Source organism: Thermosporothrix sp. COM3, assembly GCF_059696735.1.
Genome location: NZ_AP019376.1, coordinates 5074728 through 5305413, shown reverse-complemented (window position 1 = coordinate 5305413; position 230686 = coordinate 5074728). Strand labels below are relative to the sequence as shown.

206 protein-coding genes, 4 tRNA genes, 3 rRNA genes and 5 pseudogenes (2 of these 218 only partly in view) are annotated in these 230686 nt (G+C 53.1%); 141 read left to right on the top strand and 77 right to left on the bottom strand.

The features are described 5' to 3' along the window. The 12 genes from KTH_RS22550 to KTH_RS22495 all read left to right on the top strand — a co-directional run. Positions 1-5: the 3' end of an NADH-quinone oxidoreductase subunit C gene (locus tag KTH_RS22550; RefSeq protein WP_111325330.1), read on the top strand. Its footprint begins 640 nt before the window's first position; the window shows 5 of its 645 coding nt (coding positions 641-645); the start codon falls outside the window, past its left edge; its stop codon occupies positions 3-5. 24 nt (positions 6-29) lie between these two features. Next, a complete protein-coding gene (nuoD, locus tag KTH_RS22545) occupies positions 30-1283 on the top strand; it encodes an NADH dehydrogenase (quinone) subunit D (RefSeq protein WP_111325329.1) in 1254 nt (417 codons plus the stop codon). Beyond that, positions 1280-1792, top strand: a complete 513-nt coding sequence (nuoE, locus tag KTH_RS22540) for an NADH-quinone oxidoreductase subunit NuoE (protein ID WP_111325328.1) — start codon at positions 1280-1282, stop codon at positions 1790-1792. Before nuoD ends, nuoE begins: the two co-directional genes overlap by 4 nt. A 17-nt stretch (positions 1793-1809) precedes the next feature. After that, on the top strand, positions 1810-3102 hold the full coding sequence (gene nuoF, locus KTH_RS22535; RefSeq protein ID WP_497621174.1) for an NADH-quinone oxidoreductase subunit NuoF: 1293 nt from the start codon (positions 1810-1812) through the stop codon (positions 3100-3102). A 67-nt stretch (positions 3103-3169) separates the two neighbouring features. Then, positions 3170-5344: an NADH-quinone oxidoreductase subunit NuoG gene (gene nuoG, locus KTH_RS22530; protein ID WP_497621172.1), complete on the top strand. Its 2175-nt coding sequence runs from the start codon at positions 3170-3172 to the stop codon at positions 5342-5344. After that, positions 5337-6575: an NADH-quinone oxidoreductase subunit NuoH gene (gene nuoH, locus KTH_RS22525; protein ID WP_497621170.1), complete on the top strand. Its 1239-nt coding sequence runs from the start codon at positions 5337-5339 to the stop codon at positions 6573-6575. The genes nuoG and nuoH overlap by 8 nt, the downstream gene beginning before the upstream one ends. Before the next feature lie 147 nt (positions 6576-6722). Then, positions 6723-7340 (top strand): NADH-quinone oxidoreductase subunit NuoI, encoded by a 618-nt coding sequence (gene nuoI, locus KTH_RS22520; protein ID WP_497621168.1) that lies wholly within the window; start codon positions 6723-6725, stop codon positions 7338-7340. Between the two features lie 76 nt (positions 7341-7416). After that, complete coding sequence (locus tag KTH_RS22515; protein ID WP_111325323.1) at positions 7417-7953, top strand: NADH-quinone oxidoreductase subunit J family protein; 537 nt, start codon at positions 7417-7419, stop codon at positions 7951-7953. Positions 7954-7965: 12 nt separating this feature from the next. Continuing rightward, on the top strand, positions 7966-8286 hold the full coding sequence (nuoK, locus tag KTH_RS22510; protein ID WP_497621166.1) for an NADH-quinone oxidoreductase subunit NuoK: 321 nt from the start codon (positions 7966-7968) through the stop codon (positions 8284-8286). 11 nt (positions 8287-8297) lie between these two features. After that, positions 8298-10277: an NADH-quinone oxidoreductase subunit L gene (gene nuoL, locus KTH_RS22505; protein WP_111325321.1), complete on the top strand. Its 1980-nt coding sequence runs from the start codon at positions 8298-8300 to the stop codon at positions 10275-10277. A 7-nt stretch (positions 10278-10284) separates the two neighbouring features. Then, entirely contained in the window at positions 10285-11850 is a 1566-nt protein-coding gene (locus KTH_RS22500) for a complex I subunit 4 family protein (RefSeq protein ID WP_111325320.1), read from the top strand. 60 nt (positions 11851-11910) lie between these two features. Further along, positions 11911-13584: an NADH-quinone oxidoreductase subunit N gene (locus KTH_RS22495; protein WP_111325319.1), complete on the top strand. Its 1674-nt coding sequence runs from the start codon at positions 11911-11913 to the stop codon at positions 13582-13584. Between the two features lie 73 nt (positions 13585-13657). Here KTH_RS22495 and KTH_RS22490 read toward each other — a convergent pair whose 3' ends face one another. Then, a complete protein-coding gene (locus tag KTH_RS22490) occupies positions 13658-14164 on the bottom strand; it encodes an NUDIX hydrolase (protein ID WP_111325318.1) in 507 nt (168 codons plus the stop codon). A 450-nt stretch (positions 14165-14614) separates the two neighbouring features. Between KTH_RS22490 and KTH_RS22485 the strand changes: the two genes are divergently transcribed. Both KTH_RS22485 and KTH_RS22480 read left to right on the top strand, forming a co-directional pair. Beyond that, positions 14615-16552 (top strand): S9 family peptidase, encoded by a 1938-nt coding sequence (locus tag KTH_RS22485; RefSeq protein ID WP_111325317.1) that lies wholly within the window; start codon positions 14615-14617, stop codon positions 16550-16552. A 174-nt stretch (positions 16553-16726) separates the two neighbouring features. Continuing rightward, complete coding sequence (locus tag KTH_RS22480) at positions 16727-18265, top strand: carboxypeptidase M32 (RefSeq protein ID WP_111325316.1); 1539 nt, start codon at positions 16727-16729, stop codon at positions 18263-18265. 107 nt (positions 18266-18372) lie between these two features. On the opposite strand, the gene KTH_RS22475 is transcribed toward KTH_RS22480, so the two are convergent. Beyond that, positions 18373-19158, bottom strand: coding sequence for a class I SAM-dependent methyltransferase (locus KTH_RS22475; RefSeq protein WP_111325315.1), 786 nt, complete (start codon positions 19156-19158; stop codon positions 18373-18375). Between the two features lie 308 nt (positions 19159-19466). On the opposite strand from KTH_RS22475, the gene KTH_RS22470 reads away from it, so the two are divergent. Further along, a complete protein-coding gene (locus tag KTH_RS22470; protein ID WP_497621162.1) occupies positions 19467-20330 on the top strand; it encodes a heme NO-binding domain-containing protein in 864 nt (287 codons plus the stop codon). A gap of 93 nt (positions 20331-20423) precedes the next feature. Here the strand turns inward: KTH_RS22470 and KTH_RS22465 are convergent, their stop codons facing one another. From KTH_RS22465 to groES, 3 genes are all read right to left on the bottom strand, one after another. Next, entirely contained in the window at positions 20424-21503 is a 1080-nt protein-coding gene (locus KTH_RS22465; protein WP_170142890.1) for an FUSC family protein, read from the bottom strand. A 308-nt stretch (positions 21504-21811) separates the two neighbouring features. Next, positions 21812-23443: a chaperonin GroEL gene (gene groL / locus KTH_RS22460; protein ID WP_111325312.1), complete on the bottom strand. Its 1632-nt coding sequence runs from the start codon at positions 23441-23443 to the stop codon at positions 21812-21814. A gap of 70 nt (positions 23444-23513) precedes the next feature. Next, positions 23514-23807, bottom strand: coding sequence for a co-chaperone GroES (gene groES, locus KTH_RS22455; protein ID WP_111325311.1), 294 nt, complete (start codon positions 23805-23807; stop codon positions 23514-23516). A gap of 303 nt (positions 23808-24110) precedes the next feature. Between groES and KTH_RS22450 the strand changes: the two genes are divergently transcribed. Then, positions 24111-26159: a serine/threonine protein kinase gene (locus KTH_RS22450; protein WP_497621159.1), complete on the top strand. Its 2049-nt coding sequence runs from the start codon at positions 24111-24113 to the stop codon at positions 26157-26159. Positions 26160-26207: 48 nt separating this feature from the next. Here KTH_RS22450 and KTH_RS22445 read toward each other — a convergent pair whose 3' ends face one another. From KTH_RS22445 to KTH_RS22430, 4 genes are all read right to left on the bottom strand, one after another. Beyond that, the gene (locus KTH_RS22445) at positions 26208-26864 is read right to left on the bottom strand and encodes a RecX family transcriptional regulator (protein ID WP_497621157.1); all 657 of its coding nucleotides are present in this window, start codon (positions 26862-26864) and stop codon (positions 26208-26210) included. Positions 26865-27019: 155 nt separating this feature from the next. Beyond that, entirely contained in the window at positions 27020-27433 is a 414-nt protein-coding gene (gene panD / locus KTH_RS22440) for an aspartate 1-decarboxylase (RefSeq protein WP_111325308.1), read from the bottom strand. A gap of 241 nt (positions 27434-27674) precedes the next feature. Then, the gene (locus KTH_RS22435) at positions 27675-27932 is read right to left on the bottom strand and encodes a hypothetical protein (protein ID WP_111325307.1); all 258 of its coding nucleotides are present in this window, start codon (positions 27930-27932) and stop codon (positions 27675-27677) included. A 16-nt stretch (positions 27933-27948) separates the two neighbouring features. After that, a complete protein-coding gene (locus KTH_RS22430) occupies positions 27949-28530 on the bottom strand; it encodes a ribonuclease FAU-1 family protein (RefSeq protein ID WP_170142888.1) in 582 nt (193 codons plus the stop codon). Between the two features lie 92 nt (positions 28531-28622). On the opposite strand from KTH_RS22430, the gene KTH_RS22425 reads away from it, so the two are divergent. After that, a complete protein-coding gene (locus tag KTH_RS22425; protein ID WP_281278945.1) occupies positions 28623-28757 on the top strand; it encodes a hypothetical protein in 135 nt (44 codons plus the stop codon). 42 nt (positions 28758-28799) lie between these two features. Beyond that, the gene (locus KTH_RS22420) at positions 28800-30218 is read left to right on the top strand and encodes a class II fumarate hydratase (protein ID WP_497621154.1); all 1419 of its coding nucleotides are present in this window, start codon (positions 28800-28802) and stop codon (positions 30216-30218) included. A gap of 167 nt (positions 30219-30385) precedes the next feature. On the opposite strand, the gene KTH_RS22415 is transcribed toward KTH_RS22420, so the two are convergent. Beyond that, a complete protein-coding gene (locus KTH_RS22415) occupies positions 30386-30688 on the bottom strand; it encodes a hypothetical protein (RefSeq protein WP_111325304.1) in 303 nt (100 codons plus the stop codon). Further along, positions 30685-31122, bottom strand: coding sequence for a hypothetical protein (locus tag KTH_RS22410; protein ID WP_111325303.1), 438 nt, complete (start codon positions 31120-31122; stop codon positions 30685-30687). Before KTH_RS22410 ends, KTH_RS22415 begins: the two co-directional genes overlap by 4 nt. A gap of 307 nt (positions 31123-31429) precedes the next feature. Here KTH_RS22410 and KTH_RS22405 point away from each other — a divergent pair, with 307 nt between their 5' ends. Beyond that, positions 31430-31609, top strand: a complete 180-nt coding sequence (locus KTH_RS22405; RefSeq protein ID WP_371860000.1) for a helix-turn-helix domain-containing protein — start codon at positions 31430-31432, stop codon at positions 31607-31609. Positions 31610-31768: 159 nt separating this feature from the next. Here KTH_RS22405 and KTH_RS22400 read toward each other — a convergent pair whose 3' ends face one another. From KTH_RS22400 to KTH_RS22380, 5 genes are read right to left on the bottom strand one after another with little or no spacing between them, the layout of a single operon-like run. Further along, positions 31769-32218, bottom strand: coding sequence for a hypothetical protein (locus KTH_RS22400; RefSeq protein WP_111325301.1), 450 nt, complete (start codon positions 32216-32218; stop codon positions 31769-31771). Beyond that, positions 32208-32756, bottom strand: coding sequence for a hypothetical protein (locus KTH_RS22395; RefSeq protein WP_111325300.1), 549 nt, complete (start codon positions 32754-32756; stop codon positions 32208-32210). Before KTH_RS22395 ends, KTH_RS22400 begins: the two co-directional genes overlap by 11 nt. After that, the gene (locus KTH_RS22390; protein ID WP_111325299.1) at positions 32753-33007 is read right to left on the bottom strand and encodes a hypothetical protein; all 255 of its coding nucleotides are present in this window, start codon (positions 33005-33007) and stop codon (positions 32753-32755) included. Before KTH_RS22390 ends, KTH_RS22395 begins: the two co-directional genes overlap by 4 nt. Continuing rightward, complete coding sequence (locus KTH_RS22385; protein WP_111325298.1) at positions 33004-33234, bottom strand: hypothetical protein; 231 nt, start codon at positions 33232-33234, stop codon at positions 33004-33006. Before KTH_RS22385 ends, KTH_RS22390 begins: the two co-directional genes overlap by 4 nt. After that, complete coding sequence (locus tag KTH_RS22380) at positions 33227-33565, bottom strand: hypothetical protein (protein WP_111325297.1); 339 nt, start codon at positions 33563-33565, stop codon at positions 33227-33229. The genes KTH_RS22385 and KTH_RS22380 overlap by 8 nt, the downstream gene beginning before the upstream one ends. A gap of 206 nt (positions 33566-33771) precedes the next feature. On the opposite strand from KTH_RS22380, the gene KTH_RS22375 reads away from it, so the two are divergent. Beyond that, the gene (locus tag KTH_RS22375; protein ID WP_137686142.1) at positions 33772-35010 is read left to right on the top strand and encodes a helix-turn-helix domain-containing protein; all 1239 of its coding nucleotides are present in this window, start codon (positions 33772-33774) and stop codon (positions 35008-35010) included. Positions 35011-35092: 82 nt separating this feature from the next. Here the strand turns inward: KTH_RS22375 and KTH_RS22370 are convergent, their stop codons facing one another. Then, a complete protein-coding gene (locus KTH_RS22370; protein ID WP_111325295.1) occupies positions 35093-35431 on the bottom strand; it encodes a hypothetical protein in 339 nt (112 codons plus the stop codon). A 206-nt stretch (positions 35432-35637) separates the two neighbouring features. On the opposite strand from KTH_RS22370, the gene KTH_RS22365 reads away from it, so the two are divergent. Both KTH_RS22365 and KTH_RS22360 read left to right on the top strand, forming a co-directional pair. Then, on the top strand, positions 35638-36870 hold the full coding sequence (locus tag KTH_RS22365; RefSeq protein ID WP_111325294.1) for a helix-turn-helix domain-containing protein: 1233 nt from the start codon (positions 35638-35640) through the stop codon (positions 36868-36870). Positions 36871-36901: 31 nt separating this feature from the next. Beyond that, the gene (locus KTH_RS22360; RefSeq protein ID WP_111325293.1) at positions 36902-38038 is read left to right on the top strand and encodes a hypothetical protein; all 1137 of its coding nucleotides are present in this window, start codon (positions 36902-36904) and stop codon (positions 38036-38038) included. A 136-nt stretch (positions 38039-38174) separates the two neighbouring features. Here KTH_RS22360 and KTH_RS22355 read toward each other — a convergent pair whose 3' ends face one another. Further along, positions 38175-38726, bottom strand: a complete 552-nt coding sequence (locus KTH_RS22355) for a GNAT family N-acetyltransferase (protein ID WP_111325292.1) — start codon at positions 38724-38726, stop codon at positions 38175-38177. A gap of 266 nt (positions 38727-38992) precedes the next feature. On the opposite strand from KTH_RS22355, the gene KTH_RS22350 reads away from it, so the two are divergent. Beyond that, on the top strand, positions 38993-39658 hold the full coding sequence (locus KTH_RS22350) for a DUF6915 family protein (RefSeq protein ID WP_111325291.1): 666 nt from the start codon (positions 38993-38995) through the stop codon (positions 39656-39658). Positions 39659-39703: 45 nt separating this feature from the next. Here the strand turns inward: KTH_RS22350 and aspS are convergent, their stop codons facing one another. Further along, a complete protein-coding gene (gene aspS, locus KTH_RS22345; protein ID WP_111325290.1) occupies positions 39704-41011 on the bottom strand; it encodes an aspartate--tRNA(Asn) ligase in 1308 nt (435 codons plus the stop codon). A gap of 455 nt (positions 41012-41466) precedes the next feature. Beyond that, positions 41467-42768, bottom strand: a complete 1302-nt coding sequence (locus KTH_RS22340; protein WP_111325289.1) for an MFS transporter — start codon at positions 42766-42768, stop codon at positions 41467-41469. 466 nt (positions 42769-43234) lie between these two features. Here KTH_RS22340 and KTH_RS22335 point away from each other — a divergent pair, with 466 nt between their 5' ends. After that, complete coding sequence (locus tag KTH_RS22335; protein WP_281278999.1) at positions 43235-43741, top strand: NUDIX domain-containing protein; 507 nt, start codon at positions 43235-43237, stop codon at positions 43739-43741. 29 nt (positions 43742-43770) lie between these two features. Here KTH_RS22335 and KTH_RS22330 read toward each other — a convergent pair whose 3' ends face one another. From KTH_RS22330 to KTH_RS22320, 3 genes are all read right to left on the bottom strand, one after another. Beyond that, a complete protein-coding gene (locus tag KTH_RS22330) occupies positions 43771-45393 on the bottom strand; it encodes a PrsW family intramembrane metalloprotease (protein WP_497621148.1) in 1623 nt (540 codons plus the stop codon). 464 nt (positions 45394-45857) lie between these two features. Further along, a complete protein-coding gene (locus KTH_RS22325) occupies positions 45858-49370 on the bottom strand; it encodes a DNA polymerase III subunit alpha (protein ID WP_497621146.1) in 3513 nt (1170 codons plus the stop codon). A 169-nt stretch (positions 49371-49539) separates the two neighbouring features. Then, entirely contained in the window at positions 49540-50679 is a 1140-nt protein-coding gene (locus tag KTH_RS22320; RefSeq protein WP_497621144.1) for a lysylphosphatidylglycerol synthase transmembrane domain-containing protein, read from the bottom strand. A 241-nt stretch (positions 50680-50920) separates the two neighbouring features. Between KTH_RS22320 and KTH_RS22315 the strand changes: the two genes are divergently transcribed. Beyond that, the gene (locus tag KTH_RS22315) at positions 50921-51565 is read left to right on the top strand and encodes a TetR/AcrR family transcriptional regulator (protein ID WP_497621142.1); all 645 of its coding nucleotides are present in this window, start codon (positions 50921-50923) and stop codon (positions 51563-51565) included. 29 nt (positions 51566-51594) lie between these two features. Here KTH_RS22315 and KTH_RS22310 read toward each other — a convergent pair whose 3' ends face one another. After that, positions 51595-53658: a prolyl oligopeptidase family serine peptidase gene (locus tag KTH_RS22310; protein WP_497621140.1), complete on the bottom strand. Its 2064-nt coding sequence runs from the start codon at positions 53656-53658 to the stop codon at positions 51595-51597. A gap of 193 nt (positions 53659-53851) precedes the next feature. Then, positions 53852-54517 (bottom strand): alpha/beta hydrolase, encoded by a 666-nt coding sequence (locus KTH_RS22305; RefSeq protein WP_111326511.1) that lies wholly within the window; start codon positions 54515-54517, stop codon positions 53852-53854. 1025 nt (positions 54518-55542) lie between these two features. Here KTH_RS22305 and mgtE point away from each other — a divergent pair. After that, positions 55543-57501, top strand: coding sequence for a magnesium transporter (mgtE, locus tag KTH_RS22300; protein WP_111326513.1), 1959 nt, complete (start codon positions 55543-55545; stop codon positions 57499-57501). Between the two features lie 121 nt (positions 57502-57622). Here mgtE and KTH_RS22295 read toward each other — a convergent pair whose 3' ends face one another. Beyond that, the gene (locus KTH_RS22295; protein ID WP_111326515.1) at positions 57623-58339 is read right to left on the bottom strand and encodes a histidine phosphatase family protein; all 717 of its coding nucleotides are present in this window, start codon (positions 58337-58339) and stop codon (positions 57623-57625) included. Positions 58340-58596: 257 nt separating this feature from the next. On the opposite strand from KTH_RS22295, the gene KTH_RS22290 reads away from it, so the two are divergent. From KTH_RS22290 to KTH_RS22255, 8 genes are all read left to right on the top strand, one after another. After that, the gene (locus KTH_RS22290; RefSeq protein ID WP_111326517.1) at positions 58597-59112 is read left to right on the top strand and encodes a hypothetical protein; all 516 of its coding nucleotides are present in this window, start codon (positions 58597-58599) and stop codon (positions 59110-59112) included. A gap of 147 nt (positions 59113-59259) precedes the next feature. Beyond that, complete coding sequence (locus KTH_RS22285; RefSeq protein WP_111326519.1) at positions 59260-59559, top strand: hypothetical protein; 300 nt, start codon at positions 59260-59262, stop codon at positions 59557-59559. 379 nt (positions 59560-59938) lie between these two features. After that, positions 59939-60850 carry a phosphate ABC transporter substrate-binding protein gene (locus KTH_RS22280; RefSeq protein WP_111326521.1) on the top strand — a complete coding sequence of 304 codons (912 nt, stop codon included), beginning with the start codon at positions 59939-59941 and terminating at the stop codon, positions 60848-60850. Between the two features lie 137 nt (positions 60851-60987). After that, positions 60988-61929 (top strand): phosphate ABC transporter permease subunit PstC, encoded by a 942-nt coding sequence (pstC, locus tag KTH_RS22275; protein WP_137686141.1) that lies wholly within the window; start codon positions 60988-60990, stop codon positions 61927-61929. Then, complete coding sequence (gene pstA, locus KTH_RS22270; RefSeq protein WP_111326525.1) at positions 61926-62864, top strand: phosphate ABC transporter permease PstA; 939 nt, start codon at positions 61926-61928, stop codon at positions 62862-62864. Before pstC ends, pstA begins: the two co-directional genes overlap by 4 nt. 95 nt (positions 62865-62959) lie before the next feature. After that, entirely contained in the window at positions 62960-63196 is a 237-nt protein-coding gene (locus KTH_RS22265; protein WP_111326539.1) for a hypothetical protein, read from the top strand. Positions 63197-63516: 320 nt separating this feature from the next. After that, positions 63517-64263 (top strand): phosphate ABC transporter ATP-binding protein PstB, encoded by a 747-nt coding sequence (gene pstB, locus KTH_RS22260; RefSeq protein WP_281278998.1) that lies wholly within the window; start codon positions 63517-63519, stop codon positions 64261-64263. A gap of 23 nt (positions 64264-64286) precedes the next feature. Further along, a complete protein-coding gene (locus KTH_RS22255) occupies positions 64287-65033 on the top strand; it encodes a response regulator (protein ID WP_111326527.1) in 747 nt (248 codons plus the stop codon). A gap of 53 nt (positions 65034-65086) precedes the next feature. Here the strand turns inward: KTH_RS22255 and ppk1 are convergent, their stop codons facing one another. After that, a complete protein-coding gene (ppk1, locus tag KTH_RS22250) occupies positions 65087-67228 on the bottom strand; it encodes a polyphosphate kinase 1 (protein WP_111326529.1) in 2142 nt (713 codons plus the stop codon). A 400-nt stretch (positions 67229-67628) separates the two neighbouring features. Between ppk1 and KTH_RS22245 the strand changes: the two genes are divergently transcribed. The 7 genes from KTH_RS22245 (at position 67629) to KTH_RS22215 (ending at position 75191) form a co-directional block, all read left to right on the top strand. After that, positions 67629-67710: transfer RNA gene (locus KTH_RS22245), tRNA-Leu, on the top strand. Positions 67711-67714: 4 nt separating this feature from the next. Then, positions 67715-67789, top strand: a tRNA-Gly gene (locus KTH_RS22240). A 210-nt stretch (positions 67790-67999) separates the two neighbouring features. Beyond that, entirely contained in the window at positions 68000-68239 is a 240-nt protein-coding gene (locus KTH_RS22235) for a hypothetical protein (protein ID WP_111326531.1), read from the top strand. A 22-nt stretch (positions 68240-68261) separates the two neighbouring features. Beyond that, positions 68262-69698, top strand: a complete 1437-nt coding sequence (gene tig, locus KTH_RS22230; protein WP_497621134.1) for a trigger factor — start codon at positions 68262-68264, stop codon at positions 69696-69698. A gap of 486 nt (positions 69699-70184) precedes the next feature. Then, positions 70185-71459: an ATP-dependent Clp protease ATP-binding subunit ClpX gene (gene clpX / locus KTH_RS22225; RefSeq protein ID WP_137686271.1), complete on the top strand. Its 1275-nt coding sequence runs from the start codon at positions 70185-70187 to the stop codon at positions 71457-71459. A 63-nt stretch (positions 71460-71522) separates the two neighbouring features. After that, positions 71523-74102: an endopeptidase La gene (gene lon / locus KTH_RS22220; protein ID WP_497621132.1), complete on the top strand. Its 2580-nt coding sequence runs from the start codon at positions 71523-71525 to the stop codon at positions 74100-74102. A gap of 426 nt (positions 74103-74528) precedes the next feature. Then, on the top strand, positions 74529-75191 hold the full coding sequence (locus KTH_RS22215) for a DUF4870 domain-containing protein (protein ID WP_111326537.1): 663 nt from the start codon (positions 74529-74531) through the stop codon (positions 75189-75191). 237 nt (positions 75192-75428) lie between these two features. Here KTH_RS22215 and rrf (KTH_RS22210) read toward each other — a convergent pair. The 3 genes from rrf (KTH_RS22210) to rrf (KTH_RS22200) all read right to left on the bottom strand — a co-directional run bounded on the left by rrf (KTH_RS22210) (position 75429) and on the right by rrf (KTH_RS22200) (position 76496). Then, positions 75429-75545 (bottom strand): 5S ribosomal RNA (rrf, locus tag KTH_RS22210). Between the two features lie 279 nt (positions 75546-75824). After that, positions 75825-75941: ribosomal RNA gene (gene rrf, locus KTH_RS22205) — 5S ribosomal RNA — on the bottom strand. Positions 75942-76379: 438 nt separating this feature from the next. Continuing rightward, positions 76380-76496, bottom strand: a 5S ribosomal RNA gene (rrf, locus tag KTH_RS22200). A 277-nt stretch (positions 76497-76773) separates the two neighbouring features. Here rrf (KTH_RS22200) and KTH_RS22195 point away from each other — a divergent pair. Together KTH_RS22195 and KTH_RS22190 are read left to right on the top strand one after the other, a co-directional pair. Continuing rightward, positions 76774-77112 (top strand): hypothetical protein, encoded by a 339-nt coding sequence (locus KTH_RS22195; RefSeq protein WP_497621130.1) that lies wholly within the window; start codon positions 76774-76776, stop codon positions 77110-77112. A gap of 109 nt (positions 77113-77221) precedes the next feature. After that, positions 77222-77431 carry an ATP-grasp domain-containing protein gene (locus KTH_RS22190; RefSeq protein WP_497621128.1) on the top strand — a complete coding sequence of 70 codons (210 nt, stop codon included), beginning with the start codon at positions 77222-77224 and terminating at the stop codon, positions 77429-77431. 75 nt (positions 77432-77506) lie between these two features. Here the strand turns inward: KTH_RS22190 and KTH_RS22185 are convergent, their stop codons facing one another. After that, positions 77507-78010, bottom strand: a complete 504-nt coding sequence (locus KTH_RS22185) for a nucleotide triphosphate diphosphatase NUDT15 (RefSeq protein ID WP_497621126.1) — start codon at positions 78008-78010, stop codon at positions 77507-77509. 185 nt (positions 78011-78195) lie between these two features. Here KTH_RS22185 and KTH_RS22180 point away from each other — a divergent pair. The 3 genes from KTH_RS22180 to KTH_RS22170 all read left to right on the top strand — a co-directional run bounded on the left by KTH_RS22180 (position 78196) and on the right by KTH_RS22170 (position 79808). Next, positions 78196-78267: transfer RNA gene (locus tag KTH_RS22180), tRNA-Lys, on the top strand. 412 nt (positions 78268-78679) lie between these two features. Beyond that, complete coding sequence (locus KTH_RS22175) at positions 78680-79063, top strand: response regulator (protein ID WP_137686140.1); 384 nt, start codon at positions 78680-78682, stop codon at positions 79061-79063. 493 nt (positions 79064-79556) lie between these two features. After that, complete coding sequence (locus KTH_RS22170) at positions 79557-79808, top strand: YtxH domain-containing protein (RefSeq protein WP_111325005.1); 252 nt, start codon at positions 79557-79559, stop codon at positions 79806-79808. Between the two features lie 61 nt (positions 79809-79869). On the opposite strand, the gene KTH_RS22165 is transcribed toward KTH_RS22170, so the two are convergent. From KTH_RS22165 to KTH_RS22155, 3 genes are read right to left on the bottom strand one after another with little or no spacing between them, the layout of a single operon-like run. Continuing rightward, positions 79870-80118, bottom strand: a complete 249-nt coding sequence (locus KTH_RS22165; RefSeq protein WP_111325004.1) for a hypothetical protein — start codon at positions 80116-80118, stop codon at positions 79870-79872. A gap of 12 nt (positions 80119-80130) precedes the next feature. Continuing rightward, positions 80131-80421: a carboxymuconolactone decarboxylase family protein gene (locus KTH_RS22160; RefSeq protein WP_137686139.1), complete on the bottom strand. Its 291-nt coding sequence runs from the start codon at positions 80419-80421 to the stop codon at positions 80131-80133. A gap of 18 nt (positions 80422-80439) precedes the next feature. Then, a complete protein-coding gene (locus tag KTH_RS22155) occupies positions 80440-80661 on the bottom strand; it encodes a carboxymuconolactone decarboxylase family protein (protein WP_111325002.1) in 222 nt (73 codons plus the stop codon). A 168-nt stretch (positions 80662-80829) separates the two neighbouring features. On the opposite strand from KTH_RS22155, the gene KTH_RS22150 reads away from it, so the two are divergent. Both KTH_RS22150 and KTH_RS22145 read left to right on the top strand, forming a co-directional pair. Beyond that, complete coding sequence (locus KTH_RS22150) at positions 80830-81993, top strand: 5-(carboxyamino)imidazole ribonucleotide synthase (protein ID WP_497621122.1); 1164 nt, start codon at positions 80830-80832, stop codon at positions 81991-81993. Positions 81994-82000: 7 nt separating this feature from the next. Continuing rightward, on the top strand, positions 82001-82603 hold the full coding sequence (locus KTH_RS22145) for a 5-(carboxyamino)imidazole ribonucleotide mutase (RefSeq protein ID WP_111325001.1): 603 nt from the start codon (positions 82001-82003) through the stop codon (positions 82601-82603). A 68-nt stretch (positions 82604-82671) separates the two neighbouring features. On the opposite strand, the gene KTH_RS22140 is transcribed toward KTH_RS22145, so the two are convergent. Continuing rightward, positions 82672-85872, bottom strand: a complete 3201-nt coding sequence (locus KTH_RS22140) for an efflux RND transporter permease subunit (RefSeq protein WP_497621120.1) — start codon at positions 85870-85872, stop codon at positions 82672-82674. Positions 85873-86403: 531 nt separating this feature from the next. Between KTH_RS22140 and ruvB the strand changes: the two genes are divergently transcribed. Together ruvB and queA are read left to right on the top strand one after the other, a co-directional pair. After that, on the top strand, positions 86404-87435 hold the full coding sequence (gene ruvB, locus KTH_RS22135) for a Holliday junction branch migration DNA helicase RuvB (protein WP_111324999.1): 1032 nt from the start codon (positions 86404-86406) through the stop codon (positions 87433-87435). Between the two features lie 2 nt (positions 87436-87437). Beyond that, on the top strand, positions 87438-88526 hold the full coding sequence (gene queA / locus KTH_RS22130) for a tRNA preQ1(34) S-adenosylmethionine ribosyltransferase-isomerase QueA (protein WP_111325014.1): 1089 nt from the start codon (positions 87438-87440) through the stop codon (positions 88524-88526). A gap of 26 nt (positions 88527-88552) precedes the next feature. On the opposite strand, the gene KTH_RS22125 is transcribed toward queA, so the two are convergent. From KTH_RS22125 to KTH_RS22095, 7 genes are all read right to left on the bottom strand, one after another. Then, positions 88553-89392: a PP2C family serine/threonine-protein phosphatase gene (locus tag KTH_RS22125; protein ID WP_111324998.1), complete on the bottom strand. Its 840-nt coding sequence runs from the start codon at positions 89390-89392 to the stop codon at positions 88553-88555. Between the two features lie 228 nt (positions 89393-89620). Continuing rightward, the gene (locus KTH_RS22120; protein ID WP_497621117.1) at positions 89621-91114 is read right to left on the bottom strand and encodes an MFS transporter; all 1494 of its coding nucleotides are present in this window, start codon (positions 91112-91114) and stop codon (positions 89621-89623) included. Between the two features lie 112 nt (positions 91115-91226). Further along, positions 91227-92018, bottom strand: a complete 792-nt coding sequence (locus KTH_RS22115; protein WP_497621115.1) for a sulfite exporter TauE/SafE family protein — start codon at positions 92016-92018, stop codon at positions 91227-91229. A 128-nt stretch (positions 92019-92146) separates the two neighbouring features. Beyond that, on the bottom strand, positions 92147-92563 hold the full coding sequence (locus tag KTH_RS22110; RefSeq protein ID WP_497621113.1) for a hypothetical protein: 417 nt from the start codon (positions 92561-92563) through the stop codon (positions 92147-92149). Between the two features lie 15 nt (positions 92564-92578). Continuing rightward, positions 92579-93343 carry a Nif3-like dinuclear metal center hexameric protein gene (locus KTH_RS22105; protein ID WP_111324994.1) on the bottom strand — a complete coding sequence of 255 codons (765 nt, stop codon included), beginning with the start codon at positions 93341-93343 and terminating at the stop codon, positions 92579-92581. Positions 93344-93436: 93 nt separating this feature from the next. Continuing rightward, entirely contained in the window at positions 93437-94840 is a 1404-nt protein-coding gene (locus KTH_RS22100) for a CCA tRNA nucleotidyltransferase (RefSeq protein ID WP_497621112.1), read from the bottom strand. 256 nt (positions 94841-95096) lie between these two features. Continuing rightward, positions 95097-97922, bottom strand: coding sequence for a tetratricopeptide repeat protein (locus KTH_RS22095; protein WP_111324992.1), 2826 nt, complete (start codon positions 97920-97922; stop codon positions 95097-95099). Positions 97923-98240: 318 nt separating this feature from the next. Here KTH_RS22095 and KTH_RS22090 point away from each other — a divergent pair, with 318 nt between their 5' ends. From KTH_RS22090 to KTH_RS22080, 3 genes are all read left to right on the top strand, one after another. Further along, positions 98241-98636 (top strand): response regulator, encoded by a 396-nt coding sequence (locus tag KTH_RS22090; RefSeq protein WP_111324991.1) that lies wholly within the window; start codon positions 98241-98243, stop codon positions 98634-98636. A gap of 224 nt (positions 98637-98860) precedes the next feature. Next, positions 98861-99559, top strand: coding sequence for a hypothetical protein (locus tag KTH_RS22085; RefSeq protein ID WP_111324990.1), 699 nt, complete (start codon positions 98861-98863; stop codon positions 99557-99559). A gap of 156 nt (positions 99560-99715) precedes the next feature. Further along, entirely contained in the window at positions 99716-100645 is a 930-nt protein-coding gene (locus tag KTH_RS22080) for a metallophosphoesterase family protein (protein ID WP_111324989.1), read from the top strand. 7 nt (positions 100646-100652) lie between these two features. Here KTH_RS22080 and KTH_RS22075 read toward each other — a convergent pair whose 3' ends face one another. The 3 genes from KTH_RS22075 to KTH_RS22065 form a co-directional block, all read right to left on the bottom strand. Continuing rightward, complete coding sequence (locus KTH_RS22075) at positions 100653-101372, bottom strand: response regulator transcription factor (protein WP_111324988.1); 720 nt, start codon at positions 101370-101372, stop codon at positions 100653-100655. Positions 101373-101491: 119 nt separating this feature from the next. Next, the gene (locus KTH_RS22070) at positions 101492-102934 is read right to left on the bottom strand and encodes a sensor histidine kinase (protein WP_170142842.1); all 1443 of its coding nucleotides are present in this window, start codon (positions 102932-102934) and stop codon (positions 101492-101494) included. A gap of 291 nt (positions 102935-103225) precedes the next feature. Further along, positions 103226-103405: a hypothetical protein gene (locus tag KTH_RS22065; protein ID WP_497621109.1), complete on the bottom strand. Its 180-nt coding sequence runs from the start codon at positions 103403-103405 to the stop codon at positions 103226-103228. Between the two features lie 857 nt (positions 103406-104262). Between KTH_RS22065 and KTH_RS22060 the strand changes: the two genes are divergently transcribed. Continuing rightward, positions 104263-105285 (top strand): class I SAM-dependent methyltransferase, encoded by a 1023-nt coding sequence (locus KTH_RS22060; RefSeq protein WP_497621107.1) that lies wholly within the window; start codon positions 104263-104265, stop codon positions 105283-105285. A 159-nt stretch (positions 105286-105444) separates the two neighbouring features. Here KTH_RS22060 and KTH_RS22055 read toward each other — a convergent pair whose 3' ends face one another. Further along, a complete protein-coding gene (locus KTH_RS22055; RefSeq protein WP_282957334.1) occupies positions 105445-105579 on the bottom strand; it encodes a hypothetical protein in 135 nt (44 codons plus the stop codon). A 64-nt stretch (positions 105580-105643) separates the two neighbouring features. Between KTH_RS22055 and KTH_RS22050 the strand changes: the two genes are divergently transcribed. The 6 genes from KTH_RS22050 (at position 105644) to KTH_RS22025 (ending at position 114245) form a co-directional block, all read left to right on the top strand. Further along, entirely contained in the window at positions 105644-106582 is a 939-nt protein-coding gene (locus KTH_RS22050; protein WP_497621105.1) for an alpha/beta fold hydrolase, read from the top strand. A gap of 23 nt (positions 106583-106605) precedes the next feature. After that, positions 106606-108219, top strand: a complete 1614-nt coding sequence (locus KTH_RS22045) for an amidohydrolase (RefSeq protein ID WP_111324984.1) — start codon at positions 106606-106608, stop codon at positions 108217-108219. 183 nt (positions 108220-108402) lie between these two features. Next, entirely contained in the window at positions 108403-109155 is a 753-nt protein-coding gene (locus KTH_RS22040; protein ID WP_246046333.1) for a LysM peptidoglycan-binding domain-containing protein, read from the top strand. Between the two features lie 268 nt (positions 109156-109423). Beyond that, the gene (locus KTH_RS22035; RefSeq protein ID WP_497621102.1) at positions 109424-112108 is read left to right on the top strand and encodes a GAF domain-containing sensor histidine kinase; all 2685 of its coding nucleotides are present in this window, start codon (positions 109424-109426) and stop codon (positions 112106-112108) included. A 1-nt stretch (position 112109) separates the two neighbouring features. Further along, complete coding sequence (locus tag KTH_RS22030; RefSeq protein ID WP_170142840.1) at positions 112110-112490, top strand: response regulator; 381 nt, start codon at positions 112110-112112, stop codon at positions 112488-112490. Positions 112491-112544: 54 nt separating this feature from the next. After that, positions 112545-114245, top strand: coding sequence for an ArnT family glycosyltransferase (locus tag KTH_RS22025; protein ID WP_497621100.1), 1701 nt, complete (start codon positions 112545-112547; stop codon positions 114243-114245). An 8-nt stretch (positions 114246-114253) separates the two neighbouring features. On the opposite strand, the gene KTH_RS22020 is transcribed toward KTH_RS22025, so the two are convergent. The 4 genes from KTH_RS22020 to uvrA form a co-directional block, all read right to left on the bottom strand. Beyond that, entirely contained in the window at positions 114254-115648 is a 1395-nt protein-coding gene (locus KTH_RS22020; protein ID WP_497621098.1) for an acyltransferase family protein, read from the bottom strand. 209 nt (positions 115649-115857) lie between these two features. After that, entirely contained in the window at positions 115858-117723 is a 1866-nt protein-coding gene (locus tag KTH_RS22015; protein ID WP_497621096.1) for a MutS-related protein, read from the bottom strand. Positions 117724-117880: 157 nt separating this feature from the next. Further along, positions 117881-117953: transfer RNA gene (locus KTH_RS22010), tRNA-Phe, on the bottom strand. Positions 117954-118109: 156 nt separating this feature from the next. After that, positions 118110-120857 (bottom strand): excinuclease ABC subunit UvrA, encoded by a 2748-nt coding sequence (gene uvrA / locus KTH_RS22005; RefSeq protein ID WP_497623272.1) that lies wholly within the window; start codon positions 120855-120857, stop codon positions 118110-118112. 824 nt (positions 120858-121681) lie between these two features. On the opposite strand from uvrA, the gene KTH_RS22000 reads away from it, so the two are divergent. The 9 genes from KTH_RS22000 (at position 121682) to KTH_RS21960 (ending at position 132902) form a co-directional block, all read left to right on the top strand. Continuing rightward, complete coding sequence (locus KTH_RS22000; protein ID WP_111324977.1) at positions 121682-123343, top strand: ribonuclease J; 1662 nt, start codon at positions 121682-121684, stop codon at positions 123341-123343. Positions 123344-123527: 184 nt separating this feature from the next. Next, a complete protein-coding gene (locus tag KTH_RS21995) occupies positions 123528-124931 on the top strand; it encodes a hypothetical protein (RefSeq protein WP_497621094.1) in 1404 nt (467 codons plus the stop codon). A gap of 308 nt (positions 124932-125239) precedes the next feature. After that, the gene (locus KTH_RS21990) at positions 125240-126040 is read left to right on the top strand and encodes a thiazole synthase (protein ID WP_111325012.1); all 801 of its coding nucleotides are present in this window, start codon (positions 125240-125242) and stop codon (positions 126038-126040) included. Between the two features lie 10 nt (positions 126041-126050). Next, positions 126051-126707, top strand: a complete 657-nt coding sequence (thiE, locus tag KTH_RS21985) for a thiamine phosphate synthase (RefSeq protein WP_170142838.1) — start codon at positions 126051-126053, stop codon at positions 126705-126707. Further along, the gene (gene thiS, locus KTH_RS21980; protein ID WP_111324974.1) at positions 126704-126937 is read left to right on the top strand and encodes a sulfur carrier protein ThiS; all 234 of its coding nucleotides are present in this window, start codon (positions 126704-126706) and stop codon (positions 126935-126937) included. The genes thiE and thiS overlap by 4 nt, the downstream gene beginning before the upstream one ends. A 451-nt stretch (positions 126938-127388) precedes the next feature. After that, positions 127389-130418, top strand: coding sequence for a DNA translocase FtsK (locus tag KTH_RS21975; protein ID WP_497621091.1), 3030 nt, complete (start codon positions 127389-127391; stop codon positions 130416-130418). Positions 130419-130477: 59 nt separating this feature from the next. Then, entirely contained in the window at positions 130478-131086 is a 609-nt protein-coding gene (locus tag KTH_RS21970; RefSeq protein ID WP_497621089.1) for a TetR family transcriptional regulator, read from the top strand. Positions 131087-131158: 72 nt separating this feature from the next. After that, positions 131159-132160: an ATP-binding cassette domain-containing protein gene (locus KTH_RS21965; RefSeq protein ID WP_111324971.1), complete on the top strand. Its 1002-nt coding sequence runs from the start codon at positions 131159-131161 to the stop codon at positions 132158-132160. Further along, positions 132144-132902 carry an ABC transporter permease gene (locus KTH_RS21960; RefSeq protein ID WP_170142836.1) on the top strand — a complete coding sequence of 253 codons (759 nt, stop codon included), beginning with the start codon at positions 132144-132146 and terminating at the stop codon, positions 132900-132902. Before KTH_RS21965 ends, KTH_RS21960 begins: the two co-directional genes overlap by 17 nt. 30 nt (positions 132903-132932) lie before the next feature. On the opposite strand, the gene KTH_RS21955 is transcribed toward KTH_RS21960, so the two are convergent. Both KTH_RS21955 and KTH_RS21950 read right to left on the bottom strand, forming a co-directional pair. Continuing rightward, a complete protein-coding gene (locus KTH_RS21955; RefSeq protein WP_111324969.1) occupies positions 132933-133466 on the bottom strand; it encodes a DUF2087 domain-containing protein in 534 nt (177 codons plus the stop codon). A gap of 148 nt (positions 133467-133614) precedes the next feature. After that, positions 133615-134967: a hemolysin family protein gene (locus tag KTH_RS21950; protein ID WP_111324968.1), complete on the bottom strand. Its 1353-nt coding sequence runs from the start codon at positions 134965-134967 to the stop codon at positions 133615-133617. Positions 134968-135423: 456 nt separating this feature from the next. Between KTH_RS21950 and KTH_RS21945 the strand changes: the two genes are divergently transcribed. The 5 genes from KTH_RS21945 to KTH_RS21925 all read left to right on the top strand — a co-directional run bounded on the left by KTH_RS21945 (position 135424) and on the right by KTH_RS21925 (position 141998). Beyond that, positions 135424-136671, top strand: a complete 1248-nt coding sequence (locus KTH_RS21945; RefSeq protein WP_111324967.1) for a DUF4097 family beta strand repeat-containing protein — start codon at positions 135424-135426, stop codon at positions 136669-136671. A gap of 143 nt (positions 136672-136814) precedes the next feature. Further along, the gene (locus KTH_RS21940) at positions 136815-139787 is read left to right on the top strand and encodes an FHA domain-containing protein (RefSeq protein WP_111325011.1); all 2973 of its coding nucleotides are present in this window, start codon (positions 136815-136817) and stop codon (positions 139785-139787) included. A gap of 260 nt (positions 139788-140047) precedes the next feature. Beyond that, the gene (gene coaBC, locus KTH_RS21935; protein WP_111324966.1) at positions 140048-141304 is read left to right on the top strand and encodes a bifunctional phosphopantothenoylcysteine decarboxylase/phosphopantothenate--cysteine ligase CoaBC; all 1257 of its coding nucleotides are present in this window, start codon (positions 140048-140050) and stop codon (positions 141302-141304) included. Positions 141305-141387: 83 nt separating this feature from the next. Then, on the top strand, positions 141388-141777 hold the full coding sequence (locus KTH_RS21930) for a hypothetical protein (RefSeq protein WP_111324965.1): 390 nt from the start codon (positions 141388-141390) through the stop codon (positions 141775-141777). 89 nt (positions 141778-141866) lie between these two features. Then, positions 141867-141998 (top strand): hypothetical protein, encoded by a 132-nt coding sequence (locus KTH_RS21925; RefSeq protein WP_281278943.1) that lies wholly within the window; start codon positions 141867-141869, stop codon positions 141996-141998. Positions 141999-142153: 155 nt separating this feature from the next. On the opposite strand, the gene KTH_RS21920 is transcribed toward KTH_RS21925, so the two are convergent. The 6 genes from KTH_RS21920 to KTH_RS21895 form a co-directional block, all read right to left on the bottom strand. After that, the gene (locus KTH_RS21920) at positions 142154-142807 is read right to left on the bottom strand and encodes an MEDS domain-containing protein (protein WP_111324964.1); all 654 of its coding nucleotides are present in this window, start codon (positions 142805-142807) and stop codon (positions 142154-142156) included. Positions 142808-142810: 3 nt separating this feature from the next. Beyond that, positions 142811-143182, bottom strand: a complete 372-nt coding sequence (locus tag KTH_RS21915; RefSeq protein WP_137686138.1) for a hypothetical protein — start codon at positions 143180-143182, stop codon at positions 142811-142813. Then, positions 143146-143736 carry an NUDIX hydrolase gene (locus KTH_RS21910; RefSeq protein ID WP_497621085.1) on the bottom strand — a complete coding sequence of 197 codons (591 nt, stop codon included), beginning with the start codon at positions 143734-143736 and terminating at the stop codon, positions 143146-143148. Before KTH_RS21910 ends, KTH_RS21915 begins: the two co-directional genes overlap by 37 nt. Before the next feature lie 357 nt (positions 143737-144093). Next, on the bottom strand, positions 144094-145080 hold the full coding sequence (locus tag KTH_RS21905) for a uroporphyrinogen decarboxylase family protein (RefSeq protein ID WP_497621083.1): 987 nt from the start codon (positions 145078-145080) through the stop codon (positions 144094-144096). A 141-nt stretch (positions 145081-145221) separates the two neighbouring features. Beyond that, a complete protein-coding gene (locus KTH_RS21900) occupies positions 145222-145941 on the bottom strand; it encodes a response regulator transcription factor (RefSeq protein WP_111324960.1) in 720 nt (239 codons plus the stop codon). After that, entirely contained in the window at positions 145942-147534 is a 1593-nt protein-coding gene (locus tag KTH_RS21895; protein WP_111324959.1) for a sensor histidine kinase, read from the bottom strand. Between the two features lie 319 nt (positions 147535-147853). Between KTH_RS21895 and trmD the strand changes: the two genes are divergently transcribed. Continuing rightward, the gene (gene trmD / locus KTH_RS21890) at positions 147854-148582 is read left to right on the top strand and encodes a tRNA (guanosine(37)-N1)-methyltransferase TrmD (protein WP_111324958.1); all 729 of its coding nucleotides are present in this window, start codon (positions 147854-147856) and stop codon (positions 148580-148582) included. Between the two features lie 35 nt (positions 148583-148617). On the opposite strand, the gene KTH_RS21885 is transcribed toward trmD, so the two are convergent. Beyond that, positions 148618-149094, bottom strand: a complete 477-nt coding sequence (locus KTH_RS21885) for a DinB family protein (RefSeq protein WP_497621080.1) — start codon at positions 149092-149094, stop codon at positions 148618-148620. Between the two features lie 129 nt (positions 149095-149223). Here KTH_RS21885 and KTH_RS21880 point away from each other — a divergent pair, with 129 nt between their 5' ends. Then, positions 149224-149775: an RNA polymerase sigma factor gene (locus KTH_RS21880; protein ID WP_497621078.1), complete on the top strand. Its 552-nt coding sequence runs from the start codon at positions 149224-149226 to the stop codon at positions 149773-149775. Further along, a complete protein-coding gene (locus KTH_RS21875; protein WP_497621076.1) occupies positions 149762-150304 on the top strand; it encodes a hypothetical protein in 543 nt (180 codons plus the stop codon). The genes KTH_RS21880 and KTH_RS21875 overlap by 14 nt, the downstream gene beginning before the upstream one ends. A 50-nt stretch (positions 150305-150354) precedes the next feature. Here the strand turns inward: KTH_RS21875 and KTH_RS21870 are convergent, their stop codons facing one another. Beyond that, positions 150355-151470: an AZOBR_p60025 family cell surface glycopolymer formation protein gene (locus KTH_RS21870; RefSeq protein ID WP_497621074.1), complete on the bottom strand. Its 1116-nt coding sequence runs from the start codon at positions 151468-151470 to the stop codon at positions 150355-150357. Positions 151471-151837: 367 nt separating this feature from the next. On the opposite strand from KTH_RS21870, the gene KTH_RS21865 reads away from it, so the two are divergent. The 7 genes from KTH_RS21865 (at position 151838) to KTH_RS21835 (ending at position 157445) form a co-directional block, all read left to right on the top strand. Beyond that, positions 151838-152761, top strand: coding sequence for an MBL fold metallo-hydrolase (locus KTH_RS21865; protein ID WP_497621073.1), 924 nt, complete (start codon positions 151838-151840; stop codon positions 152759-152761). 18 nt (positions 152762-152779) lie between these two features. Further along, positions 152780-153562, top strand: coding sequence for a site-2 protease family protein (locus KTH_RS21860; RefSeq protein WP_111324952.1), 783 nt, complete (start codon positions 152780-152782; stop codon positions 153560-153562). A 16-nt stretch (positions 153563-153578) separates the two neighbouring features. Further along, positions 153579-154106: a hypothetical protein gene (locus tag KTH_RS21855; RefSeq protein WP_497621071.1), complete on the top strand. Its 528-nt coding sequence runs from the start codon at positions 153579-153581 to the stop codon at positions 154104-154106. 2 nt (positions 154107-154108) lie between these two features. Further along, a complete protein-coding gene (locus tag KTH_RS21850; protein WP_111324950.1) occupies positions 154109-154954 on the top strand; it encodes a segregation and condensation protein A in 846 nt (281 codons plus the stop codon). Between the two features lie 388 nt (positions 154955-155342). Continuing rightward, positions 155343-155939 carry a nucleotide exchange factor GrpE gene (locus tag KTH_RS21845; protein ID WP_497621069.1) on the top strand — a complete coding sequence of 199 codons (597 nt, stop codon included), beginning with the start codon at positions 155343-155345 and terminating at the stop codon, positions 155937-155939. Between the two features lie 36 nt (positions 155940-155975). After that, positions 155976-156968, top strand: a complete 993-nt coding sequence (locus KTH_RS21840) for a DnaJ C-terminal domain-containing protein (protein ID WP_111324948.1) — start codon at positions 155976-155978, stop codon at positions 156966-156968. 63 nt (positions 156969-157031) lie between these two features. Further along, positions 157032-157445: a MerR family transcriptional regulator gene (locus KTH_RS21835; protein ID WP_111324947.1), complete on the top strand. Its 414-nt coding sequence runs from the start codon at positions 157032-157034 to the stop codon at positions 157443-157445. Between the two features lie 121 nt (positions 157446-157566). On the opposite strand, the gene KTH_RS21830 is transcribed toward KTH_RS21835, so the two are convergent. Continuing rightward, positions 157567-158790 carry a sensor histidine kinase gene (locus KTH_RS21830; protein ID WP_497621067.1) on the bottom strand — a complete coding sequence of 408 codons (1224 nt, stop codon included), beginning with the start codon at positions 158788-158790 and terminating at the stop codon, positions 157567-157569. A gap of 47 nt (positions 158791-158837) precedes the next feature. Next, positions 158838-159593 carry a response regulator transcription factor gene (locus tag KTH_RS21825; protein WP_111324945.1) on the bottom strand — a complete coding sequence of 252 codons (756 nt, stop codon included), beginning with the start codon at positions 159591-159593 and terminating at the stop codon, positions 158838-158840. Positions 159594-159895: 302 nt separating this feature from the next. Here KTH_RS21825 and KTH_RS21820 point away from each other — a divergent pair, with 302 nt between their 5' ends. From KTH_RS21820 to KTH_RS21595, 46 genes and pseudogenes are all read left to right on the top strand, one after another. Then, entirely contained in the window at positions 159896-160333 is a 438-nt protein-coding gene (locus tag KTH_RS21820) for an RrF2 family transcriptional regulator (RefSeq protein ID WP_111324944.1), read from the top strand. A 100-nt stretch (positions 160334-160433) separates the two neighbouring features. Further along, positions 160434-160838, top strand: a complete 405-nt coding sequence (locus KTH_RS21815) for a response regulator transcription factor (protein WP_111324943.1) — start codon at positions 160434-160436, stop codon at positions 160836-160838. Between the two features lie 7 nt (positions 160839-160845). Continuing rightward, complete coding sequence (cysK, locus tag KTH_RS21810; protein ID WP_111324942.1) at positions 160846-161820, top strand: cysteine synthase A; 975 nt, start codon at positions 160846-160848, stop codon at positions 161818-161820. A 201-nt stretch (positions 161821-162021) separates the two neighbouring features. Further along, positions 162022-162852, top strand: coding sequence for a hypothetical protein (locus KTH_RS21805; RefSeq protein ID WP_111324941.1), 831 nt, complete (start codon positions 162022-162024; stop codon positions 162850-162852). Positions 162853-163532: 680 nt separating this feature from the next. Further along, entirely contained in the window at positions 163533-167030 is a 3498-nt protein-coding gene (rpoB, locus tag KTH_RS21800) for a DNA-directed RNA polymerase subunit beta (protein ID WP_111324939.1), read from the top strand. 95 nt (positions 167031-167125) lie between these two features. Further along, the gene (rpoC, locus tag KTH_RS21795) at positions 167126-171484 is read left to right on the top strand and encodes a DNA-directed RNA polymerase subunit beta' (RefSeq protein WP_111324938.1); all 4359 of its coding nucleotides are present in this window, start codon (positions 167126-167128) and stop codon (positions 171482-171484) included. A gap of 88 nt (positions 171485-171572) precedes the next feature. Beyond that, complete coding sequence (gene rpsL, locus KTH_RS21790) at positions 171573-172022, top strand: 30S ribosomal protein S12 (RefSeq protein ID WP_111324937.1); 450 nt, start codon at positions 171573-171575, stop codon at positions 172020-172022. Between the two features lie 783 nt (positions 172023-172805). Further along, entirely contained in the window at positions 172806-173276 is a 471-nt protein-coding gene (gene rpsG, locus KTH_RS21785; protein ID WP_111324936.1) for a 30S ribosomal protein S7, read from the top strand. Positions 173277-173284: 8 nt separating this feature from the next. Then, entirely contained in the window at positions 173285-175360 is a 2076-nt protein-coding gene (fusA, locus tag KTH_RS21780) for an elongation factor G (protein WP_497621062.1), read from the top strand. 412 nt (positions 175361-175772) lie between these two features. Then, positions 175773-176978, top strand: a complete 1206-nt coding sequence (tuf, locus tag KTH_RS21775; protein WP_137686148.1) for an elongation factor Tu — start codon at positions 175773-175775, stop codon at positions 176976-176978. Between the two features lie 78 nt (positions 176979-177056). After that, positions 177057-177374 carry a 30S ribosomal protein S10 gene (gene rpsJ / locus KTH_RS21770; RefSeq protein ID WP_111325352.1) on the top strand — a complete coding sequence of 106 codons (318 nt, stop codon included), beginning with the start codon at positions 177057-177059 and terminating at the stop codon, positions 177372-177374. 234 nt (positions 177375-177608) lie between these two features. Beyond that, positions 177609-178406, top strand: a complete 798-nt coding sequence (rplC, locus tag KTH_RS21765) for a 50S ribosomal protein L3 (protein ID WP_346268201.1) — start codon at positions 177609-177611, stop codon at positions 178404-178406. 5 nt (positions 178407-178411) lie between these two features. Further along, positions 178412-179113 carry a 50S ribosomal protein L4 gene (gene rplD / locus KTH_RS21760; RefSeq protein ID WP_111325353.1) on the top strand — a complete coding sequence of 234 codons (702 nt, stop codon included), beginning with the start codon at positions 178412-178414 and terminating at the stop codon, positions 179111-179113. 14 nt (positions 179114-179127) lie between these two features. Then, the gene (gene rplW / locus KTH_RS21755; RefSeq protein WP_111325354.1) at positions 179128-179424 is read left to right on the top strand and encodes a 50S ribosomal protein L23; all 297 of its coding nucleotides are present in this window, start codon (positions 179128-179130) and stop codon (positions 179422-179424) included. Between the two features lie 12 nt (positions 179425-179436). Beyond that, positions 179437-180273 (top strand): 50S ribosomal protein L2, encoded by an 837-nt coding sequence (rplB, locus tag KTH_RS21750; protein ID WP_111325355.1) that lies wholly within the window; start codon positions 179437-179439, stop codon positions 180271-180273. 4 nt (positions 180274-180277) lie between these two features. Continuing rightward, positions 180278-180565, top strand: a complete 288-nt coding sequence (gene rpsS, locus KTH_RS21745; RefSeq protein WP_111325356.1) for a 30S ribosomal protein S19 — start codon at positions 180278-180280, stop codon at positions 180563-180565. A 2-nt stretch (positions 180566-180567) separates the two neighbouring features. Then, positions 180568-180918 carry a 50S ribosomal protein L22 gene (rplV, locus tag KTH_RS21740; protein ID WP_111325357.1) on the top strand — a complete coding sequence of 117 codons (351 nt, stop codon included), beginning with the start codon at positions 180568-180570 and terminating at the stop codon, positions 180916-180918. A 17-nt stretch (positions 180919-180935) separates the two neighbouring features. Then, a pseudogene (gene rpsC, locus KTH_RS21735) lies at positions 180936-181595 on the top strand (30S ribosomal protein S3); the annotation flags it as partial. Positions 181596-181954: 359 nt separating this feature from the next. Then, complete coding sequence (gene rplP, locus KTH_RS21730) at positions 181955-182386, top strand: 50S ribosomal protein L16 (protein WP_111325359.1); 432 nt, start codon at positions 181955-181957, stop codon at positions 182384-182386. Continuing rightward, on the top strand, positions 182373-182579 hold the full coding sequence (rpmC, locus tag KTH_RS21725; protein WP_111325360.1) for a 50S ribosomal protein L29: 207 nt from the start codon (positions 182373-182375) through the stop codon (positions 182577-182579). Before rplP ends, rpmC begins: the two co-directional genes overlap by 14 nt. Further along, on the top strand, positions 182579-182926 hold the full coding sequence (rpsQ, locus tag KTH_RS21720; RefSeq protein ID WP_111325361.1) for a 30S ribosomal protein S17: 348 nt from the start codon (positions 182579-182581) through the stop codon (positions 182924-182926). Before rpmC ends, rpsQ begins: the two co-directional genes overlap by 1 nt. Further along, positions 182927-183295, top strand: coding sequence for a 50S ribosomal protein L14 (rplN, locus tag KTH_RS21715; protein ID WP_111325362.1), 369 nt, complete (start codon positions 182927-182929; stop codon positions 183293-183295). A gap of 11 nt (positions 183296-183306) precedes the next feature. After that, positions 183307-183696 (top strand): 50S ribosomal protein L24, encoded by a 390-nt coding sequence (gene rplX, locus KTH_RS21710; RefSeq protein ID WP_246046331.1) that lies wholly within the window; start codon positions 183307-183309, stop codon positions 183694-183696. A 5-nt stretch (positions 183697-183701) separates the two neighbouring features. Further along, positions 183702-184247, top strand: coding sequence for a 50S ribosomal protein L5 (gene rplE, locus KTH_RS21705; RefSeq protein ID WP_111325363.1), 546 nt, complete (start codon positions 183702-183704; stop codon positions 184245-184247). A gap of 14 nt (positions 184248-184261) precedes the next feature. Further along, on the top strand, positions 184262-184447 hold the full coding sequence (locus tag KTH_RS21700) for a type Z 30S ribosomal protein S14 (RefSeq protein ID WP_111325364.1): 186 nt from the start codon (positions 184262-184264) through the stop codon (positions 184445-184447). A gap of 24 nt (positions 184448-184471) precedes the next feature. Then, the gene (gene rpsH, locus KTH_RS21695; protein ID WP_111325365.1) at positions 184472-184867 is read left to right on the top strand and encodes a 30S ribosomal protein S8; all 396 of its coding nucleotides are present in this window, start codon (positions 184472-184474) and stop codon (positions 184865-184867) included. Between the two features lie 13 nt (positions 184868-184880). Then, complete coding sequence (rplF, locus tag KTH_RS21690; RefSeq protein ID WP_111325366.1) at positions 184881-185456, top strand: 50S ribosomal protein L6; 576 nt, start codon at positions 184881-184883, stop codon at positions 185454-185456. Between the two features lie 229 nt (positions 185457-185685). Then, a pseudogene (locus tag KTH_RS21685) lies at positions 185686-185895 on the top strand (50S ribosomal protein L18); the annotation flags it as partial. Positions 185896-186126: 231 nt separating this feature from the next. Then, positions 186127-186261, top strand: a pseudogene (locus KTH_RS21680) (50S ribosomal protein L18); the annotation flags it as partial. Positions 186262-186315: 54 nt separating this feature from the next. Next, positions 186316-186810, top strand: a pseudogene (gene rpsE, locus KTH_RS21675) (30S ribosomal protein S5); the annotation flags it as partial. 174 nt (positions 186811-186984) lie between these two features. Then, entirely contained in the window at positions 186985-187167 is a 183-nt protein-coding gene (gene rpmD / locus KTH_RS21670; RefSeq protein ID WP_111325368.1) for a 50S ribosomal protein L30, read from the top strand. Positions 187168-187176: 9 nt separating this feature from the next. Next, the gene (rplO, locus tag KTH_RS21665) at positions 187177-187713 is read left to right on the top strand and encodes a 50S ribosomal protein L15 (RefSeq protein ID WP_111325425.1); all 537 of its coding nucleotides are present in this window, start codon (positions 187177-187179) and stop codon (positions 187711-187713) included. Positions 187714-187916: 203 nt separating this feature from the next. Beyond that, positions 187917-189254: a preprotein translocase subunit SecY gene (gene secY / locus KTH_RS21660; protein ID WP_111325369.1), complete on the top strand. Its 1338-nt coding sequence runs from the start codon at positions 187917-187919 to the stop codon at positions 189252-189254. Between the two features lie 18 nt (positions 189255-189272). Continuing rightward, positions 189273-190034 (top strand): adenylate kinase, encoded by a 762-nt coding sequence (locus KTH_RS21655; protein ID WP_246046330.1) that lies wholly within the window; start codon positions 189273-189275, stop codon positions 190032-190034. 222 nt (positions 190035-190256) lie between these two features. Further along, complete coding sequence (gene map / locus KTH_RS21650) at positions 190257-191012, top strand: type I methionyl aminopeptidase (protein ID WP_111325371.1); 756 nt, start codon at positions 190257-190259, stop codon at positions 191010-191012. A gap of 456 nt (positions 191013-191468) precedes the next feature. After that, positions 191469-191690, top strand: a complete 222-nt coding sequence (gene infA, locus KTH_RS21645) for a translation initiation factor IF-1 (RefSeq protein WP_111325372.1) — start codon at positions 191469-191471, stop codon at positions 191688-191690. A 232-nt stretch (positions 191691-191922) separates the two neighbouring features. Next, positions 191923-192039, top strand: a complete 117-nt coding sequence (gene rpmJ, locus KTH_RS21640) for a 50S ribosomal protein L36 (protein WP_111325373.1) — start codon at positions 191923-191925, stop codon at positions 192037-192039. Between the two features lie 69 nt (positions 192040-192108). Beyond that, positions 192109-192489, top strand: coding sequence for a 30S ribosomal protein S13 (rpsM, locus tag KTH_RS21635; protein ID WP_111325426.1), 381 nt, complete (start codon positions 192109-192111; stop codon positions 192487-192489). A gap of 21 nt (positions 192490-192510) precedes the next feature. After that, a complete protein-coding gene (rpsK, locus tag KTH_RS21630; protein WP_111325374.1) occupies positions 192511-192909 on the top strand; it encodes a 30S ribosomal protein S11 in 399 nt (132 codons plus the stop codon). A 43-nt stretch (positions 192910-192952) separates the two neighbouring features. After that, positions 192953-193579: a 30S ribosomal protein S4 gene (gene rpsD / locus KTH_RS21625; protein WP_111325375.1), complete on the top strand. Its 627-nt coding sequence runs from the start codon at positions 192953-192955 to the stop codon at positions 193577-193579. A 190-nt stretch (positions 193580-193769) separates the two neighbouring features. Then, positions 193770-194753 carry a DNA-directed RNA polymerase subunit alpha gene (locus KTH_RS21620; RefSeq protein ID WP_497621051.1) on the top strand — a complete coding sequence of 328 codons (984 nt, stop codon included), beginning with the start codon at positions 193770-193772 and terminating at the stop codon, positions 194751-194753. Between the two features lies 1 nt (position 194754). Beyond that, positions 194755-195381 (top strand): bL17 family ribosomal protein, encoded by a 627-nt coding sequence (locus KTH_RS21615; protein ID WP_174843902.1) that lies wholly within the window; start codon positions 194755-194757, stop codon positions 195379-195381. Positions 195382-195426: 45 nt separating this feature from the next. Beyond that, positions 195427-196218, top strand: coding sequence for a tRNA pseudouridine(38-40) synthase TruA (truA, locus tag KTH_RS21610; protein WP_497621049.1), 792 nt, complete (start codon positions 195427-195429; stop codon positions 196216-196218). Beyond that, positions 196218-196688: a 50S ribosomal protein L13 gene (gene rplM, locus KTH_RS21605; protein WP_111325378.1), complete on the top strand. Its 471-nt coding sequence runs from the start codon at positions 196218-196220 to the stop codon at positions 196686-196688. The genes truA and rplM overlap by 1 nt, the downstream gene beginning before the upstream one ends. 54 nt (positions 196689-196742) lie before the next feature. Continuing rightward, the gene (rpsI, locus tag KTH_RS21600) at positions 196743-197114 is read left to right on the top strand and encodes a 30S ribosomal protein S9 (RefSeq protein ID WP_111325428.1); all 372 of its coding nucleotides are present in this window, start codon (positions 196743-196745) and stop codon (positions 197112-197114) included. A gap of 107 nt (positions 197115-197221) precedes the next feature. Next, the gene (locus tag KTH_RS21595) at positions 197222-198088 is read left to right on the top strand and encodes a DUF2785 domain-containing protein (RefSeq protein WP_497621048.1); all 867 of its coding nucleotides are present in this window, start codon (positions 197222-197224) and stop codon (positions 198086-198088) included. Positions 198089-198152: 64 nt separating this feature from the next. On the opposite strand, the gene KTH_RS21590 is transcribed toward KTH_RS21595, so the two are convergent. Both KTH_RS21590 and rocF read right to left on the bottom strand, forming a co-directional pair. Beyond that, the gene (locus tag KTH_RS21590) at positions 198153-199094 is read right to left on the bottom strand and encodes a branched-chain amino acid transaminase (RefSeq protein WP_111325380.1); all 942 of its coding nucleotides are present in this window, start codon (positions 199092-199094) and stop codon (positions 198153-198155) included. A 102-nt stretch (positions 199095-199196) separates the two neighbouring features. Then, complete coding sequence (gene rocF, locus KTH_RS21585; protein ID WP_497621046.1) at positions 199197-200090, bottom strand: arginase; 894 nt, start codon at positions 200088-200090, stop codon at positions 199197-199199. 395 nt (positions 200091-200485) lie between these two features. Between rocF and KTH_RS21580 the strand changes: the two genes are divergently transcribed. Further along, positions 200486-202132 carry a peptide ABC transporter substrate-binding protein gene (locus KTH_RS21580; protein ID WP_497621044.1) on the top strand — a complete coding sequence of 549 codons (1647 nt, stop codon included), beginning with the start codon at positions 200486-200488 and terminating at the stop codon, positions 202130-202132. Positions 202133-202391: 259 nt separating this feature from the next. Further along, positions 202392-203645: a Glu/Leu/Phe/Val family dehydrogenase gene (locus KTH_RS21575; RefSeq protein WP_497621043.1), complete on the top strand. Its 1254-nt coding sequence runs from the start codon at positions 202392-202394 to the stop codon at positions 203643-203645. A 51-nt stretch (positions 203646-203696) separates the two neighbouring features. Here KTH_RS21575 and recJ read toward each other — a convergent pair whose 3' ends face one another. The 6 genes and pseudogenes from recJ to rpsF all read right to left on the bottom strand — a co-directional run bounded on the left by recJ (position 203697) and on the right by rpsF (position 209743). Next, positions 203697-205532: a single-stranded-DNA-specific exonuclease RecJ gene (gene recJ, locus KTH_RS21570; protein ID WP_497621042.1), complete on the bottom strand. Its 1836-nt coding sequence runs from the start codon at positions 205530-205532 to the stop codon at positions 203697-203699. Positions 205533-205549: 17 nt separating this feature from the next. After that, positions 205550-206758 (bottom strand): radical SAM family heme chaperone HemW, encoded by a 1209-nt coding sequence (gene hemW / locus KTH_RS21565; RefSeq protein WP_497621041.1) that lies wholly within the window; start codon positions 206756-206758, stop codon positions 205550-205552. 133 nt (positions 206759-206891) lie between these two features. Continuing rightward, positions 206892-208301 carry a peptidylprolyl isomerase gene (locus KTH_RS21560; protein WP_497621039.1) on the bottom strand — a complete coding sequence of 470 codons (1410 nt, stop codon included), beginning with the start codon at positions 208299-208301 and terminating at the stop codon, positions 206892-206894. 115 nt (positions 208302-208416) lie between these two features. Next, positions 208417-208662: pseudogene (gene rpsR / locus KTH_RS21555) on the bottom strand (30S ribosomal protein S18); the annotation flags it as partial. An 81-nt stretch (positions 208663-208743) separates the two neighbouring features. Next, positions 208744-209145, bottom strand: coding sequence for a single-stranded DNA-binding protein (locus KTH_RS21550; protein ID WP_497621037.1), 402 nt, complete (start codon positions 209143-209145; stop codon positions 208744-208746). 85 nt (positions 209146-209230) lie between these two features. Then, a complete protein-coding gene (gene rpsF / locus KTH_RS21545) occupies positions 209231-209743 on the bottom strand; it encodes a 30S ribosomal protein S6 (protein ID WP_170142896.1) in 513 nt (170 codons plus the stop codon). 697 nt (positions 209744-210440) lie between these two features. Here rpsF and rpmI point away from each other — a divergent pair. The 3 genes from rpmI (at position 210441) to KTH_RS21530 (ending at position 211967) form a co-directional block, all read left to right on the top strand. Then, entirely contained in the window at positions 210441-210644 is a 204-nt protein-coding gene (gene rpmI / locus KTH_RS21540; RefSeq protein ID WP_111325390.1) for a 50S ribosomal protein L35, read from the top strand. A gap of 36 nt (positions 210645-210680) precedes the next feature. Continuing rightward, positions 210681-211037 (top strand): 50S ribosomal protein L20, encoded by a 357-nt coding sequence (gene rplT / locus KTH_RS21535; protein WP_497621035.1) that lies wholly within the window; start codon positions 210681-210683, stop codon positions 211035-211037. Between the two features lie 87 nt (positions 211038-211124). Continuing rightward, entirely contained in the window at positions 211125-211967 is an 843-nt protein-coding gene (locus KTH_RS21530) for a TrmH family RNA methyltransferase (protein ID WP_497621033.1), read from the top strand. A 61-nt stretch (positions 211968-212028) separates the two neighbouring features. Here KTH_RS21530 and KTH_RS21525 read toward each other — a convergent pair whose 3' ends face one another. Continuing rightward, positions 212029-214272 (bottom strand): methyl-accepting chemotaxis protein, encoded by a 2244-nt coding sequence (locus tag KTH_RS21525; protein ID WP_111325393.1) that lies wholly within the window; start codon positions 214270-214272, stop codon positions 212029-212031. Positions 214273-214516: 244 nt separating this feature from the next. Between KTH_RS21525 and accC the strand changes: the two genes are divergently transcribed. Next, positions 214517-216064 carry an acetyl-CoA carboxylase biotin carboxylase subunit gene (gene accC / locus KTH_RS21520; RefSeq protein WP_497621031.1) on the top strand — a complete coding sequence of 516 codons (1548 nt, stop codon included), beginning with the start codon at positions 214517-214519 and terminating at the stop codon, positions 216062-216064. Between the two features lie 56 nt (positions 216065-216120). Here the strand turns inward: accC and KTH_RS21515 are convergent, their stop codons facing one another. The 3 genes from KTH_RS21515 to KTH_RS21505 form a co-directional block, all read right to left on the bottom strand. After that, positions 216121-217002 carry a PHP domain-containing protein gene (locus KTH_RS21515; protein ID WP_497621029.1) on the bottom strand — a complete coding sequence of 294 codons (882 nt, stop codon included), beginning with the start codon at positions 217000-217002 and terminating at the stop codon, positions 216121-216123. A gap of 113 nt (positions 217003-217115) precedes the next feature. Further along, the gene (gene rny / locus KTH_RS21510; protein ID WP_111325396.1) at positions 217116-218669 is read right to left on the bottom strand and encodes a ribonuclease Y; all 1554 of its coding nucleotides are present in this window, start codon (positions 218667-218669) and stop codon (positions 217116-217118) included. Positions 218670-218958: 289 nt separating this feature from the next. Beyond that, a complete protein-coding gene (locus KTH_RS21505) occupies positions 218959-220242 on the bottom strand; it encodes a mannosyltransferase family protein (protein WP_497621027.1) in 1284 nt (427 codons plus the stop codon). Positions 220243-220577: 335 nt separating this feature from the next. On the opposite strand from KTH_RS21505, the gene KTH_RS21500 reads away from it, so the two are divergent. Beyond that, on the top strand, positions 220578-221009 hold the full coding sequence (locus KTH_RS21500; protein WP_497623270.1) for an NUDIX domain-containing protein: 432 nt from the start codon (positions 220578-220580) through the stop codon (positions 221007-221009). Positions 221010-221080: 71 nt separating this feature from the next. On the opposite strand, the gene pcaF is transcribed toward KTH_RS21500, so the two are convergent. The 3 genes from pcaF to KTH_RS21485 all read right to left on the bottom strand — a co-directional run bounded on the left by pcaF (position 221081) and on the right by KTH_RS21485 (position 224610). Beyond that, positions 221081-222277 (bottom strand): 3-oxoadipyl-CoA thiolase, encoded by a 1197-nt coding sequence (gene pcaF, locus KTH_RS21495; protein ID WP_111325398.1) that lies wholly within the window; start codon positions 222275-222277, stop codon positions 221081-221083. A 26-nt stretch (positions 222278-222303) separates the two neighbouring features. Continuing rightward, positions 222304-223080, bottom strand: a complete 777-nt coding sequence (locus tag KTH_RS21490) for an enoyl-CoA hydratase-related protein (RefSeq protein ID WP_111325399.1) — start codon at positions 223078-223080, stop codon at positions 222304-222306. A 93-nt stretch (positions 223081-223173) separates the two neighbouring features. After that, positions 223174-224610 carry an MFS transporter gene (locus KTH_RS21485; RefSeq protein ID WP_170211507.1) on the bottom strand — a complete coding sequence of 479 codons (1437 nt, stop codon included), beginning with the start codon at positions 224608-224610 and terminating at the stop codon, positions 223174-223176. 747 nt (positions 224611-225357) lie between these two features. On the opposite strand from KTH_RS21485, the gene KTH_RS21480 reads away from it, so the two are divergent. The 4 genes from KTH_RS21480 to KTH_RS21465 form a co-directional block, all read left to right on the top strand. After that, a complete protein-coding gene (locus KTH_RS21480) occupies positions 225358-227877 on the top strand; it encodes a ribonucleoside-diphosphate reductase subunit alpha (protein ID WP_111325401.1) in 2520 nt (839 codons plus the stop codon). Between the two features lie 89 nt (positions 227878-227966). Next, positions 227967-229025, top strand: a complete 1059-nt coding sequence (locus KTH_RS21475; RefSeq protein ID WP_111325402.1) for a ribonucleotide-diphosphate reductase subunit beta — start codon at positions 227967-227969, stop codon at positions 229023-229025. 192 nt (positions 229026-229217) lie between these two features. After that, positions 229218-230132 carry a CoA transferase subunit A gene (locus KTH_RS21470; RefSeq protein ID WP_111325430.1) on the top strand — a complete coding sequence of 305 codons (915 nt, stop codon included), beginning with the start codon at positions 229218-229220 and terminating at the stop codon, positions 230130-230132. Between the two features lie 13 nt (positions 230133-230145). Beyond that, positions 230146-230686, top strand: the 5' portion of a protein-coding gene (locus tag KTH_RS21465) for a CoA-transferase subunit beta (protein ID WP_170142898.1). The gene runs 251 nt beyond the window's last position; the window shows 541 of its 792 coding nt (coding positions 1-541); its start codon is at positions 230146-230148; its stop codon lies off the right edge, out of view.

Here is a 230686-nt window from a genome sequence, read left to right as displayed (position 1 = left end):
TTTAAACGGTTATCTGCAAGAGGATGTCTATGCAGCAGAAAGAAAAGTTGAGTATCCCGGCAGGAACGTCCTATTCCCTTGAAGAGGGATCGCCTCTGGTCGATGGGCGCCATGACGATACTATGACGATCAATATGGGACCGCAGCACCCGAGCACTCACGGTGTGTTGCGCCTGATCCTGACCATCGATGGCGAGACCATTGTGAAGGCTGTTCCTGATATTGGTTTTCTGCATACCGGGATTGAGAAAACCGCCGAGTCCAAGTCGTATCATCAGGCGCTGGTGCTGACAGACCGTATGGAGTATCTGTCTCCACTCTGCAATAACCTGGCTTACAGTCTTTCGGTTGAACGGCTGCTCGGCATTGAAGATCAAATCAATGAGAAGATCAAGCATGCTCGTGTGGTGTTGGCCGAATTGCAACGTATCGCCAGCCACTTGATCTGGCTTGGCACCTCGGCTCTCGACCTGGGCGCACAGAGTATGTTCCTGTACTGCTTCCGCGAGCGTGAAGTCATCCTGGACATCTTTGAGATGGTCTCAGGCGTTCGCATGATGACCAGCTACATTTGTCCCGGAGGCTTGCAGGCCGAGCTCCCTCCTGGCTTCGATCAGAAGGTGCGCGATTTTCTGGACTACTTCCCGGAGCGCTTGCATGAGTATCATGACCTGCTGTCCAACAACCAGCTCTTCCTTGATCGCACCAAAGATGTCTGTAAGATTACCAGAGAACAGGCGATTGCCTATGGTGCGACCGGCCCGGTGTTGCGCGGCAGTGGCGTGGTCTGGGATATTCGCAAGGTCTTCCCCTATTCAGGGTATGAGAAGTTTGAGTTTGATATCCCGGTTGGCTCAAATGGCGATGTCTATGATCGCTATCTGGTGCGTATGCTTGAGATGGAAGAGAGCATGAAAATCATACGCCAGGCGCTCGATGGCATGCCAACTGGCCCTTATCGCGTGCTTGACCGCAAGGTCGCGCCGCCGCCGAAATGGCAGATTACCGGCAATATGGAGGCGCTGATCCATCATTTCAAGCTGTTTACGGAAGGATATCGTCCACCGAAGGGAGAAGCCTTTGTTCGTACCGAGGCTCCGAAGGGCGAGCTTGCAATCTATATGGTAAGCGACGGCAGCCCCAAACCGTACCGTATGCATGTACGCGCTCCTTCCTTTGGCAATTTGCAGGTGCTTCCAGTGATGATTGAGGGAAGCCTGCTCTCAGATGTCATTGCTGCTATTGGTAGCGTTGATCTTATGCTCGGGGAGGTTGACCGATGATTTCAGAACAGGCCAAACAGCGCATGCGTGAGCTGGCGAAGCGCTATCCGGCTGCCCGTTCGGCGGTGTTGCCCGCGCTCTATATCGCACAGGAAGAAGAAGGCTATATTACCCGTGAGGGCATCGATGCGGTCGCCGATGTGATCGGTATTACGCCCGATGATGTGGAGAGCGTTGCGACATTCTACACCATGTATCATAAGCAGCCTCCCGGCAAGAAGGTGATCAAGGTCTGTACCAGCATCTCCTGCTATCTGCGCGGCTGCGATAAGCTCATGCAGCATCTGGAACAGCGACTCGGGATCAAGGCGGGCGAGACGACTCCTGATGGGAACTATACCTTGCAGGGGGTGGAATGTCTGGCGTCCTGTGGTACCGCTCCTGTGTTGCAGGTCAATGGCGAGTTCGTGGAAAATGTCTCGCTCCATGATGCTGATGCATTGCTGGATGAACTGGACAAAGAGTTAAAGGCAAAAAAATATGAGCCCAGAACCGAAGCCCGGTTGTAGGGGAGGAACCCGATAGCATGCCAGAGATGGAAAAATTTCTAACGAAACATATTGATGTTCCCGGCATTGATACGCTGGACGTCTATCGCCAGCATGGCGGATATGAGGCGCTGGCGAAGGCACTACGTGAGTATCAGCCCGACCAACTGATCGAAGAGGTGAAGAAGTCGGGGCTGCGGGGACGTGGTGGTGCGGGGTTCCCTACCGGCATGAAGTGGAGCTTTCTGGCCAAGAACGATAAACCGCGCTACCTCTGCTGTAATTGCGATGAGAGTGAGCCGGGCACGTTCAAAGACCGGATGCTGATGGAGAAGATCCCGCATTTGCTCGTGGAAGGCGTGCTGATTACCAGCTATGCCTGTCGCATTTCGACTGCATTTATCTACATTCGCGGTGAACTGGCCCTGGCCGCCCGCCAGGTCGAGAGAGCCGTCAAAGAAGCCTATGAGGCCGGCCTGATCGGTAAGAATATTCTGGGTTCTGACTTCAGCGTGGATATCATTGTGCATCGGGGGGCCGGTGCCTATATCTGCGGTGAGGAGAGCGCTTTGATGGAGTCACTGGAAGGGAAGCGCGGATATCCTCGCCTCAAGCCACCTTTCCCGGCTGCGGTTGGCCTCTATGGTGGCCCGACCGTGATCAATAACTGCGAAACTCTCTGTACGGTTCCTGCCATTATCCGTCATGGAGCAGACTACTATGCATCCTTTGGCACGGAGAAGAGTAAAGGAACGCGTATCTTCTGTCTCAGTGGTCATGTGAAGAAGCCCGGTAACTATGAGCTGCCGCTTGGTATTCCTATGCGCACCCTGATCTATGATGAGCAGTACGGGGGCGGTGTCCTGGGAGACAAGGCGGTGAAGGCCATTATCCCCGGTGGCTCGTCGACCTTCTTCCTGGGACCTGATAAGCTGGACACTCCGCTCGATTACGAGTCGATTGCCGCGGCTGGCTCAATGCTTGGCTCGGGCGGCGTAATCGTGCTGAACGAAGATACCTGTATTGTCGGGGCTATTTTGCGTGCGGTTGAGTTCTATCGCGATGAGTCCTGTGGCAAGTGTACGCCCTGTCGCGAGGGAACATTCTGGCTCACGCAGATTCTGGAACGCCTGGAACATGGCGAGGGCAAGATGAAGGATATCGATTTGCTGACAGATATCTGTAGCAACATCAGTGGCAAGTCCTTCTGTCCGCTCGGTGACGCGGCGACCAGTTTGATTACCAGTGGTGTGCGTCTCTTCCGCGAAGAGTTTGAATATCATGTCAAACACGGACACTGTATGGTAAGCAGTCAGCCCGCGCTGGTATAAAACCTGAAACGTATGCTCGTTTGACATCTTACGGCGAAGAAGCCGCCTGAACAGGTAGAAATACATTATGTCAGAAGAGAAGAAAGACGAACTCGTACACCTTACCATTGATGGCATTCCCGTTGAGGTGCCTCCTGGTACGCTGGTGTGGGCTGCGGCTCAGAAGGCTGGCATCGAGATCCCGATTTATTGCTATCATCCCAAGATGCCGCCGCTGGGTGCATGCCGTATGTGCTTTGTCGAAGTTGAGGGAATGCCCAAACCTCCACAGACCGCCTGTACAACACCGGTCAGTGAGGGTATGGTTGTTCATACAAAGACAGAGAAAGTGCAGAAGGCGCGCCGTGGCACGTTGGAATTCCTGTTGATTAACCACCCGCTGGACTGCCCGATCTGTGATAAGGCAGGCGAGTGCGATTTGCAGGATTTCACTTTGCGTCATGGCCCGGGGAGCACGCGCTTTGATCTGCATAAGCGCCATTATCCCAAGCCGATTCCTGTCAGCAAGGACATCAATCTTGACCGTGAGCGCTGCGTGCTCTGTCAACGCTGTACGCGCTTCAGTTCAGAGATCTCGATGGACAATGGCCTCGTAATGGTCAAACGAGGCTACCGTACAGAGGTCGGTACGGCCCCTGGACATGCCTTCGATTCGATCTTCTCGGGCAACACAGTTGAGATGTGCCCGGTTGGGGCGCTGACCGCGACCAGCTATCGCTTTAAGGCGCGGCCCTGGGAATTGAAGCGTATTCCAAGTGTCTGTAACAATTGCAGCGTAGGGTGTAATGCCCGCGTTGATGTGCGTGTTGACCGCGTGACCCGCCTGTATTCGCGCAACAACGACGCGATTGATGATGGCTGGCTGTGTAACCGTGGTCGTTGGGGGTTTGAGTTTATCAATAACCCGCAGCGCCTGCGCACGCCGCTGATCCGACGCAACGGCCAACTGACCCCGACCTCCTGGGAAGATGCGCTGCTCTATATCGCACAACGCTTTAAAGAGATCGGCGATGCGCATGGCGCGAAGGCAATCGGTGGCATTGGCTCAACGCGAACCACAAACGAAGAAAACTATCTTTTCCAGAAGCTGCTGCGTGAGGTTGTGGGTACCCCGAACGTCGATCACCATCACGGCTATTTCCTGGGTCCCCGTGATCGTTTGACCGGGCGTCCCTGGATGATGACCAATAGTATCGCTGATATGGAAAAGGCGTCGCACATTATCCTGGTAGCCTCCGATCCATACCAGCGTCAGCCGATTCTCAATCTGCGCCTCAAGAAGGCGATGCGGAACGGCACGCGCATTATCATTATCAACGATCAGCCGACCGAGATGGATCGCTTCGAGAAGAACGAGCTCTATGCGGTCACGAAGATTACAATCCCTGAGAAGAGTGCTGGCCTGGCCGCCAAGCTGCTACTGAAATATGCCGTGCAGCACGGAGCCGTGAAGGTTGAGGGCTATGAAGATGTCCCGAGCCAGCTTCTACGCGAGTCCTCGCAGTTGGAAGAGGCGGAACGCTCTTTCGGCGAGGAAGCTGTCAAGCGCTTACAGGCGACTGCGAGCGAGCTGGTTGATGCCCGAGCTGCGATCGTGCTGTACGACGAGATGGCAACGCTGGAGGAGGGCGCGGAGAATCTGGCAACCGACTTACAGGCGCTGGCTTTCCTGACCGGCAATATCGATAAGCCCGGTGCTGGGGTGGGCCCGCTCTTTGAGGATGCGAACTCGCTTGGCGCCCGCGATATGGGCGTATTGCCTGATGCGCTGCCCGGCTATCAGCTCGCCCCTGAAATCGGTATGACCTACTCCGAGATGCTGAATGGCACTGGCCTGAAAGCGCTCTATGTAATGGGTGCGAACCCACTGCGCCATGTGGATGCGCTGCCACAGAGCCTGGAATTTCTGGTTGTGCAGGATATCGAGCTGACCGAGACGGCAAAGCAGGCTGATGTGGTGCTGCCTGCGGTCACGTTTGCCGAGAAGGATGGCACTATGACCAATGTCGATCACCACGTGCAGGTGATTCGCAAGGCGCTGCGTCCGCTGCCAGGGGCAAAGGCTGACTGGGAGATCTTACAGGCGGTCGCGCACAAACTGGGGGCGCAGTGGAACTACACCGGCCCGCGTGAGATCTTCCGGGAGATCGCCGATAGCAACCCGTTCTATCTCGGCCTGACCTATGAAGAGCTGGGCATGCAGGGACTGCGCACGCAGGAAAAGGAGGCTGCTCATGCTTGATTTCCTGAACAATGAAATCGTGGCCTCGATCATTAAAAGCATCATCCTGATCTTTATCCTGCTGACCATCTTTGCCTACATGACGCTGATCGAGCGTGTGGTGCTGGCACGCATGCAGGGGCGCCTGGGGCCGAACCGCGCTGGCCCCTTCGGCATGTTCCAACCGCTGGCAGACGCGATCAAGATGGCGTTTAAGGAACAGTTGGTGCCAGCTCAGGCGAAGAAGTTCATCTATATGCTGGCTCCGGTGATCTCGATTGTGGTGGCGCTGTCGGCTTTTGCCGTGATCCCTATCGGCATGCCCTGGAGTGGTGATGTCAGCAAGCGGGGGCCCTGGGACCCCTTTATCGGCGATGTCAATATTGGCCTGCTCTGGCTGCTTGCCATGTCGTCGTTAGCTGTCTATGGCATTGTGCTCGGCGGTTGGTCATCGGGAAACCGCTACTCGCTGCTTGGCGCATTGCGCAGTGCAGCACAGATGGTCTCCTATGAGACCAGCATGGGGCTTGCTCTGGGTGGCATTCTGATGTTCTCTGGAACGCTGAGCATGGTCGGTATTGTGCAGATGCAGCGTGATATGGGCATCTGGTTTGTGGTAGCGCAGCCGCTTGGCTTTGTGATCTATGCCATTGCGGGTGTTGCCGAGGTGAACCGCGCCCCGTTTGACCTGCCAGAGGCGGAGCAAGAGCTGACCGCTGGATATCTGACCGAGTATGCGGGGCTGCGTTGGAGCCTCTATCAGATGTCCGAATACATCAACATGATCACAGTCAGCGCTGTGGCATCAACGCTGTTCTTTGGTGGTTGGAGCTTCTTCGGATTGGAAAACATTGCGCCCATTCTTTCGGTGGTGTTTTTCGTTATCAAAGTCGCTTTCTTCCTGTTCATTTTCATGTGGCTGCGTGCAACTCTGCCGCGTATTCGCTATGACCGCCTGATGATGTTTGGCTGGCAGTTTCTGTTACCGCTGGCCGCGTTAAATGCGGTGATTACGGCGACAACGGTTGCACTTCATCTGCCCTGGTTTGTCAGTGGTATTGCCGGATTGCTGGTGATTGTTGTTGTGCTGTTCCTGGTGCGCCGATATGAGGTTATCAAAGGGCTGCGCTTTGAGGAGGATAGCAAGAAAGGCAAGTTGGTATTGCCTGCGACCGTGCGCCTGGTGAAGTTTGAGGCCTCTGCACCCTCGAATGGCTCCACTGAGAAAGACACAACACCTGTGCAGGTATAGCGTCACGTCGCTCCTTGTTCCGTGTGAAGTGGACCGCGTGATATGAAAGCATGAAAGACACCGTCCGAGCCATCACCCTGCCTGTTTCCGGGGGCATCAAAGGTTGCAAGCAGGGGCGGCTCGGACCGCGTGATAGGAGCATCTACAATGTCAATGGAAATTCTCAAGGGGATGGCAACAACCCTCAAAAATATGGTGCGTAAGCCTACCACCGTTTCGTATCCAGAGGTAGAGCGTGAACTGCCGGCGCGTTTCCGTGGTCGTCATGTGCTCCATCGCTATGAGAATGGGCTTGAGCGCTGTGTTGGCTGTTATCTGTGTGCTGGTGCCTGCCCGGCAGATGCCATCTATATTGAGGCGGCGGAGAATACCGAGGAACAACGCGTCTCTCCGGGTGAGCGCTATGCCCGGGTGTTCGATGTGAATATGCTGCGCTGTATCTTCTGCGGGTACTGTCAGGCGGCCTGCCCGACCGGCGCCATTACCCTGGAAAAAGAATATAAGCTGGCTTCGTATTACCCGGAAGATATGGTCTATCATAAGGAACAGTTGCTTGAGCCAGTCGGACAGTCAACGATCGGCTCCGCTGCCGTGTGGGCTGATCCCGCACCGCCAGAGGCAGAAGAGCAGCCTGTTCCTCAGGCAAATCTGGTCTTTGATGGTGCACAGGCCAGTGCGGCAGCGGTCGGTATGGGAAACCTGAAAGCCGAGCGCCCTGTCCTGCTAGAAGACGAGGAGCAAGACGCCGACAGACGGACGCTGTAAGTGAGGGCTGGCACGGTATCGGGCTGCGGTAGCGTGTCAGCGTTTGGTTCGGCTTCGATTCGATGAGGAATTCGTTATGACACCTGATATAGCAAATATGTTGGCGTTCGGCGTGCTGGCGCTTGCCAGCATTGCTTCTGCCATAGGAGTTATCGCTTTTAAGAACGCGGTACACAGCGCGCTCAGCCTGATTCTCACGCTGTTCTTTGTGGCGATGTTCTATCTCCAGCTTGGGGCGATGTTTATTGCCGTGGTGCAGATTCTCATTTATGCCGGTGCGATCATGGTTCTCTTCCTCTTTGTAGTGACAATGCTCTCACCGGACACACAGGAGATGGAGAAGAATCGTCTTTCCTGGCAGCGGTATGCAGGTATTCTGCTTGGCATCGTTCTGGTGGGCGCCTTGAGTTACCTGATCTACTCACAGGTCTCATCGGGGAGCATCATGCAAACTCAGCATGAGAGTCTGCAACAGGTTGTGCAGAAGCAGGGAGATATTCAGGCTTTTGGTCTGGCGCTCTTTCATGGCTTTGCCTTCCCCTTTGAAGTGACCAGTTTGTTGATTGTTGTCGCGATCATTGGCGCTCTGGTCTTCGGGCGCAGGTCGTCGTAGGGAGGAATGCTGATGCCAGCAGTTGTCAATTTGCCGCCATTGTCGGCGTATCTGGTGGTAAGCGCCATCCTGTTCACCATTGGGGTGCTCGGTGTGATTATTCGGCGCAACCCGCTGATTGTCTTTATGTCGATTGAGTTGATGCTGAATGCCGTCAATCTCTCTTTTCTCGCTTTCTCACGTTTTCTTGACTCGGCAGATGGACAGATGTTTGTGTTTGTTGTGCTCACCGTCGCGGCAGCCGAGGTCGTGGTGGGACTGGCAATTATCGTCACCATCTTCCGCACGCGCCGCAACATCGATGTAGATGAGATGAATATGTTGCGCGGCTAAGAGAGGGAAGTATGCAGAATTTTGGTTTATGGATGTTGCTCCCTCCCCTGCTCGGTTTTATCATTCTGGGGTTGCTGGGCAAGGTATTCTCGCGGGCCGTGATCCAGACGGTGGCTTGGGCTGCCTGTGGCATCTCCTTTCTGGCTGCCGGGTTGAACTTTCTGGTGATGCTCGGCACCGCGCCAGATCAACGGGTGAGCGACGTCGTTCACTATACGTGGATGGCCTCTGGCCTCGCGTCCGAATTCAAGGTCGACTTCGGCATTCTCTATGATCCCCTGACGGCAGTAATGATGCTGGTGATCACCGGGGTTGGCCTGCTGATTCACATCTATTCCGCCGGGTACATGAAAGATGATCCCGGTTTCTGGCGTTTCTTCGCCTACCTGAACTTCTTTATTTTCTCGATGGCGCTGCTGGTCCTGGCGAACAACTTCCTGTTCCTGCTTGTCGGGTGGGGGTTGGTCGGTCTGGCATCGTTCTTGCTGATCGGCTTCTGGTATCAGCGTCCTGCGCCTGTCGCGGCGGCTCGCAAGGCATTCGTCATCAATATTATTGGTGACTTCGGCCTGATGATTGCGCTGTTCCTGATCTTCAGCAATTTCGGGTCGCTGCAATATCAGGAGGTCTTCAGCCATACCGCGAAACTGGCAGCGGGTAGCACTACCGCTATCGTGATCTGTCTGCTGCTCTTCGTGGCCTGTGCGGCCAAGTCGGCGCAGTTGCCGCTCTACATGTGGTTGCCGGATGCAATGGAGGGCCCGACTCCGGTCAGTGCCCTGATCCATGCTGCGACGATGGTTACTGCCGGTGTCTATCTGGTGGCTCGCACGCATGTGCTGTTTGAACTGGCTCCCACTGCGCTACTGGTGGTTGGCATTATTGGTGGCCTGACCGCGCTGTTTGCCGCGACGATTGCCCTGGTCCAGCTGGATATCAAGCGGGTGCTGGCGTACTCCACAATCAGTCAGCTCGGCTACATGTTTATGGCCGAGAGTGTACATAACTATGGCGCGGGCATCTTCCACCTGATGACGCATGCCTTCTTTAAAGCGCTGCTCTTCCTGGGCGCGGGCGCGGTGATTATCGCGCTTGCTCATGAGCAGGATATGCGCAAGATGGGCGGCCTCTGGAAGCGGATGCCTATCACGGCCTGGACCTTCCTGATTGCGACATTGGCGATCAGTGGTGTGCCTCCGTTCGCTGGCTTCTGGAGTAAGGATGAGATTCTCAGCACGCTGTTCGCGCAGGCTATGTCGACCGGGAACGCGGTCTATTATGTGCTCTGGGGTCTTGCCCTGCTGACGGCTGCGCTGACGGCTTTCTATATGTTCCGCCTGTTCTTCATTGTCTTCACTGGAACGTATCGCGGCGAGCAGGCTGTGGTGCGTCGCCATGAAGAAGAAGAGGAGGAAGAGGAGGAGCCGGGGCACCACGCCACTCCTGTTCCGTACTATGAGATCAGAGAAGTGCCGGGTGTGATGTCGACGCCTTTGGTCCTGCTCGGTATTCTCTCGGTAGTTGGCGGCTTGATCGGTATGCCCTTCTGGTCTCCGTTCGGACAGTTCCTTGAGCCAATCTTCCACGGCGTTGAAGCTCCGCACCTCTCTGGAGGGATGGAATGGGTCTCTGTGATCCTGAGCCTGGTCGCGGCTGCCATTGGTTTTGGCGCGGCATGGTCCATCTATCGCAAGGGCTATGCGTACAGAGAGAAGCGGAACCCGTTCTATCAGTTGCTCTTCAACAAGTATTATGTTGATGAGCTTCTGGATGCAATCCTTGTGAAGCCGATTCTGGCTCTGGGTCGCGGTCTGACTACCGCGCTGGAAAACTTCACGCTGGAAGGCGTCAGCCGTGGTATTGCCGGGGTCTTCCGGGGAACCAGTTCAGGGCTGCGCACACTACAAACCGGCTACATGCGGAACTATGCGTTTATTATCCTGGTAGGTGTTGTGTTGATCATCCTGTACTACGTGGTGATGAGGGGGTAGAAGTCATATGTTTCAGATTGTACTTCCTTTGGTCGTCCTCCTCCCCATTGTAGGAGGGATTCTTACACTCTTCTTGCCGCAGGCCCGACATGGCCTGATCCGAGGCTTTGCGCTGGCTGTCTCTGGGCTGACCCTGCTTGGCAGCCTGGTCCTGGCGCTGGTATATGCACAGAAGACGGTGAGCCTGTTCAGTGAAGCAACCTATGGTATCAGTCTTCCCTGGATTCCGGCAATTGGTATTAACCTGACGCTGAATGTTGATGGTATCAGCGTTGTGTTGATTGTATTAACCGCATTGCTGGCTCTGGTCTGTATCGGTGCGTCCTATCGGCTGGAGACAAAGGTCAAGCATTACATGGCCTTTATGCTCCTGCTTGCGGGCGGCATTATTGGAGTCTTTGCCGCGTCGAATCTCTTCCTCTTCTACATCTTCTGGGAGTTGATGCTGATTCCGGCTTATTTCCTGGTGGGAAGTTGGGGAAGTGGACGCCGCGTGTATGCTGCGCTCAAGTTTGTGATCTTTACCTCAGTCGGTAGCTTGCTCATGCTGGCAGGAATCATCGCGCTTGGTGTGTTCTACCAGCGTTCGACTGGTTGTGCCTATACGCTCGATCTGGGAACGTTACTCAATGGTATCGTTGATCCGGCGACCGGTCAGGTATCCTGTAAGCTCTCGCTGGATCACACCGCACAAATCTGGCTTCTGCTTGCGTTTGCTGCTGCCTTTGCGGTAAAGATCCCGTTTGTGCCGTTCCATAACTGGCAGCCCGACACCTATAGCGCGGCTCCTGCTCCCGTGACCGCCCTGATCGCCGGTGCGATGTCGAAAGCTGGCGCGTACGGCTTCCTGCGCTTCTGCATTCCGTTGTTCCCGCTGGCTATCCAGGATCTGGCTCCGCTTTTCCGCACGCTGGCGGTAATCGGTATTCTCTACTGTGCGGTCCTGGCGCTGGTACAGGTTGATGTCAAGCGCCTGCTGGCCTATTCCAGTATCAGTCACCTGGGCGTGGTTATGCTTGGTATGTTTGCCTTTAATGCTCAGGGGGCCGAGGGCTCGGTGCTACAGATGGTAAACCACGGTATCACTACCGCTGCCCTCTTCCTGATCGCAGGCTTTATTGAGGAGCGCACCGGAACACGCAAACTGACCGATTTTGGTGGCATCGCAACAAAGGTTCCGGTACTGGCAACAGTCATGCTGATTGCGGCGCTCTCTTCTCTTGGCTTGCCCGGGCTCAACAGCTTTACCGGTGAGTTCCTGTCTCTGCTCGGGGCATTCCGTAACAATGTCTGGTTTGGTACTATTGCGACCATTGTGGTAGTCCCGGCAGCGTGGTATATGCTCCGCTTCTTCCAGGGTATGATGGTTGGACGCCTGCCCAAAGCGGGCCCGGTTGTCGCCCAGTTGCGGAAAGGGGCATTGCCTGATATTCGTCTGGGCGAGTTTGTGGTGATCTTACCATTACTGGCGTTGATCGTGTACATCGGCTTGCAGCCGAACTTTATTACAGCGTTGCTGCATTCGTCGGTGGCGAATACGATTCAGAATCTTGGCGTATTATTCGTGAAATAGGCCGCCGGGGTGCCTGTTCAATGTGGGCGGGCACCTCCTACTACGAGGTAGAGTTTGTTTATGACGTTCACATATACCGTCTCCGCTGCGGATTGGGGGCGAATAGCGCCAGTACTGGTCCTGGTAGGCATGGCACTCGTGGTTATGCTGGTGGATGTGGTGCTCCCGCATGCGGGAGGAAAGCGCACGAAGGATACCGGGCCGGAAAACTTTGTTGTTCTGCCTCTCCTGGCGTTCCTGGGAGTGCTTGGCGCTATTGCCGCTACCATTGTGCTTTTTGTCATGGGCGACCATCAACCCGCGTTTAACAACATGGTGGGTTCGGATTATGGGGCGCTCTATGCAAATCTGATTCTCTTGACTGCAAGTGGCCTGGGTATCTTACTTTCGCCCCAGTTCCTGAAGCGCTTGCAACTGGTTCATCAGGGTGAATACTATGCCCTGTTCCTGTTTGCGACTGTTGGCATGATGTTGCTGGCTTCGGCAACGAACTTTGTGACGGTCTTTCTGGGCATTGAGCTTCTTTCGCTGGCTCTGTATATTCTATGCGCCTTTGTGGCTCGCCGCAGGGCCTCGCAGGAGTCAGGCATGAAGTATTTCTTGCTCAGCTCGTTTGCCTCGGCCTTCCTGCTCTATGGGATCGCGTTGACCTATGGCTCGACGAATAGCACGTCGTTTCGGGGGGCCGCGGATGCGGTCTCGCTTGTAATGAAGGGTGGGAATGCTGCACCGGCTATGTTGCTGGTTGCGATGGCGCTGATGTCGGTCGGCTTTGCCTTTAAAGTGTCGGCTGTGCCGTTCCAGGCCTGGACGCCTGACGTATATCAGGGCGCTCCGGCTCCCGTGACCGCCTTTATGTCGGTGGGCACAAAAGCGGCCGCGTTGATTGCATTTGCCCGCGTCTTTGATGTGGTGCTGTTGCCGGCGCATGCGACGTGGATGCCCGTTATCTGGGCGATCGCGGTGCTAACGATGGTCGGCGGCAACATTATGGCGGTTGCGCAGAAGAACGTGAAGCGAATGCTTGCCTATTCAAGCGTTGCGCATGCTGGTTACCTGATGATCGGGATCGTTGTTGGCGGCGTCGACGGAATAGCCTCCATTCTCTTCTATCTGTTCTGCTATGCCTTTATCAACGTTGGCGCTTTTGGGGTCGTCTCGTTCCTTGAGAGATTGGACAACTCCGGCAGCGATGCAAGCGCTCTGCGTGGTCTCTGGCATAGACGCCCGGTGCTGGCTGGTCTGCTGGCCTTCTTCCTGCTATCGCTGGCCGGTTTTCCGCCGATGGCTGGCTTTGCTGGAAAATACTATCTGTTCTATACCGCTCTGGTCGGTGGGCATCCCGAACTGCTGATTATCGGCGTGCTGGCGAGCGTTTTTGGTATGTACTACTACCTGCGCTTTATCGCGACCATGTTTATGGAGGCACCAGAAAAAGAGGTTCAGCCCGCGGTGGCGCCTGCGGCCACGCCGGTGCGCCGTGCTTCCGGAAAACTGAGCACACCTTCACGGGGTGGCACTGCTGTTGCGGTGAAGCCCGCTGCTGAGAAAGAGGTGAAGGTTGAGTCCGGGGTGGTCGCTGAGGTCGTGGATGATGAGCCGAGGCACAATCTGAACTGGATGGCCTGGCTGTCTCTGGGACTGTCCGTTATTGGAGCGCTGGCGATGGGGACTGTGCTGCCTTTCTGGCTGGTTGATCTAGCCCGGCAAGCGGCAGAAGCAATGTTGAAGTGACAAAACTGGTTGCGGTTTTTGAGGGTCGGGAACGAGTACGTCCCGGCCCTCTTCCTTTGCCGCAGAGAGCGCTTCAGGAGACCCGGGTTACGGTTGGATGAGAGGTTTGCTGGTTCTGCTGGGAACGCTTACGATAGGCGAGATAATCATCAAGAATGCGCAGTGAATGCTTGCTCATCACCAGGCGCAATTCTTGCTCCGACATCCAGCAGGCGGATCCTTCAACGGTTGGATGTAGCCGCCCGCCAACTACCTCACCCGAGAAGACAAAACTATTGGTGCTCATGTTGGTCCAATGGTCGCTGACCAGCGAGTAGACATTGATACAATCCTCTGCCTGGATCTTCATGCCGGTCTCTTCTTCTCCCTCACGCTCTGCTGACTGCTGCGGTGTTTCGCGCCAGTTCATAAAGCCACCTGGGAAGACCACGCGATTCCCCGGGAGGCGAACGACCAGATAGCGATTGTTCTGTTCAACGACGACTGCTGCGCTCCCAAAGGGTGGAATTCGGTTGCCGGTGATGAGATTGATCAGATGAAAGAAAAGGCTGACACATTTTTTTAAGAGATCATAGAACATAGGTCTTTCTACTCGCTTTCCAATAGCTGTAACTGATTCAGAGCCGAAGAGTGCCCTGACACTTTCCCCTTGCTACTGCCTATTATCGTCGATGATTGTCATAACAGTATCATAGAGTTGTCGCAGAGCTGTCATAGATGAAAGTAAGCTGTATATACTTTTACTGATAGGGAAGCAAGAGGGACTCACTTTTGAGGATGGATGCATTATATTCCTCTAAGGAAAAAGGGGAGTGTCGATGACGAAGGTTCTCTCTTTGTCGACAATAAGAATGAGAGCATCCTATAGGAATGGGCTGTAACAGGCAATGAAAACTCAGCAATACAATTGCGTTTTTACTTCGGTTGAGGCGCACCTGGGCTATTGCAAGCGCCAGGTTAGATAGTGACTGGAAAATTGTGTTAAGATAGCTATGTGAATGAAGAAAAAGCATGGAGAATTGAATCTGGTATGAGGAAGCCACATATTACCCCTTACGGCTCGTGGAAGTCTCCCATCACAACTGATATGCTTGTATCGGAGACCATTAGAGTAAACGAGATCGCACTTGATGGACAGAATGTATACTGGATTGAGGGGAGACCGTCTGAAGGGGGCCGCAACGCTATTGTAAAGCGAAACGTTGACGGGTCACAGGTCGATGTCTTGCCTCTGCCGTTGAATGCTCGTACAATGGTTCACGAGTACGGTGGGGGAGATTACGCCGTCAGTCAGGATACGGTCTTTTTTGCGAACTTCAGTGATCAGCGGCTTTACCGCTTGCAACCGGGCGCGGAACCGGAGCCGATTACCCCTCCCGAACGGAAACGCTATGCAGATATGGTGGTCGATCAGCAGCGGCAACGCCTGATCTGTGTCTGTGAGGACCACACGCATTCTGATCATGATCCAGCAAACACGCTTGTCAGTGTGCCGCTTGATGGTAGTGGCAAGCTCTGCACGCTCGTGGCGGGGAATGATTTCTACTCCACGCCGCGTCTGAGCCCTGATGGCTCAAAACTCTGCTGGCTGACCTGGAATCATCCCAATATGCCCTGGGATGGCTGTGAACTCTGGGTTGGCTCTATTGATGCAAATGGCTATGTCAGCTATGCCGAGCATGTTGCAGGTGGCGAAAGCGAATCTATTTTCCAGCCGCAGTGGTCTCCTGATGGGGTTCTGTATTTTGTCTCTGATCGTTCGGGCTGGTGGAATATTTATCGCTTAAACGCTGACGGCACGATAGAGCCGATGCATGAGATGCAGGCTGAGTTTGGCTCTCCACAGTGGGTTTTTGGCATGTCTACCTATGGCTTCGCGTCTGCTCAGACCATTATCTGTCGCTATACAGAGGGCCAGGATAAGCTTGCCAGCCTGGATACCCGCACCAAAAAGTTTACCCCGATCCCTGTTCCTTATACCGTCATCTCAGACGTGCAGGTGACCCCAGAACACGTGTTTTTTATCGGGGCGTCTCCAAGCGAGTTCCGCTCGGTCGTAGCGCTGGATTTGCAAAGTAGGCAGACGACTGTGCTGAAGCGTTCCAGCACGCTCGCCCTTGATCCGGGCATCATCACCGAGCCGCAACTGATCGAGTTTCCGACCGAAAACGGCCAGACGGCCTATGGCTATTATTATCCGCCTCGCAATGCTGCATATGAGGCTCCAGAGGGCGAGCTTCCCCCGTTGCAGATCTGGAGTCATGGCGGACCGACCAGCCAATCGGTCGCGGTGCTGGATTTAAGTAAGCTCTACTGGACGAGTCGTGGTTTTGCCATTCTCGATGTCAACTATGGAGGCAGTACCGGCTATGGGCGGGCGTATCGTGAGCGGCTCAAGGGGCAGTGGGGCATTGTGGATATCGACGATTGTGTGAATGGAGCGCTCTATCTGGCGAATCAGGGCCTGGTTGATAAAGAGCGCCTGACGATTCGTGGGGGAAGTGCGGGCGGCTATACCACCCTGGGGGCGTTGACGTTCCGCGATGTCTTTAAGGCCGGTGCCAGCTTCTTCGGTGTCAGCGATATTATCGGGCTGGCCGAACACACCCATAAGTTTGAGTCACGCTATACTTTCGGTCTGGTTGGCCCGTATCCCGAGTGTGCTGATCTCTATCGTGAGCGCTCTCCGCTGAACCACGTTGAGCAGCTCTCCTGTCCAATGATTCTCTTCCAGGGCCTTGATGATAAGATCGTGACGCCCGATCAGTCACAAAAGATGGTTGAGGCACTGCGGGCCAGAAAGATTCCGGTTGCCTATATTGAGTTTGAAGGCGAAGGTCATGGCTTCCGGCGGGCCGACTCGATCAAGCGGGCGCAAGAGGCAGAACTGTACTTCTACGCAAAGGTGTTCGGCTTTGAGCTGGCCGAGCAGGTTGAGCCGGTAGAAATCGAAAATTTGCATAGTTGAGGACTCTGCTGCTGCGATATAATTGAGGTGAGGTCGAGAAGCGCTCTCTTGCGTCTGTGCAGGAGAGACGACATGTTCATTCTATCCCTCGGGCGTGAGGATCATCAGCCTCACGCTTGCTTTGTTCAACTTCATTGATGTGTTTGCATAAACAGGAAAGAGAGACAATAGCACGTGGCAGAACAGAAGATTGACTTTACACGTAGTGATGACCGTATTAACACGTTGCTTGAATATGTACAGGAGATCGTCGATCTGAGTTCTCTCGCCGCTCTGGCCGACTGGGACCAGCAGACCGCGATGCCCGATGGTGCCAACGAGGTCCGCGGTCATCAGATGGCAACTATGAGCGGCTTGGTGCATGATCGGCAGACCTCTCCGCAGCTTGGCGAGCTGCTCAAGAGCCTGGAGGATGTGGTTCATCAGCCTCAATACTCTGATGCTGATCGCGCTCTGGTCCGCGACACCCGCCGCGCGTATGATTTCGCTGTCAAACTGCCCCGCGAACTGGTGAAGGAGATGGAGATTGCGCGCGTTGATGCGTTCAATACCTGGGTGAAAGCGCGCGCGAATAATGATTTTGGTCTCTTTGCTCCCAAGCTGAAAAAGATTATCGAGTTCCAGCGTGAGGTGGCTGATCGCTGGGGCTACAAAGAGACGCGCTACGATGCCCTGCTTGATGCCTACGAGCCCGGGTTTACTGCGGCGAAGGTGTCGGCTCTCTTTGAGCCGGTACGCGATGTCAGCAAGACCATGCTCAAGCGCATTCAGCAGAGCGGCAACAAGGTCGATATGAGCTCCGTGAGTGGTCAGCGTTTCGATGTTGAGAAGCAGAAGGAGCTGTGCATCAAGGCCCTGAAGGCAATGGGCTATGATTTCAACCGGGGCGAACTGCGTGTCTCCGCACACCCATTTACCACCAGCTTTGGTTCTCCTTTTGATGTGCGTGTCACCACGCGCTATCAGGAAGATTATTTGCCGATGGGCCTGATGGGTGCGCTTCACGAGGGCGGCCATGCGGTCTATGAGCAAGGAGTGGCCCCGACCCTGGTACGTACGCCGCTGGCAAGTGGCGCGACGATGGGCGTTCATGAGTCGCAGTCCCGCCTGTGGGAGAACATTATTGGTCGCTCTACAGCGTTCTGGAAGGGACAGTTCGGCCTTGTACGCGAGTGCTTCCCCGAGCAGTTCCAGCAAGTGTCTGCGGAAACGTTTGCCCGCGCTTTGAACAACGTTGAGGCCAGCCTGATTCGTGTCGAGGCGGATGAGGTAACCTATAATCTGCATATTATCATCCGCTTTGAGATGGAGCGTGCAATGATGAATGAGGATGTCTCGGTAGAGTCGCTGCCCTCAATGTGGAATGCTAAATATCAGGATTATCTGGGTATTACTCCCGATAGCGATGCCAATGGTATTCTTCAGGATGTCCACTGGACCTCTGGCTTTGGCTACTTCCCGAGCTATACCTTTGGCAATCTCTATAGCGCCCAGATCTATAACACGCTGCGCAAGGCATATCCTGATTTTGATGAGCGCCTGGCTGGCGGTGATGTCTCCTTCGTGCTGAACTGGCTGCGCGAGAACCTCTATGCCTACGGCACGATCTATCAGCCAGAAGAGCTGATTCAGCGCGTTACCGGAGAAGCGCCCAACCCACAGTATCTTGTTGATTACCTGACCAACAAGTTTTCACAGATCTATAACCTCTAGCATGAGAAGGGGCAGGAACTCTTTCCCTGCCCCGTTTTTTTGATTGAGCACGTTTCTCCTGGCCCTTTCAACTGACCTGTGAAGGCTCTCCGCTGTTCAGAGAGGTATCAGGCCTTCCATGCGCACCAGACAGTCCAGCGACATTGCTCCACAATTTCGCCCTGCTGATCGCTGTAACGCTCTCGTATATACTCGGCTAGTTCCTGTAGTTCTGTGTCGGTCAACTCGTGAAGAATTGAACGTCCCTTACGGGTTAGAATATGCTCGGTCAGTTTCTCAATGTTCGGGTACACCTCTTTAATTTCCCAGAGGTGGCGTTCTTCAATACGGGTAAAGCCTGCCTGCTGTAGCGCTGCCATTGTTGTGACGCTGTTTGGGCGCCTGCTGGTCTCAATAGTCAGCAAGCGAGGGAACTTCTCAAAGAAATAGCCACGTGGGTTTGTGTCGCTTCCAGGAAGCTGACAATCTTCCGGGGTGCGGTTCTGTACAAAGAGCACGCCACCCGGGCGGAGCAGGCGATATGCCTCGGCAAAGCAGGCCGGAAGCTGTTCCTGTTTCAGATGATGTGTCAGTCCCCGTTCCAGGATCACATCAAAATGGGCGTCCGCCAGACCGGTGTGCAGCGCGTCCCCCTGCTGGAAGGAGACGGTATCATAGCCGGAGCATTGTTCGCGGGCGTCTTGAAGCATCGTTTCGGAGAAGTCAACGCCGGTAACATGGGCGGCTCCCATATCGGCGAAGGCAGCAGTATAAATGCCTCCTCCACAGCCGATATCCGCGATATCTTTTCCCTCGATTGTGATAAGTGCGCGCATAAAGTCGCGCCATGTGCTGTCTGCCTGGCGATCAGCGTATGAACGATGATTCCGCGTGGCATGAAAATCAATAGGCATGAGCAACCCTTTCTTTGAGAGACATCGATGTACTCTCTATTCTTACGTATCTTTCTGCCATGCAGAGAATACCACACCGAGGGATGAGAACACAAATGGGAAGGCTTCGGCTGTTTCATTCTAGTAATAATGGACCATTACCCCGGTAGGAGGCAGTATCAGCTTTTTGTGATGCTATTGTGATCTGGCCAGCAGAGATTTATGAGCCTTGTCCTCTTGCGTTACGGTTACACAACGCGGTATGATACTTTTGAATTATATAATGAGTGAAACCATGAGAAAAAAACGAGATAGAGAGGGATGAAGGCATGTTAGGACTGGTTTTCTCGACCTGGGAAAAATATCTTGCGGGTCACTTCGATGCGGCCGTTTTACAGGCGTATCGCGAGGCGCTCGCTGGGCAGGTAGAAGCGCGTCCTCTGGCGGGTCGGGTTTTTGCAGATGATGCATTTATGTGCGGTCTACAGGTCGTCAGTCGGAGAACCGGTATCCATCAGCAGCGATTGCTGCGCCAGTTCGGACACTATTTCATTACCAATGGGCTGACGCGTCACCATTGTGCTTTTCTGCTTTCGCAAACAAGCTGTGCGCGGGACCTTGTATTATTGATGCGTGATGCACATATCCAGATGGCAAAGGGCCCCGATGGCCTGACTCCTCCGGTATTCAACTATACCCATCTCTCGGAGGATCATTCCCGTTCTAAAATTCTGTTCCGGTACGACAGTCCCAGAGCCCTCTGTGGCTGGTTCTGGGGTGCGGTAGAGGGAGCTGCGGAGCGGTTCAAGGAAAAAGTATATGTGAAGGAGCTTTCCTGTGTTACTCGTGGTGCTCCACACTGCTATTTTGAGGTACAATTTCAGGCTCGTACGGCAGAAAGACCCCGGAAGACGCCAGAACAGCGGGCCCGCTGGGAAGCGCAACAACGGCTCGCGATGCTGGTAAAGACGGTCCTGCCAGAGCATGAAGGGGAGGGGATGACATTGTTTGAGCTTCAGGGGAAATTGAGTACTTTGAATGCTTCCTCTCAGCCGGTCCGTCTTGGTCAGCTGCTGGAAGTCTTGCAGATGCTGCAACACGCTGGCTTGCTGGCTTCAAATGCCAATCAGCCGGGTGATAGTCTGGAGACGCGCCGGTACTGGCAGGTTCCAGCTGCGATGGGTCAGCGATAGCGCGAGGGTAAGGACCTGTTTCACGTGAAACGCCGATGCAACATGGTCCCTCTCCTCGGGAAAAGAAAGCAAGGACTGTTTCACGTGAAACACTCAGCGGAGGTGCTGGATCTCAGAAAGCATTGCATCCAGCTCGTAGAGAATCGCCGCATGCAGCATAACGCGTTTCTCCTCCTCGATAATCCCTGTATCGGGGTGGAGAAGGTGACGCAGACAGCGCTGCGTCTCTGCCAGGGCGATGCGGGTAAGTTCCTCGAAATCTTCCGGCTGCTTCTGCGCATCGAGCAGTGCCAGGCGAAGCAGCTTTCCATTGAGTTCAAGGAGGCGGCTATACCGCATCAACCAGCGTTGTTCTTCGGGAGCAGCAAAGCAAGCGGCACCGGTCAGGAGCGAGAAAAGGCGCTGCATACGGAGACGGAGCTGTTCCAGCGTTTTGAGTATATGGGTGTGGTTGGCAATGAGTGAGCGGGCTGGTTTGGCCCAGAGATCAAGGCGGGCACTCTCAAGGGCAAACGAGACCATCTGACGGCTTGCGCTGATCTGTCGCTCAAGCGTCTGTAACTGCTGTTCTAGCTGTGTCTGGAGTTGCTCGTTGAACTGCCCGGAGAACGCGGCGGAGAGCGTGGAGACAGTTTGAGGGAAGGCTGTCAGCACCTTCTGGCTGGCAGCGTGAGCGCGAAAAATATGGAACGGGTGCGAGAAGAGGAGTGTGATGAACAGGCCAATCCCGCCCCCGAGACAGGCCCCGAGCAGGCGCATCAGTGGATACGAGGTAGCGTGTGGATCGGTCGTCAGGGTAATCAGCGTGAAGAGTGCAGTGATCGGGATCTGAACGGCAACATAGGCGGCGCGCCTCTGGAAGAGCAGGCCGAGCACATGAGCGCAGAAGACAACCAGAAAGAGTGTCCAGACCGTTAGCGGGAGAAACGAGAGAAAGAAAAGGACCAGAATGCTCCCGATCAGGACAGCTATCACGCGCTCGATGCCCTTGCGGAGTGTCTGTATTGAACTTGCCTGCGTGACAACAAGCCCGGCGGTTGCCGCGAGAGAGGCATTGCTTTGCCCGACAAGGAGGCGTGCGAGTTCCCAGGAGAGGGTAACGGCCAGCGTGATTCTCAGAATATGCAGAATTTGCGGGAGGTACTCATGTCCGCGGTCAAAGAGTTTTTGCATGAAGGCGGATGGCTCTTCAGAGATGAGGAACGGCTTTTTCGCTACAGGTATCATATAGACTCCACTGACTCTTAATGCTTTTGAGTTGCAGCATTGAATTGGTTTTTTTGAAGAAAGAAGCGGGGGAATGCGAGAAGAAAGGGCTTCCCTGCTTGCCTGTTTCAGTATAGTGCAGCGGGATTATAAAGTCCAATATATATATTCTTCTTATTTTGATAGGGAAAATCCTATGTAGATGAGGAGAAAAGAAAGGAGCCTCTCATACGAGAGACCCCTTTCGCTTTCTTGCTGTCTGATCAGGAGGCAGATTACATCATGCCGCCCATTCCGCCCATACCGGCGGCGGGATTGGCTGCGGGCTGCTCCTCAGGAATATCGGTGACCAGCGTGTCGGTGGAGAGCACCATTCCGGCAATGCTGACCGCGTTCTGTAGAGCGGAGCGCGTCACCTTGACCGGGTCGATGATACCGGCCTCGAACATGTTCACATACTCGCCCTTCAGCGCGTCGAAGCCATAGCCCTCTTTGCCGTTGCTGCGGACACCAGCCACGATCACGGAGCCGTCAAGTCCGGCGTTGGTTGCGATCTGGCGCAGAGGCTCTTCGAGAGCGCGGCGCAGAATGGTGACACCGGTTGCCTCTTCACCCTCGGCCTGAACCTTATCAAGGGCGCGAGATGCGATCACCAGTGCGGAACCGCCACCCTGAACGATACCCTCTTCGATTGCGGCGCGGGTTGCGGACAGAGCGTCCTCAACGCGGTGCTTCTTCTCTTTCATCTCGACCTCGGTCGCTGCGCCAACTTTGATGACGCCAACGCCACCGGCCAGTTTCGCCAGGCGCTCCTGGAGCTTCTCGCGATCGTAGTCGCTGGTAGTCTCCTGGATCTGGGCACGGATCTGAGCAATGCGAGCCTGAACGGCCTGATTGGAGCCTGCGCCCTCAACAATGGTGGTGGTCTCTTTGGTCGAGGTCACGGTGCGGGCGCTGCCCAGATCATCGAGGGTTGCGCTCTCAAGCTTGAGACCCTTCTTCTCGGTGATCACAGATGCACCGGTCAGAGTAGCGATATCCTCAAGCATTGCATCGCGGCGCTCGCCGAAGCCCGGAGCCTTGACACCAAGCACATTGAAGGCACCGCGCATCTTGTTCAGAACCAGCGTGGCAAGGGCTTCACCGTCGATATCTTCGGCAATGATAACAAGGTCCTTGCGGCCGCTCTGCAACACCTTTTCGAGCAGGGGCAGAATGTCCTGAATGGCGCTGATCTTCTTGTCAGTGACCAGGATATAGGGATCATTCAGTTCGGCAACAGTGTGATCCTGATTGGTGGCCATATATGGGGAGATGAAACCGCGATCGAACTGCATACCCTCGGTATACTCTTTCTCGGTCACGATACCGCGTCCCTCTTCAACGGTGATCACGCCATCCTTACCGACTTTCTCCATGACCTCAGCGATCAGAGCGCCGATTTCAGGATCAGCGGCGGAAATAGCTGCGACCTGTGCGATCTGCTCGCGGGTCTCAACGGGCTTGCTCATTGCCTTGATTTCGGCGACGACGGCATCTGCCGCGCGCTCCAGACCACGGCGCAGGATCATCGGGTTTGCGCCTGCGGCGAGGTTCTTCAGGCCCTCGGTGACAATCGCATGTGCCAGCACGGTTGCGGTGGTGGTGCCATCACCTGCAACGTCATTGGTCTTGGTTGCCGCTTCTTTGAGTAGCTGGGCGCCCATGTTCTCAAATGAGTCGGGCAGCTCGATCTCGCGGGCAATAGAAACGCCATCATTGGTGATGGTCGGTGCGCCGAACTTCTTATCAAGGACGACATTGCGGCCCTTTGGACCGATGGTTACACGAACCGCGTTTGCTACAACGTCCATACCCTTTTTCAGGGAGTAACGTGCCTTCTCATCAAACTGTAATCGCTTTGCCACTGTATCTCAACTCCTACGTTTCGGATGAACTATTCAACGCTCAGATTGACTATGGATCGTCGGGCTCGCTTTATTCAACGATGCCCAGGATGTCGCTTTCGCGCATAATCAGGTAGGTCTCGCCTTCCAGCTTGACTTCTGTGCCGGAATATTTGGCGAAGAAAACGGTCTGACCAACGCTGACTTCAGGGGCAACATGTTTCCCGTTGTCCAGCACTTTTCCCGAACCAACGGCCAGAATCTCGCCCTCCTGGGGCTTCTCTTTGGCTGTATCGGGCAGAACAATGCCGCTCTTTGTGACGGCCTCTCGATTCAGGGGTTTGACAACAACGCGATCACCAAGTGGTTGAAGCTTGACACTCACTTTTGGCTACTCCTTTTTCGTTTTCCCTGTCTGTCTGCTTGTCTCCGCAATTGCTGTTGTATTGCTAAAACTTTTTTGCTGAGATCTGGAATTAGCACTCTATAGGTGAGAGTGCGAACCGTCATTATCATACACCATCATTTGCCATTACGCAAGGGGATAACCGCTGATGAATGACATACACTTCCCTTCTTTCTTTTTAGATGCTATACTGCACATAGGCGAAAGTTTGTCACATGTACCGTTTGAGTGCTCAGAAGTGTGTTTTGAAAAGCGCTGAATGGTATTCTGAAAAACAGGCCGATGAAAGAACAGCAAAAACCTCTAAAAGAGCCATTCGGTCTCGCTGGCGAGGTGCGCGGATTCGGCAACTATGATCTGGTTCGACGCATCGACGTGGGTGGCATGGGAGAAGTGTATCTGGCGCGTCAACGTACGGCCTTCGGGCGTGAAGTGGCGGTGAAGATCATTCGCTCCGATCTGGCTTACGATACGGTTGCGCGGAAACGTTTCTTGCGAGAGGCTGAGGTAAGTGCTCATCTAAAACATGAACATATTCTCCCTCTGTTTGAGTTTGGCGAAGAGCAGGGACGCCTTTTCCTGGTGACTCCATATATTCAGGGGGGCACCCTGGCACAGCGCCTGCAACGTGGACCGCTTTCTTATGGTGAGATCCATCAGCTTTTTACCGCGCTGGTACAGGCCGTTGCCTATATTCATAAGCGGGGCGTCATTCATCGCGATCTCAAGCCGAGCAACATTCTGCTCGATACGGCAGATGACAGCGATCAGGTCTATGTGCGCCTGATCGATTTTGGTATTGCCTCTATGCTTGGCTCGCTTGCCAGCCCGCCTTTAACTGAGAATGGCCGGGAAATAGGCACAATCGAGTATATGGCTCCCGAACGAGCAAACGGTATCTCAGCCCCAAGCAATGATATCTACTCGCTTGGTGTCATTCTTTTTCAGATGCTGACCGGCAAACTCCCATCCGAGGCTCGTGGCGCCAGAATTGCCGAGCCGATGATTGAGGTGCTGAAGCGCAGTATGGCTCCTGATCCGGGCGATCGCTTTGCCAGCGCCGATGAGCTGCTTCAGGAGTTCGAGCGAGCTTATCTGGCCTTGAACGTCTCTCCCGAGGAACTGCCTGCCTCTCTTTCGCGACAGGAAACGGCCCCCCGGCCGGTCCCCAGAGCGCAACAATCTGAGCCTGATACAAAGGTGAGTGAGCCCCCAAAGCAGGCCCGCGTGAAGGCTGTCCCGACAATGCCTCCTTTGCCGAAGAAGAGAAACGTGCAGGAGCAGATTGTCTTACCGCGTGAGGAGATTATTCTTCCTCCTCCACGAGGTGGCCTCTTTGACGATCATGATGCACCGACCTCCTCGGTTGCTCCAGACGACTTGAAGGCGATGTTGAGTAACCGCAGAGGGATGAACAGTCAGCCTCCGAAGCGACGTAAGCGCTCGTTATTGCCGTTGCTCTCTATTCTGACAGTGATCCTGGTGCTGGTCGTTGTGGCCCTGAGTTTCTTTACGTTTCAGGCCGCGCAATCGGCCACAGTGACTATCACGCCGCAGGTGCGACCCCTCAATAAGGTCGTCACCGTGACGGCACGAACGGGAATTCAGAATCCTGATCTTGCTTCCGCCTCGATTCCTCTAAGCACATTGACAAAGACGAAAACAACGACAAAGACCGGGCCGGCCACTGGCCGCCCGTTTCTGTGCTTTATCAAATGCCCGAAGGTGGTATCAAGCGAGGACGTGGATAATCTGGTTCTACAGGCCAAGCAGGAGCTCGAAGAGCAGCTCAAACAGGAGATGACGACTGACCTGCAAAACAGGGGAGCGGTGATGGTTGGTGAGCCGTCTTTTATCAGTAAGGATGGCTCGTATGAGCCTGAGTTAGGCAAGAAAAGCGAGACGGTTTCGGTCACACTGACTCTTCAGGGAACTGCGAACTATTATAGCAATCGCGAGGCGCAAAATCTGGCTCAGAAGATGCTGGAAAAGGAGGCCGGGGACGGTTTTCAGCTCATGCCGACCTATACAAAAGTGGGCCAACCAGTGGTCAAGAACAGCACTGATAGCACGATTACGCTGGCTGTTCCTGTCGCAGGAGTGGCGAAATACCGGTTAACACCGGAAAAACTGAAAAATATTCAGGAACATATCAAAGGCATGAAGGTACAGGAAGCCCGCACCTATATTACAAAACAGGCGGGCGTTGATCCCACGAATGTTGTGGTCAAGGTTTCATTTGGTGAGATGGTTCCAGCGGAGATTGAACAGATCAAAATAGGGACGGCTGAACCAACGAATATCCCGCAGGTACAACTGCCGAAAGCATGACTGACTGGCTCCTCTGAGTAATCGTTCTCGGAGGAGTCTTTTTCTCTCTCACTCGAAAGGTTCGTCGATGCTTTCCTGCTTTTCCGCTTCCCAGAAGTGTTTGACGGTTCGCATTGTGATCTCATAGTTGAAGCCGCGTCTCTGCAAAAAGGAGCCAAGCCGCCGCTGGAAGGTAGGATAATCGATTCCCGGTTGTCGCAGTAGAGAGAGCGCTTTTTTCTCGGCGGCCCGCAGCGCTCGCTCCTCATCCTGTTCCCCGTCGACCAGTGTGTCAATGATCTCGCGCTGTACCCCTTTCTGCTGAAGTTCATTCTTCAAGGCATAGGAGCCCCGCGGGCTGAAGTGTTCTCTGTTCTCGACCCAGAAAGAGGCAAACTGCTGATCGTTAAGCAGGTTGAAGTCATGCAGACGCTGCACAATTCCCTCGATCATCTCGGGAGGGGCGTTCTTGCGCCGCAGATAGTTCTTCACTTCCCGGGTGCTTCGTGGTCGCAGCGACAGATAGTTCATGGCGCGGTCCAGCATTTGCTGAAGGGCTTCTTCCTGCCGCAGCCGTTCTATTTGTGCCTCTGTTAGCTCCTGTCCGACCTTCAGGCCCATTTGCAGGACGAGCAGGGCATGGACACCGAGGAGGAAGGTATGATCAACAAAAATGTTGACCCGTTCTGGATTGTGTACCTGTGCTTGTAAGGCTGTAATGCGCATATATCTATTATACCTTCTTTTCGCGGGGCTTGAAGTCGGGGGAAAGGGAGTGGGGGAAAGGGAAAGGAAATACCTTACAAACGTTTGATAGGCTGCGGGCAAGTAGTAATTCATTCAACCACCGGGGTCGAATGAACCTACTCGAAGCGGGACTCTTAGAAGAGTGCCATCGCTTCATCTGCCTCTGCTGGCAGCATTTCGTGAAGGGGAACGATCTTTCTTTCTGTCATTCGATTGTTTTCGTCAACAAAAACGATCCGCGGACGCAGGCTGCGAATTTCTTCCTCGTTAAAGTCACCATAACTAATAATAATAACAAGATCACCTTCCGCAGTCAGACGGGCCGCAGCACCATTCAGGCAGATGACACCAGAACCACGCTCACCGGCAATTGTATAGGTTTCGAGGCGAGCGCCATTGTTGATATTGACTATCTGCACCTTTTCATAGGGGAAGATTCCAGCGGCGTCGAGCAGGTCCTGGTCAATCGTGATGCTGCCAACATAGTTGAGATTGGCCTGGGTGACGGTAGCACGATGAATTTTCCCTTTGCACATGGTACGCAGCATAGTAACGGTATTTCCTTTCCCTTTTCAGCTTCTTTCTCAGTTTGTCTGGTTCGTTTCTAAAACAGATTTACAAAAACGACTCTATGGAGATATTTGCCTATCCCCATGTCTATTATAAATAACGTTTGACAAGCCTATTATAACCACAGATATATTCAGATTTCAAAATGTATGGCCGAGAACCATTACTATTTGGTTGCTCCGACAGGATACGCCCGAAAACTCTCTTCCTTGCAAAACGCTATGATGAAGCCTGCTGGGCCCGGTCAATCAATGCCAGAATTCCGCGAGCGTAGGCTTCTGGCACGCTTTGGGCATCATACATGTTTTCGGATAGTAGAAGACGATAACGGCACTTCCAGCGCCGAGCAGGCCAGTCAGCCAGCCGAATCAATGTGTAGGTCGGAGTGTACCGTTCGAGCGCCTGACGAAGCGCGACTTCGTCCAGATCGGTGATGCCGTGCTGGCGGAGCCGCTGCTGTATTTCTTCTGGAATCATTGTTTTCACCACAAGACTACATTGAATTCTGAGGCCCTTGCAATGCCGCGTGAAAGGCTTTGCGTATTTGCTCTACAGGCAGAGTCATCACATCTTTTGTTGGCAGGCGGCGCGGCAGGACGCTAAAGGGCCCACTCCAGGTTTTCGCCTGCTGTTCCAGTTGTTCCAGCGCCTGATAGGCCTGTTTCTGTACCTGTCTGACGATCGGGTACTGTTGTGCGGCCCGTTCAAAGACCTCGTGATCTTTGGTAAAGACGCTGAAATTATCGCGCACAACAACGTCAATATACAGATCCGTATAGATCAACTCGCGTGCACTACTGGTATAATCGTGGTTGGGCAGGACAATATCGCAATAGGCCTCGCGGAAGCGGCCATCAGGATAATAACTGAGGTGTATAGTATACCATTGATCGGGCCAAAAATAAGAGATACCGTACGCTTTGCTGATCCAGGTTCCCGGTTTCCATTGCATGGCGGTTCCTATCGGGGTCCAGATCGTGACATAGTCAGAACTCAGGGGAAGTTGATAACCTTTCCAGCCACCCCACTGCTCACCGCTTACAAGCATTTTTCGGACATTCGCTTCTAAAAGCATACAATAGCCTTTCTGCTGTACCTTGTTCGGTTCTGTCTGATCGTATAGCTGTTCGTTCCGTTGAGATTCCAGGAGCCCTGTATAGTGAAAATGTGAAGGACTGTGGCTCTCTGAACCGGGACGAATGGGTCGTGAAAGAGGCCCTCTATTATCAGGTACGTGTGAGCGCATGGTTTGTGTTGCAACTGGTCATTCTCTTTATCTGTCGGTCGTTCTCCATGATATAATGCAGAAAGCATAAAAAAATACTCAATGAGGAGTAGTCAATTATGGTACAGACTCAACAGACCCGCATCGAGCGCGACTCTATGGGCGAGATGCAGGTACCTGTCAATGCATATTATGGGGCAAGCACGCAGCGTGCTGTGCTGAATTTCCCGATCAGTGATCTGCGCTTCCCCCGGGAATTTATTCGCGCTATCGGGCAAATCAAACTTGCGGCAGCACAGACAAATGCGGAACTGGGAACCGTTGATCACCAGATCGCGGAGGCTATTGTCAAGGCCGCGCAAGAAGTGATTGACGGCAAGTTTGACGAACATTTTGTCGTTGATATTTTCCAGACCGGTTCCGGTACTTCGACCAATATGAATGCAAATGAGGTGATCGCGAATCGGGCCAGCGAGCTTCTCGGCGGCTCTCGTGGGTCACGCAAAGTACACCCAAACGATCATGTGAACTTCGGCCAGTCCTCAAATGATGTTATCCCCTCTTCTATTCATGTCTCTGCTCTGGTGAGCATTGAGCAACAGCTTATTCCTGCCCTGGAGGAATTGAATGCGGCAATGCAGGAAAAAGCTGATGCGTTTATGGATGTGGTCAAGACCGGGCGCACCCATTTGCAGGACGCTACCCCGATTCGTCTGGGCCAGGAGTTTCTGGGCTATGCGGGACAGGCAGAGCGTGGTATTGCCCGCTTGCGCCATGCACAGCAAGAACTCTCTGAGATTGCGCTTGGCGGGACGGCAGTTGGCACCGGAGTCAACACCCATCCAGAGTTCTCGGCTCGCGTATGCAGGCGCTTGAGCGAGATGAATGGTGTCGAGATTCGCGAGACCAGCAACCATTTTCAGGCGCAGAGCACGATCGATGGTGTGGTAGAGGCCAGCGGCGCGCTGAACACACTGGCAGCCAGCCTGATGAAGATTGCCAATGATATTCGCTGGCTTGGTTCCGGGCCCCGTGCAGGCTTCGGTGAGCTGGAAATTCCTGCTGTGCAGCCTGGAAGCTCGATTATGCCCGGGAAAGTCAATCCGGTCATTGCCGAGTCGCTCTGTATGGTCTGCGCTCAGGTGATTGGTAACCATACAACTATTACTGTTGCCGGGCAATCGGGAAATTTCGAGTTGAATGTGATGCTCCCGGTTGCAGCCTACAACCTGCTGCAATCGATCAGCCTGCTTGCTGCTGCTGTGCGGAACTTCACCGAGCAGTGCGTCAAGGGACTGAAGGCAACCAGCAAGGGACCAGAAATGGTCGAGAAAGGTCTGGCGATCTGTACATCTCTGGCTCCTGTCATTGGCTATGATGCGGCGGCAGCAATCTCGAAAGAGGCTTTCCGTACTGGCAAGACGATCCGTGAGGTTGCACGCGAGAAGACCGATCTCTCAGAGGAAGAACTGAACCGCATTCTTGATCCTGCCAGTATGACAAAGCCCGGGCTTGAGGGGGGACCCGCTGCCGGTTAAGCAGAAAAAGGGAGGGTCGGCGCAGCCCGGCCTTTCCCGGCTCGGCATTTTCAGCACGGCTGTATAGAGTCCTTTGTTCAATTTGGTTATATTCATGTTCGCTCTTTGAAATCCGAACGTACCCGGCCACTTCTACGGTAGGGCCGGCAATCCCGGCCCTGATACGTCTATTCTTGCGCAGGTGTGGTCGCCTGTGGTGGCTCGGTGTAGAATTGTCTGGCAATCGCTAGCCGGGAAACGATTTCTTTTGCCCGCCCCTCCAGGTGTGGGGTGAGCTTTCCGGCCTGCACGAGGCTCTCGATAAGAGCTGCTGCTTCCCGGAAAAGGGGGGCCAACACCACTACCTCCGCTAAAGAGGGCTCAAACAAGATTGCTACCACTTGATCATGCTCATCCCGAATGAGAGCAGCGATAGCCATGTCTCCGTTTGGTTTCTGCACCAAAGTGAACCCGCCATGTCGTAACTTCATTTCTCCCCTCTCGCTTCCTTCTTTCCACATGACCGGCATATCTGACAATCATGAAGTTGAGCCCAAACGTGCCGATAGTGAAGCAGGCAAGCTTTCAGGTTATATTCCTGAGGGTCAAAGTAAATTGATACCTCAAGCAGCCGCTTCGTCGCATCCTCACTCGCTACAATCGCGTGTGAAAATCCCAGAAGAAAGCCGAAATTCCATTCCTGGAATCGATTATCACGTGTTTCTATCTGTGAAATCATGCGTTCCAACAGAAACGCGTGTGTTTCCTCTGCGTCCATTGGCTTACCGCGAAAATGACGGTTGTAGTAAGCCGCACCGACGCGGTAACCACCCTGGAATGCGTCACTGCCGGATACAATCGTTGAATACCCGATAACCGTTTTAAATGGCTCCATCGCTACCAACCTTGCGTGTTTCAGCATCATTGCTCCTCCTTGCCAACTGCCCCCGCCACGTGCTACGATAGCACTGGAAGAGGCTTTAGTACGTTTTTTTACCACTCTTCTGTCAACCGCCTGTGACAGCAGGCGGTTTTTTGTTGCTCTTGTCTTGCTCTTACCTCCTCTTTCTGCAAGTTCTACAGACAGTATAAGATCTTTCTGGTTATTTTTCAACCCTTTAAGTTATCTTAAGTTATTTTGGGGTTCGTTTTGTTGATCTTTAAAAGGAGAAGACTTACAATAGTAAAAAAGGAAGGGGGTACCAAAGGTGGAACCGGAAAAGCCAGAGCCAATGTTAACCGTTGAGGATTTATGTGACATTCTACGACTCAACAAGAAAGCTGTACAAAAAATGCTCAGACAAGGTACAATAACAGCTCACAAAATAAACAATAAAGAGTGGCGGGTAAGTCGTGCCGCCCTTCAGGACTATCTAGACCGAACAAGCAACAAACCGGGTAGCAAGCAGTAACTTATTTTGAAAAGCAAGCCCGCAGGGGGTTGATAGGGTCGCTCATACGGGCTTGCCAGCAAAAGGCAGTGTAAAGGATATCCGAGTTGGTCTGAAAAGAAGCCCCGGGAAGAGGCAGAGGGAGGAGTCTCCCGGGGCTTCCACCGGATAGCCCGACAGTTAAAAAGAGGGAGTTTTCTTCTCGGGTTTTCGCTCCTTCCCCCACTTTCTTCGCTCCTCGGCGTCCAGTCGTTGTATATCTGGATGTCTGTTCAGGAAGTCCTCCAACTTCTCCTCATCCATATAGAGGTAGACCAACCCACATCTCTGATATGCCTCTGTCAACACATCGCCGTTGGGCAATGTGATCTTGTATTCAGGCGATGTCATGGGGACGCCCTGATACTGGCTGATGGTTCCCTCTGGATAGACCAGCGTCATTTGCTCCCTGTCGGCACTGGGTGTCACCTCACAGCCGGCATGACGGAGATATTCGATCACCCCGATAAACATACCGGGCACGGTGCGGGTTCTCGCTTTCCTATCCACTAGCTTTTCTGGTGGATAGAGAGCCGTGTCACGGGCATCAGATCGGAGTGGAACCGGGTTCATGGGGGATTCATGCCTCATTTTGCACCTCCTCTTTTTCCCAAACCAGATGGAAGACAACAAAGCGCGATGGCCGGACAATTGTCCCTATCTTCTTTTCCCCTTCCCATAATTGACAGTACATATCGTCGTCCTTCTCTTCCGTGTGCTGTTCGAGCCGGACCGTCTGTGGAAGGAACAGGGAAAAATAGCCATAGGTGGGTGTGCCCTCCGGGGTGAGCCCTTTTTCCCTATAGGGTTTCACCTTTATGTGGTGCTTTCGCAAAACGGGCCTTTCTTTGGTCAGGTCAAAACTGAAGACACGATGAATAACGTGTTGCTCCGGGATGTAAAACGGCCTGAAGTTCTGCGGCATCAGATAGCCCTCCTGTCCCTGTACCGGGATGGTGTGATAACGAAGGTAGGATAATGCATCTTTTGCCTCCTGTGCCCACATAGCTCTCTCGTCACGCGAAATGGCATTCGCGTAACGTGTACAAGACAGCAGATAGTGTCGTTGCATTGCCCGATGAGCGCGGGCCGTTGCCTGTTCACGCTCTTCCTGGGTGAGTATCCTCATTTCCACAAATCTTTCTCCTGATCTGTCAATCCAGACAACTGCAAAAGTAGCCCAATCCGATTTCGAACACTTTCAAGCAGATAGGCAAGGTACCGATGTTCCTCTGTCGGGTTCGGATACTGCTGTTGAAGCAGGGAGAGCCGCCAGAACAGCGCGTCCTGTATGGCGACAAGCTCCCAATCGGAGAGTGTCAGGTGCCAACGCCCTCGCTCATCAAAGCCGGGTGGTTTCTGTGACTTGATTCCGTTCAAACTTCACCCCTTCCTTCAATCACCCGATCAGCTATCGTCACCACAGCGACGCGGGCCGGTTCTTCCCCTACCAGCTTTTCCAGCTTCGCCATATACTGGTAGATGTTCTCATAGCGCTGGTAGATGATTTGATGTCGGGCGACACTGGAAAGCCCCGTGAGCCCTTCCTTCATTGCTTGATATTCTTGTTCAATCTGCTGTTTTAACCTGGTTACTTCGCTATCCATAGTGCCCCCTTTTAGGGAGGTCTTTATCCCAGTTTGCAACTAACAGCGTGTACGCGATAATATCCACTGATGAAATAATAAGCTTGCTTAATCTACTATAGTATTCATGTGATTCACGTATAATCACATGATGGTCAGGGAATATAATCTCCCTTAGTTCTTTCAATGGGGTGCGTTCTTTCGGCACTCTTTCGGCATCGATTGGTAGGATAACGATACTTTTCCCCTCGCCAGGACAACCATCTAAGCGGCATCCCAGAAAGAGCAGGAATTGCTCTTCTAGCGGCTTTAGATCTTCCCTCAAGAATATCGTTCTTAACATGTTTGCCATGAGCCCCCCCCTTGAAATCAGCGTTGCAATGTTTCATAATGTATATCAAGCAAGCATTTATATGTCGGTCTACTGCAAATAGTATTGTAAAACAGACCCTATTTTAAAAACCGAGTTAATAGGGATGTAAATATGATATCTCCTCGGATTTACAAGATAAACGTGCAACGCTATAATTGAGATAAAAATAGTCAACAAGGTGGTTGATGATGGCATTGCATTCTCCAGAAAATCCTATTTCAAACCGTGAGGAGATAGGTGAAATTATCAAGAAGGCACGTAAAGGCAAGAAATGGAGTGCGGAATTTTTAGGGAAACTTTACGGAACGGCGATCAAAGGAAAGCCCGTTTCTTCTGATGCAATTTACCAGATAGAAAAGGGGGAAATACCACAAGATATGAAAAGACGTGCAGTTTTAGCAAGGCTTCTTGACATCCCACCCGCAGCGCTCGGGCTTTCTGGTTTGCAAGATGAGATGCTGATAAGCCCCACAAAGAAGGTTAACCTCAATGGAATTGAAAAATTGTTAATGGTTTACTGGGAACAAGGGGCAAAAGACCCTCACAAAGCGCTAAAAGATCTGTCTGGAAAGATAGAGTTGCTCCATCGCAATGTCTTGTACATGACCAGTCCACAAAAAGAGTATGCCAAAAAATTGTTATGTTCATGCCATATGAGAGTAGCTTATATCTGTGGTGAACTGGGGTATCACAATAAGGCGCTTGACCACCTCTCAAAAGTTGTTCGTCTGGCAAAAGATGAGGAGCTTGACGATCTGGAAACAATCGCATTGTATAGAAAGGGAGAATATCTTTTCGATAGACGTGACCTCAAACCTGCTTGCCAATACCTGGGAGCAGCATATAATAAGGCTCTTTCCACTCCTCTTCCTCCACACGTGATAGGCCGTATAATGGCTTTGTATGGGCTTGCCCAGGTCCGCATTGCTCGAACTCAGGAAGGCTACAAGCAGGGGAGAAAGTTTATTGATAAGAGTGAAATGCTTGTTCGAGAGGATCAAGGGCCACTGGAAACGGCGGCGCTTTACACTCTTGCTAATACCCGTAGCTTTTATCTACAAATGCAAGGGAAAGGAGCTATTGAAGCCCCGGTCAAAAATCTTCAGAATGCCCATCAGACGCTTGAAATAGCAGATGAGTTAGAGGAAGAAAAACATCCAGACAAGAAGCGATTTAATCAGTATGTCGTACTGAACTGTAATCTGTTAAGATCACAAGCCTTTTTCTCACAGGGCTATTATGAAGTAGCCACAGAGACAGCTAAAGAGGCTGTAAATAATATGTTTAATATGCGAACCTTCGTTCATCTCCCCACTATGAAGGTGTTGTATGAAAAGCTTAAAGAATCTTCTTATGGGAACAGCGAGGCCGTAGCTGAGTTAGGAGTTTTGATCCTCTTTAATGAACTTGTAGACATATTCTAGGAGACAAGGGAGTAGCAGAAAAACTACTCCCTCTATACTGGGCCTGATCGCGGAGAATGGGTGTCTCAGGTTGGCTCCTTCGCTATCTATACGTGTCCTCCATCGGGCTTTCTTTCTGCCATTCATCTATCAATATTCTGTAAGCGGTAAGATCACGAGGAGAGATCATGATCTTGCTGAGCTGGCAATAAACATTGTATATCTCTTTTATGGTGACGTTGCTGAGGGGAAAGTACACAAGCCGCAAGTCTTTCATCGGGGTTCTGCTTTCGGAAAGCCGGGTAGCTTCTTGCGGCAAATGAACAACGGATTTTCCTTCACCGGGGCATCCATCTAAGCGGCATCCCAGAAAGAGCAGGAATCGCTCTTCTAGCGGCTTTAGATCTTCCCTCAAGAATATCGTTCTTAACATGTTTGCCATGAGCCCCCCTTGAAATCAGCGTTGCAATGTTTCATGATGTATAGCAAGCAAGTGTTTATATGTCGGTCTACTGCAAATAGTATTGTAAATCAAGGACATGAGGATAATTCCAAAAACGGAATGTAATCAACCGGTTTTTTGGAATTTACAAAAAAAGAAAGCAACGCTATACTTATTACCGAATAAGACAACAAGGGGGTTGAAAAGTGTTGCTTTCTCAAGAAAGTTCCCTCTCTAATAAAGAGATAGGGAAAATAATAAGAGCTGCACGAATAGAAAAAGGTTGGAGTGTAGAAATAGTAGCTAAATTATATGGTGAAGCGTTACGTGGTAAGTCAGTTGACGTTAACACCATTTATTGCATCGAAGAAGGGATAGTACCAAAGGACATGAGAAGACGAGCGGTACTTGCGGAGATTCTTAATATACCTCCAATGTTGTTGGGTCTTGACCTCTCTGTGGGTGCATTGGATGAAACACCTCCTACCAATTCTAAAAAGATAAGCGCTAAGATCGTTGAAAAAGCTCTGCTATCATATTGGGAACAGGGACCGAAAGAGCCGCATCGGGCAATGAAGGATCTGGCGAACAAAATTCAAAGTCTTCACAATAATGTTTTGTACACATCATCACCAGAAAAAGAGAAAATGAAAAAGCTGCTGTGCGCTTGTCACATTCGACGGGCATATTTAGCTAACGAATTAGGGCTATCATCTGTTGCCTTAGACCATCTAGATAAAGCTATCCTTCTCGCTCGTGAAGAAGGTCTTAAAGACCTAGAAATCATCTCTTTGTACCGTAAGGGAGAGTTCTACTTTGATAAATGGGATTTAAAAAAGGGGACACCTCTTTTGCAAGCGGCTCTCGACGGAGCCAAAGCAGCAGCACTACCAACTTCTATTAAAGGACGTATACTAGTCATTTATGGTCTTGCTTGTGCAAGACAAGCAACTGGCCAGAAAGATGTACAGCACTCCATAAAAATGATAGAACAATCGGAACATTTTATAGATGGCGGGCGGCTTGAAAATGGCATTTATACATTAGAACACGATCGCTTCTTTCTGTTCCAAAATCTCGGAAAAGGTTTCGTTGAAACACCTAAACTGAAATCACCTCGTAACGCTATAGAGATTGCAGATGAGATGGAAAAGCTTTCTCATCCAAATCGGAAAAGATTTTATGCTTACGAAAGTCTCAACATGACGCTCATTAGGCTACAAGCCTATCAAGCGATGGGCTACCAAGAGATTGCTATAGAAATGGCACTTCAAGCTTTACAAGATATGAAAAAAATGCACTCGTTTGTGCATCTACCTGTACTTACCCGTACCTATGAGAACGCAAAAGAGACTCCCTACGGTCGTCATAGCGAAGAGGTGGCCGAATTAGGAGTGCAGCTTTTATTCTGCCAATATTCAGGATTGTTCAAAAAGTAGGAGAGAGCTTTTCCGGTAGGTGAAGTCCTGTATGCATATTGGCGTCGTTCAAAGCTTTCCAAAGCAGAACTTGCACGCCTGTATGGGGCCATCCGAAAGGTTTATCAGAGTGCTATTGAGTCCAGAGAATAAGGATAAGCCGAAAGATACAGAAAGACGGAAACTGCTTGCAGACATTTTAAGGATCTCTCCTGTGCTACTTGGTTTGCAGGTGGCAATGGTGGCGGATGCTGCATCGCCGCTCATCACGTATATCGACAGTCAAAGGCTGATGGCATATGAAGATGTTCTCTCTATGTCATGGTCACTGTATCGATTTGGCGATTTCCAGATTGCCACTCAAAAATCAGCGTTATGGGTCTGGCAACTGGAAAATATGGTGCGTGAGGCCTCTTCAAGCGTTGAGAAAGATCAAATAGCTACATTATTGTGCCAGTTCTATCAGGTGGCCGCTGCAAGCGCACGTGATAGGGGGTCATACCGCGACGCTGTAGCAGCAGCAAATCAAGCTGTAAAGCTCGCTGAACAACTGAACAATCCATCTCTACTAGCCTCATCGCTATACCACAGATTCCGCGTTTTCATCCAGTGGGATAAATATCCAAAGGCCACCAATGACGTTGAGCATGCCCACTCGTTTATACAGAGACTCCCTGATACGCTAAAGTGCTCACTCTATTCAGCAGCAGGTGAAGCATATACATATAGAGCTTTATATGAAAAAGACAAACAGGCCCAGGTAAAAAGCCTGCATATGTTTGATAAGGCTGCTGAATGGGGCCGTAAGCACAACAATGTCGAGGTTGGCAACGGTTTGTTTAGCGGGCTCTATAAGCCGCTAGTGGAGCGAGCCTACAGTCTGGCTGACTACGGGGAGATAAATGATGCCACTGAGTGCCTTGTCCTTGCCGAATCAAACATCAAACCGAACAACCTGTGTGGCTTGAAGGACTATTATCTCTCTCTTGCGAAGATCAGCATAGAGCAAGGGGACGTAGAGGCTGCAAGTGAAGCAGCTTTGAAATGTTTGGAACTGCACCATGACACGACCTCTAAAAGCAATGTGGGGTGGCTCCATCAAATATACAAGCAATGCCAGAAAATGGAGCCGAATAACAGAAAAGTGTTGAAGTTTGGCAATACTCTTTCTGCATATGTGGATCTCTAGGGGGCTTTTTAAGCCCCCGAACCCTGATCGCGGAGAATGGGTGTCTCAGGTTGGCTCTTTCGCTATCTATACGTGTCCTCCATTGGGCTTTCTTTCTGCCGCTTTTTGGTAAGATCACGAGAAGCGTTAGTCCGTTTCAAAGTGCCCGTCCCAGAATGACATAGGGCAGCGGATTGCCGGAAAAATAGAAATCGTGTAAGATGATTTGCCAGCCTCTCTTCTGATAGAAGCGCCGGGCAGGTAGGTTCTCGTGTTGCGTGGAGAGAATCGCGGTACGATGAGGGAGACCATAGAGAATCGTATCATGAAGCATTCCTCCTATTCCCTGCCTCTGAGCTGCGGGATCAACGCCGAATGTCACGATCTCATACCCGTTGCTAAACCATTGCTGATATTGTGCCTCGCTCAGGTATGGTGCTACCTGATCGTGCCACCAGAGCCCCTTCTTTGTGGTGTGGCCGTAGATAAAGCCGAGGAGTGTTCCCGTCTCCAGTGAACGTGCGATACAGAAGCGAAAATGCTCGTTCTTGCTATGGTGCACGATCTGGCGCGAGACGAAATGCTGTGCATCTGCCAGGCTCTCATTATGAGGCGGCAGCGAAAAGGCACGGTAATAGACCTGACGCAATTGCTCCTGAAAAGGGATGAGTTCAGCTTCTGTCGTCAATGTCACAATCTCGATAGACATAAGAATCCTTTCCTTTGTCTTCTAAGTTGTTCCATCTTTCCTCTTTCTATTGTAGATCATCTTTTGCGTTCGGTGGGCTTTCTCCTCGCGATGGTTACCGCTTTTCGATGGAAGGGGAAGAAAGGACAAATAACGATAGTTGTATAGGAGAAAGGATGCTGCATGAAGAGAGAGCAAACGTGTTATCAAGAGAGGCCTGCGGAGCGAAAAAAGCGCTCTGGCGTGACAGGAGAGGGCGTAGTGACACCATATGATGAGGTGCACTGATGGTTCATGCTCTATATCATGCTCGTTCTTCTGCCCGGCAGTTTGGCGGAAGTGAAAGCGATTATCTCCCGCTCCATCAATTTCTAGACCAGACAAAAGCATATGTCCCCGGGAGCCTGCATCGCCTGGTGTTGCATAACACATTTGGCATCCAGTTGTGCGAGGAGGTGTACGGTGTCGAATGGCAGCGCCCCTCCGATGGAAAATTAATCGCGACCCGCTTGCTTGTTCAGCAGCATATTAACGAGGATTTTGGCTTTGTGCCAACGCTCTCCGAGTGCTTTCAGGATCATCCGTTTTATCATGAGCAGCAGGTGCATCCCTATACGCCTGCTGAAGTTCAGGTGGCGCTGGCGCATACACTGAAAGGTGTGCCTGAAGATTATCGTGAGCTGGTGAACTGGTTCTATAAGCCTGTGGAGCTGTTGGAGAACCCACAATTCTTCTGTCTGCTCGGGAACAGTTTTGGCACCTTCCTGGCGGAGGCGCGCTTTGGTATCGCGCTGCAGCGGGCCTCTGATGGGAAAGAGTTGCCAACGCAAACGGTTGCTGAGTGGCTGGTGCGTCTCTCTCTGGGTTTTTTGCCAACCCTGACGTACTTCTTTCGGGGGATGCCGCTGCTCTCCTGGATGAGCCGCTGCATTTCCCTTGATATCGAGGAATAGGGAGCGTGCAACCAGAACATGTATCGCTGGTTGCACGCAACGTACTCAGGGGACAAGGCGTGTCAGGTCGCGTGGGAATGTGGCTGCCAGTTTCACATTTTGCAGGCCGAGTAACTGCATCAGCAGGCGCTCTGAGCCGATTGCGAAGCCTCCATGTGGAGGCATTCCATAGCGGAAAGCCTCAAGGTAATGCTCGAACGGTTCCAGCGGGAGCCCGGCCTTCTGTAGGGCCGTCAGATAATCCTCATAGCGGTGCAAACGCTGTCCGCCTGTGACCAGTTCTGTGCCGCGGAAGAGCAGGTCAAAGGAGTTAGAGAACTCCGGGTGCTGTGGATCGGCATGCGTGTAAAATGGCCGCTTGCGCATTGGATAGCCTGTCACTGCCAGGAAGTCGCTGCCGAACTCCTCTTTGGCCCAGGCTCCTAGCCACTGCTCATCCTGTGGGGAAAGATCTGGCTCACCGCGAACGTCCACTTTGTGCAGTTTGTAAATGAGTTCCTGCGCGTCACTGAAGTGAATATGGGGGAACTGTTCCGGGATGGCCGGAACCTCAGCCCGAAGGAGTTCCAGTTCTGCGGCGCACTGTTCTTTCAGCGTGGTCAGGATGCCTGCAAGTACAACACGCAACATTTCCAGCACCGTAAAGTGGTCCTCGATAAAGCCGAACTCGACATCCAGACTCACATATTCATTGAGGTGACGGGTTGAGTCATGTGGTTCCGCACGAAAGACCGGGCCAACCTCAAAGACACGCTCAAAGACGCCTACCATGATCTGCTTGTAGAACTGAGGGCTTTGCGCCAGGTAGGCAGGCCTGCCGAAGTAGTCAAGCTTGAAGACGTTTGCACCGCTCTCCGTTGCCGAGGCGGTAATTTTCGGCGTCTGGATCTCGGTAAAGCCCTGTTGCAGGAGCGTCTGCCGAAAACCATACAGCATGGCCGAGCTGAGCTTAAAGATCGCTCGGCGCTGTGGATGGCGATTGGTCAGAACGGCATGGTCGAGGAGAGTCGGAATGCTGGCCTTGAGATTGCGCTTGCTCAAGGTGACGGGGAGAACCTCTTGAATCGGGCTGAGCACCTCTATATGCAGGTCGTGTAATTCCGCGCCTCCGGGGGCCTGAGGCATCGCTTCGATGCGGCCTTCGACCGTAATGATACTCTCTACTCCGGCGTTTGCCTGTTCCAATGGGGCGATCTCCTGCGGCGTCTCTGCTACCGCTTGCGCGGTCCCCCAGCCATCGCGAATAACCAGAAAGTTAATCCCGCCAAGTTGACGAAGCGAGTGCAGCCAGCCCTGAACTCGGACTCGCTCCCCAATATGTTCCTTCATTGCGGTTGTACGTGTGCGTTTCATGGAAAACCACCTTTCAGTCTTTGTCGGAGGAGAAACGAGGGGAATACACCTGTCCTCCGCACGTTGTGACGTCAGGTGTATTCCTGTCAATCGTGAGCGTTATCGTCGTCATCTGAATCCATACGCGCTCCCTTGCAAACAAAAAGCCCTCGATCCTCTCAGGAGGACGAGGGCTGAAATTGCAATGCCTTCTCGTGGTGCCACCACCAATTTGCCATAATAACTTATGGCCTCAGTCGGTTCTCTCTGTACAAAGGGAACCGTTGCGCGCTAACGGGCGCGACCCGAAGACAGCTAGTATGGTTTCTGGCCGGTTCACTGCCTGGCTCCAGGGTGTCATTGAGTGGGCCCACAGCCGCGCTTTCACCAATGTGCGCCTGCTCTCTGCGTGTTGGGCGGACTACTCAATCTGTCCCTTTCACAGCTTTTTCTGCTCTTTGCAATGATTATCATGACTATAGCATATCTTTTTGGGAGTCGTCAAGCGATATGTGCTGCTCGCTCTGAAGGGTTGCCTCGATCGGCTCCATTGTGGCGGGTACCTTTTCTTTCCGCAATGCCGCGATGAAGAATGGAATAATCGGGCTTAACAGCGCCCCTGTTGTCAAGAGAGCCGCACGAATGCCAAAGCGTTCACCGATATAGCCGACGCCAGGGCCTCCAGCAATCTGCCCGATCGCGTCAACCTGGCCGGCAGTCGAGAAAACGGTTGCCCGGACTCTGGATTCGCTATTTTGCGCGATCCAGGTCATATAGAGCGGGCGGCTTGTTCCGCGCAGCAGCTCAACACTCCAGAACGCAAGCAAGGCCAGATAGAAGTGGCTGGCCAGGCTAAAACAGAAGATGCCCCCGATAACGCCCAGGTTCAGCACAAACAAGGTGCGCCCGACCAGATGCGACTGTGTGATATCGATGCGCCTCCTGATAATCTCCGTTATGATGATAGAGAGGATCAGGCTTCCCGCGTTGATAATACCCATCCAGATTACCGAGGAAAAGTAGGGGAACTGGAAGTTGTTGACAAAATGGGCAGTCTGCAAGCGATCGAAGCCCTCACTACTCAACCCCAGGAAGAAGGTAACGCCAAGAATGCCAAGCAGTACCGGACTGCGACGAACAGCCTTGCTCCCTTCGCTCAACTGGCGACCCATTGAGTGCCAGGTGTTTCGCTCCGCTTTTGGCGTTGGCTGAAAGTGCTTTTCTGGCATCACCCAGAGCAGTGTAAGGCTGAGAAGAAGCCAGATAAGCCCGCCCACCACTACCGGCAGATTCAGACGAATTGAGCCAAGCCAGACGCTGAACGGAATGCCAATGAGTGAGGCAAGCTGGCCGAGCTGTGCGCCTCGAGTGAAGATGCGGCCGGCCTGGGCCTCGCCGATTTCGTCGGTAATCCAGGCTTCCTGGGCTCCATCAATACAGGTGGCTCCAATTCCCCAGAGCACCTGTGCAAACAGGATTGTTTCAAAGCGTGGTATCAGTCCCTCGAGCAGAAACGCACAGGCGGTCAGGAGATAACCAAGAATTACCGAGAGGCGGCGGCTATACAGGTCGGCAATGATGCCGGTTGGAACCTGACTGAGAAAGCACACGGTTTCAAGGGAGGTGCCGACAAGCACCAGTTGGAGGGGATTCAATTTGACCATCTCGACCTGATAGAGCATGTTCATGGTAAAGACGGTGGTCTGTGCAAATGCTCCGATTGAGACAATAAGTAAGTATACAGGTAATGCGGGCAAATTGAAGCGCTGTAAGGACATAAAGCGAGTATCCTTTTTCTTGATAACATGTCAGAACACAGAATAAAATGCGTGTGGACAGCGCAGCATATAAAAGGTGTGAGGTATAATGAGGTGAAAAAAGTGCGGGGATTCGGTGAAGAAGAGGCCTTCAGAAAAGGTTCATGAAGTTAATGCAGAAGAGAAAATAGAGAGCTTTTCTCACTCTGATGGCTGGAATAGAACGCGCCTCTTCTTCAGCGAATCCCCCCCTCTGCCACGCTATGAATAGAGGTGTATTGAGGCATGTCTGTTGATGCTCCTTTTCCATGAGGTATGTGGGCGAAGCGTTCACACGCCCAATAGAACCAGTATATAGAACTATGGAGAGAAAATCAAGCCCGAAGGAAGAGCCGTGACCGACCTTCGCTCGCGTTCGTCGGGAAGTGTAGAGAGATGTTCATTTATGAAAAAGAGGGCAGGTCTATGGCGATGTTGAGTGTGAGCGCTGTTATTTCTAGAAGAGGGGCGTGTGCTACTGATGCAGCGCGAAGATCTCCGGTGTTGGAGTTTGCCAGGAGGCATGGTTGAACCGGGAGAGGTGGCATCCGAGGCGGCCAGAAGAGAAGTTTTTGAGGAAACGGGAATCAACGTTCACCTGACACAGTTGGTCGGGGTGTATGCAACGCCTCATTTTGATAGGGGGCATAAAATGCTCTTCGCGGGCTATCCGTCAGGAGGGACCTTGCAGCCCTGCCCAATAGAGGCGCTGGACGCAGGCTATTTCTTGCCGCAACGGCTTCCAGAAACGTTATTGTGGTGGCATCGGTATATGATCGAGGATATGCTAAAGGGAGTGACCGGAACGTTCCAGATACTCAATGTGCGCTGGCCACCTGAGTACCCATCTCGTGCTGAGGCATTCGCTGCTCTTCGGGAGGATGCAGGGCTCTATGTGACCTTCCAGAAACACTTCTGTACGGGGAATGAGGACGATAGAGAGATCATGTGGTGAGGGAGAGCCGGAAGGCTGTAGCGGTGATGCTACAGGCCTGCCGGACGATTGTATGACATTCCCGGAACCTGCTGCGGATAGAAGGCGGCAGGTTGCTGTATATGCACTGACTGCTGGTTTGGTGAGGCGTTGTCCGTCGGGACCTTTCCGCGCAGTTTGAAAGAGACAAACACGAAGAATGCCAGCATCAGAAGGGCCAGAGTGGCATAGACAAAGATCATAACGGGAAGCTCGGCTGTTCCAATCGTGAGTGTGTTTGCGAAGAACGGAATGGTCTCAAGCAGTGTTGAACCGTTCCATAGGCCGTGCTGGAAGATCGCATATGCGATGCAGAGGATACCAAGTAGGATATGGTTGTACTTCCCCGTTTCCTTCGGATGGAAGAGATAATACACGCCTAGCGACACCATTGCTGCGCCGAAGCCATGTAATAGCCCGGCGGCACTGCGGAGCAGCGCAATTTGTAGCCAGTCATTATAGCCCTGGCTGATATACATGGTTGTCTCTACCAGATTGAAGCCGATGCCACCGGCCAGACCTATGATAAACGCTTCCCCGGCACTGCGTATCCGCCCGAGCATGACAAAGGTTCCGATTGGTTTGACCAGCTCCTCAACTACCGGGGCAACCACTGCCAGAGAGATGAACAGGTAGAAGAGCTTTCCCGGATCTGTTGGGAGTTTATCCTGTGAGAGAATATCTGAACCGATGCCAATTTGCAGCATGAAGATATAGCCCACCACCATTTCTAAAATCATCGCAAGAAGGATGGAGAGCGTTGCGCCGCTGGTCAGGGACAGGGTAAAGCGTCGCCATGTCGTGGGCCAGAGTGCTCGCCTCGGATAGTGAATAATGCGCGTGCCCAGGGCCAGAAAACCCAGGGCCGGCAGGAGCGCTGCCAGGATAATGAGAGTCATCGCGACTGGAAGGCCAGGAAACTCAGTCTGTGTGGAGGCAATCGCGAAGGCAATCCCGATGACAATCCCGTATAGCACGAAAAAGATCCAGAACCAGGGGAGTTGAAAGTTTGCCGACCGCTTCTTGAAGAGCGCCCGTAGGCTGTGATATGAGCTGAAGAGTCCACCACCCAGACCGGCAATACTCAACGTGATGAGCAGGGCTGTGCTGGCAAACTCCTGGTCTGGTGTTAATTCCCGACTGTATTGTGCAGCGCGGATAATCAGGGGCAAGAGTAACAGACAGATAAGGCCGCCAAGAAAACTCAAAAGCGAACAAACCAGCGCAAGAATGCCTACAATAAGCTGATAGAGCCGTTGCCCATCGCGTCTGGGTTGCAGCATGTATGGCGCATAGGGATAGCTCGGTACCGCATAGGAATAGTTCGGGTACGGTGGCTGATAGGGAATATGCTGAAAAGGCGGAGGTGAGCCAAAATGTTCGCTCGCTCCCGGCGTGGTTGGTGGTTCTTGCCCATCGGCTGCCGTAGGTTTGTCATTATTCAAGTAGCCGGTGATATGCTCTTTAAAGATAGGCTCTTCGATATATCCTACATCTGCTGTACGAGGAAACGAAAAAGGCTGTATACGTTCCCTATCCTGAACATGTTCCTGATGAGAGGGCGTAGAGGCAGATGCGTCGGAATGATTTGGCGTGTTGGGGTCTGTGATGGGACCCTGGCGTTCAGAATCCACGGTTTTTTCTCAACCTTCTCCTAAGTACTCAGCGGATATCGTATCCTGTTATCATCTGGTTTTCAACCCGCAGCGGTCTCTCACCCTGCTGTAAAACGCAACCTCGCGGTAGCGGTCAGAAGATGTGCCGGTGATTGTCAACAACCCGGGATTGTGTGTTCCATGAGTGTGAGCGAAGCTACCTTTGAAAGGTTCCATTCCCAAAACAGGTTTATTATCCTGCACTAGAAATACTACGTTGCAGTTTGTAGAAAGGTTTCTATCTACTATAACGCCTGGAAGGCAAATTCGTAGTCCGCAGAGGTGGTTTCGGGTAGAACCTGGGGACTTCTTCGCTATGCGTGCGTTGTCGTAGAAAATTGTGCCACAGAAATTGAAGGATGTCGCACACCCTCTTGAGTGCGTGTGGCAGGGGTCCAATATGCGAGCTATTGGACCCCTGTGCTTTGCCCGGTATGCCAGCCCTAGTTCAGGACCTTGACCTCGATCGAGCCGGCGCCGAGCGTCTCTTCCAGCTTGTGATGAAGTTCTTCTGAGTACTGCATGGTGTTATTGGTGGGCGTCAGGCGTGCCTGCCATTCCCCATTGCAGACCAGAATCTCGTACTGATCGCGTCCAGGACGCTCCGTAATGTAGCGGTGCGCATCCTGCACTTTCAGAATATCGTTTGAAACCGAAAGGGTATCGGAGCCGCTGACATGAATCGTGAGCCAGACCTGATAGAGCTTGCGGTTCATGGCCTCTTCCGCTGTTTTGAGCGGTTCAACACTATCACAGAGAATGCCCGGTTCATCGCGGCGCACCTGCACAGTGCCTTTCACCAGCACAACGGTATCTTCAACCCACATCTCTTTGGTTTCTTCATAGGTGCGCGGGAACACGGTAACGCCGATTGTACCAAACATATCTTCAATCTGGACCACGCACATATCATCGCCTTTTTTCGTAGTGATCCGCCGCGCTTCTTTAATCAGGCCACCGATGGTAACCTTACGCCCGTCAAGCTCCTCCGCGATCTGTCCGATGGAGTGGGTCGTGCGTTCGGAGAGAATATCGCTGAGGTATGCCAGCGGGTGACGCGAGATATAGAGGCCGAGCAGTTCTTTTTCCCATTCAAGCAGTTGCTTGCGCGGGATCTCCTCCGCATCGGTTGTCAGCGTGAACTCAAGCGAGGTGCCGACCTCTTCCAGATCACCGAACAGGCTCATCAGGCCGCGCTCTTTGGCGGCTCGCTCGCTCTTGCCGAATTGCATCGCGCGCTCAACCGAGGCAAGGAGCACATGGCGCTGATTGGGAGCCAGCGAGTCCAGCGCACCAACTTTGATGAGTGCCTCAATCACGCTTTTGCCCACGAATTTGGGATCGGTGCGGGTACACAAATCGGCCAGCGAGGAGAACGGGCCTCCTTCCTGCCGGGCGCGGAGAATCTCGCCAATCGGGCCTTCACCGATGCCCTTGATTGCCAGCAGGCCAAAGCGTACCCCTTTGCCCTCAACGGTAAAGCCGCGCTCGCTCTTGTTGATGTCGGGGCCGAAGACCTCAACGCCCATGCGCTTACACTCGGCGATGGCGTTCGCGATCTTCTTGGCGTCTGCTGCCTCGGTCGTCATGGTGGCGGCCATAAACTCGGCGGTGTAGTTCGCCTTCAGGTAAGCTGTGTAGAAGGCGACGACGGCATAACTGGCGGCGTGCGCCTTGTTAAACCCGTAGCCACCGAACGGCAGAATCAGTTCAAAGAGCTTCTCCGCGATATCCGGCTTCACCCCGTTCTGGACACACCCTTGCAGGAAGTCGCTCTTGTAGCCTTCGACCTCATCCATCTTCTTCTTACTGAGGGCTTTACGGAACTTGTTCACCTTGCCCCAGGAGAATCCGGCCAGGTTCACGGCGATCAGCAGCACCTGGTCCTGATAGACGATGATGCCGTAGGATTCTTCGAGCCATTCTTTCAGGCGGGGGTCCAGATACTCAACCTTTTTGCGACCGTGTTTAGCAGCAATAAAGTCGGGGATACTATCCATCGGGCCCGGGCGGTAGAGCGCGACCATCGCAGTGATATCCTCGATGCAGGTCGGTTTCAACTGTTTGATGTACTCGCGCATCTTCGCGCCTTCAAGCTGGAAGATACCGGTTGTCTCGCCTTCAGCGAGCAGATCAAATGCTTTCTTGCGCTTCTCATCAAGGACTGGATCGCCTGTCGGGTCCAGCGGGATCTTTTCCAGCACGAGGGTCTCGCCACGCGATTCCTTGATGTAGCGAAGCGTGTTATCCAGAATGGTCAGGTTAGAGAGGCCCAGGAAGTCAAACTTGATCAGGCCGAGTTCCTCAAGGTGCATCTGCTCGTACTGGGTAATCAGGCCCTTGCTCGGATCCTTGTAGTCACGGAGCTGGAGTGGGACGAACTTATCCAGCGCCTCATTGCCGATCACGACACCTGCCGCGTGGATACCGGTATTGCGGACCGAGCCTTCCAGCTCAAGCGCCTGATCGATCATCTCACGGGCCTCAGGACTGCGTTCATAGAGGTCGCTCAGATCTTTGACGCTTTCCAGCGAGCCCTTAAGCGTCACCTTCGGGCCGGTCGGGATCAGACGGGTGATACGGTCTCCCAGGTCCTGGCGGCCAAGCGCGCGCGCCACATCTTTGACCGACTGCTTGGCAGCCATCGTGTTGAAGGTGACCATCTGTGCCACACATTCAGGGCCATACTTATTCGAGACATAGGCAATCACCTGATCGCGGCGGTCGTCCGGGAAGTCCATATCGATATCAGGCATGTCGTCGCGTTCCGGATTCAGGAAGCGCTCGAAGAGCAATTGATAGCGCAGGGGATCAACGTTGGTGATGCCAAGCACATAGGCAAGCAGGCTTCCCGCTGCCGAACCGCGAGCGGAACAGCGAATGCCGTGCGAGCGAGCATAGTTGACATAGTCCCACACCACGAGGAAGTAGGGGACAAAGCCCTTTTGCACGATCAGCTCAAACTCATAGTCAAGTTGCCGTTTGATCGGCTCGGTCAGCTCACCGAAGCGCTCCTTAACGCCTTCAAGACAAAGCGCGTAGAGGAATTCACGGTCGGAGCTGTACTGAGGCGGGACCTCTACCTTTGGCAGTTGGGCTTTGTAGGCGAGCGGGTTGACCTCGCATTGCTCTGCCAGCCGGACGGTATTGATCAGCGCGTCGGGAAGCTCCGGGAAGAGGCGTAGCATCTCTTCGGGGCTCTTTAAATAATATTCTTTACTGTCAAACTTAAAACGTTTGGGGGAGTCAAGCTGCTTGCCAGTTTGAATGCAGAGCAAGACATCATGCGTATGTGCGTCATTGGCGTTGATATAATGCAGGTCATTGGTGGCGATCATCGGGATCTGGAGATCTTTGTGCATCTCATAGAGCAGATGGTTGACCTCGGTCTGTGGAGAGGCCTTTCCATCCCAGACCCCATGATGTTCCTGAATCTCCAGATAGAAGTTCTCTTTCCCAAAAACATCCTGATACCAGCGAGCCGTTTTATAGGCTTGCTCTTTCTGGCCTGCAAGCAGCATCTTGGGGATTTCGCCCGAGAGACAGGAGGACGTGACAATCAAGCCCTCGGCATATTTCTCAATCGTTTTCTTGTCGATACGAGGGCGGTGGTGATAGCCTTCGGTATTGGCAATAGTGGTCAATTTCAGCAGGTTGCGATAGCCGGTATTGTTTTTGGCAACCACAAGCAGATGGTGATAGTCATCACTGAAGCGCTTGGAGTGATCATACATATCTTCTGTGAGATAGGCTTCACATCCAAGAACGGGGTTGATTCCTCCCGCTTTACATGCCTTGTAGAACTCGATCGCTCCGTACATGGCGCCGTGATCGGTGATCGCCAGATGCTTCATGCCCAGATCTTTCGTCTGCTGAACCAGCTTCTTGATCCGGCTGAAGCCATCAAGGAGCGAGTATTCTGTATGGACATGTAAATGCGCGAAATCTATCCCCATACCTTGCCTCCTTTACAACGGACAAATAGAAATACATTTAGAACATATATTCAGGGTAGAAAACAAAGAGAATGCATCACTAATGCTTTTTTGACTGGCTGTCAGTATCATATCATATGCTCTGGTGTGCCGCGACGGGCTTTGGACTTTCGGATGAAAGAGAGCCGGGCTATACCCGGCTCTGCTTTTTCTGCTGTAGCTTCTGAAGAATGAGCCTTCCCAGGAACGCCGCCCCGAGAAGTTGCCCATCAAGGATCAGGGTCAGTAGGAGCGCCTGGCCGCTGGAAATGCCGGCTGCCATGAAGGCGCTAATCAAGGCCAGCTCACGCACTCCCCAACCATTATAGGAGAGTGGAAGATGGTTCAGGAGTTCAGCCAGGGCAAGCGCCAGGCAACAGACTGCAAGTGGTAATTGGAGACCCAGGGCCAGTGCATAGGCCTGACAGTTCATTAAGACGATGAGCCATGAGAGCGTGCTATAGAGAAGGGCTTTGCCCAGGCGGTGGGGCTTCCGCAATGTCGCGTTAAGGATGCTGCCTGTATTCATCAGGGTTACCATAAGCGGGTATTGCGACCAGGGACCGTATGCCAGTTCCGGGAATAGTTGCGCCAACAGCAGGGCAACGCTGATCGCGGCTATCGTGCAGAGTGTCAGGACAATAAACCAGAGAATCAGAGGGGGGCTGAGGTACTGAGCACCGAAAAACAGCGAAGGAATGGTCAGAAGCAGCATGCTCAAAAAGCCGACCAGTTTATTACGTATGGCTGCATTCTGCGTGCCATGTAGATTTCGGGCAATTCTCCCGATATAGCGGGCCTTCAGTTCCTCACCCCTGAGGGCTCCACCCGGGTGAAGATAGAGAAAAAAGGTGCCAAGCAGGTAGAGCTTGATCAGATCTGCCATTTCAAAGTGAATACGCTCCATCAGCAATAAGCTGCGCCAGCGATAGGCCTGAATCAGTATTCCTGCAAGTGCGATAAGGCCACCCATCAGGAGCAGACTGCCCTGTATATGAGCCAATGCCTGAGGAAATGATGACCAGATGACACGAGTTATCAGGAAGAAACAGCCTGTAATGGTGAGACTCAGACGGACAAAGAGAAAGAGAACGGTTCGATGACGAAGAAGAGCGGCTTTGAGTGAATGACACTCTGTCTGGTGTTGTACCAGAAGCGTCGTCTCAGGCTGAAGTGGGTCTGGTTCTTTGCCTGACAGGGGCTGTTGAAGCGGGGCGGAATGGTTCTGAGCAGGCAGGGAGAACTCAAATGCGCCAAAGTCTCGTAGCCGTTTATGTTGCGGTGATTGCATCTTAACATCTCCTATCCTTTCCACATCCACACATAGAAAAATGCAACATGTTTGCACATCGAAAAGATATGCACATCTCTTTGTTTGTATACCGCTATCTATCTCAACGCATTGTTGGACCTGCCGTAACATGCATGAATTTATTGACAGAGAAGTGCTTCCTTGACAAATGAAAAACATACAATGTAAACTTTTCTCATGCTATCAGTACTCGCTCAAACGACAAAGGGAGAGAATGGATATGGCCCGCCCAAAAGCCGGTGAAAAGACGCCTTTGAGCCGCCAGAGAATTCTGGATGCTGCCCTCCGCATCGTCGATCGTGATGGGCTGGAAGCGCTGTCCATGCGTAAAATAGGGGCTGAATTGCAGGTTGAAGCAATGTCGCTCTATCGATATGTGGCGAAGAAGGAAGCCGTGCTTGATGGGATCGTTGAACTGCTGCTACAGGAGCTTGAACTGCCTGCCTTGCCTCCCGATCAATGGGAAGAGTATTTATACCAGGTGGCGTACGAGTTTCGACAGATGTTACAACGCCATCCCGCGGTTTTGCCGATTGTCGCGACGCGACCTGTGAACACTGCTGGCAGTCTGGCCCCGATGGAGCATCTGCTATCGACTCTACGCAAAGCGGGCTTTGCGCCCCTTGAGGCAGTCTATACCGTGAACAGCCTCGTTGGCTTTGTGATCGGTCATGCCTTTCTCGATTTTGGCACGCTTCAGGGTGTGGAACCGGGAACGTCAGATCTGAAGAATCTTGCGCTGGAAGACTTTCCAGCCGTCAGGGAAATGGCAACTGCACTGGAGGCCCGGCGCTCCGAAGATGAGTTTGAATATGGTTTACGGCGGCTGCTTGCTGGGACCAGACTGATGCAGAAGACAAAATAGGGAGCATCTGAGAATGCTCCCCGGGAAGTTCAGTCTGTTTTCTGTGGTTCCGGATCGATCTCGAACGTTTTGTACAGGAAGATCAACAGGTCACTGAGCTCCTCGATCTGTTTAGAAAGTGGCTTGCCGTGCCCATGTCCCGCTTTGGGCTCAATGCGCAACAGGATCGGCGCCTCGCCTGCATTGGCTGTCTGTAGTGCTGCCGCGAATTTTTTGGCGTGCGCCGGAACAACCCGATCATCGGTATCGGCGGTGAGAAGCAGGGTCGGTGGGTAGACGGTCTGTTCCCGAACGTTGTGCAGCGGAGAGTAGGCGTAGAGCGTCTTGAACTCCTGCTCGCTTGCCTCCGGGTTGCCATATTCTGGAATCCAGTAGCGCCCGACCGTGAACTTATGGAACCGCAGCATATCCGTGACCGGCACAGAGGCAAGAACCGCTCCGTAGAGCTCGGGGCGCTGCGTCATGCAGGCGCTCACCAGCAGGCCGCCATTGCTGCCGCCATAGATTGCCAGACGTTTCGGATTGGTATAGTGCTGCTCAATCAGCCATTCAGCAGCGGCGATGAAGTCATCAAAGACGTTCTGCTTCCTATCCAGCATGCCCGCTCGATGCCACTCGTCCCCGTATTCAAAGCCGCCCCGGATATTCGCCAGCGCATAAACCCCGCCGCTCTCAAGCCAGGCAACCACCAGCGGTGAGTAGGATGGCATCATGTTGATCGCAAAGCCGCCATAGCCATAGAGTAACACAGGATTCTGACCATCAAGCACCAGCCCCTTCTTATGAGTCAGGAACATCGGGACACGGGTTCCGTCCTTTGAGGTATAGAAGATCTGCCGCGTTTCGTAGGGCTCTGCTTGAAAGCCGCTCTCGTCTGGAAACACGAGGGCAAGCGTGTGTGTGGCAAAATCATAGCGATAGATGGTCGGAGCCGCGAGGAACGAGGTAAAGCCGAAAAAGAGCTCACTTTGCGCCCGTGTGCCTGCTATATCTAGAACGGTGCCGGGCATAGGTAGAGCAATCTCACGCTCAAAGGTGCCATCATGGCGATAGAGCGAAAGCGAGTTATGGGCATCCCGGGTATAGCACAGCACAAATTGATCGTTCACCATCAATGCATTGGTCAGCGTAGCCTCCTGTTCAGGAACAAGCTCACGCCAGTGCTCACGTTCTGGCTGTGTAATATCAATGGCGATGATCCGGTTGCGGGGGGCATTATATCCAGTCAGGAAGTAAAAGAGCGGGCCATCATTCCCCAGGAAAGTATAGGGAGCATCGTTGTCGTCCAGGAGCCGAATGAAATCACCGCCCGTGGTTTCGTCCCGATAATAGAAGCGCGAGCGAATGTCGGTGCCGTGGGTGACATGCAGCGTCAGGTAGCGTTGATCGTCGGTAAGCAAGGGTGCGAAGTGCAGCTCTTTGGCATCGGGCCGTTCATAGACAAGGATGTCATCGCTTTGGGGCGTGCCGAGCCGATGCCAGTACACCTTCATATTGGTTGATTGCTCATCTGAGGGAAGGCCGGTCGGGTCGGGATAGCGATTGTAGTAGAAGCCGCTTCCGTCGTCTTTCCAGGTGAGCGCGGGAGCTCGACACCAGCGCAGGGTTTCTTCGTACTCCTGCCCGCTCTCAGGCTGAAGGATGCGGATTTCCTGCCAGTCGCTGCCGTTTTGTGAGGTTGAATAGGCAAGCAGCGAGCCGTCTTTATGAAAGAAGATGTTTTCCAGGGCGACCGTGCCATCACTGCTGAAGCGATTGGGATCAAGCACAACGGTCGCGGGACCGTCCAGGGCGGTACAGCGCTTCAGAACGGGCTGATTTTGCAACCCTGCAAGGTGCGTGTAGAAATAGTGCTTCCCCTTTCGTTGTGGGACACCATAACGAGGATAGTTCATCAGCGTTGTCAGACGCTGTTTGACGAAATCCCGTTTGGGGAAGCTGTCGAGAAAGGAACGGGTCAGAGCGTTTTGCGCCTCTGACCACACTTGCGTTTCCTGTGCGTTCGGATCTTCAAGCCAGCGATAGGGATCCTCAACAGAGATCGTGTGATAGATGTCAACGACCGTATCGCGTTTTGTGGGCGGATACTGCATTGATCCAACCTTTCTGTCCAAGAGCAAGCTAGTGAACTTGCTTCAAGCCCATCATTTTCCGCTTTTAGCACTATAAGCTATTGACTGCTACCAGCATATCATGCTGATTGCGCATTTGTCTAGCAGTCCCCCGCCTTTAGTGCCAGCTTTTCGGACGAAAATAGCCTGCTCCGTTGTTGGCTGGTGGATCCCTTTACCAGTTTGGTTCCTGATAGGCAGGAAGCGAGCGCACAAATTCAGCGACGTATGCCTGTACTTCGGGAAGCCGTCCCTGAAAGAAATGATCCGCGTTCTCGATAGTTACTATCCGCCTGGGCGCTGGCACCTGTTCATACCATCGTTGTGCGAGATCATAAGGGGCAAGCTCATCATTGGTGCCATGAATAAAGAGTTTGGGTTTCTGGCAGCCCTGCAAGGTCTCTCCAGACTCGAACATTCGGGCCGGGACGCCAAGCCCGATCAATGCCCGTACACGGTCATCAAGAGCGCCCACCCGCAGGCCGACGTAGGAGCCAAAAGAGAAGCCAGCAACGATGGCGGGAATGCCGGGATAGCGGCGGCTCATAAACTCAAGCGCGTAGCGGACATCGTCCATTTCACCGCGGCCCTCATCATAGGAGCCGGTGCTACGGCCAACACCACGGAAATTAAAGCGCAGAGAAGGGACGTTGAGCGCCTGCATCGTTTGCGCCACTTTGAAGATGACCTTGTTATGCATAGTGCCACCGCCAAGTGGATGGGGATGACAGACCACACTGATATAGGTCGGTTGTGTTCCCTCCTGTTCGGGTTTCAAGATACCTTCAAGATAACCTGTTGGGGTTGGAATATTGATGTGTAAAATCTGGTTACTTGCCATAAGAATGTTTCCTGATATTCTTGCTGCTTCCCTGTGCGGCTCGGAAAGAGTCGCAATGCAGGGGATTCATTTGTTGAATCAAAAAAAAGTCCTTTATTGGGTCTACTTACCTGTCAGAAGGAATACTATCACATAGAAACCTCTTTGGGAAATGTCTTTTGTTTTCCTGAATAAGCTGAGTAATGGAATTCAGGAAGTAGAGAAAGCTACAATGGTATATACATACTGATGAGGTAAAAGAGAATGTATGCGGTCTCTGGGGAGGGGAATACCCGGATGTACCGTGGATGTGATCAGCCACTTGTCGGATATTGGTATACGTGTTATACTCAGAAGCAGAAAATTGTTAGTTGTTTGATACCCACCATTCAAAAATGACTTCCTGTTGAAAAGGCGAACACCTTGTAGGGTGTCGCTTTGTTGTGTGTATGGAGGTCTGGAATACGTGGGCTTTCCTTTAAGGAGGTGAGGGACATGGACGCTGGCCCTAGTTATAGTAGGTGTGTGCGTAGCTCATGCCTGCTGTCGGGTATGTTCTGCTCCTTATCGAGTAAGCTTCACGAATTCATTCATTTCCTCGACTAGAAATCTCTGGTTCTCCGCCTTACTCGATAAGTAATACATCCTCTCAAGATGTCGAGTGAGGACATTCCCACCTGCCAGTAAGTCCTATTCTGCTGTCAAGCAGCGTCCCCTGCATGTTTTGCTCTACAGCATTGTTGTAATGCGCGTTACACGAATCCGTGCAGCGTATTGCAGCAACGTGCCCTGTTCTCTGTAACAGTGGTTACGAAGGTGGACGAGTTATCCACTTTTCCACAAACTGTGGATAAGTGATGTGGAAACTGCTCTTCTATGGTCTTAAGAGGGCTCCTTGTGCGTTAAGGCCTGTGCAAAAAGAGCAGAAAGTTGTTCTGCTTGCGTGAGAAGCGAGGCTGCGGCATGCGCGCGGCTTTCCTATCGGCACGATATATGCAGAGCATCTGGTGGTCGATTGTTCGAACTCGTGAAAGGCGGTGATTCCTATGATTTTTCTGAGCGAACTCTTGCGTCAGCATGTGTATGATGCCGAAGAGAAGCGTGTAGGGCGAGTGCACGACGTGTGCATTTCCCTGAATGAGACCTTTCCAGTTGTCACTGCACTGGTTCTGCGTGGCAACACTGGTAGCCGTGATATCATTGTTCCCTGGAAACAAATTCGGACTATTGAAGAATTCCCCATTCATCTCACCGTCAAACAAGACAAGATAGATTCCTATATTCCGGCAGATAATGAATTATTGCTGAAAAGAGACATTCTGGATAAGCAGATTGTTGATACGCAAGGGTTTCGCGTGGTCAAAGTAAATGATCTGAAGCTGGCACAGATTAAAAAGACCGGGCGTCTGGTTGGCGTTGATATCAGTCTGAGTGGGCTGTTGCGCAGATTGGGGTTACAGGCAGCGCTGGATAAGTTGAATAAAGTGATGCCGCGCTCCCTGGAAGAGCGAACGATTACCTGGAATTATGTCGAGCCAATTCAGGTTGTGCAGGTAGGCGCGGGGCAGACCGGAGCAATGCGGCCTGTCATGGCTACCTCGCGGGCCTCGACCGCAGTGGGTTCGGCCGGGATTGTACCGCAGGTGCAATTGAACGTAAGCCATACCAAACTGGCGGACCTGCACCCGGCTGATATCGCGGATATTCTGGAACAGCTCGATGTCGATGAGGCCGGGGCCATGCTCGATCGGCTGGATATGGAGACCGCTGCCGATGCCCTGAATGAGGTAGAGCAGTTTCGCCAGGGTGAATTGCTGGGCGAGATGACTCCTGAGCGCGCATCTGATCTCCTTGAGCGCATGCCACCAGACGACGCCGCCGACATTCTGGCGAATCTGCCGCAGAAAGATGCGGAATACCTGCTTGATTTGATGCCTGAGGATGAGTCTCAGCCCATTCGTGATCTTTTGCGCTATGGGGCAAGGACTGCCGGTGGCATTATGACCCCCGAAGTCCTGTCCTTGCAGCAGGATTTCACGGTTGAAGAGACGCTGCGCTATTTGCGTCAGCATTCCGAGCATCTGGAAATGGTGTATTACCTCTATGTGGTTGATGAGGAGCGTCATTTGCGTGGCGTGGTCTCGTTGCGACAGCTTGTCGTGGCCGATCCCTCCACTCGCATTGACGAGCTGATGGATGAGGAAGTGATCAGAGTGAATGTCGATACTGATCAGGAAGAGGTTGCGGATCTGATCGCGAAATATGACCTGCTTGGTGTGCCTGTCGTTGATGCTGAGAATCGTCTGGTGGGGCTGGTTACCGTTGATGACGTGATTGATGTGATCCATGAAGAGCAGGCCGAAGACATCTCAGAGTTCTCCGGGGCCGACGTTGAAGATGCTGAGGAAGAAGAACATTTTTCCTGGAAAGAGGCGTTACAGCGTACGACCTGGCTCGGGGTGAGTGCGCTTGCCGGGCTGATTCTTGCGCTTGTGGTTCTGGAAGTTTTCCAGCCAATGCTGATGGGACGCACGGCGCTAGCGTCGATGGCAGGTGCTGTTGTCAAAGGACAGTCAAATGTTGCGCTTGGAAGCGTACTCTGTCTGTTACCGATGCTCTTGCTGGTTAGCGGAAGCGCGGGCTCTCAGGCGCTTGGCGTTGCCGGGTGGAATATGCGCACCAAGAAGGGACGTGATTTCTGGCGGCGTTGTCTGCGTGAAATCGGGATGGGAACCTTCGGCGGCGTCCTGATCTGCCTGGTTGTGTGTGTGTTGAGCTGGCTGCTGTTTCACTCCTGGCCGTTGAGCCTGATTGTCGGGCTCGGTTTTGGGCTTGCGTTGCTGGTTGCCTATGCTTGCGGGTTGCTGTTGCCAAACCTTCTGCAACGCCTGCATCTCCGGGGTGGCTGGATTAGCGCCCCGTTGCTTGATCCTGTGATCGCCGTACTCAGTGTCTGCATCTTTCTGGCGATCACGGTGGCTTTCGTTGAACAATGGATGTGGTGAAAGGGCGATGAAAGCGAAATCTCTGTAGGGGCGGAACGAAGCAGAAGGGCTCTTTTCTCGTTCCGTCTCACTCACAATGATCCTGTTCGACGCTGACAGCGTGCAAGCGTTGGGGCTTGCCCTACTCCTCAGTTGGAGCCTGTGTCGGTTCCTGCTGTTTCGCCGTTCGTCTCAGTGCCTCCCAGGGAATACGTGTCTCCGTTTCAAGATCCATAAGATGGAAAGCGTCATTATAGCGCATGAGGCGCCAGACAGGCCGCTTTTGTTCGGGCCGAGCGGTGCATTTCCAGTGCGTGATAGAGGTGTTCTGGGTGTCGAAGTGGACGGGGGGCATCGTGATCGCGCCAACATTAAAGAAGTAGATAAAAGAGGTATCGATTACCCCTCCGTGGCAGATAAGCACGATATTTTTCCCTTGATATTCCTGTGTGATCCGCTCCAATGCTGTGCCCACCCGCAAGAGAAATTGTCCCCAGTTTTCTGCTCCCGGAGCCCAGACGCGATAGGGCTCAAGCTCATAATCTGGCATGGTGGGTTTATACTTCTGCTCATATTCCGCAAGGGGGATATTTGAAAGGAAGCCCGCTCGCATTTCCTGTAGCTCATCATCGAAGATCAGCGGGCGTTTCAGAGCTGGCGCGATAATTTCGGCGGTCTCTCGTGCGCGTGGTAATGTACTGGCTATCACCACATCCGCCTGGATCTCACCGCTGGCGGCAAGACGGTCACGCAGGGCCTCTGCCTGCTTTTTGCCGCGTGGTGACAGTCCAAAGTCACTCAGAATGCCGTTTTCAACAAGCTTTGCTTCTCCATGACGGATAAGATAGAGATTGGTCATACATTGTATCCTTTCAATAGAAAGAGGAAACACACCACTTTCAGAAGAAAGAGGTAGGGGTTAGTGTAGTCGCTGATGAGAGTATGTGTCAAGTCGCGATAGCGACAGGATGGGTGGGAAAGAGGGTGGAGTGCTGACACTTTTTGAAAAACCCATGCGTGTAAGAGAAAAGGCGCTGGTCTCTGGCGAACGGCACAGCTTTATTTCACATAATGTGAAAGGGGACACAGTGTGAGCAGTGAAAAGGAGGAATCACAATGACCACTTTCAAGACACCAATCATTGCCGGTGTATTCCAGAGCGAAGATCAGGCCAAAGCGGCTGTAGATGAGTTGCGTAGAAGAAATTTTGCGCATGAGCAAATCGGCGTGGCGCTTCCACAGAAAAGCAAGCTGAGTAACCCGCTTTCTCAGGATTTTATGAAGCTCGGCGTGCCCGCAGAGCAGGCAAACTTCTATGAGCAGGCGTTTAATTCTGGCAAGATCGTTGTTTCTGTCCGTCCTGATGGGCGTGATGACGAGGTGCGCGGGGTCTTGCGCGGAAGCGGTGGCTATGATTATGACGCTGGCGGTCAGGGCATGCCCCCACAGCAGAACTGGACACCACAGGGGCAGCCGATAAATGAAGCTGGCAACTATGGGCAGGGCGATTATCGCCAGTATGGCGGGGGGCAGATGGGCGGACAGCAGCCCGGTAGCTCTCAATCCTGGCAGCAGTATGGCGATATGCAGCAAAGAGAGCAGCGCCCGGGCGAAAAAGGGTCCGAAGGGTAGCCCTGTAATTCTCTGAAGGAGTGCAACTGCACTCCTTTTTTTATTTGTTCGGCGGCAGGAAAACTGCCTGCCTGTCTCGAAAGAGCGTGGCAAGTCGTAATAGGTAATGTCGACATTTTCCACAACATACAGGAGCAGTACAAACAGATGTCTGAACATAGGTTACTGCGCAGGCAGCGCATCTATATTCCAGCAGTGAGTATTAACCGGGCGACTCTGAAACATTCCTGGATCAGAGTGCTGGTTGCAACGCTGGATGAGCCAGAGCAGATCTGTGGTGTTGCCAGGCGCATAGGCTACACCGGGAAGCAGGAAGATGCGCTTGCACTCTATCGTCTGAAGATCAAGCAAGGGCACGGTCATCCAACGGTGACGCTTCCGGGCATCTATATTATTGACGATGGTCTATTTCAAGACTACGAAGAGTGGAAGCAGAAGCAGGGCTAAGTATCGCTTCCGGGCATCTTTGTTTGTAAAGGGATGGTAAAGCAAAAAAAATTCTGTCCCGCGCATGTTCTCTTTGATAATGTAGTAAGTTGCGTGAGAAACAGCCTCCAGAAGAGCGACACCAGCCGCGAAGGATGGGGAGATACAGCGGGTGAGGTCGTTCTGTTCTGTTTTTTCGGGTCTTTATCCTGAAAGAAAGTTTAACACAATCTTAACCTATCCATAAAGCATATTAACATATCCATAAAGCACGGTTAATTTCCGCACGGTATTGTATAGGTACACGGAATAAACAAAAGCAAGCTCCTGTGTAAGCCGTATTGCGAACTATATTTGTGCATTGACAGGCAGCGCTTGTGTACAACAAATAGGAGAAGTTATGTCTAAGAAGTGGCGTGTCGCACTTATCATGCTTGCCATCATGGCGTTTTCCGTCCTTATTTCCGCCTGTGGCGAGGGCTCTAACGCGTCCAACAATAATAACCAGACGACACAGAGCAATGACGGATGTGCTACCGGCTCTATCACCATCAGTGGCTCGACCGCATTACAGCCGCTGGTGCAGGAAGTTGCCAAGAAGTATCAGGCGAAATGTTCTGGTTCAAGCATCACCGTCAATGGCGGGGGAAGCAAGACCGGCCTGGCCCAGGTAACGGCTGGAAACGTCAATATCGGTAACTCCGATGTCTTCGCGAACGAAGAGCAGGCGAAAGTCCTGACAGACCATCAGGTAGCCGCCGTTATCTTCTCCATCATTGTGAACCCGAAGGTCAACGTGAAGAACCTGACCACGCAGCAGGTGAAGGACATCTACACTGGCAAAGTGACCAACTGGAAAGAGGTTGGCGGCGCAGATATGAAGATTGTTGTGGTTAGCCGCCCGGCCAGCTCCGGTACACGTGCTTCCTTCCAACAGTTCGTGCTTGGTGGTCCTGAATCGGTTACCGGCCCGCAGAACCTGACGACCGATAGTACAGGACAGGTTATTCAGAACGTTGCCCAGAATGAAGGCGCGATCGGTTATGCTTCTGTCGGCTCTATTAAAGACGACAAAGTGGTGAAGGTCTCGCTCGATGGCAAAGAGCCAACCGCCGAGAACATCAAGAACAACGACTACAAGTTCTGGAATATCGAGCATATGTACACCAAAGGTGAGCCTCAGGGCCTGGCGAAGTCGTTCCTTGACTACATGGTCAGCGACGAGGCAAAAGAAGTTGCCACCGCGAAGGGTTTCGTGCAACTGAAAGAGCTCAGCCAGGATGCGATCAGCTCGCATCAGCAGAAGAAGTAGAGATTGTAGCCTGGTAGAGAAGAGGTGTACTATGGCTCGCTCCCGACCAGAGTACATCCTCTTCCCATCGTATAGGCAGGCAAACAACGTGCGGCAACGATCACGTTGCAATCAGGCAGCGTGTAAGGAGGAAGAGTTTGCAACCTAGTAGACGGATGCGCCTGACAGACCAGATAGCGAAAGTGATCTTCTTTCTCTGTGCACTTTTGCTGGTAGGGGTGATTGTCAGCGTGATCTACTTTATCGCCTCAAAAGCATTCCTGATTTTTGGATCAGGAGTGAACCCCTTGACCTTTCTCTTCGGTACTACCTGGGACCCGACAGGAATCGGGCACATGGATGCCGATGGGAACCCCGTCCCTTATTTCGGTGCAGGTGGCCTGATTCTGGGCTCAGTTGTGACCACACTGCTTTCTGTCCTGCTGGTCATCCCGTTCGCGGTTGGGACCGCTATCTTCTTTACCGAACTCGCACCTAAATGGGTCATCACACTGCTTCAGCCGCTTCTGGAAATCTTCACCGGCATTCCCTCGGTTGTGATTGGTTTCCTCGGCCTGATCGTGCTGGTTCCCTGGTTGCAACAGCTTTCCTCGCCGCTCACCGGTGGCCTGGCGACTGGTGGCTATGGATGGGGAGCCGCTATTCTGGTGCTGTTCGTGATGGTGTTGCCAACCGTGATCAGTGTGTCAATTGACGCGCTCCGGGCTGTGCCGCAGAGCGTGCGTGAAGCCAGTCTGGCCCTGGGCTCAACCCGCTGGCAGATGATCTTTAAAGCGGTCGTCCCGGCTGCTTCAACGGGCATTGCAACGGCGGTCGTTCTGGGATTGGCGCGAGCCATCGGTGAAACGCTGGCGGTCGCGATGGTCTTGCAGGGACATCGTCTGCCTGAGAATCTGTTCTCGCTGAAGATCTTTTTCCAGCCAAACGTGAATATTACCGCGTTTATCGCGCAGGATTTCGGTGAAACCGCGGGGACGGCGCAGAATGCCTACTGGACACTGGCGTTTATTCTGCTCTTCATCTCGTTTCTGTTCATCTGTATCAGTCGGTATCTGGCAAGCAGGAGTGTATATAAATGAGTGTTTCGCGGGAAGCACAGCCAATAGTGGCACAGCCTGAGCGCAGGCATATCACCGATTTGAAGCGGGTGGCGCGCCGCCTGCATCGGAATGATCGGGTTGCGACAGTTTTGTTATGGGGGATCGGTGGTTTTGTCGCCTTGTTGTTCATTGGCATCATCATCAAATTGCTTGTAGATGGCATGCCAGCGCTCGTCAAGCCCTCATTTTTCCTGGGCACCGACGATGCCGATATCGCCAAGCAAATCTTCAATACCTTTTATCTCCTGATTCTGACCGAAGCCTTTCTGTTCCCGATCGCTCTGGCGGCAGCCATTTATCTGGTGGAATATGCGCCACAGGGAAAGCTGGTTGCCACAATCCACTTCGCGGCTGAAACGCTGGCAGGTGTGCCTTCATTGGTGCTCGGTATGTTTGGCTTTCTGGTCTTTGGCATCTACATGCAGCTTGGTATCAGCCGCCTGTCCGGTGCATTAACGCTGCTCTGCCTGAACTTCCCGCTGGCGCTGCGCCTGTTTGAAGAGGCGCTATCGAGTGTACCGCGTGAGCTGCGCGAAGCTGGGCTGGCAATGGGGGCCTCTAAATGGTACGTCATTCGTACTGTCGTGCTTCCCTCCGCGGTTCCGGGGATTATTACCGGCCTGATTCTGACGGCAGGCAAGATTATTGGTGAATCGGCGGCTCTGCTCTTTACGATGGGAACCTTCAGTCCGGCCAACGTCTTTACCCTGAATCCGCTGATCGGCAGTGATACGCTGACCACGCGCCTCTATTATGTGAAGGGGCCGGGGGCAGGACAGACAGGACTGGAGCCGATGCAGGAGACCGCGCTTGCCGCTGGTATCGCGGCGGTGCTGATCGTTGTGCTCTTTGTGATCAATATCGGCGCTCGTGCGCTTGGACGTGCCCTTCAGAAAAAGTGGACGGCAGCGTAGGAAATGCCGATAAGTAGCCGTGAGAAGCGGCAAGTGAGAGGAATATCCGAAGAACCATGTATCATACCGGTGAATATATAAGGGAGAAACACGTCATGAATGTGCCTATCAAGTCAACACGAGGAAAGGGCGCGATTGATTTTACGGTTCCCCAGGGAGCAAATATCTGCTCCCGGAAGGTTGCCCGCAGCGGGCATATCTCCTATGAGGGACGCCCTTACTTTATCAGTAAAGCGCTTGCCGGGCGCTATATTCGGCTGGTTGTACTGGAAGATCGGTTAATTGTCTGCGAGTCGATTCCACTCTACAAAGAATATCAACTGACATCGTAAGCGTTTCCGTAAGCGTAATTCAGTCTGGCCGGTGCATTATGTTCTCTCCTCTGTGGTATCCGAGCGCGGATGCCGATAGAGTGAAATAGAGAAAGGATTCTATGATGAGCGAGAGATCTCTAGGCGATCAGTCTTCCTCCTTCGACCGGTTGCAGCAGTACCAGGCCCAGGTGAAGATAGAGCCTATCGAGGAAAACAAGGTGATAAAAGAGAGTCTCCCTTCTATTGAAGTGAATGGTGATGCAATGGTGAAGGATCTAGCACAATCAGAACATAAAGGAAACTTTGACCCGAACAAAACCTTGAATACCACCGCGGGTCTGGAAATAGATGTGCGAGATGTGAACTTCTTCTATGGAAAGAAGCAAGTGCTCTTTGACGTCAGTCTTCCCATTCGGAGCCGCCAGGTCACGGCGTTGATCGGGCCCTCGGGCTGTGGTAAGTCAACCTTTTTGCGCACCCTGAACCGCATGAATGATATGATCCCTGATACAAGGGTGGAAGGACAGGCACTTTTCCACGACCAGAATATTTATGACAGGAAAACAGATGTTGTGCTCCTGCGGCAGCAGATAGGTATGGTGTTTCAGCGCCCGAATCCCTTCCCGAAATCCATCTTCGATAATGTGGCCTATGGGTTGCGGGTGCAGGGAAAACCGCGTAAATATATTGAAGAGATGGTGGAGAAAAGTTTGCGTGGGGCGGCGCTCTGGGATGAGGTCAAGGATCGGCTGCGTTCCTCTGCACTCGGCCTTTCGGGCGGCCAGCAGCAGCGCCTCTGTATCGCGCGGGCACTGGCAGTGCAGCCAGACGTCTTGCTAATGGATGAGCCCTGTTCCGCGCTAGATCCGATCGCCACGCTCAAGATTGAAGAACTTATCACAGAACTGGTAAAGGAATATACAATTGTTATTGTGACACATAATATGCAGCAAGCTGCGCGTGTCTCACACTTTACTGGATTTTTCCTGAGTGGTAAGCTAGTGGAATATGGACCGACCACCCAGATCTTTGAGCGACCCCAACAAAAGGAGACAGAAGACTACATCAGCGGTCGGTTCGGTTAATCGAGAAAACATGGAGGGCACTTGTGGCTCGCACGATTCTGGTAGTAGATGACGAGGCTGTTCTGGTGGAGACGATTGCGTACAATCTGGAACAGTCAGGCTACCGCGTTGTTACGGCGGCGGATGGCTACAGTGCGTTGGATGCGGCAAGACGTGAGAAGCCGGATCTTGTCATTCTGGATATCATGTTGCCGGGAATGGATGGTCTGGAAGTGTGTCGGCAGTTGCGGCGCGAGGATAGCACCGCAACGACTCCGGTTCTGATGCTGACTGCAAAAGGGGATGAGATAGACAAGGTTGTGGGGTTGGAGGTTGGAGCGGATGATTATGTCACCAAACCTTTTGGGCGGCGTGAGCTTCTGGCACGGGTACGCGCTTTGCTGCGACGAGCAGACTATCCTGCCTCAAATGGGGGGGGACAGCAGCAGCAAAGTGCCCCGGAGCAGGTTGAAGCGCGACGCCCTTCTTCGCGCGAGCTGGTTGCCGGGCCGTTACGCATTGACCTTGCGGGGCGACGTGTCAATTGCCGGGGCCAGGAAATGGAGCTCCAACCCAAACAGTTTGAGTTGCTGGCCTATCTGGTGCGCAATCGGGGCACCGTTTTGACGCGCGATCAATTGTTGCACAACGTCTGGGGCTATGATTATGCCGGTGACACACGTACCGTTGATGTGCATGTGCGCTGGCTCCGTGAGAAGCTGGAAGAAGATCCGGCAAACCCAAAGTTGATTCAAACCGTGCGCGGCGTCGGTTATGTCTTCCGCTGTTAAGCGGGACACAGCCGCCCGCGTGAGCGCCTCTCTCCCCCTTCCCGCATAAGGAACTACGCAGAGGAGGGAATTGCACTGATGGTCTCTCCCTCTTCGTCCTCCTCCATATCAAAGAGCGGATGCGTGATGAACCATTGCTGACTGTCAAACGCTTCCTCTCCATTTGCGGGCTGAAGGCGGACATAGCGCTCGTCCGGTTGCAATAAGCGTGCATTGACGGTATCCGCAAGCAGCGGGTGAAGCATCTTCTTGAGCAACGCTTCACGAAGCGTCGGCAGCTCGACCGGGAAAAGGACTTCAACCCGTCCGTTCAGATTGCGCTGCATCATATCGGCACTTCCCACAAAGATCTCAGCCCGTCCGTTATTGCCGAAGTAGTAGACCCGGCTATGCTCAAGGAAGCGGCCTACAATGCTACGCACACGGATATTCTCGCTCACCCCGACGATCCCAGGACGCAGACAGCACACCCCCCGGATGATCAGATCAATCTTGACTCCTGCCTGCGAGGCGCGATACAGCAAGCGAATAATGGCCGGATCAGTCAACTGATTCATCTTAAAGATCAGGCGGCCGTTTCCATGCTCCTCGTGCAGGCGGATCTCACGCTCAATGCGCTCGGAGATTCCCCGGCGTAACCCGACTGGCGCGACCAGTAACTTACGATAGCTGACCTGCCGTGAGTAGCCGGTCAGTGAGTTGAATAGCATGGTCAGGTCGTTACAGATATCGGGCTGACAGGTAAGGAGTCCGAGATCCTCATAGACACGACCCGTCGTCGCGTTATAGTTGCCGGTTCCGAGATGAACATAGCGACGCAGGCCATGTTCTTCACGACGAACGACCAGCGCCATTTTCGCATGGGTTTTCAGACCGATAAGGCCATAGACCACATGGACGCCAGCTCGCTCAAGTTTTTGGGCCCAGACAATATTGTTCTCCTCATCGAAGCGGGCTTTCAACTCAACCAGAACGGCGACCTGTTTGCCATTTTCTGCGGCCCGCAGGAGCGCCTCAACGATTGGCGAGTTTTGTCCGACCCGATAGAGTGTCTGTTTGATTGCCAGAACACCGGGATCTTCCGCCGCTTCGGAGATAAAATCAACGATCGTGCTGAAGCTATCATAGGGATGATGGAGCAGGATATCATGTTTCTGGATTGCGTTAAAAATGCCTGGTGTTCGGCGCAAGAGCGCGGGGATATGCGGCGTAAAGGGCTTATCCTTAAGATCTGGCTTATCCAGTTTTGTCAGCTCAGCTACCGAGCCCATGCCAAGCGGCCCATCAATTACTGTCAGATCTCGTTCGGTGATTTCCAGATTGTCGAGCAGCAGACGACGAATGCGTTGGGGCATCGCGGGATTGACGGCGAGGTCAACTACAGTGCCGAAGCGTCTTTCGCGCACCTCTTGTTCGATATATTCCAGCAGGTCGGCGGCGTCGTCTTCCTGTAGCTCGATATCCGCGTCACGAAGTACCCGAAACGGGTATGATTCCCAGACATCGAAGCCGGGGAAGAGCATGCTCAGGTGCGCGGCTATCACCTGTTCCAGCCAGACAAAGGCCATAATCTGGGGATTATCGGTTGCCGTCGGGATCGGGACCAGCCGTGGCAGAGAGGGCGGTATTTTGACCCGTGCAAAGTGTTCACTGCCGTGGGATGCGTCGGTCAGGACTACAGCCAGATTCAGGCTCAGATTCGAGATGTGCGGGAAAGGATGCACTGAATCGACGGCCAGCGGGGTCAGAACCGGGAAAACCTCATTCTCAAAGTAGGCGCGCATTGCCTCCCGCTGTTGACGATCAAGCTGTTCATAGTCCAGTATGTGAATATGTTGCTCTGCCAGTAATGGAAGTAGCTCGGTGCGCCAGTAATGACGTACTTCCTGCGTAAGCGGAGCCAGAAGCTGACGTACCGCAGCGATCTGTTCTTCCGCCGTGCGGCCATCCGGGCTACGGGTGGGAGTCCGGGCGGCGACTTGATCTTTCAGGCCAGCAATGCGGATCATCATGAATTCATCAAGGTTGGTCTCAAAGATCGAGATAAATTTGACCCGTTCCAGAAGTGGGTGGCGCGGATTCTTGGCCTCTTCAAAGACGCGGCGGTTAAATTCGATCCAGCTCAGTTCACGATTGATATACAGATCAGGACGTTCAAGCTCTACTGGCGTTGTGGATGATGTTTTCGACTCCATACAATGATTTATCCCATGACAGCAAAAAGATGATTTTACCATACCATTGTATCATTCATTGCCAATATGCTGCAAAGAAGCAGTACTGGCTGAGTTGCAGGGCCAGATTCCAGATATACAGGAACAATCGGGGGACAGGAATAAAGGGGTTGCCAGGAGGCGTTATAATAGAGCGGTGGTGAGAGAACGTCCTGACGTTTTGTGTCCATGACGTTCTTTGCTAAGGAAAGCAATGGGAATGCTGAGCAGGTGGGTGAAGTTGGTGCACTTTAATAGCCCGAAGGTCAAAAAAGCATGGATATATCTTGACAGTAGCTTGTCTGCTGATGTATTATCCACAGAGGATGAAACCTTATGGCTTTCTCAATAGAAGAGAGCACGCTTCTATTGAAAAAGGATCGGGCGGTTGCTGAAATTGGTAGACAGGACAGACTTAGGATCTGTTGGTGCAAACCGTGAGAGTTCGAGTCTCTCACCGCCCATCAAGCGGGAGTGGCTCAGTGGTAGAGCGCTTCCTTGCCAAGGAAGATGTCGCGGGTTCGAATCCCGTCTCCCGCTCCAATCTGTCTTGGACAGAGGTCAACCAGTTTCGTTGCGCCTCTGTGGGCAAGTGCATAAAGGTGCAACCCACACAAGATACACCATCCTTTACGCTCGTAGAGACGCATTGACAAAGAAGGGCTTGAGCCCGCCGCTAGCCGCAGAGGGTATGCCCGGGCGGTTCTCAGGCGCGACACTGTTTGCGCAAAGAGACCGCGAGCGATTGCCCTCATGTCGTTGGTATGGCACCTCCCACAGGCATACAGCATGACCAGCGTCGTCTATCGCGATGCCACGCATGCGGTCCCTGAGCTGCTGCGGAGTGTTACCACAGTTCATTTGTTGATCGGGTGGTTTTTGGGTGGGAGAGAGTGCGATGTGCTTCCCACAGTTTTATTCACCAGACGTAACAACAACGTGCTAATATATAATAGCTTCGACGTTTTTCATTTGATCGAGCACACACCTTAGCTTTGAACCTGTTGGAGGAAATGTGAAGGTCTCTGTTGAAAAGCTGCCGACCAGCGAGGCCGTCCTTGAAGTAGATTTATCGTGGGACGAAATAGAGAAAGCCTCTGATAAGGCATTCAAGAAGATTGTAAAGCAGATAGATGTTCCCGGCTTCCGCCGTGGCAAGGCTCCTCGTTCTCTTGTCGAGCGCAGAGTGGGTAAGGAATATATTTACCAGGAAGGTATTGACGACCTGATTTCTGAGGCCTATCGCAAATCTCTGCTTGAGCATGAATTGACGCCTATTACTCAACCAACCCTCGACGCCCCCCTGTTTGAGCAGGGGCAGGACTACCACTGCACCATTAAAGTTCCCGTTATCACTCCTGTTGAACTGGGTGATTATCATTCACTCAAGTTCGAGCGGGAAGAGGCATCGGTGACGTCCGAAGAGGTTGACAAAGAGATTGAGGCTCTGCGTGAGCGCGCTGCGACCTGGGAGCCCGTTGAAGATCGACCGGCTGACTATGGCGATCGCGTGACCGTGGATATGCGCGTCACTTCTGGCGAGCAGAAGGTTTCTGATCTCAAAGACAACCCCTTTGAGCTGACAAAGGAACGCGTTGGCCTCTTTACTGGCATGGATCAGGAAGTCGTCGGGATGAAACCCGGTGAAGAGAAGTCTTTCACCACCACCATTCCTGAGGACTATGGCAACGAGAAACTTGCTGGCAAACCGGCAGAGTATACGGTGAAGGTCCATAAGATTGAGCGCAAGGTCCTGCCTGAACTGAACGATGAGTTTGCGGCAAAGGTCAGCAACGATGAGATTACCTCATTGGAGGATCTCAGCAAGGTTATCAGTGATAACCTGCTGGCAAACAAGAAGCGCCAGTTGGACGAGGAACTGCGCAATAAGGTCGTTGATGCTGTCATTGAGCAATCGAACTTTACGATCCATCCTCTGCTGATCGATGAGCAGGTTGAGGATATGGCGCACCAGTTCTCGCACATGCTGGAGCATCAGGGCCTCTCCTTTGATCAGTATCTGATGCTCTCGCGCAAGTCGCGCGAAGAGTACATGAAAGAGCTGCGTCCGGATGCCGAGAAGAGCATCAAGCGTCAGTTGGTTCTCGATGCAGTGGCCGAGAAGGAAAACATTCAGGTTGATCCTGAGGAAGTTGATGCCCTCTTCAGCCTCTATGAGCAGAGTGGGCAGGCTGTGGCACGCACCAAAGAGAACCGCGATGCGCTGGCCCGCAGCTATCGCCGCGAAAAGGCCGTCTCGCGTCTGGTTGATCTGGCCGCTGGCCCTGATCCCGATCAGGCCGTGACAGAAGAAGTGGCGGAAGAAAATGCAAAGGCTGCTGCTGAGGCCGCCGAGGACATTTCGCCCGAAGTGCATAATGAAAACAAGCAGGAGAACGAGGAGTCTGCGACATCTCTGCCAGACGAAACCGCTGCTCAGACCAAAGAGTAGTAATAATTAGAAATGGTGAAACAACGAAACGGCGAACAAGCGTGAAAACGTGACGTCGTTATGATAGTTTTTCCTGCTACTCATGTACCGGAGGACGAGGATGCGGGGCGTACCATTAGAAAGCATGCTCTGCTCCTCGTCATATCGTCAGAGGCAGTATTTTGAAAGTCGTACAGGATAGGGACTAAGAGGTCGTTCCTGTCCGTTTCTGGACGATAGTTCTCCAGATGGAGAGTGTCTCTTGACGAAGGAAGATTGTCTGTGCCATACTCCTTGATTATCAGGAGTTTTCTTGAAAGGCGTCCGTGTGCGAAACAGACTCCTGGTAGAGAAAGCTGATCAATGCAGGAGTCCCCTGCTTGGTCCACTAAGATGGCACTTTCGGAGAACGGTCTAGCAGAAGAGGCAGAAAGGTGTGGTATACTTTCCTTATCGTATGAGGAAGTATCCGCAAGATAGGTGACAGCCGTGGCAAACTCGAAAAATATGCGAACGACATATCGCTGCTCTTTTTGTGGCAAGAGTCAGGATCAGGTGCAGCGCTTGATCGCCGGACCGGGGGGAGTCTATATCTGCGATGAGTGTATAGATCTCTGTCGAGAAATCATCGAGGAGGAGCAAGCCACAGTTTCCAAACCACGCTTGCAGACCGGCAAAATCCCAACGCCCAAGAAGATTTATGAACAACTCAGCAACTACGTTATCGGTCAGGAGCGTGCGAAAAGGACGCTGGCTGTTGCCGTCTATAACCACTATAAGCGCATCAGCGTCGGTATGCAGATCGATGATGTAGAGCTCGGTAAGAGTAATATCTTGCTGATCGGACCCACCGGTAGTGGTAAAACTCTGCTGGCCCAGACGCTGGCCAAGATCCTTGATGTTCCATTCTGCATCGCAGATGCGACCGCTTTGACCGAAGCTGGTTATGTGGGTGAGGACGTAGAGAACATTCTGCTGCGTCTGATCCAGACCGCCGATTTCGATATTGCACGCGCCGAACGCGGCATCGTCTATATTGACGAGATCGATAAAATTGCTCGCAAGTCTGATAATCCCTCTATTACTCGTGATGTCTCCGGTGAGGGTGTCCAGCAAGCTCTCTTGAAGATCATTGAGGGCACGGTGGCGAATGTTCCCCCTCAGGGCGGACGTAAACACCCCCATCAGGATTTTATCCAGATCAATACTGCCAATATTCTCTTCATCTGTGGTGGCGCCTTCGAGGGGCTGGACAAAATTGTTGAGCAGCGCCTGGGAGCAAACAAACAGATGGGCTTCGGGACGGTGAAGAGTAGCCCGGAAGTGAAGAAGGGCGAAAATGAGAACGAGACGATTCTGACCAGCCTGATTCCCGATGATCTGTTGAAATATGGCCTGATTCCGGAATTCGTTGGCCGTCTCCCGGTCGTCGTTTCCCTCGATAGTCTTGATAAGAATGCGCTGATCCGCATTCTGACCGAGCCGAAAAATGCAATTATCAAGCAATATCAGAAGTTTTTACAGCTTGATCATGTGGATCTGGTCTTCACTAATGATGCCTTAGAGGCTGCGTCTGAATGCGCGTTGAAACAGAAGACTGGGGCGCGTGGCTTACGCTCGATTATTGAAGATGTCTTGCTTGATGTCATGTACGAAATCCCATCGCGTTCTGATGTGAAGAAGGTAATTATTAACGGAGATGTGATTACCTCCCGCCACAAGCCCTTGCTTGTGACACGTTCAGACCGCACAATTGCATATTCCGAAGATGAGTCTGCTTAGTGCAGGCTCATCTGTTTTTTTTGTTGAGGTAGGTGAGCTTCAGGCTAGATAGGTGGGAAAGCAATGAGTGAGATGGTACGCCAGGACAACATAGAGCGTTCTCAAGAGATATATCCATTAGTGGCGTTAAAAAACGTCGTTGCCTTTCCCCATAACCGGCATACCCTGGCAATAGCTCGTGAAAAATCAATCCGGGCTATTGAAGAAGCAATGATGCACCCGGATCATTTACTGATTGCCGCTACTCAACGCAGCGTCGATATTGATGATCCACAGCCTAAGGACCTCTATACAATCGCAACCCTTGCGGAAGTCGTGAAGATGCACCGTCAGCAAGATGGTAGCCTGCAAGTGTTGATTCGTGGTATTCAGCGCGTCCAGGTTGACGATTTCCCCGATCTGGAACCCTTTCTCCATGTTGCGGTCACTCCCCTTCAGGAGAAGGGCGCTACTGGCCCGCAGGCCGATGCTTTTGTGCGTCATGCTATCAGTCTCTTTGAACGCTATGCCCAGTTAAGCCGTCGTTTCTCGGTTGATGATATCAACTCGATTGTAGCTCTGAAGACGGTCGGACGGCTGTCCGATACGCTGGCTACGTATATCGTTTCCAATACAGATCAACAACAGGATCTGCTCGAGACGCTCGATCCGCTTGAGCGCCTTGAGAAGATCTGTGTGCTGATCGGAAATGAAATCGAGATTCTGGAACTGGAAACCACCATTCGTAGCCGTGTCCGCTCCCAGGTCGATCGTACGCAAAAAGAGTTCTATTTGCGTGAACAGTTACGCGCTATTCAGGAAGAACTGGGAATGGATACCAACTCCGAGGTTGAGGAGTTGCGCGCCCGACTCAAGGAGAAGAATCTTCCTCCTGAGGCGGCTACAAAGGTTCGTAAAGAAATCGATCGTCTGGAACGACTCTCTCCCCAGTCCGCTGAGGTCGGAGTGATCCGCTCGTATATCGATTGGGTGCTTGCTCTCCCCTGGAATGAGCGTACTCAGGAGTCTTTTGATATCGAGCGCACGCGCCAGATTCTCGATAACGATCACTACGGTCTTGAGCCTATTAAAGAGCGAATCATTGAGTTTCTGGCCGTACGCCAGTTGCGCCAGCGTCTGGCAAGGGAGGGCGGTCTTCCCGCGAACGAAAGCCAGGGGCAGGTACTCTGTTTTATTGGCCCACCAGGCGTTGGTAAAACATCGCTCGGGCAATCAATCGCAAAAGCACTCGGACGCAAATTTGCCCGGATCTCGCTTGGTGGCGTCCATGATGAGGCCGAAATCCGTGGGCATCGACGCACGTATGTTGGAGCGCTTCCAGGCCGCATTATCCAGAGTATGAAGACGGTTGGCGTTCATAACCCGGTCTTCTTACTTGATGAGGTTGATAAACTCTCGGCTGAATACCGGGGTGACCCGAGCGCTGCCCTGCTGGAAGTGCTTGACCCACAGCAGAATAGCACCTTTACTGATCACTACCTTGAGCTTCCGTTCGATCTTTCTGAAGTCTTCTTTATCTGTACCGGGAACATCAAATATCAGATCCCTCGTCCGCTGCTAGACCGCATGGACGTGATCGAGCTACCCGGGTATATGCTGGAAGAGAAGATTCATATCGGACAGCGCTATCTGTTGCCGCGCGTGTTACATGATCATGGACTGAGCGCGGAGCAGTTACGTGTTCCGCAGACGGTGATGCAGCATATCATTACCGATTATACGCGTGAGGCCGGAGTGCGTAATCTTGAGCGCCAGCTTGCCGCTATCTGCCGCAAGGTCGCACGGCGCGTGCTGGAAAAACCGGGTACGCGTGTCCGCCTGACAACCCACAATCTGGAACAATATCTCGGGATGCCGCGTTTTGCTATGACACCTCTTGCTCGCAAGCCACGTGTAGGGGCTGCAATGGGCATGGCTGTCACCGAGAATGGCGGTATTCTCCTGCCTGTTGAAGTTGTGACGATGGTGGGTAAAGGCGATTTGCTGGTAACGGGACAGCTCGGGGATGTCATGCGTGAGTCCGCGATTGCCGCGCTTTCCTATATTCGGACCCGAGCCAAAGAGTTGCAAATTGATCCGAATTTCCAGGACGGCACCGATCTGCATATTCACCTTCCCGAGAATGCTATTCCGAAGGATGGGCCTTCGGCTGGTATCACGATCGCTACCGCGTTGATTTCCGCGCTGACCGGACGCCCTGTTCGGAGCGATATTGCGATGACAGGAGAAATTACGCTGCTTGGCAATGTCCTGGGTATCGGTGGCTTGAAAGAAAAGGTACTGGCTGCTCAACAGGCACAAATCAATCATGTGATTGTTCCTGCTGAGAATAAGAAGGATCTGGCCGAGATCCCTGCTAAGATTCGACAGAAGGTCCAGTTTACGCTGGTCGAGTCGATGGATCAGGTTGTTGATATTGCACTGTTGCCGCCTTCTTCCCTGCAAGAATCTGTCACTGAAAAGGGACAGGCGGAAAGCCCGCTTGCGGCTGCCCGGAAAGAGGAGCGGCTGTCTTCTTTGCGCGAGAACAAATACCGTAAGTCCCAGGAAGATGAGGAGCATGAGGGTTTTATTGTTCCTCCCGAACGTCCCTCGCAGGATATCTATCCTCGGGCAAAGCCAGGCAAACAGGAGCATGATTGATAGAGAATGCTCCCAATAGACTGAAACAAACAACGCTTGCCTCTCCCAATTGGAGAGGCAAGTTTACATAGCGCCATATTCCTGCTTGAGAATCATGGCCCTCGCCCGTTCTATTCTTGAGAGGGATGCTCTCTCGTCTTGGGAGAATAGAAATAGCACTTTTGTGCTAACAGGGAGGTTACTTCAGAGAAGCGTACTCGTGCCATGCTTGCAAGAGAATCCGTCTCTCCTCGCTCGGAGAAAGTGAAGAACCTCATATACAGATGGAAATTCAGAATGTATACTTGATAGCACATATATCTATTTTCCTATGTGCGAATGTTGCGATGTGGAGGCCCGACCTTGCATGAAGCTGGAGAGCAAGAGGAAACCTGCCTATCGCTACCAGGAATTATTCTAGAGTAACCGCAAGAGAGGAAGAGCTTTATGAGCTATTATGACCCAAATCAGCAGCCAAATTCGGGATATGGCGGCTACAATCCCCAGCACCCTGCCGGAGGAGATCCTTATAGTGGTGGTCAGTATGGCAACCCGCAACAGGGAAGCGGCCAGTATGGCGGCCAGTATGGCGCTCCACAACAGGGAAGCGGTCAGTATGGCAACCCGCAACAGGGAAGCGGTCAGTATGGTGGTCAGCAATATGGTCAGCCGCCCTATGGTCAGCAGCCTCCTTATGGTGATCCACAGTATGCGGCCTACCAGCAGCAGAACCCCTACTATCAGCAGCAGGGCTACCAGGCGGGTGGTCCCTCTACGGTGAGTAATCCAAAAGTAGCGGCTGGTTTTTGCTACATCGCCATTGTTGGTCTGATTTTCTTTATCATAGAGAAGCAGAATAAGTTCTTGCGCTTCCATGCGCTCCAGGGCTTGCTCTATGGTGTCATCTGTGGTGTTGTGATTAGCATTATCTCCAATATTATCGGTGTCATTGCCGCGAATAGTATTGGATTGGCTCTGTTTGGAAGCTGTCTCACTGGCTTGCTTGGCCTGGCCTATCTGGGCGGTATCATTTTCCTGGGCATCTCGGCCTATCAGGGAAAGAAGATCAAGCTACCACTGATCGGCGACTGGGTTGAGCGCACTGTCTAAAGCAAGCGAAAAGAAACAGGAGTGTAGCGGTACAAGGCCGCTGCACTCTTTCTTTTTAACCACTGGAGGAAGCGACGAGTAGCGAGAGAGGGTTGGCAGGAAGCGAAGCGTAAAAGGGCTCGCTTCTCGTATCCAGAGCCGAATGGGAGGGAAAAGTAAGCAAGGATGGAGGGAAGCAAGCAGAGAGCAGGTAGCTTGAGAGAGAGAGAAAAGAAGAACCGCCCGTGTGGACAGGTGGAGCGGCAATGTCCTATTTTCCCAGGCAGCTGCCCGCCAAGTATCGTCGGAGCTGAAAGGCTTAACTACCGTGTTCGGGATGGGAACGGGTGGAACCCTTTCGCGATAATCACCGCACCACCTGTACATACAGGCGGCTTTCGTTGACAGGGAGTATAATAGCACGGGTTGGGAAGCCTGTCAATACTTTTTGCAGATTTTTTTTGCCAACGGAGAAAAAGGGGGAAGGAGCGCCTCGCTGAAGCGTTCGTACGGAAAGGAAGTTACGTGTAAAAAGGGTTCGCTTCTTGTATCCAGAGCCGAATGAGCGGGAAAAGTAAGCAAGGATGGAGGGAAGCAAGCAGAGAGCAGGTAGCTTGAGAGAGAGAAAAGAAGAACCGCCCGTGTGGACAGGTGGAGCGGCAATGTCCTATTTTCCCAGGCAGCTGCCCGCCAAGTATCGTCGGAGCTGAAAGGCTTAACTACCGTGTTCGGGATGGGAACGGGTGGAACCCTTTCGCGATAATCACCGCACCACCTGTACATACAGGCGGCTTTTGTTGATAGGGAGTATAATAGCACGGGTTGGGAAGCCTGTCAATACTTTTTGCAGATTTTTTTGGCCAACGAGGAAAAAGGGAGAAGAGGGAAGGGGGGAGATCTTTCTGCGAGGCGCAAGGGAAGTAATCTCACCTGAAAATGAAAGAAGTCGCCGGTAGCGAGAGAGTTGCGAGGGTGCGACAGTGTAAGGGAAAGAGAGAATCACTATGAGCAAGTGCTTTGAGAAGGAGAGTACACGAAGTAGGAAGCGACGAGTAGCGAGAGAGGGTTGGCAGGAAGCGAAGCGTAAAAGGGTTCGCTTCTTGTATCCAGAGCCGAATGAGCGGGAAAAGTAAGCAAGGATGGAGGGAAGCAAGCAGAGAGCAGGTAGCTTGAGAGAGAGAAAAGAAGAACCGCCCGTGTGGACAGGTGGAGCGGCAATGTCCTATTTTCCCAGGCAGCTGCCCGCCAAGTATCGTCGGAGCTGAAAGGCTTAACTACCGTGTTCGGGATGGGAACGGGTGGAACCCTTTCGCGATAATCACCGCACCACCTGTACATACAGGCGGCTTTCGTTGACAGGGAGTATAATAGCATGGGCCGGAAAGTTTGTCAACACTTTTTCGGTGATGTTTTCAAAATGGTTTTGAGTTCTGGCTTGAGAAGGGCAGGAAGCCTTGCAAATACTGTTTTGTGCTGACTACTGAGACAGGAGGAAACCTGATCCTGCATATGAAGAAGAAGTCGAGATTGTACGGACATTGAAAGGAACCTCTCTCTACCGGACGTCGATGCGTTAACACGTCAGGAGCGACCTCAGCGGGCTGTGCGCCTGGTTCAGGAGGTAGGAGACGAAGAGCCTGCTGTCTATCGTGGGTGGATGCTCCGGCCGGAACATTACGGCCTGTTGTATATGGTCTTGCTAGAAAAGGGACTGCGGCTGATCACCTCGCCCGTTGCCTACCGCTTCTGCCATATGCTTCCCGAATATTATCGCTCGATTAAGCCATTGACTCCGGCAACGCTCTGGCTTCCTCCTGATTGTCCTACGGCAGAGATACAGGAGGTGGTCAGTCGCTTTGGTGATACACCGTTAATCATGAAAGATTATGTCAGGTCGCGCAAGCATGAGTGGGATGAGCCTGTTATATTCCCTCTGCCATAGATAGAGTGGCCGTAGAACAGGTCGTACGCCGCTTTCTAGTGCTTCAGGGGGAAAGATCTCTATGGTGGTCTGGTTTTCCGCGAATTTGTCCATTTTGAGCCCGTGAAGCATGGAAGTTCCCTGGCCAGGGAGTACCGCATTTTTTTCTGGAGGAAGCAGCGCTTGTCCGGGCCTACTACTGGAACGAGGAAGTGTATCCAAAGGAAGAGCGGCCACCATTTGCGCTGTTGCGCAAGCCCTGCCGAGCCGCTTTCTGACGATGGATGTTGCGAAGCGCACAGGTGGCACATGGATGATTGTCGAGCTTGGAGACGCATAGATCGCGGAGCTACCGGCCAGAGCCGATAAGATCCGTTTCTATCAAGCTCTGACCGGATGAGCATGTACAACTCTGTTAGTCGGTTTTTGTGGGGCTCGTTTCCCTGTTTGATGGTTTGGTATCTATCTCAATGGCCTCGCCAAGCTTTTGGCGGGTGGTTTGTGACGGGTAGGTCTCGCCATTGAGAAGATGCTGTAATGGGAGGAAGAGCGGTTCCGGGAGCGAGTCCCAGGAGAACCAGCCAATGTCGGACTCTTCTTCTGGCGCGCCAACTTTTAGTTCGCCTGAGACATAGTTTGCGTCGAACCAGACAGTCACATAGTGTTTTTGTTCGGCCTCGAAGACATCATTGGTGATCACGCGAAAAGCGACGTCGTCAATTGTGATACCGGCTTCTTCCTTCGTCTCGCGTTTTGCGCAATCTTCAAAGGACTCGCCGAACTCCTGATGTCCCGCGATTGGTCCCCAGGTTCCAGCGCCATGAACATTGTGGCGCTTATTGAGCAGGACACGACCACCATTTTTCACCAACACGGCGACGCCTGCCAGCACCTTTTTCTCTTGAGATTGTTCTGCCATTGTTTGATGTATCCCCTTTCCTGACTTTTTACCGCTTATAGCTCACACGATTGGTGAAGGGGGAGCGTTGCACTGGTGTATAGATGGGGATGAATATAATGCTCAGAAAAAAGCAGGCGGAAATTGGGGGGTTAACCTATTGCATCTTCCCTCAAAATACGCTACAATAGCATCGGTTCAACAATGCGCGTGTAACTCAGTGGTAGAGTACCCGACTTTTAATCGGGCTGCCGTGGGTTCGAGTCCCACCACGCGCATTTCTTTTTTTATACCGATGTTACGATCGGTCTCCCACCAGACCAACCAAAGGAACGGATCTGGTGCCTTTTTTTCATGTACGGTTTTTGGCTTGTAGAAGTGGTTCGGCTTATGCAAGCGTTGCTGAGAATGAACCGAAGTTCAGGTATACCTTCTCTTCGGTTGAATCGTATAGATAGAGAAAAGGGTTTCGTCATCTTTCTCCCAGGGAAAAAGCGTACCGGTAAACCGGTTCTTGCCTCTACAGCTTGCTACGTTTACCGGGACATGATATAGTACTTCACGTGCAGTTCTCTTGTTGAATGTTGTTACCGTGCCTCAAAAACACGAAACAAAGTGGTTAGGGGTGCGTTTGCACTAGGAGGCGGTGAGTGTGTGACGGGTTTTACCCGTTGACTGCACCGATTGGATGTGACAAAACGGATACTTGTTGTTGACGACAGAAACGAACTGCTTCATCTCATGCGTCGGGTACTGGAAGATGAGCAGTACCAGGTTTCCATCTTGCAAGAGGGTAAGGATGCTTTTTCACGGGTCAAGAATCAGTTGCCTGACCTCTTGATTCTGGACCTCAAGCTCGGTGATATTTCCGGGCAGGATGTGCTCAAGCAAGTGAAAAGCGACCCTGTAACGGCTGATATCCCGGTGATTGTTTATACTGCCGCGGTACTGGAAGCCGATGAAGTGGCAAGCCTCATTGAGAGCGACCCTCAACGCTTTGGCAATGTCTATCTGCTCCGGAAACCTTTTGAGTTGCAGGTTCTTCTGGATAAGGTTGAGGAATTGCTAGAGTAACAACCACGAACCTGCTTGAAGCACAAACGAGCATGTTTCAGAGGGGGCTTCACCCGCTTTCATGGATGGTCTACGACGAGAAAGATAGCTATCAGCCATGTGAAGGGGGAGGAAGTCTATACTTCTATCTCATCTCCGCCATTGAGGATGAGGGGTACAGTAGTCCCGAAAGGCTCCTGTACATGGAATGCAATAAGAAAAACGGTCATTGATCCTGAGAAAATGTCTGTACGGCGCCCTTCTGTGCTATTCTTGTAGCAGTATTCATTTTTGAGAGCGGCCTGATCCGTTTCCGAGGTGTGGGGCAGAGAAATGCTAACCATGAGCCAGGAAAGAGGGATGAGGTCCTGCGCTCATATCTCTTACAGCTATTGAAAAAGACGTGGTGCAGCAGTTCTGTGAGACTGCGAAGGATTTGTATCAGATTCGCCAATCAATGCAGAGCGTTTTATGAAGGGCTGCCGTAGAGGCAGGGAAAGGAAGGAACGAGAGAATGAAGTTCATCTGGGGTTTGCTCGTAGGCCTGGGCCTCGGTTTTGTTCTAGGCTTGCTCTTTGCTCCTCAATCCGGCGAGGAGACCCGCGCACAGTTAAGCGAGCAAGGAGTGCTTTTGCGTTCGGGCGGCTTTAGCGATGAGATTCGGGCCCGCGCTCAAGAAGCTCTGGCACAGGGTCGAGAACTGTATTCTCGCACCAAGAACGAACTCTCTGATCGTTATACGCGTGCTCGTTCCGGTGAGCTCTAGGGAGAAAGCAGCTACGACCTCAGGAGAGCGCTCTAGCAGCACTCTCCTGAGGTAATTTTTGTCAGTTATTCTTCTCGTAAAGCTTGATAAGCTGATCAACCTTATTGCCGATCTCGTGCCAGATGTGATGCTGATAGTCCAGCATGCGGGACTGGTTCAGATCGAATTCGCGGTTTGAGGCATCGCGCTGTGCATTGGCCGCGAATTGCTGAGAAAGCGCCCGCGTCTTGTCTCCACGCCCGTGGAGGTAGTTAGATAATTCCTGTAAATCCTGGAGCAGGGCTCGAAATTTTTCGTCTGTTGTTGCCATATCTATTCATCCTTATGAAGTAGCGCGATCTGTTTGCTCTGGCGGATGAATCTGTAATGCATCGGCGAAGCGATTAAAAAAGTTAAATGCCCCGATGACGCTGGTCAGTTCGACCAGTTCTCCATCATCGAAATGCGCCTGTAATTCATCCCACAAAGCCTCATCCACATCGCGTGCACTGGTTGTAACAATCTCCGCATATCGGAGCGCTATCAACTCTCGTTCGCTGAACAGGTGATGATAGCGGTCGATATGGTAAAGAGCGTCCAGAAGCTCTTCAGAAACGCCTAACTGCTTTGCCAAAGCAGTATGAGCCGCCATTCAATAGGAACAATGGTTGACCTGAGAAACTCGAATTGCCAGCAACTCTTTCAGGCGTGGCTCCACTGTCCCAGAACGCATGGCCGCCTCAACAAGCTGTAAGGCTGGCTGCATGATTTCTGGACGGTGCGCCATAACGCGAAAGAGTGTCTCCATTGTCTGGCTTCCGGCTTGCTCGGATATGGTCAGCTCTATATCTTCTCGGGGTGGTATACGTGACATCACTTTTTGCCTTTCTTCTGCAATGATAGATCCACCTCTCCAACGCTCTTCACCCTCTCTTATTCTATGAGAGCATCAGAAGGTTATGCAAGCGGTATCCCGTTTGACACATATCCTGACAACAGCCTAAAATGAAAGCAGCCTTATACTTCAAGGAGTCAAAGTTCCGTGAAACAATCACTGAGTACGCAAGAAGCACAACGCGTTGCTTCTACACATATTGGTGTGGTTGGCGGCGGGCAACTGGGGCTGATGCTCGGCGAAGCCGCTCAGCAGATGGGGTTCCCCGGGCTGGTGGTGCTGGACCCCACACCGCAGAGTCCTGCTTCTGCTGTCGCTGAACAGCTCGTCGGAAGCTTGAAAGATCCGGTTGCTTTGCAGCAGTTGGCTGCACGTGTCGACATCCTCACTTATGAGATCGAACATATCAATACGGAGGCGCTGAGCGCTCTTCAGAAACAAGGGCATACGCTCTATCCTGCTCCCTCGCTCCTGGCGATTATTCAGAACAAGTATCGCCAGAAAGAGTTTCTCTCACAGCGTGGTATCCCTGTCGCTCCCTTTCTTTCCATTGATACCCCCGCCGATCTGGAAATCGCTATCGAGCGTTGGGGCTTTCCGCTGGTTCTAAAAGCGAAGAAAGACGCATATGACGGACGGGGCAACGCGCGAATCAATAGTCGGGATGATATTGAAGCGGCGTTCCAAAAACTGGGTGATCGCGAGCTCTATGTAGAACAATGTCTCGATCTGGAAAAGGAACTCGGGGTGATGGTAGCTCGTAACGTTCAGGGTGAGATTGCAACCCATCCCGTCGTTGAGATGATTCATGCCCGTGATATTTGCCAGATTGTTCTTGCTCCCGCTCCCATTGATCCCGCCTTCCAGCAGGAAGTTCAGGAAATTGCCCGCCGAACGATCGCTGATCTGGAAGGCGTGGGTATTTTTGGCATTGAATTTTTCCTGGACAAACAGGGCAAGATCTGGCTGAATGAGATCGCTCCTCGTCCCCATAATCTGGGCCATTATACCATTGAGGCTTGCGAAACATCCCAGTTTGAGCAACACCTTCGTGCGGTGACTGATCTCTCGTTGGGTTCTACAGCCATGCGCTATCCCGCTGCTGTGATGATCAATATTCTGGGAGAGCGCAACGGGCCGGCGGATCCCCGATGGAGCAAGCCATATGATGCCGAGCGCGTCTTTGTGCATCTCTATGGCAAGCGCGAGACCAAGATAGACCGGAAAATGGGACATATTACGGTTGTCGGCAATAATCTGCAAGATGTATATGAACAGGCAAAGGAGGCGAGGGCTGCGCTCTCGATATAAAGACGATATGTCACATGAGGTGATTCGTTCTACGGCGCTCAATGAAGAACACGGCGTTCTGGTTTCGGCTGAAGGGGTGGGTTCTGCCGCACGTGGCGAGCCTCGCGTCCTGGTGACGATGGGGAGTGACTCCGATCTTCCGCTGATGATGAAGGCGGTGGATACACTCCGGTTTGAGTTTGGCATCCCCTGTTTGGTGCAGATCAATTCGGTGCATCGCGATCTGCGCTCGATGGTGCGCCATATCGAGAACCTGCCTCCTTCGGTTCAGGTGGTGATTGCCTGTGCGGGTGGGGCAGCTCATCTGCCCGGCAATATCGCCGATCTGCGTGCGGATCTTCCGGTGATTGGCGTTCCGCGTGATCTGGGAGCGCTAAAGGGTGTCGATGCGCTGCTTTCGATGGTGCAGATGCCCGAAGGGGCTCCAGTGGCCGTCATGGCGATTGGCGATGCCGGAGCGGTCAATGCTGCCATTCATGCCGCGAAGGAACTGGCGATCGCTGATCCAGCAATTAAAGAACGCTTACAGGCTTATGCCGAGAAACGAAAGGCAAAAGTCCAGCGCCAGAATCAGGGTCTTGAGCAGAAGCTACAGGGCTTCTCCGATTGATAACACAGAGACAAAACAGCAAAGAGCTGCCTCGGAGCGTATCCGAGGCAGCTCTTTTTCATCTTTGCTTAGTGCAGTGGACCTGTTTTTTCAGGCTCCCTGGGCTTCGCGCCATTTGCATGAGCCACAGCCACCGCGGGCTTTCTGTTGAGCCGATCTTTGACGCCCTCGACCATCACATAGAGCGTCGGCACGATTAACAGGGTCAGAATCGTGGAGGTTGTCAGGCCGCCGATAACGACGATTGCTAGCGGGCGAGAGAGCACACCCCCCTCGCTGCTCAGGCCAAGCGCCATTGGCACCAGAGCCAGAATGGTTGCAATCGCGGTCATCAGAATCGGGCGCAGGCGCTCCGTGCCGCCCTTGATAACGGCTTCCTGAGCGCTCATACCCTGAGCACGATACTGATTTACCCGGTCTATCAGCACGATAGCGTTCGTGACCACAATACCAATCAGCATCAACATACCAATCAGTGACGTGATATCAAGCGTCGTGTTTGTTGCCAGCATTAACAGGAGCGAACCTGTAGCTGCGAATGGGATCGAGACCAGTAGCACCAGTGGCTGTACCAGACTATGGAAGGTCGCGACCATAATCAGGTAAACAATCAGGACTGCGATGAGCATTGCGATACCCATGTTCCTGAATGACTCGTTCTGCTGCTGGGTGACACCACCAATGCTATAGGTTGTACCTGCCGGCAGATCAAGCTTTTTCAGGCTCTCGGAGAGCTCGCTGTTCACCGCTGCCAGGTTGTCGCCTGCCACGTCGGCGCTGATGGTTGCGGTACGTGAACCGCCATCGTGGCGAAGCTGAGCGGGACCATTTTGCTGGGCCACGGTGGCAACGTCGCTCAACTTCACCGCCTGTCCCGTCTTGGTAGGCAGGATCGTGTTCTTGAGCTCATTCAGGCTTTTGGCTGGAGTGCCCAGTTTCAGGTACACATCCTGCTGTGTGTTATTCAGCGTAACCTTTGTGACGCTGGTTCCTGTGTAGATCGCACGCAGGTATTGTCCGACCTGAGCAGGTGTCAGGCCATACATGCTGGCCTTTTGTGGGTCAACATGCACGTCGATCAGAGGCGCGGAGGCGGCCAGATCGCTCTTCACGTTTTTCAGGTTCCTGGTTTTTGAGACGGTATCCAGGACCTGCTGTGCGGCCTTTTCCAGCGTCTTGTTATCGGACGACTGTACCAGCACTTTGATAGTATTGGTGCTGGCGCTCATGCTGCTTTCGGAGACTGTGATTTTTCCAGCATTGTTCAGCTTCTTGACCTGGTTCTGCACATCCTGTTGAACATCTTTTGTTGTGGCCGAGGTTTCGGTTGTGACGACAATACTGGCTGAAACGCCACCGCCGCCCCCTGTCAGAAAGCCCATACTATTGCTTCCTGAGCTGATCGTTGCTTGATAATTCTTAATACCTTTGGTGCGGGCCAGAATATCTTCGACCTGCTTCACCTCCTGGCTGGCCTTGTTCAGGTCCGTTCCTGAGGGGAATTCCTGCTGTACCATAAAGGTGTGCTGATCGCCCATATCAAAGAAATTGATCTTCAGAAATGTAGCGGAGAAGAGCGAACCAACCAGGATCACGATAGCCGCGAGAATGGTGATAATGCGGTGTTTGGTCACCCAGGCAATCAAGGGTGTATAGCCTTTTTCCAGGAAAGTCGGCTTCTCATGGGCTGCTTCTGCCTTCGCGGCCTGTTTCGCACTCGGGGCCTTCAGGAACCAGTACGCCAGAACCGGGATAATGGTCAGGGCGACAACCAGCGAGGCCAGCAGCGCGATGGTGACGGTCAACGCGAATGGGCGGAAGAGGACGCCTACCATTCCATTGACAAAGCCCAATGGAAGGAAGACGGCAACGGTTGTCAATGTTGACGCTGTGATTGCTCCTGCCACCTCGCGGACGCCATCCAGAACGGCCTGTTGTTTGTTTGCGCCGCGATGCAGGTGGCGATAGATATTCTCAAGCACAACGATGGAGTCGTCAACGACGCGTCCGATCGCGATGGTCAGACCACCCAGCGTTAGCATATTCAGCGTGTAGTTGCCTGCCCAGAGGCCAATCAGCGCGACCACAACCGAAAGCGGGATCGAGACCGCCGTAACCAGGGTTGAGCGGATCGAGAACAGGAAGACCAGAATGACCAGGATCGCGAAGCCTGCGCCTATGAGGCCCTCACGGACCAGCCCTTCAATCGATTGCTCGATGTATGGCGTCTGATCGGAAGTAACAGTAAAGTGAGCATTGTTGCCAAGCTTTTTCTCAAGGTCGCTCAGTCGATCCTGAACGGCGTGCGAGATGGCAACCGTATTACCCGCATTCGATTTTGTGATTGAGATACCGATGCTTGGCTTGCCATTGGTATGGGTGATACTGGTTGACGGCTCCAGTTCCTGCTTGACGGTCGCGACATCGCTCAGCTTTACCGGGGTTGGCGCCGTTTGCATCTGTGTCCCTGTCATGCCCGGAATGCTTTCCTGACCGGGGATACCGGTTGTCGGGGGCATCTGAGCAGCGCGCACGCCAACAATGATGTTCTTGATATCATTGATTGATGTGAATGTATTGCCAACGCGCACCGGGAGAGATTTTCCACTGGCATCCAGGCTTCCAGCGGGCAGGGTCAGGTTATTTGCCTGTAACGCGCCCTGGATCTGTTCCTGAGAAATGCCGGTCGCGGCAAGTTTTTTCATATCCAGGGTAATGGTAACAACCTGCTCGCGAATGCCGGTTATTTCGACCCGTGCGACATCTGGAATGCTCTGGAGTTCGGGAACAACCTTCTGCTTGAGGTCAAGCGCGAGTTGCTGCGAATCCTGCGATGAAGAGACGGACAGGTAAATTACTGGCAGGTCCGAGATGTTGAACGATTGCAGGCTTGGCTTTACATCCTCTGGCAGTTGTGATTGTATCTGATTGATACGGTCATTCAACTGCTGGCGAGCCTGAGAAAGATCGGTGCCGAAATCATAGTTCGCGGTCACAACTGAGACACTCTCACTGGATGTTGAGGTCAGTGAGGTGATCCCAGGAGCCCCTTTCAGGGTGCGTTCGATCGGCTCAGTCACGTCTTTCTCCACGATTTCAGGTGAGGCACCGACATAGGTGGAAACGATCGTGATGGCCGGGAAGTCCAGCGACGGGAATAATTCCTGTTTCAATTGAGGAATAAGAAAGCCACCAACAAGCAAGATCGCAATGGTGGCGAGCGCGACTAGCCCTCTGTTCGCCAGACTGAGTCGTGAGAAAACAGACATACAAAAGCTCCTCTATCGCCTTCCTCTACACATAGAAAGTATGATGGGATGAATGGTCCTCGTCTTTGAGGGAGAGATTTGTGTGTTGGAGCGGTCTTTTTTACCGATTGTTTGCATGATGAAAAGAATGTCTCTTTGAGAGAGACACTGTATTGCGTATCAGATACAATTTCGGGTTACTGCCCTCCTACCGAGCGTTGTGCAAGCTCGGTTAAAGGTTCCTGCCCCTGAAGGACCATCAGGACGCAAGTGTTGTTTTTCAACTTCGTTGACTCAGCAGTCATATACTCTTCATAACCAATAGTGGATAATGCATGAGATGGCTTCAGTATACGGACTGATGGAGGAAGTGAAACGGGTCTCTAGATCTATTTTTGGGTGCTGAAAGTCGTGCTTGAGAATAGGATGTATCGGGGAAGAGAGGAAACATACTGGCATGAGCGTCTGAGCCGTCCCCTCGACTCGCTGCATTATCTCTGATATAATGAAGCCAGACTGCATAGAACACTAGTTTCACCGGTGGAGAATTCAATGGATGACCGCCTTGTATCACCACATCTAACCGACGATGAACAATTTATTGAAGGCAGTTTGCGACCCCGCCACCTGGAAGAATATATCGGGCAGGAGAAGATTAAAGAGAATCTCAATATCCTGCTCGAAGCGGCGCGGCGTCGTAATGAGCCCGTGGACCATATCCTGTTGTATGGGCCTCCGGGACTGGGAAAAACAACGCTCTGTAATATCATTGCCGCCGAAATGGGGGTGAATCTGCGCACCACATCCGGGCCCGCGATTGAGCATGCTGGTGATCTGGCCTCAATCCTGACCTCGTTACAGCCCGGGGAGGTGCTCTTTATTGACGAGATTCACCGCCTGGCGCGTGCCGTGGAAGAGCGGCTGTATTCAGCAATGGAAGATTTCGCTATAGACGTGGTGATAGGCAAGGGCCCCGGAGCCAGATCGTTGCGTCTCTCGTTGCCTCGCTTCACGGTTGTTGGCGCAACGACACGTGTTGGCTCGCTGACTGCTCCCTTGCGCGATCGCTTTGGAGCTATCTACCGCCTTGAGTATTACGACGCGGAGGCATTAAAACAGATCCTCCTTCGTTCTGCCAGTATCCTGAAAGTTCCCGCCGAAGAGGACGGCATCAGCGAGATTGCCCGGCGTGCTCGCGGAACTCCTCGTATTGTCAATCGCTTGCTTAAGCGTGTACGCGACTATGCACAGGTGAAAGCGAACGGGACCATTACGAAAGAAGTGGCCCAGAAGGCGCTGGATGCTCTGGAGGTAGATGAACTGGGGCTTGATCAGACCGACCGCAATATGCTGCTGACGATTATCAAGAAATTTAACGGTGGTCCTGTCGGCCTGGATACGCTGGCGGCCAGTACCAGTGAAGATGCTGAGACGATCGAGGACGTCTATGAGCCCTATTTGTTGCAGCTGGGCTTTATTGCTCGGACTCCTCGTGGTCGTGTCGCGATGCGTGCAGCCTATGAGCATCTGAAAATTCATCCGCCGGAAACAGAGGGGCGATCGACACTGTGGACAACAACCTAGACTTGAAAATCAGCGATTTTGATTATGACCTTCCGCCAGAGCTAATCGCACAAACACCTGTCGAGCCGCGGGACTCCTCGCGCCTCCTGGTAGTGAATCGCGAAACCCGGGCTCTGGCGCATCGACATTTCCGGGATATCGGCGAATTTCTACGGCCCGGTGATCTGCTGATCGCCAATCAGAGCCGTGTTATCCCGGCCCGTCTGCTTGGCAAGCGTGCCGAAACCGGTGGCGCTGTCGAGATCCTGCTGCTGACCGAGCGCCCGGACCGGGGTCGAGATGTGTGGGAAGCTCTGGTACGTCCTGGACGCCGCTTGCGTGAGGGCGCACGTGTCCTTTTTGAGGATGAAAAGCAGACCACCCGCCTGGAAGCCGAGATTCTGGAACGCACAGAGACCGGTGGCCGGATCGTGCGTCTCTTTATCCCGAACCAGACCGAGCTACAAAGCGATGATCCCTATCGCCTGCTCGATGTCAAACAGGCGATTGAGGCGCTTGGTCATATGCCACTTCCTCCCTATATTCATGAGACGCTCCAGGACCCGGAGCGCTATCAGACCGTTTATGCTCGAATTCGCGGGTCTGCCGCTGCTCCTACAGCCGGGTTGCACTTCACGCCACAACTGCTTGAGCGCTTGCAGGCGCAGGGGGTCCGCGTTGGCTTTGTGACGCTCCATGTCGGCCTGGATACATTCCGTCCAGTCGAGACCGAGAGTGTCAAAGATCATAAGATGCACAGCGAAGAAATTGACCTCGATGAGGCGACCGCTGCGTTGATCAACGAGACGCAGAAAGCCGGTGGACGTGTTGTCGCGGTTGGCACAACGTCTGTTCGCGTGCTTGAAAGCGTGGCGGCGGTCGGCGATGGAAAAATCGTCCCGTATCATGGGCATACCAACCTTTTTATCACGCCGGGCTACCGCTTCAAAGCCGTGGACGCGATGATTACGAACTTCCACCTGCCTCGCTCAACCCTCCTGCTCTTAATCAGCGCGTTTATGGGTAAAGACCTGATGGAGACCGTCTATCAGGAAGCGATCCAGGAGCGCTATCGCTTCTTCAGTTTTGGCGATGCGATGCTGATTCTCTAGAGCTTCTACGGCTCAAAACCTGCTTTCTAGGGCGCGGAGTACGTAGCCCCCTGGCGATTGTAATAATCCCAGACAATAATGGTTGCGCTATCCCGCCCTTTCTCCTTATGAACTCGCTTGAGCGCATGCTGAACCAGCGCGCTGAGATTCGTTTCGCGTACCTCTTGCCTGTCGGTAAAGGCCTGATAGAGCCGAAAAGGGTTATCATAGGGCCGTGAGCCATATTCCAGCAGGCCATCAGTCACCAGCAGGATACGGTTCCAGCCAAACCGCAGCTCTTTAATGCCTGAGGAAAAACAGGGGACAGGAAGCTCAAACGTGTTGGTTCGGCCTACCCATTCAAAAAAACTTCGCTGATTCAGGGGAATCTGTCCCATATAGGCCAGTTCAGGATGGAGCAGGTAAAGCACACAGTCCCCGATATTCAACCACCAGAGAAAGCGATCTTTGCGGGCACAGAAAAGACATGAGGCTTCGCCGATAACCTCTCGACAGCGCTTGAGAAATGCCGGTGAACCAAGCAGCGTGACAATATGCTGTTGGAGTGAGAAAAAAGCGGTTGAGATCGGTTGCGTTAATGCTTCTACAATGGCCGGTTGAATGCTTTCGATGGCATCAAGGAGCAGATCGGCGCTTTGTGGTGTGTAGTGGGCATCAACAATCAGAGCAAACTCCCAGTTCTGCTCTTTGTCGCACCAGACCAGAGCTCCATCTTCGTTCTTCTGTGCTCCTGCTTTTGTGTTGCCGCCATAGCAGCCGACGACGACCTGTTCACAGGTTGAAATAGCTGGCGTATCCAGATATAACTTTGCGCTGCCAGACCAGCGGTATGTTGCGAGCGATGATTGCGAGGATGCACTGTTCAACGAGCTGACTCCTTCATCATTGTTATCATTTCGTGTGCAACCACCATACTATCAGATGATGGTTGATGCAAGCCCCCCGTCTCTCTTTCCCATTGTGCTGGTGCATAACTCTCTCTGCTGTATGGCATCACGCTTCTGATCAGGCGGTTCGTTCGCCTGGTACTGAAGAGGGGCAGAGATGGTGTGTCACTTATAGGACGAAACATCTCTGCCTCGGTAACCTATCAATCAGGCGGCTGCTCTTTGCCGTCTCTCTTCCTTTCCACGTACCAGAGAAGTAAAGACACCGATTGCCGCGATCACTGCACAGACGATAAAGGCAATCTGGAAGCTGTGTGTAAAGATATGTTGCTGCTCTGCTTGCTGTGTTGCTGTCAGTTGTTGCACTTGAAGCATATGACCGGCGGCAGCGCCTCCCAGTGTCGCAAAAATGGCCCCTGAGAGAGCAACGCTGATACTTTGCCCCATCGTGCGTGCGGTGGCAAGGAAGCCGGAAGCGATTCCCTGGCGGTTGGAGGGAGCTGAACCCATCAGGGCGCTGCTATTAGGGGATTGGAAGAGCGCCTGCCCAAAGCCGGTCAGCATCAAGCGCCAGATGATGTCTGGAATAGAGCTCTTCTCGTTTAACTGCCCTATACAGATCAGACCGATACAGGCGATTGCCAGACCACCCGCAGCCAGCCAGCGAGTCCCGATTTTATCGGCCAGAGCGCCACTGAAAGGCGCAACACATGCGATTGTGATCGGCAACGGAGTTAGCAGAAGACCGGCGTTCTGCGTCGGGATGCCACGCAGTTCCTCAAGGTAGAAGGGGAGCATGAAGCTTACCACAAAGAGCGCCATTGAACTGAGAATCAGGCTGATATTAGCCGAGAAAAAGACACGATTACGGAATAGAGAAAAATCGATGATCGGATTCGCAACGCGGGTCTCGACCAGCGGCAGGGCAAGCAGGGCGATGGCCGCAAGCACAAAAATGGAGATCAGCACTGGCGAACTCCATCCGATATCCTGCCCGAAAGAGAGACCTCCGGTTAGCGATGCCATCCCTACAGCCAGCAGGATTGCCCCGAGCGGATCAAACTTGCTCTCTTTGCGTGGTGTCGTCTCTTTCAAAATACGCAGGGTTGCCAGAAGACCGAGGATACCAATTGGTAGATTGATAAAGAAGATCCAACGCCAGGTCCAGTACGCTGTAATAAAGCCGCCGAGCGTCGGGCCAATGCTGACGCCGAGCGAGACCGTAATGGCGTTCAAGCCGAGCGCCCGCCCCCGTTCTTGTGGCGGAAAGGCGCCCGTGAGAAGAGCGGGACCAACGGCCATCACGAGTGAGCCGCCAAAGCCTTGCAGGATACGGGCTGCAATCAGGAAGCCAAGCGAGGGCGCGAGACCACAGAGAGCTGAACCACCTGTAAAGATAATCAGGCCTGCCAGCCAGACTGTTTTGCGTCCAAACATGTCGGCAAGTCGCCCGGCAGTCAGGAGGATAGCGGTTGCTGCGACCAGATACGCGATAATTACCCACTGGATTGCGCCATTCATCGGTACATGGAAATTTTCCGCTATTTTAGGTAGGCTGATGTTGACGATTGAGGAGTCAAGCGTTGCCATAAAGACGCCGACGGAATTAATGATGAGGACGGCCCATTTGTTAGGGGGGGTCTCGGGTTGCCTGGAAAGTGATTCGATGGTTGTTTCCAGAGTGTTCTGTTTCTGCGTCATACCTCTTTCCTTTTAATGTATGTATATGTATGCGTATATGGATAGACCAATAACTCTCCATATATTACACCCGCTGTCAGCTTTTCGTAACCGGAGGCGCTTGCTCAGGCGCTTACTGCCGGATAAAGAAGTATGCGCTCAGGCCGAGGCCAATACAGATCACAAAAATACGAACATACTTTGGATCAATTTTGCGGGCATAATAAGCTCCGGCGTAGCCTCCGATGATCGAGCCAAGAATCATCAGCAGCGCTTGCGGCCAGACGACGGCTCCCCGGAGAATGAAGAGCACAACTGCGGCTCCATTGATAATGATAGTCAGAACCGTCTTGATACCATTCATTTCGTGGATGTTGTCCATACCCATCAGCGAGAGGGTCGCTAACATCATAATGCCGATGCCGCCGCCGAAAAAGCCACCATAGATCGAAATAAGCAACTGGGCAAAAGCAACGAGTACCAGAGCGGCGATTCCATGCTTTTGGACGCCAGTCGACTCTGTCTGCGTCTCCTCTCTCCGTTTGCGCAGCAGGCGTGTGAGCGGGGGGCTAACCGCGAAGAGCAGTGTTGCCAGCAACAACAGATAAGGAACCAGTTGGGTAAAGGTGGCCTGTGAAGTGCCCAGAAGAAGCTGAGCGCCTAGAATGCCTCCAATGAGACTGGATCCCGGCAATAACAGCAAGGCGACCAGCGACTGTTTTTTGAGTTCGCGTCGATAGGCGCTCGCGCTTGCAATGGAGGCGGGCCAGAGCGCAACTGTGTTTGTGGCGTTGGCTTGAATAGGAGGAATCCCGGTAAAAATCAGGGCTGGAAAACAGAAGAAGCTCCCTCCCCCTGCAACCGCGTTCAAAGTGCCTCCCATAACCGCCGCCAGAAAAAGGACAAGCGCATCAAGAAAGGTCATGCAGAAACCTCTTTCTGGTTAGAGCTACTCACTTTACTCTCATTTTGAGTATATCACTATTTTGTGGCGCTTGTTGAATGTGGCGAAACAGAAGAAAGAGCCTCCCGAGAGGGAGGCCCCTGGGCTGCTTATCTGAATAAGAGGAAGAGGACAATAATCAGGACGATCAGAAGCAGCGTGCCAAAGATAAAGTAGTAGACTTTGCGGTCAAGTCTCGCTCGTTTGGGGGCAAGCTGCCGTCTCAGACGCTCCTGCTCTTCAGCGGCGCGTTGCTTCTTGAGGTCCAGCTTGCGCTTACGTTTTTCGCGCATTTTCTCAAGGCGGTTCTCTTCAGCTGCTGGACCGGCCCCGATCTTTTCCATACGGCGGCGCATTTCGCGGTTATAGCTCGCCAGTTGCTGTTCTTGCGGATTGTTGGATGTGGGCATCTGCTTGGGCTGTGTTGACCGTGCTCCGGGAACCGCGCTCCCACCAATTTGTGGGCGCGTTCCCTTTTGCCGTTTCTTGCCGGTTGTGGCTTTGTTGGGTGTATTCTGGTTTGCCATGATTCATCTATCTCCCTAGATTGCGTTCGGTACGTCGCAGAAGAATGTTTCTACTGGAAAATGCTGTTTGAGAAGTTCCCCCAGGGCCTGGATACCGATCTTCTCCGAATTATAATGGCCTGCGGCGATAAAATTCACACCTTCTTCGCGGGCGTAGGATTCGGTCGGCTCGCCTACCTCGCCTGTCAGAAAGGTATCGCAGCCGCGAGCAATTGCCTCAAGCAGATAGCCCTCGCCGCCGCCAGTGATAACGCCCAACCGACGAATAGTTTGCGGGCCATAGGCGTAGACAAGCGGTTTCGCACCAGCAATGGCGGCGACTTGCTCGATCAGGTCACGACGGGTGATGCGCCTGGGGGCAGTGCCGATGGCCCCAATCATCTTCCCGCGTGCATTCCCGATTGTGATGCCCTCTACCTCAAAACCAAGCTCACGAAGCCAGAGGACGTTGTTGCCAATTTCAGGGTGTGCATCCAGGGGAAGGTGGTAGCCAAGCAAGGTGATATCGTTATCAAAGAGAAGCTTCAGCCTGCCCTTCATCATTGCCCCGATTTCCCGCGGCATATTTTCCCAGAAGAGGCCGTGATGCACGATAAGCATATCTGCCTCACCGGCTACCGCCTGGCGAAAACATTCAAGGTTTGCGCTGACGCCGAGCGCGACGCGTTGCACCGACGTGCGACCAATTACCTGCATACCATTTGGACAGTAATCACGGAACGCATCTATATTTAAATAGTTGTTGATAAATTGTACGATGTCATCTCGCAACACATTCATTTCTCTCTCCCGGCACAAATATTCCTCTGGACAAACCCTGCTTGCTGTTCTCTGGTTTGAGAGGGGGGAAGAGCACCCCAGGCGGGTGCTCTTCTACTCTTTGTTGACTTGTTCCTGTTGCTCGCTGGCAACATAGGCCCTGGCTATTCTGGCGGCTTCCTCTTTGTCGTCAGGAGCGAGTTGACCATCAATGACCAGACTCAGTAAATGCTCCTTAATTGGACGAAGCCAGGGACCGGGGCCACGCTTGAAGAGAGCCATCAGTTCATTACCGTCAAGAGGGCTTTTCAGTGGCACCCGCTCGGCCTCTTCTTTGAGTTGCTGACAGCGTTCGCCAAGTTCAGCGACTCGCGCGGCTGCTTTCGCAACTTTGTCGACGCGATAGCTAGTGATATCGGCCCGGGAAAGATCTAAGAGATCGGGCAGATCGTCACCAGCATCGAGCATCAAGCGGCGAACCGCTCCATCTGTCCAATCAGAAGTATAGGCATTGGCTCGCATATGTAGACGCACGATCCGTGAAACGCTGTCGATAAAGTCCCGGTCAAAGTGCAGGCGCTTGAGAATCTCCCGAGCCATATGGGCCCCCAGATCCTCGTGACCGTAGAAATGAACCTTATTATCTTCAACCGTTTTGGTCCGGGGTTTCGCAATATCGTGGAGTAATGCGCTCCATCGGGTGACGAGGCGTGGAGAAGAACGCTCTACAACGCGCACAACATGGGCGAAGACATCCTTAGAAGCCGGTACGCGGGTTTGCTGCTGCTGGCTAACTCCACGCAGTTCCAGCACCTCGGGTATGATGTACTCCATCAATCCTGATTCCACCAGCAGTTCAATCCCCTTCGCGGGATGCGTTGAGAGCAGAAGCTTGTTCATCTCGTCTCGAACGCGTTCACGGCTGATTTTTTGCAGTTTAGAGGCCTGCCGTTTAATGGAGTGCCAGGTTTCCGGTTCAATGCTGAAGTTGAGCTGCGCGGCGAAGCGCACCGCACGCAACAGGCGGAGCGGGTCTTCATCGAAGCGTTTGTCGGGTTCGTTGCCAACGGCTCGCAAAATATGATCCTCTAGATCGCGTCTGCCATTAAAGGGATCGATGATATGTCCATTCAGAGGGTCGCAAGCCAGTGCGTTAATGGTAAAGTCGCGGCGTAGCAGGTCATCTTCCAGACTTGTGCCAAAACACACTTCGGGCTTACGCGATTCTGGATTGTAGCGTTCACTACGGAAGGTCGTAATCTCTATAATGCTGATGTGCTCGCCGCTGCCATAGTGAAGGCGTACGGTGCCAAAGCGCTCACCAACCAGGATCACCGCGCTTGGATTGGTCGGTTGTACCAGGCGCTTGATCTCCTCGGGGCGGGCATCGGTAGCCAGATCGGCATCAGCGGACTTTCCGCGATGAAGCAAGACATCGCGAACCGTTCCTCCTACCATATAGAGTTGTTTTTGCTGAGCACGGAAATCTTGCGCCAGCCTGATGATGATATCTAGCATGCTAAAAATCTACAGAAAAGTGCTGAGTGTTTTTTTGTTCGTGTGTGCCTGATCCTTCTTCAGACAGACTCTGACGGGGCGGCAATCTATCCCATTGGATCCGGGGAAGCTTGTGCCGCGCCAGACAGGAGGACGCCTTCCTTCGTAAAAGAAGCAGAAGAAGGGTATTCTATCAGACGATGTAGTATCAAAGTCCTCTGAGTCTACAATGGGACTATTGTATCATGTTCGTATGGGTCCTTTAAAGGGGGAGCGCTTACTGTTTTGGTATCGCGTCGGCGTTTTCTTGTGTTTCTTCTATTGCTGGAAGCGTTTGTATCCACTGCTTTGCCTCTTTCAGTAGACGATGCTTTTTGCTGGCAAAGGTTGCCAGGACCTCTTTTCCTGCCTGATATGCCTGAGCGTATTCCCCTTTGAGTGCAGCCACCCGGGCCAGACCATAATGAGCCCGGGCCAGGAGCAGACGATTCCCTGCCGGTGTGCGCTCAAGCATCTCCTGGAAACTGTTGCTTGCCTGCTCAAGTCGCTGCTGTTTCAGGTAGAGTTCACCCTGCATGGCAAGCATATCTGCCAGGAAACGATGGGTGTTGGTCTGCCGTGCGATCTCCAGGCCAACCTGTAGATACTGTTCGGCTTGCTCATAGTCTCCCTGCCGCAGGTGGAAGACGCCCCAGCCAAGCTGATATTCGCAGAGCACATCTTTGTTATCTGGCAGATGTCTGACAAGGTGTTCCGCCTCTTGAAGCGCTTCAAGAGCTTGTGGAAACCGACGTTGATTACTCAAAAGTATGCTGAGGTGGGTCAGCAGCGTTGTTGTCCAGCGCCGTTGATGGATCTGGCGGGCCAGCGTGATACCCTCCTGATAGAAGGTATACGCCTCGGTGTCGTTTCCATAATCATAGGCGACATCACCCAGATTCAAGTGAAAGAGGGGGATATAGTCGATCAAACCGTATTGTTGAGCAAGCGCCAGCCCTTCGCTGAAATAGGCCTGTGCCTGTGCCCCATTGCCGCGTAAGCAGGAGAGCCAGCCAAGATTGTTGAAAAGGTAGGCCACTTTCTCGTTATTATCCTGCTTGCGGGCCAACTCAAGTGCCTTTTTGCCGTTGCTTTCTGCCTGCTGATAGTTGCCTCTATCTCCGTCGATGATCATCAATTTATTGAGCAAGGTAATAATCAGCTCAAAGTTATTCAGGTGATAGCTGATATCAAGGCTGCGATGGAGGTAGCGTTCGGCCTGTTCATAATCAAAGCGATTGAGGGCCAGCGTGCCCAGTGAGCGTAACAGCTCTGCCATCTCAATGCTGGCGTGCTGACGATCTGCTTGTTGCAGGCCCTCTTGCAGATAGCGTTCAGCCTGTGCATAATCGCCTTTGCGACAGAAGAGGTCCCCGATAGCGCTCAGCAGCGAGATGACAAGCCGCTCGTCCTGTGATTGGCGGGCCAGATGGAGCCCCTCCTGTAGAGCCAGTTCAGCGCTCTGATAGTCGCCGCATTTCTGGGCAATTTCTCCCTTATAGGCAAGCATCGTTGCGCTATCAGCCTGCCAGTTCCGAGCAGTGGCGATCTGGTATGCCTGCTCGACGTAGTGTTCAAGCTGCCGATAGAAGCTCCGCGCGAGCAGAAAGTGTTGATATGCCTTGACCCCACGCAGAAACGCAACATCTAAGTTTCGCTCATGTGCCGTTTGCAGCGCCGCATTGATATTGTTCTGTTCAAGCGAGAGGATGGTATAGTCTTTCTGATGCTGCTCCATATACTCGACATAGTAGTGCACGAAGCGCTCGTAGACCCGCCCATCATGCAGGTGGAGATGGGCGTAATCGGCAATGGTTTGGTGCAGGGTATAGCGTCCGGGGGCGCTACTCTCAAGCAGACCAGCATCGCTCAGGGTATCCAGGATCTCACGCGGTGTGTTGCACACGGCAATGGCGGCCTCTTCGGTGAAACTATTTGGTTTGGGCGGAAAAACCGAGAGGTCGCGGAGCGCCTGCCGCGCCTGGGCATCGAGCAATTGGTCACTCACGTTGATAACCGATTGGAGGGAGACCGGGATATTATGCGCGAGGCTGGTATGGCGGTCAACCGGGGCGCGTGGCTCACTGAGCTGTAAACGGGCACGGGCATGGTGAAGATGTTCAATTGCCGCGAGGATGCGTCGGGGCTGACGGCTATGCGATTGGACACGCAGATATTTCCCGATCAGCGTGAGCGCAAGAGGAAGTCCACCAACAGAACGCACCAGCTCACAGGCCATCGGTCGGTGATCCTGTACAATAGAGGGTGCCAGCCGCTCAAGCAGTTGTAAGCCCTCAGCTTCCGCCAGCTCATTTACCAGCGTTGCGCCATCGCTGGCGAAATGGAGCGCGATATGTGGAAAGCGCGTCGTAAGCAGGAAGGCGCACTGTGGTCCCCCTACTTTGCAGGCAAGAGCGTTTTCCAGTTCCCAGGCGTCGTCAATCACAATGAGCATGCGGCGCGTTCCAATTGCGAAGCGGAGCGCCTCGGCCCAACCATGAGCGCTCTCCTGCTCTTTGACCTCTTCTGCCTGAATGCCTAGCAGATTGCCCCAGCGCACCAGATGACTGACGATATCGGGAGAAGGGCCGAGGCCTGCCCAGAGGATGCCGTCAGTGAAATGCTCCTGAATCGCAGGATCGTGGGCAAGCTGAATCGCGAGAGACGTTTTGCCCACACCAGGGAGCCCGTTCAAAGCGGCAAGGGCCGCTGCGTTGCTCTGACAGAGGCGATCTCTGGTTTGCTGAAGCAACGCGTCACGTCCAATCAGGCCGCCTCCTATCGTGGTTGGAAGCGGAATTGCTGGATCAAAAATGTAGGTGTCTGTCATCGGGGGAGAGGAAGGAGGTTCCTGGTCGCTGTTCTCTTCCTGAACGAGACCCAGTTCTTCAGCGTTTTTTCCAAAAAGAGCACAGAGGCGTTCCCGGAAATAAGGATAAGGAAAGGAAAGCCCGCGTTCCCATCGACTTACTGTGGCTGGATCAGTTCCGATTTCTTGCGCGACTTTTGCCTGAGACCATCCCCGTAGCTCGCGTTCCCGTCTTAAGCGCTGATTCTGTTTCATGCCCTTTTACCTTGATAACCATACATATGCGACTGTGCATGCTTTTATCCTACAAGATGATGATGTAGAGCGACATTCTTTCTGACATTCGTTCCAGTCTGGGTTGATTGTGCCTTAACCGGATTCCTGGTCTCTCTATGATTAAGTATGACGCAAACTCTGTTGAAGTGCAAAGTTGTTGGATAGTTGTCGTATAGTTGTCATTGTAACAGATTGTTTGGTGTATGCATAATTATGTATGGAGCACATAGTCAAAAAGGTTTACTCGTTTACATGGGGCATAAGAGTATGTATTAAGTTCAGAGGGGATTTGAACCTATGAACAAGTCTGTGATGATTATAGACGATTCTCCGACGGTTCGGAAAATCGTGGAAGTTTGTTTGAGGCGAGCCGGATTTCGTGTTATTTCGTTTCCCGATGGGGTAGAAGCCCTGCGTGCCTTAACGACCGAGCAATTAGACCGCCTGCCCGATCTCATTATCCTGGATATTGATCTCCCCAAGATGAACGGATATGAGGTAGCCCGTTACTTGAAGTCAAAACCCGCACTGAGTCGTACCCCGATCATGATGTTGACCCGCCACAATGGCGTCGTTGACCGCCTTAAGGCGCGTCTGGCAGGTGTTCATACCTATCTTTCCAAACCATTTACGACCCATACCATTCTTTCGGCAGTAAACGCATGCATTGGTCTGACTGCCGCATCGGCGTAACCAATATCTGTTTTCTCTTTTTATCCTGTGTCGTTCTGATCCCGCCTCGCATCGTACAGAGAGGTAAGTTGAACTCAAGCGTCCGTTCAACTTGCCTCTCTGTTGTTTCTCTGCCTGTTTTCTCGTTTCCTTACTTGACTGGCTCCCCTGTTCTGGTATACTATTATATAGAAATTTTGTTCTAACTTTTCTATCGGGATGCTAGAAAGGAGGACGAACCGGTTATGGATTCATCTCAGGTTCGCCGCAAATCACGACCGCTCGGAAGCGATGTCATCGAAGAAAATGGAGGAGAGGCTACCTTTTTTGATGACGCGCTTTTCGAGACGCGCCGACCGACCAGCACGCGCCGCTATAAGGCGTATGCCCCCCCTTCCCGGGATACAACAGATGATCCAGGAATAGTATATCGCAGACGTTCACGCGGCCTTCAGCAGGAAACAATCGATCTGGATGATGATGAATTGCCGCAGAGCGCCCCTGGAAAGCGCCCCGCCCGTAAGCGCAGGATTAGTCCGCTGCTGCTTATTCTCGTCGGCGGAATTATGACTATAGTACTATTTATGTTGTTGAATGTTGTCTTTTCCTGGTGGCAACTCTATCAGGATGATCTTCATTATGGACGTCCTCGTACTTCGCATCTCGATGCTGTCGTTGGACATGAAGATAGTAAAGAGAAGCCAACCCACTTTATCTTTTTAAATCTGGATCGACACATTCAGGTTGTTGAGATTCCCGGTGGAGATCCGTCGAAAGTACGTATTTTCCCCGGGCCGATTCTGCTTGGTGATGGACAGGATTTGACACCGGTTACCGGAGAGGTAAAAGATGTAGATGGTGATGGTAAGCCAGATTTGCTTGTTCATATCCAGAATCAGCAGATCATCTTTTATAATGATGGGAAGACGTTCAAAGCACGCTAGCACCGTCCCTGTATAAAACCTGACTCCCGCTGGAAGGATGCCAGGTTTTTTTCGTTTGCGGCACGCACCGGTTCTCTTTCTGCATGAAACAGGGTATGCTTGTGTCAGGACACTGTTTGTCCGGTATTTTCATTTTTTCAAAAGGAAGATGGTGCTATGACAGCAAAAGAACAGGATGTGTTGCTCTCTTTCTGGGGCATTGGCGATATGCACTATCGGGCTCATCCCGCCTGGGAGAAGGTTCAGACGCCTCGCTTTCAACTTATGTATGATGATCTTCAAGCGCTCTGGAAAGAAGAGGGAAAGCCCGCCTTCTGTGTCTCACCTGGCGATGTGGTTGATACATGGTTGCGAGAAAACCACGAACTGGCAAAAACGCGTATTCTGGAGCAGATGGGCGATATTCCTTTTTATCCCGGGATTGGCAATCATGAGTACTATGATTCGGCGCAAGGCTTTGCCACACAGCATCTGGAAACCTTTGAGCACGTCTGGGAAAAGTCCCCTCGCTATTGCTGGCAGGTCGGCGAGGTAATCTGTATTATGCTCGATTATCCCGATCCCACCGCAGGCGATGATCCCATGTATGCCTATGTTATGCCCGAGACACTGGCTTTTCTGGATCACACGCTGCATGAATACGCAGAGAAGCCGGCCCTGATCTTCTTACATTGTCCGTTGCGTAATACTGTACGAGATCGCGATCCTGAGCGCCATCGTGACTATAACTCGCTGCAAAACTTCTTCTCTCCCGAAAACTCACAGGCCGTGCGGAATATTCTTGCGCTGCATGATAACGTTCGGCTTTTTATCAGTGGACATACCCATACCGGTTGGGAAGCGCCGGGAATTGTCTGTACTGAACGGCTTGGAAAGCGTCATGTGGGCTTTGTGAATCTGATGTCGCCCTGGTATACGGGCACGCATGGCGCGACTCGCTTTGATGGAGAGACGTTGATCTATACACCGGATGAACCGCACGTTATTCCGTCGTTCCAGTTTCAGATCTATCGGGATCGGGCGGTAATCCGGGTGCGCGATCACTTCAGCAAATGCTGGCTCAAGGAATGGCTGGTCTCTTTTTGAGGAGAGGTCAGGCGGTGAACCGGTACCCGACACCCCAGACAGTTGCAATTTTCTCGCCTAACGGGCCGAGCTTTTTGCGCAAGCGGGTAATATGGGTATCAACGGTACGATCAAATCCATCATAATCGTAGCCCCAGAGCTGCTGTAGCAGGAAATCCCGACTGAAGGCCCTTCCGGGATGTGATGTCAGCAGAACCAGAAGCTCGTACTCGCGCGGTGTCAGATCGATAGTTGACCCATTTAGCTGTACAGTACGGGCTGACTGGTTAATCATCAGCGTCCCATGCACAATTGTTGGGGCCGGTTCGGAAGGGGCAGGCTGGGCAGGGGCAGTGGGCTGAGGCGGCTGTGTCAGACGGCTATCAAGCTCAACGCGTCGCAGCATAGCACGAACGCGTGCCATCAATTCGCGTACGCTGAAGGGCTTACTAACGTAATCGTCTGCGCCGACTTCCAGCCCTAGAATACGGTCTATCTCCTCATTCCGGGCGGTAAGCATAATAATAGGCATGAGGTGATTCTGGCGCACGCGTCGACAGACCGAAAGTCCATCTAGTCCGGGAAGCATCCAATCCAGGATTATCAGATGTGGAATATGTTGTTCTACCAGTGTCAGAGCGGTGGGGCCATCGAATGCTTGAAAAACAACGTGCCCCTCGGCTTCCAATTCGCTCTTAATCAGGTTACATATATCGACTTCGTCTTCAACTACTAAAACGCGTGCCATAAATGTTGTTTGTTCTCCCTGCCCGTTTCAGGAATACATACAGACTGCTGTTGTTCTCCTATAGTGTACAACCTCAACCGGTAATCCGTCTAGCATCCCTGATAAATCGAGGTGCGAAGTCAGGCAGTTTGAAGGATGACGCGAAAACTGCTCCCCTCCCCGACTTTGCTTTCAACGTTGATAAAGCCCCCCATTGCAATTACCAGATCCTGGACGATAGCGAGCCCCAGGCCAAAGCCACCAGATGAGCGGGTACGAGATGCATCGGTGCGATAGAAGCGATCAAAGATCTTCTCAAGCGCCTCCTCGGGAATGCCGATACCGGTATCTGAGACCGCCAGAACAACCTGATCGAGCTTTTCCTGCTTCAAAGTGATCGCGATAATGCCGCCATCGGGCGTATAGGTGATCGCATTGCGCACAAGGTTCAGCAGAACCTGACGCAATCGCTGCCGATCTGCTTTGACTCTGGGTATTCCTGGCTCGATCTCGCGAATCAGAGTAATCTGACGCTCTTTGCGTGCCAGAGGTAAGAGCGACTGATAGACCTCTTCAACAACCTCATCTGCTTCGACCGAGGCCATATTCAGGTGCAGCTTGTCTGTCTCGTTGCGAGCCAGAGAGAGGAGATCATCAACCAGTGTGCCCAGGCGCACCGATTCGCGATGAACGATGGTCAGGTAGCGATGGAGCGTGTCCGGAGTCAGAGGCCGCGTCCCGGGCTTCTCTGTGGCCTGAAGCAAGGACTCAAGGTGAGCGCGAATGCTGGCAACGGGAGTGCGTAGCTCATGCGAGACATTGGCGATTAACTCCTGTCGGCTCAACTCGGCGCGTGTGGCGCGGGCCTGCTCTTCGCGGGCTTTTGCTTCTGCTCGGGCAATGCGTTGCGTTTGATCGTTCATGCCAAGCAGGATGCGTGCCAGCTCTTTCCAGATCCAGACCATTCCCTGAAGCAGGTAGAGCGGCAACAGTGCCAGTCCCAGACCGGTCACACCTGCTCCCAGGATCTCAAGCATGGTTTCGGCGTGAATATGACGTTTCCCCAACCGAAATGAAAGTGGCTTGCCCGCGATCACGATGCCAATATAGACAAATGGCGCGATAAGGAACGTCAGCACGCTGGTACAGATTGCGAGAACGAGGATAAGCACAAAGGCGTTAATGGTAAAGATGAACGAGAGCAGGCCAAGCGGGAACTTGAGTATCAGAAAAGCAAGCGTTTTCCATGTCATCGAGCTGATCAGGCGTTTGCTCAGCCACTCGCGCATGGTTGGTTTACGGGATTCTGGTATCTCAATAGGCGGCACCTCAGCCTGTAGCAAGTTGATCGCCAGAGAGCGCTCAAAGCGGGCCATTCCCCACCAGCTATAGAGCACAAAGAAGAGAATCGGTATGCCGATCCAGACAATCAGGAGGCTGAGGCCCAGAGAGATTCCCGTAAGTAAGAAGACAAGGTATGCTATTCCTAAGGGGAAGGACAGCAATAGGTAGAGTATGCTTTTCGAGAAGCGCTTTCCGGGTGAGGAAAGCGGCTCAGCAGTTGCCTGAATTGTTGTTTGCATAAGCATGTATTTTTCCTGAAGCTGGTCAAGCAGTGATGATAGCGTGTCACCACAGATCCGTGGTTCTGGTTGCTCAGAAACGCTATGGAGCCAGTATAGTGTGCTGGTATGTATAGCATATAACGAATTTGTTACGAATATGTGTCCTGCTGCTTGACAGCAAAAAAGGGTCCGGAGGCAAGGAAGCCCCCGGACCCCTTCTGGTCCACCACATCCCCTCATCCACCCCTGTACAATGTGCGCTGGTTCTATCGCTGACACTCCATCCGGTGTGACCGGTGGATTCTTCTTTCATCCATGTGGCGTGCTCACCTGCCAGTCTCCTGACGCGGTGAGGAGAAGCCACCTGTCCAGAAGCGTTTGACGAGGCGTGCTCGTCGGTTCCCGTCTGCCCGACGGTACCGCTGCTTCGTTCAGGAACACCCATCTCCCCGCCCTGTCAGACGAGGCATTCCGGGTCTTCGCTGTCACTTCTTGCTCTCTCCACCTGCCACCTGACAAGCCCTGCTCCACTACTGAGAGTAAGAAGGTTTTCCTGGTTGATCTCTGATGAGAAAGTGCATCACTGCACTTTCCGCTCAGCATCAACACCCAACCTCCCTGCTACATCAAGGCCTGCTTCCCCGCTCACCTTCCCTGCCACGCCCATCGGCCTTCCCCTCATTCTGAGTCCAAATAGATGGCCCGAGTAGATGCGCACATCTTCCTCCCTTACCACTGGAGCCCCCATATATACCGATATGCGCTTTTTGTGAGAGCCGATGCCTCAGCCGCTACGCTTTCACAAGACCGGCAGGCGAAAAGCTCACATCCTGTCGTCCGTTACGGCGCTCTTCTGGCTGAGACACCTCGTCTCTCTACCAGATCCAGCACCTGACCTTCCCCACAACCACGTATTCCCCATGCTCCAATCAGGTCAGCTATGCACTTTCTCTTCGGGTTCCGTGCACTCTGTCAACATCTCTACCAATCCCCGCACCTGACCTTTCCCCCAAACCACGTATTCCTCATGCTCCAATCAGGTCAGCTATGCACTTCCCCTTCGGGTTTTGTGTTCCCTTTTGTTTCTGTCTCTAATATAACACGAAGTTATGACGATGCAATGAATTGAAGAACGTGTATGATGAATAATTTTTCATTTTTGGAGGCAAACCAAAAAGAAATGAGATTACATTTTTTTCATCTTGTTATAAATCTATGCTAACAGAGATGTTTTCTAGCTATTATGTTGCTATAACGCAACCATATTTTGCTCATTGACGAGCGTCTGATGGTCCCGTAAGCTATGCGGTGATATCGCTGGAACGCTAGATTGAAGGAGTGAGAGTATGAGACGCCCGTTATGTCTGTTTTGCGAAAGTGTCTCGCTTTCTGGTCGGGAAACAGTGCTGATCCTCAATTCGGCGGCTGACCCCTTTGTGCAGGAGCTTGCCGCGAAAGCAACGGGGAGTGCAGAGATCATTTTTGCGGAAGATAACCTTGCTGCGGCTACAGCGGCTTTGCAGCTTTTCTCACCGGAACAGCACACACGCTTTGTTCCTTTTCATGCCTATCTTCAAGATCAGAAGGAAGGAACGGCAGATATTGCGCTGTTGAACCTGCTCTATCAGCCCTCCAATGCCTGGATGTATTACGCGTTGCAGGTGGCGGCCTATGCCCTGCGCCCCGGTGGAACGCTCTATGTCACAGGTGCGAAGGATAGAGGTATTATGAGCATCGGGCGGCGTATGCAGGAGCTTTTTGGCAATGGCGAGACGCTGGTGATGAGCAAGGGGCAGCGGGTGATTGCCTCGCGCCGTCCCCCGGGACTGGCATTGCCGAAGCCGGAGGCGCTGCCTGTCTTTGCTGATAGTCGGCTGGATGAGGGAACGCGTCTGCTGCTTGAGGCGGTGCCGGTGCGTCTACAGGATCGCGTGCTTGATCTGGGGTGTGGCGCTGGCTTTATTGGTGTGCATCTGGCTCGTCAGGCGTCAGAGGGCCATGTCACAATGATTGATGTCAGTCTGGCTGCGGTGGCGGCAGCACAGGAAGCTGTTGTCAACAGCGGGCTGCGTAATGTTACGGTTTTGCCCGGTGATGGAGTGCAGGCAGTTCGAGAGCAGCGGTTTGATCTGGTGGTGACAAATCCTCCATTTCATCAGGGAGGCATCCAAACGACGACCATTGCCGAGCGCTTTATCCGGGAGTCGGCGCAGGTGCTTCAGAGGAGTGGGCGCTTTTATCTGGTTGCGAATCGCTTTCTCAAATATGAGCCGACCATGCAGAGTTGTTATGGCAAAGTGGTTGAGGTGGCAGGAAACACGAAATATAAGGTGTTGTGCGCTTCGTCTCCCTTGCCCGGACAGAAGTAGCGAGCGCAGAACACGAGAACATCAGAGTCAGGCGCGAGTAGACCGGCTTTATGGGGTACAATAGAAGAAGAGTTGTACTGATATTCTGGTATCTCAAAACATGTAAGTGGGTTCTGTTGATCTTCTTGTGATGTGAGGCCAGCATTTCTTTTCTGCCTGTCACTGTTCCGGCACGTATTGCATCTCCCTGTCGTCCGGGATCAGATCTGTGCGTGTACTGACGGCGCTTGTTTGCCTCATGGAAGCGAATTGAGCGACGAAAAGCTGTACCGCTGGTGCTGACAAGCGGGACATAAACGGCCTTGCTTTCTTCTCGAAACGGATTGAGTGTCGGTTTCGCTTTATGAAGGGATTAGCCATGACAAAACCTCGCAGTGCCTTTGTCAACACCGAGATTATCAGACTGCACTACCTTGAATGGGATTCCTCGTTGACAGCTCAGACTGCTCCGGGAGAGATAGGTGACAGTGCCGAGGACAATATCCCTCTGGTTTTGTTGCACGGGCTGAGTGCCACGGCCAATACCTGGCAGTTAGTGGCACAGCACCTCTATCATAAACATCTCGTGATCGCCTTTGACCTGCGCGGGCACGGATTGAGTGAGCAGCCGGAGGCGGGTTATGACCTTGTGACCGTGGCGGAAGATGTGGTCCACGGGATGGCGGCTCTGGGGCTTGGTCAGGTGGCACTGGTCGGACATGGTTGGGGGGCACGTGTGGCGCTGGTACTGGCTGCACGACATCCGGCGCTGGTCAGCCATCTTGTGCTGGTTGATTGTCCTCATGTAGAGCCCAGACACTGGCCTGGTATGACCCATGATCGTTTCATTCGGGCAAGTGAGAAGGGCCCTGATCGCCATTATGCCTCGCTGAATCATTTTCTTGAGGCGATGAAAGCGGAGATGGAGGTGTTCTGGTCTCCCGAGATAGAAAATATTATACTCAGCTATGTGCAGCAGTTGCCTGATGGGAGCGTGGAAGAGCGGTTACAGCGTGAACATGGAAGACAGATTCGAGAATCACTGTGGGAGGACCGGGCGCTGCTCTATTATAGTAAGCTTTCCTGTCCGGTTCTGTTGGTGCCAGCAGCGCCTGAACCGAAGCCGGATGGTGATCCGCCGGAACGATTGGAGACGGCCGCCGAGTTCGCCGCGGCAAAAGGCTATATGGCGGCTCAGGTTGCCCGGGCTATTCGGCGGTGCTCGGTGCTCTGGATGCCCGGGGCCAATCACGATATTCAGCTACAACACCCGCAAACACTTGCGCAGGCTGTAGCCAGTTTTGTTGCAGAACTCTGACTATTCTTGGAGAGGGTTGACAGATGACAACAGTGCTTTTTCTCAATGGCAACATCTACACGATGGATGCGTTACAGCCACGCGCTCAGGCGATGGCAATCGATGATGTCAGTGGCCGAATTCTGGCCGTTGGCAGCAATGACGAGGTGCGACGTGTTGGCGGCCAACATGCTGAGTTGATTGATATCAAGGGGCGAACCGTTCTTCCCGGCTTTATTGATGCGCATATCCATCTGATGAGCACCGCGTATCGCGCATATCATATCGATGCAGAGAACGCGTCCTCAGAAGATGAGGTCGCGGAGCTGGTGCGACAGCGTGCTGCAAAGACACCGCCGGGGCGCTGGATTCAGGGAGGACGTTGGGATAAGAATTTGTGGCCCGGTGGTCGTTTTCCAACGAAGGCTTCGCTAGACGCGGCAGCACCTCATCATCCTGTTGTGCTTTGGAGCAAAGACGGTCATTTGCTCTGGGTGAACTCGCTGGCACTACAGAAGGCTGGAATCACAGCCGAGACGCCGGAGCCGGAGACCGGGGCAATCTTGCGTGATGGCTCAGGTGAGCCAACTGGCATCTTGCAGGAAGAAGGCGCGACCTCACTGATGTATCGCGTTGTCGAAAAGTCAGATCCTGAGCTGGATCGGCTCCTGATTGAAGAGGCATTGCAAAAGTTGCAGCGGTCGGGTATTACCTCTATTCACGATATTGAGGGAGAGGATACGCTACAGATCTTTCAGCAATTGCGTGATGAAGGCAAACTTGGGGTGCGCGTACAGATGGTGTTGCCCCGTCAGCTCCTGCCTCAGTTGCGCGAGCGAGGGATCAAGAACGAGGACAATGACCTGTTGCGGGTGACCGGGATCAAGATTTTTGCGGATGGCACGCTTGGTTCACAGACGGCGGCAATGCTGGAAAGTTTTGAGGGGAACCCCGGGAATTTTGGTATTCTCTCGATTCCTGAAAACGAGATGCAGGCTGTTGTGCGCGATGCCAGTGATTTAGGTTTGATGGTTGCCATTCATGCGATTGGTGACAGAGCGGCCCGCGTGGCACTGAACTCAATTGAATATGCACAGCGCTGGCTGGCCGAGCAGGGAAGGCCCTATGATCCAGAACGGGGCTTGCGTTATCGGCTGGAACATGTTCAGTTGATTGCACGGACCGACCTTGAGCGCATGCGCCGCCTGGGCGTCGTTGCCTCCATTCAGCCCTATCATGCGGTTGCTGATCGTGATCTGGCTGTACGGTACTGGGGTAAGCGCCATCGCTATGCCTATGCCTATCGCACTATGCACGAAATGGGAATCCCGATTGCGCTTGGCTCAGATGCGCCAGTGGAAACATTTGATCCCTTGCATATTCTCTATGCGGCAACTGTACGCTCCGATCCCGAGTCAAGACGTCCTTCCTGGTTGCCAGATCAGGCGCTTTCTGTGAGTAACGCGCTCTGGGGGTATACGCTTGGTGCGGCGTATGCAGGAGCAGAAGAGAAGCTGAAGGGCTCCATTACGGTTGGGAAGCTTGGCGACGCAGTTGTGCTCCGAGATGATATAGTGCACGTACCCCAGGAGAAGATGAGTGAGAATGGGGTCCAGGCAACTATTCTCGGTGGGAAAATCGTCTATGGTGAAGTGTAGGAGGTCCTTTAGCCTATAGGCCATTTCTCCTAGATTCATAGTGTTTCATAGTGTTTCATCGATTGCTTGTGTTAATATTGCCTCATCAAAGGATTTGCATCAGTGTATACGCGCTTGATAGCGCGGGCAGATAACGGGACTGCCATATACACGCAATGGAAAAAAGATGGAGGCAAACAATCGATGAACAGATTGCAGACAATCTGGCAGTATTGCAAGAAGCGCAGCGTTGCAAAACTTGCTATCACAAACCTTGCCATTATTGGAGCGCTGCTGATCGGTGCCTTTGGTGTATTTGGAGATCAGATCGCAAGCACGTTTGCGGCAGGTCTTTGTAGCACCGGAGATCAGACATATGTTGTACGCCCGGGCGATACGTTGGGCGCTATTGCTATGCAGTATGGCACCAACTATCAGAACCTGGCGACCTACAACAAGTTGCCGAATCCGGACCTGATTTACGTTGATCAACACGTCTGTATTCCTGGTAAGCAGTCTGGCAGCGTTTCCAACAATGGTGGTGGCTCTTCCCAGGGTACAACACCTTCTAACGTCAGTACAATCTCCTATACGGCGAACCGCACGCACGGAAGTGGAAACTATTTCCCTTATGGGCAGTGCACATGGTGGGCGAATGAACGCTTCCATCAGTTGCATGGATATTATGTTCCCTGGACGACCAACTCTAACGCCTGGCAGTGGGTTGACCGCGCTCGCGAGTTCGGTTGGAACGTTTCCTACACACCGGTGCGTGGTGCTGTTGTTGTCCTGCAGGCCAACGTACAGGGAGCTTCCTGGCTCGGTCATGTCGGTATCGTTGAAAGCATCAATGCTGACGGCTCTGTAACAGTCAGTAACATGAACTGGGGTGCCAATCCCTGGAGTGTTTCTTACTCTACTATTTACCCTGGAAGCGGCGTTGCTTTTGTCTACTAATTGATACATAGACGTACGTCTATATCTGAAAGCGGGTGGTCGAGAATAGATCACCCGCTTTCCTTTTTTGGCTCCTGTTGACACGGAAATAATAGATCTATTCCGAGTGAAAGTAAGCGTCCAGGCCCAAATGTGCTACTTGTCAACATTTACACCTCCCCTGCACTACACTTAGCATAGCAGATATGATATGCTAGGCTGTACTGAATCGAGAGAAACTGATAGAGATTAGGCCTGAGGAAGGATCGAGACCGAGGAGGGAAAACATATGGCTTCTGCCTCTGCCTGGGAAAGTCCTGACGCATCCAGGAACCGGACCTATTTGTTGCCACTCTTGCGTTTCCTTTTACAACAGATGATGGCGCAATTTTCCGCACAGGGAGCCTGTATCGCGCTCTATGACGAGAGTCAGGATCGTATGGTTGTGCAGGCCCATGTTCGTGTGCGGAATGCAAGTGTGTATGTTGAAGCGGGCGGGTTGGGTCTTCGAGTTCCCCGGAGGCGTATTTCAATGCATCTGCAAAAGGATATCGCTCCCACTCCTTCCGGTTATCTGCGACAGGAAAGCCCCGCAATGGATGAGATTGAAGATGTGCTTCCTCCGCAGTGTGAGCTGTTCGCGGTAGGGACGGCTTTTGCGCGTGGTCAGGATGTAATCGGGCAGGCCTGGCAGAGAAATGAAGCCTATATCTTGAGCCATGAAGAGTACCTCTCGATCTTCCATCACGGGCAGCCCCTGAAGCTGCATATTGATATCCCTCCTACGTCATATCTGGTTGTGCCTGTTCAGGAAGGTACCCCGGTTGATGTGCTCTATGGTGATGAGGCCGCTCCCTCTCGTGTTGAAGGGGTTGTGGTTCTGTATCAGATCATTTCCGGCCTGGGCGCGGGCTTTCAGCAGCGACAGCGAGCCGAGGCACTGCAATATGTTGAGCGTATCTCGCTCTATCTACAAAATGAGCGCCTGAAGCGGCTTCAGCAGCGGACGAGCGAGTACCTTGAGCATTTGCAGAATATCAGTACCGCGTTTCCTGCCACGGTCAAGCTCTCGGAGCTGGTTGGCAAGATCTATCAGTTTACGACTCAGGTGGTTGATGTCTCGGCAATGTTGTTGACGCTATACGATCGGGATACTGAGGGAATCTACGATATCTTTGCGGTGATCGATGGTCACTCTGTCGCGAATCTGGCTGAGCAACCGGTGATCTCGAAAAAAGAGGACCGCCCGATGTGGTGGACTGTGGCGCAGCAGGTGGCCCACAACGAGCTACTTCGCCTGAACTTTTCGCCCGCTCAGGATGCCCGGCTTCGAGAGCAGTATCAAGAATTACTGATGGGTACCTGGGGAGACCAACGCAGCGCTCAATCGTTTCTTTTCTTGCCAATGAAAATGTTTAATCGGGTTACAGGCTCATTGTGCCTTACAAGTAAGCGTCCACACGCGTATCATGTAGAGGAAATACAGGTTCTGGAAACAATGATTCAGATAGTCACTGTAAGCTTCGAGAACGCCAAGCTTTATGAGCGTGACCGGCATCTTCTGCGTGATGCTCGTCAACGTGAGGCACAGCTTGCCGCGATTAACAGCGCGTTGCAGTCTATTGGCTCTGTGCTGGATGTCAATGCACTGCTCAATACCTTTGTGGAGAAGGTTGCCAGTCTGGTACGGGTGGATCTCTGTGTGTTCTTCCAGCTCTCGCCCACCAAAGAAGAGCTGGTTGCCCAGGCGATGTATGGCCCTCCGAGTGTCAGCCAGCTTGACGATGGCAGTGGACGCCCGGCGATTGAGCCGCCCTATAATAAGGGCGAGCACGAGGCGCTGATCCGCTTGATCCGCCTGCCGTTTCAAGATACCTTTTTGCAGCAACTGGTAAACGAGTCCTCGTTTTTCTATCTGGACCCGCCCAAGCTGGAAGAGCTGGCACAGTTGAGCGACGAAGGGGGAGCCCTGTTCCTGCGTGCCCTCCCCGATCAACAGATGTTGATGATACCGATGTTCTTTCAGGAAGATTTTATCGGCCTGCTTTCGGTCTCTGTACCGAGAGAGAGCAGAAACTTCCGTCCGAAGGATGTGGGCATGTTGCTTGCCATTTGTGCCCAGGCGGCCAGCGCGATTCGGAACGCTCAGCTTGTTGAGCAGCGTGAGGAGGCGTATGCAGAATTGCAGCGCATGGACAAGCTCAAAGATGAGTTTATGGTGACTGCATCGCATGAGCTACGCACGCCCATGAGCGCGATTATCGGCTATTCGACCCTGCTAAAACGGCAGAGCTCTCGTGCTTCATCGCAGGATATTCTCCGGTTTGCAACCAAGATCAGTACCGCAGCGCAGCAACTACAGAATCTCATTGATAACATGACGGATGCCGCAAAACTGGGAGCCGTTGACAAGAAGTTGGAGCTTAAGTTTGAGGCGGTACAGGTCCGAACAGTGGCGGAGATTGCTGCCAGGATGCTCTTGTTCAATATTGAGCAGAAGATCCGCCTGCGGATAGACAAGCACTTGTGGGTGAATGCTGATGTGCTCCACTTTCGTCAGGTGATGGTTAATTTGCTTGATAATGCTTCAAAATACTCGCCGGCAAAAAGCGAGATTACGGTTTTTGCCGAGGAGACAACGCTTGCGAAGGTGGCGGAGAGGTTGCCGGAAGACCAGGAAGACCCAATGTTGCTGGTAGAACAGGGGGATATTCCTGTTGTGTTGATCTCTGTCAAGGATCAGGGAGAAGGTGTGTTGCCAGAGGATCAGCAGCGCATCTTCGAGAAGTTTGTCAGGGCACCGCGTTCACTGACGACGCCGGTTCGGGGGTCGGGTCTGGGGTTGTATATTTGTCGCCGCTATGTTGAGGCTATGGGGGGAAAGATCTGGCTGGCGAGCAGTGACCCTGAAGAAGGTTCTGTTTTCACATTTTATCTTCCTCGTGTCGAGCCACCAGTTGAAACAGGAGAGTGATATGCAGGTGCAGAAGAGGCCAAGTGCGATCTTAGTGGTGGATGATGACCCTATTATCAGAGATATGATGGTTGATATTCTCAGTTTTGAGGCGTATCCGATCTCTGTGGCTCGTAATGGGCGTGAGGCGCTGGAGATCTTGCGCAGAGATGGAAACTTTCTGGTTTTTATGGATATGCTGATGCCTGTCATGGATGGTCGAGAGGTATGCCGACAGCTACTGGCTGAACCGGAGGTGCGTCAGCGGCACGTGATTGTGCTGATGTCTGCCCTTGATAATATGGTGGATATTTCCGCGCTTCAGGTTGATGCAACCATGCCAAAACCGTTTACAGTAGATGACGTGATGCAGGTGCTTGAACCATACATGCTTACAGGCTAAAAGATGGATGTTTCTGTCATTGAGTAAATGAAAAAGGAATATATGGAAACAACCATGAAATCATCTCATCTGGGCAGGCATGATGTGCTTGCCTTTTCTTTGATTCTTGCCGCGAGTATTATGCGTGGTATCTTTATTTTTCTAGGGTGGCCGTGGACCAATAGTGATGAAGGCACGATTGGTATTATGGCGTTACGCATTGCCTATCACGGCGATCTTCCCATTTTTTATTATGGTCAACACTATATGGGGTCTCATCAGGCGTTCCTGGGGGCCCTTTTTTTCCATCTCTTTGGCCCATCGCTCTTCGCGCTGCGGTTGGGTCTGGTCGTTCTCTTTGCGCTCTTTTTAGCAAGTTCCTATATCCTTGCACGCTTGCTCTATACCCGGGGATGGGCTCTGTTCTCCTTGCTCCTGCTGTGTCTGGGTTCTGGCTATGTCATGGCACGCGAGTTGAGCGCGATTGGAGGCTATACTGAAACGCTGTTGTTTGGTTCGCTCCTGTTTGTGCTCTCTGCGCTGCTCGTCCTGACCTACCGCCCACGCAGCTTTCGCTGGTGGCGAGTTGCGCTCTACTTGCTCTGGGGGCTTGTGGCGGGCTGTGCGCTCTGGAGTGACTTACTGATCGCGCCTTTTGTCTGTATGTCGGGTGTGGTCCTGTTTGTGGTTTGCTGGCGTGAGTTCCTGCACGGGTGGCCTGTGTTGCTCTTGCTCCTCGGCCTGGGGATGGGCGCGTTCCCGCTGCTCTATTACAATCTGCATGCCCTGCCTGGCCAGGATTCGTGGTCGGTGCTCAATAGCATGCGTGGCTCACAGTTGAGTTGGGGCCAGAAAATAACAGGCTTGCTCAATACGATTCGGATCAGCATTCCGTTGATGACTGGTGAGCCTTTCTGTCCTCTGTATGGCAAGTTTGTCTACCTTGCTCCTGTAGTGCAGTATACGCGCCACTGTCAGGTGCTGATGGATCTGTGGGGGTTTGGCTATTGCGCCGTCTTTTTGATCGCGCTCTGTCTGGCTTGCTGGACGCTCTGGCGCACATGGAGGCAGGGGCGGCAGGCGCCAGGAGAGGAACAGGCACAGCTTCAATGGCGGCGGGCAATCTTACACGCTGGCCTGCTCGGCGCCGCTTTGTTGACGATTTATATGTATGCATTTAGCAATGGTTCTCTACATGATCCTGACGTGCATGCACGGTATGTCATTGGTTTGCTGGTCTGTTTGCCCGCGCTTTTCTGGTGGCTCTGGCAGGGCATTACGGCGCAGATCGAGAAAAAGCGCTGGCCCGCACTGGTGGGCAAAGGCGGATGCGCCCTTATTCTGACCTATGTCCTTGTGATGTCGCTGATTGGCCCATTCCTGACCACATTTGGAGAAGTGCCGCAGGCAATAGAAATTGCGCGCCGAAACGAGCGTATTGTGAACACGCTGGTTCAGCTTGGTGTGAAGAGCATCTACACCGACTATTGGGGGTGCAATAAGTTTTCGTTTCTCTCGCAGGAACGCATTGCCTGTGTCGGGGTGAGTGATGAGCTGAAGCCCGGGCGAAACCGCGTGCCGGGCTATCTGGAACTGGTACAGCATGATTCGAAGGCGGCGTATCTGTTCTCGGCCTCCTCGAAATATGTACCGGGAACAGATATCTCGCCCGCCAATTCTGTTGTGCATAAAAACATTGAGCGTTACTTTCAGCAGACCGGGCGCAAATACAAGCGGATCTCGTTAGAGGGATACTGGTTGTATTTGCCCCAGTGAGCCAGTTGTCAATCTTTTGCGATGAGCTCACGAGACTCATCGTTTATAGAAGCCGTCCGCTTTGTTGGATGGCTTTTTTTATTGCGTGTCAGCCGCTCTCCAAGCTGAATCCCCGGGCGTTCAACCAGGAAGAAGAGCAGCAGCATACAGGGAATAATCAGGAAAAGGAGCCAGGCACCGTAGCTCAGGTAGATGAGGATGTTGGGCCAGTGGTGCACATGGCTTTGAATCAATGGTGTCAGTTGTTGCAATAGCAGCAGATGCCACATATACAGGCCATATGAGAGCAGACCAATCCAGCGCAACGGTTTCCACTCAAAGGGCCGTTTCAGCCAGGCAAAACCGAAGAGCAGGGCCAGAACGCAGATGCCATAGCCCAGACCGTAGCCCAATTCGGAAACGTAGGCGAAATTGTCATTGAGCGCTCTGAAAATGTTGAGATCTGTGGCGAGCTTCGGGTGCATATCGTACTTCCAGAGGAACATACTGAGGAGTACCAGTAGCCCGATCACAAAGAGCAAGGGGCTGAGCTTTTGCAAACGGCGCTCGGTGTTTTGCTTGTGTTGCTTGGGAAGCGCTTGCACATAGATATAGAGCGAACTGACCCACATACCAACTGCAAAGTTCTCAAGGAATTTGCCGTGCAGGCCTGCTTTCTCGATCGTGCCATATGAGAGCACAAGATAGATATGGGTGATAATAGGCGGAATGGCCGGTAGATTCCAGACATGCCTTTCAAATTGAAGCCCGACAAAGCGTGAGAATACGCCCCAGCTTGTCAGCAACAGCAAGAAGAACGAGAGCAGAAAGAAGCGTGAACGCGGAGTGGAACGAGACATGATTGCTCGCACCAGCAGGCCGATCCCGAGCGCGATAAAGGGAAGCCAGAGGTAGAATTGCCACTCGACTGCCAATGTCCAGAATGGACCGTTGATCTCCTTGAAGGTGGTCTTGCCCGAATCCATAAACATAGTGACAAATGCCACTACACGGGGGAGGTTCCTGGGCTGAAGGTAGGCAGGGTGAAAAAGGAGAATCATGAGCAGGAGCGAGAGATAATAGGCTGGCAAGATGCGCATAATGCGCTTTACATAGAATCTCCAGAAAGAGGACCATTTCTGTTGCTCAAAAAGAATGGCTCTCGCGTAGGGAAGAAATAGCAGGAAGCCCGAAAGAATAAAAAAAAGATTGACGCCCGTATCTCCTGCGTTGAGGATCGCCCCGAAGAAGACCGGGAGCTTGTCCATGCGCAGGATCTTGATATCCTGTACAAATATGAGCATCATATGATAAGCAATAACAAAAAGGCAGGCCAGTGCCCGCACCCCATCCAACACAGCAATCGTGTTTTTCTGTTTCTTGCCTTCCAGTATAAGATCTAGTTTTGCTCTTGTACGTTGCAAAAAAGATTCTCTATTTTGGCTTACGGCGACTGGAGTAATCAAGGTTTTAGTGACTCCTCACATTTTACAGCATTAGGTCCTACTTCACCTGACACTGTAACAAACAGGGCCGAGGATTTGCAAGAATGCGAAATAAGGGTAGGAATATATTGCGGTATATTAGATAAAAATAACCGCTTCCGTCAGGTAGAAAACGGTCATTTCTCTTCTTATTTCTTTTGTTTGCTTTTCTCTTTTGTGCCCTTTATAGGCTCAGGCCAGGAAATGGGCAAACCTTCCAATTGCATGATCTTCAGAGCGTTGGTTGTGGGACAGGGGCCTACGTGCAGCTTATAGTCAAAGGTCATTTTCCCGTCAACCACCTCTTCCCGGAAGTGATAATTGCTTACCTGCGGCAATTCCTCGCTGAGTGTCACAAGCTCAAGGTCGTGAGTGGTCAGCGCACCGACACACCGCTTCTGCGCCAGTGCATAGATATAGGCGTGGCTGCCAATAAGCCGCTCGCGGTTGTTTGTGCCTTTGAAAATCTCATCGATAAGGAAGAAGATCGGGTAACGTGGTTGTGCTTCCAGCCGCTGAAGGAGTCCGCGCAGACGATGAACTTCGGCATAGAAATAGGAGAAGCCATCAGCCATTGAGTCGGTAACACGAATGCAGGCATAGAGCTCAAAGAGCCGGGTCTGAAATGAGCGAGCAACCACCGGTGCTCCGGCATATGCCAGACAGAGGTTAACGCCGATAGTGCGCAGGAAGGTGCTTTTTCCCGCCATATTGGAGCCGGTCAGGAGCATGATGTCACCGATGCGGGCAAAGCTGGTCGTGTTGGTCACACGGACGGCGGGATCGATCAGCGGATGACCGAGCTCTGTTGCCTCTAGCAGTGGCTCATCCGCTTCAGCGGGAAGAAGTCGGGGCATAGTGTATTCCGGGTTGAGATAGGCGAAATTCGCCAGTGAACAGAGCGCTTCGAGCTCATACCATGTATCGAGCCATTGCGGCAGGTGCTCGCTGAGGTCGGCCTTGAACTCCTGAAGCCTGCGCGAGATGAAGGCATCCCAGGGCAGGAACGCATTGAAGAAGAGGCTGCCTATCTGATCCTGAGTGAACCCCGAGAGAGAGGCAATCAACTTGAGGTTTTTCATCAACCGTGAGGGACGAACAGTGCCACTGTAGCAGGGATGACATATTCCCTGGAGCTTCGACTGCGGCGCAAAAGAGGTGCGTTCGAGAAAACTGAAGATGATGCCTAACCGTCTGAGTGTTTCACTCATGTAGGCCGTTTCTTCATACAGGCCTGCACGATCAGAGGTTGTCAGGATTGACCAACCGATACAAAGAAAAAAGGGAATGGCTGTTAGCATCAGGGAAATATGGGCAACGATATAGGCAATGATCGTTCCGAGAAAGAGCGCTGTGAGCAGGAGCGGAACAATCAGCTTATAGAGGGGTATAGGTTTCATGGTCCTGGTGACCCAGTTTTGTAGCCTCTCGCTTACAAGATATTCGTTGCCATAGCTGACCGCATACTGTGAATGCTCGGCCAGCGCGGCCCGAAAATTGATCATTGGGGTCAGTTCCCGCACAAGCTGCTGGCGTTGAAGGATCGTATCACGGTCAGGTTCACGTGTCAGAAGCCATGAGCGCAGGCGCTCGCTTCCACTCTGGGAGGCTGCGGTATTGAGCAGTTCATGCAGCGAGTAGTCGCCGCTGATATCCAGGTCATTTTCAAAGGGGTGATCGCTCTGCTCCGCTTTGGGGCCTGTTGAGGGGATATTCTCCCAGTCGAGTGCAAGGCGGGCAAGCTGCTGTTGATGGTATTCGAGACGGCGCTGATAGCGTGATACACTCTGTTGATAGGCTTTATGCAGCCGCCAGTTATAGACGAAATAGAGAATAGCGCCGATGATGACAAGTACGCCAAAAATATGGTTCCAGGCCAGCGCCCCCGCACAGAGAAAGAAGCCCAGGAAAACCGTGGCGAGCTGTTGCATACCATAAAAACGTTGGCGGTCTAGGCGTCGATCTATACGCTCTTGTAGTCGCTCCAGATGCCGTTGCAAGGCAGCCTGACGCATGTGTTGGGATATCATTTTGCAAGTGTCCTGTCTTTTCAAATGAAAGCTTGATGGGGTTTCTACTTTTTAAGTAGTACGTAAAATGCGGCTTCGGGTTGTGAGGGCTGCTGTCTCGAAGAGGCATAAAAAAAAGCGCCTTTTCGGCGCGCATACAAAATGCCAAGGGCCGGAATCGAACCGGCGACACCAGCATTTTCAGTGCTGTGCTCTACCGACTGAGCTACCTTGGCGCGAGAATTAATATAACACGACTCGCTCTGGCCGTCAAGCCTTTTTGGACCCAATTTTTGAGCTTGTGGCAAAAACAGCGAGAAATCTGGCACGCTGGCCGAGGACCAGGCAGGCGACAAGCATGAACTTGTCGCCTGAGATGCGATGTATGCGAACTACAGTATGGCACGGAGATAACGCCCGGTGATACTTTTCGGGTTATCTGCGATCTGTTCCGGTGTCCCTTCGGCGACAAGGTAGCCTCCCTGTTCACCTCCGTCCGGCCCCATGTCGATGATCCAGTCTGCCGTTTTGAGGACATCAAGCTCATGCTCGATGACCAGAACGGTATTTCCAGCGTCGACCAGCCGGTGCAGCACATTCAGCAGGTGCTGGGTATCCGCAAAATGCAGGCCCGTGGTTGGCTCATCAAGAATGTACAGAGTTTTGCCTGTTGCCATTCTGCTCAGTTCTTTGGCCAGCTTGATACGTTGTGCCTCACCACCACTAAAGGTGGTTGCGCTCTGACCGAGCGTGATGTAATCCAGGCCGACATCACAGAGGGTTTGGAGCATGCGAGCCAGCTTTGGGTTATCGTTGAAGAACGCAAGGGCTTCGCCAATGTTCATATTGAGCACATCAGCAATGTTCTTGCCTTTATAGCGGATCGCCAGAATATCTTCTGTATAACGAGAGCCATTACAATCTTTGCAGGTGACCCAGACATTGGGAAGAAAATGCATCTCGATAAAGATCTGTCCGTGCCCTTTGCAGTGCTCGCACCGTCCTCCCTCAACGTTGAAGCTGAAGTGCTCGGCTGTATACCCTTTTGCTCTGGCTGCCTCTGTCTTTGCGAAGAGCTGACGAATGGTATCGAAGATCCCGACATAGGTTGCGGGATTCGAGCGAGGTGTTCGTCCAATCGGGTCCTGCGTGATATTGATAACCTTATTCAACTGCTCAACGCCTTCCAGGCTGCGATAGGGGCCGCACTGCTCTGGTGTCGTGTGGTGAATAGCCTGCATCAATGCGGGATAGAGTGTCCCATTAATCAGGCTACTCTTGCCGCTACCGCTTACCCCTGTGATACAGGTAAGGAGACCAAGCGGAAAGCTCACATCCACACCCTTGAGATTGTGCAGGGTGGCTCCTTTGATGCTCAGCCAGCCACGCTGTGGAGAACGACGTTGTTTGCCGCGTGGCAATTCCACTTTGCGCTTGCCACTGAGGTATTGTCCGGTGATCGAGCGCGGTGCTTCAGTAATCTGTGCAGGCGGTCCAGCGTAAACCAGCTCTCCCCCGCGAACTCCGGCTCCCGGTCCTATATCGATAATCCAATCAGCAGAGCGCATCGTGAGTTCATCGTGCTCGACAACCAGAACCGTATTACCCATATCGCGTAAGTCGATGAGTGTTTCTAGCAACGTATGCAGGTCACGAGCATGCAGGCCAATAGAGGGCTCATCAAGCACGTAAAGGACGCCCACCAGGCCATCACCGAGCTGACTGGCAAGCCGGATACGTTGCCCTTCACCACCGGAAAGCGTGGGCGCGGCTCGATTGAGCGTCAGGTAATTCAGGCCCACCTTGAGCATGAAGCGTAAACGGCGCTGTGCTTCGTGCAGCGCTTCTGCCGCGATACCCCAGGCTTCATTGTCCAGCGTTTCTTCAAGCTCGGTGAGCCAGGCATACACATGCTCGATTGCCATATTGCTGATTTCATGGATATTCTTACCTCCCAGGGTGACAGCCCGGGCCTCTGCCGTTAAGCAGGTTCCCTGACAGGTCTGACAGATCTGCTGACTCATAAAGGTTGCATAGCGCTTGCGGCTGGTTTCCGACGTAGTATTGTGATAGAGTCTGTAGAGCTGCTGGACAAGGCCGATAAGCTTAGCCTCTTTCTCGAAAGACCAGTGCCCATTACTGCCATCGTACTCCATTTGCATCGGGATCTTATCTTCGGACCCATAGAGCAGGGCATCTCGGAAGTGTTGGGGAAGCTCCTGCCATGGCGTCTCAAGATCGATCTGGTAATAGGCTGCGATATCGTCCAGGTTACCAAGTGGCCAGAAGGTATGCGAGCGCTTACGCAGGCTGCCAAACCACTTGATTGCGCCATCGAGAATGGAGAGTGTTGGATCAATCAGCAGTTCGGGATCAACAAAAAGTCGGGTCCCCATGCCGTTGCAATCGTTGCACATGCCGCCTGGCTTATTCGGATTAAATTGATAGGATGCCAGTTCCGGGAAGTGTGTGCCGCAACGCGGGCAGATCCTCTGTTCACTGAAGATCAGCTTCTCTCCCTGCTCGGTTGCCAGTAAGAGCGAGCCATTCCCGGCTTTCAATGCTCGCTTAACAAGCGTGAACAGCTCTTCCTTCCAGTGCTGGTCCTGATTTGCTGGAAGCTCGATCCGGGTGATATATGTTTTCGGAATGAGTTGCCCGGGGTGCAGCAGGTCTGGCGTGTAGAGCTGTATGGATGTACCTGCCGGAAGTCTGCTGATCCGTGACACAATGTCTGCGGGGCTGTAGCGGTGAATCGCGGTTCCACAGTTCAGACAATGCGCGATCCCGATGCGCGAGTAGAGCAGGCGTAGATAATTAATTACTTCGGTGATCGTTCCAACCGTTGAGCGAGGGTTCTTACTAACGGTCTTCTGCTCGATGGCAATGGTAGGACTGAGTCCGCCTATGTAGTCGACGTGTGGCTTCTCAACTTGATCGAGAAAGCTCCGAATAAAAGGAGAGAGATTGTCCATATAGCGTCTCTCACCTTCCGCATAGATGGTATCAAAGGCAAGCGATGATTTTCCGCTTCCACTGACGCCCGTCATAACGACCAGCTTGTAGCGCGGAATACTGACATCGATATTCCGAAGATTATGCTGTCGGGCTCCTCGAACTACTATTTTATCTGCTTCCAGCGTTGCCTTTTGCTGGACGACTGGCTTCACGGTGCGCCGTGGCGTCTCCTGTTCAAGAAGCAAGGAAAGCAGGTTCTCACTCAATTGAGATGATTGCGTCATGCGTTCTCCTTCTCTGCGGCCTGGGGAGGCCATATAATCTTCATCAAAAAGAAAAAGAGGAAAAGCGGGTGAATGCTTTACTGCGCACAGAAAAGAAATTTGCTGTCAGATGGAGCGATGAAAAAGGAAAGGGTTTCCAGATGGAAAAGGTCGCTTGCTCTTCAGTAGCTCCAATGCTACTATGAGCGTAGAGCATCTCTTTGGAATGAAGGTGATGTCCTTTCTGGACATAGAGAGAGAATCCCCTTTCTGTATTTGAGAGGTGGACCAAAGGAAGAGCGAGTCCACGGGAATGTTTGGCTGAAGGGCCGTGTTATCTTATAGTACAGAGCTCTTTTGTGTTTCCTGTTCTTGTTTCTATTGAAGAGTAGCATAGATCTCCTGACATCTTCTGTCATATAATCGGGGAGGGATGGTGAAGGGGAAAGGGAGACGTCAGCAACTCGCTTTTCGGCATTGCGCCTGGAATTCTCCACAGATGAAGCGTTTCTTCTATGAGCAGGCAGTATTCAGAATGTGTATTTTCTGCCGATATGTATAACAAAATAGGATTGCAGCTTGTTTTTAAGATAGTCACTGTAGTATACTCTTAAATGGATCATTATTGCTTATTTTGACTTTTCCTCCTGCTTGAGTGTGCGGGAGTAAAGATACATATATGAAAAGTGACGTTTATAGCCGTGGGCTACAGATATAGTGTTTTTTAGGAGGTTCTTGAACCCTTGACAACAGAAAAAGTTCGACTTATTCCCCTGGGAGGCCTGGGAGAAGTCGGCAAGAATATGATGGTCGTTGAATATGGCGACGACATCATTATCATCGACTCGGGGGTAATGTTCCCCGATGATGAAATGTTTGGTGTTGATCTCGTAATCCCGGATACAAGCTATCTCGCTGATAAAAAAGATCGTATTCGCGGTATCCTTATCACTCACGGTCATGAAGACCATGTCGGAGGCCTCCCTTACATTTTGCCGATGCTCGATTTTCCTCCTGTCTATGCGACACGCTTGACGCATGGATTGATCAGCGTAAAGTTGAAAGAGCACAGACTTCTGGATAAGGCTGTTATCAACGTGGTGTCTCCCGAAGATCATGTTGAACTGGGGCGGTGTACGGCGGAGTTCTTCCGGGTCAATCACAGTATTCCTGATGCAGTTGGCATTGTTATCCGAACGCCTCTGGGTGTCGTTATTCATACCGGTGACTATAAGTTCGACTATACACCGATTGATGGGAAGCCCGCTGATCTTGGCATGCTTGGCCGTCTGGGCAATGAAGGCGTCCTGGTGATGATGGGTGATAGCACGCGTGTTGAGTCTCCCGGCTACACTCCTTCGGAGCGCGTGATTAACGACTCTCTGGATAAGATCTTTGCCAATGCGCCAGGTCGCGTGATTGTGGCAACGTTCGCCTCACTGATCTCGCGTGTACAGCAGGTAATCGACACTGCTGTCCGCTATGATCGGCGGGTGGCTCTGGTTGGTCGAAGCATGCAGAATAACGTGCAGATGGCGATCGAGCTAGGGTATCTGGATGTGCCGCCAAGCACGCTGATTCGTCCTGAAGATATCAACAAGTTCGATCCAGAACAAATTGTTGTGATCTGTACGGGCAGCCAGGGTGAGCCGACATCGGCACTAACTCGCATTGCGAATAAAGACCATCGGCTTGTGCGCATTCAGCCGGGCGATACCGTCATTCTGTCGGCAACGCCTGTGCCGGGCAATGAGAAGATGGTTCATCGCACCATCAATAACCTGTTTCGCCTGGGGGCGGAGGTCTATTATCAGGGCCTTTCCCATGTGCATGTTTCAGGGCATGGCGCTCAGGAAGAACTGAAGCTGATGCTCAGCCTGCTACGACCCCGGTACTTTGTGCCGATCCACGGTGAGTATCGCCAGTTGATCCTGCATGCCAAGCTAGCACATTCGCTAGGCATCCCTGATGACAATATCATGGTTGCCGAGGACGGCGATATCATCGAGATTTCCAGCGAGGGAATCAAGCATACCGGCCATACGGCAACAGGTAATGTCTATGTGGACGGATTGAGCGTCGGCGATGTGGGACAGATTGTGCTCCGCGATCGAAAGGTGCTCTCTCAGGATGGCATCCTGATGGCTGTGCTGACTGTCGATAAAGAAACCGGCCAGCCTATTGCCGGACCCGATATTGTGTCACGCGGCTTTGTCTATATGCGTGATGCTGAGGAACTGCTGGAGAGTGCACGGGAGCGTGTTCTTGAGTCCTTTGTTGACTTGAATGGTCACGGCTCCGACTGGTCCTTTGTGAAAGATAAGATCAAGGATACTTTAAGCGAATTCCTGTATGAACGAACACGCCGCCGACCGATGATCCTACCGGTCGTGATGGAAGTGTAATCTCACTATTCTTGCTGACAAAGTAGATCACAAAACACCAAACCAACTACCAGAAGCTTCCTTCTGGTAGTTTCTTTTTTTGTAGATCACAAAACCGGACCTTTTTCGCAGGCTCTCTCTATGTGCTGTAGATTAAAATGAAAAGAAAGGCGAAAGATGAAGTGTAGCAGCGAAAGGTGTGTTGATGAGCGAGGAAGAGAAGCAGCGAAACGATCTAGAACCAGTAGATGATGACCTGATGATCGTTGACTTAGATCCTCCCCCACCGCAAACGAAGGGGAAACAGCGAGTTGGAGACCTGCATTCTCCTCTGATGCATGCACTGGCCTGGGTCCGAAAGCCGCAGACGCGGGTTCCATTGCTTTCTGTCACACTGATTGTTGGTACTGTTCTGGTACTCCTGCTGAGTGGAACCTTGCCCGATCTGGCTGCGATACTTCCGGGAAAGGCTCCAGAAGCTCCCTCTCCTTCACCACAGAGCTGGCAGGATGAGATCAGTTGTGTCTATGACGCGGCCTGGTCCGCTGATAGTCGCTTGCTGGCTGTTATCGGGGTCTATGGTGGCTGTGAGACCTCGGAGGTCTCCTATGCCTATTTAAATGTCTATGACGTGGTTCAGCAGAAGCGCCTGCAACAATACACCCCCGAAGAGCTGATTATTCAACAGTATCGTGAGCAGTTCTCAGCGGGCTTTCATGGCACCATTGGCAACTATCTGGTTCGCTGGTCTCCCGAGCTCCATCAACTTGCCTGTTTGTTCCTCATCTGGCCTCCGATCGGCTCAGGCGAGAAGTTGCTTGAAGGGGTTCTGCTCCTGCATGAGGACGGTTCGTCATCGGCGTTCTTCCATCCATTGCCGCTGGCTGCAAAGAAACGGTGGGGCTCCTGGGGCTATGGCGTCTGGGATCTTAAACAGAAGCGCTATCTTGAGAAGCCGCGAAAGATCCAGGAAAAGCAGGCATTCGGGTTTACGTTTCCTCCAGCTCCGGCCTATCGCTGGCTGCCAGATGGAAGCCTGCAACCCTTGATGCAGAATGCGATAGGTCTGGAGCGCTCTGCTGCCTTTTCGTTCTGGCAGGAGGGCTCGGTTGCTCGCATTGAGGATAAGCAGAAGAATGCAGTGTTTCTGGTCTGGATGGCGACGCCTGTGGTCTGGTCTCCTGATGGGCGTTATCTGACACGTGGCCTGATTCTGGGGGGAAGGATTGAGGTGCCTGGCATCACCTCAAATGATCAGGAGGCGTTACGCCGCAATGGTCTGGATGCAATCGAGGTAGTCCAGCCCCCAGACAGGGCGCTGACGCAGGCGCTGCGGGAAGCGGAGGCGCTTGAGCGGAAACAGGAGATGCAATATATCGTGTTGCTACGTCAGGTGGCGTGGAGCCCCGATCGGCAGATGATGGCTGCGTTAAACACCTTTTCCCGAAAGGTAACAGTGTTCAGGAGCAAGACGGGTGAGAGCATGGCTACGATAGATTTTCAGGCCGGTATCGACGATGAGAGCAGCCTGCTGCACTGGTCTCCTGATGGGCGCTTTCTTGTCTCGGCTGCGCAAAAGCTGCTGTTCTGGAATGTACAAAGCCGTTGAGTGCAACCGCTTCGATATGGTATGCTTAGATAAGAGATGTTTTTCCAATAGATCTTTGAATGATCGACCTGTAAATCTGTACAATCTATTTAAAGGGAAGCTAGGGGAGCCCGGAGAGCCGGGCTGAGAGTGCAACCCGTCAATGTTGCTGACCCTGTATCGATGTACCTGATCTGGATCATACCAGCGGAGGGAACGCTTTCTTGTGCCTCTTTCGGTGAAGATGTATTGGCCGTTTCCTCGCTGTGAGGAGAACGGCTTTTTTGTTGGGCCGCCTCCTCAACCTCCTGAAAAAAAGAAAGGCCAACATGATGACAAGCGATACGCTCAAAATTGGTTCGCGTGCGTTTCGGTCACGCCTGATCCTGGGAACCGGCAAGTATCGGGATTTTGAAGAGATGAAGGCGAGCCTTGAGGCAAGCGGCACCGAGATCGTCACGGTTGCATTGCGGCGACTTGACCTCTCCAATCTCGGGCAACCGTCGTTGCTGGATTTCATTGATCCGGCACGATACACCATTCTACCCAATACAGCGGGCTGTAAAACAGTAGAGGAGGCGGTTCAGATAGCCCGGCTGGCGGCTGCGATGGGGTTGCCACGCTGGATCAAGCTTGAGGTCATTCCAGATGCGCGCTACCTGCTCCCTGATCCTGTTGCCACGCTGGAAGCGACGCGCCTGTTGATCGAGGAAGGTTTTGAGGTGCTGCCCTATATCAACGCTGATCCCATTCTGGCGCAGCGGTTGCAGGATGTGGGGGCGGTAACAGTGATGCCGCTTGGCTCGCCGATCGGCTCAGGACAGGGACTCTTAAACCTGCCCCAGATTCAGATTATTATTGAGCAGGCACGAGTACCGGTGATTGTTGATGCGGGCATTGGTGCGCCTTCTGATGCGGCGCTGGCGATGGAGCTGGGCGCTGCTGCCTGCCTGATGAATACGGCGGTGGCACAGGCCGGAAAACCGCCACTGATGGCGCTGGCGATGAAGCAGGCGGTTGAGGCCGGGCGAGCCGCTTTTCTTGCGGGTCGAATTCCTCGAAGCGCGTATGCTCAGGCCAGTAGCCCGACAACCGGCGTCGTGTCGTATGAAAGCGCTACGAACAGGTAGGGAGACTCCTATGAGCCGGGATTCCAGAGAAGCTACCCGCAATCCTTTTCAGTTGTGCCTGGTAACCGATCCGACGCACGCAGAACTGGAACGCGTGGTGACAGAGGCCCTGGCTGCCGGGATTTCCATGCTGCAACTTCGAGGCCATACGCTTTCGGCAGCCTCGCTCTATGCGCTTGCGCGGCGCTTTCTGCCGCTCTGCAACCGTTATCAGACCGCCCTGATCGTCAATGACCGGCTTGATGTGGGCCTGGCTGCGGGGGCGCATGGCTTCCAGCTTGGCAGACGCTCTCTTCCTGTCGCGGTTGCCCGGTCACTGGTTGGTCCTGAGATGCTGCTTGGGGTCTCCGTTCACTCGTTGGAGGAGGCCAGGGAGGCTGTGGAAGCGGGCGCTGATTACCTGCTGGCCGGGACGCTCTTTCCCTCTCACTCACATCCGGGTGAAAGAACCGCAGGGATCGGGCTGATTCGGGCACTGCGACAGGCGTATCCGGCACTGCCGTTGATAGGCATAGGTGGCATTACCTCCGAGAACGCGGCGGAGGTCATAGAGGCGGGTGCAAATGGCGTTGCGGTGATCTCGGCTCTTTTTCAAGCTCCCTCTGTCTCAGTAGAGGTTGAGCGGCTCCGCAGAGCCAGTGATAGGAAAGGAGAAGCAGACGCATGACCGACGGACAGCAGCCTGCGAATGGGACGATTTCTATTCTCGCGAACGGACAGACGCGCACCGTGCGAGCGGGCTGCACTATTGCAGAGTTCTTACAGGAACTCTCGATTGCGCCGCGACTGGTGGTTGCGCAACTGGATGGGACCATCATTGCTCGTGAGCAGTTTGGGACCACACCTTTGTATGAGGGCTGTCGACTGGAACTGGTGACGATGGTGGGTGGCGGGTAAGCGCGAGACGAGCCGCTCTGTGCAGGGCGGCTCTTTTCTGTTCTACCTGTGAGAGGGCGGAAAGAGCGTGGATAGGAAGAACCAGGCGAAAGGGACAGGAGATGAGTGGCGCATTTTCGATGTGAAATATAATGGAAAGAGAAAAGATCTGAGGATACAAAAAGATGTAGCGAATTAGCGAATGGAGATATAGCAGGTGTTCCCTCCTCTTCTACGTAAGCTTGTCACCCTTATCTTTATGTTGCTCTGTCTTCTTCTTATTGCCGCAGCAGTCATGATTACTGATGTTCGGTCTTTTATCTGGCTCTGGCGCTAGAATGGCTGCTTTCGAGCCCGTCCTGTACTGCTCTGCTTGCATGAATCCGGTGTTCTAGCCCTTGCTTCCATGTTCCATCTGCGCTATCATAACTGTTGTCTCCCTCTGGTATTGAACGTAGGAGGAAAAACCTGAATGGCAGGTGGCAAAAAGAAAAAAGACGATGAGCGCCAAAAGGGGCTAGGGCCATCGCGTGTCAGTGGTGCTGCCGGAGCACTGGGCTCTCACAGATTGATGAAAGCGCGAGTCGAGCAGCGTTCCAGTATCTCCTCGACCTCGCGCCCGAGTGGTCGTAAACAGGCTGCACAGCAGCAAACACAACGGACAAAGTCAGCTTCACGTGCATCAACCGGAAAAAAGAAAGCAGCTTCCGCACGAACCGCGGTTCCTCCGGTTGCCGAGAAACAGGGTCCACAGGATACGCGGTTTATTGATTGGATACGGCAACAGTGGGAGACATTGGATTCGTATCAGCAGCAGCGCGTTTTCGGTGTTCTGCTTCTTATTCTCTCTTTGCTTCTGTTTGGATCTTTAACGATCTTCAGCACTTCTCCGGTCTTTAGTGCGATCAAAGCGTTCTTTATCGGCCTGCTGGGCTGGACTGCTTACCTCTTTGCGCTTGGCCTTATCGCATTTTCCACTATTCATCTGGTTGAAGGGGTGCGCAGAACGCGGCTGATGCGCTGGCCGATGGTGGTTGGCTCGATTGTGCTGTTGTTGATCTTGCTGGTAGAATCGCGCCTCTGGCTCGGACAGGGGAAAGCTGGCTCTCTGGCTGATGCGCTGGCGCTTCCGTTCCTCGGATGGGACGCGCTGATTGCCCATGTTATTCTTATAGGGGCTTTTCTGCTGGTTTTCATTTTCAGTTTCCGTATCACCTTCGGCCATGTGCTGTCTACCTATCGCTCGCTCCGTGGCCTTTTTGGTAGACATGCGGAAGAGAGCACCGGCCAGCAGAGCTCTCCATTTCTGGGGCAGCGGCCGCGTTTCAGTCGCTATATGCGCCAGCAAAGCGAGCCGGACGACATAGGGGATGAGGATGATGACTCTCAGGAGCCTCTGATCCTTTCGCACTCTGGCAAGCAGCTAGATCTTGCCGAGATGGAGGATCTGGCTGATGATGAGACTGTGGATCTGCATTCAGATATGCCTTTCGAGGAGGAGGATGAAGACCCGCTCAACGATATTAATTTACACAAGCAACATATCGGGAGCGTGCCGAAAGGGCCGATGCGGGTTCCTCCCTCGTTTGATCCTCATGACTATGCCGCATCTGTTGATAGCGTGAGTCAGCAGCCCCTGCCTTTTGAGCAAAAAGGGCGTAAAGCGCCGCCCCGGCGTAAGGTAAAGCTGGAAGCGCCACAGGCCATAGTTGCCGATGAGGATGGAACGCCGTCGAATCCACGCCTACAGACCCCGGCCAATCAACGTGGCTCAAGACGTGAACGGGCGGCGCAGACCCCGAGCATTGTTTCGCGCTGGCGGGTGCCGGATACCTCGTTGCTGAATAGTGCCGAGTCGGCCAAGCTCCAGATGTATAACGATAATACCGCAGAGCTGGCCCGCCTGATTCAGGAGACGCTGCGCAGCTTCCGGGTCGAGGCAGAGGTGCGCCCGGAAGATATCAGTATCGGGCCAACCGTGATTCGTTTTGGCATCCGTCCGACCGGTAAGCCCGCACTGATAAAGGATGATAAGACCGGGAAGATGATCCCCATGCGTGACGCCGCGGGCAATATCATCTATGAGACGCGCACGCGTGTGAGCCGCATTATGGCCTTGCAGAATGATCTCGCGCTGGTGCTGGAAGCCAAGTCCATTCGTATGGAAGCTCCGGTGCCGGGGCGCCCCTATGTCGGCGTGGAGATTCCAAACAAGAACAGTCGGCTGGTGACGCTGCGTGAGGTCCTGGAAAGCAGAGAGTACCAGGCGGCCAAAAATAAGTCAAAGCTGACAGTGGCGCTGGGAAAAGACGTTGCCGGACAGGTACGCTTCGGTGATCTGGCCCGTATGCCTCACCTGCTGATCGCGGGTGCGACGGGCGCAGGCAAAAGCGTGATGATCAATACGCTGATTGCCAGCCTGTTAACTCAGGGAACGCCCGACGACGTTCGGCTGCTGATGGTAGATCCCAAGATGGTAGAGCTGAGTCTGTATAGCGGTATTCCCCACCTGCTTTCTCCCGTCGTGACCGAGGTCGAGAAGGTTGTACCCCTGTTGCGCAACGCGATCAGTGAGATGGAGCGCCGCTATCGTCTGTTTTCACAACTGGGTGTGCGTAATCTCGATGGGTATCGCAAGATGCGGCTCCAGCGGCTGGCGAAGGGCGATACCTCGCTGAACAATTTACCTGCGATCGTGATTATCATTGATGAGCTGGCTGATCTGATGATGGCAGCCCCCGAGGAAGTAGAAAGCATGATCTGCCGTCTGGCGCAGTTGGCCCGTGCGACCGGCATTCATCTGGTGATCGCAACACAGCGCCCATCAGTTGATGTGATTACAGGTCTGATCAAGGCAAATATTCCAACGCGTATCTCCTTCATGGTCAGCTCTGCTGTTGACTCGCGTACCATTATCGATATGGGAGGCGCGGAACGCCTGCTCGGACGTGGCGATATGCTCTATCTTCCCGCCGATGCCGGGCGACCGGAGCGTATTCAGGCCTGTTTCCTGGCTGATGAAGAGGCTGAACGGCTGGTACAATTCTGGCGCGATCAGGCTGCTGAACTGGCGCATAGCGATGCGGTAAACGATCCGGGCATCGCGAGTGCATTGCAAGAGGTCGCGCCCGGTTGGGAGATTCAGGAGCAGCAGGAAAGTGGCTTTGAGCTGGAAGATGAGTTGCTTGATAAAGCGGAAGAGGTTGTCCGTGAGGAAGGCCGTGCCTCGATCTCGCTGTTACAGCGGCGGCTCCGCGTCGGTTATTCACGTGCAGCTCGGCTGATTGATTTGCTGGAACAGCATGGTGTAATCGGCCAGTTTGAGCCGGGAGGCCGCTCGCGTATGGTGTTTGATAGTCAGGGCGGTATCGTGGCAGATGATGCCGAGAGCGAGCAGTCCCTTTCTGATGCGGCTGAAGAGATCGCGTTTGAGGAGCAGGCTCGCAATGAATGGTTACGCCAGCAGGCAAAAGCGCAACGCCAGCGTCGCCCGCAGGAATAGCCCCTTGACAATATATACATACGTAGTGTATGTATAGAAGTGAGAGGAGAATGGCTATCATGCGTCGAACAAAGGAAGAGGCGGCTATCACAAGGGAACAACTGCTGAAGGCGGCGTTGCGCATCTTTTATGAGAAGGGATATAACGCGACAACGCTGGAAGATATTGCGCGTGCGGTTGGGAGCACACGCGGCGCTGTCTACTGGCATTTTGGGGGCAAGGCCGAACTGTTCAACGCGGTGATTCGAGAACAGTATCACCGGGCATGGGAGAAGCTACAGCCGCTCTATGTGCGCGATGATCGCCCTCTCCGTGTCTTGCGGCGGATTCTGATTGGTTGGATGCTCTATCCGGTGGAAGATGCTGATTTTCGGATTATGCAGAAGATGATGAACTGGCAGACCGTGCTACTGCCCGAGATGGTTGATGGAATGCAGGAAAAGAGAGAGGGACTTCAGCGCTCGCTGGAAGGGATGGCGGAGCTTCTCAGAATGGCAAAAGAGAACGGAGAAGCTCGCGCCGATCTGGACGTAGATGCGACCGCGTTTGCCGCGATGGGGCTCATTTATGGCATCACCGATCTCTGGATGTTGATGCCGGATCAGATGCCGCTTCAAACAAAGGCAGAGGAGATAGTTGATGGCTTTATTCGAGGAATCAGCCGCTAAGCTATCTCCTCTTTTTTTTGAGTAATTTACATACATGCTGAATGTATGTAAGGAAAGGAGCAGGTTATTGGTATGCATGATGTCATCGAGGTTGAGAACCTGAGCAAAAGCTTTCAAAGTCGGGGCAAGCAGGTTGAGGCGCTTCGTGGCCTGCATATGCGGGTGAAGGAAGGCGAGATTTTCGGCTTGCTTGGCCCGAACGGTGCGGGCAAAACCACTACGCTTCGCATCCTGACAACTTTGCTCTCACCGGATGAAGGCCGAATTCTGGTTGCTGGCTTCAATGTGGTTCGCGAGTCGCATCGAGTGCGTGCAGCGATTGGCTTTATTAGCCAGAAAGGTGGCACTGATAGCCTGTCGAGCGGTCGAGAAAATCTGTTGTTGCAGGCGCGGCTTTATGGGTTGTCCTATGGCGCGGCCCGGAAACGCGTGGCTGAGTTGATTGACACGCTTGATCTGGCCCCTTTTATCGATCGTCTGGCAATCACTTATTCAGGCGGGCAGCGGCGCAAGCTTGATCTGGCGCTCGGGCTGGTCCATAAACCCGGGTTGCTGTTTCTGGATGAGCCCACGCCGGGACTGGACCCACAGAGTCGTGCGGCTCTCTGGGAAGAGGTGCGCAGCCTGCACGCCGCAGGAACAACAATCGTGCTAACCACCCATTATCTTGACGAAGCGGATCATCTTTGCAGTCGCCTGGCGATTGTGAATGCCGGAGTGGTGGTCGCTGAAGGCTCTCCTGCACAGCTCAAACAGCAGATTGTCGGCGATGTCGTCACACTCGGACTTAGCAGCGCCGCGCGGCAGGCGGAACACCTGCTGCGGCCTCATGTACGTGAGCTACGGCTGATTTCTGAGGCAGAAGCTGAGAAGTTACAGGTCTATGTCGAAAATGGAGAAGAGCGGCTGCCTGCTCTGCTTCAACTGCTGAATAGTGCCGGAATCGCCGTGCATACCATTTCGCTGTCACGTCCTTCGCTGGATGATGTGTTTTTACGGCAGACCGGATTTTCTTTCAAAGATGCTGAGAAACAGACACCTCTGTGGGAGGGAAACCATGAAGCTATTCTATGAAACGCGCCTGCTCTTTGTCAGGAATGTGCGCCTCTCTTTCCGAAATCCTGCCTGGATTCTCTTCGGGCTCTTTCAACCTGCCTGTTACCTGTTGTTCTTTGCGCCTCTGTTAGACCCGATCAGCCGGATCGCAGGATTTCCTGCGGGAGGCGGCATGTTGGCCTTTACGCCCGGCTGTATGGTGTTGATGGGGATTTTCGGTCCGCTCTATAGTGGCTTTGGTCTGCTCCAGGAATGGCGTTCCGGCTTTCTTGAGCGCCTGCATGTGGCTCCTATCAGCCGTTGGGCGTTTCCTTTGAGTAAAATAGGGTATGATGTTCTTGTGCTGCTAGTACAGGTTATACTGATTGTGCTGCTGGCCTGTCTGATGGGGCTGCGTCCGGACATTCGCGGCGTACTACTCTCGTTGCTCCTGATTGCGCTGATGGGAGCTTTTCTCTCCGCCTGCTCTTATGCACTGGCCCTCTGGTTGCAGAGTGAGGATGCGCTGTCTTCTTTCCTCAGCACGCTCAGTATCCCGTTAATGCTGCTGTCGGGGATTATGTTGCCATTGTCGTTAGCCCCTGTCCTCTTACGGCTCATTGCCAGAGTGAACCCTTTTTCCTACGCGGTGACTGCCACACGAGCGCTGTTTCAGGGAAACTTTCTCAGCGGTGAGATCCCGCTGAGCTTCGGCCTGATGTTTGTCCTCACGCTGCTGGCACTGTTCTGGGCCGTGCGCTCATTCAAGCCTGCTCTTTGATGTTGCGGGGAGGGATCAAACATCCCTCCCTTACTTGCTTTGTCGCCAGTAGATCCCGTTCTCACGCTGCATCAACCCAAAATCGACCAGACAGCGGCGCAGATAAGCAAAGTCTGGATGGTAGAGTTTAAGCCGCTCATTGACCTCACGTTCCGCATAACGAATATTGGGCTCGAAGCGCTCAGCAAGCCATCTCAGAACAACCTTCAGCTTTTTAAAGCTGGCTGGTATTTCTTTCAGGTGGTGTCCATCAAAGAAGTTCCGCAGGATAACGCGTTCCCATTCCTCGCAGGCAAAGTCAGCGAATGCATCCGGACCTGAGGGCGCTTGGAAAGTTGCTTTCAACGTATTGAGTGTTTCTGTATTGAGTACATAGGTGGAATCCTGTGTTCGCGTCAGACCGCTAGCAGAGAGCCGCGCAAGGTGGTGAGCGATGACGTTTTCTTTCATCTGAAGCTGCTCGGCCAGTTCAGACAATGTGTGAGGCCTGATCGCCAGAAGGCCGAGGATTTTGAGCCGCTCTACATCGGTCAGTGTTTTCACAAGCAGTTCGGTAGATGGCATTGCGCCCTCCTTTTCTTGTTAGATAACTATCTAATTAGAAGTATATCTAAGAAAAAGAAAAAGTCAAGGCCATGCCTTTGGCGGAGTTCAATGTGAGAGGGAGGAGATACGCTTCCTGTGGCAGAAGCGCATCTCTGACAGAGCCGGGTTATTCCACGAGTTCAGCCTGTGCTTCCTCGTTCTTGATGGGAATCACACGGACACGAGCGACACGGCGTTGATCCATCTCCTCAACGCGCAGAACATAATGGTCAACCGTTACCTCGTCATTGATCCGAGGAATACGATCGATCTGCTCAAACACATAGCCGCCGATCGTGTGTACATGGGTATGCTCAATCGTGACGCCAAAGCGCTCCTCAAAGCCAGCGAGAGACATCAAGCCATCAATCGTGCTGGTGCCGTCTGGATGCATTTCTACTTCAGAGCGTACGCCCGCTTCCCGTGTATCGAACTCGTCCTGGACCTCACCGACCAATTCTTCAACGATATCTTCCAGCGTGACGATGCCTGCCGTTGAGCCATACTCATCAATAACCACTGCCATATGAGTGCGGCTGGTGCGCATCCGGGCAAGCAGAGTCTCAAGCGTAATGGTTTCGGGAACGGCCAGAATTGGGCGCTGTAGGCGTTGAATATCAAAGGTAGCGGATTCCGGGTGGGTATCAAGATAGGTCAGCACGTCCTTGATATGCACCAGTCCAACGATGGTATCCAGATTCCCCTGATAGACAGGATAGCGCGTGTAGCGTTCCTCAGAGATAATCTGCTTGAGCTGATCTAGTGTGACAGTGGTTGGCACGCCGACAACCTCAATGCGCGGGATCATCACATCATGGACAGTCTTATCGCTGAAATCGAAGACGTGGCGTAAAAGCTCTTCTTCCTGTGAGTTCAGGATACCGGCCTTACGGCTCTGGGTGACCAACATTTCCAGCTCTTCGACTGTATGAACAGAGGCGCTCTCGCTGGTTACTTTGAGACCTATCAATTTAACGGCCAGATTGCCGATTCCATTCATCAGCAGAATGAAAGGGTGGAAAATCTTCGCGAAGAGCTCCAGAGGTCGAGTGACAAAAAGTGATGTCCCTTCTGTGGCCTGAAGCGCGATTGACTTTGGCACAAGTTCACCAAAAACGATATGCATGGTGGTGATCAGAATAAAGCTGATCGCGACGGCAATACTGTGTGAGATTCCTTCTGCGAGCCCCTTCCCGAGCCAGGCGAACGGGGGCTCGATCAGGTGGGCGAGGGAGGGTTCACCAATCCAGCCGAGGGCCAGACTGGCAATAGTGATCCCTAACTGGGTTGCAGCAATATAGCTATCGAGATGATGAATCTGTCGCTGAAGGGTTTGTGCGGCTCGATTCCCTTCAACAACCAGTTGTTCTACCCGAGTAGAGCGAATTTTGACCAGGGCAAATTCTGCGGAGACAAAGAAACCATTTGCTGCTATGAGTACAATAACAGCCAGGATTCCGAATAATGAAGTGATGTCCATCGTTTGTTGTTCGTTTGCTCCTTTCGTGGTTCAGAGACCACTTCCAGCAATAGATGTGTGAATAGGGAAGGGATGTCTCTTCCCGATGACGTCTTGAGCAGTGAGTGCCATATCAGAAAATAGCCGGGGATGCATGCGGCCCCCTTTTCAGGACTTGAACGTACAGAATGGCCTGCCGTAAAATGTATTATGTAAAATAAGGCTGTATAGCTGCTGAGTGAACGCATGCCATAAGTTCCTGAAAGCATTTCTCGAGTATAGGCCCTGCTCCCTGATATATACGAGTATAGCAGAGATATGGTTTGATTATCAGTGTAGCTCCTTTTCTTTTTCACGTCACGCATAGAGTTTTTGCTGACATTTTCCCTCCTGCTGGCGTATTATGTTGTAAGGGTTCTGGCAACAGGGTGACGTTGCCCCCTGCTACTTTGGAAAGAAAGAGAGGCCAGAAGCACGATGGATCGGGGGAACAGACGCCCGTACAGACGTCGGTACCGTGAGGAACCGGAGCGTTACAAGCGTGCCTTCGACTATGATAAGTACGCGGAGGATGAGGAAGAGTATGACCATGCACCGCGCCGTCGCCCGCGTTCCAGGCCAACCGGCCCGGTAACCGCGCCGCGCCACTCCACACGATCACGCCGCCCGATCCAAAGAAGACGTGGTAGCGCCTGGCCTTCCCTGTTGCTTGGCTGCTTCTTTGGTATTTTGCTTGCGGTTGGTGGGGGTGCGCTGGGTCTCTTCTATCTTTTCCGCATGTCGCAGGGACAGGGACTGAATATCGGGCCATTGCCGCTTGGGCCGAAACCGTTTACGCAGGAAAAAACGGTTGAAGCTCCTCTTACTGCTGTCACGGCATTGCAAATTTGCAATATGCTCGGCAATGTTTCTGTGGAAGTTGACGCGCAGACGAAGAAACCGGTGATCGCCACAACAAAGCATGTGCAGGCAACAGATGAGAAGGAAGCCCAAAAGAAATTCAATGATATCAAAATCGAGGTCTTGCCGCCCGATCAGGAGAGCAAACAGCTTACCTGTAGCAAGCAGTTGAAGGATCTCGGGCAGCAGCCTGATCCGAACAGTACCTTGACGGTGAATACCATTATTCCCAATAGCCACGAGTTACTGCGCACGACCAATGATTCTGTTGATATCACGATCAAGCTCCCCACCACGCAGCCCGGCAATAGCAATGCTCTACCGCTGCAACTAAATCTGGAAGCGCCCGCAGGAAATATTCATATCGTTGGCGTTCTGGGGTTGATGCGCGTGCACGGAAGTGCTGGCAATATTTCAATAGAGCGCTCGGTGCTGGGGAATGGCTCAAAGATTGATACTGGACAGGGAAATGTTACCTTTAGCGGGCTGCTTGAAATGCCGTTTAACGAGCAGCAGAAAGAGAAATATCACTATTATATTACGGCGGAAAAGGGAGATGTAACTGTTTCTTTACCTGAGAGCATGAAAAACATCACGCTGGATTCTAATGTTAATGTCGGGACAATTCAAAGCGATTTCCCGTTGCGCTCGCTGACTCGTGAGGATGAGGGTGCGCATTACTATGGCCCGTTGAATGAGGCTGCGGGTGCTCCAGTTCCTGTCATATTGACGCTGAATGCCAGCACAGGTAAAGTAGAGATCCGAAAGGCAACGGAACCAGTAGGCCAGGTAATTCGCTCAGGATTCTATTTTGTGCCGGGATGAATAATGCACACTTTTTTCGTGAGCCAGATTACAGACAGGGATTGGTTTTCCTGGTAAATTTCTACCTGTGTTTATCCGCCGAAAAGAAAGGAGATACCGCACAGTCTATGCAGGAATGTCCTGTGCGGTAAGTGTATCAGGGTATGAATGGACAGCAAGCCCACGGCACGCTGCAAATTCTCTCCGGGTCACAGGCCGGGCAACAGGTGCCGCTCGTTGCTCCGGTGATGAACATCGGGCGAGACCCGGCGAATCAGGTAGTTTTGCCTGATGCGTCTGTTTCGCGCTTGCATGCGCAGCTATTACTCATGAACAATGGAATGTGGAGTATCAAGAAGCTGGCTCCACAGAACGTCTTGACCGTAAATCAGAGGCCGGTTGAGCAGGCCCCACTGAAGCATAATGATGTGATTGTCCTGGGGAATGTGACGATGACATTCTTACAGGTGCCTAACGCTGTGGCGGCTGGCGCGCCCTCGTTCCCGCCGCAACAACAGTACGGGGCTCCGGACTTTACTGCGACCCGAACTATAGGAGCCGGTGAGATGCCGGGGCGGCCATCGAATGCAGGAGGCCAGAGCGCTGGTGTGCCTTCAATCGAGGTGAGCACCAATATTGACTCTGAGCGGCACAATTATCCGCTGACCCCGGACAAGCAGGTATTTAATATCGGGCGCGCGCCTTCCAATGAGATTGTAATTGAGAAGCCAACCGTCTCGGCATTTCATGCGCAGATTTTGCGAGAGGGCAATCAGCTTGTCTTTGTGCATCCGCATCCTGGGAAAGGCAGCACCACAAACGGCATTGTCTATAATGGGCGCCAGATTCGGGGAACCGAACAATTTCGCAAGGTTCTGGAACGTGGCGATATCTTCCGTATCAGTGATGGGAACGGCACCTTTGTTACATTGGCTTACAATGATGGAACCGGTGCTGTACAGGAGGTAGTCCCCGAGGTTCGCCCGATCCCGCTTGGGGCTCCAGTGATCACGCTTGGTCGTGCGCCGGACAATCATGTTGTGCTGAAGCATGTGCAGGTTTCGGCCCATCATGCCCGCCTTGAGCAGGTAGGAGGCGGTTATAGAATCGTTGACCTGCGCAGTAAGAACGGCCTGTATGTCAATGGCATGCGGACCCGCGTTTCTGACCTGCTCAAGCCAGGCGACGAGGTGCGTATTGGTCCATTCAGGTTTATTTACACGGGCGAACAACTCACCCAGCAGGACGAAAGTAATGGCATTCGAATTGACGCGCTGAACCTGAAAAAGACCGGAACCAACAACGTCATCCTGTTGAATGATATCTCCATTGCTATTCCACCGCGCAAATTTGTAGCGCTGGTCGGCGGCTCTGGTGCTGGTAAATCGACGCTGATGGACGCCTTGAACGGTCTGCGTCCCGCGCATCAGGGAGCTGTCTTCTATAACGGACAGGACTACTACCAGAATATGGCAGCCTTCAGCACACAGCTTGGCTATGTGCCGCAGGACGACATTATTCACCGAGAACTCACCGTTGAACACGCGCTGTACTATGCGGCCAAGCTACGCCTGCCCGAAGATGTCAGTGATGAGCAGATTCGCCAGCGTATTGATGAAGTGCTTGACGATGTGGAGATGACCGGGAGGCGCAAGCTCTTGATCAACAAGTTGTCTGGAGGCCAACGCAAGCGTGTCTCGATCGCGCTGGAATTGCTGGCGAACCCGAGCGTCTTTTTTCTGGATGAGCCGACCTCGGGCCTTGATCCCGGTCTGGACCGTAAGATGATGATGTTGTTGCGGCGTCTGGCAGACAAAGGCCATACAATCGTTCTGGTCACGCATGCTACCAACAATATCAATGCATGTGATTATGTCTGTTTTCTCGCTCAAGGTGGACGCCTGGCCTATTTTGGGCCGCCGGATGGTGCAAAGGCCTATTTCGGGAAAAGCGATTTTGCCGAGATCTATACCTCGCTTGAGCCAACCGAGGAGAACCCCAATATTCCGGCAGAGGCGGAGATGCGCTTCAAGCAGTCGCCTGATTATCAGCGTTTTGTGGTTCAGCAGTTGCAGCGTGGGCCGGCAAACCAGATGAATGCAGCCCGCATGCAGCCACAGGCGCTCAAGCGGCCAAAGCGAGGGAATCCGTTCCGGCAGTTTGGTATTCTCTCGATCCGTTATCTGGAATTGCTGCGAAACGATGTCGGAAACCTGCTGATCCTGTTGCTTCAGGCGCCGATTATTGGTTTGATACTCTTCTTTATGGCACAGCCCTACATCTTTAAGGAGACAAGCCTTGTCTCTTGTCCGCACCCGAAAAACATGTTTACACAGCAGGGTGGGATCACAGAAGACTGCGGCGATCTGGAAAGACAGCTCAATTCGCCCCAGGGGAAGTTCTATCTTCAGGAGAAGGGCAAAACCAAGCAGCAGGTTATAGACGAATCGGTGAAGCCGGGCTCAGGAGGCAATGGACAGAAGATCCTCTTCATTATGTCGTTTGCCGCTGTGATGTTCGGGTGTATCAATGGCGCACGTGAGATTGTGAAGGAGGCCCCGATCTATCGGCGTGAGCGTACTGTCAACCTGGGAATCGCGCCCTATATGTTCTCCAAGATCATCGTGCTTGGGGTGCTCTGTCTGTTGCAGAGCCTGATTCTGGTACTCTGTATTCAGCTCAAGACAGGCTTCTATCATAGCGTCTTCTTACCGGCCTTTTTAGAGATCTATATAACAATGGCGCTCACCTCCCTGGCTGGTTTGATGCTTGGTCTGATGATCTCGGCGCTGGTGCCGACCAATGACCGCGCGATGAGTATGGTGCCAATCGTGCTGATTCCGCAGGTGATCTTCGCGGGTGTCATCTTCTCGCTTGATGACCCGAAGATGCTCCAGATTCCGGCGGCATTCTTCCCCTCACGCTGGTCGATGGCGGCGATGGGGACCACCGTGGGTCTGCGCGGTGACTCGCTAGGCGCTGACGACTTCTCCTATGTCAGTATGCTGTACGGGCATGCCACGCAGAGCCAGGCCTTTCAGCACCTCTTGCTGACCTGGGGGGCCCTGGCGCTGATGATTGTGGTGTTTGCGGTGGTGATTGCGTTCTGCCTGAAACTGAAGGATGTGCGGAAGTAGGAGAGAGAAAGGGAACGTTGTGTGCAGGCGTTCCCTTTTTCAGGTGAAACCATCGAAACTGCACTTGTCTATGGCCTATCTTTTAAGAGGAATAAATATACGTATCAATGAGAACAATTCATACCTTCTTATAAAAGAGGTATAACCGATGAAATGGCATGGTACTTATTGGCAAGTTGGTTGTCGTAAAGTACCGTGGTGTGCTATTGTAAAGGTGTTCTCATAAGGACTGTCCAAAAAGAGGGAACGAGAAAGCCTGCATGTTACTGAACAAACATGTTATCGTCGGTATTTGTGGGGGGATTGCATGCTATAAAGCGGTCGATCTGGTCAGCAAGTTACAGCAGGCCGGCGCGCTTGTGGATGTGGTCCTGACCGAAAAAGCGGACGAGTTTGTACGCCCGCTGACCTTTGCAACCGTGAGCCACAGGCCGGTCTATAGTGACCTGTGGGAGCCTTCGGGGGAGGCGGCAGAGAACCATATCAGGCTGGCCGAGGAAGCGGATATACTGGCAATCGTTCCCGCAACGGCCAATACCATCGCAAAGCTTGCCCACGGTATTGTAGATAATATGCTTACCGCCGTAGCATTGGCGACACAAGCTCCCTTACTCCTGGCACCTGCAATGTACAAACATATGTATACGCACCCCGCCACACAGGCGAATCTAGCCCTTTTGCGTGAACGGGGCGCATTTCTTGTTGAGCCGGAGGTTGGGCGGTTGGCATCTGGGGCTATCGGCCCCGGGCGTCTACCGGATACAGAGACCTTGCTTGGAGCTATCAAGCTGGTCCTGGGCAAGAAAGGAGATCTTGCCGGGTGCCGCGTTGTCGTGACGGCAGGTGGTACGCAGGAACCAATTGACCCCGTTCGCTATGTGGGCAACCGCTCATCAGGAAAAATGGGCTATGCTCTGGCGGAGGAGGCACGAGATAGAGGCGCTCACGTCGTTCTTATCAGCGGGCCGGTCTCGTTACCTGTACCTTATGGCGTCGAGCTGCGCAGAGTCGAAACAGCAGCACAGATGCAGGCCGCTGTTTTCAGCGCCGTTACCAATGCCGATGTATTGATCATGAGCGCCGCTGTGGCGGATTTCCGTCCGGCACATCCGGCCTCTCAGAAGATCAAGAAACGGCTCGGTGGAGGTCGTGGGGCCGGGGAAGGGGAGAACACAGGGGAACAGGCAACGGACGGCAGTTTTTCACTACACCTGATAAAAAATCCAGATATTCTGGGTGAACTGGCTCAGATGCAGGATCTACCCCGTCGCTTGGTACGGGTAGGGTTTGCCGCCGAGACTGAAAATGTGGTAGAAAATGCAAAAGACAAGCTGCACCGAAAACAGCTTGATCTGCTGGTTGCCAATGATGTAACCCGCTCTGATAGCGGCTTTGGCACCAATACCAACAAAGTCACTCTTTTTCATGCCAATGGTGTAATGGAGGATCTGCCGGTAATGCCCAAAACAGGCGTTGCGGCGGCGATTTGGGATCGTGTTGTGTCCCTGTTGTCCTGAGTAAGTTGGGAGGGCGTGGCGCTGTGATGGGAGCTTTTGTTTTAGAATTATTGGGTACTCGAAGTACGCAGGAGGAATCCAGAATGGATCGTGCTGCTAGCGCTGGGTTTGAAAATATCGCACAGATGCTGCTTGAGCAGAAAAAGTTAATGGATGCGTTAGAGGCAGAAAACCGCGAGTTACGACGCCAGCTCGCCGATCTACGGCGTGGTGTTGGTATTGCAGTTGTGATTGATGGCAAGACTATTCAGTTGGCAACCGAGCCGGCTTCTTCTTCTTCGTCCAATTCGCAGGCGTTGCAGAGCTTGCAGACGCTACAGAATACACCGCAGTCCTCGCCAGCCAATGGCGGACAGAATAACTATGCACAGAATCGCCCCTCAAATGGGCAGAATACGGTGAATCTGAACGGCGAAAAACGCGAGAATAATAACTCCGCTCGGAGCCCGCTGGCCGATAGCTTTGTACTCTAACTCTTTTTCAATCTAAAAAGACAATAGAAGAAACAGTCTGTATTTGCGCGGACTACTCCAGTACAGTATTGTTCTGAGGAATGAAGGCCGTGAAGACGTTCATGTTTGTGGAGCATGGGGCGACAACGCTGACAGTACTCCCGGAAAAGCAGGCGGCCTGCATGCCTCTGCTTATCCTCATGAACGTTTTGCGACAGTCCTCAACGGCTGTTGTGGATTGAAACGAAACAGATTACAGAAAAAGTGCACAAGAGAGATGTGGGTCTCTGTCTTTCTGGAAAAGAACAGGGCTGCACATCTCTCTTTTTTGGACTGGTTGGCATAAAAAAGCCCTGCAAAGTGGGTGCAGGGCAGAAGGCGAGTCTTCCAGGGTGCACTAACCTCCGGCATGGGGATGATTCTTTTCCTTATTGATACGTAGAATTTTGAGCATGTACTGCTCCGAATTCAGGTAGTAGGGGTTGCGCTTAATGTACTTTCCGACAACAGAGATAGGATGCAGCTTGAGCATCTCAACAACCAGATTGGGCAGTAACTTGCTGTGGTCGTAGTGCATCAGTGCAATAATGGGCGCGTTCTGAAACGTAAATACGGCATCAGAGGCGGCCTCGTATTTGAGAATTTGTTCCGGAGTAGCGATATCTTTTGAAAGCCAGGTCATATCAATCGAGATGCGCACGGCCTTCCAGCCCTCGCGAAGCGCCTGCGCGATAAAAGTCTGATGTGTAGATAGCAAATAGTATGGGTCAAAGCGTTTTCCACCTGCTAAAAAGGGCTCACGTTCCTCATAGAGGACAAGCTGACCGGTATCAAGGAGGGCTTTCACATCAACCTGTAATTTCTGAAGCTCATCACAGAGTTCTTTGACCTGTGCAGGGGCGGCGGCAAAAAGACATTTCTCTGAATTTGCCAGACCGACCCGGAGCAGCCGTGCTGTCACTGCCGGAATCTCTGTTACTTTACTGTAAAGCTGGCAGATATGTGAGCCAGGCGGAATACGCTCTGATTTACCTTCAACACTAAGATCCATTGCCTACCTCCGCTGGGTGCTACTGGCCTTCTCCTGTTCGTGCCTGATCTTTGCACGAACTGCCTGATTGTAGGCCTTGATGCTAGCCCAGGCCGAGAAGCCAAAGAGTATGAAACCGAGGACTATTGCTCCGGCGAGCCAGATAACCGCTCTCTGCAATGATATACCTGCAAAAATAACAACAAGGAATATCATAAGAACAAGAGGAATGGTGAACAATATGGCCCAGGTTGCAATAATACGCTTACTCTGGCCTGGCGTCAGTTCATCATTACCGTTAGCGGGAAACACTAAGCGGCGTGCAAGTGAGAACTTTTGCGGCTGGCTCTCCATAAGGCTTATAGCTGCCTTTCTTTCCATTGATAGTGTAGCCATCGGTGGAGGATCTCTTCTGCCTGATTCAGAATGCGTACTTCATTTTGATAGGTCAGATGGCGGCTGGCTTCATGGAGCGAGAACCATTTGACCTGATCGTATTCCTGATCATGAAGCGAGATATCGCCACCGATAGCCTCAAGTAAAAAATGACGAACCTGTTTATGATAACGGATGTGCTCGCGCACAAATGAATAAGAGATGCTGCCGATATAAGCGATCAGGCGCACCTGTAAACCAGTTTCTTCCTGAACCTCGCGCAACGCGACCTGTTCAATTGTCTCACCAGGCTGTGGAGTGCCTTTCGGCAAGACCCAGATGCCCGCGTGGCTTCGACCAACAAGGACAACCTCTACCCTATCGGCCTCTTTCATCGAGGGGCCAGATGCATGCCCTGCACTTCGAGCCTCTTTTGTCTGCTGTCTGGCAGGTTTGTACCCATGCGCCCGCTTGTGTCTGCTGTGTCCGAAGTGTTGATCTGGAGAGCGCAACGGGACAAGGCGAAAGACCACTCCACCCGCCGAATACGCCCGCATAGTGCGATTTCGCTCCATTTTTTTGCAACTCTCACCCTCTCTAAAACCACCAGAAGCGCGGCGCGAGTACCTTTGCTTGACTCCCCAAAAGGAGAGGATGTGCGAGCGGCAACACGTCATTTCTGTTGAGTCTTCGTGGCGCGTTGCGTTGCCTACACATCTCTATATCGACTATACTATACAACATTTTCTTTCTCCTCTGCCCTGTTATTAGCCATCATGGGCAGAGGAAGAGAAACGTGATTCCACACGCCCATACTATACAAGCAAGCAGGCGAGTTGTAAAGAAATCATTATTTGTATTACCACCAGAACAGGTATACTATCTGTCCTGGCGAGAAATATGTGCGAGTATAACCAAAGCGTCTGGCAGTGTCAAGCCAACATGCGACGCACTGCCTCTATATTCCGGGTTGGCGTGTCTGGCGCGAGGGTACAGCCGGGAGCCAGCAAGAGATGCTGTGTGCCGGTCTTTTCCAGTATCTCTGCAACGTTCTCCTGTATCTGTTGTGGCGAGGTGCTGGTGCGAAGGAGATCGGTATTCAAACCACCCATTACGGCCTTGCCTGAACGACGCATCCCGTCCAGGAGATCCGGGTTCCCTTCTCGCTCAATTGCCCAGTTAATGGCATGCACAGGATAGGCTGCCAGGAGATCGAAGTGCATCTGTGGTCCACAGTTGTGGAGAATGGTCAATTTGCTGCGGCTCTTAATGGCGTCCAGCAGCTCAAGGTCATACTGTTCGCCAAATTCCCGATACTGGTCTTCGCTGAGAATGGGTGCGTTCGCCCACCCATTCGTAGAGTAGAAGATACCGTGTGCGCCCTCTTCCAGACAGGCAATTGCAAAGCTGGTCAGCGTCTCGGTAATCACCCGGAGGGCCGTATGCATGGCGGTGCGATCTTCATGGATGGTGTGCAGGACGTTCTCGACGCTGCCTGCAATGTAGCGTGCAACGCTCAAGGGATTGAAAAGGGTCTCCACAAAGTAGGCTTCAAAACCAAGCGAGTGGTTCATCAATTGGAGCGCAAGCAATTGCTCACCAAACGCCCCCTGATCCGGTTCTAGCGGGCGCAGGCGTTTCCAGTCAGAGGCTCTGCTGATAGGAGTGCTTTCCAGAATAGGCGGCGTAGCGCCATCATCTGCCGGGCGATAGCGGGCCTTCCAGCCTTCGGCATGATAGCAAGCGCGTGGCGTCAGTCGAACATAATCCCAATCGTAGCGGCTGTAGCTTTCCAGTGTGGCTTCAACCAGGGCCTGAGCGCTCCATTCGCGCCGATAATCGCGGCTCCACATGCTCACTGGAACTCGATCAACAGGGAGGCCCTGTAATGCCGCTTCAACACGTTGTTTTTTGTCCATGCGTTGTCCTTTCCTGACCTTGAGTTGTGCTTGAAAAAGCGTTCCGTAAGCGTTGGCAGGTACACCTTGCTCCGTTGTGGAGAAGAAACGGCTCCTGGAGAAGGCCACAGTTCGATGTGTATCTACTCATAAGCAAGAAGTTCAGTTATCCAGTTCTTTGAAGCGATAGCCCAGGCCCCGCTCGGTCAGAATATATTTTGGGTGGGCGGGGTCTTCTTCGAGTTTTTGCCGGAGGTAGGTGATATAGAGGCGCAGATAGTGGGCCTCATCCCGATACTCGCGCCCCCAGACCTTTGAGAGCAACGTTTCGTGGGTCAGGAGACGACCGGCGTTGTTCACAAGATGGTAGAGGAGACGGTATTCAGTAGGGCGTAAGATAACCTTTTTGCCGCGCACAATGACCTCTCGGCGCGAGAAGTCGATCTTCAGGTCTTTGTCAACGACAATTTCTGTCTTACGAGCGGGAGGCGCCATCAGTGAGCGGCGCAGCAGAGCACGAATACGCGAGAGGAGTTCTGGTGGGCTGAAGGGCTTGGCGATATAGTCGTCTGCCCCCAGGTCCAGGCCACGGATTTTGTCCTGCTCACTCTGGCGAACCGTCAGCATCACAACCGGGACAGTGGAGACCTCCCGAATGGCTTTGAGTGTCTCGAAACCATCCATCTCCGGCATCATCACATCAAGCACTACCAGATCGGGGAGATTTTCGCGTAGCTGTTCCAGGGCTTCCAATCCATTGGCTGCTTCGATCACCCGGTATTGCTCTAGCTCTAGATTCATACGCACAAAATCGCGGATACGCGGCTCATCGTCCACGATCAGGATAGTCATATCACGTTGGTCGAAAGCTTCCATCTCCATTTAAAACACCACCATTGGTAAATGAGCTTGCTCTTCACGTGGCAAACTGAATGAGAACGTTGAACCCTGGCGAAGCGCGCTATCTACCCAGATGCGGCCCCCATGCGCCTCGACGATGGCACGACAGATGTAGAGCCCCAGACCTGCACCCGGTGTAGACTGTGCCAGAGGATCTCCTAGACGCCGAAAACGCTGAAAAATCTGTTCCTGGTCACGCAAGGAGATGCCCATCCCGGCATCTCGGACACTGACGATCACATCATTGCTTGTTGCACGAGCTGCAATAGTGATTGCAGGCTTATCTGGAGAATATTTTATCGCATTATCCAGCAAATTTTGCAAGACCTCTTCGATTCGATCCCGGTCTGCCATTACGGTTGGCAGATCCGGGGAAATGTCCAGCGCGATATCAAGGTCCGGGTATTTCACCTGCAAGCGCCTGATAACACGGTGGATGAGTGGTTCCAGTTGAAGGGGGGCCACATCCATCTGAAGCCCCTGGGCTTGAATACGTGACGCATACAAGAGATTTCCAACAAGCTTATTCAGGCGATCTGCCTCATCCTCGATTGCATAGAGCCGGGAACGCACGACGTCGGGCTTGAGCCGTGAGCCGGCGCGGGCCAGGGTTGAAGCATACCCCTTGATAATCGCGATGGGGGTTTGCAGTTCATGTGAAATGACCGAAATAAAGGTTGAGCGCTGCTCTTCTTGCTCCCGTTCTCGACTGATATCGTGGACGGTCAGTATACCGCTCACTGGTTCACCTCGCGGCGAGCGGACACAGGAGGCTGTAACCCGAACGTCAACCGATTGCCCATCACGGGTTGTAATAATCATATCACGGTTAACCAGTGGTTGACCGGCAAAGCATTGGAGAATAGGTGAATCCTGAAGTCCCAGTTCATTTCCCTGGCGATCACGCGGACGTAAAACCGTAAAGTAGAACTGCCCGAGCACCTCACTCTCGTGCCAGCCCGTCAGGCGCTCCATTGCCGGGTTAAAGTCGATGATGCGCAGGGCGTTATCAACGGTTAGAAGCCCTTCTGTACTGTGATGAAAGATGGCTGCCAGGCGATCCTGTTCTTTCACCAACGACTGCGCCTGAAGTGCAAAGCGCAGGGAAGCGGCGAGCTGTGCGATAAAGAGGAAGATCGGGCTTCTCTCTCCTGCCTCCGTATCGGTTGTCTGTTCCAGACAGGAACGCTGTCCAACCGGGCGCAGAAAGTGGAGCACACCAATCGGGCCATGCTGGTCGGTGACCGCAAGCGAGCAGCATTCTAATTCTGCTGGAAGCTCATGTACATCTGCTGGCAGACCCACACGCAACTGTTGCGTAAACTCTGGCTCGGTCATCTCAATAATCAAAGGATGCCGCGAGGTTGGTTGCAGGCTCTCCTGTACGAACGAGAGGAGAGGGGCCAGCGCGCTTTCTTCCAGACGATACAGAACATATTCTGTTCCACTGCGGGGATCGAATGCCTCATTGGAAATGACAAAGACACCGACTTCGCCACAGAGAAGACGGATTGCGCTGCCAATCAGAATGGTCATTTGATCTTGCAGGTTATCAACTGTCTGTATCCAGGACATGTATGGGCTCCGCTCGCAGAAAATTACCGCTGTCAGTGTAGCATACCTCTACACAGAAAGAAAGAGAGGTATCTGCTGCACCTGAACTGTTCAGTGGCAGGGTGAAGGTCCTCTTTGCTTGTGTGACATGGCTTGTTTGCAGTAAGTAGCTTGGTATGCTAGCAATTCTATCTTTTGACTGCTATTTTAGCACAGAGGGCCGTATGCTACAAGCTGGCATACGGCTTTTCAGGGAAAACGGCACAAAGGATAGACGCGGCTGAGGCGAGTTGCTATACTTTTGAAGCGATACTGAGGCGAGGAAGTGAGAGAAAAGTGTATGCATATCGATATTTTTACGCTCTTTCCGGGCATGTTTCAAGGCCCATTTACCGAGAGCATCTTAAAGCGGGCACAGGAGCGGGCTCTGTTGAGCATCGCGCTGCATAATATTCGTGACGCAACAACGGATAAGCATCATGTGGTCGATGACTATCCCTATGGCGGTGGGGCTGGTATGGTCATGAAGCCCGAACCGATTTTCCGGGCTATTGAGGCGGTGTATCAGGGCGGGCCGATCATTTATCTGACGCCTCAGGGGCGCGTGTTCAATCAACAGATCGCGCAGGAACTGGCGCAGGAGGAGCGCCTGACATTCTTATGTGGCCACTATGAGGGCGTCGATGAGCGTGTCATTGAGCATCTGGTAACGGATGAGATTTCGATTGGTGACTATGTGTTAACCGGGGGTGAGCTGGCGGCGATGGTGGTGGTTGATGCGGTGGCACGTTTGATTCCGGGCGTTCTGACCGAAGGCTCAGCACAGGAAGAGTCGCATAGCAGCCAGATGCTGGAATATCCCCATTATACCCGCCCCCCTGAATTTCGTGGCTGGCGCGTTCCTGATATTCTCCTTTCGGGCCATCATGAGAACATCGCACGCTGGCGCAAAAAAGAGGCGCTGCGCAGAACCAGACAACGCAGACCGGATCTCTTTGCCCGGCTGGACCTGAGCAGCAAACAGGATCAGAAGTTGCTGAAAGAGCTTGACGCGGAGGAACAGGGCTGAGGAAGCGCCCGCATTGGCGGGCCTTCCCGAACATGCTAGATCACCTTATCATTGGTTCCTGCGAGCTGACGCAGCAACTCAAGCTGGCCTACATGGTAGGTTTCGTGCCAGACCATCTGATGCAGAAGACTGAGCACAGTATCCCCATTGACTTCCTGTGTCAGAAGTTCTGGTGTTGCAGCTTGCAGGCTCTCTTTGAGCAGGGCTTGTGCTCGCTTGAGCTCTGAAAGCAGCTGTTCAAGGGTAGGAAGCTGGGGGTCATAGCGGGTAATCGGTTCAGAATCGCGTGTATAGAGTGTGCGCGTGGTCTCTGGAAGGGCCAGTTGTGTGTTACCCAGAATGAAGAGCATCCTTTCTCGGAAACAGAGAATGTGACCGAGAATCCAGTTCATACAGTTCCCCCTGACGGGGGGCTGGAGAAAGCTGTCCTCATTCTTCAGTGTGTCGGTTTGTTGCAGGATGACGCCAGTGTTCCGCTTGATCGTGGGATAGAGGATGTTTCTAGAATCCATGTCTATTTTTTCTCCTTGTTCTTCAGTATATGCCAGTGGTCTAGCCTTTTCAAGGAGAAAAGATGCAGCATTTTGCATTGGCTCACGATATATAAAGAGAACGATCAAAGAGACGTGGAGGCAGCAGGGATGCAACAACGACCGGTCGAAGTGCTGCATCGCGCAGAACTGGCACAGTTATATCAAATATATGCCCCGAAACTGCTGGACTACATCAGGCGGTACGGCGCTTCTTTAGAGGACGCAGAAGACATTCTTACTGATGTCTTTGTGGCTGCGATGGAATATACCTCTTTTTCGACACTGACAGTGCAGCAGCAACAGGCATGGCTCTGGCGAGTCGCTCGCAATAAGGCGGTGGATCTGTATCGCCGTTCGCGCCGCTTCTCCCTGCATTCCGATACTTTCGCCGATGAGCAGACCGATGGAGTAAGTCCAGAAACGCTTAGCCTGAAACAGGAGGAACAGGAACTGTTACTTCGACTTATTCAAGAGCTTACTCCTGAGCAACAAAAAGTGCTTGCGCTGCGTTTTGGCGAAAATTTGCGCTGTGCTCAAATCGCAGAGCGGATAGGCAAGCGCGAAGGCAGCATTCGCTCTATGCTCTCGCGCATGATGAACCTTTTGCGCCGCAATTATCATACCTATGACGGAGGAGGTAGCAGCCGTGGAACCACATGATGAATTCTTCAGCCCTGAACGCATTGATGAGCAGATAGATGAATTGCTGGCACAGGGTGTTGAGCAGCGTGATGGCCGTCTGGTACAGCATCTTCGGCAGCACTATGAGGTCGCACAGCGACAACAGGTGCTGGATCGAGCCTGGAAACGCGTTCAGCTCGCTCAAGAACAGCGGCTTGCAATGGAGCCCGTTCACCTGAAGCGAAGGAATGAGAAGATCACTCCCCCGGCGCATTCACTGCGTACACTCTGGTTTCGCCTGGCGCTTGTTGCTGTCATTGTGCTGATGCTTGGGAGTCTAACGCTGGTGCTTGGTATGATGACGCGAAACAACGGGAGTGCGAGCCCTGTCACCCCCATTGTGACGCCGACACCAACAGCGATCCCTCCCACGTCTGCATTGCCGACACCAACCATACAGGCCACACCCCAGAGGCCTATACCAACGCCAACGATCAACTCGACACCCACGGTGCCCACGCCATTACCAACGATCAACTTAACGCCGCAGATTCCACCGCTGCCCTGAAAAACAAAAAAGGGAGAGCCCTCAATGCTCTCCCTTCATTTTTTCTGACGCTAGAGGAAATAAATGTAAATGGGGAATGTCAGCGTATAGAGCATCGCCATCCACAGAAGCCAGTTATTCCTGGTATACCAGGCATGGAAGACCATCGCAATTACAAGCCCTGTCGAGAGACGGCCTGCCGAGACCAGCTCAACATAGGAGAGCCGGGACATAAAGATCACCAGTAAGAGATTGAGCAGCCAGGAAATCCACGTAGCGGTCTTCCAGCGGTTGTGTCTGACCTCAATCAGAATGTAGAGGATGTTGAGCACTGTTGGCACAAACATCAGGATCAACAGCGGGAGGAAGCGGCTATTTCCCTGAAAGACAAAGAGACCTTGAAAAGGGATCGGCTCAAAAGAAGGTGCGTAGCCGAGCCCGGTCGAACCAAAGATAAATTGCAAGCAGAGATACCAGACTGGCAGCGGAACCAGTGAGATCAGTCCGAAGATGAAGGCATTGCGCCACTCGCGATTCAGGACCAGAATCGCAACGTAACCCAGCGGGAAGAGAATCGCGGTTTCGCGACACAGGCACCCCAACCCCATTGCAATTGCCGCAAGCAGTGTCTTTTTGTTGGCAAGCAGCAGAAAGCCCAGGCAGACAAAGAAATAGGCGATGGGCTCAGTCGTGTCAAATACAAAGGCCGTTGTCTGCCCATAGTAGAGCCCGATGGGCAGGCTAAACCAGGGAGAAAGCTGATGCTTGCAGAGCAGACGGGCAACAAACTCGGTCGCGAGCACGATCGAGAAGAAGTTCACCAGCAGAAGCACCCAGGGAATCAAAGCTGTCATGCCGCCCAGGCTCAGGAGATAGACCAGCATCGGATAGAGAATACGCTGATAGCGATAGGGGGCATTATCCATTCTCCATGCGGCGTGGAGCGGGTCCTGAGCGATGTAATAGAAGAACTGACCGTCGTATCCTGCTGTGTGCGTATTGGGGGTATGCGAAACGCGGCCCAGATGCACATAGGAGAGGATCGAAAAGCCATGAAAGCGGGCCATAAAGAGAAAGAACAGGATATAGAGAAGCCCGACAATGACCGATGGGCGAAGCAAGAAATGCTGTTTTTTCCTCTCGCCAGAAAAGAACTGAGAAATAGATACTGTGAATGCGCTGCTCATAGGTGCTTGCGATAACCCTTTCTTCAAAAACTTTATCCATTAGCTGAAACGAGTGAGGGTCGGGAGAAGTAGCAGAAGTGGGTATGAAGAAGCATCTAATCCGGAGCCAGAACAGTTGACGTTTTCCTCTTGAAGGAGGAAGATAGGGTGAGGGTTGCCAACCCGGTGTGAGGGGAGAAGGGGAGTTTGTGGAAGAGGTCACTCCATTGAAACAAGAGTGGGCGTATAATAGAGCGCAGGAGCGATCAAGTGAGACGGTGCAGTGTTCACAGAAGTAAGGAGTGCCGGGAAAGAAATATGTATAGCAGCTTTTCAACAGATATCCTTCACGTTATAATACGATGGCAGATTCGCGTAGGAGCGAGACATGACTGAAAAACAACGCTTTTTGGTACGGTTCTGGGGGGTGCGAGGGAGCTATCCGACTCCCGGCAAGCACACGCTACGATATGGTGGAAACACGTCCTGTGTTGAGGTGCAGGCGGGCTCACATACCTTGATCCTTGATGCGGGCAGTGGCATTATCCGCCTGGGAGATGAGCTGATGCGGCGGATGGAAGGGCAGGAAACAGTTCACCTCTCGCTGTTTCTCACGCATGCACATGGTGATCATCTGGTAGGGTTCCCCTTTTTTGCTCCTCTTTTTGATATGCGCACCAACATTCACCTTTTTGGACCGCGGTTGGCTGGACGCAGCATCGAGCAAATTCTTGTCCCGCTCATGTCTCCTCCCTACTTCCCGGTAGATGTTCGCCAGCTTCCCTCTCAACGCATATTCCATACCATTTCCGATGATCAGTGTATTGTCTGGGATAGCTGTCAGGCGGAGCCGCGCATGAATGGCAAATGGCATACCCGTACCGGAGCAGTGAAAGAGCAGGATACCGAGCTACGAGTGGTTACCAAATTTACGCGCTCTCACCCCCAGAATGGAGCCGCATTTTATCGGATAGAATATGCCGGAGTACGGGTAGTGTACGCGACCGACGTGGAGTGGTGCAAAGGGTGTGACCCCGATTTTCTTGAGTTTATCGAGGGTGCGGATCTTCTGATTCATGATGCGCAATATACTGAAGCCGATTATCGGGAGCTCAAACATGGGTTCGGACATAGTACAATAGAGATGGCGACGGAAGCTGCCTGTGCGGCCCGGGTGAAAGAACTGATTCTTTTCCATCACGAACCCACCTACGATGACGACCAGTTGGATGCGATGGAAGCGGAGGCCCAGGCGCTTTTTGCCCATACTCGTTCTGCACGAGAAGGAATGGAGATAGACCTGTTAGCATAGAAAAGGACTGTACCGGCCATGATGATAAAGTTGAATGTGATACTGGCCCTGATGCTGATTGGCTCGTTTCTGGTCGCGATAGCCCTGCATGAATGGAGTCACGCGGTGGTGGCCTCGTGGCTTGGTGATCCAACTCCGCGATCGCAAGGGCGCAAAACGCTGCGTATTCCTGCGCACATTGATCCGCTCGGGCTGTTGATGTGTCTGTTCATGGCTTTTCAAACGACGTCGTACGCAGTGGCGCTCTTTGCCGGGCTGCATCCCTTCGCCGGGGTGGCCCTGGGGTGGGGGAAACCAGTGCGTACCGATCCCTGGAAATTGCGTGGGGGGGCAGATCGCGGCACGATCATGGTCGCCTGTGCTGGCCCCCTCGCAAATCTGATTATCGGGATAGTGGTTGCACTTGTCTTACGCCTGTTAACGCCCATCCTGGATGGGGCAGGAGTATTTCAAGGTATCACCGTGGGTAGTATTGTAGTCACGCGTTGCTTGCAACTTCTGGCCGTCTTTGCTACTGTTAACGTTGGGTTGGCGATTTTCAATATTATTCCGCTGCCACCCCTGGATGGCTACAAGGTGCTGTACGGCCTGTTGCCGGTTCAGCAGGCGAAACGCTATGCGAATTGGGCCGAACGTTATGGCATGTATACTGTTCTGGCAATCTTCTTTCTTGTCCCCTTCTTTTTCGGCCTGATCGGGTTGGGGGCGTTCGCCTGGCTGGACAAGTATATTGTACTGGGTGCGTGGGCCATCCTGTCACTGATATCTGGTATTGATGTTTCGGCTCTCTATCTTTATTAGGTAGCTGGATGGTTCTATGTTTCTGGAAAAAATACTGTATCGTTTGGGACAGGTGAAACAACAACTGGGATTTGTGAAACCTCTGACCAACGAAGAATATGCGGAGGTAGCGCGTCTGTTACCTCCCGCCGCTCAACGCCTCTTTTTAACGATGTCAAGCGCCGACCAGCGGCATAGCCTGCGGGTCTATCATGGTCTGCAAGCCCGCGGGTGCCAGGATCTGGATATGCTGGCGGCTGCGTTGCTCCATGACGTGGGCAAAGCCGAAGGACGGGTTCCATTCTGGACACGCCCTGTGATTGTGCTCGGTAAGCTCTTCGCGCCCGGACTCCTGCGCAAGGTCGCGATCCATCCTACTGAGTTTGAAAGGCAGCAGGCGCCGGGCTGGCAACGCTCTTTAAGCTATGCCTGGTGGCATGCCGATGTAGGCGCTGAGCTGGCCGCTCGGGCTGGACTCTCGGCGCGTTCCGTGCTCTACATTCGGACTCACCATCAGGATCATGGTCCAGCCCATGAACTGCATCTGGTTGATGAGGTATCCTGAGCATGGCCGATCAGATCGGGGAAGAGGTGCAGGAGCTTCAAGAGGCTCAATCGGCACGTGAGCAGGCGCGGTATGTGGTCCATCTGCCGATTTTTGAGGGGCCACTTGACCTGCTGCTTCACCTGATCGAGAAACGCCAGATGGAAATCACCACTATTTCGCTGGTCGCCGTCACTGATCAGTATATGGAATACCTCGCTCGCTGGGAAGAAGAGAAACTTCCCCTGGCGAATATGGCGGCCTTTGTGTCGATCGCTGCTCGGCTCCTGTTTATCAAATCACAAAGCCTCTTGCCGCAAACTCCACGTGAAGCGGAACATGCAGAAACGAGTGAAGCGGCTGCAATGGCCGAAGAGTTGCAACAACATCTGCTTGAATACAAGGTGGTGAAAGATATTGCACAGCTCTTGAAGCAGCGCGAAGATGAGGGATTGCAGACCTATGCTCGTTCTGGCTTACTTGCGGGCATCGAGGCACAGCTTGCCTGGACGCCGCCCACATTGACCGGACTGGAAGTGCAAGCTCTGGCTCGCGCTTTTCAGCGCATCTTAGAGCTGCAAGCACGGGATGAGGCGCAGGGAGATCAACTTCTCCCTGTGGCGCGCGTCCGGGTAAGCGAGCGGATCGCGGTGATTACAGAGTATTTGCGTGAGCGTGAGCCCGTTTCGCTGGCCGAGGTGCTGGCGGGGGAACAGTCGCGTTTTGTGATTGTGGTGACGTTTATTGCGGTGCTGGAAATGTGGAAGTGGCAGCGTGTCGAGGTCACGCAAGAAGAGCTTCTGGGCCCGATTCTCCTGTCGCGCGGGGCCCGTTGGAATGCACAGGAACAGGACCAGATCGAAGATTGAGCCTGCTCCTGGTTTAGGAAGAAAGTCACTCCCGCTTGAGATTTCCGGTACCGTGTTTCAGTATGTCAGGGAAGGCCATACGACGCGGTGCAGGCTGTGCTGGTCTCACGCAAAAGGTTTGACAGTAAGTGACTCAAAGATTATACTAAGAAGAGACTAAATCGGTAGGAAAACAACCATTTTCAGCGTCTTTTCCTTCATTACACCAGTCAGCACTCTGTGGCTTTTGCATGACTGTTTTGTACAACCGCATGCCCTTTATCTGAAGAAAAGAGCGGAAGAGGACACATAACCAGCCAGGTGATGTCTTGCTTCTGTTTCTATAAAAGAGAATGTATAGAAATAGATTGTTTTGTGAAACGATCGAATCAGGAGAGAGAATAGAGCGATGGACAATACGCAAGAGACGATGAACAATCAGCAGCCGACGGGAAAAGACAATCAGCAGTCAGCCGAGCAGACGAATGCAGCCGAGGCCCGCATTGCCGAGCTAGAGGCACAGCTTGAGCAAGCTCGCAAGACGGCTGAGGAAAACTGGAATCGGTTTGTACGTGAACGCGCTGATGTTGATAATATCCGCAAACGCATGGAGCGTGATGTTGCTGGCCGTGTGCTCCACCAGAAGAAGGCGCTCTTTCAGCAGTTGCTCGATGTTATGGACAATGTAGAGCGGGCGCTGCGCTTTCAGGAGACGATGGACAAGCAGCAACTTCAGCAAACCCTACGCATGTTGCACTGGCAGATGAATGAGGTGTTGCGAAAAGAGGGCGTGAATCCGGTGCCCGCCGCTATTGGTGAGAAGTTTAACCCATATATTCACGAGGCTTTCGAGGCGGTTGAGACGAACGATGAGCCGGACAAAATTCTTGAAGTGGTGCGTGCAGGCTATACCCTCGGGAGCGAGACCCTGCGACCTGCCAGCGTCAAGGTAAGTAAGGCCATCACAAATAACGAGAATGCCTCTGAGTCGCAGAACAACCAGTAGCGGAGCGAGAACGCTGCTATAGAGCGAGGTCGGGATATGGAGTACAAAGACTATTACAAAATACTCGGAGTGACGCGCGGAGCCAGCACGGATGATATCAAAAAAGCGTTTCGGAAGATGGCGCGGAAGTATCATCCAGATGTGAACCCTGGCGACAGAAAAGCGGAGGAGAAATTCAAAGAGATCAACGAGGCATATGAAGTGCTCTCTGACCCGGCAAAAAGGCGCAAGTATGATACGCTCGGGCCAAACTGGCAGGAACAGTTCGGCGGTTTTGGTGCCGGTCGGAGCGCATATCGTTCGCCTTTTGACTTTGATCCGTCCGGTCCCGGCTTCTCCGACTTCTTTGAGGCGCTTTTCGGTCGCCAGGCTGGCATGAGTGGAGGACGCACCACTGTCCGAAACGATTTTCGGCGGCGGGCGGGTGATAACATAGAGCAGTCCGTTGAGGTCTCGTTACAGGAGGCATATACTGGAGCGTCGCGTACCTTTAGCATCCAATCAACAGAGGTCTGTCCGATCTGTCGAGGCACCGGCATTACCGGAACGCGTGAATGCAGCCGGTGCAGTGGTCAGGGATCGCTGGCACACACCAAGCGGATTCAGGTCAAGATTCCCGCGGGAGTTGATAACGGCTCGAAGATCCGTATCGCGGGCGAGGGCCAGCCGGGATTAGGCGGCGGGCCGCGTGGCGATCTGATCTTTATCGTGAGTATCAAACCAGATCCGAAGTTTGAGCGCAAGGGTGATGATCTCTATACAGATGTAGAGGTTCCACTGGTGAACGCGATGCTTGGCGGTGAGGCACAGGTGATAACACCAGATGGCAGAAAGCTATTGCTGACCATTCCACCTGAGACACAGAATCATAGTACCTTCCGACTGGCAGGCAAGGGTATGCCTCGCTTGCGTGGCGAGGGACATGGCAATCTCTATGCGCGGGTCAGAGTTGTGCTGCCCATGCGGCTGTCAGAGGAAGAGCGTGGGCTGTTCCAGCAGCTAGCTCGAAGCCGAGGTGTTGAGGTGTGAACGTAGGCGCGGCGAAACGAAACAGAGGTTCGTGGCTGCTTGCCCGAACGAAAGGAGTGACCGATGCCAGAGAGAAATGAGGGCGCATGGTATATTATCAGCGTTGCGGCTCAAAAAGCAGAGGTGCACGAACAGACGCTGAGGCATTACGAACGACTGGGCCTCATTTCGCCTGCACGCAAGGGAAGTAGTCCGCATAGTCCTCGTCTCTATTCAGACCGCGATATTGATCGTGTCCTCCATATTCGCAGGCTGATGCGTGATCTCGGGGTGAACCTTGCAGGCGTTGAGGCGATCCTGCATATGAAAGACCGCATGGAACAGATGCAGGAAGATCTTGAGAAGCAGATAGAGGAACTTCGTGCTCAGCACGATCAAGAAGTGCGCCGTCTCAAGGAAATCATCGAGCGCCTACAGCAGCAGCGCGGCAATGAGTCTTCGTCATCTCCGATTGTGCAGAAGTACGAAGACGAATAAAGCAAGGGATGGTGGTGAGCCTTGCTTTTGAAGCGGGAAAAACAGGGGAGCATGCAGAGTGTGTCCATGATGAGGAAACGCTGCGCGCTCCTCTTTTTTGTCTTACGATAGGGAGAGCAGGTCAGCGGGGAGGGATGACGGCTTCGGGAAGAGGGAGTTTGACGGTAAAGGTGGTTCCCTTCCCGATCTCGCTTTCGGCGGTAATCGTGCCATGATGGGCTTCGACAATCGCGGTCGCGATCGCCAGTCCCAGGCCTGTTCCAGCAATGCGCTGATGCTGACCCCGATAGAAAGAATCGAAGATATGGGTCAGTTCATCCTCAGGAATGCCCGGGCCATGATCGATAATCTGAATAACCGTATGGTTCTGCTGTTGTTCCAGTGAGAGCAGAATGGTGGCTGCTTCCTCTGTGCAGCCATATTTGACCGCATTATCAAGCAGAACGAGGAAGAGTTGTTTAAGATGCTCTCTGTTCCCTTTAAAACCAAAGCGGGTCTCTGAAGCCGCATGCAGGGAAATGGCACACTTTTTGTCTGCCTGGATGCGAACCTGCTCAATGCTTTCCTGTGCCAGTTCGCGTAGATCAAGGAACTGCACTTTCTGTGTCCCGCGGCCATCGAGCCGGGCCAGCATCAGCAGATCGTTGATCAGATTTGTCATGCGCTCATTTTCATTCTTCATCAGATGGAGGATACGTTGTGCCGTTTCTGGATCATCTTTTGCGCCTCGCAGCAGGACCTCCGTAAAGCCGCGAATCGAGGTTAGCGGGGTGCGTAACTGATGGGAGGCATCGGTAAAGAAGCGACGAAAGCGCTCCTCAGCCGCATGCTGAAGCTCTTCGGCATGTTCCAGGCGTGTGACCATTTCATGCAGGCTGCCAGCCAATCGGTCAATCTCATCCTGGGGAGGGCGGCGCAAGGGAAGTCGCTGCCGCTGCTTGAGATCTCCCAGTGCAATTGCCTGAGCAGTATCGGTGATGCGGCTCAAAGGACGCAAGAGCAGAAAGGTGCTGAGCCACGCCAGTACCAGAACGCCCAGAGTGGTGATCAGGATAGCCACGACGGTAACGAGTGTGTTTGTTTGTGCCAGTGTATAGACCAGGACAACTGCCAGGAGCAGGAGCAGGCTATAGATGGTCGCGAGCTGCACGCGCAGACTGGAAAAAGGTTGGAGCCAGGCAGGAACGGAAGAATGAGGCCGGACATGCGCTCCCTCGTCCTTCTCTGTGGAAGAAGGTGAAAGCGAGGCAGGCGTGCTCATAGGAACGGAAGGATGAGTTCCGTTGCTATGAGCGGCGCGTAAAGATGGCTGTTCTTTTGTACGTATGTTGCGTGGTTCAGGCATGTGACCGGAACTCCACCGATGATAAATGAACATGGAACGAATACGAACTACCCTTTTAATACGTAGCCGACGCTACGAACGGTCTGGATCAGTCTTGGTGAACTGGGTGAATCTTCAATCTTTTCACGCAGGTAGCGGACATAGACTTCAATGATATTGGTTTCGCCCAGGAACTCATAGCCCCAGACACGATTGAGAATGGTCTGGCGATCCAGCACCTGACGAGGGTGTGTCATAAAGAGATGAAGCAGGTTGTACTCGGTTGCGGTCAGTTCAATCAGGCGGCCTCCGCGTGTAACCTCACGGGTGGCGGTATTCATCCGGAGATCCTCAAACTGCAAGATCTCGCCGTTTTCCCCTTCGGCTGCACCTCCGCCTTTTGCGCGATTCTGGCGGCGCAAGATGGCTTTGATGCGTTCGAGAAGCTCATCAAAGTCAAATGGCTTGGTCAGGTAATCATCGGCACCGATACGTAACCCTGCGATCTTATCGCGCACATCATCTTTGGCTGTCAACATTAAGATAGGAATGTCTTTAGTCGTTGGATTAGCGCGCAGGCGGCGACAGACCTCCAGGCCATCGATACCGGGAGGCATCATCACATCAAGAATAATAATATCGGGATTAGTACGTAACGCGGCCGAGATTCCCTGCTCCCCATCGGTGGCAGCTTCAACTTGAAAGCCCTCGTAACGGAGGCCCAGACGAATGAACTCAATGATGTTCTCTTCATCATCGACCACGAGAACTTTAAGAAGGGGTTTGTTGTCCTGACCTGCCTGCCGGGAAAGACCCTGTTGCATAGATTCCGTTCTCCCTTGAACTATCGTAGCAGAACCAAACAACGATAGCAGAAATGAAATACGCTGTGTCTGTATGGAAGTGCTTAGAATGTCATTTTCATTATAGATGCATGGTAGAGTGGACGCAAGAAGATTTAAGCAAATACCAATATTCTCATCAGAATCTAATCAACCCGGGCAATTGGGCAAGCATGGAAGAGGGGCAGTAAACCCATTGACACGCGTACGTTACTGAGATATGCTAACATTAGGAAAAAAGTATAGTAAACCTGTCACTTTGCCCTAACGAAAGGTTCCCACCGATGAAATTGACAATGAAGGGAGATTACGGCCTGCGAGCAATGCTTGATATGGCCGCGTACTACGGGCAAGGGCCGATTGAGAGTTCGGATATAGCAAGCAGGCAATATATACCTGAGCAATATCTGGATCAGATACTCATGGTATTGCGCAAAGAGGGCCTGGTGAAGAGTATCAGAGGTCCCAAAGGCGGGCACATGCTGGCAAAACCTCCCGGACAGATCACGATGGCTGAGGTCATGCAAGCGCTAGAGGGCTATGTTCCGCCGATGGAATGTTTGCCAAATCCAGATTTTTGTAAACTCTCTCCTGGTTGTGCCTTGCGCGAAGTGTGGCGAAAAATTGATACCTTGACTCAGGAAATTCTCAACTCAACTACCATTGAAGAACTGGCTGAACGACACCGTGCAGGAAGTACGGAAACAATGTACTATATATGATGAACTGATATCGTGAGTTGACATTCCAAACCTATGCGAGAGCACGATGAGGCCAGATATCAAGAGAAGGGCCTGAACAGATTAAAGGGGATGGTAGAACGTGGCTGACACAGCAGGTGTGGCTGAAACCAGAAAATTGATCGCCATCGTAGAGGATGATCCACGGCTGGCCGACATGTTCAGTGACGTGCTCGGCTGTTTTGGAAATTGGCGTTTGCATATCTTTGCGGATGGACAGGCGGCCAAAGATCAGCTCCCGGATCTAGGCGCGAACCTCATTTTGCTGGATGTTGGCCTACCAAACCTGGACGGAGTATCGTTGTATAAGATATTACGCGGACACAGCAAGACCAGGCATACACCGATTATCGTGATTACGGGAAGCCACGATTGGGAGCTGCATCGTATGGGGCTGCAATCAGGGCTTTTCTTGCGTAAACCTTTTAATATGCACGAACTCATTAATACGATCAGAGCCTTGCTGCCCGAAGAGAAGAAAGGGTAGCTCTATTATGACCTCCTGGGCAAAAAATGCCACCGAGCTTATCGGTCGAACTCCCCTGATTGAGTTGCAGCGTTTCTCTGCTGCTGCGGGTGGCACCCCCGCAACGCTTCTTGCCAAGCTGGAAATGTATAGTCCCGGCGGGAGCTCAAAAGACCGCGTTGCCTATAGTATGATTCGCGAAGCTGAAGAACAGGGGAAGTTGCGTCCCGGCAGCACGATTGTCGAGCCAACAAGCGGCAATATGGGCATTTCGCTGGCCTGGATCGCAGCGGCGCGTGGCTATCGCTGTATTCTGACCATGCCCGATACGATACCACTTGAACGGCGAATGCTGCTTCAACGCTTTAACGCACAGATTATGCTGACCCCGGCCAATCAAGGAATGCGCGGCGCGATCAATAAAGTAATCGAGCTGCGTACCTCCTTACCCAATGTGTGGTATCCCCAACAATTCTATAATCAGGCGAATCCTCGCGCTCATCGCGAGACGACCGCTGTGGAGATCTGGGAGGATACCGGCGGACGGGTTGATATGATCGTGATTGGTGTGGGCACCGGCGGTACCCTGACCGGCCTTGCTGAGGGACTACGTGAGCGCAATCCCGGACTGGAGGTTGTGGCGGTTGAGCCCGCCTCGTGTGCTGTTCTTTCTGGTGGGCGGCCCGGTCCAAATCGCATTGAGGGCCTGGGCGCTGGCTTTATTCCCGATACCCTGCGGCTTGACCTGATCGATCGGGTAACCAAAGTCACGGATCAGGATGCGGTCAGTACGGCTATTGCAATCATGAAAGAAGAGGGGCTCTCGGTTGGTCTGAGCAGTGGCGCAGTTGCCTGGGCTGCGTTACAAGAAGCGAAAAAAGAAGAGAATAAGGATAAGGTGATTGTGACCGTCTTTCCCAGTGGAGCCGAGCGTTATTTGCAGACAGTGCTTTTTGAGGATCTGCGTCATAAGTTGCGGCAGCAGGGGGGCACGAAACGCTAGGAATTGAGCATCGCTTCCTTTGTTGCGGCAGAAGAGCGCGGTTTTGCAACCCGAAGAGGTGGAAAATCGTTTTTAAGACAGAGGAGGGAAATGGCGGAAAGAGATCAGTACAATAAAGATTCTCTTTCACCCTATTCCTCGTTGTGGCTTGACAGATCAGGATGAAGTCATATACTGCTTCTGTTGTTATGAGGGGAAGACATGGAACAACCTGCGAATGCATTGCATACCTTTCGTCTGGGAAAGACGGCGTACAGGCGCACAACCTTGCTCAGCCTCCTGATGATGGTGGGCTTGCTGCTCTGCGCTGTGCTGGCTGTGTGTGGCTGTGTATGGCTCTGGGGAAAGTATGACCACCATTTCACTCTGTATTTGAAATGGCAGGATGCCCTGATCGGGCTGTTAGGCGCAATCTCCTTTATCGGATTCGGCGGCTGTATTTTGATTGCCCGCTTTCTCTTCGCGCTGCATAACGGGTATCGGAAGAGTGTCTTTACGCTATATGAGCATACTCTTGAGGCGCGGGACCTCTCACCTCAAAACCTGCTCAGTATCTTCTGGAGTCTGAACGCAGCTTTCTGGTGCTCGGTCGCGGCGCTGATCGGTCTCCTGCCTGCGGTGCTGATAGGCTGGACGCTCAAGCTCAGTGACCCGATGTTGCTGGTACTGGCGACAGGAGGCACGATCCTCCTGAGCATTGCCGGGCTGGTGGTTAGCATTGTCTCTGTCGTTTTTATCGTGATTGGGGTGGTTGGGCTGGTATCATTTACGCAGAAGCTCGGGGCGGCGTTGCACTATGAGCTGGATAATCGCGCCGCTTTGCGTATTGATCGCTCGGTCCTGACGATTATCTATCCGGGTAAACAGGAAACCATGATAGATCTACGACTCCTGGACCCCGAGGATCAGTGTCTGTTGCTTGCTCTCTTGCGGGAGCGCTGGCAAAGCGCCAGAAAAGAGTGGAATCCCGACCTCGGCGAGGAAATTGAGCAGGCGCTCCATGAAGCCGAGCGCAAAGCGATCCCTGTGTAGTGGAGTGGGTCGCTGCAATTTTCGTGCCAGAGTCGGTAAAAGTATTGACTTTACAGGGAGAAAATAGTATAATTGGCTCTTGCCAGTGTCAGTATACTATTTATCAGAATGTTCAAGGGAATCCCTAAACTGAAAAAGCGAGAGCAGGCTAGATCTCAATAACAAAACAAAGTGAACACATCACTTCCCCTGTTAAGATACCCTTCAGCGATCTTTCAGGACAAGGGGCGGTGATGTGGATTTGTTGCTGTTTATTGTCCCACGCGTGTATTTGTTGTTTTTTCCTGAATGTATGAGGCTTTGTGTATGGTTGAGTGCAATGAGCGCGTCATGCTCACAACATGGGTCTGGAAGGGGGCTGCCTCTTCCCCGATATGTACCGCACTCGACACGCGCCCCGTCAAAAGCTCAACAAGACGTTTTCTGGTAGACGCGTTGCCACCGAGGCGTTCTGCTCAGGTGACGTGAAAGGAGAGGGGTTCAAAGTAACCGTTACATATGGGAGGGAAACGCGGTTACTTTTTCTTGGCATCTATTCGTACAGCACAGGCGTCATCTTAAAAACACTGCACGCAGACAGGTTCTTCCTGTTTTCCGTTTTTCCCGTTCACTTCTGAGGGGCGGCTATGCATGCCTCTCATAATCCTCTATGGGCGACTAGGTGAGAGGAGTATATCATAATGGCGATAAGTACCAGGGCCGTTGCGCTCCCCGAACGTGTATCATTTGCACGGATTCCGGATATACGGTCCATGCCTGGTCTGATCCAGATTCAGCTAGACTCCTTTGAGTGGTTCAAGCAAGAAGGGCTACGCGAACTCTTTGACGAAATATCTCCAATAGAAGACTTTACTGGCAAGAACCTGAGTCTTGAATTTATTGTACCACCAGAACCATTTGGAACGCCAAAATATACCGAGGATGAGTGTCGGGAACGTGACGCGACTTTTGCTGCGCCTTTAACGGTGACGGCACGCTTGATCAATAAAGGGACGGGAGAAGTTATCGAAAAAGAAGTCTTCATGGGAGACTTCCCGCTGATGACGCGGACTGGCACATTTATTATCAATGGTGTGGAGCGGGTGGTTGTCAGTCAGTTGGTGCGCTCTCCGGGTGTGTACTTTACGGTCGCCGAGGATGCGACAACCGGTAGAAGGTTGTATGCCGCCAAACTGATTCCCACGCGCGGGGCATGGTTAGAGTTTGAAACCGGCAGTAAAAATCAGATCACGGTGAAAATTGATCGCAAGCGCAAGCTTCCGGTAACGACCCTGTTGCGAGCAATCTCTTCTCTGGCAAAAGAACAATGGCATTTGGAGCATGTTGATCTCGCAACAGACCAGGGGATTCTGGACGCGTTTGCCGATGTCGATAATGATGCGACGGTTCGCTACATTCAGGCAACGCTGGATCGTGATCCAGCCAAACGAGAGGCAGATGCGCTGCTGGAGCTCTATAAAAAGCTGCGTCCGGGCGATCCTGCCACGCTGGAAAATGCACGGTCCCTGGTGCGCAACCTCTTCTTTAATGCGCGGCGCTATGACCTGGGGCGGGTGGGCCGCTACAAAATGAATCGCAAGCTTGATCTGGCCGTCCCGCAACACGAGCGCATTTTGACGCTGGACGATATTCTCAATCTGGTGCGCCGGCTGGTGAGCCTGAATAATGGCCAGGGGCGCAAAGATGACATTGACCATCTGGGAAATCGCCGGGTCCGCAGTGTCGGTGAGCTGCTTCAAGCACAATTTCGTGTTGGCATGCTCAGAATGGAGCGCGTGGTTCGGGAACGCATGAGTATTCAAGATCCCGGCCAGGTATCGCCCAACGCGTTGATCAATATCCGTCCGGTAGTTGCGGCCATGAGAGAGTTTTTTGGTGGAAGCCAGCTTTCTCAATTTATGGATCAGGTGAATGCGCTTGCCGAGGTTGCCCATAAGCGGCGGCTTTCCGCGCTTGGTCCTGGTGGACTGTCGCGGGATCGGGCCAGCTTTGATGTACGCGATGTCCATGAATCGCACTACGGGCGTATTTGCCCGATTGAAACCCCGGAAGGTCCGACTATCGGGCTGATCGGGAACCTGGCGACCTATGGGCAGATCAACCCCTATGGGTTCATTGAAACGCCCTACCGCAAGGTCTATCGATGTCTCGCCGCCAATGATGCCCGTTTGATTGGTCATGAGTTGCGCGGCATCTACGGGCGTGAGCGCGAAGACATCGTTTCTCCTGAGGGGGAGACGCTGTTTCAGGCACGACAACCTGTTGTTATAGACAGCGGCCTGTTTCAGCAGCTTGCGACTACTCTCGGAGAGACAATGGTGCGAGTGAAGCCCTTTGTGTCTGACGAGGTGGAGTACCAGACAGCAGATAACGAAGAAAACTTCTACATTGCGCAGGCGAACGCGCAACTGACCGAGAATAACGAGTTTGCCGATGTGCGTGTGCTGGCGCGCTATCAGGGAGATTTCCTTGAGGTTGGATCGGACCTGATTGATTACATGGACGTTTCGCCCCGTCAGATCGTCAGCGTTGCCACTGCTCTTATTCCTTTTCTTGAGCATGACGACGTGAACCGGGCTTTGATGGGCGCGAACATGCAGCGCCAGGCGGTACCACTGCTGCGACCGCAATCCCCTATCTGTGGTACCGGGATCGAGCGTCAGGTGGCTATCGATTCGGGACAGGTAATTGTCTCTGAAACGAGTGGCGAAGTGATCTCTGCAACCGGGCGGCGCATTGAGGTGATTGATGAGCAAGGGAAGGTGCATACCTATAGTTTGCGCAAGTTTCTGCGCTCCAATAATGGCACCTGTATCAATCAGCGCCCGATTGTCAAAAAAGGGGATTATGTTGCGTCCGGGCAAGTGCTTGCCGACAGCACCTCAACCGAACAGGGAGAGCTGGCACTGGGACAGAACATCCTGGTGGCCTTTATGAGCTGGGAGGGCGGCAACTACGAGGACGCCATTCTGATCAGTGAACAGATCGTTCGTGAAGATCTCTTTACGTCTATTCATATAGAGAAATACGAGGTCGAGGCAAGGGAGACCAAGCTTGGACCTGAAGAGATTACGCGGGACATTCCAAACGTTGGTGAGGAGGGTCTGCGCAATCTCGATGAGCGAGGAATTATCTACGTGGGTGCTGAGGTTGGCCCCCAGGATATCCTGGTCGGCAAAATCACGCCCAAAGGCGAAACGGAGCTGACCGCTGAGGAAAAGCTTCTACGCGCCATCTTTGGTGAGAAGGCAAGAGAGGTAAAGGACTCTTCCCTGCGTCTGCCGCATGGTGAACGGGGGAAGGTGATTGATGTCCGGGTCTTCTCGCGCGAGGCGGGAGATGAGCTGTCGCCGGGCGTAAGCCAGCTTGTCCGTGTCAGTATTGCGCAGAAACGCAAAATTGGTGCGGGCGACAAGATGGCCGGGCGCCACGGCAACAAGGGCGTTATCTCGCGTGTTTTGCCGGTAGAAGACATGCCGTTCTTGCCGGACGGAACACCAGTGGATATTATTCTCAATCCGCTTGGTGTGCCGCACCGTATGAATATCGGACAGATCATGGAGACCCATCTAGGATGGGCCGCCAATGAACTAGGGTTCAAGATAGCCACGCCCGTTTTTGACGGCGCAACCGAAGAGGATATCTCTGAAATGTTGCTCCGTGCTGGCCTGCCCGAAAATGGCAAGGTGCAGCTCTTTGACGGGCGGACCGGGGAGCCGTTTGATCATTCGGTAACGGTCGGCTACATCTATATGCTAAAACTAGCTCATCTCGTCGAGGATAAGGTACATGCACGCTCAACTGGCCCCTACAGCCTGATCACACAGCAGCCACTGGGTGGGAAGGCGCAGTTTGGCGGCCAGCGCTTCGGTGAGATGGAAGTCTGGGCTCTGGAAGCCTATGGGGCTGCAAACATCCTGCAAGAGATTCTGACAATCAAGTCTGATGATGTTGTGGGACGAGTGAAGACCTATGAGGCTATTGTCAAGGGTGACCCGATTATGGAGCCCGGCGTGCCCGAATCCTTCAAGGTGTTGGTCAAGGAATTGCAAAGCCTTGGAATCAACGTAGAAGTGCTCAACGAGGACGAGCAGAAGATACATTTTATCGAGGAAACCTCGATTGATGTGATGCCGGAACTAGGTATTAATCTGTCCGGTTTCGAAGGAGATCAATAGTGTAGGGAGGAAGTGCGACGATACATGGTGCGCTCATACCGCTTTTGATATCTCTATGAGGGTGCTGTGTATTTGCCCCTACCCCAGGAGGTAGCATGCTCGAAGTCAACGATTTTAACGCTATCCGTATCAGCCTTGCCAGCCCGGAACAAATTCGTAGCTGGAGCTATGGCGAGGTGACGAAACCGGAGACCATTAACTATCGTACACTCAAACCAGAAAAAGACGGCCTGTTCTGCGAACGCATCTTCGGGCCCACCAAAGACTGGGAGTGTTACTGTGGTAAATATAAGCGGGTGCGCTTTAAGGGCATCGTATGTGACAAGTGCGGTGTTGAGGTAGCTCGCTCAAAAGTACGCCGCGAGCGTATGGGACATATCGAACTGGCTTCGCCCGTCAGTCATATCTGGTACTTTAAGGGCACACCAAGCCGTATTGGTCTCCTGCTGGACCTGTCGCCGCGTAACCTTGAGCGCATTCTGTACTTTGCGCTGTATGTGGTGACGAATGTTGATGAAGAGGCGCGACAGCGTGAACTGATGCGTCTGGATCAGGAACTTCAGGAACTTGATACAGACCTCAATGAGAAGGTTGTTGAGCGGATCAATTCGCTGAAAACACAGCGCGATGATGCTATCCGCGAGAACGCCACTCGCTTGAAGACGGTTGATCGTCAGAGCATCGAAGAGCGCCGCGAGCGCGACCTTGAGGATGCTCGTCGCGAGGAGAGCGAGACGCTGGCCGAGCTCCGCGAGAACATGAACAAGGTGGTTGATTTCGATATCGTGTACACACCAAGCGATACCGTGATCGTCAGGGACGGAGAGGTTGTTTCACCGAAACATATTGAGGTCCTTGAACGCGTTGCCGAAACAAAGCGCAACGCCATCGCCGAACAGGCTCGCCGTGAGCTCGATGCCGCGATCGTCGATAACAAGCGTGAGGCCGATCGCCTGGGCCTGGAATATCAGGGCCAGATCGACACCGCACAGGCTCAGCTTGAGCGCGAGCGTGCCGAGGCAAAAGCTCGCCTGGATGCACTGCGCCGCGATCTGGAGAGCCTGAAGAAGATGGATCTGCTTCAGGAGAATCGCTATCGCGAGCTGAAGGACGCCTTCCCCGATGTGTTCACCGCCGGGATGGGCGCCGAGGCTGTCCGCGAGCTGATCGCCAGCATTGATCTGGATAAACTGGCTGCCGATCTGCGCCATGAGATCAACTCAACGGTTGGTCAGCGCCGCAAGAAGGCAACCAAGCGCCTGAAGGTTGTGGAAGCTTTCCGCAAGTCAAGCACCTCTCCTGAGTGGATGATCCTGACCGTGCTTCCGGTTCTGCCGCCTGAACTGCGCCCGATGGTCCAGCTCGATGGTGGCCGCTTCGCGACCTCAGACCTGAACGATCTGTATCGCCGAGTGATTAACCGCAACAACCGTCTCAAGCGCCTGCTGGAGCTTGGTGCACCGGAGATCATCATTCGCAATGAGAAACGCATGTTGCAGGAAGCCTGTGACGCACTCATTGACAATGGGCGCCGCGGTCGTGCGGTTGCCGGTTCCGGTAATCACAAGCTGAAGAGCCTGTCCGACATGCTCAAGGGTAAGCAGGGCCGCTTCCGTCAGAACCTGCTCGGTAAGCGCGTTGACTACTCTGGTCGCTCGGTTATCGTGGTTGGTCCTGAGCTGAAACTGCATCAGTGCGGTCTGCCAAAGAGAATGGCGCTTGAGCTGTTCAAGCCCTTCGTCATGCGCAAGCTCGTTGAGCAGAATTTTGCCCACAATATCAAGAGTGCCAAGCGCTTTGTTGAGCGGGTCAAGCCCGAGGTCTGGGACGTGCTGGAAGAGGTTATTAAGAACCATCCAGTGCTGTTGAACCGCGCTCCGACGCTGCACCGTCTTGGAATTCAGGCCTTTGAGGCCGTGCTGGTTGAGGGTAGCGCGATCCAGTTGCACCCGCTGGTCTGTTCTGCCTTTAACGCTGACTTTGATGGTGACCAGATGGCGGTACACGTCCCGCTGTCCGAAAAGGCACAGGACGAGGCGCGCCGCTTTATGATGTCAACCCGTAACCTGCTATCACCTGCCCATGGTGAGCCGTCGATTGGCGCCAGCCAGGATATGGTGCTTGGCTGCTTCTACCTGACTCAGGAGCGCCCGAACAAGAAGGGCGAGGGCCGTGTCTTTACCGACACGACAGAAGCGCTGCTGGCCTATCATCATGGCTTTGTTGAGTTGCAGGCTAGAATCAAGGTCCGTCTTGGTGATTATGATATCTACGATGATGCGCCACCAACTCGACCTTCATTCAATGCTTCGGGCGGCAAGCTGGTTGAAACCACCATCGGTCGTATCATCTTCAATGAGGCGTTGCCTGAGCGTCTGCGCTTCAGAAACTACGCCATGAAGAAAGAGAATCTGCGCCAGGTGATCGCGGACTGCTTTAAGATCTATGGTCGTGTCAAGACGACCGAGCTGGCAGACGAGATCAAGCGCCTGGGCTTTAACTACGCCACGAAGGCGGGCGCGACCATCGCGATCAGCGACGTGAAGGTGCCTATCGCCAAGCAGGCGGAGCTAGAGCAGGCAGATGAGAAGATCGCTGAGCTGGAAGAGCAGTATCGCGACGGTCTGATTACGGAAAACGAGAAATATCAGCAGACAGTTGATATCTGGAACGAAGTCACCGAGAACGTCACCAAGATGGTGGAAGGAACGCTTGATCCGTTCGGTTCCATCTACACCATCGCGAAATCTGGTGCGACGAAAGCGAAGTTCCAGCAGATCCGTCAGCTTTCCGGTATGCGCGGTCTGATGACGAACCCGTCCGGTAAGATTATTCCGGTGCCTATCCGTGGTAACTTCCGCGAAGGCCTGAGCGTGTTGGAATACTTCATCAGTAGCCACGGTGCTCGTAAGGGTCTTGCAGATACGGCGCTGCGAACGGCAGAGTCCGGTTACCTCACCCGCCGTCTGATCGACGTGGCACAGGATGTCATCGTCAATGAGGAGGATTGTGGTACCACCGACGGTATTCTGATTACCGAAGAGGACTCGAAGGAAATGGGTCTCGACAATATGCGCAGCCGTCTGATCGGTCGCGTGCTTGCGGAAGAGATCCCCGGACTTGAGCATATCAAAGTCAACGATGAGCTGACTGAAGATCTGGTCGATGAGATTGTAGAGGCTGGTATCCAGCAGGTTCGTGTGCGCTCAGTGCTGACCTGTGCGGCCCGACGGGGTGTCTGTCGCCTCTGCTATGGTCGCGACCTGGCAGCAAACGCACTGGCAAGTATCGGTGCAGCGGTTGGTATTATCGCCGCTCAGTCCATTGGTGAGCCTGGAACGCAGCTGACGATGCGTACGTTCCACACTGGTGGTATCGCTGGTGCACAGGGTGACATCACGCTGGGTCTGCCACGCGTTGAAGAGCTGTTCGAGGCACGTGTACCGAAGGATAAAGCCGAAATCAGCGAAATCGATGGTGTTGTTGAGATCGTCAAGGATGAGGAGAGTGGCCAGCGCACCGTGCGCGTTGTTGCCAGCAACGTCTTCTTTGACGAGTACAAGCTACCGGCAGGCACAGAGGTCATGGTGGCTGACGGAGAGCATGTACAGAAGGATCAGGTCATTGCCCTGATGCCTGCGGAGGGCGGTAACGAGCCTGTGCCTGTTCTGGCGCGTACAGAAGGCGATATCGTCCACAATGCCAGCGAGAATGGTGATGTGCTCTCGATCCGCTTTGAGGAGCGGGACGAGCGCTCGTATGTCATCCCGGCAGCCAAGAGCATCGTTGTCGAGAACGGGCAGAGGATCACCGCTGGAACACCGATCACTTCCGGTCAGAAAGATCCACAGGATGTCTTGCGCATCCAGGGTCGCGAGGCTGTACAGATCTATCTGGTCAAAGAAGTACAGCGTGTGTACCGTAACACCGGTGTCTATAATAACGATAAGCACATCGAAGTGATCGTGCGTCAGATGCTGCGTCGCGTGAAGATTGAGGATCCGGGCGACACCGATATGCTGCCCAATGATCTGGTTGATCGCTTCACGTATGAAGAGACCAACGCCCGCATTCTGGCAGAGGGTGGTGAGCCCGCCACAGCGCAGACTGTGCTGCTTGGTGTGACGAAGGCCTCGCTCAATACTGATAGCTTCCTGGCCGCGGCCTCCTTCCAGGAGACCACCCGTGTGCTGACCGAGGCTGCGATTGAGGCGCAGACCGATCACCTGATTGGCTTGAAGGAGAACGTGATTATTGGTAAACTCATTCCTGCCGGATCTGGCATTGCGCAGCGCCGCAAGGAATTGCAGGCACGTCAGCAAGCGATGGCGCAACTGCTGGAGTCGGTCTCGCCGGTTCCGGCTGGCGTCGGAGGCCTCACTGTTGATAGTCTGCCGAGCAATGCCACAGGCAGTACCCTCGGTCTGACACTTGACAGCGAGGAACAGGAATGATAACATATGCAATCGCGTATAAGTGATGGAAAGTCGCGGATAGCCCTGCTATCCGCGCTTACTCAAGTGAGGACAGGGAGGATGTTCCTTGCCGACAATTAACCAGTTAATCCGAAAGGGCCGCTCCCAGAAAACAAAGAAAGTGAAGGCCCCGGCGCTGCTGTATTCGTACAACGCGCTGAAGAATAAAGTCTCGCGCCTTGAGGGTTCGCCGCAGAAGCGTGGCGTGTGCACTCAGGTGCGTACTATGACGCCGAAGAAGCCGAATTCGGCCATGCGTAAGATTGCTCGTGTGAAGCTCTCGAACCAGATGGAAGTAACCGCTTATATTCCTGGCGAGGGTCATAACCTTCAGGAACACTCGGTTGTTCTGATTCGTGGTGGACGCGTGAAGGACTTGCCTAGCGTTCGGTATCACATCATCCGCGGTACGCTGGATAGCGAAGGCGTTTCCAAGCGCCGTCAGGGTCGCTCGAAATATGGCGCGAAACGACCGAAACCCGGACAGGCAGCCGCACCAGCAAAGGGTAAGCGCTAGCACTTTAGGTGCCAGAGACGGCATAGTGTATCTTTTGACCTGTTATCTGCGTGCCGTCGATGAGATTATTGGAAGATCTGTGGCATTGTAGAGCAACGGTGATGCGAGCGAAGCTCGTGCGTCTATTGCACGGTTCTACGATGCATGTCAGGTGACCTCCTGGTTGAGCGCTCGCAGCTCAAATGAGGGAAACGACCGGGAAAGGCACCTGCGGGCAGGCGTCAGAGATTGAGGAAAAAGTGTGCCTTGATCTAGTCGGCGCCTTTTCTGGTGTTAAAAACGCCCGTGAGGAATGGAGTTGGCCATAGGCCACTGTATTCAGCGCGACCGGGTGTACAGTTTCCCCCGGGGCGGGCCGCACCCGTCGAAACGGAAAACAGTCTGTTTTCCGAGGCTGTCTCTACTTGATAATGCAATCTTACGAACAATCACACGAAGAAGGCCTGCAAGGCTGGACCTCGTGAGGTAAGGCAATACAGGACCGTACCGATAGGGCAAATCGGAAACGGACAGGGGATCTGCCCCTGTGAAATGCTTCTGGACAGACCGCCTCTCCCCGCCTTCCTGCTAAGGCCATGAGCAAAGCGGGCTGGATGAAGGAAGAACCCTCGTCATTTGGGGCGAGGTGCTGTCAGGTGGCTGTGAAGTAAACTACATCCGTAGTAGGCATTCGGAAGTACGCAGAACCAGGAGGGAGCTGCCTCCAAGTGGTTCGTGTGGACACACGATGCGTTAACCAGATGACGCGTACCTTCTGAGTGGTGTGCAAAGAGGAGGCAGGAATTGCCAAGAAGAAGAAGAGCGGTGCGCCGGCCCGATGTGCCGGATGCAAAGTTTAGGAATAAAAACATCACACGCTTCGTAAGCAAGTTGATGTTGGACGGCAAGCGGAGCCTGGCTGAGCGCATCGTTTACCAAGCGCTTGAGACGATTGAGGCCAAGCAGAAGCGGCCGTCGATCGAGGTTTTTGAGCAGGCATTGAAGAATGCCACGCCAAGCATTGAAGTCAAACCCCGCCGTGTGGGTGGTTCGACCTATCAGGTACCTATAGAGGTCCGTAAGGATCGCGGAGTTGCGTTGGCGATACGTTGGCTTATTCGCTCTGCTCGTTCCCGCTCCGGGAAGACAATGGCGGATAAACTTGCCAGTGAGTTGATGGACGCTGCGGCGGGTCAAGGTGCAACTATTAAGAAACGTGAGGAGACCCATAAGATGGCGGAGTCCAACCGGGCTTTCGCTCATTATCGCTGGTAGTATAAAACATGGCTAGAGAATACTCACTCGAAAGAACTCGCAATATTGGTATCATCGCTCACATTGATGCTGGTAAGACGACCACCACGGAGCGCATCCTTTTCTATACCAAGAAGATTCACCGCATCGGTGAAACGCATGAAGGGGCTGCGACGATGGACTACATGGAGCAGGAGCGTGAACGCGGCATTACGATTACGTCTGCCGCCACTACCTGTTTCTGGCAGGACCATCGTATCAATATCATTGATACTCCGGGCCACGTAGACTTCACTGCCGAGGTGGAGCGCTCGCTGCGCGTCCTCGATGGTGGCGTTGTCGTCTTTGACGCTGTCGCTGGTGTTGAGCCTCAGTCCGAGACTGTCTGGCGTCAGGCGAACAAGTACAACGTGCCACGCATCTGCTTTGTCAATAAGATGGACCGTATTGGAGCCGATTTCTGGCGCACCATCGAGATGATCAAAGATCGTCTGGGCGCTGTACCCGTTCCTATTCAGATGCCGATCGGTCAGGAAAGTGACTTCAAGGGCTTTGTTGACCTGATCAATCAGGAAGCGGTTGTCTTTGTTGACGATAAAGGAACTCAGGCTGAACATAGCGAGGTTCCTGCTGAACTGAGAGAAGAGTTCCAGAAGCATCGTGATGCTCTGATCGAGCGCGTCGCTGAGACAGACGAGGAACTCACCCTCAAATATCTTGAAGGCGAAGAGATTACGGTTGATGAGCTGAAGGCGGCCCTGCGCCGGGCAACTATCTCCAGCGCTCTTGTTCCCGTGCTGTGTGGTAGCTCCCTCAAGAATAAGGGCGTACAGGCAATGCTGGATGCCGTGATCGACTATCTGCCCTCTCCTCTGGATATTGCGAAGCCGACAGGCACCGATCCAAACACGGAAGAGGCTGTGACTCGCGAGGTCAGTGACGATGAGGCGTTCAGCGCACTGGTCTTCAAGATTGTCTCTGACCCCTTCGTTGGACGTCTGGCATTCATGCGTGTTTACTCTGGTATGTTGAAGAAGGGTTCTCCCGTTCTCAACAGCACCAAAGGCAAGCAAGAGCGTATTGGACGCATTCTGCGGATGCACGCAAACCACCGCGAGGATATTGACGAGATTCGTGCGGGTGACATTTGTGCAGCCGTTGGTTTGCGCGATACCTTCACCGGGGATACGCTCTCTGACATACAGCGTCCGATTGTCCTTGAGTCGATCCAGTTCCCTGATCCAGTGATCGAGATCGCTGTTGAGCCAAAGACCCGCGCCGACCAGGAAAAGATGGGTATTGCACTTGGCAAGCTGGCGGAAGAAGATCCGACCTTCCGTGTTCACACCGATCCTGAGAGCGGTCAGACGATCCTCAAAGGTATGGGTGAGTTGCAGCTAGAAGTGCTGCTCGACCGCCTGGGCCGCGAATTTAAAGTCGAAGCCAATGTGGGTCGTCCGCAGGTAGCCTATCGTGAGTCCATTACTCGCCCCGCACAGGCACAGGGACGCCACGTCCGCCAGTCGGGTGGTAAAGGTCAGTACGGTGATGTCTGGGTGAAGGTTGAGCCCAATGAGCGTGGTAAAGGCTTTGAGTTTGTGAACGCCATCGTCGGTGGTGTGGTGCCGAAAGAGTACATTAAGCCCGTTGAAGCGGGTGTCCGTGAGGCTCTGGAAAACGGTATCATTGCTGGCTTCCCGATGGTTGACGTCAAAGCAACGCTCTATGATGGTTCGTATCACGAAGTAGACTCCAGCGAAGCAGCCTTTAAGATTGCCGGTTCACTGGCAGTACGCGAGGCCGCACGTAAGGCTGGTCCGATCCTGCTTGAGCCCATGATGAAGGTAGAAGTGACTACCTCCGATGAATTCTATGGCGACGTCATTGGCGACCTCAACCGCCGCCGTGGTATCATTCTGGGTATGGAGAATCGGGGCACGATGGCCGTGGTTCGGGCTCATGTTCCTCTGGCCGAAATGTTCGGCTACGTGAACGACCTGCGCTCGATGACCAGTGGTCGTGCGAGCTACGCAATGGAATTCTCTCACTACGATCCTGTTCCGAAGAACATCTCTGATGAGATTATTGCAAAGTCGAATCAGTAGGCGTGGTTTGTAGGGAGCTCTTTTGTACAGCCCTACTCTTGTAGGTACGGATGAACGCAAAGTAGTAAGATTTGGCCTTGAAAGCCTCAAGGTATTGCCTCAACGCGTAGGAAAGCATTATAATCACTGGGGCCTGTGAATTACCTCAGGTTGCACTGTGCCCCGGTGCTTCTTCCTCACTAAGCGTTGTCACCGATCAAACAAACGCAAACGTATTTACCAGAGCGCAGAGCGCAAAGCACACTGCATCTTCGTATCATAGATACATATTGCGCATAGAAATTGGCTCGGTGCCGAAGTCAGGGAACAGGCCTACCGAGCAAGGGCGACCGAACTGATGGTAGCCCGGTCGTACAAAAACGTGCATTCTACGGTAATGTAGAATGGCTAGTAAAAGTAGAAGAGGACTAAAATGGCTAAGCAGAAATTTGAGCGTACAAAGCCCCATGTAAACGTGGGTACGATTGGACACATTGACCACGGCAAGACGACCCTGACGGCAGCGATCACGAAAGTGCTGTCGAATGCTCAGCTTGCCAAATATACGGCCTTTGACCAGATCGATAAGGCCCCCGAAGAGCGAGAGCGCGGTATCACGATCTCGATTGCTCACCTGGAGTATGAGACCGAGAAGCGCCACTACGCACACGTTGACTGCCCGGGTCACGCGGACTACATCAAGAACATGATCACCGGTGCCGCTCAGATGGACGGTGCCATTCTGGTGGTGAGCGCTCCTGATGGTCCGATGCCTCAGACACGCGAGCACGTGCTGCTGGCTCGTCAGGTGAACGTTCCGGCGATTGTTGTCTTCCTCAACAAGGTTGACATGCTCGAAGATGAAGAGCTGCTGGAACTGGTGGAGCTGGAAGTGCGTGAGCTGCTCTCGAAGAACCAGTTCCCTGGCGATGATGTGCCGGTGATCCGTGGTTCTGCCCTCAAGGCCCTGGAAAGCAAGGGCGATCTCTCCCGCAACGATCCGAATGCTGCCTGCATCTGGGAGCTGATGGATGCCGTTGACTCCTACATTCCGACCCCGCCGCGTCCGGTGGACCAGCCGTTCTTGATGCCAGTGGAAGACGTCTTCGGCATTAAGGGACGTGGAACCGTGGCAACCGGTCGTATTGAGCGCGGACGCATCAAAGTGGGTGAGTCGGTGGAAATCGTTGGTTTCAGCGACGAGAGCCGCACAGTGGTGGTGACAGGCGTCGAGATGTTCCAGAAGACCCTTGATGAGGGAATGGCGGGTGACAACGTCGGGTGTCTGCTGCGCGGTGTTGAGCGAACGGACATCGAGCGTGGACAGGTGCTGGCGAAGCCGGGATCAATCAAGCCGCATAAGAAGTTCAAGGCTCAGGTGTATGTCCTCTCGAAGGAAGAGGGTGGACGTCATACGCCGTTCTTCAACGGATATCGGCCGCAGTTCTACATCCGAACGACGGATGTGACCGGGTCCATCCAGCTGCCGGAAGGGGTAGAGATGGTGATGCCTGGTGACAACATCGAGATGACGGTGGAGCTGATAAACGGTATCGCAATGGAAGAGGGCGTGAAGTTCGCCATCCGCGAAGGTGGACGCACCGTCGGTGCTGGCTACTGCACCCAGGTTATCGAATAGGTTTCTTGCAGATGAATCAGGAGAGGCTGTCACAATAGCCTCTCCTCCCCTGTGAGAGACCATTTCCAGGAGAAAGAAATGGCAACGGGAACAAAACAGCGAATTCGCATTCGCCTCAAGGCGTTTGATCACCGCATTCTCGATCAGTCGGCAATGCAAATTGTGGATACCGCACAGCGAACCGGCGCTCGGGTCTCTGGACCAGTGCCTCTGCCCACGAAAATTAACAAGTATACGGTGATGCGCTCCACCTTTATTGATAAGGATGCTCGCGATCAGTTCGAGATTCGCACGCACAAACGCCTGATTGATATTGTGGATCACACAAACAAGACTGTCGAAGCCCTGACTCATTTAAATCTGCCCGCAGGCGTAGACATCGAGATCAAGCTGTAGGAAACAAAAACCTGACGGCTGTAGTGACCGAAAGTACACGAAGCGAGTAACCGGGCCTGAATTTCTGAGAAGAAACCAGTGCTCAGGGCATTATTGTGTTTTTTCGATGCCACGGCTCGGTGAAAGTGGCGACGATACAATGCGGGTCCCTACAGATGAGTAATGGCATTCAGGATCATGTGTCCATCTACAATTGAGCATGAGCGCTGAATGTATAAGATGAGGTAAAAGAGTATGTTAAATGCGTTGTTGGGCAGGAAGGTCGGCATGACCCAGGTGTTTGGACCGAACGGATCAGTCATCCCGGTGACGGTTATTGAAGTCGGCCCCTGCGTCGTCACCCAGATCAAGAAGGCTGACCGCGATGGCTATGATGCGGTCCAGATTGGTTTTGAGCAGGTCACAACGAAGAATGTTACACGGCCTGTTCTGGGACATCTCGGACACAGCCTGCCACTACTGAAGGCACAGCGAAAGCAGTTACAGGCTTATCAGCAAGAGCAGAAGGCCAACACTGAGAAGAGCGAAGAGGGCGAGGAGAAACTGAGCAAGCAGATGCGCAAACTGCTCAAGATTTCTGAGAATCGCCAGCGCCGCCCGGGACCGGAACTCGGCCCGTTCCGTGTACTGCGTGAGGTACATCTGCAAGAAGGCATTACCCCGGAGCAAGTGGAACTGGGGACAGTGTTTGATGCCAGCATCTTCAATGATGGCGAAGTTGTGGATATCGTGGGAACGTCCAAAGGTAAGGGCTTCCAGGGTGTCGTGAAGCGCCACGGTTTCGGTGGTGGTCCCCGCACTCATGGTCAGTCTGACCGCTGGAGAGCTCCTGGTTCAATTGGCTCTGGAACTACTCCGGGTCGTGTACTCAAAGGCACGCGTATGGCTGGTCGAATGGGAAATGCACGCGTGACCGCGAAGAAATTGCAAGTCATACAGTCTGATCCTGAGCGTAACCTGCTGGTGGTAAAAGGTTCTGTGCCTGGTGCCAATGGCGGCTTGCTCATGATTAAGAAGCATGTGATGAGGTAACCGACATGCCTTCGACAACAGTGTATAATCTGGCCGGAGAGGCCGTAGATAAGCTCGAACTGAGCGAGCAGGTTTTCGGAATTACTCCGAATATGGCTGTATTGCATCAGGTAGTGACGGCACAGCTCGTCAACCGCCGTCAGGGAACAGCCTCGACCAAGACGCGCGCAGAGGTTTCGGGTGGTAATAAGAAACCGTATCGGCAAAAAGGGACGGGCCGCGCTCGCCAGGGTAGCACCCGCGCACCGCAGTTCCGTGGTGGCGGCACCGTGTTCGGACCGAAGCCGCATCCCTATCATCAGGATGTGCCCAAGAAGATGCGCCGTCTGGCTATTCGTTCGGTATTATCTGATAAGCTGGCGAATGAGAATCTGATCATTGTCAACGATTTGAGCCTTGAGCAGCCGCGCACCAAAGATATGCTCGCCATTCTGGAGAAACTCCCAACGAGCGAGGGCAAGCGCGTGCTGATGATGCTGCCTCAGCGTGACGAAAACGTTGTTCTGTCGGCGCGTAACATTCCTACGGCGAAAGTGCAGCATGTTTCCTCGATCAACGTCGTGGAACTGCTCAAGCATGATTTTGTGGTCATGCCGATTAAAACCGTGAAATGGATTGAACTGGTCTTTGGCGAAGGTCTGAGCGCCGAGGAAGCCAGCAAAAAGATCGCTGAAGAGACTCCGGTTGAGTCTGGTAGCGAAGCGTAGCGAGGAGGGAAACTGTGGAAATCACAGAAGTGCTGCGCCGCGGAATTGTCACCGAGAAGACGGTGAAGCAGCAAGAGCAGAACAAATATACGTTTGAAGTGGCACTGAAAGCTACGAAAGTGGACGTTCGTCGTGCTATTGAGACGCTCTTTAATGTGAAGGTTGAGAAAGTCAACATCATGCGCATGCCTGGTAAGGCTCGCCTGCTCCGCAGAAGAGGGGCGTACCCTCGACCGATTGAGGCGCGCGAGTGGAAAAAGGCGATTGTCACCCTGAGCGAAGGACAGACAATCGACGCATTGAAGGCGTAAGGGATAGAGAAGATGCCAGTTAAACAGTATCGACCAACGTCTCCCGGGCGTCGTGGCATGTCTGTCTCGACCTTCGAGGAGATCACAAAGACAAAGCCAGAGAAGTCACTGACCGTTAAGCTGAAAAAGCACTCTGGCCGCAATAATCAGGGTAAGATTACGACGCGACATCGTGGCGGTGGCGCAAAGCGTGCCTATCGTCTGATTGATTTTAAGCGCAATAAGTTGGGCGTTCCTGCTCGCGTCGCAGCGATCGAATACGATCCGAACCGCACAGCCAATATCGCGCTGCTGCATTATCTGGACGGTGAAAAGCGCTATATTTTAGCGCCCGTTGGTTTGAAGGTTGGCGACCAGGTGATGGCCGGCCCTGAGGCCGAGATTCGCCCTGGCAATGCGCTGCCGTTAAAGAATATTCCGACCGGTACGACTCTTCATAATATTGAGCTGGAAATTGGCCGGGGCGGTCAGCTTGGCCGCAGTGCCGGTAGCGCCATCCAGCTTATGGCGAAAGAGGGAAATTACGCGCTTCTGCGTCTGCCCTCTGGTGAGCAGCGATATGTTCATATCCAGTGTATGGCAACCGTCGGCCAGGTAGGAAATGTGGATCATGAGAACCTGACGATTGGTAAAGCCGGTCGAGCCCGCCACATGGGCCGCCGCCCGACCGTTCGAGGCTCGGTGATGAACCCGCGGGACCATCCTCATGGTGGTGGTGAGGGTCGTGCACCGATTGGTGGTAAGCCTCAGACGAAGTGGGGCAAACCTGCGCTGGGCTTCAAGACTCGTAGGAACAAACGCACTGATCGCTTCATTGTTCGCCGTCGCAATGCGGGCAGGAGGAAGTAAGTAAATGTCGCGCTCAAGAAAAAAGGGACCGTACATACACGAATCGCTCAGGAAAAAGGTTCTTGCGCTCAGACGCAGCGGCGAGAGACGCGTAATTAAAACCTGGTCTCGCGCTTCCATGATTTTTCCTGAAATGGTCGGAATGACTATTGCTGTACATAATGGAAAGACTCATGTGCCGGTTTATGTAACCGAGAATATGGTGGGTCATAAGTTAGGAGAATTTGCCCCCACAAGGCATTTCCGTGGTCATGCGGGTGGCAAGAATGAAAAGACCACTTCGGTGAGGTAGAGATGCAAGTCAGAGCTATTGCTAGAGATCTCGGCATATCGCCGCGCAAAATGCGTCTGGTTACAAACGCGGTGAAAGGGCTTCGCGTGAATGAGGCTCTGGCTGTTCTTCAGTTCTTGCCCAACGCAGGTGCGGAGCCTGTACGGAAGGTGGTAGCCTCAGCAGCGGCAAACGCGGAGAACAACTACAATCTGAATCCAGATGACCTGTACATTTTGAATATTGTGGCGGATGACTCATTCCGCATTAAGCGTGTGAAGCCACGTTCACATGGCCGAGCAGCCCGCATGCTGCGCCGTTTCTGCCATGTGACGGTCATCGTCTCGGACGACCCGGCGGACGCAGGCCGCTAAGTTAGAGGAGGATACTCTTGGGACAGAAGGTACACCCCATAGGGTTCAGGCTCGGCGTCGTAAAAGGCTGGCAGTCCCGCTGGTATGCCGAGCGGAATTATAAAGACGTTCTAGCGGAAGACTTTGCTATCCGCAACATTATCAGTAAAGAGCTTTCCGGTGCCTCCGGGGCTCGTGTTGACGCTGCGATCTCTCGTGTAGAGATCGAGCGTGCAGCACCAAAGCAAGTGCTGGTGAAGATCAATACCGCGAAACCCGGTATCGTGATCGGGCGCAGCGGCGAAAAGGTCGAACACCTGAAGCGCTTGCTTGAGGCGAAGACGCAGAAACGCGTCCGCATTGAGATCATCGAGATCCGACAGCCTGAGCTTGATGCATATCTGGTAGCACGCACCATCGCTGATCAGCTTGAGAAGCGCGTGGCCTTCCGGCGTGCTATGAAACAGGCTGTTCAGAAATCCATGCGTGCCGGCGCAAAAGGCATTAAGGTCATTGCTGGTGGCCGTCTGGGTGGCGCGGAAATCGCCCGCACAGAAAAGGAAGTAGAGGGCAGTGTTCCTCTGCATACCCTGCGTGCTGACATCGACTATGGTCTTGCCGAAGCGCATACGACATTTGGTGTTATCGGTGTGAAAGTCTGGATCTATCGCGGGGACATCCTCTCCAGCAAGCGCCGTGAGGCCCTCACTGCTGGTGCAGGCGTTGCTCAACCTTCCGCCCCGCGCGAGACTGGCGAACGCCGTCCAGAACGCCGCAGAGGCGAGGGCGGCACACGTGGTCAGCGTCCTCAGGGAGACCGAACACGTGGTGGTGAGCGCCCCCAGGGCCGTCGTGCACCTGGCGAGCGAGGGCCACGTCAGCAGGGTGAGAGATCCCGTCCGCCGAGAGCACCTCGCGGTCCACGCCCACAGGGGGAGAGACAGCCGCGGGCAGCACAGCCTTCCGAAGTGCAGCAGCCTCAGGCACAGACACCACCTCCTGCTGAGCCGAAAACACAGTCCGAAGGCACGCAGAGCGAGTAGAGGAGAGCGAAGCCATGTTACTGGCACCATCGAGAACTAAGTATCGTCGTCAGCATCGTGGTCGCATGAAAGGGGTTGCCACTCGTGGTGCAACCCTTGCCTTTGGCGACTTCGGTTTGCAGGCGCTTGAACCTTGCTGGCTGGAAGCCCGCCAGATTGAGGCCGCTCGTATCGCGCTTACCCGTTATATGAAGCGCGGCGGTAAAGTCTGGATCCGGGTATTCCCTGATAAGCCAATCACCGCCAAACCTGCTGAAACCCGCATGGGTAGCGGTAAAGGCGCTGTCGATCACTGGGTTTCCGTTGTTAAACCCGGGCGCGTTATCTTCGAGATCGCAGGTGTGAGCGAGGAAATCGCGAAAGAGGCCTGCCGTCTTGCCAGCCACAAGCTTCCGATCAAAACACGCTTTATCACACGAGGGGAGGCGGAGAGTGTCGAAGCTTAGCGAACGCAAAAAGCAGATCAGCGAAATGAATATCGCTGAGGCGCAAAAGGAACTCAAAGAGGCACGGCAGAAGCTGTTCAATCTCCGCTTACAACAACAGCGTGGAGAAGTGAAAAATACTCGTGTTTTTGCGCAAACCCGGAAAGATATCGCACGCCTGTTGCATCGTCTATCGATGTTGGAGAAAGAATAATGACGCAGCAAGTCGCAAACACCACGCCTGTCTCTACGCGCCGTGTGCAGAAGGTCGGGCGTGTGGTCAGCAATAAGATGGACAAGACGATTGTCGTCGAAGTCGAATCCCTGAAAAAACATCGCATCTATAAGCGAAGATATAAACAGACCAAGAAGTTTTATGCGCACGATGAGAATAACGCCTGTCAGCCTGGCGACCTCGTTCGCATCGAAGAGAGCCGCCCGCTGAGCAAAACCAAGCGCTGGATGCTGGTTGAAATCCTTCAGCGTGGTTCTGGCATTGTACCCGTCGAAGAGGTTCTGGCCGAAGATGAAGCTGAGCAGTCGGCGGAGGGAGAAGAGTAAATGATCCAGCCACAGACACGCTTGAAGGTGGCCGACAATACCGGAGCTAAAGAAATTATGTGCATCCGGGTGATGAGCGGCTCTGCAAAGAAGTATGCAGAAGTGGGCGACATTATTAAGGCCTCTGTAAAAGTAGCAACACCAAACGGACAGGTGAAAAAGGGTGATGTGGTCAACGCGGTGGTTGTACGCGTCGCAAAAGAATATGCCCGTAAAGATGGGTCGCATATTCGCTTTGACGAGAATGCAGCCGTCATTCTGGCTCCTGGTAACAACCCGCGTGGTACCCGTATCTTTGGCCCCGTCGCTCGCGAACTACGTGAGAAGAACTTTATGCGTTTGGTTTCGCTTGCACCTGAAGTGCTGTAGCGAGGGAAGAAATGGCAGTAAAGCAGAAAATCAAAAAACCCTTGCACCTTGCAAAGTTGCGCATTAAGAAGGGCGACACCGTCCTGATTCTGGCCGGCAAGGATAAGGGGAAAGAGGGAACAGTTTCGCGGGCTATCCCTCAGATGAATAAGGTCATTGTTGAAGGCCTTAATACCGTCAAGAAACATGTGAAGCCGCGAGGACAGACACAGCAGGGCGGCATCATTGAGAAGGCGATGCCCATTCATGTCTCGAACGTGATGCTCAAGTGCACTGAGTGCAATACCCCCACCCGTGTGGGCATTGAGCGCCGCGAGATGGGACAGGATAAGAAAATGCGCCCGGTGCGCGTCTGCAAAAAGTGTGGTAAAGTTATTCAGGATCGGACGAGGAGTAGTTAAACGTCATGGCAGCACGCTTGAAAGAAAAGTATCGCCAGGAGGTTGTGCCAGCCCTGCAACAGGAGTTTAACTACAAGAATCCGATGCAGGTCCCTGCCGTCAATAAAGTTGTTATCAATATCGGCATGGGCGAGGCAATCCAGAACGCGAAGGCGATGGATGCCGCTGTCTCTGACCTGGCTGTTATCACCGGGCAGCGTCCCGTGATCACGCGGGCAAAACGCTCGGTCGCTTCCTTCAAATTGCGTGAGGGGATGCCGATCGGGTGCATGGTGACCCTGCGTGGTGAGCGGATGTATTACTTCCTGGATAAACTGATGAATGTTGCGCTGCCCCGCTTGCGCGACTTCCAGGGTGTTTCGCCAGAGGCTTTTGATGGCCGCGGAAACTATACGCTTGGTCTGAAGGAGCAGCTGGTCTTCCCGGAAATCGACTACGATAAGGTCGACAAACTCCGCGGTATGGAGATTACTATTGTAACAACGGCCTCTTCTGATGAAGAGGGCCGACGGCTGCTCTCTTTGATGGGCATGCCCTTTAAGAAGCGATAATCTGGAGGGCGAAAATGGCAAAAATTTCGATGATTATGAAGTCGCTCCGCAAGCCCAAATACAAGGTGCAGCAGCATAACCGCTGTCAGGTCTGCGGTCGACCCCGTGCATATATGCGTAAGTTCGGCTTGTGCCGCATCTGCTTCCGTGAGCGTGCGCTTCGCGGTGAGTTGCCCGGCGTCACGAAATCGAGCTGGTAGTCGCGATTTAGTGGAGGAGATTCCATGAACATGACCGATCCCATTGCGGATATGCTTACTCGTATTCGCAATGCGATAAGAGCACGGCACACTCGCGTACTGATTCCAGCGTCGAAAATGAAGCTGGCGCTTGCGCGTGTGCTCAAAGAAGAAGGCTATATCAAAGATATCGAGATCTTGAAAGATAATCCGCAGGGCACGCTTCGTCTGACACTCAAGTATGTCGACAAGAAGCCGGTGCTGAACGAGCTCAAGCGCGTCAGCAAGCCGGGCCTGCGAGTGTACACCAAGCGTATGAATATCCCTCGGGTCCGCGGTGGTCTGGGGATTGCCGTTCTCTCGACGCCGCAAGGCCTGATGACTGGCTCTAAAGCCTATAAGCAGGGTCTCGGTGGCGAGGTCATCTGCTACGTTTGGTAGAGGGAGGTATTGTATGTCTCGTATTGGACGGGCTCCAATCCCAGTACCACCCGGTGTGCAGGTGAACTGGACCGAAGATAATGTTGTTTCGGTAAAAGGTCCGAAGGGAGAGCTTTCGCGCAAGATCGATCCGGCTCTGATTCTTAAGCTGGAAGATGGCAAGCTCATTGTCGATCGCCCTTCCGACAGCAAGGAGCATCGCTCAAAGCACGGCCTGTATCGCACGCTGATTAGCAACATGGTAGTTGGCGTTACCACAGGCTTTAAGAAAGAACTGGAAATTCATGGCGTCGGCTATCGCGCGGTGAAGCAGGGAAATAACCTGGTGATCCTGGTCGGTTACTCTCATCCCGTTGAGGTGGAGCCCCCCGCTGGCATCACTCTGAATGTTGAGGGCACCGATCCCGGCACGAAGGCAACCCGCATCAGCGTGAGCGGTATTGATAAGCAGCTGGTTGGCGAACTGGCAGCCAGCATTCGCCGGATTCGCAAGCCTGAACCCTACAAAGGGAAGGGCATTCGCTATGCTGGCGAGAAGATCCGCATGAAGGCCGGTAAGGCCGGTAAAGTCGGCGGCAAGAAGAAGTAAGCTCTTATCTTGAATATATCCGGGGCGCACGGTACAGAGCGCGAGAAAGTCGCTGTTGTACGGCGCCCGGAGCCTGAAAAACTCTGTGGTTCTGTAGGCAAAGGGTGGTGTTGAGCAAAGAGAAACGTAGTGCCGACCACGTCTCTCATGTCTGTTCCCACTACTCTGTGTTCTCTGAGAAAGAAAGGAGATGCGAGAGCTCGCACTTGCGAACTTTCGCACCTGAACTATGATTAAGAAGTTTCATGCAAATCAGGCGCGGCTGCGGCGGCACCAGCGGATGAGACGCCATCTACAGGGCACTACGGCACGTCCACGCTTGAACGTTTTCCGCAGCGGAAAGCATATCTATGCACAGCTGATCGATGATACTACGGGCCACACGCTGGTTTCGGCTTCGACAATTGAGGAGAGCCTGCGTGGCTTCCAGCCTGAACCCGCGGCCCCTGCCGCTCAGCCAGAGGTAGCGCAGCAAGAAGAGATTGTCGCTGTTGAGGAAGTGGCGGCAGAGGCAGCCACCAGCAAAAAGGCAGCGAAGAAAGCGGCAAAAGGCAAGCAGCAGCCCGCTGCTCCGACTGCTCTCCCTGCCGCCCAGAAAAAGCCGAAGAGAACTCCGGTCGAGATGCTGGCTCCAATCGCCAGTAACCGGAAGGTTGCTCTTGCACGTGAAGTTGGCAAGTTGCTGGCTCAGCGCGCACAGGAAAAAGGTGTGAAGCAGGTGGTTTTTGACCGTGGAGGCTATGCCTATCATGGGCGAGTCGCAGCACTCGCTGAAGGCGCTCGTGAAGCGGGTCTGGATTTCTAAGGCCACGGAAAAGCCTTTTTGGAGGATGCCTTAACGAACAAGGCAAGGAGAAATATGGCGAGAATAGATGCATCAAAACTGAACCTGGAAGAGACTGTGGTGGAAGTCAGCCGCGTCTCCAAGGTGGTCCAGGGTGGCCGAAACTTCAGCATTCGTGCCCTGGTAGTGGTCGGTGATCGCAACGGTCATGTGGGCTTCGGCTTTGGTAAGGCCAGCGAGTATACAGAGGCTATCCGCAAGGCTGTCGAGGATGCGAAAAAGCATCTCGTGGAAGTTCCTCTGTCTGGCACAACGATTCCATATCTGATTAAGACAACTTTTGGCGCTTCTGAGGTTCTGTTAAAGCCTGCTGCTCCTGGTACCGGCGTTATCGCCGGTGGTGCGGTACGTGCTGTTGTTGAGGCTGCTGGCATTCGCGATATCTTGACGAAGACGCTTGGTAGCACCAATAAGGCGAATACGGTGCAGGCGTGCATGAAGGCCCTGCGTGAGCTGCGCGCTCCCGATGAAGAGGCTGCCCGCCGTGGCAAGACCGTTGCCGATATCCTGGGCAAGAAACGCGCCGAGCAACTGGCCGCCGCCGCTACTGCCGCTGCTGAGCAGGCCGCCGCTGCAAAAGCTGCCCGCGAGGAAGAGGCACGTGAGAGCCGCGCTGCCGGTCGCCGTGGCGGTGAGCGCCGCGAGCGCCGTTCCGGTGGCGAGCGCCGTCGATAGGAGAATGCAATGCCAAAACTACGTATTAAATGGGTAAAGAGCGCAATCGGCTACCCACAAGATCAGAAGGATACGATTCGTTCGCTGGGCCTTCGCAAGCTCCAGCACACTGTTGAGCATGAAGATCAGCCCACGATTCGTGGTATGATTCGTAAAGTGCAGCACCTGGTGCAGGTTGAGGAGACGGAATAAGTGAGCCCGATTACACTTTCCAATTTGCGGCCCGCCCCTGGTTCACATAAGTCCGAGCGTCGCGTTGGTCGCGGCCACGGCTCCGGTCGTGGCAAAACTGCCGGACGAGGTACCAAGGGTCAGAAGGCGCGTTCCGGTGGCAAAATCCATCGCGCTTTTAATGGCGGCCAGAACCGCCTGTCAAAGCGTTTGTCGTTCGTTCGTGGTCAGGGCAATAGCAATGCCCCTTTCCGCGATGAATATACTATAATAAATGTTGTAGCCCTTAATCAGTTTGAAGCAGGCTCCCAGGTGCGCCCCGAGGATCTGGTTGCACAGGATCTGGCTACGAAGGCGCAGAGCCGTGGCTTGATTAAGATTCTGGGAGAAGGCGAAATTGATCGTCCTTTGACGGTGTATGCCCATAAGTTCTCGGCCAGCGCACGTGAGAAGATCGAAGCGGCAGGTGGTACAGTCGAGATCATCCCGACGAAGGTCTATCCGAAGACCAAACGCCGCAAAGACGACAAGGCTGCAACCGCGAATCAGCAGGGTGCCGGGGAGTAATTCCCTGGCCTCTTGCTCGTTGTTGTCTCTGTGAGGCTTTGTCTTCCAGCCCTTCCCTCGGGTGCCTGCTCTCGGGCTCTCGGGGTGAATGGCGGTTGGAAATCTTGCAACACGCATCTGCGCCAGGGACCCTGTACTGCTTGCAAGGCGGGCAGGCGCTTTACTGCTACCCGCGGCGTCTGGTGACGTGAAAGGAGGCTCCCATGTGGGAAAAGCTGCGTAGCATCTGGACAGTACCCGATCTACGCAATAAAATCCTTTTCACGCTAGGCATGTTGATTCTCTGCCGTGTCCTGGCCCATATCACGATTCCCCTGACCGGGGAAGAGCGAACGGCTCTGGTTGCTCTCTTCCAGGGCAAAACGGACCCCAATCTCGGCCAGCTTCTGGGTCTGCTGGATATTTTCTCTGGCGGCTCCCTGCAAACCTTTTCGATTGTTGCGCTGAGTGTGTATCCGTATATCACTGCCACTATCGTTATGCAGCTCCTGCAACCCATTATCCCGGCGTTGCAGAATCTTGCCTCTCAAGGAGAAGCCGGACGCCTGCGCTTTAGCCAGATCACTCGTTGGGTCACCGTTCCTCTTGCGTTTCTGCAAGCGGTCGGACAGTGTGCTCTGTATCAGCAGCAGAATGTGCTGAAGCACTTCAGCCTTGTTGACCCGCAATACGCGTTGCAGTCATACTCAATCCTCTTTTCTCTCACCGCCGGCGTGCTTGTCCTGGTCTGGTTCGGTGAGCTGATTACGGAAAAGGGTATCGGAAACGGGATCTCCATTGTCATTTTTGGCAATATCGTGAGCCGGATTCCGAATACTGTCCATCAGGGCTATGTTTCTGCCACCTCCAGTGGAGGCAATGGCAGTGGCATCGTCAGTATCGGCATTTTTGTGCTGATCGCTCTGGTGACTCTGGTCGCTATCGTCTATATTTACCTGGGACAGCGCCGTATCCCGGTTCAATACCCGACGAAGCGCATGGTTGGTAGAGGCTTGTTGGTAGGCTCGGCGCAAACCACCTACATTCCCATGCAGGTCAACAGTGCTGGTATGATCCCGCTGATCTTTGCTCAGTCTATGATGCTCTTCCCGGCGGTGATCTCTAAATTCCTGACAACCAGTAGTATTACCTGGCTGAAAGATGCTTCTATTTGGGTTTCGACCTGGCTTGTCAACCCCGGTCTCTGGTACTACTGGCTGATCTATGGCCTGCTGGTTGTTGCCTTTACCTACTTCTATGCTTATGTGATGTGGCAACAACAGAATATTCCAGAAAACCTGCAAAAACAGGGAGCGTTCATTCCTGGTTATCGTCCCGGTCAGCCAACAAGCGATTACCTGTATGCGATCCTGAACCGCATCACGCTTGGCGGCGCTCTGTTCCTGGGTATCATTGCGGTCCTCCCCTTTATTGCGAATGTGGGTGGCAGCCAGTTACTGGGAACGGCGTCTCTCTTGATTGTTGTGGGCGTTGTTCTGGATACAGTACGACAACTGGAATCTCAGATGGTTATGCGTAACTATTCTGGTTTCCTATCCTAAGGGGAGTCAGCCGGAGCAGTGGCTGTTTCACTGCACTTCCATCTCTGGTCTGGTAGGCGTTTGTATGGGAGTGCAACGGCGCACTCCCTTCAATTCCGTCGGAGGAAAATCGTGAATATCATCCTGATCGGTGCTCAGGGGTCCGGAAAGGGAACGCAAGCCGAAAGGCTCGCTCACAAACTTGGTATTCCCCACGTTGCTAGTGGTGATCTGTTTCGTAAGGCGATTGCGGACAAAACGGAACTGGGTGTACAGGCAAAAGAATATCTTGACCGCGGGGAACTCGTCCCCGATGATATTACGGTCGCTATGATTCTCAAGCGTCTCAGTGCTCCCGATTGTGCCCGTGGCGTCCTCCTTGATGGCTTTCCGCGCACGATTGTACAGGCTCAGGCTTTAGACAGAGGTTTGGCAAGTGCAGCTCGCTCGGTCGATTGTGCTGTCTATCTACAGGTGCCCCGCGACGTTCTGGTCGAGCGCCTCTCGGGACGCTATATCTGCCGGGCCCATCAGCATCCCTACAATATTCGCACCAATCCCCCGAAAGTTCCGGGAGTCTGCGATATTGATGGGAGTGAATTGTATCAGCGCGAGGATGATCGCGGCGAAATGATACAACGTCGGCTTGACATCTTCTTTGGCGAGACAATCCACCTGCTCGATTACTATCAACAGCAGGGAAAGTTAATTGAAATTGATGGAAATCGCTCGATTGAGGCGGTCCATCAGCAGCTCTACTCCGCTATTATGGAGCGGGTGGGCGAGAAAGAGCGCGAGTAAGGCGGGCTGTACCCTGTCGATACAGGGTACCCCTCTTGACAAATGCGCTGTTTTCACGCAAAGTATCGTGAAGAAAGATATCTCCCCTCGTGATAATGAGGGGAGAGCGCTCTTCTGTAGAGTGTATGTATTTGATCCGGTTGCAGCCGTGTTCCTGCTTGTAATCCTGAGGCCCGCACATGCTTTCGGGTTCTCACTGATGGAGGATGAAGAAGAGAAACAATGGCACCTATTCTCAAATCAAAGGAAGAGTGTGCGAAGATCCGGGAGACCGGACGCATTATTGCGGCCATCCTCGCCGAGCTGCGCTCTGCGGTGCGTCCCGGTATCACGACTGCGGAACTGGATCATCTGGCAGCAGAGGCCCTGAAACGTTTTGGCGCAAAGTCAGGCTCTCTGGGCTATCATGGTTACCCTGCTTCTATTTGTACGTCTGTAAACGAAGAGGTTGTACATGGTATTCCCGGACCACGTGTGTTGCAGGAGGGTGATATTATCACGCTCGATCTGGCTGCCAGCTACCAGGGCTGGTATGCCGACTCCGCAGTCACGGTTCCGGTTGGCTCTGTCTCTGCGGAGGCCAAACGCCTGCTTAAGGTGACAGAGGATGCCTTGTACCGGGGAATCGCTGCTGCCCAGGCTGGAAATCGTCTGCATGATATCAGCAGAGCGATTCAGCACCACATTGAGGCTGCTGGCTATTCGCTGATTCGCGAGTATGGTGGGCATGGGATCGGTCGTAGCATGCACGAGGACCCCGATGTGCTGAACTATGTTGAGCCCGCCTATCCGAATATGCGACTGCGGCCCGGTCTGGTGATCGCGATTGAGCCAATGGTCCTTCTGGGCTCCGAGGCAACCCGCGAGCTGGATGATGGCTGGACAGTCGTCACTGCCGATGGTCGGTATGCGGCTCATTTTGAGCATACTGTGGCTATCACGGATGGAAACGCGGAAATCCTGACACTGGGAGCGTAAGAGAGAAACGGAACGCTCTTTTTTTCCGAGGGTGCTTCCCCCCTCTCGACGTCCAATGGAAAGTATGCTATAATTCGTAGTTGGCTGCAGCAGTAGGTACTGCTGCCCTTTTGTACTTCTAAGAGTATCGAAGTTTTGATTCTGCCCTGTATTCGGATGGATCAGAAACTATCCGTGTGCGCTCCGCGTTCTCGGTTCGTCCGACAAGCACAACAGTGGACGCGCCCGCTCCGAATGCGGCAAGAATGCTGAAAAGTAGTACCTCAAGAAGTAGAACAGACGAAACTGGTAAAAGCCGAAACCCCGGGCGTGGGGCGAACGGTGTTTTGAGCGGAGAAAGACTTTCTGTTCTGGGGCTTTTCAGGCGCATGTGTTGGCTGCCATATGTGCTCTCCTTGCAAGCCGGAACAGAGATAGAGTAGAAAAAAAGTCTGTCCGCAATCAGGAAAGGATGCTATGCCTAAGAGTGACGAAATTTCAGTAGAGGGTACTGTTGTAGAGGCCCTTCCAAATGCCATGTTCAAAGTGAAGATTAACGAGAATCACGAGGTCCTGGCTGTCCTCTCAGGACGTATTCGCATGAATTTTGTGCGTATCGTTCCAGGCGACAAGGTCAGAGTTGTGCTATCCCCGTATGACCTGAAGCGAGGCCGCATTACATGGCGTGTGAAAGGTTGATGTGGAGTTAAGGCATCCTTCTATATCCTGACGCCACTGATGCCTGAAATCACCAGGGGCATTGAGTGGTGAAACGTAGAGTATTCAGCGTTTTCTGGAAGCAAGCAAAGCGCAAGAACAGAAAAGACGCGTTGTCATGCTTCCTTTTTGCCTGCATGCCGCTCTTTCGTGCTGGAGGGTGGGGCCGGTGAAAAAGCGCAAGTGTCGATAGATTGTTGAGGAGGGCAAATTCATGAAAGTTCGCGCCTCTGTAAAACCACGCTGTGACGGTTGCAGGATCATTCGTCGCCATCGTGTGGTAATGGTTATCTGTAGTAAAGATCCAAAGCATAAACAGAAGCAAGGCTAAAAAAGGCGTAGTAGGCTTCTCGTCTTGCCCATGGGCGAGACTGAAGAAAGCCTGATGCTGGAGGGAAAGATGGCAAGAATTGCTGGCGTTGACATTCCCCGCGAAAAGCGTGTGGAAATCTCGCTGTGCTATATCTATGGAATCGGGCTGACGACAAGCCGCAAGATTCTGGAAAAGACTCGCATTAATCCGGACACTCGTGTAAAAGACCTGACCGAAGAAGAAGTCAATCGCCTGCGTGAAGTAATTGACCGCGAGTACAAGGTTGAGGGTGATCTGCGCCGCGAAGTTGATATGAACATCAAGCGGCTGATCGAGATTGGCTGCTATCGTGGCATGCGCCATCGTCGCAACCTTCCAGTGCGAGGACAGCGCACACGCACGAATGCGCGCACTCGCCGTGGGCCAAAACGGACTGTTGCTGGCAAGAAGAAAGCCACGAAGAAGTAATGCGGGAGAGAGTGAGAAAGAATGGCAGACAAGAAAAAGACTACTGGCAGGGTCAGGCGGCGTGAGCGCAAGTCTGTGCCACGTGGACAGGCCCATATTCAAGCAACCTTTAACAATACCATTGTTACTCTTACCGACCCCAACGGTAACGTTATTGCCTGGGGTAGCGCTGGCGCTCAGGGCTTCAAAGGCTCGCGTAAGAGCACCCCGTATGCTGCTCAGGTAACGGCTGATAATGCCGCTCGTAAAGCAATGGATCACGGTCTCAAGCAGATTGATGTTTTTGTGAAAGGACCGGGTTCCGGTCGCGAAGCTGCAATTCGTTCTTTGCAGGCCGCAGGGCTGACCGTGACTTCGATTACCGACGTTACACCTATTCCGCACAATGGCTGCCGACCGCCGAAGCGGCGTCGTGTCTAAGCTTGCTGTTATCATGCTGTGCGTGTGAGGAGGAATCATTTAGATGGCACGTTATACCGGCCCGGTCTGCAAGCTGTGCAGGCGTGAGGGGGTAAAACTTTTCTTAAAAGGTGACAAGTGCATCCAGAAATGCACTCTCGATAGACGCAGCACTCGCCCCGGTCAGCATGGTGCGAGTCGCGCACGTAAGGAATCCGTGTACGGCAAGTTGTGGCGTGAGAAGCAGCGGGTTCGCCGCACCTATGGGGTGCTTGAGCGCCAGTTCAGCAAGCACTTTGAGGAAGCCGCCCGCCGCCCTGGTAAGACCAGCGAAAACCTGCTCCAGATCCTGGAGATGCGCCTTGACAACCTTGTCTATCGTCTGGGCTTCGCCGACTCTCGGGCGCAGGCGCGTCAGCTTGTCAATCACGGCCATTTCGAGGTCAATGGACGCAAGACGGACATTCCGTCCTTCATTGCCAAGCCGAACGATGTAATCACTGTGCGCGAGCACAGCAAGAGCATGGAGTACTTCAAGGCTCGTGCTCTCCTGCTCGATCAGAAGAGCATTCCTTCCTGGCTTTCCCTGGATAAAGATGCGCTTTCTGGCCGGGTCCTGTCTCTGCCTTCACGAGCAGAACTTGAGCTGCCGTTTGATGAACAGCTCGTTATTGAGTACTATCAGCGGTAACACGTTGAGTCGCGGTGGGTCTGTCCCTGTCCCCTTCCTCTCGAAGGCGCTCAGGGATGTTAGAAGCTCTTGGACTACCTGCGGTTTCGCTATCTGATCCCTTCGCAATGCGGCTTGACTGGCAGCATTGGGTAGAAGGGGTCAGTGTTAGGGACGAACTCTGGTAGAAAAAGAAAGGCGGGTTAGAACCTTGCTAGACAACATTACTCTGCCTCGGATTAAAAATACAAAGATACAAGGGAATTATGCAAGTTACGATATCGAGCCGTTAGAGGCGGGGTACGGTATGACCCTGGGCAACGCGCTACGGCGTGTTCTGCTGTCATCTTTGCCCGGTGCAGCAGTGACCTCGATTCGCATTGAAGGGGTTCAGCATGAGTTTCAGGATATCCCCGGCGTTATGGAGGATGTCACCGATATTGTGCTGAACGTCAAGAAGCTGCGTCTGCGCAGTTTCTCTGACCATGCCGTTTCTATGCGCCTTGAGGTAAACGGTGAGCGCGAGGTTACGGCTGCCGATATTGTTGCTCCCAGTACGGTAGAGATTGTCAACCCCGACCTCCATATTGCGACCCTGGATAATGAAAATGCCCATCTCGATATGGAACTGGTCGTTGAGACTGGACGGGGCTATGTTCCTGCCGACTCGAAGGAAGATCAGCCGATTGGTGTGATCCCGGTCGATGCCATTTTTAGCCCGGTGCAAAAGGTCAACTATACGGTTGAGCATACTCGTGTCGGTCAGATGACCAACTACGATAAAATCGTTCTTGAAATAAATACGGATGGTACGATCACGCCGGATGAAGCTCTGCGGCAAAGCGCGGACATCCTGGTACGCCACTTCACTTTGCTGGCGAACTACCGTGCGTCCTTGCCTGAGCCTGAGAAGGCTCCGTTGAGCAGCTTGCCCATCCCTCAGAAGATCTATGATACTCCCATCGAGGAACTGGATCTCTCGGTCCGCGCCTATAACTGCCTCAAACGCAGTAACATCACAAAGGTTGGACAGATCCTCTCGATGAATGAAGAAGATCTTCTTGGTGTGCGCAATTTCGGTGAGAAGAGCTTACAGGAGCTGCGCGAACGCTTGCTTGCTCGCAACTTCTTGCCCAATGCTCGCACCAGTGCTGTTGGGGCCGATTTGGACGGCGATCACGAAATGGAGGAATGAGTTGAGGCACCGAGTTGCCGGAAACCGGATGAGCATGCCTGAGCCGCGCCGCCGTTCTGCGCGCCGCAATCTGATGGCTGGCCTCATTCGGTATGACCGCATTAAAACAACTGAAGCACGCGCGCGTGCTATTCGCGCTGAAGCGGAAAAATTGATCTACGCAGCGGTTCAGGGCCGCCAGCAGGCATGGGACTACCTGACCTCTGTTGTTTCCGATAAAGAAAAGGCCGAGCAGATCCTGGCTTTCGCTCGCAAGGGCCGCTTCTCTCTCAAGGCGTCTATTGCCAGCAATGAGGAACGCGCCGCCCAGCTGAAAGCTCCTCTGACCGAGAAGGGACGCAAGTTCCTTGAGGACAAGCTTGCTGCTCGCCGCGAAGAACTCTTGAAGATCATCTCCAACGAAGATGAGGCGGAGAAGGCGCTGAATGCGGCTTACCAGGCTATGGTGATTGAGCTCCGCGCGCGCCGCAAAATTCTGAAGGCCCTGCCCGATGAATTGGTGGTAAAGAAGATTTTCGAGGAACTGGCTCCGCGCTATGTCAATCGCCGCGGCGGCTATACTCGTATCACCAAACTTGGTCGCCGTAAGGGTGATGCCGCTGAAATCGCTCAGATCGCCCTTGTCTAAGCTTTTTTGAAAGGGCGCACCCTGGTGCGTTACCTGATTTGACGTATGAATATTGCGTGCGGTATTGAGTATGATGGTACCGACTATCATGGCTTCCAGCGTCAGCCCAGAAGCCACGGTGCAACGGTACAGGGTGTACTGGAAACTGCGATTGAGCGGATTTCCGGGGCTTTCTCGGTCGTTTCCAGCGCAGGACGAACCGATGCTGGCGTGCATGCAAGCGGACAGGTGATCAACTTCCGCCCGCAGAAGCTGCTGCGTCCTGATGCCTGGCGTCGCGCTCTCAATGCCGTTCTGCCTGATACGGTTGTGGTTCGCTGGGTTCGGGAAGTCCCCGAGACTTTCCACGCCCGCTTTAGCGCCTTGAGCCGTTCCTATCGCTATTCGATCTGGAATGATGCCGCTCCTACCGCGTTGCGGAGCCGCTATACGCTGTTTTGCCCGCGCGCGCTGGATGTTGCGCTTATGCAAGAGGCGTGTCAGTTTTTGCTCGGGACTCATGATTTTGGGGCCTTTGGTCATAGCCCCTATGACTCTGACCCGGCAAAACCAGGACCACATCATTGTATTCGTACGATGTTGGAGGCCCGTTGCACGCGTGATCCGGTACAACCAGAACTTATCTATTGTGATTTTTCTGCCAATGCCTTTCTCACGGGGCAGGTTCGCAGAATGGTCGGCACTCTGCTCCTGGTCGGTCAGAAACGACTAAGCGTGGCGGAGTTCGCCGAGATTGTGCGACGGGCCGAGAAGACGCACCCTGGTTCAGCGGCTCCATCGCATGGGCTGTGTCTGGTACGGGTTGAGTATCCTGAAAAATTTGGAGTTAATGCATAATGAGAAAGACATATAGCGCCAAGGCCGCTGATCTGCAACCCAAATGGTATGTCATTGATGCCGAGGGGCAGGTGCTGGGCCGCCTGGCATCGCAGATCGCGCAGATCTTGCGCGGCAAGCACAAACCCACCTTCACTCCGCATATGAATTGCGGCGACTTTGTGATTGTGGTCAACGCCGAAAAAGTCGCTGTTACTGGCAAGCGCCTCGATCAGAAGGTGTACTATCGCCACTCTCAATACCCCGGCGGCTTGAAACAGGAGACTCTGCGTCAGCGCCTCTCCGGTCGCTTCCCGGAACGCGCTATCGAGCATGCTGTTCGTGGCATGGTGATGCATAATCGCCTGGGCAAAGATATTATGAAGCGACTCAAAGTCTATGCTGGCCCAACACATCCACATGAGGCTCAGAAGCCGGTTACCTGGACAGGCCCTCAGTCCCTGTTGCAGCAGGCCGGTCAGGAGAAGTAAAGAAGAGGAGATCCTACCTTGGCAGATACCAATAGAGGTGACTACTACTACGGTATGGGACGGCGCAAGACGGCGGTCGCCCGCGTGCGCCTCTTCCCAAACGGTGATGGTAGCGTGACGGTCAACGGCAAAGCCGCCAACGATTATTTTGGTGGCCGCGATGCTTTGCTTGCTACGATCACGGCTCCCTTCCGCGAGTTGAATCTTGACGGGTACAATATCACCGTCCGTGTTGTGGGCGGTGGCACGAGCGGTCAGGCTGGCGCCATTCGCCACGGTCTGGCTCGCGCTCTGGTTCGCATGAATCCCGACTTTAAGGCGGCTATGCGTAAAGCCGGGTTCCTGACCCGCGATCCTCGCATGAAGGAGAGAAAGAAGCCTGGTCTGAAACGCGCTCGTAAGGCTGCTCAGTACACGAAGCGTTAGTTTCTCCGTGCTTATCTTTCAAACAGAAAATGCATATGCTCCCTGCCAGTGTTTTGCCCTGGCAGGGTTTTTTTTAACCGCTACATTCAATGTGTGAAGGAGCTTGTATGGTGGAGGATAAGTCTTTCTGGCTTTCCATCCAGAATCAGGATTATGATGTTCCTGATGGCTATTCTGCAACCGCTCTACTCTCTGCTTTGTTGCCCGCGCTTGGCTCAAGTGATCCCGAGTTGCGCGATACGCTGTCCTATTCGATCCTCGCTCGCTGGATCGAACGCGGTTTCTATACTCCCGCAGAGCTGCGCTCGCTTGCTCGTCGCATGGAAGAACAGCTTACTGTTGGCCTTGGGGAGTACGAGACTGATACGGTCTTCCTCCGCTCATTCTCGGTCTTGATCCTGGCTTGTGTGCTCGAATATGACAATGAGCATCCCTTCCTGACCGAGGAGGAAATTCGATCCTGTCTGGAAGCCGCGCTGCTTTATTTTCGGGCCGAGCAGGACCGTCGCGGGTATGTGCCAGGTAAGGGATGGGCGCATGCTATCGCTCACGCGGCTGATCTGTTGCTGACGCTGGCGCAGAATCGATATATGCAAAGGGCTGATCTTATTCGTATTTTGACCGCTATCGCTGATCTGATAACAGAACCGATTCCGTTTGTATACCTCTATCGCGAAGATGAGCGTCTGGCCTATGCCGTGATGGGCATATTGCGGCGCGATCTGCTGAACGGAGAAGACCTGAAGCTGTGGTTGCGGCGGCTGGCCCAACCTCCCGGACTGGAATTTTCCTGGACACAGGAATATACCAGTGAAGAACGAGTAAGCGCTTTTCACAATACGCAGACGTTTTTACGTAGCCTTTATTTTCAACTTACCCTGGTTGAGCGTCCTCCTGCCATTGCTCAGGCGCTGGTGTATGAGCTCGTTCAGATCTTGCGTGAGATGGATACTGGCTTTTATGAGCTCTCCTGAAGAGGGCATGAAAAAAAGAAATGCTGGCAGGCTGTTGATGTCTGCCAGCATGCTTGGCTTCATTTTAGTCGGTATTCTCGGCGCTCACAAGGCTGTACACCGGAGTACACCACTTGCGGTACTCCGCTCGCTTGCCGCGCACGATGTCAAAGTAGAGTTCTTGCAACCGGGTCGCGATCGGGCCAACGTTGCCGGTACCGATAGGGCGGCGATCGATCTCTATAACGGGTGCGATCTGTGCTCCTGTGCCACACAGGAAGACCTCATCTGCATTATAGAGCTCTGTTCGATCAACCACACGCTCACGAGTTGGAATCCCGAGTTCGCGCTGCGCTACCTGTATGACGGTGTCGCGCGTAATCCCGAGGAGGATGTTTTCTGAGGGGGCCGGGGTGACGAGTTCTCCATCAAGATAGAGGAAAATGTTTTCAGCGCTTCCCTCTGACACATGTCCCTCGTTGGTGAGCATAATGGCTTCGTCAAAGCCGTTCTGAAGGGCTTCGCTCTTAGCAAGCGCTGCGTTCACGTAGCCACCACATACTTTTGCACGGGCCGGGATCGCGTTATCATCTATACGCCGCCAGGAAGAGACACCACAGCGCAAGCCGGTAATCTCAATGTAGTTTCCCAGTGGCTCAGAGGTGATAATGCAATCGTCCTTCAGGCCGTGAAGACGTACGCCGATAATCTGATCGCTTTTATAGATGACCGGGCGCAGGTACACGTCCTCGCGTTGCCCGTTGCGCCGAACCAGCTCAGTGCTGATTTCGATAAACTCATCAACTGTGTAGGGGAGAGACATTTGTAGGATCTTGCAGGAGCGTTCCAGTCGCTCAAAATGCTCGCGAAGCCGGAACAGGTAGATCTGTTGATCCTCTGCGTTCCAGTAGCCTCGAATTCCCTCGAAGCAGCCAGTCCCATAAGCAAAACCATGTGTGCGAACGGATATTGTCCCCTGTTCAAAAGGGAGAAAATCCCCGTTCATAAAAAGGACTTTTGCACCCATACGCTTCTGGCAGAGAGCAGCGCCGTTGCGGCCCCCTGCATCCTCCTTTGTCTGTTGCTTGGATATCTTCTACTACAAGTGACAGGCAGAGCAAAGAGCGCCTTACAAGATCTTTTTCCCGAGGGCCGATAGGATAAGCTCGACAGCAAGTCGGGCGGTCGAATTTTCGTGGTCCAAAATAGAATTCACTTCTACGATATCCATCGAGACGATTTGTCGTGAGTCGGCAAGAACCTCCATTGCGGTATGAGCTTCCCGATAGCTCAAGCCGCCCCGCACTGGTGTCCCCACTCCCGGGGCCTCACGCGGGTCGATTGAGTCCATATCAAAGCTCAGATGGATCGGGCGGCCATTGCGTCCCGCGATCTCAACTGCCCGTTTGCTTACCTCAAAGATGCCGTAATGATCGATATCCGACATCGTGAAGACGCTTACATGGTGCTGCCGTAACAGCGCTTTTTCTTCGTTGTCAAGGTCACGTGCCCCAACAATCACAATATTTTCTGGCTTGATCTTTGGAGCCCATCCTTTGATATGGGTGAGCTTGTGGTTGCCCAACCCGGACAGTGCTGCTAAAATCATACCATGAATATTGCCAGAGGGGGTGGTTTCTTCTGTATTAAAGTCGGCGTGGGCATCAATCCAAATGACGCCAAGGTCCTTATGCACACTGGCAACACCGCTGATCGAGCCGAGTGCAATACTGTGGTCCCCTCCAAGAATCAAGGGGAACTCTCCGTCCTGCAATGCCTGCTCGACTGTATCGGCAAGTTCTTCTGATGCTTGAACGATTGGTTCAAGATACTTGAGCTTTGGATGTCCGACCGGGCGGCTTTCCGGCTGAGGAATGTGAATGTTGCCTATATCATGAACGCTGTAGCCGAGACGTCGAAGTTGTTCGTTCAGTGCGGCATAGCGAATTGCGCTTGGACCAATATCTACGCCGCGTCGATCTGCTCCCAGATCCATGGGAGCGCCAATAACACGGATACGCATATAGAAACCTCTTGTTCAACATTGAACAATGTTATTTTTCTATCCCCATTATAGTCATTGCTCTACCGTTTGTCTATGGTTATTTCGTGTATCCAATGCGCATGGCTCTGAATGGGGTACCATTGGTTGTCTGCACGCTTGCATTGGTATAATCCTTTTCATGTATACGTTCTACAATCAGGTAGGAATTATTTGATGCAAAACAGAAAACCAGGGAGTGAGATCCTGAAATAGTTTAGTTGCCCGCGAGACATGTTATGCCAGTTCCCGGGATACTGGAAGAGCCGGGGGCGCCCGGACAGGCGGCAAGGCGGACTGTTAGCGCAGGCTTGATGATATGAGGATTTTTGCATGCTGCGATTTTTTTCTTGTTGCGGAAAGTGAGGTACACCCCGATGTTTTCTTTTCGATCACCCGGGCGATTCAGGCGTGCCTCCTCACTGCTGCTCTCTTGCTTGCTGCTGCTGACGGTGGTTACTGCTTGTAGCTCTGGTGGAAGTAGCGGAAAGACGTCGAATGCTCAATCGCCCCTTGCGGCGGAACAAGTCTTGAAATATCCAAATGTAGGTATTTCTGATCCTGCATCCCTTGACCCTGCTCTGATCGCCGATGAGAATACGCGTCTGATTGCTTCGATGCTCTATAGCGGCCTGGTCAGGCTGGACAAGAATCTTAATGTGCTTCCAGATCAGGCAACCTGGGATATTTCCCCTGATGGCAAAACCTATACGTTTCATCTCAAATCCGGAGTGCGTTTCTCCGATGGCTCTCCGGTGACGGCTGGCGATTATCTCTATTCCTGGTCCAGAGCGCTCTGGCCGGAACTGCAAGCTCCGCATGCTTCTCTGCTTGAAATCATTGAGGGAAGCGAGGCCGTGGTGACGGGGAAGACAAAGGAGCTCAGTGGCGTGCGGGCACTGGATGCACATACGTTGCAGGTAACGCTTGTTCGACCCGCTCCTTATTTTCTCTCTGCTCTAACAAATTGCGTGTTTATGCCGGTGAATAAGAAACTCATCGAGCGTTATGGACAGCAAAAGTGGTCGCTGCATGTTGCGGGGGAGGCTGTTGGCACGGGACCGCTGCGGGTGAAGCAATGGTTCCATAATGTGAAGATGGTCTTTGAGCCAAACCCGTTCTATTATGGGAAAAAGACACAGTTAAAACAGGTTGATATGCTCTTTATCAATGATCCTGTGGTGGCTTTGAAGGCGTTCCGGGCCGGACAGTATAGTTTTATCTGGAAGATCTCTCAGGGAGATCAGAATAATGCTCGTGTGATTAAAGGCTTTACCAGCGCTTCTCTGGCTCAGACCAGTCTGCTTTTCTTTGATACGACAAAGCCGCCGTTTGACAATAAAGCCGTGCGTCAGGCCTTTGCCTATGCGCTGGATAAACAGGGGCTCTCCGCTTCAATGTGGAAGAATGCCGCTATCCCTGCCCCGACGATTGTGCCGCCGGGTATTCCGGGCTATCAGCCTGATGCGACCGGCATTCCCTATGGGCCAACGAAAGCAAAGTCGCTCCTGCAAACAGTCTACCCGGATGTGACTAAATTCCCTGATGTAACGTTCTCATATCCGAGTGCACAAATGACCTCGGGAGAAGCGGGTACATTACGCAAAATGTGGCGGGAGGCACTCGGCATCAATGTCGAGCTCCACGCAATGGAGACAATGGCATATAACCAGGAGGTTCGTCAGCACCAGGTCCAGCTCGGGTTTACACAGTGGAGGGCGGATTTCCCCGATCCCTATGACTGGCTGTATACCAATCTCTGTTCTTCTTCTCCTATGAGTGAGGGGTTATGGAAGAACGCTGAGTTTGATCGGCTGGTGAAAGAGGCTGAGACCAGGACAGGCAATGAGCGCCTGGCCCTGTATCAGCAGGCTGAAAGGCTCGCGATCGAGGAAGCTGGCTGGTTGCCACTCGGACATCATACGCAGGCAGCGATCATTCCTTCCTGGCTCAAAGGGGTCAGTCTGAATGCCGCCGGGCTCTATTTTGGAGACTGGTCAGAGGTCGCTCTTTTACAACACTGATCGCGGTAATGACCGACCAGACTAACGCGCGTTCGGCTTGAAAGCAATGAAAGTCTGGTGTTATACTGTGGATGGATTTTGAAAGGCATTCCCGCCCAAAACAGGGCGGGTTTTCCTATGCGCTCTCATTATACTTTTTTGTTTCTTGAAAGAACGGTTTATGTTGGGAGTTTCACCACTACTCAGTGAGCAATGGTGCTCCATGTGCAATGCAGCAAGCTGGCCTGAGGTGGCCGGTGCCTAAGGAGGTACTTTCATAATGGCTATTGATGTGATGAACCCGTACGAAATGGCGGTTGCTCAGTTTGACGAAGCTGCGGAGCGACTGGGCTTATCACAGGCGATGCGTGCAATTCTGCGGAAACCAAAACGCGAATTGATTGTCAATTTCCCTGTCCGCATGGACAACGGCGATGTTGAAATGTTTACAGGGTACAGGGTACAGCACAATATTAACCGGGGACCGGCGAAAGGTGGGATTCGCTTCAGTCCAGAGGTGTCGTTAGACGAGGTGCGTGCTCTGGCGATGTGGATGACCTGGAAATGCGCGGTTGTTGGCATTCCCTATGGCGGAGCCAAAGGCGGTGTGATCTGTGACCCGCATAAGATGTCTATGGCTGAGATCGAACGCCTGACGCGCCGCTATGCAACCGAGATTTCGATTCTGATCGGCCCTGATAGCGATATTCCTGCTCCTGATATGAATACCAACCCTCAGGTGATGGCCTGGATTATGGATACCTATTCCATGCATCAGGGGTATTCGGTGCCGGCTGTGATCACCGGGAAGCCACTTGCAATCGGCGGGAGTGAGGGCCGCCTTGAAGCAACCGCTCGTGGTGTGCAGGTGGTGGCACTGGAAGCGATGCAAGACATGAATATGCAGCCTGAGAAATGCCGGGTTGTGATTCAGGGCTTTGGAAACGTTGGCGGTATTGCTGGCCGGCTGCTACATGAGTCCGGCTGCAAAGTCATTGGCATCAGCGATATCTCCGGCGGTCTCTATAATCCAGATGGGATTGATATTCCGAAGGCTACCCGCTTTTCACGCGAGCATGGAGGCCTGAGAGGTTTCCCTGAGGCTGAGGCGATCACCAATGCCGAATTACTGACACTCCCCTGCGATGTGTTGATTCCCGCGGCGCTGGAAAATCAGATTACCGGACATAACGCGGCTCAGATCAATACTCGCCTGATTATTGAGGCGGCGAACGGACCGACAACGCCTGAGGCCGATGCGATTCTGAATGAGCGCGGTATCACGGTGGTGCCTGATATTCTGGCAAACGCTGGCGGTGTCACGGTGAGTTACTTTGAATGGGTTCAGGACCTGCAACGCTTCTTCTGGGCTGAGGATGAGATTAATATGCGCCTGGAAAAGATTATGAAGCGCTCATATCAGGCTGTGAAAGCAAAAGCAGAGGAGCAGCGAACGAATCTGCGCATGGGAGCGTATCTGCTGGCTGTTGCACGGGTAGCAGAAGCGACAGAAATTCGCGGTGTATATCCATAAGCGTGGTTTCTTGCATCTCCATAAAAAGCGAATGCCGGTGTACGGGGTTTCCTACACCGGCTTTTGTGTGTTTTCTGTCTGCTCGCTCGGCTGAATATCGAGAATTTTGATCCAGGTTTCGGTGCGGTTCTCATCCTCGGAGGCCTCCAGGCTGAAGATGATATTCACGTGTTTGACCCCCTTGAGCCGCTCAAAAAGGTGCCCACCTCTGGGGACAGTAGCCCAACGTTGTTGGCCGTGTTCTTCGGGATGCTCCAGCAGCACGCTCAGATTGAGGCGCTCAGAGCGTCCGGTAACCCGACTCCGAAGCAGGCGTAGATGCTCCATTTTGAAGACTGGCTCAGGATTACTATTGCCAAACGGGCCAAGCCGGCGGATCTGGAGATAGAAGTCATAAGTGAGCTGCGAGAGGGTGATCTTCTCAAACACCAGGTCAATGGTGCGGGGCTGTCCGGTAATCAGCCGTTCCAGCTCTGCCTGTTCCTCCTCGTCTTCAGTCTCCTCAACGATCGCTGTGAGCGGCGAGCCGGTCCAGTTCAAGAGATGCTCATACAGCTCGGGAATGGCGTCGCTGGCAATCGTAAAGCCTGCCGCCTGCGTGTGGCCGCCAAAGCGCACAAATTCGCCGGGGAAGCTGCGCAACGCCTCAATAATGTTATAGTTCTTCTGGCTGCGCGCTGAGCCCCGGCTGAGTTGGGTTTGCTGATCATGGCTGACAACCAGCACGGGTTTTTGCAGCTCATCGGCTAGCTTTCCGGCAACCAGCCCGATAATGCCTTCGTGCCAATCCTGTCCGCTAACCAGAATTACCGGGTGCGCAGGGTGTTTCTGTGCCTCTTCACGCACAAAGCGCATCAGTGTCTCGGTTTCCTGTTGCCGGCTCAGATTCAGCGCATTGAGTTCGGCTGCGAGTCGGGCGCCTTCTTCTGGATCGTCGGTCGTGAGCAGACGGAACGCAATGCCTGCATCTTTCATCCGGCCCGCGGCATTGATACGAGGCGCCAGACTGAACGCAATATCGCGCTCACGAATTGAACCCAGGCGCAACGTTGTATGCTTGATCAGCTCCAGAAGGCCGCATTTTTGAGTCCTATTGAGGCGTTGCAGGCCAAGCTGTACCAGAATATGGTTTTCGCCAAGTAAGGGCGCTATATCAGCGATTGTGCCGATTGCAACCAGGTCCAGTAATTCCAACAGCTCTTCTTCTGGTCGCTGATAGACCTGATAGAGCGCCTGAGCCAGCTTGAAGGCAATGCCAACCCCACAGAGATAGCGTTCTCCATAGGGACAATCAGGACGCCAGGGATTGACCATTGCGACGGCGGCGGGCAGTTCGGCGGGCGGGTGATGGTGATCCGTGATGATGACATCCATAGCGAGCGAGCGAGCATAGGCAACCTGTTCAACATCGGAACTGGCACAATCGGTTGTGACGATGAGGGAGGTTCCGCGGGCCTTCAACATATCCAGGGCGGGAAGGTTCAAACCACAACCGTCATGCAGGCGGTCGGGGATATGGAAGCTCAGCGGGGCATCGGGCTGTTTCAGGCGTCGCAGGGCGCGATAGAGCAGGGCCGAGGAAGTGACACCGTCGGCATCGTAGTCCCCATAAACCGTGATATGCTCCTTGCTTTCCAGTGCCTGCTGTATCCGTGTGACGGCTTTCCGCATATCGATAAGCTGAAAAGGGTCACGCGTTTCCTTGAAGCGAGCGTTCAGGAAGCGCTGCATCTCTTCAGGAGAGGTAATCCCGCGATTATGCAGCAGTTGTGCCTGTACAGGTTGGATTCCGTATCGAGCCGCTTCTTTGAAGAGGTCGCCCGGGAGGTAGGGCATTACCTCCCATGATGGTGATGCTTTTGTTGATGATCGCTCGTGTGATGCCACGTTTCCTTTATCCTTTACTAGTCAGGTAGCAGTCGTAGAAAAACTTCGTTCCCGAGGAGCCTGCCTTTCTTTGAGAGGCGTAACCAACCATCCTCGTGCTCTAAGAGTCCAGCTTCCTCAACGAGCTGAAGTCGATCGCCAACGAAGCGGGCAAAGGGAAGAGAGAAGCGCTGCTCAAACGTGGGCAGATGCAGCCCCTGGGCGGTGCGCAATGCCAGAAAAGATGTTTCGGCCATTGCCTGTTCAAGTGAGACGGTTTCGCTCTCAACAATGGGAAGCGTACGGGCCTTGAGTTGTTTGATATACTCGCGCGGCTCGCGCTCGTTGGAGAAACGCTTGCCATCGAAGAACGAGTAGGCTCCCGCTCCCATCCCAATATAGGGGAGATTCTGCCAGTAGGTCAGATTATGCTTACTCTGGTGTCCGGGGAGCGCCCAGTTCGAGATCTCATAGTTCTGGTAGCCAGCGACGCGAAGGCGCTCGTCCGCGTATTCATACATATCTGCGCAGAGGTCCTCGTCTCCGGGCACAATGCGCTTCTCTTCAACCCATTTATAGAACGGGGTGCCTTCCTCAACGATGAGCGAGTAGAGCGAGAAGTGTTCCGGGTGGAGCTCAAGCGCCTGCTCAAGCGTGTCACGCCAGTGTTGCATGGTCTGACCGGGCAGGCCAAACATAAAGTCCAGATTGATCGAGGTGAATCCGGCGGCCCGTGCATAGTGAACGGCCTGCGTGATCTCTTCCGGGGTATGGATACGACCGAGCGTTTTTAACAGGTGAGCGTCATAACTCTGAGCTCCCATGCTCAAGCGGTTGATGCCAGCCCGGCGCAATCCTTCCAGTTGCTCCTGTGTCAGGGTGCCGGGGTTGGCTTCTAGCGTGATCTCAGCATCCTCGTCGACAGCAAAGGCCGAGCGGCAGGCATCGAGCAGACGAGAGATCTGTTCGACGCTTAACAGGCTCGGGGTGCCACCTCCAAAAAAGATAGTACGTGAGCGACGCGGAGAGCCATCGGGTAGGCGCGCCATCTCGCCTGCAAGCTCTATTTCTGTTAACAAGGCGCGAACATAGGGCTCGCGCATGGGAAGAATACCCGCGTAGGTATTAAAGTCGCAATAGTAGCAGCGGGTATGGCAGAAAGGAATATGGAGATAGAGAGCGGCGGTTTCAAGTAGCCTCTGGATCTCCGTTTCTGGTTTGGTTGTACCGGTTGCAAACGTGGTCATATCTTTGTGTTTCTCTTTTGATGAAAAGAGAGCGGGGAAGGTCGAGCACACAGTGTTTGTGCTCGCTGGATTCCCCGCTCATTGCTATGGTGTTTTTGCTGCGTTACGATGATTGGACGGTTGCCCGGCTCTATCATCCACCATAGGGCGACTGTTGCGTTGGTGGCGAGACTGGCAGATTTGACGGCATATTAGCCGAATCCAGCTTCATCTGATCATCCACCTGCGAGATCTTATCACCCAGGCGGGCCTTTTCTTTGAGCACCCAGACAGTATAGGCATTATCTTTCACGTTCTTCAGCGTCTTCTCGTCGACGTTGCGTGATTTCTCAATGCCTGTGATTTTGAGGATACGATAGGTGCCACCGTCGTTAATCACCGGGCTTACCTCGTTCACAGTTCGCTTTGGATCGAAGAGCCAGAGATCTCCGGCTACGCCGACCTTCGAGACGCGGTCAATCGAGTACTGGCCTGGGATCATCCAACCGAGCTCACCGCCTTTGTCTTTGGTATCGGAATCCTTTGACTGCTCTTTCGCAAGCTTGGCGAAGTCGGCCCCTTTCTTGAGCTGGTCGAGCACTTTCTTCGCAGCCTCGGGCGTGTCAAGGATGATATGGCTGGCCTGAACCTGATAGGAAGGCGATGTCACCTGGTCGGCCTGGTACTTTTTCATGTTATCCTGGCGCACCTTCACAGTGAGCATATTGCGCACATCCTCATTGCTCAGGTGGTTATCCTGAAGGAATTTGTCATAGGTCAGCGATTTCGGCATTCCCTGTTTGAAGTCATTGAGTGCCTTATCAACCATCTGCGGCGTCGGGTTAATTTGATTGCTCAGAGAGGCGTGCTGAGGGTCCGCAAGCCACTGGCGAATCAAAATGTCCTCAAGGAGAAGATCGGTACTTTCCGCGCCGACCTGTTGCTGCGTGTAAAGCTGCTTCTGGTTTGGGATATCGTTTTGTACAATCGCGTTATAGCGCATTTGCAGATCATTCAGCTTTTTCTGTTCGGTATCCTGCTTTGCCTTTTTCTCGTTAAGCTGTTTTTCCAGGTCGGGCTTTGCGTCGGCAGAGCTGCTTTTCAGCTTGTTTTGCAGGTCCTCAACCTGTTTATTAAGATCGTTGACAACTTTCTGCTGTGGATCGATCTGCTTTTTCAGATTATCGCTTTTTGTTTGAAGCGCTTCGATATCATTGGCGCGCAGCTGGGCTTTGACAGCGACCATTTTGCGATAATCGGCCTGTGGAACTTTCTCACCGTTTACCGTGACAAGCGGGCTATTGGGGATAACGATATTGATATTGATCCAGAAACCGACAAGAAGAGCGACAATAATGACGGCGAAAGCGATAACAAGGGACCAAATAGCGCGGCGTTGTAGACTGAGTTTTTCTTTTTGGGAAAGGTGCCCTCCCCAACCAAATATCAGAGGTTTGCCGTCGCGGCGTGCCTCAACGTGCGCCGTCTGTCGTTGATATTTGCGAATTTTTGCAGAGCGTGTAGGTCGCTTATTGCCGGGGCGACGCGCTGCCTGAGTTTTCATTGAAACCTCCAGTAAGGATATCCCTGGCCGAAGCCGCGTCAGGAGGAACACAAGACGGTGAGACAAGAGCACCGGGGTGGTGTCTCTTGCCTCCTCTTATCCGTCACTACATCCCACGCATATGTTCTGCTGTGTAGGGGAGCAGGGCCATATAGCGGGCCTGCTTGATTGCTGTGCTCAAGCCGCGCTGGTGTTTGGCGCAGGTACCAGTTTTGCGGCGAGGTTCGATCTTGCCACGATCGGAGATGAACCGTTTCATGAAGCGGTTGACATCCTTATAGTCAATCTCGCGAATATGCTCGTGGCAGAACTGACATACCTTACGGCGTGAACCGCGCTCACCGCGCTCCCGACGCGGACGAGGCGCCGGTGTTGCCGGAGCGCTTGTGGTTGTAGCTGATGCTGTATCCGTACGTTTTTGCACGAACTTTCTCCTTCATAATCAGAAGGGATGCGCGTCCAGATCTCCCAGGTCGTTGCTCATATCGAGGAAGGAGTCAGCGTCATTACTGGCAGCGGGCTGCTGGTTTTTCGGCGTCAGCATTTCCATATCGGTTGCGGTCACATCAACCGCTGTGCGCTCGACATTGTTACTGTCGGTGTAGCGGCGGATATTGACCCGACCCTCAATGTAGACCTTGGACCCTTTGTGTAGAAAGCGCGAGCAGGTCTCGGCCAGCTGCCGCCAGGCCACGATATTGAACCAATCTGTTTCACGCTCACCGCTTGCAGACTTTGTTCTTTTGCTTACTGCCAGTGAAAACTTGACCATTGCTGTCCCATCGGGCAGATAGGACAATTCGGGATCACGTCCCAGGTTCCCGATCAACATAATCTTGTTCATGTCTCAGCTAAATCCTTTCGACTGCTTCCAGCCCGACTCTTCTTGCAGGAGAACGAACGAACTATCCCGGACGACTTGACTGATACTAGGCCTGAACGGACTCACCTTCGGAGCTGGCCGGTGTGGAAGACTCTTCCTCTGTAGCCTGAGGGGCCTCTTCAGCAGGTGCTTCCTGAGCGGGTGCTTCGGTTGCCTCTGTCTGCTCGGCCTGTTCTGCTTTCGCTGCTTCTGCGGCGGCGGCAGCCTCGGCTGCACGTGCTTCGCGGGCCTCGCGCTCGGCTCGCTCTGCGCGCTCCTTCTGGACAGCCTTCGGATCGCGTTTCTTGACCATGTACCGGAGAATAGTTTCCGTGACCTTCATTGTGTACTCAAGTTCGCTCACGGACTCAGGGGTCAGGATCATGTCAATAAAGATGTAATATCCGTCGCGGTGGCGCTCGATGGGGTATGCCAGACGCCGGCGTCCCCACTGATTTACCTTTACAATCTGGCCGCCATGATTAGCGACGATCTGTTCGATACGCTCTAAAAGGGCGCGTATCTGATCTTCGTTGGCTTCGGGATTGAGAATGAACCCGAGTTCATAATCTCTACGCACGAAGTCAACCTCCTTCCTTTGGGTTTGCTTCTGGTCTGACACGCAGTGTCGCCAGAGCAGGTGGAGCATCAACCATTGTTGACGCACAACAGATGCCGCACGTTTCCCCTTTCTCCCAGAGACACACGACTGCTTACCAGCTTTTCTGCTGTTGCGGAGGCTGGCACCGACGTTGTCTGGAGAAATAAAGGCGGTTTAGCGGCTCACTACTGTATTTTTCCCCACTACGGGCGTGGGATGAAATGCCTGTTCCTCTGTCATCATATGATGATACAGAATGCTTTATGATGAAACACATCACGAGCGGGCATTTAATACCACGCTATTATAGCATTGTTCGCTATACCTGACAATAGAGTCGAGCAAAACCACGAATTTCGTTCGAGCGTTAGTTCTCCTTCTCATCGCTCTATTCTTTTCATACTCCGCAAAAGTGGCAAAGCGGAAAGAACCAGGACATTTGAGGCCAGCAGTTGCGACTGTCAGTGCTCTTATGTTATAATGCGTTGCGCAAGCGGGGGCGTTCTTGAAAAAGGCTTCTCTGCGCCTTTGATGGAACAACGTTTGAAGGGTTTTGACTTGTTTGAACTCCTCTCAAGAAGTCGTCAGGCATCTTCCCAAATGGAACTGGTATAGTCTGACGTTGTCTCTGAGGGGGCGCATTCCCCGCGGATCAGTAATAAGGAAGAAGAGAGAAATGAAGCAGAAACTGAAAACACACAAGGCAATGGCAAAGCGGGTTTACCGAACCGGCTCTGGCAAGTTCCTGCGCCGTAAGGGCAATATCAGCCACCTGCGCCGCAGAAAATCGGCAGCCGCAATTCGCGGTTCTGACAAGAAGTTCCAGCTTGCAACGGGCGATACACGCCGTCTCAAGCGTCTGCTTCCTTACGCCTTTTAGGCTTTAGCGAGAAGAACGGAGGATTCATAAAGAACTATGCCAAGAGTTAAGCGTGGTGTAACCGCTCACAAGAAGCATAAAAAGTTTTTGCGCATGTCAGAGGGTCAGCGCGGAACACGTCGCCGTTTGTTCCGTCCTGCGCATGAAACCCTGATGCGCTCGATGGCGTACATGTATCGCGACCGCCGTAACCGCAAGCGCGACATGCGCCGCCTCTGGATCACACGTATCAATGCGGCCGCTCGCATGCACGGCATCTCTTACAGCGCTCTGATGCATGCCATCCATGTTGCAAATATTGATGTGGATCGCAAGATTCTGGCTGAGATGGCTGTCAACGATCAGGCTGCTTTCAGCTCGCTCGTTGAAAAGGCAATGGCAGCCGTGAAGTAGCAGGTTGGACGTTGCACGTTATTCTGCAATAAGCATTTTTCAATCGAGGGTGCGCCGGATCATTGATTCCGGCGCATTATTTGTTCTATGACGTTTCTTTCCAGTCCATCGAATCCACGTATCACCCGACTCCAGAGCCTGCATACAACGCGTGGACGCAAGAAGACCGGTCTGTTCCTGATGGAAGGGCCACACCTGTTGGCTGCCCTGCTGGATGCGCAGTTGCTCCCGCAAGAGGTCTACTACCATCCCGCTTTACTTGAGCGAACCCCTGAAGGGCGGGACCTCTTGCAACGTATCCTGCGGCTGCTCCCGCAACAGCGCTTGTTTGAGGTCAGTGAGCGCGTGATTGAAGCGATTGGCGAGACCCAGACCTCTCAAGGTGTTGTCTGTGTGCTGGCAATGGCGGACTTTGCGCCGGAGCCCGTTCGGGAGCGACGCGCGGGGGGTAAGCGTCCCGCCCTGTTGATTCTGGATAATCTGGCGGACCCGGGCAATATGGGGACAATTCTGCGTACAGCTCTGGCGGCTGATGTCGAGACGGTCCTGCTAACGCCTGAGTGCGTGGATTATTTCAATCCAAAGGTTGTGCGGGCGGCTGCTGGCGCTCATCTCCTGCTGCCAGTGCAGCACAATATGAGTTGGGATGCAATCACCGAAGCGGTGCAGCAGCATTGTGGGGGGCGTGTGCTTCTGGCAGAGGCTGGGAGCGCGCAGATGTATTATGATCTGGATCTGGCGCAACCATTTGCGTTGGTGATCGGCAACGAGGCCCACGGCCCTTCTGCCGAGGCACGCCAGCGGGCAACAGAGTCCATTTCGATTCCCCTTGCTTCTGGAGTGGAGTCGCTGAACGCGGCAATGGCAACAGGGATTATTCTGTATGAGGCGGTGCGTCAGCGCAGGCAGGGACGCGCCTTCCCAATCTAAAACGCAAGCTGACAAAAAAGAGGCCTCTCATCAAAACGTGAGAGGCCTTTTGCTTTTTGATCTAGAAGCCTGATTGTGGCCAGCGTGGGCTGCTTCCCGGGAAGGATTCAGGCGTTTGACTGTTGTTGTTTCCGGCTGCCTGATGCTCACCCGACCAGGAGGGCAGCGGCGGTGTGGACTGGTTCCAATCCCAGTTATCAGGGAAGCTGATCTGATTCTCCTCAAACGAGGCCGGTGTAAACGCGGGCATTCCCTGGGGGAGCGAATCGAAGGTCCCTTCCTGAACCTCAGCGGGCTGTGCGGTCGCGCTGACGGTACGGAATACGCCACTGAAAGTCAGCGGGTTCTCGCTGCTATCCTCTGCGGTGAGACCCATACCACTGTTTGCCATGTAGTATTCTTGATCTTCACGCAGTTTGAAGGCTTCCACCGAGGCACGGAGCTGCTCAACAAGGCGGGCGAGGCGTTCCATGTTTCCGGACGCTTCGCGGGTATTGACGCTACTCTGCTTCGTGGATTCGGCAACCTCATGCATGATACGCACGATTGCGCTGGATGATTGGAGCTGTTGCATGGCCGCTTTGTTAATGTTTTCAACTTCGCGAGCCTGATGTTCAATGGCGGAGAAGATTGAGCTCAGTGCGATACCGGCTTCCTGTGTCAGTCTACTACCAGCAGCAGTTTCGCGCTGGGTTTCCTGCATCGAGAGGGCCACTGCGCCGATCTCTTCACGAACGCCGCGTACGATACGACCGATACTGGTTGCCTGATCCTTTGCGCGTTCTGCCAGACGGCGGATGTCGGCTGCGACCGCGCCAAAGCCTTTACCGTTCTCACCTGCCATAGCTGCCTGAATAGCGGCGTCCAGTGCAAGACGGTTCGTCTGGTGCGCGATGGTGGTCATTGCCTCAGCGATTTCGTCAATCTCACGCGAGCGCTCGCCAAGCATCTGGACTTTCAGCGCTGTGCCCTGCACGTTCTCGTTAATACGGCCCATTCCTTCTACGGCCTGTTGTAGTGCGTTACGACCACCATGAGCGTCTTCACGCGCTTTATTCGCAACATCGAAGAGCATCTGTGAGCGTTCTGCCACTTGCCGACTTGAGGCTGCCATGTTCTCGACCTCAACCCCGGCTTCGCCCATCTGCTGAATCTGGACGTCAGCCGTTTCCACAAGCTGCGTCATACTGTCAAGAATGGTTGAGGTTGTTTTTTCAACTTCGCTTGCCACAACTTTGACGCGGACAACCAGGCTTCCAAGCTCTTCCACCATGTAGTTAAAGGAGTCGGCCAGCACTCCCAGCGCGTCAGCCGTGACCTCTGCCTGTACGCGCAGATCACCTTCACCGACACCGCTGACCTCGCTGACCAGCTTTTCGACCTGCCCTTGCAGCGAGTCGCGTTGTGCCTGCGTCTCCTGGATCAGGCGTACGATGTTGTCGAGCATGTTGTTCATCGACTGGGCAACAGTGTAGATCTCATCACGGCCCTGTAGCTGTGCTCGGGCATTGGTCTCACCTTTGGCGATCCGCTTGGTCAGGGTGGCCAGATGGAGGAGCGGGTTCGTGATGGTCAGGTTCACGATGTAACCGATGAAGATAACGAAGACCATTGTGACGAGCAAGGCGATAATGGTCGCGAAAATAAGCGCGTTGGTAATAGATGGGCCTGTTGTGGCGGTCTGGGTATTTATCTGGTTCGCGATGGTATCGATCTGCTTCCAGGAATCATTGAGCGCCTTAAATGCATCATCCAGCGCTTTCTTGTCTGCATCGGCGGTTGGGTTGGCGGTAATGGTCGATGCCTCCAGATGCTTGAGCAGGTTGTTCTGCGCATTCATGAAGTCAGGCCAGAGCTTCTCGCGCACGTTCTTGAAGAGCTTCTGTTGTTGATCCAGAATGCCGGGGTCGGGGAGATCCTGGCTCAGGGTTGCTTTAATGCGCCCCATTTTAGCCGATGTATTGACTTCATATTCTTGCGTGAATTTGGTGATATCTTTATCGACCTGTCCTTGCTTCTGGTGGACCTCCTGAATAATGGTCGGAAGCTGTGCCTGATATTGACTCTGGGCCCAGATAGGATATTCCAGGCGGGGTTGTGTCGAAAGATCTTTGAGTGCGGTATCAATGTGGGTGCTTTGTTGCACCATCGCGGCGGTTAGCTTCAACTGCTCGCTGCGATCGTTGACCGTGTTGGTAAAGAACCATCCCAGAACCCCGATCACAATGCCGGGGATAACCGCCGCCAATAAGAACGCACTGAAGAGGCGGCGAAAGATAGGGATGTTGGAGATGAATTTTAGCATGGTATGCAGCGTCCTCCATAGGCGGCAGGTACTTCTGACAGTTTTATGTACGAGTCAGAAAGGTAAGGTAGTGTTGTACGGCGAAATAGCTCAATGCCAAAAATAGGTCAACTTGCAGTGTACCCGACTTTTCGTGGAAATGAAATATTAAAAAGTGCGAGTGGCCTTTTTTTCCTATGCATGTGCGGAAATGCGTGCTATACTGTGGACGAAGAGAAAACTCAGAAGTCGAAGGAGCCTTCAGATGGATACACACTCTGTTGCGCACTGGCCGTTTCAAAAGGTGCTGGTTGCGAATCGCGGTGAGATCGCACTTCGTGTGATTCGAGCCTGCCGCGAACTGGGCTTACGCAGTGTTGCGGTCTATAGCGATGTCGATAGAAACGCGTTGCATGTTCGTATGGCCGATGAGGCGTATCATATTGGCCCGGCGGTGGCAGCGCAGAGCTATTTGTCTATTCCAGCGTTGCTGGATGTTGCCAGACGTTCGGGGGCACAGGCGGTACATCCTGGCTATGGTTTCCTATCAGAGAATGCCGAGTTTGTGCGAGCCTGTACGGAGGCCGGTCTGATCTTTGTTGGCCCGCCCGCTGAGGCGCAACTGGCAATGGGTGAAAAGACAGCAGCACGGCGGACCGCCAGCGAGGCTGGAGTTCCCATTGTGCCGGGTGCGATGGCCGACGTTGCCGATGACGCAGAGGCGGTCGCTATCGCCGAGAAGATCGGGTATCCGCTTCTCTTAAAGGCGGCGGCTGGGGGTGGCGGCAAGGGCATCCGTTTTGTACGTGACTCGCGTGAGCTGCTCCCCTCGTTGCGAACGGCACGAAGTGAGGCCATGAGCGCTTTTGGTGATAGCCGGGTCTATCTTGAGAAAGCGATTGCGCCTGCCCGTCACGTTGAGGTTCAGTTTATCGCCGATACACATGGCAATGTGGTTCATCTGGGGGAACGCGAGTGCAGTATTCAGCGTCGCCATCAGAAACTGATTGAAGAGTCTCCGTCTCCGATCGTCGATGCTGAGTTACGCGAGCGCATGACGTCAGCAACCATTAACCTTGTGCGCTCGATTCAATATGTCAATGCGGGCACCGCTGAGTTTCTGGTTGGGCCTGACCGCAACTTCTATTTTCTTGAGGTCAACGCACGTGTTCAGGTCGAGCATCCCGTCACGGAATGGGTCACGGGCATCGATCTGGTGCAGGAACAATTTCGTGTCGCTGCCGGGTTGCCGCTCTCCTTTACGCAAGAGCAGGTGGAACTGAGAGGTTCCGCAATTGAATGCCGTATTTCAGCGGAAGACCCCGAAAACCGTTTCCTGCCCGCGACCGGGACAGTACAGGCGTTGCAGGAGCCCTCAGGTCCGGGGGTACGTGTGGATAGTAGTCTCTATGCCGGGTTACAGGTCCCGCTCTACTATGACCCCTTGCTCTCAAAGTTGATTGTCTGGGGGAAAGATCGCATGCAGGCTATTGCTCGCTTGCGCCGTGCGCTGGACGAGTATCATATTGTCGGTGTCCGCACGACGATCCCGTTCGCCCGCTGGCTGATGGATCATCCCCGCTTTATTGCCGGTGATATGTCCACCGATTTTATTGCGGAGGAATGGGACGCCCGCTTGCTGCAAAAGGAGCCGAAGGCCGAGGAGCAGCTTTCAGAAGAACAGGTTGCTGCGATCGCTGCTGGCCTGCTCCTTCATGCAAAGGTTGAGGATGAAAAACTCCGTCGCCAGCCGCTGGCGCAGAATGGACATGAGGGGCGCAGTCGCTGGCGTGATGCCGTGACACGCTGGTAGAAACGCTACAATAAAGAAGGAGCAGGGGTATGAGTAGTGCTGCTCCTTCTTTCTGTTTATTCCTTGACCGGTTCCGGCAGCGTGAACGCGGGTGGGTTCTGGCCTTTGCGTTTGGCGGCTGCCTCTTTCAGCCGCTCAACCGACTCGTAGGGCACATAGCGTGCGCCAAGCGGTGTCGGGTGGATTCCGGGGCCGTGGAAGTCGGTGCCACCGGTCGGGATCAGATTATACTCCTTTGCAAGCGCAAGCAATGCCTGAACGTCTTCATCGCTATAATCCCCGTAGTAGGATTCCAGACCGACCAGACCGGCGTGACAGAGCTCAGGTAGCCAGTTACGAAGTTCGTCCAGTCCGGGCAGCGAGACCGGATGGGCCATCACGGGCAAGCCGTTGGCGCTGGCGATCAGGCGCACGGCATCGGCGGGAGAGAGCTTGTAGCGCGGTACATAGGCAATGCGGCCACTTCCGATATACTGATCGAAGGCCTCTGCCACGCTCTGAACATAGCCTGCTTCAACCAGGGCCTGTGCAACGTGTGGACGGCCTACGGCACCGGCTGCCAGCTCACGTACACGATCCCAGGAAATGTTGATGCCGTTCTCATTCAGTAGCTCGACCATCCGCTTGCCTCGCAGTTCGCGGGCATCACGCAGTATCTTAATGGTGGCCTGGAATTCGGGACGCTTATATTCAAGATAGTAGCCCAGAACGTGAATCTCGGATTTGCCGACTGTGGTGTTAATCTCGATGCCAGGGATAAACTCAATGTCGCGGGCTCTGGCCGCTTCCGCCGCTTCGTCCAGACCGTTTGTGGTATCGTGGTCGGTCAGGGCAAGCACGTGGAGCCCCGCTTCTTGCGCTTTCTCCAGCAGAATTGTGGGGGAATAGAGTCCATCGGAGGCTGTTGAATGTGTATGTAAATCGACGGTGTTATGCATAGATTGTTTGTGGTCCTTTTCTCTTATCGTGAAGGGTGGCCGCAAGGGCCAAGCCGAGTATGGACCTGGCCTTTACGGACACCCTTCAATTGTATCAGGTCAAATCGCGCGGACTAGCGAGCGTAGTCGACAGAGCGCGTTTCGCGAACCACGCACACTTTGATCTGGCCAGGATAATCGAGGCTCTCTTCGATCTTGTGTGCGATATCGCTGGCAAGCTGTGCCGCCGCATATTCGTCTACTTCTTCTGGCTTGACAATAATGCGGATCTCGCGGCCTGCCTGAATAGCAAACGATTTCTCGACACCGGTAAAAGAATTCGCGATATGCTCCAGCGCCTCAAGTCGCTTGATGTAGAGATCAACCGTTTCGCGGCGAGCGCCCGGGCGAGCGGCTGAAATCGCGTCGGCGGCCTGTACAATAGCTGCTTCGAGTGTTTGAGGCTCGGTCTCGCTGGCATGGTGCGCGACGATGGCGTGAATGATCTTCGGCGATTTGCCGAAGCGGCGCACGATCTCGCCACCAACAATGGCGTGTGGGCCTTCTACTTCCTGATCGACTGCTTTGCCCAGATCATGAAGCAGAGCTGCCGTCTTGCAGACATTGACATCCGCGCCAAGCTCATGCGCCATTGTTGCAGCCAGAATAGAGACCTCCACCGAGTGAGCAAGGACGTTTTGCCCGTAGCTGGTGCGGAAGTGCAGCCTCCCCAGAATCTTGAGGAGATCGGGCTGAAGGCCATGCACATTGGCTTCCATCGCGGCGTTTTCACCGGCCTCGCGAATAATGTTGTCCACTTCCTGACGGGCTTTCGCGACGACATCTTCAATACGAGCCGGGTGAATGCGGCCATCAATAATCAGCTTGGTCAGGGCGATGCGGGCAACTTCTCGGCGCACCGGATCAAAGCCGGAGAGGATCACTGCTTCGGGGGTGTCATCAATAATCAGATCAACACCGGTGGCTGCTTCCAGCGCCCGAATATTGCGTCCCTCGCGGCCAATAATGCGCCCCTTCATCTCGTCGTTCGGCAGAGGCACCACGGAAACCACGGCCTCAGCGACCTGATCCGAGGCGCAGCGCTGAATGGCGAGAGTGATAATTTCGCGGGCGCGAGTCTCGGCTTCAACACGGGCCTGATCCTCGATCATCCTGATCCGCTGCGAGGCCTGCGTTCTGACCTTTTGCTCAATTCTGCTGAGCAACTGTTCTTTTGCCTGCTCTTCTGTAAGCTGAGAAATGCGTTCGAGCTCCTGAAGCTGCTGCTGTTTGAGCTTTTCCACCTCTTCGCGGAGTTGCTCTAGCTGGCGCTCTTTGGCGGTAAGCTTCTTGTCTCGCTGCTCAATCTGCTCAAGTTTCCGCTCCAGTGCCTCCTCTTTGAGCTGAATCCGGTGCTCCTGGCGTTGTAGCTCTGAGCGGCGCTCTGCATTTTCTCGCTCTATGGTCGCGCGGAAGCGTGCCGTTTCTTCTCGCGCTTCACGGAGGGCCTCACGCTGCTCTGTCTGCACTTCCAGAAGTCGTTGCTCGCTGGCTTCTTTCAGGGCGCGCAGGCTCTCATCGTATTGTCCTTTTTTCTTTAATGATCCTAGCCAGTATCCGACGAAAAGAGCGAGCAAAGCTCCGATCACCAGAACGACAATAGCCAGGATAATATCTGTTGCGGTCACGTCGTCCTACCTCCAGTAGTGACGGTAACAGGCCTGTAATAAGGCGAGTATAAATCCGTTATTGCTGTTATTAGCACATAATCTCTCTATTTGACTCATCAGAATACTGTGGGATTTACAAATGTATACTATGCGCCAAGAATACTATACTAAGAGTGTTAACATTACGTCAAGCACAAAAAAGGGGAAGATTTTCTCTATCAGTGCAAGAAAGTATCACTGAAAGTAGAAAGATGCACTTTCGCAGAAAGAGAAGAAAGGCGAATGCGGAGGCCGGGTAGACGGTATTTTATACCGTCCAATGCCCGGTCATAAATTGTAGGGTAAAGAATGCCAGCAATGGCAGGGAAATCATCAGATAGCCATTATGAAACCAGGGTTTCTTTCCTAATCGTGCCAGAATGATGAAGCCTGCAAAGATTTCCAGCACAAACCGTTGTGTTGAGGCAAGCGGATCGTAGCCGCCGGCCCGTGGCAGGCTCGGCCAGAGTACCGAGTACACCAGTGCCAGGAGGCCGAAAAGGATGAAGGTCCACTGGTGTCGGGCGAAGCGCTCTTTTCCGAAGATTGCCATCAGTAGCAAGACCAGGAAGCCAAGCAGAGCCACCAGATCAATAATGTTATGGGCTGTAAAGAAGGTAAAAGGTGAGTGCGTGACAATCTGCTCAATGGTCAGGTAGATTGCCACAAGCGGAAAGCTGAGCGATTCACGCCAGAACACCTGTGCATGCATAAACGCCAGCGGATCGCCGATACTGTAATAGAGCCCGAGCATGTAAATCCCGAGTGCAAGCGGGATCAGCAGCACGGCTATCAGATTGGGGATCTGTCGCAGGACATAGGGGAGAACGCGCCGTTCACGCCAGCTCAGACAGAGTTCTGGCCAGTGTTGACGAGCATATTCACAGACAAAGATGATCGCAACGAAGGTACCAATAGAGCGGGTCAGCATCGAGAGCGCTCCGATAATCGCTGCTGTCCACCAGGCACCACGCCGCATTGCATAGAAACTGGCGATCATAAAGAAAATAAAGAGGGACTCATTGTAGGCCGCAAAGAAAAAGTGTGCAGTTGGAAAGATAGAGAGATAGAGCACCGTTTTATGCGCGGTTTCACGATCGAACTCGGTCTCAACGAGCCGAAAGAGGACGACCAGAACACCGAGAAATGCCAGGTTTGAGATCACCATCCCGGCGAGCAGCAAGCTGTGTGAAGGCATGATCGGCTGAATCAGGCGCATCAGGGCCGGGAAGAGTGGGAAAAAGGCTGCATTGTCGAATTTGAGATACCCGTCTGCGGCAATACTGGTGAAACGCACGGCATCCCAACGGTGCCAGGTGTAGAGAAGCGCCGACGCCGAGAGTTTCCCGGTCCAGTAGTTCGGCACAAAAAAGAGTATCCCCCCAAAATAGGTGAGTAGAAGAAAAACGAAACGTGTGATAAGGTATATAGGGAGAATTGAAAGTGTTGCCTTGAACCAGGGAGCAAGAAATGCAGGCAGCGCTCGGGATAGTTTTTTGTCCTGTTCTATCTTATCTTGTTCCTTTGAAGTATCTTTGGTTGTTGTTTGCATAATAAAAATACCTGCCAGGCTTTGAATTTGTCATCAGGTCTACTACTAGTAAAACGGTATAAAAGCGGGTCTTTCCAGTTCTTCAGAAGATAAACTGGTACTTATTTCTTGTTCTGTCGGAGCAGAGACGAACACTTGCTTCTGTGCTGCCCCTGCATGTTCTGCTCAAAAGGGGCGCTTTGGAGCGCATTCGTTACATAGCTTTTGAAAGTATAGCGGAATTTGTACATGCTGTCACCTTTCCAGGGAGGATGAGTATGATGAACCAGCAAGGATCGGGAACCGGTCCCCTTTCTAAGGGGTCTTCGTCACGGGGCACTGGTCCCCTGTCGGTTTTGCGGAAGACACATGTTGTAACGTGCTTTCTTATGAGGACTGATGAGCGCCCGGCTCGTATTTTACTTGCTCGTCGGAGCCAGCGTGTGGGGAGTTATAATGGGGCCTGGGCCGGGATTAGCGGCTTTGTTGAGGAGGGAATGACGTCCCTTGAACAGGCCTATACCGAGATTCAGGAAGAGACGGGGCTGAACCGCGATCAGCTTCGCTTGCTGAAAACCGGTGCGGTTGTACAGCATGTAGACGAAGCGTTGGGGCGCCATTTCTTTATTCACCCGTTTCTCTTTGAGGTGGTGCCGCCGTTTACGATTCAACCCGATTGGGAGGCGACCGAAATGCGCTGGATCGTTCCTGATGAGCTAACACGCTTTGAGACGGTTCCGAAGCTGCCAGAGGTCTATCAATCGGCGTTGCATGGAGAACCCGCATAGTGCCGGGCGAAAAGAGGAGGGCGCGGGAGGGGAAAAGCTTGCTCCTACCCGCGCTTTTGCTTGCCTGGGGTCTAGAGGCGCTCGATCAGCGTCGCGATGCCCTGGCCGACGCCGATGCACATGGTCGCAAGCCCATAACGTCCGCCGCGCTGTTCAAGCTCATACAGCAGTGTGGTCATTAATCTGGCTCCGCTACAACCGAGGGGATGACCGAGGGCGATTGCGCCTCCATTGACATTCACTTTCTCCGGCTCGATGTCCAGTTCGCGGATACATTGCAGCACTTGAACCGCAAAGGCCTCATTGAGCTCGATCAGGTCGATATCCTGAATGGTCAATCCAGCGCGTTGCAGCACTTTGCGGGTAGCCGGTATCGGACCAAGCCCCATATAGGAAGGATCAACTCCTGCCACTGCCGTTGCAACTATGCGCGCACGGGGATGCAGCCCAAGCGCTCGGGCGCGGTTATGTGCCATCAGAACCAGTGCCGCGGCCCCGTCATTGATGCCTGCCGCGTTTCCGGCGGTTACGCTGCCGCCCTGGCGAAATACCGGCTTGAGAGCGGCCAGCTTCTCAAGCGTGGTGTCAGGGCGTGGGTGCTCATCCTGAGAGACAACCTGCGCTTCTCCCTTTTTCTGTGGGATCGTGACCGGTGTGATCTCAATGGCGAAACGCCCCTCCTGTTGAGCCGCAACAGCGCGTCTATGGCTGCGCAGGGCGTAGGCGTCCTGCTCCTCGCGGCTGATATGGTAGCGCTCCGCGATGTTCTCGGCGGTCTCACCCATGCTGTAGGGAGGATACAGCGCTGCCAGCCGCGGATTGATAAAGCGCCAGCCAAGCGTTGTATCTTCCAGTTTGAGAGAGCGTGCGAACGCTGCGTCACTTTTACCCAGGACAAAGGGGGCGCGCGTCATGCTCTCGACGCCGCCCGCGACGAAGGTATCTCCGTCTCCGGCCTGGATGGCATGGGCAGCGCTGTTGATCGCCTGCAAACCGGAGCCACAGAGCCGGTTGACGGTCTGCCCGGCAACCTCAACGGGCAAGCCTGCAAGTAGAAGAGACATGCGGGCGACATTGCGGTTATCTTCGCCCGCCTGGTTAGCGCAGCCAAAAATGACATCCTCAACGCTTGCTGGCTCGATGCCAGCGCGTTGAATGGCCTCTTTGATGACCAGCGCCCCGAGATCGTCGGGACGGACATCTTTGAGAATGCCGCCGTAGCGCCCGATTGGAGTGCGTACCGCTGAAAGGATAACCGCCTCTTCCATCGTGAACCTACTTTCGTCCAGCTAACCTATTTGCCCTGGAAATTCGGTTTCCGTTTCTCGATAAAGGCTCGCATTCCCTCGCGCATGTCTTCGGTAGCGAAGAGCAGGAAGAAGTTTTTCCGCTCAATCTCTAATCCCTCTTCGAGCGAGGTTTCAAAGGCCGCTGCTACCGCTTCTTTGGCCAGGCGAACCGCGATCGGTGCCTGCTCAGCAATCTTGTGGGCCAGCTCCAGCGCAGCCTGAAGATGCTCTCCCCGGGGAACGACCCGGTTGACCAATCCCAGTGCCGCCATTTCCTGCGCTGTTACCTGCGCGCCAGTCAGCACCATTTCCATCGTGCGATACTTCCCGAGCGTGCGGGCAAGACGCTGTGTGCCTCCTGCGCCGGGGATGACGCCGATGGCGATTTCGGGCTGCCCAAACCGAGCGTTTTCGGAAGCGACAATCATGTCACAGAGCATTGCGAGCTCGCAGCCTCCGCCCAGGGCATACCCGCCGACGGCGGCAATGGTTGGCTTTTTGATTTGCTTGATGCGTTTCCAGCCCTCAAAGCTGCCAAGCATCATGTCTATAGGGGACTTATCGGACATCTCTTTGATGTCCGCTCCGGCGGCAAACGCTTTCTCGCCTGCCCCGGTGATGACGATACAGCGGATCGCATCGTCGCGATCAAATTCCTCTAACGCGTCTGCCAGTTCGTTGACAAGCTGGAAGTTGAGCGCATTGAGCTGATTTGGGCGGTTGAGCGTAAGGATGCCAACGCGCTCATCACGTTCGGTGAGGATATACTGATACTGTGCCATAGTCTCCCTTTCACATAAAATAGCGTCCTGTACAAACAGAAAGAGATAGTATTCTCTCTGTAGTATACGACATGTGTGGCGGCGTGTGTTGCCTCACTGATTGACAACTCGGATATAACGTACCGTCACAGTCCCGATAAGGCAGTAGAGAATAGCCAGCGTAAAAAGCAGTTGAAAGCCGAGTGTGCTTTGTCCGATGCGGTAAAAGTGGTCGATCAAAGGGCCTCCAATGACTGGAGCGATAATCTGTGGAATTGCGAGCGCGATGTTCCAGACGCCCATATCCCGGGCAAAGGTCTCCCGTGATGGAAGGGTGTCGGCAACAAGGGCCCAGTCCACGCTTTGATAGGCCCCATAGCCAAGCCCGAAGATCAGCCCGGCAGAGATGACGATGGGGAGCGAACTGGAGACGATGAAGATGAGCCCAACCAGCGCCATTAACGTTCCCGAGATATAGATAATGCGTTTTCGCCCGAAACGGTCCGAGAGCCAGCCCGCGACAAAGGCGCTGATAAGGCTGGTAATCGAAACGAGGATGATAAAGTTGCTCGTTTGCAGGGCAGGAGAATCAACGCGCACGACATCTTGCATGAAGTAGAGTAGATAGGTCTGGATCGTATACACACTCAGCATCACAAAGAGCCGGGTGACAAGTACCCAGGCAAAACTGGGAGTGCGGCGCGGCGAGAACTCAAAGATGCGTAAGAGGCCAATAGCCGCGATGATCTCAAGAATTACCTGTTGCGCTTCGCTGCTGATCTGGATGCCGACGGGTCGCAAAAGATTCCAGAGCGCAAGCAAACCCCAGACAAGTGCAAGGCTTAGCAGGGTGATACCAGTCGTTAGCAGGTGCGAGCGCGTGAGCCAGGGCTTGCGCTTCGGGGTCTGCACGGTAACGCTCTCGCCACGCTCACGGACGACCAGCACCGTGACAAGCATTAGCACAAGCAGGACAACAATCACAATGCCATAGGCCAGCCAGAGACCGGTGAAATACGTTGGCTTGCCAGTATCGATAAGAAGCCCCGAAACAAGCGTCCCACCGATGGTCCCGGCAATCTGAAGCAGGCCCATTGTGCCGGACACCTGTCCTCGTTGTGCGGCTGGCACAATATCGGGGAGGAGAGCGTGAAAGGGAGCCTGAACCGCGTTACTGGTAAGTTGGACCAGGAGATAAGCAAGCATTAACTGAAGCAGATCAGGTGCAAGCGCCATCCAGAGCAGGGCCCCGGCATTCAGCAGAGTGCCAATCAGGATATAGGGCCGTCGCTTGCCCAGGCGCGCTAGCCGTCCCGTTGTTCGATCGCTTAGCAGCCCGAAAAACGGGTTCGCGAACAGTGCGACAAATGCGCCCGGGATCAGCACAAAGGCGAGCGCTGCACCCTTGCCGGGCTCACCAACCAGCTTGAGAACCTGGCTTGGTAGGATGATAAAGCCCAGGGCTGCCCAGTGGAAGCTCAGGCCGAACCAGAAAATACTGATGGCGAGAATCTGGGACCAGCGCAGGCGTGGGGAAAGCTCAGTATCCATTGGGTGGTGTTTTCGCTCCTTCCAGACCATGTGAGAATGCTCGTATTCAACGAGTATACGGTCTAAGCTATGCCGGTAGGCAGGGGCATTTGTCCCATATGCGCTTGATCGATGAAGTAATTTGCTGCATAATAAGGGGGTGAAGTCCTCCTTTGCTTGAGACCAAAAAGAGAGCGCTCCTTGCTACGAATGACGATAGTACCTTTTCCTTTCGATTTTGTTGACACCAACAACCCCCTTTGTTAGAATGGCATACCCCTATATATTGTTGAAAACACCCTACTGTAACACAACATGTTGGGAAATTCCCCCCTTTTTGCTCTTGACTGGGTGAAGGCTTTATGTTACTGTAATACCACGTAAGCAGTCGCAGAGCTGCAAGAAAATGTGCGCTATTGCGCTTGCTCTAACTGAAGAGTGAGCGGCTTCGGCGCGAATGGAATCAACAAGTGTTTACCACCTGGCAGCATTTGCTGTCATCTGACTTGTCTTTCTCAAAATAAAAACGTTCTGAAAATCCTGCCTTTTTGAACGAAGTTCTAACTCCTTTTGACGAGGGGTGTTTTTATGCCCAAAAACAGGGTGTGAAAAGGCGCAAAATACAATTTTATACTTCTTTGAGGCGATAACGGGGCGCGTACAGCCTGTGGTTTTCGGGCTGTAATAGGTAGCGTGTTCCCTGCTGTCTGGCCTGATCCACGAAGGGACAGGCTTTTTTGATTGTAATTTTACGAGAGGTAACAGGCGATGTCTCAAGTAATAAGTTCAAGTAACGCAAACTCTGCCACTCAGTCGACACAGCACGATGTGCCCGCTTCCTCCAGAGGATATAGCCCGGAGGCGCTGCGCCGTATTCTGGATGAGGTGTGTCATGGCTTCGGACCAGAAATAAGCGTGGATGAGCTGTTCCAGGCAGTTCATGCATCGGTTTATGCCGGTATTTCTGATGCGGAGTTGTGGCAGGCGATGATTATGGCGGCCCGCACAAAGGTTGAGTTCGAGCCCGCCTATACCTATGTTGCAGCCCGTATTTTGCTGGTTTCGCTCTATAACGAGGCGTTGCAGACGACCAACGAGAATCGTGTGCGTCTGGCTGATGCCGCCGAGTTCTACAAGACCTATCTCAAGGAATACGTCGAGTTTGGAACCAGCAACGGCTATCTGGACCCGCGCTTCAAAGAGTTTGATCTGGAGAAACTGGCAAACGCGATCCATCCAGAACGCGACCTGTTCTTTGCCTATCCCGGCCTGCAGATTCTGTATGATCGCTATTTCTTGCAGCATAAGGGACGCCGCTTTGAGTTGCCTCAGTTGCTGTGGTTGCGTGTGGCGATGGGGGTAGCGCTGAGTGAGAACGAGCGTGAGACACGCGCCATCGAGTTCTATGAGCTGATCTCGCAGTTCTACTTTACGCCCGCAACGCCGACGCTCTTTAATGCCGGTACTGCGCACCCGCAGCTTTCGTCCTGCTATCTCACGACCGTTGATGACGATCTGTTTCATATCTTTAAGTGCATCCAGGATAACGCCCTGCTTTCCAAGTGGGCGGGAGGCCTGGGAAATGACTGGACACGCGTTCGTGCTCTCGGTGCTCATATCAAGGGAACCAACGGCATCAGTCAGGGTATTATCCCGTTCTTGAAGGTTGTTAACGATACCGCGGTTGCTGTCAATCAGGGAGGCAAGCGCAAGGGTGCCGTCTGTGCCTATCTGGAAAACTGGCACCTTGACGTTGAAGAGTTCCTTGACCTGCGCAAGAACACCGGTGACGATCGCCGCCGCACACATGATATGCATACCGCGCTCTGGATCTCTGACCTCTTTATGCAGCGTGTGGAGCGCAATGAGCAGTGGACTCTGTTCAGCCCTGATGATGTCGCCGATCTGCATGATCTCTATGGTGCGGCCTTCGCCCGGCGCTATGAAGAGTACGAGCGCATGGTTGAGGAGGGCAAGCTGACGCACTATCGCCGCGTTTCCGCTGTCGAGCTCTGGCGTAAGATGCTGACGCGCCTGTTTGAGACTGGCCATCCCTGGATCACCTTTAAAGATCCGTCGAATGTGCGTTCGCCGCAGGATCATGCGGGCGTTGTGCATAGCAGCAACCTTTGCACCGAGATTCTGCTGAACACCTCAAACGATGAGACCGCTGTTTGTAATCTCGGTTCGATCAACCTTGCCGCCCATATCAATGATGGCAAGCTGGATCATGAGCGCCTGCAAAAGACCGTCCGTACGGCGGTGCGCATGCTGGATAACGTGATTGACATTAACTACTATCCGACTCAGGAGGCCCGGAACGCGAACCTGCGTCATCGTCCGGTCGGCCTGGGCTTGATGGCTTTCCAGGATGCGCTGTATAAGCTTGGCATCAGCTACGCCAGCGAGGCCGCCGTTGAGTTCGCTGATCGCAGTATGGAAGCGATCTCGTACTATGCCATCCTCGCCTCAACGGAGCTGGCTGCTGAGCGTGGCGCTTACGAGAGCTACAAGGGCTCCAAGTGGGATCGTGGAATGCTGCCGATTGATAGCATTGCCTTGCTTGAGCAGGAGCGTGGTGAGCCGATCGAGATGGATCGCAGTGTAACAATGGATTGGGATAAGGTGCGGGCCGCTGTGAAAGAGCATGGCATGCGCAACAGCAATGTGATGGCGATCGCACCAACAGCAACGATTTCTTCCATTGTCGGCGTCAGCCAGTCGATCGAGCCGAGCTACAAGAATCTGTACGTCAAGAGCAATCTTTCCGGCGAATTCACTACGGTGAACTCGTACCTGATCGAAGACCTGAAAAAGCTTGAGATCTGGGATAAGAACACACTTGAGGCCCTGAAGTACTTTGATGGCTCCCTCAAGGAGATGACGTTCCTGCCCGAGGATGTGCGCATGCGCTATCAGACTGCGTTCGAGATTGAGCCGAAATGGCTGATTGAATGCGCAAGCCGCCGTCAGAAGTGGATTGATATGGGACAGTCGCTCAACCTGTACCTGTTTAACCCGAGCGGCAAGAAGCTCAGCGAGATGTACTTGCTGGCATGGCACAAAGGCCTGAAGACGACGTACTATCTGCGTACGCTGGCCGCGACTCAGGTCGAAAAGTCAACGATCGATATCAATAAGTTTGGCATTCAGCCGCGCTGGATGAAGAACGCCAGCCCATCCAGCTCGATTCAGGTCGAGCGTGAGAAGCCGCAGTTCCAGCAACTCCCTGAGACCATGTCGATGAATGTGTGCTCGCTGGATGGCGACTGCGAGGCCTGCCAGTAAGAGATTGTGCGGGAGTGGGGAAATACTCTCCCCACTCTTCTTCCTGAATGCTAGTACCGAAAAACTGTGTAAGGAGCCACCTTGTAACGATGAGTCTTTCTTTTGATGATACCCCGGCTCAGTTGCAGCGAGCCAGTGAAGAGAGAGCGCAGAAAAAGCGCCTGATTAATGGCTGGCATGTCGATGTAAACCAGTTGATGCCGTTGAAATATCACTGGGCCTGGGAACATTACCTCAATGGTTGTGCTAACCACTGGATGCCGACTGAAGTTCCCATGACAAAAGATATTGAGATCTGGAAGTCGGACCGTCTGACGCCAGATGAGCGCCTTGTGATTATGCGCAATCTGGGCTTCTTTGCGACGGCTGAGAGCCTGGTGGGCAATAACCTTGTGCTGGCTATTTTTAAACATATCACGAACGCGGAATGCCGCCAATATCTCTTGCGTCAGGCTTTTGAGGAAGCGATTCACACTCATACGTTCCTCTATATCGTTGAGAGCCTCGGGCTCAACGAGCGGGAAGTGTTCAACATGTATCATGATATTCCCGCAATCAAGCGCAAAGATGAGTTTGAGATGCAACTGACTGCCGATGTGCTTGATCCCGATTTCTCAACCGAGACCTTCGAGGGCATGCAGAAATTCCTTGAAAACCTGATCGGCTACTATGTCATTATGGAAGGTATTTTCTTCTATAGTGGCTTTGTGATGATGCTCTCGTTCCACCGCCGGAACCTGATGACCGGTGTTGGAGAGCAGTTCCAGTATATCCTGCGTGACGAGACCATTCATCTGAACTTCGGTATCGACCTGATTAATGGCATCAAGGCTGAGAATCCAGAGTTATGGACTCCGGAGTTTCAGGCGCATGTGGTCGATCTGATCAAGCATGCGGTGGAACTGGAAATCGCTTATGCGCAGGACTGCTTGCCGAATGGAATTCTGGGTCTGAATGCTGATCTCTTCCGCGACTATGTCCAGCATATCGCTGATCGGCGTTTGGAGCGCATTGGCTTGCAGCCGATCTACCATTCGCCACATCCGTTCCCCTGGATGAGCGAGACCATCGATCTGAGCAAAGAAAAGAACTTCTTTGAGACTCGCGTCACCGAGTATCAGGCGGCCTCCACGCTTGAATGGGAGTAAGATGAGCACCTCACCCGTGCAGACAAACTGAGGTCTCCTCTCTCTCGTTGTCATCTGCCCCGGAACATGGACACGTTCCGGGGCCTTTTTCTTTTTTGCTCTGGAACATGTACCGTAAGCAAAAGCTATGAGAACGTGGCATAATATCATCTATATTGTGTATTATAGCTGTGCAGTGGAGAACATGCCAGAATGAGCAAATTGATGACGATGCGTGATGCAGTGGCGCATTACGTCCCTGATGGTGCCTCGATTGCGGCAGGAGTGGCGTTGGAGCCACTGATTCCCTTTGCCTTTGGTCATGAGCTGATCCGCCAGCAAAAGCGTGAGCTGACGCTGATTGGTCCGATTTCTGATATGCTCTTTGACCAGTTAATAGGAGCGGGCTGTGTCAGCCGGATTCAGGCGGCATGGGTTGGTAATGTGAGCGAGGGCCTGGGTCATTGCTACCGACGTGCTATTGAGAAGGGCGTACCGCGTTCGCTGATGGTACAGGAGTTCAGCAATCATACAATCGGGCTGGCTCTACTGGCTGCCTCACTCGGCGCGCCATTTATTCCCACTCGATCGCTGTTGGGAAGTGATATCCCCCGCCAGAACCCGCATTTTCTGCTCTCTTCTTCTCCTCTAGATGGTTCCCCGGTGCTGCTTGTGCCGGCGCTTCGTCCTGATGTCGCCCTTATTTCTGTCCAGCGCAGCGATGAGCAGGGCAACGCGCATCTTTGGGGAAATCTCGGTATCAGTCAGGAAGCGATGCTCGCTGCGCAAACTGTGATCCTGGTAGCGGAAGAGATCGTTGCGCGTGAGGTGATTGCCAGTGACCCGAATCGTGTGATCGGGCCATCCTATAAGGTCAGAGCGGTCGTTCATGAGCCCTGGGGAGCGCACCCTTCTGCCGTTCAGGGCTATTACAACCGGGATCACGCCATGTTTGCTGACTACCATCAACGAACGCGCACGCAGGAAGGATATCGGGCGTGGCTTGAGGAATGGGTTCTAAGCGTGCCGGATCGAGCGGCATATGTCCAAAAACTTGGACAGGAGCGCCTTGCAAGCCTCCGGGTTCGTGAACACCGGTATGCTGCTCAGGTTGATTATGGCTATTGAGGAGGGAGTCATCATGCCTGCTACTCACTATTCGCCGCGTGAACTAATGGTGGTTTGTGCTGCCCGCGAGATTCGCGACGGTGAAAATGTCTTTGTTGGGATGCGTCTGCCATTGCTGGCCTTCGCGCTGGCAAAACGAACGCATGCGCCCAATTGTATCGGGCTCTTTGAGGCTGGCATTGTGCGCGACACGCCTTCCTCCGAGCTTCTGTATACGATGGGTGACGCACCTAATATCACTGATGCCCTGTGGACGACCGGCACGGTAACGCTTCTGGGCTTGATGGCCGCCGGTGATGTGCAACTGGGCTTTATTGGCGGGGCCGAGATTGATCGCTATGGCAATCTCAATACCTCAGTTATCGGGAACTGGCGTGACAGACCCCGGGTTCGATTGCCGGGCAGTGGGGGCGGCGCTGATATCGCTTCGCTGGCGCAACGGCTGGCGATTATCATGCCCCATGAGCGCCATCGCTTTCGCGAGCGGGTTGATTTTGTAACCAGCCCGGGCTATGGCTATCCTGATGAGCATGGCCCGGCAGGCGTCTCCTGGC

What these genes read in the sequence shown, in the direction of transcription:
- KTH_RS22435 (WP_111325307.1), bottom strand. Translation starts at nt 27,932, where the DNA reads ATGATTCCAGAAGAAATACAGCAGCGGCTCCGCCAGCACGGCATCACC.
- KTH_RS21865 (WP_497621073.1), top strand. Translation starts at nt 151,838, where the DNA reads ATGACTGAAAAACAACGCTTTTTGGTACGGTTCTGGGGGGTGCGAGGG.
- KTH_RS22115 (WP_497621115.1), bottom strand. Translation starts at nt 92,018, where the DNA reads ATGACCTTTCTTGATGCGCTTGTCCTTTTTCTGGCGGCGGTTATGGGA.
- KTH_RS22465 (WP_170142890.1), bottom strand. Translation starts at nt 21,503, where the DNA reads ATGCAAAAACTCTTTGACCGCGGACATGAGTACCTCCCGCAAATTCTG.
- KTH_RS22445 (WP_497621157.1), bottom strand. Translation starts at nt 26,864, where the DNA reads ATGCGCATTACAGCCTTACAAGCACAGGTACACAATCCAGAACGGGTC.
- mgtE (WP_111326513.1), top strand. Translation starts at nt 55,543, where the DNA reads ATGATTTTTCTGAGCGAACTCTTGCGTCAGCATGTGTATGATGCCGAA.
- rpmD (WP_111325368.1), top strand. Translation starts at nt 186,985, where the DNA reads ATGCCAAAACTACGTATTAAATGGGTAAAGAGCGCAATCGGCTACCCA.
- KTH_RS22055 (WP_282957334.1), bottom strand. Translation starts at nt 105,579, where the DNA reads ATGTCCCGCTTGTCAGCACCAGCGGTACAGCTTTTCGTCGCTCAATTC.
- rpsQ (WP_111325361.1), top strand. Translation starts at nt 182,579, where the DNA reads ATGACGCAGCAAGTCGCAAACACCACGCCTGTCTCTACGCGCCGTGTG.
- KTH_RS22325 (WP_497621146.1), bottom strand. Translation starts at nt 49,370, where the DNA reads ATGGGGATAGATTTCGCGCATTTACATGTCCATACAGAATACTCGCTC.
- KTH_RS21475 (WP_111325402.1), top strand. Translation starts at nt 227,967, where the DNA reads ATGAGTCTTTCTTTTGATGATACCCCGGCTCAGTTGCAGCGAGCCAGT.
- rplC (WP_346268201.1), top strand. Translation starts at nt 177,609, where the DNA reads ATGTTAAATGCGTTGTTGGGCAGGAAGGTCGGCATGACCCAGGTGTTT.
- KTH_RS22085 (WP_111324990.1), top strand. Translation starts at nt 98,861, where the DNA reads ATGGATTCATCTCAGGTTCGCCGCAAATCACGACCGCTCGGAAGCGAT.
- KTH_RS22380 (WP_111325297.1), bottom strand. Translation starts at nt 33,565, where the DNA reads ATGGCAAACATGTTAAGAACGATATTCTTGAGGGAAGATCTAAAGCCG.
- rplD (WP_111325353.1), top strand. Translation starts at nt 178,412, where the DNA reads ATGCCTTCGACAACAGTGTATAATCTGGCCGGAGAGGCCGTAGATAAG.
- KTH_RS22285 (WP_111326519.1), top strand. Translation starts at nt 59,260, where the DNA reads ATGTCTGAACATAGGTTACTGCGCAGGCAGCGCATCTATATTCCAGCA.
- rpoC (WP_111324938.1), top strand. Translation starts at nt 167,126, where the DNA reads ATGCTCGAAGTCAACGATTTTAACGCTATCCGTATCAGCCTTGCCAGC.
- KTH_RS22340 (WP_111325289.1), bottom strand. Translation starts at nt 42,768, where the DNA reads ATGTCCTTACAGCGCTTCAATTTGCCCGCATTACCTGTATACTTACTT.
- KTH_RS21470 (WP_111325430.1), top strand. Translation starts at nt 229,218, where the DNA reads ATGAGCAAATTGATGACGATGCGTGATGCAGTGGCGCATTACGTCCCT.
- KTH_RS22040 (WP_246046333.1), top strand. Translation starts at nt 108,403, where the DNA reads ATGAACAGATTGCAGACAATCTGGCAGTATTGCAAGAAGCGCAGCGTT.
- KTH_RS21550 (WP_497621037.1), bottom strand. Translation starts at nt 209,145, where the DNA reads ATGAACAAGATTATGTTGATCGGGAACCTGGGACGTGATCCCGAATTG.
- KTH_RS21990 (WP_111325012.1), top strand. Translation starts at nt 125,240, where the DNA reads ATGATGACAAGCGATACGCTCAAAATTGGTTCGCGTGCGTTTCGGTCA.
- KTH_RS22475 (WP_111325315.1), bottom strand. Translation starts at nt 19,158, where the DNA reads ATGCCTATTGATTTTCATGCCACGCGGAATCATCGTTCATACGCTGAT.
- KTH_RS22500 (WP_111325320.1), top strand. Translation starts at nt 10,285, where the DNA reads ATGTTTCAGATTGTACTTCCTTTGGTCGTCCTCCTCCCCATTGTAGGA.
- KTH_RS22375 (WP_137686142.1), top strand. Translation starts at nt 33,772, where the DNA reads ATGATGGCATTGCATTCTCCAGAAAATCCTATTTCAAACCGTGAGGAG.
- KTH_RS22305 (WP_111326511.1), bottom strand. Translation starts at nt 54,517, where the DNA reads ATGGCAAGTAACCAGATTTTACACATCAATATTCCAACCCCAACAGGT.
- KTH_RS22315 (WP_497621142.1), top strand. Translation starts at nt 50,921, where the DNA reads ATGGCCCGCCCAAAAGCCGGTGAAAAGACGCCTTTGAGCCGCCAGAGA.
- KTH_RS21975 (WP_497621091.1), top strand. Translation starts at nt 127,389, where the DNA reads ATGGCAGGTGGCAAAAAGAAAAAAGACGATGAGCGCCAAAAGGGGCTA.
- KTH_RS22190 (WP_497621128.1), top strand. Translation starts at nt 77,222, where the DNA reads ATGGAAGTTCCCTGGCCAGGGAGTACCGCATTTTTTTCTGGAGGAAGC.
- KTH_RS22515 (WP_111325323.1), top strand. Translation starts at nt 7,417, where the DNA reads ATGACACCTGATATAGCAAATATGTTGGCGTTCGGCGTGCTGGCGCTT.
- rpsH (WP_111325365.1), top strand. Translation starts at nt 184,472, where the DNA reads ATGAACATGACCGATCCCATTGCGGATATGCTTACTCGTATTCGCAAT.
- rplP (WP_111325359.1), top strand. Translation starts at nt 181,955, where the DNA reads ATGTTACTGGCACCATCGAGAACTAAGTATCGTCGTCAGCATCGTGGT.
- KTH_RS22450 (WP_497621159.1), top strand. Translation starts at nt 24,111, where the DNA reads ATGAAAGAACAGCAAAAACCTCTAAAAGAGCCATTCGGTCTCGCTGGC.
- KTH_RS22495 (WP_111325319.1), top strand. Translation starts at nt 11,911, where the DNA reads ATGACGTTCACATATACCGTCTCCGCTGCGGATTGGGGGCGAATAGCG.
- map (WP_111325371.1), top strand. Translation starts at nt 190,257, where the DNA reads ATGGCACCTATTCTCAAATCAAAGGAAGAGTGTGCGAAGATCCGGGAG.
- KTH_RS21870 (WP_497621074.1), bottom strand. Translation starts at nt 151,470, where the DNA reads ATGAGCAGCGCATTCACAGTATCTATTTCTCAGTTCTTTTCTGGCGAG.
- lon (WP_497621132.1), top strand. Translation starts at nt 71,523, where the DNA reads ATGAGTGAGATGGTACGCCAGGACAACATAGAGCGTTCTCAAGAGATA.
- clpX (WP_137686271.1), top strand. Translation starts at nt 70,185, where the DNA reads ATGCGAACGACATATCGCTGCTCTTTTTGTGGCAAGAGTCAGGATCAG.
- nuoE (WP_111325328.1), top strand. Translation starts at nt 1,280, where the DNA reads ATGATTTCAGAACAGGCCAAACAGCGCATGCGTGAGCTGGCGAAGCGC.
- nuoG (WP_497621172.1), top strand. Translation starts at nt 3,170, where the DNA reads ATGTCAGAAGAGAAGAAAGACGAACTCGTACACCTTACCATTGATGGC.
- rpsD (WP_111325375.1), top strand. Translation starts at nt 192,953, where the DNA reads ATGGCACGTTATACCGGCCCGGTCTGCAAGCTGTGCAGGCGTGAGGGG.
- KTH_RS21830 (WP_497621067.1), bottom strand. Translation starts at nt 158,790, where the DNA reads ATGCCTGAACCACGCAACATACGTACAAAAGAACAGCCATCTTTACGC.
- KTH_RS21825 (WP_111324945.1), bottom strand. Translation starts at nt 159,593, where the DNA reads ATGCAACAGGGTCTTTCCCGGCAGGCAGGTCAGGACAACAAACCCCTT.
- rplB (WP_111325355.1), top strand. Translation starts at nt 179,437, where the DNA reads ATGCCAGTTAAACAGTATCGACCAACGTCTCCCGGGCGTCGTGGCATG.
- ppk1 (WP_111326529.1), bottom strand. Translation starts at nt 67,228, where the DNA reads ATGGAGTCGAAAACATCATCCACAACGCCAGTAGAGCTTGAACGTCCT.
- KTH_RS22355 (WP_111325292.1), bottom strand. Translation starts at nt 38,726, where the DNA reads ATGTCTATCGAGATTGTGACATTGACGACAGAAGCTGAACTCATCCCT.
- fusA (WP_497621062.1), top strand. Translation starts at nt 173,285, where the DNA reads ATGGCTAGAGAATACTCACTCGAAAGAACTCGCAATATTGGTATCATC.
- rplV (WP_111325357.1), top strand. Translation starts at nt 180,568, where the DNA reads ATGCAAGTCAGAGCTATTGCTAGAGATCTCGGCATATCGCCGCGCAAA.
- KTH_RS21970 (WP_497621089.1), top strand. Translation starts at nt 130,478, where the DNA reads ATGCGTCGAACAAAGGAAGAGGCGGCTATCACAAGGGAACAACTGCTG.
- rpsM (WP_111325426.1), top strand. Translation starts at nt 192,109, where the DNA reads ATGGCAAGAATTGCTGGCGTTGACATTCCCCGCGAAAAGCGTGTGGAA.
- thiS (WP_111324974.1), top strand. Translation starts at nt 126,704, where the DNA reads ATGACCGACGGACAGCAGCCTGCGAATGGGACGATTTCTATTCTCGCG.
- KTH_RS22080 (WP_111324989.1), top strand. Translation starts at nt 99,716, where the DNA reads ATGACAGCAAAAGAACAGGATGTGTTGCTCTCTTTCTGGGGCATTGGC.
- rplE (WP_111325363.1), top strand. Translation starts at nt 183,702, where the DNA reads ATGGCAGCACGCTTGAAAGAAAAGTATCGCCAGGAGGTTGTGCCAGCC.
- KTH_RS21965 (WP_111324971.1), top strand. Translation starts at nt 131,159, where the DNA reads ATGCATGATGTCATCGAGGTTGAGAACCTGAGCAAAAGCTTTCAAAGT.
- rpsS (WP_111325356.1), top strand. Translation starts at nt 180,278, where the DNA reads ATGTCGCGCTCAAGAAAAAAGGGACCGTACATACACGAATCGCTCAGG.
- KTH_RS22385 (WP_111325298.1), bottom strand. Translation starts at nt 33,234, where the DNA reads ATGGATAGCGAAGTAACCAGGTTAAAACAGCAGATTGAACAAGAATAT.
- rpsI (WP_111325428.1), top strand. Translation starts at nt 196,743, where the DNA reads ATGGGACGGCGCAAGACGGCGGTCGCCCGCGTGCGCCTCTTCCCAAAC.
- rplT (WP_497621035.1), top strand. Translation starts at nt 210,681, where the DNA reads ATGCCAAGAGTTAAGCGTGGTGTAACCGCTCACAAGAAGCATAAAAAG.
- KTH_RS21490 (WP_111325399.1), bottom strand. Translation starts at nt 223,080, where the DNA reads ATGGCACAGTATCAGTATATCCTCACCGAACGTGATGAGCGCGTTGGC.
- KTH_RS22070 (WP_170142842.1), bottom strand. Translation starts at nt 102,934, where the DNA reads ATGCAAACAACAATTCAGGCAACTGCTGAGCCGCTTTCCTCACCCGGA.
- KTH_RS22395 (WP_111325300.1), bottom strand. Translation starts at nt 32,756, where the DNA reads ATGAGGATACTCACCCAGGAAGAGCGTGAACAGGCAACGGCCCGCGCT.
- KTH_RS22265 (WP_111326539.1), top strand. Translation starts at nt 62,960, where the DNA reads ATGAATGTGCCTATCAAGTCAACACGAGGAAAGGGCGCGATTGATTTT.
- KTH_RS22320 (WP_497621144.1), bottom strand. Translation starts at nt 50,679, where the DNA reads ATGCAATCACCGCAACATAAACGGCTACGAGACTTTGGCGCATTTGAG.
- KTH_RS22045 (WP_111324984.1), top strand. Translation starts at nt 106,606, where the DNA reads ATGACAACAGTGCTTTTTCTCAATGGCAACATCTACACGATGGATGCG.
- KTH_RS21950 (WP_111324968.1), bottom strand. Translation starts at nt 134,967, where the DNA reads ATGGACATCACTTCATTATTCGGAATCCTGGCTGTTATTGTACTCATA.
- nuoH (WP_497621170.1), top strand. Translation starts at nt 5,337, where the DNA reads ATGCTTGATTTCCTGAACAATGAAATCGTGGCCTCGATCATTAAAAGC.
- nuoI (WP_497621168.1), top strand. Translation starts at nt 6,723, where the DNA reads ATGTCAATGGAAATTCTCAAGGGGATGGCAACAACCCTCAAAAATATG.
- aspS (WP_111325290.1), bottom strand. Translation starts at nt 41,011, where the DNA reads ATGAAACGCACACGTACAACCGCAATGAAGGAACATATTGGGGAGCGA.
- KTH_RS21920 (WP_111324964.1), bottom strand. Translation starts at nt 142,807, where the DNA reads ATGGATCTTAGTGTTGAAGGTAAATCAGAGCGTATTCCGCCTGGCTCA.
- KTH_RS21855 (WP_497621071.1), top strand. Translation starts at nt 153,579, where the DNA reads ATGTTTCTGGAAAAAATACTGTATCGTTTGGGACAGGTGAAACAACAA.
- KTH_RS21525 (WP_111325393.1), bottom strand. Translation starts at nt 214,272, where the DNA reads ATGCTAAAATTCATCTCCAACATCCCTATCTTTCGCCGCCTCTTCAGT.
- KTH_RS21480 (WP_111325401.1), top strand. Translation starts at nt 225,358, where the DNA reads ATGTCTCAAGTAATAAGTTCAAGTAACGCAAACTCTGCCACTCAGTCG.
- KTH_RS22170 (WP_111325005.1), top strand. Translation starts at nt 79,557, where the DNA reads ATGAAGTTCATCTGGGGTTTGCTCGTAGGCCTGGGCCTCGGTTTTGTT.
- KTH_RS22295 (WP_111326515.1), bottom strand. Translation starts at nt 58,339, where the DNA reads ATGACCAATCTCTATCTTATCCGTCATGGAGAAGCAAAGCTTGTTGAA.
- rpmJ (WP_111325373.1), top strand. Translation starts at nt 191,923, where the DNA reads ATGAAAGTTCGCGCCTCTGTAAAACCACGCTGTGACGGTTGCAGGATC.
- infA (WP_111325372.1), top strand. Translation starts at nt 191,469, where the DNA reads ATGCCTAAGAGTGACGAAATTTCAGTAGAGGGTACTGTTGTAGAGGCC.
- KTH_RS22025 (WP_497621100.1), top strand. Translation starts at nt 112,545, where the DNA reads ATGAAATCATCTCATCTGGGCAGGCATGATGTGCTTGCCTTTTCTTTG.
- truA (WP_497621049.1), top strand. Translation starts at nt 195,427, where the DNA reads ATGAATATTGCGTGCGGTATTGAGTATGATGGTACCGACTATCATGGC.
- KTH_RS21575 (WP_497621043.1), top strand. Translation starts at nt 202,392, where the DNA reads ATGGCTATTGATGTGATGAACCCGTACGAAATGGCGGTTGCTCAGTTT.
- KTH_RS22405 (WP_371860000.1), top strand. Translation starts at nt 31,430, where the DNA reads ATGTTAACCGTTGAGGATTTATGTGACATTCTACGACTCAACAAGAAA.
- KTH_RS21905 (WP_497621083.1), bottom strand. Translation starts at nt 145,080, where the DNA reads ATGGACAAAAAACAACGTGTTGAAGCGGCATTACAGGGCCTCCCTGTT.
- KTH_RS21530 (WP_497621033.1), top strand. Translation starts at nt 211,125, where the DNA reads ATGACGTTTCTTTCCAGTCCATCGAATCCACGTATCACCCGACTCCAG.
- KTH_RS22030 (WP_170142840.1), top strand. Translation starts at nt 112,110, where the DNA reads ATGCAGGTGCAGAAGAGGCCAAGTGCGATCTTAGTGGTGGATGATGAC.
- KTH_RS21895 (WP_111324959.1), bottom strand. Translation starts at nt 147,534, where the DNA reads ATGTCCTGGATACAGACAGTTGATAACCTGCAAGATCAAATGACCATT.
- hemW (WP_497621041.1), bottom strand. Translation starts at nt 206,758, where the DNA reads ATGACCACGTTTGCAACCGGTACAACCAAACCAGAAACGGAGATCCAG.
- KTH_RS22415 (WP_111325304.1), bottom strand. Translation starts at nt 30,688, where the DNA reads ATGAAGTTACGACATGGCGGGTTCACTTTGGTGCAGAAACCAAACGGA.
- KTH_RS22165 (WP_111325004.1), bottom strand. Translation starts at nt 80,118, where the DNA reads ATGGCAACAACAGACGAAAAATTTCGAGCCCTGCTCCAGGATTTACAG.
- KTH_RS22290 (WP_111326517.1), top strand. Translation starts at nt 58,597, where the DNA reads ATGACCACTTTCAAGACACCAATCATTGCCGGTGTATTCCAGAGCGAA.
- panD (WP_111325308.1), bottom strand. Translation starts at nt 27,433, where the DNA reads ATGCTGCGTACCATGTGCAAAGGGAAAATTCATCGTGCTACCGTCACC.
- KTH_RS21835 (WP_111324947.1), top strand. Translation starts at nt 157,032, where the DNA reads ATGCCAGAGAGAAATGAGGGCGCATGGTATATTATCAGCGTTGCGGCT.
- KTH_RS21820 (WP_111324944.1), top strand. Translation starts at nt 159,896, where the DNA reads ATGAAATTGACAATGAAGGGAGATTACGGCCTGCGAGCAATGCTTGAT.
- rocF (WP_497621046.1), bottom strand. Translation starts at nt 200,090, where the DNA reads ATGCGTATCCGTGTTATTGGCGCTCCCATGGATCTGGGAGCAGATCGA.
- KTH_RS21485 (WP_170211507.1), bottom strand. Translation starts at nt 224,610, where the DNA reads ATGGATACTGAGCTTTCCCCACGCCTGCGCTGGTCCCAGATTCTCGCC.
- cysK (WP_111324942.1), top strand. Translation starts at nt 160,846, where the DNA reads ATGACCTCCTGGGCAAAAAATGCCACCGAGCTTATCGGTCGAACTCCC.
- KTH_RS21885 (WP_497621080.1), bottom strand. Translation starts at nt 149,094, where the DNA reads ATGGATTCTAGAAACATCCTCTATCCCACGATCAAGCGGAACACTGGC.
- pstA (WP_111326525.1), top strand. Translation starts at nt 61,926, where the DNA reads ATGAGTGTTTCGCGGGAAGCACAGCCAATAGTGGCACAGCCTGAGCGC.
- nuoD (WP_111325329.1), top strand. Translation starts at nt 30, where the DNA reads ATGCAGCAGAAAGAAAAGTTGAGTATCCCGGCAGGAACGTCCTATTCC.
- trmD (WP_111324958.1), top strand. Translation starts at nt 147,854, where the DNA reads ATGCATATCGATATTTTTACGCTCTTTCCGGGCATGTTTCAAGGCCCA.
- KTH_RS21515 (WP_497621029.1), bottom strand. Translation starts at nt 217,002, where the DNA reads ATGCATAACACCGTCGATTTACATACACATTCAACAGCCTCCGATGGA.
- tuf (WP_137686148.1), top strand. Translation starts at nt 175,773, where the DNA reads ATGGCTAAGCAGAAATTTGAGCGTACAAAGCCCCATGTAAACGTGGGT.
- KTH_RS22430 (WP_170142888.1), bottom strand. Translation starts at nt 28,530, where the DNA reads ATGCTTTTAGAAGCGAATGTCCGAAAAATGCTTGTAAGCGGTGAGCAG.
- KTH_RS21915 (WP_137686138.1), bottom strand. Translation starts at nt 143,182, where the DNA reads ATGGCTACACTATCAATGGAAAGAAAGGCAGCTATAAGCCTTATGGAG.
- KTH_RS21930 (WP_111324965.1), top strand. Translation starts at nt 141,388, where the DNA reads ATGGATCGTGCTGCTAGCGCTGGGTTTGAAAATATCGCACAGATGCTG.
- KTH_RS22050 (WP_497621105.1), top strand. Translation starts at nt 105,644, where the DNA reads ATGACAAAACCTCGCAGTGCCTTTGTCAACACCGAGATTATCAGACTG.
- KTH_RS21590 (WP_111325380.1), bottom strand. Translation starts at nt 199,094, where the DNA reads ATGGGTGCAAAAGTCCTTTTTATGAACGGGGATTTTCTCCCTTTTGAA.
- KTH_RS21560 (WP_497621039.1), bottom strand. Translation starts at nt 208,301, where the DNA reads ATGAAAACTCAGGCAGCGCGTCGCCCCGGCAATAAGCGACCTACACGC.
- KTH_RS22185 (WP_497621126.1), bottom strand. Translation starts at nt 78,010, where the DNA reads ATGGCAGAACAATCTCAAGAGAAAAAGGTGCTGGCAGGCGTCGCCGTG.
- KTH_RS22105 (WP_111324994.1), bottom strand. Translation starts at nt 93,343, where the DNA reads ATGAATGTGTTGCGAGATGACATCGTACAATTTATCAACAACTATTTA.
- rpoB (WP_111324939.1), top strand. Translation starts at nt 163,533, where the DNA reads ATGGCGATAAGTACCAGGGCCGTTGCGCTCCCCGAACGTGTATCATTT.
- KTH_RS21860 (WP_111324952.1), top strand. Translation starts at nt 152,780, where the DNA reads ATGATGATAAAGTTGAATGTGATACTGGCCCTGATGCTGATTGGCTCG.
- KTH_RS22140 (WP_497621120.1), bottom strand. Translation starts at nt 85,872, where the DNA reads ATGTCTGTTTTCTCACGACTCAGTCTGGCGAACAGAGGGCTAGTCGCG.
- KTH_RS22145 (WP_111325001.1), top strand. Translation starts at nt 82,001, where the DNA reads ATGTCACATGAGGTGATTCGTTCTACGGCGCTCAATGAAGAACACGGC.
- rpmI (WP_111325390.1), top strand. Translation starts at nt 210,441, where the DNA reads ATGAAGCAGAAACTGAAAACACACAAGGCAATGGCAAAGCGGGTTTAC.
- rplM (WP_111325378.1), top strand. Translation starts at nt 196,218, where the DNA reads ATGAGAAAGACATATAGCGCCAAGGCCGCTGATCTGCAACCCAAATGG.
- KTH_RS22420 (WP_497621154.1), top strand. Translation starts at nt 28,800, where the DNA reads ATGGTACAGACTCAACAGACCCGCATCGAGCGCGACTCTATGGGCGAG.
- rpsJ (WP_111325352.1), top strand. Translation starts at nt 177,057, where the DNA reads ATGGCAACGGGAACAAAACAGCGAATTCGCATTCGCCTCAAGGCGTTT.
- KTH_RS22370 (WP_111325295.1), bottom strand. Translation starts at nt 35,431, where the DNA reads ATGGCAAACATGTTAAGAACGATATTCTTGAGGGAAGATCTAAAGCCG.
- KTH_RS22485 (WP_111325317.1), top strand. Translation starts at nt 14,615, where the DNA reads ATGAGGAAGCCACATATTACCCCTTACGGCTCGTGGAAGTCTCCCATC.
- KTH_RS21845 (WP_497621069.1), top strand. Translation starts at nt 155,343, where the DNA reads ATGGACAATACGCAAGAGACGATGAACAATCAGCAGCCGACGGGAAAA.
- KTH_RS21505 (WP_497621027.1), bottom strand. Translation starts at nt 220,242, where the DNA reads ATGCAAACAACAACCAAAGATACTTCAAAGGAACAAGATAAGATAGAA.
- nuoL (WP_111325321.1), top strand. Translation starts at nt 8,298, where the DNA reads ATGCAGAATTTTGGTTTATGGATGTTGCTCCCTCCCCTGCTCGGTTTT.
- KTH_RS22060 (WP_497621107.1), top strand. Translation starts at nt 104,263, where the DNA reads ATGAGACGCCCGTTATGTCTGTTTTGCGAAAGTGTCTCGCTTTCTGGT.
- KTH_RS22095 (WP_111324992.1), bottom strand. Translation starts at nt 97,922, where the DNA reads ATGAAACAGAATCAGCGCTTAAGACGGGAACGCGAGCTACGGGGATGG.
- KTH_RS21900 (WP_111324960.1), bottom strand. Translation starts at nt 145,941, where the DNA reads ATGGAGATGGAAGCTTTCGACCAACGTGATATGACTATCCTGATCGTG.
- KTH_RS22035 (WP_497621102.1), top strand. Translation starts at nt 109,424, where the DNA reads ATGGCTTCTGCCTCTGCCTGGGAAAGTCCTGACGCATCCAGGAACCGG.
- KTH_RS22235 (WP_111326531.1), top strand. Translation starts at nt 68,000, where the DNA reads ATGTCGTTGGTATGGCACCTCCCACAGGCATACAGCATGACCAGCGTC.
- KTH_RS22310 (WP_497621140.1), bottom strand. Translation starts at nt 53,658, where the DNA reads ATGCAGTATCCGCCCACAAAACGCGATACGGTCGTTGACATCTATCAC.
- KTH_RS21840 (WP_111324948.1), top strand. Translation starts at nt 155,976, where the DNA reads ATGGAGTACAAAGACTATTACAAAATACTCGGAGTGACGCGCGGAGCC.
- KTH_RS21805 (WP_111324941.1), top strand. Translation starts at nt 162,022, where the DNA reads ATGGAACAACCTGCGAATGCATTGCATACCTTTCGTCTGGGAAAGACG.
- KTH_RS21910 (WP_497621085.1), bottom strand. Translation starts at nt 143,736, where the DNA reads ATGGAGCGAAATCGCACTATGCGGGCGTATTCGGCGGGTGGAGTGGTC.
- rplN (WP_111325362.1), top strand. Translation starts at nt 182,927, where the DNA reads ATGATCCAGCCACAGACACGCTTGAAGGTGGCCGACAATACCGGAGCT.
- KTH_RS22015 (WP_497621096.1), bottom strand. Translation starts at nt 117,723, where the DNA reads ATGCGTCAGGCTGCCTTGCAACGGCATCTGGAGCGACTACAAGAGCGT.
- secY (WP_111325369.1), top strand. Translation starts at nt 187,917, where the DNA reads ATGTGGGAAAAGCTGCGTAGCATCTGGACAGTACCCGATCTACGCAAT.
- pcaF (WP_111325398.1), bottom strand. Translation starts at nt 222,277, where the DNA reads ATGGAAGAGGCGGTTATCCTTTCAGCGGTACGCACTCCAATCGGGCGC.
- KTH_RS22400 (WP_111325301.1), bottom strand. Translation starts at nt 32,218, where the DNA reads ATGAGGCATGAATCCCCCATGAACCCGGTTCCACTCCGATCTGATGCC.
- KTH_RS21580 (WP_497621044.1), top strand. Translation starts at nt 200,486, where the DNA reads ATGTTTTCTTTTCGATCACCCGGGCGATTCAGGCGTGCCTCCTCACTG.
- thiE (WP_170142838.1), top strand. Translation starts at nt 126,051, where the DNA reads ATGAGCCGGGATTCCAGAGAAGCTACCCGCAATCCTTTTCAGTTGTGC.
- KTH_RS21955 (WP_111324969.1), bottom strand. Translation starts at nt 133,466, where the DNA reads ATGCCATCTACCGAACTGCTTGTGAAAACACTGACCGATGTAGAGCGG.
- KTH_RS22110 (WP_497621113.1), bottom strand. Translation starts at nt 92,563, where the DNA reads ATGGCAAACCAGAATACACCCAACAAAGCCACAACCGGCAAGAAACGG.
- rplX (WP_246046331.1), top strand. Translation starts at nt 183,307, where the DNA reads ATGGCAGTAAAGCAGAAAATCAAAAAACCCTTGCACCTTGCAAAGTTG.
- rplF (WP_111325366.1), top strand. Translation starts at nt 184,881, where the DNA reads ATGTCTCGTATTGGACGGGCTCCAATCCCAGTACCACCCGGTGTGCAG.
- KTH_RS22120 (WP_497621117.1), bottom strand. Translation starts at nt 91,114, where the DNA reads ATGACGCAGAAACAGAACACTCTGGAAACAACCATCGAATCACTTTCC.
- KTH_RS22090 (WP_111324991.1), top strand. Translation starts at nt 98,241, where the DNA reads ATGAACAAGTCTGTGATGATTATAGACGATTCTCCGACGGTTCGGAAA.
- KTH_RS21940 (WP_111325011.1), top strand. Translation starts at nt 136,815, where the DNA reads ATGAATGGACAGCAAGCCCACGGCACGCTGCAAATTCTCTCCGGGTCA.
- ruvB (WP_111324999.1), top strand. Translation starts at nt 86,404, where the DNA reads ATGGATGACCGCCTTGTATCACCACATCTAACCGACGATGAACAATTT.
- KTH_RS21995 (WP_497621094.1), top strand. Translation starts at nt 123,528, where the DNA reads ATGAGCGAGGAAGAGAAGCAGCGAAACGATCTAGAACCAGTAGATGAT.
- accC (WP_497621031.1), top strand. Translation starts at nt 214,517, where the DNA reads ATGGATACACACTCTGTTGCGCACTGGCCGTTTCAAAAGGTGCTGGTT.
- KTH_RS21945 (WP_111324967.1), top strand. Translation starts at nt 135,424, where the DNA reads ATGGATCGGGGGAACAGACGCCCGTACAGACGTCGGTACCGTGAGGAA.
- KTH_RS22155 (WP_111325002.1), bottom strand. Translation starts at nt 80,661, where the DNA reads ATGTCACGTATACCACCCCGAGAAGATATAGAGCTGACCATATCCGAG.
- KTH_RS21960 (WP_170142836.1), top strand. Translation starts at nt 132,144, where the DNA reads ATGAAGCTATTCTATGAAACGCGCCTGCTCTTTGTCAGGAATGTGCGC.
- KTH_RS22100 (WP_497621112.1), bottom strand. Translation starts at nt 94,840, where the DNA reads ATGCTAGATATCATCATCAGGCTGGCGCAAGATTTCCGTGCTCAGCAA.
- rpsK (WP_111325374.1), top strand. Translation starts at nt 192,511, where the DNA reads ATGGCAGACAAGAAAAAGACTACTGGCAGGGTCAGGCGGCGTGAGCGC.
- KTH_RS21880 (WP_497621078.1), top strand. Translation starts at nt 149,224, where the DNA reads ATGCAACAACGACCGGTCGAAGTGCTGCATCGCGCAGAACTGGCACAG.
- KTH_RS22410 (WP_111325303.1), bottom strand. Translation starts at nt 31,122, where the DNA reads ATGATGCTGAAACACGCAAGGTTGGTAGCGATGGAGCCATTTAAAACG.
- KTH_RS21700 (WP_111325364.1), top strand. Translation starts at nt 184,262, where the DNA reads ATGGCAAAAATTTCGATGATTATGAAGTCGCTCCGCAAGCCCAAATAC.
- KTH_RS21850 (WP_111324950.1), top strand. Translation starts at nt 154,109, where the DNA reads ATGGCCGATCAGATCGGGGAAGAGGTGCAGGAGCTTCAAGAGGCTCAA.
- KTH_RS21595 (WP_497621048.1), top strand. Translation starts at nt 197,222, where the DNA reads ATGGTGGAGGATAAGTCTTTCTGGCTTTCCATCCAGAATCAGGATTAT.
- KTH_RS22470 (WP_497621162.1), top strand. Translation starts at nt 19,467, where the DNA reads ATGTTAGGACTGGTTTTCTCGACCTGGGAAAAATATCTTGCGGGTCAC.
- coaBC (WP_111324966.1), top strand. Translation starts at nt 140,048, where the DNA reads ATGTTACTGAACAAACATGTTATCGTCGGTATTTGTGGGGGGATTGCA.
- KTH_RS22215 (WP_111326537.1), top strand. Translation starts at nt 74,529, where the DNA reads ATGAGCTATTATGACCCAAATCAGCAGCCAAATTCGGGATATGGCGGC.
- KTH_RS22490 (WP_111325318.1), bottom strand. Translation starts at nt 14,164, where the DNA reads ATGTTCTATGATCTCTTAAAAAAATGTGTCAGCCTTTTCTTTCATCTG.
- KTH_RS22360 (WP_111325293.1), top strand. Translation starts at nt 36,902, where the DNA reads ATGCATATTGGCGTCGTTCAAAGCTTTCCAAAGCAGAACTTGCACGCC.
- KTH_RS22280 (WP_111326521.1), top strand. Translation starts at nt 59,939, where the DNA reads ATGTCTAAGAAGTGGCGTGTCGCACTTATCATGCTTGCCATCATGGCG.
- KTH_RS22075 (WP_111324988.1), bottom strand. Translation starts at nt 101,372, where the DNA reads ATGGCACGCGTTTTAGTAGTTGAAGACGAAGTCGATATATGTAACCTG.
- KTH_RS22350 (WP_111325291.1), top strand. Translation starts at nt 38,993, where the DNA reads ATGGTTCATGCTCTATATCATGCTCGTTCTTCTGCCCGGCAGTTTGGC.
- nuoF (WP_497621174.1), top strand. Translation starts at nt 1,810, where the DNA reads ATGCCAGAGATGGAAAAATTTCTAACGAAACATATTGATGTTCCCGGC.
- nuoK (WP_497621166.1), top strand. Translation starts at nt 7,966, where the DNA reads ATGCCAGCAGTTGTCAATTTGCCGCCATTGTCGGCGTATCTGGTGGTA.